The organism is Burkholderia sp. lig30 (genome assembly GCF_000687455.2).
Classification (GTDB): domain Bacteria; phylum Pseudomonadota; class Gammaproteobacteria; order Burkholderiales; family Burkholderiaceae; genus Burkholderia.
The window spans coordinates 56,191-242,367 of sequence record NZ_JGVW01000049.1; the positions used below are offsets into that span (position 1 = coordinate 56,191).

Consider the following 186,177-nt stretch of genomic DNA (forward strand, 5'->3'; position numbering starts at 1 on the left):
TCCCGCTGTGGGACAAGCTCGCCGCCGCGACGCGCGCCAACCGGGACACCGGCTTTATCTACACGCATCCGTACGGCGCCGCGCGCCGCCAGGACCTGCTGAACCGCCTGCCGGACCTGCTGCCGCTCTACGCGAAGGCGACCGGCCAGCACGTCGACACGCTGCCCGATTACGCAGGCATCAGCGCACAACGGCGCAAGATCGCGCGGCATTGAGCGCGCCGGCCGCGCATTTTCGCGGAGCGCAAGACCGTGTGCTGCCGCTCCCCGCCCGCGGCGCAATCGCCCCGCCGAATCACTCCCCCGCGCCGACGCCGATCGTCCGGCTCTCGGCCTCGCGCATCCAGCGCACCTCGGTCGGAGTAGCCGGCAATTGAGCCAACGTGTACGACGACAGCAGATGGGCTGCTACAGGCGCGGACGCGCTGCCAGCAACCTGTCCCATCTGGAGGGCGGCAACGATATATCCGCATCGCCATCGTCTGCATCTCCAACGGAGAATGAAACAATTGCACCTTCGTAGTTAAGCCATGAAATCTCCGGGACAGACGTGCTGAACGTCTTCTGCGCAAGCAGCTTTCCGCTCTTCGCGTCGAATAACCGCCCAACGTATTTTGAACTACCACCCGGAACCCAATCCAACAAGCATCGCTCGGCAACGTAGAGGCCATCCGGGGAGGCGGATTTCCGACATTCTGTTCCGTGCGGCGTGCGGTCGAAGAGGCCGACACAAGACATGCCGATGACCGCCAGGATTGCAGCCTGCCTGGCAAAGTTTGCGATTCTTCGTCGCGACTCCTTATTCGATTTGATCCACTTGACGATCACCGTGGCAATGACAAGCAGCACGGTGGATGCGCCAATCAGGGCCGCGACTGGGGCACCGTAGTCGATCATCATAGGTAGATCTTGATCGGAGGGTCGAGCGGTACAAAACGGCGATCGGAATAGACAATGAAATCGCCACCGCGCTGATGCCTGCTTGCCCACTGACGGAAGTCGCTGTTGTGTACGGGGTAGTAGACGTTGCCCTTGATGGTGGGTTTTCCAACAGCGACAGGCGTGTCGATATAAGGAAGCGTGATGGAGGACTTGGCGTAGGGGAGATAGGCAGAAGTCGCCGCGAGGGCGTCAAGGGGAATGACGATAACGCCATCGCTACTCCAGTGGCCCAGATACTGCGATCGATCGCCCTGTTTGTCGGTAAACGTGTAGTGGTCTTTCACGTACACCCTGACGCCCATCACCTCGGCTATCGTCCTCCGCGACTCTACATCCCACGAGAACCAGACATGGCCAATGGCCGCGTAGATTACGAACGAACCCAGCGCGCCGGTGAGATCGTCAGGTGCACCGCTGCGTTCCCAGGCCGATGTCAGCAACAGGTTTATTTTTTGCGCGAATGTTCCGTCGACCGCGACGCGTTGAAACTGGAAGTGGCGATGCAGGCTAGCCGGATCGTCCCCGCAGATATCCGAGGCAAAAAGATGAGTCCCCTTGTCTTTGTATGCGGCAAGTTTTACGTAAAGCTCCCGGATCGCTTTCGGTGATCGAATACCTTCATTTATCAGATAATCGTATTTCTCCTTTGCGCGAGGGAATTGGAGCACCCAATCAAGCTTTATCGTGGTTGTATCGTACATATCAGGCGGGTAAGGCTTGCCATCCTGATTGATTTCCGCGATTTCATCGCCGTCAGTCGGGGAATAGTTGAGTCTTCCCGCAAACCACCGATCCATAAGGGCGGCGGACTTCGGCAAGTAAATCTTGCGCATCGCGGCCGGAATCTCCTGAATATCGAACGGCGCGGTGGCCTGTTCTCTATCTTGCTTCGCGACCGGTGCAGGCTTTGGTTCTTTAGGCGGGGGAGGCGTGTTCAGCCATTTCTTGAAACGCCAAAGGCTTTCTACGGCAGATGCCAGCGAATCAAGTGAGTTGTTCACGCGATCCGCGTGGGTGAGCCTTCTGGTCGGGGGCTTTGAAGGTTCAGGCTTCCTGGGCGAAGCTGCCAACGGTGGCGGCACCTTGTCCATTGACAGCGTTGCTTCGCGAACAATTTCACAACCGTCTGCGCCCTCGCGTCGGGTCCACTTCCACAGAAACTTGTTGATTTTGTAGTACGGCAACGCCATGAACTCCTCCATGCCCCCTGGTGGTGAGTGCGACGCCGCGATCCAACCTGCGTTACGACGAACTCATCGACTCGAGCCATTCAGCCCGCGCGTGCGAATCCGCCGAATAGTCTCAGCGAAACGGTGGCGCGTGGATATAGGATGAGTCTGAAAGCGATCACGCCAATCTTACTTAGCGAAGCTAAATTTGTGGGCGAAGGCCGTATTCACCGGAATGCCGTTGGACAGATACGCTATGCACGTCCCGCGAATACGCACAACGCGGCAAGATCGCGCAGCATTGACGAGGCCGGCCGCGCGTTCGCGCGGCGGCGCAGCGATCCGGCGTACGCGGCGCAATCGCCCCGCCGAATCACTCCCCCGCGCCGACGCCGATCGTCCGGCTCTCGGCCTCGCGCATCCAGCGCACCTCGTCGACCGGGCTGCGGCCGAACAGCCGCTTGAACTCGCGGCTGAACTGCGACGCGCTCGCATAACCAACGCGCGCCGCCGCCGCGCCTGCGCCCAGCCCGTCCTGCACCATCATCAGCCGTGCCTGATGCAGGCGCGTCGTCTTCACGTACTGCATCGGCGAAGTCGCGGTGACGCTCTTGAACTGCGCGTGGAACACCGCAAGGCTCATCCCCGCCTCGCGCGCGAGCGTCTCGACGTCGAGGTCGCCCTGCAGGTCCGCATGGATGCGCCGCAGCGCCTTCGCGATGCGGCCGAACTGATGCTGCTGGACGAGCGCCGCGCGGATCGCGTCGCCTTGCGCACCCGTCAGCACCCGATAGGCGATCTCGCGCATGATCGACGGCCCGAGCACGCGCGTGTCGTGCGGCGACGCGAGCGCTTCGAGCAGCCGCAGCACGGCGTCGGCAAACGGCGCGTCAAGCGGCGTCGAGCACACGCCGCATGGCTCGCTCGCGGACGCGCCGTGCGTCTCGTCGAGCAGGATCGCCAGCTCGGCGATCACGGCAAGATCGACGCGGATCGAGATCGCCAGAAACGGCGCGTCGGGGCTCGCGTCCGTTTCGCATTCGAACGGCAGCGGCACCGACAGCACGAGATACTGCTGCGCGTCGTAGACGAATGCCTGCTCGCCGAGATAGCCGCGCTTGCGGCCCTGGCAGACGACGATGATGCTCGGCTCGTACAGCACCGGCATGCGCGGCACCGGGCGGTTCACGCGAATGAAGCGCACGCCGTCGAGCCCCGCCTGCGTATAGCCCTCGTCGGGCGCCAGCCGCCCGAGCAGCTCGACCATGCGGCGCTGCACGCGCTCGCCGTTATCGGAGAAAAGGGGCTGGAAGCTCATCGGCGGGTTCATGGGCTGCGGGAGAATCAGGCTTGCAATGTAGCACCGCGACAGCGGTTTTTCTGCGGGGTCGCGTCAATTCGAGAGAAATAGGCAAATCTTCAAGACCTTCAGGTATTCCGTACGCACGCGCGGCTCCTTACGATGTCGTCCTGCGCCGCCGCACCGCCGCATGGTGCCGGGCGCGTCTTTTTTGCCGGACTCAGGAGCCTTCGATGAGTACAACCTTTGCCTACGCGGCCGCCGACGCGCGCGCGCCGCTCGCCCCGTTCGAATTCCAGCGCCGCGCGCTGCGCGATCTCGACGTGCAGATCGAGATTCTCTACTGTGGCGTCTGCCATTCGGATCTCCATCAGGCCCGCAACGAATGGAAGAATTCGATCTACCCGGTCGTGCCCGGCCATGAGATCGTCGGCCGCGTGACCGCGACCGGTCCGCAGGTGACGCGCTTCAAGGCCGGCGAGCTGGTCGGCGTCGGCTGTCTCGTCGATTCGTGCCGCACCTGCCCGAGCTGCGCCGAAGGCCTCGAGCAATACTGCGAGAACGGCTTCGTCGGCACCTACAACGGCCAGGACCGCGTGACCGGCGACGTGACCTTCGGCGGCTACTCGACGCAGATCGTCGTCGACGAGGCGTTCGTGCTGCGCGTGCCGGACACGCTCGATCCGGCCGGTGCGGCGCCGCTGCTGTGCGCGGGCATCACGACCTACTCGCCGCTGCGCCAGTGGGGCGCGGGGCCAGGCAAGAAGGTCGGCATCGTCGGCCTGGGCGGCCTCGGCCACATGGGCGTAAAGCTCGCGCGCGCGATGGGCGCGCACGTCGTGCTGTTCACGACCTCGCCGTCGAAGGTCGAGGACGGCAAGCGCCTCGGCGCGCACGAGGTCGTGATCTCGAAGGACGACGCGCAGATGAACGCGCACCTGAACAGCTTCGACTTCATCCTGAACACAGTCGCCGCGCCGCACGATCTCAACCCGTTCCTGAACCTGCTGAAGCGCGACGGCACGATGACGCTCGTCGGCGCGCCGGAGCACGACCACCCGTCGCCGCAGGTGTTCAACCTGATCATGAAGCGCCGCCGCCTCGCGGGCTCGCTGATCGGCGGGATCGCTGAAACGCAGGAAATGCTCGACTTCTGCGCGCAGCACGGCATTACGTCGGATATCGAAATGATTCCGATGCAGCAGATCAACGCAGCCTACGAGCGGATGCTGAAGAGCGACGTGAAGTATCGCTTCGTGATCGACATGGCGTCGCTCAAGCCGGCGCGCTGAGCGTCGTCACGCAGGACATGCGGCGCACCTGCGCCGCCGTCCCGCAAAAGAAACGGGCCGCATCGCGCGGCCCGTCGTCATTGCGGTGAACGCGCGATGCGCGGCCCGCTCACGCTCACTGGTAGTCGTAATCGACCGTCAGCGGCGCATGATCGCTGAACTTGATGTCGCGGAAGATCGACGTGCTTTTCGCGGTGCCCGCCACGCCGGGCGTCGCGATCTGGTAATCGATCCGCCACCCGACGTTCTTCGCGTACGCCTGGCCGCGGTTGCTCCACCACGTGTACTGCTCCGGCCGCGGGTCGAGCGTGCGGAACACGTCGACATACCCGACATCGTCGAACAGCTTCGTGAGCCACGCGCGCTCTTCCGGCAGGCAGCCGGAATTCTTCTGGTTGCCCTTCCAGTTCTTGATGTCGATTTCCTTGTGGACGATGTTCACGTCGCCGCACAGGATCACTTCGCGCGTCGCCTTCAGCTCGGCGAGATGCGGCATGAACGCGTCCATGAAGCGGTACTTCGCCTGCTGGCGCTCGTCGCCGCTCGAACCGGACGGCACGTACACCGACACGACCGACAGCTTGCCGTAGCGCGCCTCGACGTAGCGCCCCTCCGAATCGAATTCATCGCTGCCGAAGCCGATGATCACGTCGTCCGGCTCGTGGCGGCTGTACACGCCCGCGCCGCTGTAGCCCTTCTTCTCGGCGTGGTGGAAATAGCTCCTGAAGCCGTGCGGCGCGACGAAGTCGGCCGGCAGGTCGTCGGCCGACACCTTGATCTCCTGCACGCAGACGCAATCCGCGTTCTGCTCGCCGAGCCAGTCGAAAAAGCCTTTCTTCGCGGCGGAGCGGATGCCGTTCAGGTTGGCGGTAATCACACGCAGCATGTTGGGGTTCCGTTCAGTCTTCAGTCGTTTCGTTGCGTTCACTGGATCTTCACGCCGGCGAGCTCGGGCTTCGGCGGCGGGAACGTCAGCTTCATGTTGCTCATCTCGCGCAGCAGCAGCTCGGCGATCATCACGTTGCGGTGCGTCTTCGAATCTGCCGGGATCACGTACCACGGCGCATGCTCGGCCGACGTCGCGGCGAGCGCGTCGCGATAGGCGGCCTGATAGCCGTCCCAGCGCTTGCGCGCGTCGAGATCGGAGATGTCGAATTTCCAGTGCTTGGTCGGATCGTCGACGCGCGCCTGCAGCCGGTTGCGCTGCTCGTCCTTCGAGATGTGCAGGAAGCACTTGACGATCGTCGTGCCGTGCTCGACGAGCATCTCCTCGAACTGGCGGATCTGCCGGTAGCGGCGCTGGCATTCCGCTTCGTCGATCGCGCCGAGCACGCGCGGCACCAGCACGTCCTCATAGTGGCTGCGGTTGAAGATCGCCAGTTCGCCCGCCGACGGCACCTGCGCGTGCACGCGCCACAGGAAATCGTGCGCGGCCTCGATCGGCGTCGGCGACTTGAACGACACGACGCGCAGGCCGAGCGGATCGACCTCGCGGAACACGGCACGCACCGTGCCGTCCTTGCCGCTCGTGTCCATGCCCTGCAGCACGAGCAGCACGCGCTTCTTCTGCTGCGCGTGCAGCCGTTCCTGCTGCACGTCCAGCTCCATCGAGACCGTCGACAGCCGCGCGCGATCGGCTTCCTTCGTGCCTTGCGAGAACGGCTTCGCGATCGGGTCGAATGCATCGAGCCGGAATGCCGCGGCCTCCTTCTCGCGCGTGTGGTACGGCACGCGGTAATCGTCGAGCGACGGGGGTTTCGCCATTCGGTTCTCCATTTGACGGTGCGGCACGCGCGGCGGCGGTCGCACCAAGCGCGACGGGCCGCCCCGAACATCCGTCCGGCGGCGGCCCGTCCTCAAGCGCGGTTGACGCGGGGAGCGCGCACGCTCACCCGAGCTTCTTCTTCAGCAGTTCGTTGACCTGCTGCGGGTTCGCCTTGCCCTTCGTGGCCTTCATCGCCTGGCCGATCAGCGCGTTGAACGCCTTCTCCTTGCCGGCCCGGAATTCCTCGACCGACTTCGCGTTCGCCGCGAGCACCTCGTCGATGATCGCCTCGAGCGCGCCGGTGTCGGAAATCTGCTTCAGGCCCTTCGCATCGATGATGCGGTCGGCCGCTGCGTCGTCGGTCGCCTTCTCGTCCCAGATCGTCACGAAGATTTCCTTCGCGATCTTGTTCGAGATCGTACCGTCGGCGATCCGCTGCAGCAGCAGCGCGAGCTGCGCCGCCGAGACCGGGCACGCGTCGATGTCGATGCCGTCGCGGTTCAGCTGCGACGACACGTCGCCCATCAGCCAGTTCGCGACGATCTTCGCGTTCGCCGCGCCGGCCTTCTCGACCACCGCCTCGAAGTAGGCGGCCATCGCCTTGCTCGACGTCAGCACGCCGGCATCGTACGCGGACACGCCGTACTGTTCGGCGAAGCGCTGCTGCATCGCCGCCGGCAGCTCGGGCATCTCGCCCTTCACGCGCTCGATCCAGTCCGCGCCGATCACGAGCGGCATCAGGTCCGGATCGGGGAAGTAACGGTAGTCGTGCGCGTCTTCCTTGCTGCGCATCGAGCGCGTCTCGCGCTTGTCCGGATCGTACAGGCGGGTTTCCTGCACGACTTCGCCGCCGTCCTCGATCAGCTCGATCTGGCGGCGCACCTCGTAGTTGATCGCCTCTTCGAGGAAGCGGAACGAGTTCAGGTTCTTGATCTCGGCGCGCGTGCCGAACTTCTCCTGCCCGACCGGCCGCACCGACACGTTCGCGTCGCAGCGGAACGAGCCTTCCTGCATGTTGCCGTCGCAGATGCCGAGCCACACGACGAGCCCGTGCAGCGCCTTCGCGTACGCGACCGCTTCCGCCGCGCTGCGCATTTCCGGCTCGGTGACGATTTCGAGCAGCGGCGTGCCCGCGCGGTTCAGGTCGATGCCCGTCATGCCCGCGAAGTCTTCGTGCAGCGACTTGCCGGCATCTTCTTCCAGATGCGCGCGCGTCAGGTTGATCGTCTTCGAATACGCGTCCTGGCCGGCCTTTTCATTGGCGGGCACCTGGATCGTGACCTGGCCGCCCTGGACGACCGGGATCTCGTACTGGCTGATCTGATAGCCCTTCGGCAGATCCGGATAGAAATAATTCTTGCGCGCGAAGATGCTGCGCGGCGCCACCGTCGCGCCGATCGCGAGGCCGAAGCGGATCGCCCGCTCGACCGCGCCGCGGTTCAGCACCGGCAGCACGCCCGGCAGCGCGAGATCGACCGCGCAGGCCTGCGTGTTCGGCTCCGCGCCGAACTGCGTCGACGCGCCCGAGAAAATCTTCGAGACGGTCGACAGCTGCGCGTGCGTCTCGAGACCGATAACGACTTCCCACTGTGTCATGCTTACACTCCCGCCGGAACTTGCTTGTGCCAGTCGGTCACGCGCTGGAACGCGTCGGCGACCTGCAGCATCCGGGCTTCGTTGAAATAGTTGCCGATGATCTGCAGACCGACCGGGCGCGTGGCGTTCGCGCCCGCGCCGAAGCCGCACGGCACGCTCATGCCGGGCAGGCCGGCGAGGCTCACCGACAGCGTGTAGATATCCGCGAGATACATCTGCACCGGATCGTCGCCCTTCGCGCCGATGTCCCATGCGACCGTCGGCGACGCCGGGCCCATGATCACGTCGCAGGACTTGAACGCTTCCTGGAAATCCTGCGCGATGATGCGGCGGATTTTCTGCGCCTGCAGGTAGTACGCGTCGTAGTAGCCATGCGACAGCACGTAGGTGCCCACCAGGATGCGGCGCTTCACTTCCGGGCCGAAGCCTTCCGCGCGCGACTTCTTGTACATGTCGAGCAGATCGCGGTATTCGGCCGCGCGGTGGCCGTAGCGCACGCCGTCGAAGCGCGACAGGTTCGACGACGCCTCGGCCGGCGCGATCACGTAGTAGACCGGGATCGACAGCTCGGTCTTCGGCAGCGACACCGGCACGAGCGTCGCGCCGAGCGCCTCGTACTGCTTGAGCGCCGCGTCGATCGCCGCGCGCACGTCGTCGGCCAGGCCGGCGCCGAAATACTCGTTCGGCAGGCCGATGCGCAGGCCCGCGAGCGGCCTGGCCGCGTCGCTGTCCGGCGTCCACCCCTGGCCGATGTGGCGCGTGAAGTCTTCGTCGTCACGCTCAAGGCTGGTCGAATCGCGCGTGTCGAAGCCCGCCATCGCGTTCAGCAGCAGCGCGCAGTCGGCGGCGCTCTGCGCCATCGGGCCGCCCTGGTCGAGCGACGACGCGAACGCGATCATCCCGTAGCGCGACACGCGGCCGTAGGTCGGCTTGATGCCGGTCACGCCGGCGAACGACGCCGGCTGGCGGATCGAGCCGCCGGTGTCGGTGCCGGTCGCGGCCGGCGCGAGGCGCGCGGCGACGGCGGCCGAGCTGCCGCCCGAGCTGCCGCCCGGCACGGCCTTCGTGTCCCACGGGTTCTTGACCGGGCCGAACGCGGAATTCTCGTTCGACGAGCCCATCGCGAACTCGTCCATGTTGGTCTTGCCGAGCGTGACCATGCCGGCCGCCGACAGGCGGGCGACGACGGTCGCGTCGAACGGGCTCGTGTAGTCCGCGAGCATCTTCGAGCCGGCGGTCGAGCGCCAGCCGCGCGTCACGAACACGTCCTTGTGGGCGACCGGCAGGCCGGCGAGCGGCCCTGCCGCGCCCTGCGCGATCGCGGCGTCGGCGGCCTTCGCCTGCGCGAGCGTCAGGTCGGCGTCGACGTGGACGAACGCGTTCAGGTCGCGCGCGGCGTCGATCCGTTTCAGATAGTGCTGCGCGAGCTCGACGGCCGAGCATTCCTTGGCGTCGAGCGCAGCGCGCAGTTCGGTCAGGCTTTTTGCGTGCATGAAGTGGGTTTCCTGGGAATTCTGGGTCGCGCGCGGGCCACCGGCGGGCGCGCTGGGTCGCCAAATGCTTACTCGATCACCTTCGGCACGAGATAGAGGCCGTCCTGCACGGCGGGCGCCGGGCGCTGGTTGTCGTGGCGGTCGACGGTCTCCGTCACCGCGTCGTCGCGCAGGCGCTGCGCGACGGCCTGGATCTGTTCGATCGGGTGGGCGAGCGGCGCGATGCCGGCCGTGTCCACGGCCTGCATCTGCTCGACGAGGCCGAAGAATTCATTGAGCTGGCCAAGCGTATGCTCAGCGTCGGCGTCGGCCATTTCGAGCCGCGCAAGGTGCGCGATGCGTTTCACATCGGTCAGGGTCAGGGCCATGCGGTCACCGGAAAACGAGGCGGCGCAGCCCCGCGGAAAGCGGCGCTGCGGCGGGGGTTGGAGGGTGCGATCCCACCCTCAAAAATCGGGTACGAAGCGGGAAAAATACCGCCCGTTTCGATTCAAATACCCGGAAATTATAAGGTATCATTATGCGTTCGACCCAAACCCGGTCAGCCTTTTCCCGCACCGTTTCGCCCCGCTTCGGCAAGCCGTGCGGGCTTCGTGCGGTTCCCGGTAGATTTCAATCGCAGCTTCGCGCTCCCGCGGCGGCCGCTTCCGCCCGATCCGAGGCTGTTAATTTTTCCGCTGCCGCCCTTCGCGCTCCCCAGGCGGGGCCGGCCCTCAGCGAGACAGGATTCTGAATGTTCGGTTTTTTGCGCAGCTATTTCTCCAACGATCTGGCGATCGACCTCGGCACCGCAAACACCCTGATCTACATGCGCGGCAAGGGCATCGTGCTCGATGAGCCGTCGGTCGTGTCGATCCGCCAGGAAGGCGGCCCCAACGGCAAGAAGACGATCCAGGCGGTCGGCAAGGAAGCCAAGCAGATGCTCGGCAAGGTGCCCGGCAACATCGAGGCGATCCGTCCGATGAAAGACGGCGTGATCGCCGACTTCACGGTCACCGAGCAGATGATCAAGCAGTTCATCAAGACGGCCCACGAGTCGCGCATGTTCTCGCCGTCGCCGCGCATCATCATCTGCGTGCCGTGCGGCTCGACCCAGGTCGAGCGCCGCGCGATCAAGGAAGCGGCCCACGGCGCGGGCGCGTCGCAGGTCTACCTGATCGAGGAGCCGATGGCGGCCGCGATCGGCGCCGGCCTGCCGGTGTCGGAAGCGACCGGCTCGATGGTCGTCGACATCGGCGGCGGCACGACCGAAGTCGGCGTGATCTCGCTCGGCGGCATCGTCTACAAGGGCTCGGTGCGGGTCGGCGGCGACAAGTTCGACGAGGCGATCGTCAATTACATCCGCCGCAACTACGGCATGCTGATCGGCGAGCAGACCGCCGAGGCGATCAAGAAGGAAATCGGCTCCGCGTTCCCGGGCTCCGAGGTCAAGGAAATGGAAGTGAAGGGCCGCAACCTGTCGGAAGGCATTCCGCGCAGCTTCACGATCTCCAGCAACGAAATCCTCGAGGCGCTCACCGATCCGCTGAACCAGATCGTGTCGTCGGTGAAGATCGCGCTGGAGCAGACCCCGCCGGAACTGGGCGCGGACATCGCCGAGCGCGGCATGATGCTGACGGGCGGCGGCGCGCTGTTGCGCGACCTCGACCGCCTGCTGGCGGAAGAGACCGGCCTGCCGGTGCTCGTCGCCGAAGATCCGCTCACCTGCGTGGTGCGCGGTTCGGGCATGGCGCTCGAGCGCATGGACAAGCTGGGCAGCATCTTCTCGTACGAGTAAACGGCCCGGGGCCTGTTTTCCGATGAAACGCACGCGCGAGAACAGCCCCCTGCCTTGTTGTTTGTTGATATCGCGCACCTGCGGCGTGGCCGGCTCGCTCGCCTGAAGCGAACCGCCGCGCCGTTTGCGCGTCTGAGCATCATTTAACGGATCACACGCGCCCGGCGCCGACCATGGAATACAGTCCGCCGCCCCTTTTCAAGCAGGGCCCTTCCGCACTCGCGCGGCTCTTCTTCTTCGTCGCCGTGGCCATCGCGCTCCTCGTCTCGGATGCGCGCTTCAACACGCTCGAAATCGTCCGCGGCGTGCTCGGCACCGTGCTCTATCCGCTGCAGCGCGTGGCGCTCGTGCCGCGCGACCTGATCATGGGCGCCGCCGACATCGCGACGACGGGCGCGTCGCTGCGCCACGAGAACCAGCAGTTGCGCGCGCGCAACCTGCAGCTGTCGACGCAGGCCAACCAGGTCTCGGTGCTCGCCGGCGAGAACGCGCACCTGCGCGCGGTGCTCGAGCTGCGCCAGCACATCACGACCGAGGCCCTGCCCGTCGAGATCCAGTACGACACGGCCGATCCGTTCACGCAGAAGATCGTGATCGGGCACGGCGCGCAGCAAGGCATCCGGGACGGCGCGCCCGTCGTCAGCGAAGACGGCGTGGTCGGCCAGGTCACGCGCGTGTTCCCGCTGCAGGCGGAAGTCACGCTGATCACCGACCGCGACCTCGCGATCCCGGTCCAGGTGCTCCGCACCGGCCTGCGCAGCGTGATCTACGGCACGCCGAAGGGCGATTCGCTCGACCTGCGCTTCGTGCCGACGAGCGCCGACCTCATCGTCGGCGACGAGCTGGTCACGAGCGGGCTCGACGGCGTGTATCCCCCCGGCCTGCCGGTCGCGAAGGTCGTGCGCGTCGACAAGCTCGCCGACACCGCGTTCGCGCGCGTGACCTGCATGCCGGTCGCCGCGGTGCGCGGTGCGCGGCAGATGCTGGTGCTGCGCTACCAGAACGACATCCCGCCGCGCCCGGCCGAGCCGGAACCAGCCCCGGACAAGAAGGGCGGCAAGAAGGCGCAGAAAGCTGCCGCAAAGGCGGCGGACAAGGCAGCCGACAAGCCCGTGGACAAGAACGCGAAGCCGGCCGATCCGGCGGCCAGGCCCGCGGCCGGCGCGGCCCAGCCGGGCGCGAAGCCGGCGCCGGCCAGCGCCGCGCAGGCGAAGCCCGCGCCGGGGCAGTCATCAGGAGCCCAGCGATGAATCGCCCGCAATACATCCTGCAGCCGGTCAACCCGTACTTCATCATCTTCAGCCTCGCCGCCGCATTCCTGCTGAACCTGATGCCGTGGGGCCGCCTGCCCGGCATCCCCGACTTCGTCGCGGTGGTGCTGCTGTTCTGGAACATCCATCAGCCGCGCAAGGTCGGGATGGGCGTCGCGTTCGCGCTCGGCATCCTGATGGACGTGCACGACGCCGGCCTGCTCGGCGAGCACGCGCTCGCGTACACGCTGCTGTCGTACGGCGCGATCACGATCCACCGCCGCGTGCTGTGGATGCCGCTCGGCGTGCAGGTGCTGTACGTCGCGCCGCTCCTGATCCTCGCGCAGCTCGTGCCGTTCGTGATCCGCCTCGTGATGGGCGCGGCGTTCCCGGGCTGGCGCTATCTGATCGACGGGTTCGTCGAGGCCGCGATGTGGCCGGTCACGAGCCATCTGCTGCTGATGCCGCAGCGCCGTCCGGTCGATCGGGACGACACGCGCCCGATCTGAGCCGCGCCGCCAACCAGGATTCCGCCTTGAACACCCCCCGCCCTTTCGCCCGCCGCTTGCCGCGCAACGGGCAGCCGCCGCGTGCGCTCGCCGCGCGCGGGGCCGATCGACCGTAACCGCATGACCGATTTCAACGACACCCAACAGCAGCTCTCGAGGTTCCGCCTGCGCGTCGCGGCGGCGGGCGTGTTCGTGTTCGTCTGCTTCGGCCTGCTCGCGAGCCGCTTCCTCTATCTGCAGCTCTGGCAGCACGGCAAGTACGCGCTGCAGGCCGAGGAAAACCGCATCTCGGTCGCGCCGATCGTGCCGAACCGCGGGATCATCACCGACCGCAACGGCGTCGTGCTCGCGAAGAACTATTCGGCGTACACGCTCGAGATCACGCCGTCGAAGCTCACCGACACGCTCGAGAACACGATCGACAAGCTCTCCGGGATCGTGCAGATCGACGCGCGCGACCGCCGCCGCTTCAAGAAGCTGCAGGAAGATTCGAAGAATTTCGAAAGCCTGCCGATCCGCACGCGCCTCACCGACGAAGAGGTCGCGCGCTTCACCGCGCAGCGCTTCCGCTTCCCCGGCGTCGACGTGCGCGCGCGGCTGTTCCGCCAGTATCCGCTCGGCATGACGGCCGCGCACGTGATCGGCTATATCGGCCGCATCTCGAAGCGCGACCAGGAGCGCATCGACGAGATGAGCGACGACAACGACAGCGATCCGGAGACCTACGATCCGCGCCGCGACTCGAACAACTACAAGGGCACCGACTATATCGGCAAGATCGGTGTCGAGCAGAGCTACGAAGCCGAGCTGCACGGCCTGACGGGCTTCGAGGAAGTCGAGGTGACGGCGGGCGGGCGCCCGGTGCGCACGCTGTCGCGCACGCAGGCCACGCCGGGCAACAACCTCGTGCTGTCGCTCGACATCGGGCTGCAGCAGGTCGCCGAGCAGGCGTTCGCGGGCAAGCGCGGCGCGCTCGTCGCGATCGAGCCGAAGACCGGCGACGTGCTCGCGTTCGTGTCGTCGCCGAGCTTCGACCCGAATTCGTTCGTCGACGGCATCGACCAGCAGACCTGGGACGAGCTGAACAACTCGCCCGACAAGCCGCTCCTGAACCGCCCGCTGCACGGCACCTACCCGCCGGGCTCGACGTACAAGCCGTTCATGGCGCTCGCGGGCCTCACGCTCGGCAAGCGCACGCCGAGCTGGGGCATCCAGGATCCGGGCTACTTCACGTTCGGCGGCCACACGTTCCGCAACGACGTGCGCTCGGGCCAGGGCTTCGTCGACATGAACAAGGCGATCATGGTGTCGAACGACACGTATTTCTACATGCTCGCGCGCGACCTCGGCGTGAACGCGATCGCGAACTTCATGAAGCCGTTCGGCTTCGGCCAGATCACCGGCATCGACATCCCCGGCGAGGCGCGCGGCATCCTGCCGTCGCCGGACTGGAAGCGCAAGACCTTCAAGAAGGCCGCGCAGCAGAAATGGTTCGACGGCGAGACGATCAGCCTCGGGATCGGCCAGGGCTACAACTCGTTTACGATCCTGCAGCTCGCGCACGCGACCGCGACGCTCGCGAACGACGGCGTCGTGATGAAGCCGCACCTCGTGAAGGAGATCGAGGATCCGATCACGCGCGGCCGCCACCTGACCGTGCCGAAGGAAAGCGACACGATCGCGCTCAAGCAATCGGACATCGACGTCGTGAAGCGCGGCATGGAGAACGTGATCGAGAACCCGTCCGGCACCGCCTACCAGTTGTTCCGCGGCGCGCCGTACACGGCCGCCGGCAAGACCGGCACCGCACAGGTGTTCTCGCTGCAGGGCGCCAACTACAAGGGCCACCTGCTCGCCGAGAATCTGCGCGACCACGCACTGTTCATCGCATACGCGCCCGCCGACCATCCGCAGATCGCGCTCGCACTGATCGTCGAGAACGGCGGCTGGGGCGCACAGGCAGCCGCGCCGATCGCGCGCCGCGTGCTCGACTTCTATCTCATCGACCGCAGGAACCCGTCGAATGTCACAGCCGCCATCACGGCCGCGGCATCGGCGACCGAGCCGATCAGCGCGCCGGTGATCGGCGACACGAGCAGGTCCATCGCCATTGCCGCCGGCTTCAGGGCGCTGCCGCAGCCGGTCGTGCCGGGGGCGGCGAGCGCGGCGGACGCGGCCTCCTCGGGCGCGTCGGCACCGGGCGTGGCGCGCGCGAGCGCCGCGCCGGCTGCTCAGGCGACCCAAGCGACTGCTACGACTGCTACGACTGCTACGACTGCTGCGACCGCTGCGACTGCCGCGACCGCGGCGACCCACGCGGCGCCGGCCAGCGCCGCGAGCGCGCCTGCCGCCCGCCACGTGCCGACGCGCAAGCCCCGCCGCGAGCCGGCAAGTGATGCGCAGCCGGTGGCCGTCGCGCCCGACGACCAAAGGAAGTCCCCGCGCGCCGCAGGCGGCGCCCCCGGGTCGCGGGACGACAACCGTGCGACGTCCCCCGCGAAGGCGGCGGACGCCGGCACCGCTCAATAACGGAGAAAGGCATGCAATTCGACAAGCGCGCCTGGCTCGACAAGATCAAGCAGATGTTCGCGGGCTTCGACCGCCCGCTCGCGCTGATCGTGTTCCTGCTGATGTGCGTCGGGATCGTGACGCTGTACAGCGCGAGCATCGACATGCCGGGCCGGGTGGAAGACCAGCTGCGCAACATCCTGCTGACGTTCGTGCTGATGTGGGTGATCGCCAACATTCCACCGACGACGCTGATGCGCTTCGCGGTGCCGCTCTATACGGTCGGCGTCGCGCTATTGGTCGCGGTCGCGCTGTTCGGGATGACCAAGAAGGGCGCGAAGCGCTGGCTGAACGTCGGCGTCGTGATCCAGCCGTCGGAGATCCTCAAGATCGCGACGCCGCTGATGCTCGCGTGGTACTACCAGCGCCGCGAAGGCGGCCTGCGCTGGTACGACTTCATTGCCGCGTTCGGCATTCTGATGGTGCCGGTCGGCCTGATCGCGAAACAGCCCGACCTCGGCACCGGCCTGCTCGTGTTCGCGGCGGGGTTCTTCGTGATCTATCTCGCGGGGCTGTCGTTCAAGCTGATCGTGCCGGTGCTCGTCGCCGTGGTGATCGCGGTCAGCTCGATCGCCGTGTTCCAGGACCGGATCTGCCAGCCGGAAGTGCAGTGGCCGCTGATGCACGACTACCAGAAGCACCGCGTCTGCACGCTGCTCGACCCGACCTCCGACCCGCTCGGCAAGGGCTTCCACACGATCCAGGCGGTGATCGCGATCGGCTCGGGCGGCGCACTCGGCAAGGGCTACCTGAAAGGCACGCAGGCCCACCTCGAATTCATTCCGGAGAAGCACACCGACTTCATTTTCGCGGTGTTCTCCGAGGAATTCGGCCTCGCGGGCGGCCTCGTGCTGCTCACGCTGTACATGGCGCTGATCACGCGCGGGCTGATCATCGCCGCGCAGGGCGCGACGCTGTTCGGCCGGCTGCTCGCCGGTTCGCTCACGCTCGGGTTCTTCGTCTACGCGTTCGTCAACATCGGGATGGTGAGCGGCGTGCTGCCGGTGGTCGGCGTGCCGCTGCCGTTCATGAGTTATGGCGGCACCGCGCTCGCGACGCTCGGCGTCGCGATCGGGATGATCATGAGCGTCGGCCGGCAGAAGCGGTTGATGAAGAGCTGACCTCGGCCGCTGCGGCGAAGCGGCGAAGCGGCCGAGCCGTTGCGGCAATCTGTAGCGGAAAGCGCAGACCGCAGACCGCAGACCGCAGACCGACGGTAAATCGAAGCGGCGCCACGTGCGCCGCTTTTTTATTGCGGCACGGCGCCGGAGCCGCTTCCGGCCGCCCCGCCATGCGCCTTCACACGCTCGCTCAATTCACGGAATTTCAGCCCGGCCGTTTCGTCGCCCTGGGCGGCCGCCGCCGCGTAATACGCGCGCGCGATGTTCAGGTTCTGCTCGACGCCGTCGCCGCCGCGCTCGTAGAACGACGCGGTCACGTATTGCGCGGTCGGCTCGCCCGCGTCGGCAGCCTGCTTGTACCAGACGAACGCCTGGCGGTTGTCGCGCGGCGTGCCGCGCCCGTCGAGAAACTGGTTCGCGAGCGCGAGTTCCGCCTGCACGTGTCCCTGCCGAGCGGCCTTCAGGAACCAGCGATGCGCTTCGGCCGGATTGCGCGCGACGAATTCGCCGTCGTCGAGCATCCGGCCGTACACGTACTGCGCGTGCGACATGTTCGCGCCCGCCGCGCGCTTCAGCCAGCGCACTCCTTCGTCGACGTTCGCGGTCACGCCCTCGCCCGTGATCAGCATCATCGCGTAATTGAACTGCGCGAGCCGGTCGCCACGTTCGGCCGCGTCGTGGAACTGCACGAGCGCCGCGCGATAGTTGCCGGCGTTGTAGTCGGCGACCGCGGACGCCGTCTCGCGCGCCACGTCCGGCTGTACGCGCGGCGTGCCCTGCGCGCATGCCGCGCCGCATGCGGCCGACAGCGCGAGCGCGATGCCGCGCCTGCGCATCGCCCGCGCAAGCGCGCGGCGACACGCACCGTCGATGCCGTTCATGACCGCACCTCCTGCAACGCCTGCCGCGTTGCGCGCAACAGCCAGCTGACATCGGCGGACAGCGCGATCATCCGGTAGCCGGCGTCGCGGTACTGCCGCGCGGCCGCCGTGTCGCCGGCGAAGATGCCGACCGCGACGCCCGCCTGCCGGCCCGCCGCGAGCACGCGCGCCATTGCGGCTTCGACGTCCGGATGCCGCGTGTCGCCCAGATGCCCGAGGCTCGCCGCGAGATCGGCCGGGCCGATGAACAGGCAGTCGACGCCCGGCGTCGCGGCGATCCGCTCGACCTGGTCGACGCCGCGTGCCGATTCGATCTGCACGACCACGGAAATCTGCGCATTCGCGGTCACCACGTAATCGCGCCGCATCCCGTATGCCGCCGCCCGCACGAGTCCCGCGACGCCGCGCAGCCCGTCCGGCGCGTCCGGCGACGGATAGCGCGTGAGCCGGACCGCATGCACCGCCTCGTCGGGCGTCCCGATGTCCGGAAACATCAGCGTGCGCGCGCCCGCGTCGAGCGCGCGCTTCACGAGCCACGCGTCGCACGCCGGCACGCGCACGAGCGGCTCGCTCGGCAGGTGCGCAGCCGCGACCGCGCGCAGTTGCGACGCGACGTCGTGGCTGTCGTTCGGCGCATGCTCCATGTCGATGCAAAGCCAGTCGTAGCCGGCGTGCGCGAGCGCTTCCGCGGCGGTGGCGCTCGCGAGCGTCAGCCACAGGCCGTAAAGCGGTTCGTCACCGTCGCGCAGACGCTGCTTGAGGGAATTGGTGAGCGCGCTCATCGAAACGCCTCCTTGCGGAAAGGGCATCGAACAGGACAAGCAACGGGCAGGATGCGTCACGCCGTGCGTCACCGGCGCAGTCGTTCAGCGGCGCCGGGCCCGGCCGTCGAACGCGAATCGGCCGCCAGCGGGCGATCGGGCAAAGCCGGCCGTTCGAGCGGACGTGCGCGGACGCCATTCGACGATCATAGCGCGACGCAGGACAGAATGTGGGAAGGGCTGCAGCGGAGCGGGAACGTGCTGCCGCCATGGGGCAGCACGTCGTGGTGCGGCATCGGCAGCCTGCGCCGACGGGCGGGCTGCCGCAAAGACAGGCTCAGCGGGCGGGCGGGCGCTCGACGTCGGCCCAGCAGTTCGGCGTTTCGTACAGCCGCACGCGCTCGAGGCGCAGATTGACGCCGTAATGGGCGTCGTAGACGTTCGACAGGATGTCGAACGCGACCGCCGCGAGATTCTCGACGGTGGGAATCCGGTCGAGCACGACCGTCTTGTGATCGGCCATCTTCTCGAGGAACGCGCGCACGACTTCGTCGCGCGCGTAGACGAGAAACGCGTGATCCCACTTGCTGACCAGGTGCTCGACCGCGAGCGCCTTCACGTCGGCGAAATCCATGACCATGCCGCGATCGGGCGCGCCCTCGGTATCGACGAGGTCGCCGCGCAACGTGACTTCGAGCACGTAGCGATGCCCGTGCAGGTTCCGGCACTGGCTGCGGTGATCGGGGATGCGGTGGCCCGCGTCGAATTCGAGTTTTCGGGTAATCAGCACGATGTCAAAAGCCGAGGCTCAGGGAATGTTCAGATATTTGTGGGTTTGCATCGACAGCCGCCACTGCGGATGGCGCTTGCACCAGTCGATCGCGAGCTTCGTGTTGAGGTCGCGCGCGGGACCGTCCATCGGCTGGACCAGGAAATACTCGAAGTCGAGCTTCGCATAATCGGCCAGCCGCTGGTTGTCCTGCGGCATCACGACCTTCAGCTCGTTGCCTTTCGTGACGACGAGCGGCGCGTCGGCCTTCGGGCTCACGCAGATCCAGTCGATCGAATCGGGTACCGGCAGCGAACCGTTGGTCTCGATCGCGATCTCGAAGCCGGCCGCGTGCAGCGCATCGACGAGCGGCGCGTCGAGCTGCAGCATCGGCTCGCCGCCGGTGCAGACGACGAAGCGGTGCGCCTCGCCTTCCGGCCAGAGGCTCGCGATCTTCACCGCGAGCGCCGCGGCATCCTTGTACTTGCCGCCGTTCTCGCCGTCGGTGCCGACGAAATCGGTGTCGCAGAAGCGGCACATCGCGTCCGTGCGGTCTTCCTCGCGGCCCGACCACAGATTGCAGCCGGCGAACCGGCAGAACACGGCCGGCCGGCCGGCGTTCGCCCCCTCGCCCTGCAACGTGTAGAAAATTTCCTTGACCGCGTAAGTCATCGTCCTTCGTCCGGCTCGCGCCACTCGTTGTCGATCGGTTCAATCATTGTGCGCCGTCGGCGCACGCGTGTCACAGCGGCGCTTCGGTCACCTGCTCGCCCTTCAGGTACGCGTCGTAGCCGCGCTTGCGCAGCTTGCAGGCCGGGCATTCGCCGCAGCCGAAGCCCCATGCATGCAGCTCGGCGCGCTCGCCGACGTAGCAGGTGTGCGTCTCGACGCGGATCAGCTCGACGAGCGCCTGGCCGCCCAGCTGCTCGGCGAGACGCCAGGTGTCCGCCTTGTCGAGCCACATCAGCGGCGTCTCCAGCACGAAGCGCGTGTCCATGCCGAGATTGAGCACGACCTGCAGCGCCTTCATCGTGTCGTCGCGGCAGTCCGGGTAGCCGGAGAAATCCGTCTCGCACATGCCGCCGACCAGCACGCGCAGCCCGCGCCGGTAGGCGATCGCGCCGGCGATCGTCATGAACATCAGGTTGCGGCCGGGCACGAACGTGTTCGGCAGCCCGCTCGCGGCGGTCTCGATCTCGATCGCGCGCGTCATCGCCGTATCGCTGATCGCGCCGAGTACCGACAGGTCGACCAGGTGATCGTCGCCGAGCCGCCCGGCCCACGCGGGGAACTGGCGCTTCAGCGCGTCGCGCACGCTCTCGCGGCACTCCAGCTCGACGCGATGGCGCTGGCCGTAGTCGAAGCCGAGCGTCTCCACTGTCCGATAGCGTTCGAGCGCCCATGCCACGCACGTGGCCGAGTCCTGACCGCCGGAAAACAACACGAGCGCGCCGTCTTTAGCGTCTGTCCGAGTCACCGTGATACTCCGAGAATGATGTAGGCTCGCGCCGCGCTGCGCGCTCGGGCGACCCGCCGCCGCGAGACAACGCGACGCGTGCCGGCCGGCGCCGGCTCAGCCCGCATGGGCCGTGCCGCCCGCATCGAAGACAGCAGGCGCGTCACCCGCCCGTCTGTGCGACATCGGCGCCGCGCGACGGCGCGGCCAACCCGGAGCGGGGCGCGAGGCACGCGCCATGCCCGCGTTAAGTCATTGAGCGGACTGGATTTTATCACGCTGCGCGGAAGCTGGCCGGGCACTGCCGCGGCACCCGCCACAAACGAAAAACCCCAAGAACCTGACGATTCTTGGGGCTGAATACTTGGTGGCCTGGGACGGAATCGAACCATCGACACGCGGATTTTCAATCCGCTGCTCTACCAACTGAGCTACCGGGCCAACGAAGAAATGAAAGTATATCTATGTACACGAAACCGCGCAAGCCCTTTCGCAAAAATTTTTATGCAACCCCTTCCGACGGCTTCTTGCCCAGCTCGACGCCGAGCTGCTTGAGCTTGCGATACAGGTGCGTGCGCTCGAGGCCGGTCTTTTCCGCGACGCGCGTCATGCTGCCGTTCTCGCGCGCGAGGTGATACTCGAAGTACGCGCGCTCGAACGCATCGCGCGCCTCGCGCAACGGAATGTCGAACGGAATCGCCGCCGTGTGGCCCGCGACGCCGAGCGTGACGGTCATGTCGTCGCCGGCCGTCGGCAGCGCCGCCGCGGACGCGATCGCTGTCGGCCCGGTCGCGGGCTTCGCCGACGCATCCATCTGCGCGGGCGCCGCGCCGCGCGCGAGACCGTGCTCGACCGCCTTCAGCAGCTTCTGCAACGCGATCGGCTTCTCGAGGAAATCGAGCGCGCCGATCTTCGTCGCCTCGACCGCGGTGTCGATCGTCGCGTGCCCGGACATCATGATCACGGGCATCGTCAGCAGGCCCTGGGCCGCCCATTCCTTGAGCAGCGACACGCCGTCGGTATCGGGCATCCAGATATCGAGCAGCACGAGATCGGGCGCCTGGTTGAGGCGGTACTCCCGCGCAGCCTGCGCGTTCTCCGCCACCTCGACGAGATGTCCTTCGTCGCTGAGGATCTCCGAGAGCAATTCCCGGATGCCCATTTCATCATCTACCACCAGGATGGTTGCCATTTACGCTGCCTTTGTCTGCACAGTTGCTCTTGTCTTGCCGGATGCCGCTCCGCCATCGGAGCCTGACGCCTCGTCTGCCAGTTGCAGGAACAGGATCGACACCTGCGCGCCTTCGACGGTCTCGCCGTGCATGCGATTGCGCAGATCGATCCGTGCGCCGTGCTCGTCGACGATCTTCTTCACCGTAGCCAGCCCGAGGCCGGTGCCCTTCGCCTTCGTCGTCACGTAAGGCTCGAATGCGCGCGTGAGGATGCGCGCCGGAAAACCCGGCCCGTTGTCGGACACGGTGAGGCGTACCGCGACGCGCGTTTTGCCCTCGGCGTCGGGATCGCCATATTCTACTGTCTTGGTTTCGAGCCACACACGCGGAAGCTCGACGTCCGCCACCGCATCCTGCGCGTTCTGCAGCAGGTTGTGGATGACCTGACGCAATTGCGTCGCGTCGCCGCGAATCACCGGCAACGGCGCCTGCTCGGCGACGATCGGGCTCTTGCCCTCGCCGACGCCGTACAGGCCCAGCACTTCACTGACCAGCTCGTTCAATTGAAGATTCCCGAGCACCGCGGGCGGCGTGCGCGCATATTCGCGGAAATCGTCGACCATCCGCTTCATCGCCGCGACCTGGTTGACGATCATCGTCGCGCCGCGCTTGAGCACGTCCGCGTCGGCCGGCGCGAGCTTGTCGGTCAGCTTCATCTGCAAGCGCTCGGCCGACAGCTGGATCGGCGTGAGCGGATTCTTGATCTCGTGCGCGAGCCGGCGCGCGACTTCGCCCCATGCGACCGAGCGCTGCGCGGAGATCACGTCGGAGATGTCGTCGAACACGACGACGTAGCCCGACGTCTGCGCGTCGTCGGCGTCCGCGTCGAGCGTCGACAGCAGACGCGTGCCGCGCACCAGCAGCGTCAGCGGATCGGCCTCGCCCGGCACCTCGACCGCGAGCTGCTGCTGCCAGTGGCCGCGATCGCTGCCGCTGTCGGACGCCGCCTCGCGATCCGCGAACGCCTTGCGGACCATCGCGCCGAACTCCGCGACGACGCCGATCTGGTCGAGCGTCGTGCCGATCATCGAATTGAACGGCTGGCGGAAGATCCGCTCCGCGCCGCGGTTGGCCGTCGTCAGCCGGAACTGGCGATCGAGCACGAACACGCCGGCGGTCAGGTTCGCCAGGATGCTCTCGAGATACGTCTTCGAATGCTCGAGCGCGACGCGGTTCTTCTCGACCGCGAGGCGCGCCTCGGACAGCTGGCGCGTCATCGCATTGAACGACTGCGTGAGGAAGCCCAGCTCGTCGCGCGTCTTGATCTCGCGCTTCGGCGTGTAGTCGCCTTCCGCGACTTCCTTCGTCCCCTGCGCGAGCAGGAACAGCGGCCGCGCGAGTTGCTGGCCGAGCGCGAGCGCGAGCATCATCGCGATGAAGGTCGCGAGGAACAGCGCAAGCGTCAGCGTGCCGATGTACATCTTGCGCAGGCCGGTGCGGCCGAGCGACTTCTCCTGATATTCGCGGTACGCGCGCTGCACGGCGTCCGCGTTGCGGGCGAGCGTCGGCGACACCGGCTGCGTGAGCTGCAGGTAGCGCTCGGCCGGCTGCAGCAGCGCGGTGCTCGCGTCGGGAATGCGCCGCACCACGCGCAGCCGCAATGCGCCTTTCGAGCCGTGCGCGTGCGGATCGCCGTCCACCTCGCCTTCGATCGCCGCGTAGCCGCCGTGCTCGCGCGCCTGGGTCAGCATCAGCGGCGTCGGCAGGTCGTCGGAAATCAACGCGGAGAAATTGCCCGATGCCTGCGCGACGATGTGCAGATCCGGCGCGGCGCCCGATGCGCCGCGGCCCGGCTCGACGATCGTCGCGTCCTGCACGCCGAACTGGTCGCGCAGACGTAGCAGCGTGAGCGTCGTGCCGTTCGTGGCCGCGTCCGCGCTCGCGAGCTGGTCTGCCATCAGGCGCGCCTTCGTCTGCAGGTCGGACAACGACGCGTCGAGCGTGCCGCGGCCGAGGTTCAGGCCCGCGGTCAGCGCGGTCTCGACGTTCACGTCGAACCACGACTCGATGCTGCGCGACACGAACTGGTACGAGACGATGTAGATGATGCCGCCCGGCACCACGCCGACGAGCGCGAAGAATACCGCCAGCTTCGCGAGCAGCCGCGTGCCGAACTTGCCCTTGCGCAGCCGCACGACGATCATCCCGATGAGACCGAGCACGACGAGCAGGAACACCAGCGCGACGACGATGTTCGTCGCGTACAGCCACGAATAGTAGCGATCGAAGAATTCGGTGTTCGCGCTCGCGGCCGCCAGCAGCACGAGCAGCAGCAGCGCGGTGAGCGCGACGGTCGAGACGATCACGCGAATCAGCAGGCTCTTCCCGTTGGGCGCGCGACGAACCTTATTTAGCACGTTCGGCCACCGTGAAGGTAAAGCGTTTCCAGTCCGACACGAGCGTCCAGTCGCGGTTGTTCACCGCATCGACCTGGAACGGCTTCGGCATCAGCGCCGTATCGAGTTGCATCCGCACCGAGGCAGTGTACGTTTCGCCCTGGCGCACCTGGCCCTTGTCGATCACGTGCCACGACGTGACGTGCTTGATGACCGCGAGCGCATCCTTCAGCGTGCCGAAGCCGAGCTGCAGCCCCCCCGTCGATACGCGGTATTCGCGCGTGAGCGGCTGGAACGACAGGCGGATCGTCTGCGACACCGACACCGGCTGCTCGTCGAACCAGTACCAGCGCGCGCGGCCCAGCTCGAAGTCGGTCGTGAAGTAGACCGGGATGCCTTTGTTGACGGCATCCTCGAGGTTGGCGTTCAGCTCGAAATCGAAGCGGGCATCGAGGCTCCAGCCACTGCCGTCGGCTTGCAGCGACGCGCGCTGCACGGAAATCGAATCGGCGCGCGCCGGCGTCGCCACGGCGAGGCACAGCGTCAGCGCGACCATCAGCACGGCCGCGAGCCGAAGTGGAAAGAGGTGTTTGATCGTCACCGTTTCTGGAACCGCGCGTAGAAAAATCCGTCGTGATCGGTGTGCTGGCCAGGCTCGCTCGACCCCGAACCGTCTTGCGGCCCGCCCGGGACGGAGCACGGCAGCAGCTGGCCGGGTGCGTCCAATCGTACCGCATCTTCACAGGCCGCTTCAAACCAGCGCGCCTGCGCCTCGCCCTCTTCCGGGAAGATCGAGCAGGTGACGTAGAGCAATTCGCCGCCCGGTTTCACGAGCGGCCACAGCGCCGACAGGATGCGCCGCTGCTCGGCGACGAGCGCATCGATGTCGGTCGCGCGGCGCAGCCAGCGGATGTCCGGATGGCGGCGCACGATGCCCGACGCCGAGCACGGCACGTCCGCGAGAATCCGGTCGAACGGCCGGCCGTCGTGCCATTGCGCGGGCGTGCCCGCATCGCCGACCCGCACGTCGGCGGCAAGCGACAGGCGCGCGAGATTCTCGCCGATGCGCGTGGCGCGGATCGCGTCGCTCTCCAGCGCAACGACCTCGACGTCGGCCAGTTCCAGCAGGTGCCCCGTCTTGCCGCCGGGTGCAGCGCACGCATCGAGCACGCGCATCCCGTCGCGCGCGTCCAGCCACTGCGCGGCGAGCTGCGCGCCCGCATCCTGCACCGACACCACGCCGTCGGCGAAACCGGGAATGCGCTCGACCGGCAGCGGCGACGCGAGCCGCACCGCATGACGGCCGATCGCGGCCGCGTCGATGCCCTGTGCGCGCAGCAATTCGAGATATGCGTCGACCGTCGTGCGGCGCGCGTTCACGCGCAGCGTGAGCGGGCCGGGCCGGTCGCCTGCCGCGAGCACCGCCTGCCAGTCATTCGGCCACGCGCGCTCGACCGCGTCGACCCACCATGCGCGGTAGTTCCAGCGCGCGACGGGATCGGCCTGCATCGCCGCGACGAGCGCCGCGCGCTCGCGCAGGAAGCGCCGCAGCACCGCGTTGACCAGCCCTTTCGCGAACACGAATTCGCGCCGTGCGCCGATCGTCGTCACGGCCTGATCGACGACGGTAAACGGCGAGTACGCGGCGTCGCTCGCGTCGTCGAGCAAGAGCGCCAGCGAGCAGGCCAGCACCGCATGAACGTGCGCGGGCGGCGCCTTGCTGACCAGCCGGCCGATCAGCCAGTCCGCGCTGCCGAGGCGGCGCATCGTCCGGTACGCGATGTCCTGCGTGGCGCCCCGCGCGATCGTCTGCGCGCCGGGCACCATGCCCGCGAACACCGCCGCAAGCGCGGCCGGAAGCGCGGTGCCGCGCGCGACGGCGTCGACCGCCTGCGCGGCCGCATCGAGCGCGAAACCGAGCGAATCGGGCGCGAGGTGCAGCGCGGAGAAGCGGGCCGGGCGGACGGGCGAAGGTTTGGCGGAGGAACGGGGGCGTGTCATCAGGTCGTGGTGTCGGCAAGCGGCGGGAGCCGGAACCGCTGCGACGCCGCTGCGATCCCAAACCGCGCATTGTAGCGCGTGGCACCGCCGCCCTTTGGGGGCACGAGGAAACGCGCGGCGACGCGGCGGAACCGCCGGTGCAACGGCGCGCCCGCGTGCACGGCCGCGCGCGGGCGGCAGCGGCCGCGCTTAATCGAAGCGGCCGGTGCGCGCCATTTCCATCAGGCGCGCGATGCGCTCCTCGGTGGCCGGGTGCGTCGAGAACAGGTTCTGCAAGCCGCCGCCGTGCAGCGGATTCATGATCATCATCTGCGCGGTGGCCGGATGCGCTTCGGCAGCCGCGAACGGGATGCCGGCCGCGTAGCGATGGATCTTGTCGAGCGCCGACGCGAGCGCCTGCGGATCGCCGGAAATCTGCGCGCCGCCGCGGTCCGCCTCGAATTCGCGGGCACGCGAGATCGCCATCTGGATCAGCGCGCCGGCGATCGGCGCGAGCAGCGCAACCGCGATGCCGGCGATCGGGTTCGCCGGGCGGCCGTTCTCGTCACGCCCGCCGAACAGCATCGCGAAGTTCGCGAGCGCGGAGATCGCGCCCGCCATCGTCGCGGTGATCGTCGAGATCAGGATGTCGCGGTGCTTCACGTGTGCGAGCTCGTGCGCCATCACGCCGCGCATCTCGCGCTCGGACAGCACGCGCAGGATGCCGGTGGTCGCAGCCACCGCCGCGTGGTGCGGATTGCGGCCGGTCGCGAACGCGTTCGGCGCATCTTCGTTGATCAGGTAGACGCGCGGCATCGGCAGGTTCGCGCGCGTCGCCAGCTCGCGGACCATCCGGTAGAACTGCGGCGCGCTGCGCTCGTCGACTTCCTGCGCGTTGTACATGCGCAGCACCATCTTGTCGGAGAACCAGTACGAAAAGAAATTCATGCCGAGCGCGAACAGCAGCGCCAGCGTCATGCCCCGCGACCCGCCGATCATGCCGCCGATCACGACGAACAGCGCCGTGATCGCGGCCATCAGCATCGCCGTCTTAACCCAGTTGAACATACGTCCACTCCTTGTCCGAATGCGCGCCCGCGCCGCGCGCCGCCAGCGCGCGGCGTGAAATTGTAAGCGTTCCGTTAGATGAGTGCGTATCGAAAAAATTCAATCTCAGCGCTGTGACGTCGCGAGCTTGAAGCCCAGCCCGACGAACGCGCTGCCGACCGTCCGGTCGAGCCATTTCTTCACGCCCGGCTTGCCGGAAAAACGCTGCGTCACGCTGCCGGCGACCCACGCGAGCATGCTGTTCCAGACCGTGCTCATCGCGACGAACACCGCGCCGAGCGTCAGGAAGGCGAGCGCCTTGCGCGGGCTGTCCGCCGACACGAACTGCGGGAAGAACGACACGAAGAACAGCACCACCTTCGGGTTCAGCACGTTTGTCCAGAAGCCCTGCAGGAACAGCTGGCGCAGCGGCTTCGCGGCCGCGCGCGGCGCGGCCTGCGGCGCGTCGCCGCCCGCCGCCTGCTTCGCGAACACCATCCGCACGCCCAGGTAGATCAGGTACGCGGCGCCGACCATCTTGACGACGGTAAACGCCGTGGCCGATGCCGCCAGCACCGCGGTCAGGCCGAACGCGCACGCGAGCGCGTGCACGCAGCAGCCGGCCGAGATGCCGAGTGCGGACATCAGCCCCGCGCCGCGCCCCTGCGCGACGCTGCGGCCGACGATGTAGGCGGTGTCCGGCCCGGGTGTGGCGTTCAGCAGGAGAACCGCGACGAGAAAGAAGCCGAAATGGGTGATGCCAAGCATGCGAACCTCGGAACCGGAAAAGCGCAGGGAAATTCTACGCGCGAGCGCCGCACCGCGCGACCTGGCCGTCCGGCCGGTTGCGCGCGGGCGGCAGCCCGCGTCAAATGGCGGTCAGACCGCGTCGGGCAACGCGAACCGCTGCCCCGCGGCGAGCGGCGCGCCGGCCAGGAACTCGCGCGCGGGCAGCCGCTTGCCGCCCGGTTTCTGCAACTGCGTCACCCGCAGCGCGCCGGCGCCGCATGCGACGACCACGCCGTCCGGCCCCGCTTCGACGATCGTGCCGGGTGCGGCTTCGCCCGCCGCTGCGCCAGGCTCGGCTGCCCACAGCTTGAGCGCCGCGCCGTCGAGCATCGCCACGCCGCCCGGGAACGGATCAAACGCGCGCACCTGGCGGGCCAGCACGTCCGCGGGCTTGCGCCAGTCGAGCGCGGCCTCGTGCTTGCCGATCTTCTCGGCATAGGTCACGCCGTCGGCGGGCTGTGGCGTCGACGCCAGGCTGCCGCTGCGCTCCAGCCGGACCAGCGCGTCGACGATCAGCCGCGCGCCGTCCGCGGCGAGCTTGTCGTGCAGCGTCGCGGTCGTGTCGTCAGGTGCGATCGCGAGCCGCGCTTCCTGCAGCATCGCGCCCGTGTCGAGCCCGGCGTCCATCTGCATCAGCGTGACGCCCGTCTCGGCGTCGCCCGCCTCGATCGCGCGATGGATCGGCGCGGCGCCGCGCCAGCGCGGCAGCAGCGACGCGTGGATGTTGATGCAGCCGTGACGCGGGATGTCGAGCACCTCCTGCGGCAGCAGCAGGCCGTAGGCGGCCACCACCATCACGTCGTGCGGGGTGGCGCGCAACTGCTCGATCGCCGTTGCCGCGTCGGCGGGAAACTTGCCCGTGCGGCGCAGCGAAGGCGGCTGCGCGACCGGCATGCCGTGCTCGACGGCATAGCGCTTCACGGCGCTCGCCTGCAGCTTCATCCCGCGACCCGCGGGCCGATCCGGCTGGGTGAGAACGAGCGGCACAGGGAAACCGGCCTGATGGATCGCGGCGAGCGCCGCCGCGGCGAATTCCGGCGTGCCGGCAAAAATGACGCGCAACGAATGTGTCATGGGAACGGTCTGGCAGGGCGAACGCGCGTCACATCGCGCGTTCGAGTTTCTTCATTTTCGTCTTGATGCGGTTCTGCTTGAGCGGCGACAGGTACTGGACGAACACGCGGCCCATCAGGTGATCCATCTCGTGCTGGATGCACACCGCCATCAGGCCTTCGCAGTCGAGCTCGAACGTCTCGCCGTGCTCGTTGAGCGCGCGCACCCGCACGCGGTCGGGACGCTCGACTTCGTCATAGATGCCCGGCACCGACAGACAGCCTTCCTCGTAGATCTTCCGGCCGTCGCTGGCCCAGACGAGCTCGGGATTGATGAACGCGCGCAGGTCGTTCTTCTCTTCGGAAATGTCGATGACGATCACGCGCTCGTGGACGTCGACCTGCGTCGCGGCAAGGCCGATGCCCGGCGCGGCGTACATGGTCGCGGCCATGTCGGCGACGAGCGTGCGGATCCGGTCGTCGACCTTGTCGACCGGCTTGGCGACCTTGTGCAGCCGCTTGTCGGGGTAATGCAGGATGTTGAGCAAAGCCATGGCGTTCGGTAATCGGGTGAAGCGGCGCGCGGCGGACCGGCCGTCCGGCCGACTGGCGCAGCCGTCGGGATGCAATGAAGATGAGGCGGATGCGCGGCGTATCGACGCCCGCGGATCGGCCCCTGCAACCGGCTGCCTGCGCGTGCACGCAGCCTCATCTTGTAATTTCGGATAATGAAAATTTTAACATGGCGGCTCGTCGCCCGCAGGCGCCGCCGTTCGACGGCTCCCTCATGTCGCCGCGCGCGCTGAGCCGCGCGGCGCTGCGCGCGTGGCTGCGGCTCGCGGGCACGCCCGGCTTGCCGCCCGCCGTGCTGCGCGCGCTGCTCGACACGTTCGGCTCGCCCGCCGCGCTGCTGGCCGCGCCCCGCGACGCGCTTGCCGCGGCCAGCAGCCCCGCCGCCGCGCAGGCCGTGCATGCGCCCGAGCCGGCCGACCTCGACGCGCGCACCGATACGGCGCTCGCGTGGCTCGACGCGCCCGGCAACCGGATCGTCACGCTCGGCGACCCGGCCTATCCGCCGACGCTCGCCGGCATGCACGACCCGCCGCCGCTGCTATATGTAAAGGGCAGCGTGGCGCTGCTGCATGCGCCGGGCGTCGCCGTGGTCGGCAGCCGTCATGCGACGCCGCAAGGGCTCGCGGACGCGACGCATTTCGCCCGCGCCTGCTCCGACGCCGGGCTCGCGATCGTTTCCGGCCTCGCGCTCGGCATCGACGGCGCCGCGCACCGTGGCGGGCTGGACGGCCGCTCGGGCACGATCGCGGTGATCGGCACGGGCGCCGACCTCGTCTATCCGGCTCGGCACCGCGCGCTCGCGCACGAGATCGCCGCGCGCGGCGCAATCGTGTCGGAATGGCCGCTCGGCACGCCGGCCCGCGCCGCACACTTCCCGCAGCGCAACCGGCTGATCGCCGGGCTCGCACGCGGCGTGCTGGTCGTCGAGGCCGCGCCGCGCTCCGGGTCGCTCATCACCGCGCGGCTCGCGAACGAAATGGGGCGCGACGTATTCGCGGTGCCGGGCTCGATTCACGCGCCGCTGGCGCAAGGCTGCCATGCGCTGATTCGCGACGGCGCGAAGCTCGCGGCGACGCCGTCGGACATCCTCGAGGAGTTCGGCCTGAGCGAAATGCCGACGCCGACGCCCGCCCCGCCCGCTGCCAGCCCCCCGGACAGCGCCGTCGAGCAGGCCGTCGTCGCGGCACTGGGCTACGGCCCCGTCACGTTCGACTGGCTGGCCGAGCACGCGGGGCTGCCCGACGAGACGCTGCACCGGGTCCTGCTTGCGCTCGAACTGGCCGGCCACGTCACAGTCCTGCCCGGCGGCCGCTTCGTCCGGCTCGATGCGTGATCCGCACCTTGGTGAACGCGCGACGCGCGCGGCATGCTACAGTCCCGCGCATAGGGGCGGCCACGCTGCCCGCCGACCAAGCAAGGAAAATCATGCCCGCGCTGAATCTCGACACCGACGCGGACCGGATCGCCGAGCGCCTTCGCGATCCCGCCACGCTGCTCGTCGCCTGCCTGTGCGCCGAGTGGTGCGGCACGTGCCGCGAATACCGCGAAGCATTCGGCCGGCTCGCCGACGCGCATCCGGAAGCCTGCCTCGTCTGGATCGACATCGAAACCCACGCCGACCTGCTCGACGAGCTCGACGTCGAGAACTTCCCGACGATCCTGATCGAGGACGCGAACGCCGCACGCTTCTTCGGCACGGTGTTGCCGCACGCGGCGATCGTCGAGCGAATGCTGTCCGACCTGGCCGCACTGCCCGGGTCGCCGCATGCACCAAAATTGCGCAACCTGCTGGACGTCGCAGCCTGAGCGGCGCGCCGGCGCGACCGGATTTTCCCGGATTTGCCCGCGCCGGGGCGCTCGACGCTTGCCGCCGTTGCGGCCCCCTACTATGATGAGCCGCTTTTTGCACGCCCGAGACGCCGCCACGGCGCCATGTGCTATAAAGCCGTCGTAAAAGGGACCTACAACCGGCGAGCCCGGTCTACCAACACATATCTGTCATGTCCAAAGCACTGATCATTGCGGAAAAGCCTTCTGTCGCGAACGACATCGCGCGCGCTTTGGGCGGCTTTACCAAGCATGACGATTACTACGAAAGCGACGACTATGTCCTTTCGTCCGCTGTCGGCCACCTGCTGGAAATCGCCGCTCCCGAGGAATACGAGGTCAAGCGCGGCAAGTGGAGCTTCGCGCACCTGCCCGTGATTCCGCCGCATTTCGACCTGAACCCGATCGCAAAGAGCGAGTCGCGCCTCAAGGTGCTGACCAAGCTGCTGAAGCGCAAGGACGTCGACCTCCTGATCAACGCATGCGACGCGGGGCGCGAGGGTGAGCTGATCTTCCGCCTGATCGCGCAGCACGCGAAGGCGAAGCAGCCGGTGCAGCGCCTGTGGCTGCAGTCGATGACGCCGGCCGCGATTCGCGACGGTTTCGCGCACCTGCGCAGCGACGAGGACATGCAGCCGCTCGCCGACGCCGCGCGCTGCCGCTCGGAAGCCGACTGGCTCGTCGGGATCAACGGCACCCGCGCGATGACCGCGTTCAACAGCAAGGGCGGCGGCTTCTTCCTGACGACCGTCGGCCGCGTGCAGACGCCGACGCTGTCGATCGTCGTCGAGCGCGAGGAAAAAATCCGCCGTTTCGTCCCCCGCGACTATTGGGAAGTGCGCGCCGAATTCGTCTGCGCAGCGGGCTTCTACGAAGGCCGCTGGTACGACCCGAAATTCAAGCGCGACGAGCTCGATCCGGAAAAGCGCGACTCGCGGCTCTGGAGCCTGCCCGCGGCCGAAACGATCGTCGCGGCCTGCCGCGGCCAGATCGGCACGGTCAGCGAGGAATCGAAGCCGTCGAGCCAGCTGTCGCCGCTGCTGTTCGACCTGACGAGCCTGCAGCGCGAGGCGAACAGCCGCTTCGGCTTCTCCGCGAAGAACACGCTCGGGCTCGCGCAGGCGCTGTATGAAAAGCACAAGGTGCTGACCTACCCGCGTACCGACGCGCGCGCGCTGCCGGAAGACTACATCGGCACGGTCCAGGCGACGCTCGAGATGCTGAAGGAAAGCAACAACTACCTGCCGCACGCGAAGCAGGTGCTCGACAAGGGCTGGGTGAAGCCGAACAAGCGCATCTTCGACAACTCGAAGATCAGCGACCACTTCGCGATCATCCCGACGCTGCAGGCGCCGAAGGCGCTGTCCGAGCCGGAACAGAAGCTCTACGACCTCGTCGTGAAGCGCTTCCTCGCCGTGTTCTTCCCGGCGGCGGAGTACAAGGTGACGACCCGCATCACCGAGGTGGCGGGCCACCACTTCAAGACGGAAGGCAAGGTGCTCGTCGAGCCGGGCTGGCTGCAGGTCTACGGCCGCGACGCCGAAGGCGCGGACGCGAACCTCGTGCGGGTGCAGAAGGACGAGAAGGTCGAGACCGACAAGATCGCCGCGCACGGCCTCGTGACGAAGCCGCCCGCACGCTATTCGGAAGCGACGCTGCTGTCCGCGATGGAAGGCGCGGGCAAGCTGGTCGAGGACGACGAGCTGCGCGAGGCGATGGCCGCGAAGGGCCTCGGCACGCCGGCCACGCGCGCGGCGATCATCGAAGGGCTGCTCGGCGAGAAATACCTGCTGCGCGAAGGCCGCGAGCTGATCCCCACCGCGAAGGCGTTCCAGCTGATGACCCTGCTGCGCGGGCTCGACGTGAAGGAACTGACCGCGCCGGAGCTCACCGGCGAATGGGAATACAAGCTCTCCCAGATGGAGCGCGGCAAGCTCGCGCGCGACGCGTTCATGCAGGAAATCGCCCGCATGACGCAGCAGATCGTCAAGCGCGCGAAGGAATACGATTCGGACACGATCCCGGGCGACTACGCGACGCTCGAGACGCCGTGCCCGAACTGCGGCGGTCAGGTGAAGGAGAATTACCGCCGCTTTGCGTGCACGAAGTGCGAATTTTCGATCTCGAAGATTCCGGGCAGCCGGCAGTTCGAGATCCCGGAAGTCGAGGAGCTGCTGCAGAAGAAGGAAATCGGTCCGCTGTCCGGGTTCCGCAGCAAGATGGGGCGGCCGTTCTCGGCGATCCTCAAGCTCGGCTTCGACGACGAGACGAAGAACTACAAGCTCGAATTCGATTTCGGCCAGGACCAGGGTGGCGAGGACGGCGAAGCGCCCGACTTCTCCGCGCAGGAGCCGGTCGGCGCGTGCCCGAAATGCCAGGGCCGCGTGTTTGAGCACGGGATGAGCTACGTGTGCGAGCACTCGGTCGCGAACCCGAAGACCTGCGACTTCCGCTCCGGCAAGGTGATCCTGCAGCAGGAAATCGCCCGCGAGCAGATGGGCAAGCTGCTCGCCGACGGCCGCACCGATCTCCTGCCGGGCTTCAAGTCGGCACGCACCGGCCGCAGCTTCAAGGCGTATCTGGTCAAGCAGCCGGACGGCAAGATCGGTTTCGAGTTCGAGAAGAAGGAACCGAAGACGCCCGCCGCGAAGAAGACCGCGAAATCGGCGGAGAAGGATGCGGAAGCCGTGACGGAAGGCGCAGACGCGAAACCCGCGCCGGCACGCAAGACCGCCGCACGCAAGACTGCTGCAACCAAAACCACCGCGAGCAAGACGGCGGCACGCAAGACACCGGCACGCAAGACCGGCTCCTGATCCGGCGACGGTCCGGCACACGATGCCGGGCCGGCTCGGCATCCTTCGCCGGGGCATGACGCAACAAAAAACGCGGATCGATTTCGATCCGCGTTTTTTATTGCCCGCGCGGCGAACCGCCGGACGATCCGGCGGCCCCGGCCCGGGGTCTTGTCGCACGTCCCACCGGCACGTCCTGCCGGCTCGCGTTACAGCGGCGACGGCACCGAGACCCGCGTGCGCGCCGACTTCGGCAGCCGAGGCGACAGCGTCGGGCCGCCAGTGCCCGGACGCTGCTCGGCCGGCGCCTCGACGTCGACCGTGCCCGGCGCGGTCGCGCCCGGCGCCGCCCATTGCTCGCTCATCAACGCATCGGTCGACTGGCTGAAATGCTCGACGAGGTGATCGATGAAGGTCCGCACCTTCGCCGGCAGATGGCGGCGGCTCGGATACGCCACGTTGATCTCGATCTGCGGCAGCCGGTAATCGCCCAGCAGGCGCACCAGATCGCCGCGCGACGTGTCGCCGCCGATCAGGTAGCTCGGCAGGATCGCGATCCCCATGCCGAGCAGCGCGAACTGACGCAGCATCTCGGTGTTGTTCGCGACGATCAGGTTGGTCGAGCGCACCCGCACTTCGCCTTCCGGCCCCGTGAACACGCGGTCGTCACCCCAATACTCGGGCGGCAGGCTCAGGCTCGGGTGCTCCATCAACTGCTCTGGATGGGTCGGCACGCCATGCTTTTCGAGATAGCCCGGCGTCGCGCAGACAGTCATGCACCCGGTGGTCAGCCGCCGCGTGACGATGCTCGCGCTGCGCATCTGGCGTGTCGTCACGATGCCGACGTCAAACCCTTCCTCGACCAGATCGACCTGCCGGTCGACCAACGTCAGATCCGGCACGACTTTCGGAAAGGTCTCCGTGTAGCTTTTCAGCACCGGCGCGAGATTGTGCAGGCCGAACACGACGGGCGCGACGATGCGCAGCGTGCCGACCGGCTCGTGGTTGCGCGCGACCACCATCTGCTCGACGTCCTCGAGCTCGTCGAGAATCTGGCGGGCGCGCTCCAGATAGACCTGGCCGGACTCCGTCAGCGACAGACTGCGCGTCGTGCGATTGAGCAAGCGCGTGCCGAGACGGCCCTCCAGATCGGCGACGTGGCGCGTCGCGACCGCGTTGGAGATATCCATTGCACTCGCGGCCCGGGCGAAACTGCCGAGATCCGCGACCTTGACGAACACTCGCATCGACTGCAAATGATCCATAACCGACTCCTGCCGCTGTTACCGCTTCAAAAAGGAGAAGCAAATGCGTAATTCTCCTACGACAGCGGAAATGATGCAGAGTTGCCCGACAAACGCCGCTACCCCGCCAAAAATGAGCAAATATACTCGACTTCCGGGGACGGTTGACCCAATTATTCTGATTTAAGCAATAATTGGGTGGACCTCATCAGGCAAGCAGCGGATTCAGAAATGTCTGATGCGGTCCGTGATCGTTCGAGACGGCGCCCTTGCCCCTGCATCGGGGCAAGGGCCGGCCCCATTGCGGCCCGGCGTAACAACCTGTTAAAAAGAGATACACCACGCGGCCGTTCGGCATAGGATCATGACGACCCTCAAACCGGGCGGGGAAGACGCGCGACGAGCGCCGCCACCGCCCCTGCTTTCAACGCGCGATTCCCGCTAACCATGAAAATTGCCATTCTCGACGACTACCAGGACGCCGTCCGTAAGCTGAATTGCTTCCAGATGCTCGCCGACCATGACGTGAAGGTCTTCAACAACACGGTGCGCGGGCTGGGCCAGCTCGCGAGCCGTCTGGCGGAAGTCGAGGCGCTGGTGCTGATTCGCGAGCGCACCCCGATCACCTCGCAACTGCTCGCCAAGCTGCCGCATTTGCGCATGATCAGCCAGACCGGCCGCCTGTCGAGCCATGTCGATCTGGACGCCTGCACGGATCGCGGCATCGCGGTGCTCGAGGGCGCCGGCTCGCCGATCGCGCCCGCCGAGCTGACCTGGGCGCTGATCATGGCCGCGCAGCGCCGCATCCCGCAGTACGTCGCGAACCTCAAGCAGGGCGCCTGGCAACAGTCCGGCCTGAAGACCTCGGCGCTGCCGCCGAACTTCGGGCTCGGCCAGGTGCTGCGCGGCCAGACGCTCGGCATCTGGGGCTACGGCAAGATCGGCCGGCTGGTCGCCGGGTACGGCCGGGCGTTCGGCATGAACGTGCTGATCTGGGGCCGCGAGCACTCGCTCGAGGCCGCGCGCGCGGACGGCTACGCCGCGGCGGACAGCCGCGAGGCGCTGTTCGAGCAGAGCGACGTGCTGTCGCTGCACCTGCGCCTGCATGACGACACGCGCGGCATCGTCACGCAGCAGGACCTGATGCGGATGAAGCCGACGGCGCTGTTCGTCAACACGAGCCGCGCCGAGCTGCTCGAGGAGAACGCACTCGTCAACGCGTTGTCGCACAATCGGCCGGGGATGGTCGCGATCGACGTCTACGAGAGCGAGCCGATCCTGCAGGGCTACAGCCTGCTGCGGATGGAGAACGTGATCTGCACACCGCACATCGGCTATGTCGAGCGCGAGAGCTATGAGCTGTATTTCAGCGCCGCGTTCAAGAACATCCTGGCGTTCGACCAGGGCGACATGTCGGCCGTCGTCAACCCGGACGCACTGGCGCAGGGCCGCTGGCGCCGCTGAGCGGCGCGCGGCGGGCGGCGCCGTCAGACGGCGATGCGCCCGCCGGTCAGCGCGTCGACGCGCGCGAGGAAATGCTCGCCGTCGCGCCGCCCGAGGTCGTACGCGTGCCGCATCTGCGCCGGGTTCGTGTAGTCCCAGCTCGAGATCGGCACCCGGCTCGACGGCTGCACGTACAGGCGCTGCTGCTCGCCGTGCGCGACCGTAAACATCTGCGGACGCGGATACAACCGGGTGACGAGCACCAGCACCTGCCCCGGCGACGCGTCGAGCGCGCCCACCGGGACGTTGTCGACCATGCCGCCGTCGAGCACCGGCCGGCCGTCACGGCGCAGGACCGGCGTAAACGGCGGCGTGCATGACGATTGCAGGATCAGGTCGGCGAGATCCTCGACCGTCGCGCAGGACTGCGCGCGCACGAATTCCGGCCGGAAGCCGAGTGTGCGGCCGAGCGTCGGGTGCAGCGTCTTGCGGACGTACTTCTCGATGTTGTACGCGATGAGCCCTGCCGCCACCGCGCTGCGCGCGCCGAGCCAGCGCGGCACGTGCGACACGCCGATGCGGATCTCCGGCGCGCGGGCCAGCTTCGCGAACGGCTCACCATAGATGTCGAGCAGCGCCTGCCGGTAGATCCGGTAATGCGGAAACACCGGCTCGCGGCGAAACAGGTTGCCCCAGTACGCGTTCTTCCGGTTATGGCGCAGCGCCTCCTCGTAATAGCGCATCACCCACGCGGCGTCCCGCGTGTAGAGCATGCAGGCGGTCGCCGCGCCCGCCGAGATCCCGGCGATCACGCGCGGCCGCAGCGCCAGCGCCGGCTGCGCGACGTCCCAGAAGCCGGCTTGCCACCAGCAGCGGTTGCCGCCGCCCGCGAACACGACCTGATCGAACATCGTCGCGCCGCTCAGGCGAGGAGCGCGTAGGTCGAGGTCGCGTGGACGGCCATCTTGCCATCCTCGTCGAACAGCTCGACTTCGCCGAACACCAGGTTGCGGCCCGTCCGCAGCACGCGCGCGGTGACGAGTACGTCGCCCTTGCGCACCGGGCGCATGAAGTTCGTGTTCAGCGAGACGGTCGTCATCGGGCGGAATTCGCCGAGCGCCGCCGAGATCGCCACCACCATCGCGGTGTCGGCTGCGGCCGTAAACACCTGGCCGCAGATCACGCCGCCCGAATGCCGGAATTCGCCGGAAAACGGCAGACGCAGCGTGACGCTGTCGTCGGAGATCGATACGGGAGCGAGGCCGAGTGAGCGGACCCACGGGGCCAGCAGCCGGTCCAGCAATTCGCGGACAGCGTTTTCATCCATCTTCTAGTGCCCAGGAAACGCCGCGCGACCGCCGCGCGGCAGGTGTGGACGTCATGATACCGGGAGCAGGCAAAGTCCGACGGCTCGTTGTTTCCCCACTTGTCAGCGAATGCGGCGAAACTTTTTCGAGAAATTCGTTGAAAGTGCTTGCCAAGGGTAAAAAGCTCGTGCATAATTTGTCTTCTGTTGGGGGCGTTAGCTCAGTTGGTAGAGCAGCGGACTCTTAATCCGTAGGTCGAGTGTTCGAGTCACTCACGCCCCACCAGCGAATTCAAGGGCTTGCACGAAAGTGCAGGCCCTTTTTACGTTCTAAAGTCGCTCAATGTTGGGGTTTGCCATAGTTTTGCCATAGCTCGAAACTCGGCCCCGGATCAACGATTCCGAGGCTCACAATGGCAAGCATTACCAAGCGCGGGAAATACTGGCGAGCCCAGATTGTCCGCAAGGGGTTCCCACCCCAGTTTCACACCTTCGATACCAAGGCCGAAGCCGAGGCTTGGGCACGCGCCACTGAATCCGAGATGGATCAGGGGCGGTTCGTCTCGCGAGTCGAAGCCGAGCGCACCACCCTCGCGCAGGCGCTCGAGCGGTACTGGACAAGCGTCGCGTCCCACAAACGTCACCCGCGGCAGGAGCGCTACCGGATCAATCATTGGCTCCGTCAACCTCTTCGACATTTCGCGCTGGCCAACCTTAAGGGCGCCCACTTCGCCCAATACCGTGACGAGCGCCGCGCTGCCGGACGTGCCGAGAACACGATTCGTCTTGAGCTTGGCCGCCCTTCTTGTTAACAAAGATATCTTCTTGTTAGGGTGTCAGGCAGACACCTAACCGATGCCAATCGATGTCCCGTAGAAACCGATTCGGTCTGCATAGGTGTCAGGCAGATACGTGTCCGACTGAGCTGTGTATAACTTGCTCTTGCTGGCGTTGTTCAATCTTGCTGCGCAGCGACAGTAAAGATCACATTCAGGGACTCGCTTGGCGCTTCTTTGTGAGCGGAACGACGATCCGAACGGAATATGGTGCCGCCCCAGCGATCCAGTTTAACGAGCACCATTACGGCAAGAGCAATATTTCACCATCGCCATGGCTCAAGAACGACATCAAATTGATAGAGGAAGCGGCGAAGATCGGGCTCTTCCACTATGGCCCTCGGCTCTGGATGATAGGTCACGTAGAGCCCCTCAAAGATCTGCAAGATCCGATGAAGCGTTCGCAAGTCATCAGGCGAATACTGAAAGAATACCCGGAAAATACGCTCACCAAGGACTCCACCTTCTATCGGATCCGCGTTTTTCCTCAGCATCCCGATAACCCCCAAGAATACGATAGTCCACCGATTGCTCTAGCAGGCAAGGGACGCCTGGACTCGCCGGGGTTTCCCGTCATGTATGGTTCACAGGACATCGACGTCTGCATTCACGAATGTCGAGCCAACGCTGAAGATGACATCTATGTGGCTACGCTTAAGCCACAGCGGGATTTGCGCCTGTTAGACCTAACGCACCTTCTTAAAGAGAACGTGACGGAATTTGAGAGCCTAGATATGGCTATACATATGCTTTTTCTTGCGCGCCCCCATTCCTATGAAATTTCCCGTGCGATTTCGCTGGCCGCGAAGGATGCCGGCTTCGACGGATTAATTTATCCGTCATTTTTCAGCTTGATTCGCACCGGTGGTCACCCTTTCGAAACGTCCTATGGACTTTCACTCCGCCGCTTCCATCCCGAAGCGAAAAAATACGCACGAGCATTCACCATTGCAAACTTTGCGCTCTTTGGACGCCCTCTTGAAAGTGCGTCGGTTCGCTTGGAATGCATTAACCGACTCATTCTGACCCAGGTCGGTTACCAAGGAAATTTCGGCCCTGTCACGTATTGAGGATTTCACCTCACTCCAAATCTGCTCGAAGCTCAGACTATAATTTAAAGCGCAATACCTTACCTGACTCAAGGTGTTTCACCTGGAATCACAAACCAAACAGCCTTTCATCATGAATGGTTATTTCGCACCACCAAGCCAGCCAACCCAACTACAAACAAAACTTCAAATCAAAAATTCTCAAATTATTTGCAAACATACAACCACGAAGAAAAATTTCCGATGAAAACCACAACACATCTATACATCCTTATATTCCCAGAAAAAAATGCCATAAAAATAGGGAAGGCGAACGATATACAAAATCGAATCGACTCTCTTAAGCGCTGGTGGGGAGCCGTTGACCATCCATCGTCATATTATCTAAAAATAGACGAAAAACTCGTTTACAAGCTCGAAAAAACGATTCATTTTATGCTCTCCCACTACTCCATTGAATTTGACGATGGAGATGGGAAAAGCGAGATGTTTTCCTTTGAGGCTCTGGAGCACGCGATAGGAATTATCAACCTCTATACATCCATGAGCCGCCTCAACGAATCATTAAAAAAGGGGATCAAACAGCCGCTCCAAGCCACCCCAGCCAAAACCAAGGCAAAAATAGAAAAATACAAACAAATCAAGAAGAAATCAGATCGTTTTTTCAATAGCCTCTCAAAATCATTAGCCATCCACAAAAAAATTCATCGGCTAATAATTTTCCTAATCCGCCATCAAGCACGCATACAATTTCAGTACGACATCGTTGACGATTACGTATTTTTTCGCGTACGCAACACCCGAAAAACTGATCGATCAAAATCACTCTCCCCCACATCACTTTTTAGTTTTGATATTGATGACTTTGACATGAGAGCCGGGATAAATCTTTGCTCCGCGGTCGGCTCAGGAAACATCGTGCAATACAAAATACAGCTCATTCACAAGAGCAATAGAGACAGAGATTCCGCCATCCCACACCTTTCCTATATGTCCAGTCAAGTCGAACGTCTACTGGATAATTTACCTAAAAAATCAGAATCCGCACTGGAAGACATTCCGATTCTAGACGAAAGAAAAATAATAAACGAGATCATAAATAAAATAGACGAGGCGTAGATCCTACAAAAACTCACAATCCGGTTTAGAATATTTAGAATATTTAGAATCTGCTAGATCCCTCTCGGCCTGAATCAATCAGGCCACCTCTATCAACGCGCATCATTCCGATGACCTGTGATATTTACGTCCCAAAGTATCCCACTGTAACGTTAGCGGCAAGGCAACATGAGGCCAGCTATCGCGGGTTCCGGACCGAGCCATATGGCCGCCGTTGCGCCGAAATTCTCCCGAAGAACTTCAATTGTCGTCCGTCATCGCAAAAGTAGCCAGAAACAAAATACCATTAAAAATCAGTTATATACTATTAACCAAAAAGGTGTTTAGCCCGCCGCTTAACCCGTAGGTCGAGTGTTTGAGTCACTCACGCCCTACCAGGAAATTCAAAGGTTGCAAGCGATTTCGTTTGCAACCCTTTTCCCATTCCGGCTACGTTTTTCGTCTGGCCGAAGAAAACAACGCGTGGCCCACCTCCATCCCCTCCTTCCCGGGCAATCGGCCTGCATTCCCATGATTGCCCGCCGCGCCGATGCTGCCATCCGAACGCCTCGCCATTCCCAGCCAGCGCAGGGCATGCGCCACTAGGCACGGCCCTCGATATGGTCTTCTCATCTTATACACTTGTTTCACATATTGCACTTGTTGCAGATGTAGCCTAAGCTAGCTTCCGCGTACGGCGGAAGCTAGCTTAGGCGGCTCTTCGCCAAACAGCATGTTTGCGCTAGAAAGGGAATGAATATGCGTACCGTAGATCGGATCCGCGAGATGACGCCTCCGCCGATGACGGAGCGGGAACTGGAAATGGCTCGCGTTGCACAACGCTGCATCATGGAAGCGCTCGATCACTCCAGAGCCGCGTCAATCACATTGACGACGGACTCGGGTGAGCATCCGTCGGTTGAGGTGCCGCCTGCGGCCCTGAAACTCATTGGCCAATTGCTCGGAGCGATGAGTGAAGGTCGTTCAATCACCTTGTTGCCGGCGAATCGGGAATTCACCACAGTCGGAGCCGCCCATTTTCTCAATGTGTCGCGGCCGTTCGTGATCAAGGAAATCGAAGCTGGCCGCCTGAACCATCGTATGGTCGGAACGCATCGCCGGATTGCATTCGACGACCTCGTCGCGTACGCGAACCAGATGCGGAACAAGCAGGAAGCGGCCCTGGAGCACATGGCGGACAACGCCCGAGAATTGGGACTGGACTACTGAGATGGCCGGTTACGCGCGCTACACAGCCTTGCTCGATGCGTGCGTGCCCGAACCACTCACCACGGCAACGAATACGTCTTCGTATTGGTGAAACTCTTCATCGCCTCCTGCACCCCTTCCTTGTAGCCGAGCCCGGAATCCTTCACGCCGCCGAACGGCGTCAGTTCGAGCCGATACCCCGGCACCTCCCGCACATTGACGCTGCCCACTTCCAGCTCGGTGATGAAGCGCGTGATGTAGTCGAACCGATTCGTGCAGATCGACGACGACAGCGCATAGTCGGTACTGTTCGACATCCTGATCGCTTCGTCGATGTCGCGAAACCGCATGATCGGCGACACCGGCCCGAACGTCTCGTGCTTCACGAGCGGCATGTCGGGCGTCACGCGATCGACGACGGTCGGCGAATAGAGCGCGCCGTCGCGCCGGTTGCCGACAAGCAGACGTGCGCCGCGCGACATCGCGTCGCTCACCTGTCGCTCGCAAAAGCGCGCAGCCGCCTCGTCGATCACCGTGCCCATGTCGATCGACGGATCGGCGGGATCCCCGTAGCGCCACGCGCGGGTCTTCTCGACGACCAGCTCGGTGAAACGCTCGGCCACCGCCTCGTGCACCAGCATCCGCTTGATCGCCGTGCAGCGCTGCCCCGAGTTCTTGTACGAGCCGGACACCGCGAGCGTGCTCGCCTCGTCGAGATCCGCATCCTCCATCACGATGATCGGATCGTTGCCACCCAGCTCCAGCACCGCACGCCGGTAGCCCATCCGCGCCGCGATCGACTTGCCGATCGCCACGCCGCCCGTGAACGTGATCATGTCGATCGCCGGGTTCGTGATCAGTTCGTCGGCAATCACCCGCGGATCGCCGGTCACGACCTGCAGCATCTGCACGGGCAAGCCGGCTTCGTACAGGATGTCCGCGAACAGGCAGCACGACAGCGGCACCTTCTCCGACGGCTTCACGACGATCCGGTTGTTGGTCGCGACCGACGGCACGATCTTGTGCGCGACCTGGTTCATCGGGTGGTTGAACGGCGTGATCGCCGAGATCACGCCGAGCAGCGGGTCGCGCTGCGTGTAGACGCGGCGCTTCTTGCCGTGCGGCGTCAGATCGCACGAGAAGATCTGGCCGTCGTCCTTCAGCACTTCGCCCGCGCCGAACGTCAGCACGTCGGCGACACGGCCGGCCTCATAAGTCGAATCCTTCACGCACAAGCCCGATTCTGCGGTGATGAGCCGCGCGATCTCGGCGGTGCGCGCGCGCACGATGTCCGCCGCACCGCGCAGGATCGCCGCGCGCTCGTGGCGCGTGAGCGTCGGCCGGTACGCGCGCGCGACCGCGAACGCGCGCCGCACGTCGTCGAGCGTCGCTTTCGGCACCGTGCCGACGAGCGCGCCGTCGTACGGATTGCGCACCTCGATCACGTCGTCATGGCGAATGCGTTCGCCGTCGATCCGCAGCGCCTCGTGGCGAATGTCGCCCGCCGCCGTCGTGTCTGCCATCGCGTTCATGAGTAAGCTCCCGTTCCGGATGCGTGCGCGTCACTGCAGGTGGTTGAGCGCGATGTCGAGGATGTCGAAATTTCTCAGGCGTGTGCGACTCGTCACGTCATCGCTCACCGGCCGGCTGAACACCAGCGGCACGATCTGCTCGGCGACCCCGCCATGCGAGCGCAACGGCACGTCGAGGCCGGACAGGTCGTGCCTGTCTCGCCGCGTGCCGAGCACGACGTGCGGCGTCGCGACCACGATCAGGTCACCCATCCGTTCGGGCGGCAACTCGAAGCGCGCGCAGCCTTCGGCACCTGTCAGCGCAAGCTCGATGCCGCGCTCGGCGGCAAGCCGCGCGCACAGCGCGCCGGCGTCGGCGGCGTCGGGCAGATAGACGGTCGCGAACGAGCCGAGCGCGCCGTGGTGCACGACGTACGGATCGGTGATCGGCAGGATCACGCGCGCCGCACCGTCACCAAGCCATTCGTCGAGCAGTGCCTGCAGGTAGATGACGTTCGGCTCGCCGGCCGCGTCATGCTTGTCGTTCATCCCGTGATCGGCGGTGATCGCGACGATCGCGCCCAGTTCGTCGAGCCGCTGCAGGTACGCGTCCATCATCTGGTAGAACGCGTTCGCGCCGGGCGTGCCGGGCGCGCACTTGTGCTGCACGTAGTCGGTCGTCGACAGGTACATCAGGTCGATCGGGCGCGTCTCCAGCAGCCGCACGCCGGCGGCGAACACGAATTCCGACAGGTCGGCGCTGTAGACGTCCGGCACCGGCTTGCCGACCAGCTCGAGCACATGGTCGATGCCGTTTTCCTCGACGGTCGCCTCGTCGGCCTTCTCCGACGAAAAGCAGATGCCCTTCAGCCCCTTGCCGAGCAGGCGGCGCAGCTTGTCCTTCGCCGTCACCACCGCCACGCGCGCGCCCCGCTCCGCAAACGCGGCGAGCACGGTCGGCGCGACCAGATACTTCGGGTCGTTCATCAGCACCTCGGCGCCGCTTTCCCGATCGAAGAAATAGTTGCCGCTGATGCCGTGCACCGACGGCGGCACGCCCGTCACGATCGACAGGTTGTTCGGATTGGTGAAGCTCGGCACCACGCACTCGCCCCTGAATGCGGTTCCCGGCTTCAGCAGCGTGCGCAGGAACGGCGCAACGCCAGCCGCCGCCGCGCGTTCCAGGTATTCGTATGCGCAACCATCGACGCACACCACCACCACCGGCCGGCTCATCCAGCGGTAGCGACGGCCGTTCACTTCTACGGAAACGGGAGTTTCGGTCATGACAATCCTTTCAGATCGGAAGGGGCAAGCCGCCGGCAACGCGCCGCGGGGCAGCTTTCGTTGCCCGCCATTAGAGTGGATGATTTGTAGATTGTCAACAATATGCAGATCGCAGCATGCCCGAACTGCGCCCGGCGTCGGCCCGCAAATGACGAGTGCGGGGCGCGCAGCCTACCCGCTTCAGCCTTTCCCGGCGCCTCGACGGCGCGCCGGACGGCTCATGAGCAACGACCTGCGCGCAACCGGCCGCGCAAGCAAAACGGGGCGCCACAACGCGCCCCGTTCGATTCGTCCCGCGTCAGCGGACAGGCCTGAGCCGTGTCACGCTCACGCGCGCGCCGCTTTCGCGCGCACGGCCTTGCCGGCCGCCGGCAGCCCGTGCTCGTGCATGCGCCGCATCCGCGCGAGGCCGTGCGCGAGATGCTCGCGCACGCGCGCTACCGCGCGCGCCTCGTCGCCGTCGGCGAGCGCCTGCACGATCTGCTCGTGTTCGCCGGCCGAGATCGACAGCGCATCCTCCTCGGCCTCGATCGCAGCCTGGCGCAGCAGGCCGAGCTGACGCACGAGACGGCGGTACGTGTCGGCCAGGTGCGCATTGCCGACGCCCGCGACCATCGCGTCGTGGAACTGCACGTTCAGCGCGGTATAGCCGGTGACGTCGTGCGCGCCGGCCGCCGCCTTCATCGACTGGATGATGTCCTTCAACACCGTGAGCGTGCCGGCCGGCATGCCTTTCGCGAGCCGCCGCGCGACCGATTCGTCGAGCATCGCGCGCACCTCGTAGATCTCCTCGGCCTCGCGCAGCGGCACGACGCGCACCGTCACGCCGCGGTTCTTCTCGTTGCGCAACAGTCCCGCCTGCTCGAGCGCGCGAAACGCTTCGCGCACCGGCCCGCGCGACACGTTCAGGCGCGTCGCGATCTCGACCTCGTTGAGCTTTTCGCCGGGCGCGTATTCGCCGGCGACGATGCTGCGCTCGAGCATGTCCTGAACGATCATGGCGAGCGACTGGCTCTGCAGGAGTTCGATGGCGTTGAGCGCGTTGGGGACAGTCATGGTGGGGCGGGCGCGAGGCCGCGATGCGGATGAGGGACGCCGGTTCGGCAATCGGGGCATATATACGCGCGGCCCCATGCAATGTCAACAGTCGTCAGTTTCCAAACGACCGGCCGGCGCGCCGCCTTCCGCACCCGTTGCCGCGCCGCTTGCCGTCCTGCCACACGCGGGCGCGGACTGCGGATCGGGTGCGGGCCTCCACAGCTTCACGAAGCAGAGCGCACGCCCCTTCGACAAGGTGGGACATGCCTAATGCGGATTGGAGACAGCTCGCGCGCCGCATCGCCTGCGCGCATGCCACCACCGCGCATGCCGCCTGCGCGTACGCCGCCAGCGCGCATGCCGGGCGGCGGGCGCACGCGTCGAGCGGGCATGCCGAACCGTCGATAAACGACAACGCCGGCGGGCCGAGCGCGCCGATCTTAGCGCGTTCCCGCGCCGCCAAACATAGCGAAATCTGGAAGGAACCTTTCCACTCTGGGTGACTAACGCTAGAAATTCGGCTCATTACACTGCGCCGGTCGTATGTCGTGAAGGACGCCGAACATCGGCCGAAAACCGCGCACATAGGCATCCGCACATCAATCGCAGGACTCGGGGAGAACGACATGAACAAGCGTTGGGGGATCATCATTCCGGCCGCGCTGCTGGCCACCGCCGCACACGCGCAAAGCAGCGTTACGCTGTACGGAAAGATCGAAGACGGCATCAACTACACGAGCAACGCACGCGGCCACAGCGCCGTGCAGCTACAAAGCGGCTACGACTACGGCAGCCGTTGGGGCATCAAGGGCACCGAGGATCTCGGCGCCGGCTACAAGGCGATCTTCCAGCTCGAAAACGGCTTCGACGTGAACACCGGCGGCCTGAACCAGGGCGGTCGCGAATTCGGCCGGCAGGCGTTCGTCGGCATCTCGTCCGACCGCTACGGCACGGTGACGCTCGGCCGCCAGTACGACCCGAGCGTGGACATGTTCTCGCCGCTCACCGCGAACGGCAACTGGACCGGCTATCTGTTCTCGCACCCGTACGACAACGACAACACCGACTACTCGTTCCGCGTGAACAACGCGGTCAAGTACGTGTCGCCGACCTGGAACGGCATCACGGCCGAGGCGATGTACGGCTTCAGCAACCAGACGAATTTCGCGAACAACCGCCTGTACAGCGCGGCGCTGCAATACCAGCAGGGCGGCCTGACGCTCGGCGCGTCCTACGTGAAGATCAACAACGCGCACAACGGCGACACGACGGGCGCGATCACCGGCGACAACACGTTCGACGGATCGTCGCAGCAGAACATCGGCGTCGGCATCAACTACGACTTCGGCAAGACGCTGATCGGCTTCACGTATTCGCACGTCGACATCTACGACCCGACCCGCAACGGCTATTTCACCGGTCAGACGCAGCCCACGGGCGGCGCCTGGAAGTCGTGGAAGTTCGACAACTTCGAAGTCAACGGCCTGTATCACGTCACGCCGGCGTTCTACGTGGGCGCGGCCTATACGTACACGCAGGCGCGCGTGGATTCGACGGTCGGTGCGTTCAACCCGAAATGGCATCAGCTGAGCGCGAAGCTCAACTACAACGTGTCGAAGCGCACGGAAGTGTTCCTAGAAGGCGTGTACCAGCGCGCGATCAGTGCGCATACGGGCACGGACTTCGACTACGCGTACATCCCGGGCGCGGCGGACATCTCGTCCGGCCCGAACCAGTTCGTCACGCGTCTCGCGCTGCTGCACCACTTCTGATCGGCATGGCCGGTGGCGCGCGTCGCGCGCGGCCGGCCGCCGTGCGGCGCGCGGCAACACCTTGCCGCCATCCTGCCCGCGCGACCCACACGCCTTCGCGGCGGCCCGGATCGTCACTGGGCTGCCCGCACGCAGATCTCCCCTCGATGGCTGACACGCGCCCCGGTTCGACAGGAACCGATCAGGTGCGAAGTGGCGGGTTACCCCTCCGCCTCTGTCAGCGCCCCTCACGATCCCCGGAACGTCCAGGCAATCGCGCCGCGCGCCGCTCGGACCCGCGCGGCCGCGTGCCCGCTCAGACGCTGAAGCGGTTCAGCGTATAGGCGCGATAGGCCGCGACGAATGCGTCGAACGACCCGGCCTCCTTCGACTCCAGCTCGGCCTGCTCGGCGAGCGACCGCTCGGCCAGTGCCGCAGCGGCGCGCGCGTCGGCTTCCGAAAGGGGCCGCGCACGGAAATAGGCTGCGTGCTCGTCGCTCTGCGCGCGCGCGAATGCGAGGAACGACTGGCCGCGCTCGCGCATCGTGCGCAGCACGCGCGCGGACGGCGTCAGCGCCGGGTCGGCCAGCTTCTCGCGCTGCATGGCGATCGCGCGCGCATGCGCGTCGCCGCCGCGAATTTCATCGAGCCGGCGGCCGACGACCTCGATTTTCGCGAACAGCTCGTCCGCCCATGCGTGCATCGCCACCGGGCTACCGTCGCGCGACAACAACAGTCCGGGCGTGCGCCCTTCCATTGTCACAGTGCCGAAGTTCGCGTTGGCTTCCGTGTAGCCGTCGCAGCTGAGCGCCGGGCTCGCGTCGAGCGCGCACGTCAGCAGATAGGCGTCGAGAAAACGCGCGGTCTCGATCGAAATGCCGGTCGGCTCGAACGGATCGATGTCGAGACAGCGCACTTCGATGTACTGGACGCCCCGCGACGCGAGCGCGTGCAGCGGACGTTCGCCCGAATGCGTGACCCGTTTGGGGCGGATCGTCGAGTAGAACTCGTTTTCGATCTGCAGCACGTTCGTGTTGATCTGGATCCACTCGCCGTCGCGATGCGTGCCGATCGCCTCGTACGGCGGATACGGCTCGCTCACCGCCTTCGACAGCCCGTCCAGATAACCCTGCAGCGTGTTGTAGTCGGCCTGCAGCGCGGCTTGCGCGGTCGTGTTCGAGTAGCCGAGATCGCTCATCCGCAGGCTCGTCGCGTACGGGCGATACAGCGTGTCCGCGTCGAACGCGTCGAGCGTGTTCGGCCTGCCGCGCAGGAACCGCGCGTCGAGCGCGGGCGACGCGCCGAACAGGTACATCAGCAGCCAGCTCGTGCGCCGGAAGTTGCGGATCACCGCCAGGTAGCGCTCGGACTGGTAGTCGACGAGGCTCGCCGTCGAGCCCTCTTCCGCATGCAGGCGCCGCCACACTTCTTCGTGCAGCGAATAGTTGTAGTGGATGCCGGCGATGCACTGCATCGTGCGCCCGTAGCGGTACGCGAGCCCGAGCCGGTACACCGTCTTCAGGCGGCCGATGTTCGACGTGCCGTAAAAGGCGAGCGGAATCTCGTCGTCGGCGGGCAGCAGGCCCGGCATCGATTCGGTCCACAGCATCTCGTCGCCGAGCGACGCGTAGACGTGCCGATGCAGTTCGTCGAGGCGTTCGAGCGTGAGCGATGCGTCCGGCTCCGCCGGCGTGATCAGTTCGATCAGCGACTCGGAATAATCGGTCGTGAGCGACGGGTGCGTCAGTGCCGATCCGAGCGCGCGCGGATGCGGCGTGAAGGCGATCATCCCGTCGCGCGTCACGCGCAGGCTTTCCTTTTCGATACCGCGCAGACCGTCAGGCAAATGCTGTCGCGTCGGGCCGGTGCTCAGCGCGTCGAGGCGTTTCATCAGCAAATCGGTCTGGCGGAGGGTCATGGTGTTCGGCATGGATGCGCAGGTGCGGGCTCGGCCGCGCGCTGAACGCCCTCGCGCGGCCTGGCAGGATTGTTGTTCGCCTGGATTGGTAGCGGGCACTTTAACATCTCGCCGGAACGCGCGCTTGAGGTGACGCGGCGCACGGCGCGCGGGGGTTTCGGGGTGCGCTACCCGCCTCGCGCCGCCCCCGCGCGATCGGCGACCTCGTTCCACAAATGCAGCGCCGCATACGCGCGCCACGGACGCCAGCCGTCGCTGCGCCGCCGCTGGCTGCCCGGCCGGTCGAGCGACGGATCGCGCGCGGCGATCGACTGCATCAGCACGAGGTCGGACGCCGGCCATGCATCCGGATCGCGCCACGCGCGCATCGCGATGTATTCGACCGTCCACGGGCCGATGCCCGGCAACGCGAGCCAGGTCTCGCGCAGCGTCTGCAGATCGGCATGCGCAGTATCGAGCGGCACGTCGCCCGCCGCGACCGCGCGCGCCATCCCCGACAGCGCCGCAGCCCGCTTGCCCGGCATGCCGATGTGCGCGAGATCGCACGCGGCCAGCGCGTCCGGCGCGGGAAAGCGCCAGGCGGGCGCGCCGCCGCCGTCACTCGCGACGCGCTCGCCCGCGCGCTCGACGAGCCGTCCGACGATTGTCGTCGCGGCCTTGACGCTGACCTGTTGCCCGACGATCGCGCGCACGGCCAGCTCGAAGCCCGACCACGCACCCGGCACGCGCAGCCCCGGCGCGGCCGCGACGAGCGGCGCGAACCACGGATCGCGCGACAGCTGCGCGCCGATCTCGGCCGGATCGGCGCGCAGGTCGAACATCGTCGCGAGGCGCGCGGCGAACGCGTCGTCGACGTGGCGCGCCGCCGCGCCTTCGACGGTCGCCACGAGGCAGTGCTTGCGCGCATGGCGGCGCACCGTCAGTCGGCCGGGCGCGCCGCGATACTCGACGATCCGGCAATAGGCGCCGTCCGCGACCAATTCGACGCCCGGAATCGCCCGCCCGCTGAAAAAGCGCAGCACGCGCGCCCAGTCGTAAGGGGCGCTGAAGCGCAGCTGCAGCTGCGCGGCCGGCGACGCCTCGCCGCCATTCGGGAACAGGGTCGCGACGCTCACGCTGCGCTGTCCTCCGCGACGGCCGGCGAGTCGTCGCCCGCCTGGCGCGACTCGGCGTCGAGCAGCGCCGCCTTGCGGCGCAACCCCCAGCGATACCCGGCGAGCGCGCCACCCTTCTGCACGACGCGGTGGCACGGAATCGCGAGCGCAACCGGATTCGACGCGCAGGCGGACGCGACCGCCCGCACCGCGCGCGGCGCGCCCAGCGATTCGGCGATGTCGGTATAGCTGCGTGTTTCGCCGTACGGAATACGGGTCAGCGCCTCCCAGACGCGCTGCTGGAACGCAGTCGGCGCGACGTCGAGCGGCAGGTCGAACGTGCGTCGCGTGCCGTCCAGATACGCATCGATCTGCGCGAGAAACGGTGCGATCCGTTCCGGCGACTCGACCAGCTCGGCACGCGCGAACGCGTCCTTCAGCGCGTCGACGAGCGGCGCGCGGGCATCGCCGAACGCAATCCGGCAGATGCCCTGCGCGGTCGCGGCGACGAGCACGGCGCCGAGCGGCGTGGTGGCCGTCGCATAGTCGATCCGCAACCCGGCACCCTGGCGGCGGAACGCCGACGGCGTCATGCCCAGCTCGCGCGGCACCGACGCATAAAGCCGCGACGGCGAATTGAAGCCCGCGTCGGCCGCCGCCCGCGTGACCGGCTGCCCGCTTTGCAGCGCGTCCCGCAACGCCGCGCCGCGCTGCGCGGCCTGATACTGCCGCGGCGACACGCCAACCACGCGCTTGAAGAGCCGCTGCAGATGGAACGGGCTGACGTGGACAGCGTCGCTCAACTGCGCGAGCGTGAGCCGCTCGGGGTGAGCATCGAGCACCGTGCACGCGCGGTTGACGATCTCGATGTCGCGCGGCAGCCCTTCCGGCTGGCAGCGCTTGCATGGGCGAAAGCCGGCCGCGCGCGCGGCGGCCGGATCGTCGAAGTACGTGACGTGCTCGCGGCGTGGCAGCCGCGACGCGCAGCTCGGGCGGCAAAACACGCCGGTCGTCCGAACCGCATAGCAGAACGCACCGTCCGCCTGCTGGTCGCGGGCGGTCAGCGCGGCCCAGCGCGCGTCGTCGGTCGAATAGGCGGATTTCATCGGAACCTCGCAATGTCAGTGTAGACGGTGCCTACTGTAGGCATCGGCGCGCATCGTCGCGCCCCGAATCTTGCGCTGTGATTCGCCCGGATCAACCGGGGATGCATCAAAAAACGCGGCACGATCCGTCCCTTGAAGCCGCGCCGTCACTGACGGCGACATGTTTTTGCTGCAATGCGGATGCGACAAATCGCCGTCCTGACGTTTTTTTGCACAAATAATATTGCGTCGCAGCATGGCGGTGTGTATAGTTGGAACTGTCTCCTCCATGTCTCCTCCTGATATGGATTAAGCCCGTTCCTTGTGAGCGGGCTTTTTTTCGTCCATCGATTTTGCCTCGTTCGCACGGGTGCCGCAGGCACCGTGGTCTACACTCGATGAACCCGCCTGCGAAGGAGCGCCCGTCCATGAAACCGACCATTCGCGGAATCGATCACGTGGTGCTGCGCGTCGCGGATATCGCCGCGATGACGCGCTTTTACTGCGATGCGGTCGGCTGCCACGTGGAGAACGAACAACCGGCGCTCGGCCTCGTGCAGTTGCGGGCCGGCGATGCGCTGATCGACCTGCTGGCCGCCGGCGCGAAGATAGACCGCCCCGACAGCGGGGTGCCTGGCGCCGGACGCAATCTCGATCACCTGTGCCTGCGCGTCGAGCCGTTCGACGCGCCCGCGCTCACCGCGCATTTCACCGCGCACGGCGCGCGCCCGGGCACGGTCGAGGAGCGCTACGGCGCCGACGGATACGGGCCGTCGCTCTACCTGTTCGACCCGGAAGACAACATGCTGGAACTGAAGGGGCCGCCGCCCGCAATCGGGTGAGCGGGCGGCGCAGGCATCACGCGCCGTCGCGCGCCTTGAGCACCGTCCACTCGATCGCGACCGGATCGTGCGTCGCGCTCGACAGCCATGCCGCGCCGTCCTGCACCGTGCATTGCAGGCGCATCGTGCGTTCGGCGAGCTGGCCGAGCTCCGCCGCGACGCCGTCGGCGAGCGACAGCACCTGCACGTTGCGCAGCCGCTCGACCTTGCCGCGCACGCCCTGCCACCAGATGTCCGACGTCCTGCCGCCATACGCGATCACCGTCACCTGCGCGGCGCGGCCGGCCGCTTTCGCGATGCGCCGTTCGTCCGGCTGGCCGACGTCGATCCATGCGTCGATCGCGCCGGTCAGGTCCTTTTGCCAGAGATCGGGCTCGTCGGTGTCCGACAGGCCCTTGCAGAATTCGAGCCGCTCGTGCGCGAACATCGCGAACGCGGCGATGCGCACCATCATCCGGTCGTCCGTTTCAGACGGATGACGCGCGACCGTCAGCGCATGATCGGCGTAGTAATGCCGATCCATGTCGGCGATTTGCAGTTCGGCTTTGTAGATCGTGGATTTGAGCGCCATGCGGGAGTGGCCCTGACGGGCATCGGTTCGGGTCGGGCCGTGATGATACCGAATGCCCGGCCGAACGCCGCGGGCGATTGAACAGACAAACGCCCCCGCGGGCGGGCGCCGGCGGGGGCGTTCCGGTCAGGCTGGTCGCCCGACGACGGCCCGGCCGCCTGCCGGGCCATGCGTCGACCATGCGACGGCAATCACGCCGCTCGGCGCCGCGCTCGTCGCCGCGACCGCGCAGGAAGCGCGCCTGCCCGGCAAGCGCAATCACGCGCTACTGCTTGATGAAGCGCGAGTCGGTCCAGAGCCCCTGCTGGTCGCTGTTGTCCGCGCTGACGAACTGGACGCCCCCCTGGTCCACCGCCACCACGCGGAAGCGCTGCCCTTCCGGCACCGACAGGCAGCGATAGTCGTCGAAGTATTGCTGCTTGGCCTGATTCTGGCCGTCACGTTCGTGGTTGAGCGCGGAATCCAGATTGTCCTTCGACAGACAGCCCCATGCATCCCTCGTCAGCTGGATCTCCTGCTGCGGCTTGACGCTGGCGTCGCCGCCGGCACGGGCGGCCGACACGGCCGCAAGCGCGCCGACGAGCGCAATGAAAACGGCGGTTCGCTTCATCATGTTTTGTCTCCGGACACGCGGGCACCAGGCTGGGGTTAGCTATGCGTTTACAGGTGATCGTGAACCCGCGTGGTTTGATGCTAGGAGACCGGCGGACGATCGCAAGCCAATTTGTTGTGCGACTGCGGTAGCGGCAAATTGCCGCACCACGCGCAACCGGGAGATTCGCGCGACGCGCCGCGCGGCGGGTGCGGCACGCATGCGCCGGACACGCCGGCATGCCGCCCGAAAAGCGTGAGGAATCAAGGCATTCGCGCGAAACGGCCGCGACACGCGCGAGTGCCCGGATCATCCGGTCCGGATGCCGGATCATTTTGATGCGCCGCACACAAGGTCGCGAAATCGGGGCAGCCCCGGCGCGACGCGTCGTTTCACCGACGAAAGACAAGAAAGATGCCAGGCACGAGTATGCCTGGCGTCGGCCCGGGTCGCGATGCGCCGTTCGACGCCACCGCGGCGCGCATCACGCGCCGCGTTGCCGCTCGAAGTAATCGCGCTGGAACATGCACATGCGATACGCGTTGTGATAGCTCCCGTTGCCGAAGAACTCCTCGATCAGCTCGGCCTCGTGCTGGAACCCGCATTTCTCGTAGATGTGGATCGCGGCCGCGTTCGACGTGTCCACGATCAGGTACAGCTTGCGCATGTTCAGCACCTTGAACGCGTACGCGACCGCGAGGCGCGTCGCGTGCCCGGCGTACCCGCGCCCCTGGCATTGCGGCGCGATGATGATCTGGAACTCGCCGCGGCGGTGGATGTAGTCCAGCTCGATCAGCTCGACGAGCCCGACCAGCTCGCCCGCGCCATCGACGGCGACGAAGCGCCGCTCGCGCTGGTCATGCACGTGGCGATCGTACAGCTGCGACAGTTCGGCGAACGTTTCGTACGGCTCCTCGAACCAGTAGCGCATGATCTTCGCGTCGTTGTTCAGCTCGTGGACGAAGCGCAGATCCTGGCGCTCGAGCGGTCTCAGCGCGAGCGTGCTTGTTTCGTTTTGTAATTGCATCGTGATGGCCCTCGCATGACGGACGACCGGATCGCTGGCCCCGAATGTCCGGCGCACTCCGGATTGCCCTCGTCGCGCATCGTAACAAAATGGAAATAGGCGCTGTTGCAAAGCCTAGAATGGAAACTGGGTTCCCGCCCCACCGCGATGGAGGCTATCGTGATCGAGCAAGTGATTCTGGGTGCATTTCTGGTACTGCCGCTCGTCATCGTGGCCGCACTGTTTTCCGACGAGCTGTGGCAGGAACACCGGCGTCAGCATCCACGCGACGAGAACGCGCCGCACATCGACTGGAAGCATCCGTGGCGGCGCGTGCGGCGCGGACATTGAACGGCCCGCGCAAGCGGGATGCTGCACGCGTTGAACGACGGCGCGCCACGAGGCGGGCGCCGGGTGGCCGGCTCGCCGTCGCGGGCGCCGCCTGTCCCGCAGCGGCACGCTGCCCGCTCCGATCCGATGACGAGACCCTGACGTGAACAACATGCACTCTCCCCGCAAACCCGACATTCCGCACGAAACGATCGACCTGCAAATCGCCGACGTGCTGGCCGCGGTGACGTACCCCGCCAACAAGGACACCCTCGTCGACGCGGCGCGCGCGGCGGGTGCGAGCAACGAAGTGCTGACCATGCTCGACGGGCTGCCGGAACAGGATTACCCGGATATCGATGCGGTCACGCGCTGGGTCGCCGGCAATTACGGGCCGGGGCTGGGTGTCTGACTGCCATAATCTGCCGTTACGCATCGCCCGGTCGGGAAACGATTGCTTACAGCCGGCGGCAAGGCCGCTCGCTATGCTGGCCGCATTCGATCTCGACCGGATGAAACGCCATGAAAGCCCTGTTGCTGATTATCGGTGCCGCCACGCTGCTGAGCGGCTGTGTCGTCGTGCCCTATGGCGGCTACTACGACGGTGGCTACTATCACCACCATCATCGCGACTACGATTGACGGCCGTGAACGCCCGCGACGCGAACCCGTGCCCGGCGCGTCGCGGGAGCACGCATTCGCCAGACGAAAAGAAAAGCCCGCTGGCAGCGGGCTAAAGGCCTTTACGAGGTGCGCCTCAGGCTATGGCGCAGTGATTAGAGTAACCTCTCCAGATTCATCCCGACACAGGTGGAAACCCACCCATGAGCCGACGATTGGCGCGTTTCAGTTGCGAATCATTTTGCCGGGCTCATTTCGCATGATGGCAAGGCGAGGATGGGGTGAATCCCGTGAATGCCCGTACAACGGTATCGAGCAAACCGGAGTTGCGGAATCTCGCCCGCGGGTCCGGCGGGCCAGGAACACAACACTGGCTATTTTGCGTTTCTGCCGCTTCTGAAAAACGAGCCAAAAGCCGAGTGACCGGCTTTCACGATCGCCTTGTGCTCGCCATCTAATCCGCCGTCACCCGCCGTGGCGGCCAATAAGCAAAGCATCCGGGCACGCCGGCCAAAGCGCTTTCCGGAGCCGAACCGCGAAACGCTGAATCAAATCAGCATAAACCACTGATGCAAAAGAGAATTTTTATGAAATACGGCGCGCACGGCGAATTATTTCGTTTTCCCTCTAAATAATTCGCGCCAGATGCCGTAATGGACTGTAACCGAACCTCCGCCTGTTGTGCCGGGCGGGATATTCAAGCGCCGTCTTGATACGCAGCCTGACCGACGTGCCCGCCCACTCGCGAATGCCGATATGCCCGATTTGAGCTGGACCCTGCCGGTTGCCCATTGGTCTTTCTGGTCTTCAACCGCCGAAAACGCACCCGACGTCGCGTTCATCGATCCGATGATGCGCCGCCGGTTGAGCTCGCTTTCGCGGATGGCACTGAAAGTCGCGCACGACTGCGTGAACGCGCAACCGCAGGTGCGGATGATCTTCGCGTCGCGACATGGCGAACTGCGGCGCACCACCGACATCCTGCACGGCATCGAGGCCGGCAAGCCGGTCTCGCCGAACGCCTTCAGCCTTTCCGTTCTGAACGCGATGTCCGGGCTGTTCGGGATCGCACGGCACGACCGGTCGCCGGCAACCGCCATTTCGGCCGGCGCCGAAACGCTCGGATATGCGTTGCTCGAAGCCCATGCGCAATACACCGAGCAGCCCTCCGCGCCAGTGCTGATCGTCTATGCGGACGAACCGGCGGACGCCGCATACGGCGCGGTCGAACAGGACGTGCAACGGGGCGCGTGCGCGCTGCTGCTCGACGCCGGACAACCCGCGGCAGGACACCTCACATGCGCCGTATCGGTCGATGAAACGCCCGAAACGGCGAGCGCGCGGCACTTCGCGACGCAAAGCGAAGCACTGCACGACTGTCTCGACGCCGGGCGCGCGGCCGCATGGCAAGGCGCTGGCGTCACATGGCGATGGGGATGGCATGGCGGCACGGCTTAACTACGGCTGGCGCCTGTTCGCCACCGGCATGAGCTTCATGGTGTTCGGCGTATGCGGGGTGCTCTTCTCGATCGTCGCCTTTCCGCTTGCGCACCTTTGGCCGCATCGTGCGTCGCGGCGACGCGCGGTGACGACGGTGATCCACCGGTTCTTCCGCGTGCTGGTCGCGGTGCTGCAGCGCATCGGCGTGATGGAGCTCGACGTCACCGGCGCCGCCCAATTGCGTTCACGCTCACCGGCGATCGTCGTGGCAAACCATCCGACCTATCTCGACGTGATGGTTCTGCTGGCGCTGATGCCGTCCGCATGCTGCGTCGTCAAGAACGCGCACTGGGGTAATCCGTGCTTCTGGGGCATCGTGCGGGCCGCCGGATACGTGAGCAACGCCGATCCTGCCGGATTCGTCGAAAACTGCGTGGAGCAACTCGCGGCCGGTTACACGATGATCATTTTCCCCGAAGGCTCGCGCAGTCCCGCCCCCAACCGCCTGCACGCGTTCTCGCGCGGCTTTGCCTACATTGCGCTCAAGGCCGGCGCGCCGGTCGTGCCGGTTCTGATGCACTGCGACCCGCCCGCCTTCACCAAGCAGATGCGCTGGTACCACGTGCCCGCGCGGCCGTTTCGCATCACGGTGAGCGTGCTCGATCCGGTCCGCATCGAGCCTCTCGCCTCGCGCGAGACACCTCAAGCGCTTGCGGCACGCCATGTCACCGGCGCCATCGAAGCACACATCACCCAGCACCTGTACGAGCATGGATTCTTTAAAACTGGAAATTAAGCAGCTTCTGATCGAAGCCTTCGATCTGGAACACCTGACGCCCGACGACATCGATGACGACGCTCCGCTGTTCGACACCAACGGAGTGGGACTCGACTCGATCGACGCGCTCGAGATCGGCATCGTGCTGCGCCAACACTATCAACTGACCATCGCCGCGGACGACGAACACGTGCGTGACCATTTTCGCTCGGTCAACACGCTCGCGGCATGGGTCGCCAGCCAGCGCAACGACGACGCCGTGCTGGAAGAAATTGCAGGCAAGGGAGACTGAATCGTGACCGAGGCAGAAATTCTTGAGCGCCTCCGCGCCATCCTCCAGGACAACTTCGCGATCGACCCGGCGCGCGTGACGCCGGAGGCTCATTTGTTCGAGGAGCTCGATCTGGACAGCATCGATGCCGTCGATCTCGCGATCAAGCTGCAGGAAATGACCGGCCGCCGCATCAAGCCCGAAGAGTTCAAGTCGGTTCGCACGGTGGGCGACGTGATCGTCGCGGTCGAGTCGCTGCTCGCGGCACAAGCCTGATGCCGTCCGAGCACGCCGCCGCCGAACCGGCGGCGCACCTTGCCGAAGACGCGCGTCGCGACGCGCCCGTTGCCGCACCCGCTCGCAGCGGCGTTCGTCGCATGTTGCGGCTCGTTGCGTATCTCGCTTATCCGGTCGTGATCCTGTGCGCGTGGCGCTGGGACTCGCCGCGCCAGGTCGGCTGCGCGCTGTTCGTGTTGCTGTGGCTGCAGCGGGTCGCGGGCACGGGCCCGCTCGCGGCGACGCTGCGCAAGCTGACGGCGGTGGACTGGATCGTCGTGGGGGTGCTCAATTGCGCGTCGGTGGCGATCGCGCTGACCGATAACGAGCTGCTGATGCGTCTGTATCCCGCACTGGTGAACCTCGGGCTGCTTGCCGCCTTCGGCGCGACGCTCGTGAACGGGCCATCGATGGTGGAAAAATTCGCCCGGCGCGCCTACCCCGATCCGCCCGCGCACGTGGTGCGCTACACGCGCCGCGTCACGCAGGTGTGGAGCGTGTTCTTCGCGATCAACGGCGCCTTCTCCGCGTATACGGCGTTTTGCTGGCCGCGCGACGCGTGGTCGCTCTACAACGGCGCGATCGCCTATTTGTTGATCGGCGCATTGCTGGTCGGGGAGATCGCCTGGCGCAAGTGGATCATGCTGCCGAGGGCAGCGCGGGCGGTGACGTCATGATCGCGCTGCACGAACTCCTGGACGCGGCGCGTGGCGCGGCGGGCACGCCGGTGTGCCGCGACGGCTCGGCCACGATCACCCTTCAGGCATTTCGCGCCCGTGCGCTTTGCATCGCCGCACAGGTGCACACCCTCCCGGGACAACGCTTCGCGCTGTGCAGCGACGATCCGTACACATTCGCATGCGCGCTGTTCGGCCTGCTGGCCGGCGGCAAGGAGCCGGTGATTCCGGGCAACGCGACGCCCGGCTATCTTGCGGAACTGGCCGATGCCTACGATGCGCTGCTCACCGATGCCGAGCTGACCGCGCTCGACGCCGATGCGGCGCGCGCGACGGGCGCGGACGCCGCACACTCGATCGATCCGGACGCGCGGCTCACGCTCTATACCTCCGGCAGCAGCGGGACGCCCAAAGCGGTCCACAAGACGCTCGGCCAGTTCGATGCCGAAGTCCGCACGCTCGAAGCGCAGTGGGGCGCGCTGCTCGGCGATGCGAACGTGCTCGCGAGCGTGCCGCATCACCATATCTACGGCATGCTGTTCCGCGTGTTCTGGCCGCTCGCGGCAGGACGCGCGCTCGACCGCGCAACCTGCGCCGATCCGCAGCAATTGCAGACACGCATCGCGCACTGCGGTGCGACGGTCGTCGTGTCGACGCCCGCACAACTGTCGCGCTGGCCCGATCTGCCCGGCTTCGCGACGCTCGAGCCCAGGCCGCGCGCGTTCTTCTCGTCGGGCGGTCCGTTGTCGCCGGAAAGCGCACAGCAGTTCGCCGCGACGTTCGGCAACGCGCCGCGCGAAATCTACGGCAGCACGGAAACGGGCGGGATCGCGTGGAGAATGCAAAGCGAATCGGACGCATGGCAGCCAATGCCGGGCATCGACGTGCGGCGCACCGACGACGGGGCGCTCGCCGTGCGCTCGCCACATCTCGGCCACGACGACTGGCATCGCACCGACGATGCAGCCGCGTTCGACGGCGACGGACGCTTTCGCCTGCAAGGCCGCCTCGACCGCGTGGTCAAGCTCGACGGCAAACGCGTGTCGCTCGCGGAACTCGAAAACCGTCTGCAGCAGCATCCGTTTGTCGCGCAGGCCGCGACGACGCCGATCGACGGCCCGTCGCGCGAGCGCATCGGCGCGCTCGTGGTGCTCTCCGGCGCGGGCAACGAAGCGCTGCGCCGCGAAGGCCGCGTCCAGCTCGTGAAGACCCTGCGCCGCCATCTCGCCGCGCATGTCGAGGTGGCGGCACTGCCGCGCTACTGGCGCTTCCGCGCGGCATTGCCGTTCGACGCGCGCGGAAAGCTGCGCGCCGCCGACATCGCCCGCATGTTCGACGTGCGAGATGAGGGCTTCGAGATACTGGCCGAGGCCAGCTGCGACAACGAGCACTTCTATGAGCTGCACGTGCCGGACACGCTGGTCCATTTTGCGGGTCACTTCCCCGGTTTGCCGATCCTGCCGGGCGTCGTGCAGGTCGACTGGGCCGTGCGGCTCGCGAGCGAGCATGTGCCGGCGGCCCGGGCGCCGCACTCGATCGACCAGTTGAAGTTCATGGCGCCGGTGCTCGGCGGTGCGATGCTCAGGCTCGTGCTGACGCACGACGCGGCGCGCCGGCGCGTGCAATTCGCGTATCGCCTCGGCGAGCGCGTCTGCACGTCCGGCGTCATCGTCTACGGGGAGCCGGCATGAGCGTGAGCGCCTGTGTGGTGATCCCGATCTACAACCACAAGGATGCGATCGGCGCGACGGTCGCCAACCTGATCGGGCACGGCCTGCCGCTCATCGTCGTCGACGATGGCAGCGACGACGCGACCCGGCAGGTGCTCGCCGGACTCGCGCAGCGGTACGCCGGCCAGCTCACGCTGCTGCACTTGCCGGTCAACGGCGGCAAAGGCGCGGCGGTGATGGCCGGTCTTCGCGCGGCACGTGCGGCGGGTTTCACGCACGCGCTGCAGATCGACGCCGACGGCCAGCACGACACGTCCGACGTACCCCGCTTTCTCGACGCCGCGCGCGCGAAACCGGACGCCATGATCGTCGGGTGCCCGGTCTATGACGAATCCGTTCCGAAAGCGCGTCTGTATGGACGCTATCTGACGCACGTCTGGGTGTGGATCGAAACCTTGTCGTTCACGATTCGCGATTCGATGTGCGGGTTTCGTCTGTACCCGCTTGCCATCACCGGCGCATTGATCGACAGCGTCGCGCTGCCGACCCGCATGGACTTCGACATCGAGATCCTGGTGCGGCTGCAATGGCGGCGTGTCGAGTTCGTGTGGGTGCCGACCGCGGTGACCTACGACGCGGACGGCGTGTCGCACTTCGACGTGCTGTGGGACAACGTGCGGATCAGCCGTACTCATACGCGGCTCGTGGCCGGCATGCTGGCACGGCTGCCGCTGTTGCTGGCGCACAAGCTTCTGCCGCGCCGCGCACCGGCGCCGGCGAATGCCGGCGGCACGCACTGGTGGCGCATGGCGGAGCGGGGCAGCCACCTCGGCATGATGCTGCTGGTGCTGGGATGCCGTCTCGTGGGCCCGCGCCTCACTGCGCTCTGGCTGTATCCGATCGTCGCCTATTTCCTGCTGACCGGGCGCCCCGCGCGCGAGGCTTCGCGGCGCTACTTCGCGCAACTCCGGCAGTTCTCGCCGCGCGAGAACACGCCGCGCCCCGGCTGGCGCTCCGCATACCGGCACATGCTCGCGTTCGCGCGATCGGGCCTGGACAAGCTGGCCGCCTGGTCGGGCCGGATCGACCTGGCCGACGTCGAACTGGATGACGGCGGCGCCCTGGACGCGTTGATCGAAAGCGGGCGCGGTGCGCTGATCATCGGCTCGCACCTGGGCAACCTCGAAATGGCGCGCGCGCTGGCGGTGCGCGGCGCGCAAACGAAGGTGACGGCGATCGTCTATACCGAGCACGCCCGCCGCTTCAACCGCGCGCTCGCCACCGCGCACCGCGATTTCGCGGAGCACATGGTCGAGGTCAACGACTTCGGCCCGCAGACCGCGTTGATGATGCAGGCGCGCATCGACCGCGGCGAGTGGCTCGTGATCGTCGGCGACCGGACGCCCGCGCGCGAATCGGACCGGACCACGCACGTGCCGTTTCTCGGCGCGAGCGCGCCGTTCGCGCAAGGGCCGTACGTGCTGGCCCACGTGCTCGCGTGCCCCGTCTACCTGTTCTTCTGCCTGAAGGAGCGCGACGGATACCGGCTCTACTTCGAGCCGTTCGCCGAGCGCATCGAACTGCCGCGGCGCGAACGCGCCGCGCATCTCGCGTCATGGACGCAACGCTATGCCGAGCGCCTCGAGCACTACTGCTGCAAGGCGCCTTACCAATGGTTCAATTTCTACGATTTCTGGGCGCGCCCCAGTGGAGGCGCGAATGGCCGAACATGACCTGAACGATGCCGGCGCCGGCGTCGCCGCGGATGCCGTCGTGATCGGCGGCCGGCGGCTCGCCATCGAGGAAGTGGTCGCGGTGGCGCGGCAGTGCGCGTCCGTCCGCCTGAGCACCGACCCCGTATGGCGCAGCCGGATTGCGCGCGGCGCCGATTTCCTGCGCCGTCATCTCACGTCGGGGGCGACCGTCTACGGCGTCAATACGGGCTATGGCGACGCATGCGTCGTCGACGTGCCGATGGAGCTGGTCGAAGCGCTGCCGCTGCAACTCACGCGCTATCACGGCTGCGGGATGGGCGCGTATCTCGATCGCGAGCAGACACTCGCCGTGATCGTCGCGCGGCTGAACTCGCTCGCCTACGGATTCTCCGGCGTGCGGCCGGTGTTGCTCGAACGCGTGGCAGACCTGATCAATCATCGCGTGCTGCCACGCATCCCGTCGGAGGGTTCGGTTGGCGCGAGCGGCGACCTGACGCCGCTGTCGTACGTCGCCGCGGCGCTGGTCGGCGAGCGCGACGTGTTGTTCCACGACGTGCCGTGCACTGCGCGCGAGGCCTGGCTGGCGCTCGGCCACGAGCCGCTCACGCTCGCGCCCAAGGAAGGCCTCGCGCTGATGAACGGCACGGCAGTGATGACGGGGCTCGCGTGTCTCGCGTTTGCGCGCGCGTCGGATCTGGCGCGGCTCGCCGCGCGTCTGACGGCGCTGTCGACCGTCGCGCTCGACGGCCGGGCCGCGCATTTCGATCCGTTGATCTTCGAAGCGAAGCCGCACGCCGGCCAGGCCGAAGCGGCCGCGTGGATTCGCGACGACCTGACCGGGCGCGCCGACACGGCCGGGCACCGGCTGCAGGACCGCTATTCGATTCGCTGCGCGCCGCACGTCATCGGTGTCGCCTGCGACGCGCTCAGCTGGGTGCGCCGCGACGTCGAGAACGAACTGAACAGCGCCAACGACAACCCGCTGATCGACCCCGACGGCGAGCGCGTGCTGCACGGGGGCAACTTCTACGGCGGGCATATCGCGTTCGCGATGGATGCGCTGAAGACGGCGGTCGCCAATCTCGCCGACCTGATGGACCGGCAACTCGCGCTGCTCGTCGACGACAAGTTCAACAACGGCCTGCCGCGCAACCTGTCCGGCGCGACGTCGGCGCGCGCGCCGATCAATCACGGCTTGAAGGCAGTGCAGATTTCGTCGTCCGCGTGGACGGCCGAAGCGCTCAAGCACACGATGCCGGCGAGCGTGTTTTCGCGCTCGACCGAAGCGCACAACCAGGACAAGGTCAGCATGGGCACGATCGCCGCGCGGGATTGCCTGCGCGTGCTGGAACTGACCGAACAGGTGGCGGCCGCGCATACGCTCGCGACCGTGCAAGCCGCGCAACTGCGCTTGCGCATCAACGGCGCGACGGTCATCCCCGAGCCGCTGCGCACGTTCATCGACGACGTTCGCGCAGGCTCGCCGTTCATCGACGAGGACCGGGCGCTCGAACACGAATTGCGCGCGCTGACGGCGCGTATCGCGGCGGGCGAGCTCGTCGGCCACGCGTGCGAGGTCGCAGCATGAACGACACACCCACCCTCCTGACCGCAAGCGCGGACATCGAAGTGCCGTTCCACGACGTCGACGCGATGAACGTGTGCTGGCACGGCCACTACCTGAAGTACTTCGAGATCGGCCGTGCCGCGCTGTTGCGCGAATTCGACTACGACTACCGCGAGATGCAGGCATCGGGCTATCTGTGGCCGGTCGTCGAGGCGCACCTGAAGTACGTGCGCCCCGCCGTCTACGGGCAGAAGCTCGAAGTGCGCGCGCAACTGCTCGAACACGAAAACCGCCTGAAGATCGGCTACGAGATTTTCGATCGCGCGTCGGCCACCCGCCTGACCAAGGGATACACGATCCAGGTCGCGGTCAGCGCGGCGACGCAGGAGCTGCAATTCGTGTCGCCGCCCGTCGTGTTCGAGAAGCTGGAGCGCGCATGGGCACGCTGACGCTCCGAGCCGCGGCCGCGGTCGTGCTGCTCGCGTCGCAGGCGCACGCGCAGGTGTCGCCGGCCGGTTCCTCCGCGCCCGCCCAGCCCGCCCGGCTGGCCGTGTCAGCCGCCTCCAGCGTGCCCGCGAGCGACATCGCGCTCGTGTCGCAGATCGCGGCCCACCTGGCGCAGGCGAAAGGCGTCCGCGCGCGTTTCACGCAAACGCAGACGCTGGCCGCGATGAAGGCCCCGCTCGTCAGCACGGGCTCGCTGCTGTTGTTCCGCGAACGCGGCGTGATCTGGCAGGTCGATACGCCTTACAAGGCGACCTGGGTGATGAGCGATGCCGGCATCGCCGAGATCAACGCCGCGGGCCAGCGGGTGGCGGGCCGGAACGCGCAGGGGGCGCGCGGCGCCGCCGAAATCTCGAAGATGATGCGCGCGATGCTGGCCGGCGACCTGAGCGCGCTGTATTCGCAGTTCGATGTGGAAGCGCATGGCGCGCCGGGCCATTGGCAAATGCGCCTCACCCCGAACCAGCCGCAGCTCGCGCAGTCGATCCGCACGTTGCAGATGAGCGGCGGCGCCTATTTGCAGCGCGTGCGGATCGGGCTGGCGAACGGCGACGTCACGCAGATCGACTTCGACGGCAGCACGGCCGTGACCAACCTGACACCCGCCGACCGGGCGCTGTTCGGAACGCCATAGTGGACACGCTTCAACCTCGCACCGCCCGAGCAGCGTGGCGCCTGCGCGCCGCGTGGCTGCTGCTCGCGCTCGCGGCGGCGCTCTACTGCGCGTGGCGCTTCGCAGGCCCGTCGCCGCTGCAGACCAACCTGCTCGCATTGCTGCCGGTCACCGAGGCCGATCCGATCGCGGAAGAAGCCGTCGACCGGCTCGCCGGCGCGCTCGGCAACCGGGCCGTGTTCCTCGTGACGAGCGACAACGCGGCGCACGCGAAAGCCGCGGCGAAGCAGTTGGGCGCGACGCTCGCGGCGAGCGGCGCCTTCAGCTCGGTAACCGCGCAATTGCCGCCGTTCGACGTGTCGCAGATCGCGCGGTTCTATTCGCCCTATCGCTTCGGCTTGCTCGCGCCGGCTGATCGCCCGCTCGTCGCCGGCGGCCCGACGGCGCTGCAGGATGCGCTCGCACAGCGTCTCTACGGACTGCCGAGCGCCGGCCTCGCCACGCCGCTCGCCGACGATCCGTTCGGCTGGCTGCAGCACTGGCTGGCCGGATTGCCGCTCGCGACGTCGAACCTGACGATCGAGGACGGCCTGCTCGTCGCGCATCGCGGCGCGTCGACCCGCGTGCTGGTCGTCGCGACGCTGCCGGGATCGGCGTACGAGGCCGATGTCCAGCGCGCCGTGCGCGCGGCGGTCGCGCGCGGCGAAGCGGCCGTGAAAGCGGCGCGCCCCGATGTCACGGTCGCCAGAACCGGCGCCGTGTTCTACGCCGAAGCCGCGCGCGCGGCGTCCGAGCGCGAAATGCACGCGATCGGCATCGTGTCCGTGGTCGGGATCGCGTTGCTGATGTTGTGGATTTTCCGCTTGCCGCACCTGATCGTGCTCGGCTTCGTGTCGACCGCGCTCGGCATCCTCTGCGCGCTCGCGGCGACGCTGCTCGTGTTCGGCAAGCTGCATTTGCTGACGCTCGTGTTCGGCGCGAGCCTGATCGGCGAGGCCGTCGATTATTCGATCCAGTACTTCGTCGTCTATCTCGGCGCGCAGCGCGGCTGGCATCCGCAGCGCGGCGCCCGCGAGGTCTTGCCGGCACTGACCGTGGCGCTCGCGACCAGCCTGGTCGGCTACGCGATCCTCGCCTTCGCGCCGTTCCCGGCGCTCAAGCAGATCGCGTGCTTCGCGATGGTCGGAATCGCGACGGCGTTTGCATCGGTGATCTGGCTGCTGCCCTCGCTGCTCACGCGTCCGGCAACACGTAGTCCGCACACGTTGTTCGCGGTGGCCGCAACGATGCTGGCGAAGTGGCACGCGCTGATCGGCGGGCGGCGGGCACTGTTCGTCACCGCGTTGCTGGCGCTGTTCGCGGTGCCGGGCTGGCTGCAGATCGTCAGCGACGACGATATCCATCTGCTGATCCAGCGCGACCGGTCGCTCGTCGCGCAGGAGCGCGAGGTCGGCGATGCGGTCGGGGTCGACAGCGGCTCGCAGTTTTTCGTTGTGCGAGGCGCGTCGCAGGAGCAGGTGCTCGAACGCACCGAAGCGCTGGGCGACAAGCTCGATGCACTGACGGGCCCGTCCCGGGTCAGCGGCTGGCAATCCGTGACGTCGTTCGTGCCGTCCGCCCGGCAGCAGCAGGCGGACCGGGCGCTGGTCGCCGCGCACGGATTCAACGATCCGGCCGCGTTGCGTGCGCTGCTGGCCCGGGCGGGCTTCCGCGACGAGGTCGCCGACGGGTGGCTCGCCGCGTACGCGAAATCGGCCGGGGCGGTGCTGCATGTCGACAGCTGGCTCGCCGAACCCTGGTCGCAGCCGTTCCGTCATCTGTGGCTCGGGCGCTCGGCCAGCACGCCGGGCGCGTTCGCCTCGGTCGTCATCCCGCAGGGCGTGTCCGCGTCGAACGAAGCGGCGTTGATCGCGGTCGCGCAATCGCTGCCCGGCGTGAGCTTCGTCGACAAGGCAGCGAGCGTGTCCCGGCTGTTCGGCGCATATCGCGTCGACAGCGGCATCTGGCTGGCCGGTGCGCTGCCGCTCGTGCTGGTGATGCTGATGGTGCGTTACGGGCTGCGCGGCGGCATCGAGGTCGCGCTGCCGGCATGGCTCGCGATCGGCGTCACGCTCGCCGTGTTCGGATACGCGCGCATCCCCCTCAATCTCTTCAACTCGCTCGCGCTGATGCTCGTGATCGGCGTCGGCGCGAACTACGCGGTGTTCCTGCGCGAAGGCGCGATGCGCGCCCGGACCGATCTCGGTGCGGTGTGGACCGGTGTGCTGCTGTCGGCGTCGACCACCCTGCTGTCGTTCGGCATGCTCGGCATGAGTTCGATGCCGGCGCTGAGGAGCTTCGGCTCGACGCTGTCGCTGGGCATCATGGTGTCCGTGCTGCTCGCGCCGATGGGCATCCCCGCGACTCAACGGAGGAGCGCGTGATCGCGCCACGAATCTATCTGCATGCGCTCGGCATGATCAATGCGCTCGGCGACGACGTGGAAGCGATCGCCGCTGCACTGGCGAACGGCCGCGCCCCCGGCATGGGCCCGATCGAGACGCGCGCCGGCACCCGCTTCGCCGGCCGCGTGACGGCGCCGCTCAAGCTTGCGCCGCCTGCCGCGCTGGCCGCTTACGACTGCCGCAACAACCGCCTGCTGCTCGCCGCGCTCGCGCAAATCCGGCCCGCGATCGAGGCCGCGCGCGCGCGCTTCGGCGCGCGCCGCATCGGCGTGGTGCTCGGCACCAGCACGTCGGGCATCGGCGCGGCCGAAGCCGCACTCGCCCAACGCTCGCAAACCGGCGCCATGCCGCCCGCGTTCGACTACCGGCAGATGGAAATCGGCACGGCCGCGCCGTTTGCCGCCGCCGCACTGGATCTGCAAGGCCCGGCGTTCACGATCTCGACCGCGTGCACGTCGAGCGCGAAGGCGTTCGTGTCGGCGCGCCGCCTGCTGCAGCTCGGGCTGTGCGACGCGGTCGTCGCAGGCGGAGTCGATTCGCTATGCGAACTGACGCTGCAGGGCTTCGCATCGCTCGAATCGACCAGCGCGACGCGCATGAACCCGATGAGCGCGAAGCGCCGCGGGATCAACATCGGCGAAGGTGCCGCGGTCTTTCTGATGAGTCGCGACGAGGCGCCGGTGGCGCTCGTCGGCGCCGGCGAATCGAGCGACGCGCATCATATTTCCGCCCCCGATCCGCAAGGCGTCGGCGGCGAGCTCGCGCTGCGTGCCGCGCTCGACAACGCAGGCATTGCGCCGTCGGCGGTCGGCTACGTCAATCTGCACGCGACCGCGACCGTGAAGAACGACCAGATGGAAGCGCATCTGATGTCCCGAGTCTTTCCGCAGGGCGTCGCCGCGAGCGGCACGAAACCGCTGACGGGCCACCAGCTCGGCGCGGCCGGCGCAAGCGAGCTGGGATTCGCGTGGCTGACGCTGGCGCGCGACGATGTCCCGTTGCCTCGCCACGTGTGGGACGGCGAAGCCGATCCCGCGTTGCCCGCGCTCGATCTCGTCGAAGACGAACGCTATCTGCCGCGCGGCACGGGCACGCAATACGCGATGAGCAATTCGTTCGCGTTCGGCGGCAGCAATGTCAGCCTGATTCTTGCCCGGTGACGACACGATGACCGAGTCAGTTTTTCCCCTTCCCGCCGACGCGGACAACACGCTCCCGCCGATCGAACAGATCATCCCCCATCGCGGGACGATGCTGCTGCTCGACGCGGTCGCCACGTGCAGCGACGAATCGCTGACCGCGCTTGCGACGGTGCGCGGCGACGCGTGGTACGCCGATGCCGACGGTGCGATGCCGGCATGGATCGGCATCGAACTGATGGCGCAGGCGATCGCGGCCCATGTCGGGCTGCTGTCGATGCGTGCCGGCGAACGTGTGCGGCCCGGCGTGCTGCTGGGCACGCGCCGCTATGAGGCGCTCACGCCGGCATTCGCCCGCGACGCCCGGTTGCGCATTTCGGTGCACGAGCTGCTGCGCGGCGACGAAGGCCACGGCGCGTACGGATGCCGGATCGAACACGATGGCGCGGTGTGTGCCGAAGCGATCGTGAAGGTCTATCAGCCGCGCGATTTCCAGTCATTTATCGAGGAGAGTTCCAAGCCATGAGCCGGCGCGTTCTCATTACCGGCGCAAGCCGTGGCATCGGCCGCGCGATCGCCTGTCAACTGGCTGCGGACGGCTTTGCCGTGTCCGTGCATTGCCGTCAGGGCCGCGACGAAGCGGAAGCCGTTGCGGCAGGCATCATCGCGCAAGGCGGCACCGCCACCGTGCTGCAGTTCGACGTGCGCGACCGCGCCGCCTGTCGCGCGGTGCTCGAAGCGGACGTGGCCGCGCACGGCGCGTACTACGGCATCGTCTGCTGCGCGGGCGTGACCCGCGACGCGGCGTTTCCCGCCCTCACCGACGAAGACTGGGATCTTGTGATCGAAACTGGTCTCGACGCGTTCTACAACGTCGTTCATCCGCTGACGATGCCGATGGTCCGCGCGCGACAAGGCGGGCGGATCGTGACCGTCTCGTCGGTGTCCGGCGTAATCGGCAATCGCGGGCAGGTCAACTACAGCGCCGCGAAAGCCGGCCTGATCGGCGCGACGAAGGCGCTCGCGGTGGAGCTCGCGACGCGCGGCATCACCGTGAACAGCGTCGCGCCGGGGCTGATCGACACGGGCATGCTCGACGACGTGCCGCTCGAACACGCGCTGAAAGCCGTGCCGATGAACCGGGTCGGGCAACCGGCCGAAGTCGCCGCGGTGGTCAGCTTCCTGATGTCGGACGCGGCGTCGTATGTCACGCGCCAGGTGATCGGCGTCAACGGCGGGATGGTGTGATGAAGCGCGTCGTCATTACCGGCATGGGCGGCGTCACGGCGCTCGGCAATTCCTGGGATGAAATCGAAACCGCGTTGACGCTCGGCCGCAACGCGGTGCAGCGCATCCCCGACTTCGACTATTTCCAGTCGCTTCACACGCGGCTCGCGTGCCCGATTCCGAAGCTGGCGACGCCCGCGCACTATCCGCGCAAGAAGACGCGCTCGATGGGGCCGGTGTCGCTCTACGCGGTGCGCGCAAGCGAGCTCGCCCTCACCGACGCCGGCCTGCTCGACGATCCGTCGATCAAGGATGGCCGCATGGGCGTGGCCTACGGCTCGTCGTCCGGTTCGGTCGAACCGATCCGCGCGTTCGGCAAGATGCTGGACACCGGCTCGATGAGCGACGTGACGTCCAACAGCTACGTGCAGATGATGCCGCACACGACGGCGGTGAACGTCAGCCTGTTCTGGGATCTGAAGGGGCGCATCGTGCCGACATCGTGCGCGTGCGCGTCGGGCAGCCAGGCGATCGGCTACGCATACGAGGCGATCGCGCACGGCAAGCAGACCCTGATGCTCGCGGGCGGAGCCGAGGAGCTGTCGGGGCCCGCGGTCGCCGTATTCGACACGCTTTACGCCACCAGCACCCGCAATGACGAGCCGCACCTGACGCCGCGCCCGTTCGACGCGGCGCGCGACGGCCTCGTGGTCGGCGAGGGTGCCGCCACGCTGGTGCTCGAGGAGTACGAGCACGCGCTTGCGCGCGGCGCGCGCATTCACGCGGAGATCGTCGGCTTCGGCTGCAATTCGGACGGCGCGCACATGACGCAACCGACCGCCGCGACGATGGCGACGGCGATGCAGCTCGCACTGCGCGACGCCGGGCTGCCTGCCGACGCGATCGCGTACGTGAACGCACACGGCACGTCGACCGACCGCGGCGACATCGCGGAAAGCCACGCGACCGCCGAAACCTTCGGCGCGCGCATGCCGATCAGTTCGCTGAAGAGTTACATCGGCCATACGCTGGGCGCATGCGGTGCGATCGAAGCATGGTGGACGATCGAGATGATGAAGCGCAACTGGTACGTACCCACGCTGAACCTGACCCACGTCGATCCGGCCTGCGCGAGCCTCGACTACATCGTCGGCGCGCCGCGCGCAATCGATGCCGAGTACGTGATGAGCAACAACTTCGCGTTCGGCGGCGTGAATACGTCGCTGATCTTCAGGCGAGCCGGATGAGCCAGCCCGGAACACGGACGGCGGACGGCATGCGGCGTGTGGTCGTGACCGGGATGGGCATCGTGTCCTGTCTCGGCAACGCGCTCGACAGCGTGTCGGCCGGCCTGCGGGCGGGCCGCCGCGGCATCGTCCGCGTCGACGCCTGGCGCGAGCGCGGCTTCGCGAGCCAGGTCGCGGCCGTCGCGTCGGTCGCCGACGAAACGCCGTTCGACCGCAAGCACGAACGCTTCATGGGCGATACCGCGCGCTTCGCGTGTCACGCGGCACGCAACGCGATGGCCGACGCGGGTCTCGATCCGGACGCGCTGCGCACGCCGTCCGCCGGCGCCATCATCGGTTCCGGTGTCGGCACGTTGTCGGCCTACGACAGCGCGATGGCGATCGCCGGCGCGCACGGGATCGATCGCCTGCGGCCGTATACGGTGCCGCAGGCCATGAGCAGCACGACCTCGGCGAACGTGGCGAACGTGTTCGGCATACAAGGGGCAACGTACTCGCCGTCGTCGGCCTGCACGACCTCGGCGCTCGCGATCGGCCAGGCGATGCAGCTGCTCCAGACCGGCCGGCAGGAGATCGTGCTGGCCGGGGGCAGCGAAGCGCTGCACGACAACATGACGCTGATGTTCGATGCGATGGGCACGTTGTCGCGCGGGTTCAACGACACGCCCGAGCGGGCCTCGCGACCGTACGACGCCGGCCGCGACGGCTTCGTGATCGGATCCGGCGCAGGCGTCCTGGTGCTCGAAACGCTCGAACGCGCGCGCAAGCGCGGTGCGCGCATCCATGCGGAGCTGACCGGCTTCGGTCATTGCACCGATGGCGCAGGCATGGTCACGCCGCGTGCGGGCGGCATCGCCCGCGCGATCCGGGCGGCGCTCGACGAAGCCGGCGAGCGGCCCGACTACATCAACACGCACGCGCCTTCGACGCCGCTGGGCGATCTGGAAGAGCTGCATGCGCTGCGCGCCGTGTTCGGCAGCGACATGCCGCCGTTCTCGTCCACGAAGGGGCTGACCGGCCATCCACTCGGTGCATGCGGCGCGCAGGAGGCCATCTACACGCTGCTGATGATGCGCGATCGCTACATGGCCGGCAGCGCGGGCATCGAAGATCTGGATGCCAACGCGGCGGGGCTGCCGCTCGTGCAGGCGTCGCGCGATGCCGTCGTCGGCGCGGCGCTGTCTGTTTCATTCGGGTTCGGCGGCAGTTGCGCGAGCCTGATGTTTCGCGCATGGAATGAAGATCCATGGTTCTGACAATCACCACAACAAGGAAATCATGAAGCAAACACGTCTCATGCTGGGCGCGCTCGCCGTCGTCGCACTGACGCAGGCCGGTTGCGGGACTCAGGTCAAGTCGCTGCCGTTGCAACCGGTTGCCGCGCATCCGGCCAACGGCTCGGATGTCGCGTTGTATTTCGGTTCGCAGAAGCATCCGGCCGTGCAGCGCCAGCTCGGTGACGTGTCGTATTCGGTGCGGATTGCCCGTGCGTCGGACGATGCCGACACCGCGTGCGGCAAGGCGCTGTCGGAGGCACTCGGCAAATTGCGCGCGAACGCGAAGGAACATGGCGCCGACGCGGTGATCGACGTGACGACCCGCTTCCATTCGACCGAATCCGATTCCGACACCCAATACACATGCGGCGTGAGCCCCAGCGCGGCGGCGATCGCCGTGAATGGCAAGCGCGTCGTGTTGCAGTCGAACTGAACCCGCGGGGAATGACGATGAAAAAACCTTTGATGCTGGTCACGCTCTGCGCGGCGCTCGCAACATCGCACGCGTTCGCGCGCGATACGATCGACAACTACCCGGTCGCCGATGCGCTCGGCAGCGAACCGGGCAAGGTCGGCGACGACGTCGCGCTCTACTTCGCCGGCCAGCCGCATCCGGCCGTGCGGAAGTCGTTCGGCCATTTCGCGACGAACAAGAAGACGAACGCGTTCGGCAAGAGCGATCTGGAGGCGTGCCAGCATGTGTTCCTGTCAGCCGTGATCGAGCTGCAGGATCGGGCGCGCAAGGAAGGCGGCAATGCCGTCATCAACATCCAGAGCAATTACCGGAACGAGCTGCGCTCGAGCGCCGCCGAGTTCACCTGCGGCGCGGGCGCGATCATCGCCGGTGTCGCGCTGGTGGGCGACGTGGTGACGCTGAAGGCCGCGAAGAAGTAACGCTGCGGGTTCGGGCAGCGGCCGGCGGGCGCGGACCGCTGCCGCTGCCGCTGCCACTCAGCCCGCTTTGACGGCCGCCACGTTGACGAGCGTTTCGCGCCGCTTGCCGGGCTTCGGACGATGCAGGCCGAGGCGCTCGAACAAGCCGAAATCCGTCGCGCGGCTCCACCAGAGATAGGGCAGGGAAACGTTGTGCGGACGGAAGCTGAAGCCGGCGCGTCGAATCATGTCGAGATAGCCGTCGGCGCTTTTCTGGACCTGCATCGGGTGACGGAACAGCAGCCGGATCACCCACGACTTGATGTATTCCTCGGTGGATTCGGCGAACAGCAGCACGCCACCGGGCTTCAGGACGCGATGGAACTCGGCGAGCGCGCGCTCCTGCTCGACGAGGTGATGGAAGGTCTGATGGCAGAACACGATGTCGGCGCTCGCGGACGGCAGCGGCAGGTTCGCGCAATCGCCGTGCAGCAGTTCGATATCCGCGAGCGACGGCGACTGAGCCCGGCACGCGCGTGCGGCTTCGGCCGCGCGTGCGAGCGATGCCTCGTGGTAGTCGACGCCGACGATGCGGCCCGGCCGAAAGGCGTCCGCGAGCAGGCGGAACGACTTGCCTTGCCCGCAGCCGACGTCGACGATCGTCGGTGCATCGGGCAGCGGCGCATCGATCCGCGGCTTGAGATCGTTGATCGCCACCCGGAGCACATGATGCTCCCAGGTGTGGGTTTGCAGGAACCAGACCCCGAAAGCCGTCTCCGGCACGAAAGACACACTGGATGTTTCGGATGACGACATGTTTTCCCCGGCGCGTGTTCAGTTTTATATGATTGCGCGACATTGTAATAGCAGGGGCTTCCGCAAGGGCAATTGCAGCATGCGGCAGCCGCCAGACGAGACGACACGAGATTAGAGGAAGCAGTGAGCACTATTTCATCGCATGAAAACGACGTCGACGTGGCGATCATCGGCGCGGGTCCGGCGGGGGCGGTTGCCGCCGCGTTGCTGAGAAAGGCGGGGCGCTCGGTGCTCGTGCTCGAACGGCAGCACTTTCCGCGCTTCTCGATCGGCGAGAGCCTGCTGCCGCAGAGCATGGCCTACCTCGAGGAAGCCGGCATGCTGCAGGCGGTGGTCGAAGCCGGCTTCCAGCACAAGAACGGCGCGCGTTTCGTGTGGCGCGACCGGTCGTCGTCATTCGACTTCCGCGACAAGCATTCGCCGGGATGGGGCACGACGTATCAGGTGGAACGCGCGCAGTTCGACGATCTGCTGATTCGCTGCGCGGCGCAGCAAGGCGCCGACGTACGGTTCGGCCATACGGTGCGCGAGATGCATCCGGGCAGCGCACCGGTGCTCGACGTGATCGATGAAGACGGACGCAGCTACGAGGTCCGTGCCCGCTTCGTGTTCGATGCGAGCGGTTTCGGCCGCGTGCTGCCGCGTCTGCTGAAGCTCGAGGCGCCGACGCGGCTGCCGACGCGTGCGGCCATCTTCAGCCATGTCCGCGACGGCTTGCCGCTCGACGCGATCGACCGCAACAAGATCTGCGTGGCGACCCACCCCGAGCGGCGCGACGTCTGGTTCTGGATGATTCCGCTGGCGGGCGGCCGTTCTTCGGTGGGCTGCGTGGCGGAGGCCGCGTTTCTGGATGTGCCGGAAGCGGCGCGGGAAGCCAAGCTGCGCGAGTTGATCCGGCAGGAGCCCACGCTCAACCGCCTGATCGGCGATGCGCCGTTCCTGATGCCGGTGAACCAGATCGGCGGTTACTCGGCCAATGTGGAGCGTCTGCACGGCCCCGGCTACGCACTGCTCGGCAATGCCGGCGAGTTCCTCGATCCGGTGTTTTCGTCCGGCGTGACCATCGCGTTGCGCTCCGCACATCTGGCCGTGCAAACGCTCGAGCGCCAGCTCGGCGGCGAACAGGTGGACTGGCTCGCCGACTACGATGTGCCGCTGCGCAAGGGCATCGACACGTTCCGCGTGTTCGTCGAGCGTTGGTACACGGGCGAGTTGCAGGACATCATTTACTACCCGAACCAGACGCCGGTGATTCGCCGCATGATCAGCTCGATCCTCGCCGGATACGCGTGGGACGAATCGAACCCCTACGTGACCGAGCCGGCGCGGAGGCTCGCCGTGCTCCACGACGCGTGCACCAGGTCTTGAGCGATGGGACGGGAGGCGACGACAGCTCAAGCCGGTGAGCGCCACCCGCCGACGACACCTGATGAATCGAGGAGGCTGAGTGCCTGACACCGATACGCTGGTCAAGATGTCGCTCTACGTGGCGCTTGTACTGCTCCTGCCGGGACCGACCAATACGCTGTTGCTGTCGTCGGGACTGAGGGTCGGCCTGCGCGGCACGTGGCGGCTCGTGATTGCCGAGGCGCTCGGCTATATCGTGGCGATCGCCGTGTGGGGATTCTTCCTGAGCGCGCTTGCCGCGAGCCGGCCGTGGCTGTTCGATGCGGTCAAGTTCGCGAGCGCCGCCTACATCCTGGGGCTGGCGGTCAGGATGTGGACCACGAGCCGCGCGCTGCAGGAACGCCCGGCCGCCGTCGTGACGTTCCGCGACCTGTTCGTCACGACCGTGCTGAACCCCAAGGCGCTGCTGTTCGCGAGCACGTTGTTTCCGATCGAAGCATTCCGGTCAGCCGGCTATTTCGTTTGGACGATCGCCGCATTCCTGACGGTGCTGGTGCCGATCGGCATCGGCTGGTCGTGCCTTGGGCGCCTGCTGATGTGGAAACGCTCGTGCGCCGCCCATACGCCGACGCTGTTGCGCGGCGCGTCGCTCGTGCTGCTGACGTTCTCCGGCACGCTGATGTATTCGATCGTGCATCGTTGAGCGGTGTGCGGGGGGATGTCGGCGCGACGTGCAAAGCAAAAAGCCCGCTAGCTTTCGCTGAGCGGGCTTCGATGTTGGTTGCGGGGGTAGGATTTGAACCTACGACCTTCGGGTTATGAGCCCGACGAGCTGCCAGACTGCTCCACCCCGCGGCGCGAAGTCTACTCGCACCACGGCGGGGCGTCAATCGGTGCGTGATCCTCGCCGGGCCAGGCGATCCGCTGCTGAGCCTGCGCGGCCAGGATCCCCGTCATCCGGTTGGCCTCGATGCCCGGATTATCGGCTTCGCTTGGGGAGCCTTACCTCCCGATACTTTGTGCAGAGCATCCTCGGATGCTTTGAGCCTCGTTTGGGTGAGCACAGACAGATCCCGGCAATGCGCCGCTCGCCCAAGTGCCGAAATTCACGCTTTGCCAAGCTTCGCTGCGGTCGCATCGATCGACAACACGCGGCACCGTCTTTCCCATCGCCCGAGCGCAGGTTCGGGGCGCGGGCCGGCGACGATCCGAAGAATTTGCGACTGACTTTGGTAAGTCGCAACTCTCTGCCATGGCGCTGGCCGGTGTCGCCGCTGTTCGTCAGCCGGCTCGCGACTGCCGTGTGCGCGGAGAGCGTGGCGATGGCCGAAGCGTTCAATCTCGGCGCGGTGTGCCAATCCATCCGCGCCGCCGCACGGACACTGCATCGCGTCCATCCTTGTGTTTACGTTACGATATCCTGACGAATTCACAACAGAGGGGCGCTGATGAAGAGCGAGGAAATTCCATACTACGTAGCAAGCAAGTTGCTTTGGCAGTGGAAGCTTCGCGACGGCGCGGACGGCTGCAAGATTGTTCCCAATATCGCGCTATCGATGGACATGGCTCCGCCACCGCTGCCAGAACAACCGGCGCCGAAGGCCATACCAACCAAGCCCACGCCAAAGCCCCCGAAGCCCGATTCGCTGGACCAGATGGTCGATGACATTGCGTGGGTATTCGATGCATTTTCGCGCTTCAAGACCTGGCTCGATACGCCTACCCCACCGAAGACGCCCAAGCCTGCCCCGGTCGCAAAAAAGGCGGACGCTGAAGCCGTGCCGCCATCAGGCTTCGCCAACCTATTGAACTCAAATTTTTATGAAAGATGCTGTTAACGCGACCGGCATCGGCACACTCGTTCTGTTGGGTGCTTTGGCGTTGCTGTCCGTCTTCGGCATCAGCTTGATCCGGTCGCTCGGTTACATATTTTCAATGCAGGCCAATCGAAAAAAAAGAGCCATAGAAATGGCACGTTTATCCGTGAAACGCATTGTTGTCAGTTTCGTTACGCTCGCTTTTGTCGGTTATTCGTGGAACTACTGGAGGGAGGCTCGACTGCGCGCGCATTGCGAGCCGAAAGAACGAAACAGCGAGCGCTCCCCGGACGGCAATTATTTGGCTCGATACTGTTATTTTGGGGATACGATCGTTCTCAGGCTATACGACAGGAACGGGCAACACCTCATTGCCGAGCGAACGTATCGGGATACGTCTGGCGTACCAGTCGAACTTTCTTGGAGGAAGGATGTATTGACGTACCCTAACGGGCAAGAGCTCAGCGAAATCAGGTTGCCACCGCCCCTTCTTGATCGAGCGATGTCACGGCTCCCCTAGTCAGTATGACTCCCCGTGAGGTAGCGTGAACCCGCTCGTTCTTCAAGCTGTTGAAGAAGTTGTCTATCGACGCGTATTCCGGATCGAGCAACTTGCAAAGCAAAAAGCCCGCTTGCTTTCGCTGAGCGGGCTTCGATATTGGTTGCGGGGGTAGGATTTGAACCTACGACCTTCGGGTTATGAGCCCGACGAGCTGCCAGACTGCTCCACCCCGCGACACGTAGTGTACTCGCACCACAGCGGTGCGTCAAACGATCCGTGATTCTCGCCGGACCCGAGTCCGACCATTTTTCCCACTTGAGAAAAATGGTCGTCCGGGTTTTCAGCCCACCACCGCGCCAGACGTCCCGATGACGACCTTGCCGCCCCCATGGCCGCATCCGGACGGATGCCCTACTTCCCAATACAAAACCGGCTGAAAATCACCCCGAGCAAATCGTCCGACGTAAATTCCCCGGTAATCGCGTTCAACTGCTCCTGCGCGAGTCTTAGCTCCTCCGCGAACAGGTCGAGCGCGTTCGCGCGCTGCTCCGAATGCTCGGCCGCCTGCGCAAGATGCGCCTGCGCCGCACGCAGCGCGATCAGATGGCGTTCGCGCGCCAGATACACGTTATGCTCGCCCGCCTGCCAGCCCGCGATCCGCAGCAGCTCGCCGCGCAGCAGGTCGATCCCGTCGCCCCGCTTCGCCGACAGCCGCACCTCGCACAGATCCGCGCCCGCCGCGTCGCCCGCGCGCGCGGCCGATGCCGACACCTCCGTCAGATCCGTCTTGTTCAACACCCGCACGACCGGCACGCCGGCCGGGAAACGCGCCGCGATCGCGTGGTCGTCGGCGGTCATCCCGATGCGCGCGTCGAGCAAATGCAGCACCACATCCGCGCGCTCGATCTCACCCCACGTCCGCGCGATGCCGATCCGCTCCACTTCGTCCTCGGTCTCGCGCAGCCCCGCGGTATCGATGATGTGCAGCGGAATCCCTTCAATCTGGATCGTCTGCGCGACCTTGTCGCGCGTCGTGCCGGCGATCGGCGTGACGATCGCCAGCTCCGCACCGGCCAGCGCGTTCAGCAGCGACGACTTGCCGACGTTCGGCTGCCCCGCGAGCACCACCGACAGCCCCTCGCGCAACAGCGCGCCCTGCCGCGCGTCGCCGAGCACCCGCGCGAGCTGCGTGCGGATGTTCGCGAGCTTGCCGCGCGCATCGGCCGCCTCGAGAAAATCGATCTCCTCCTCGGGGAAATCGAGCGTCGCCTCGACCAGCATCCGCAACGTGATCGTGTCCTCGACGAGCGCATGGATCTGCCGCGAGAACGCGCCGTCGAGCGAGCGCCCCGCCGAACGCGCCGCCGCCTCGGTGCTCGCCTCGATCAGGTCCGCGACCGCCTCGGCCTGCGCGAGGTCGAGCTTGTCGTTCAGGAACGCGCGCCGCGTGAACTCGCCCGGCTCCGCGAGCCGCAGACCCAACGCACGGCCGGCGTCCAGGCAGCGCTGCAGCAGCAGCTGCATCACGATCGGCCCGCCATGCCCCTGCAATTCGAGCACGTGCTCGCCGGTGTACGAATGCGGCGCGGGGAAATACAGCGCGATGCCGCGATCCAGCGGCGCGCCGTGCTCGTCCAGGAACGGCACGTAGCTCGCATGACGCGGCGCGAGCCGCTGGCCGCACAGCGCGTCGATCAGCGGCAGCGCCGCCGCCTCGCCGCCTCGCCCGAACGACACGCGGACAACGCCGATGCCGCCCCGGCCGGAAGCGGTGGCAATGGCGACGATCGGATCGGAATCGGTAGCAAGCATGGCAGACAGTCGGACGATTGAACGGTGAAACGGCGCGCCCGCGTCGCGGGCATCGGAACGCCGGCATTGTAGCTTGGCGCGGTGCGCGCGCCGGCGGAGCGGAAATCAGATTTATCTACCCCTTATCTCAGTTACGATAAGAACAATCTGATTAGCAATGAGACATCGGAACATCAAGCGAACACTGCATGCGCGTGCCCGGCTTGATGGGAAACCGCCCCGGAGGCGGCCGAAATCCGCGACCGGTTCGCTTGCGAGTCGCCAGATCAGGCTAAATCGCACCTGATCGGTTGTCTCCAAGGTGCCGATGGAATTGCACAATCCCCGCATGCCGACATCTGAAGAAAAAGCAGCGTTCACCGAACGTCTGAAATTCGCCTTGTTGCGCAGCCCGGAGAAGATCACGGGCGCGACGGAGCTTGCGCTGCGTTTCAATCTCAGGCACCCCGGCGAGCATCAGGTATCGCCCCAGACCGCGCACAAATGGCTGACCGGCCGGACGATTCCGACACCGGACAAGCTGCGCACCCTCGCGGAGTGGCTGCGCGTCGATCTGCACTGGCTGCACTACGGCCCGCCGCCGAATGCCGCGGCGCGCTCGACGCCGCAACCGCTGCCGCGCGACGAACGCTATCCGCCGACACCCGAGACGATCGAGCTCGCGTCGAAGATCGAGGCGCTGTCGCCGCATCACCGTTATCTGGTGCAGGAACTGATCGAGCAGTTCTACAGCGACACGTCGAAACGCTGACCGTACTCGCCCACGATACCGGAAACCGCACCGCCCGGCTGCCGCCCGGGGCGCAAAAAACAAAAAGCCGCGTAGCTTTCGCCACGCGGCTTTTTTGCATCCTGATTCGACCGTGCCAGGCAACGAGGGCGGGCCAACCGCTCCGCCCGTTGCCCGGCCGTCCGTCAGGCGGCTTTCTTCTTCGCGCCGAGCGTACGGGTGATGTAGTACTGCTGGGCGATCGACAGCACGTTGTTCACGACGTAGTACAGCACCAGACCGGCCGGGAAGAAGAAGAACATGACCGAGAACGCAATCGGCATGAACATCATCATCTTCGCCTGCACCGGGTCCGGCGGCGTCGGGTTCAGCCGGGTCTGCAGGAACATCGAGCCCGCCATCAGCACCGGCAGGATGAAGAACGGATCGCGCTGCGACAGGTCGCTGATCCACAGAATCCACGGCGCGCCGCGCATTTCGACCGATGCGAGCAGCACCCAGTACAGCGAGATGAACACCGGGATCTGGATCACCACCGGCAGGCAGCCGCCGAACGGATTGACCTTCTCGGTCTTGTACAGCTCCATCAGCGCGGCGTTCATCTTCTGCGGATCGCTCTTGAAGCGTTCGCGCAGCGCCTGCATGCGCGGCGTGATTTCCTTCATGCGCGCCATCGACTTGTAGCTCGCCGCCGACAGCGGGAAGAACACCGCCTTGATCAGCAGCGTGAGCAGCACGATCGCCCAGCCCCAGTTGCCGACGAAGCCGTGGATCTTCTCGAGCAGCCAGAACAGCGGCTTCGCGATGATCGTGACCCAGCCATAGTCCTTCACCAGCTCGAGGCCCGGCGCGATGCCTTCCAGCATGCGCTCTTCCTCGGGGCCGGCGAACAGGCGTGCCGACACGTCGGCCGACTGGCCCGGCGCGATCGCCGCGACCGGCGTCTTCACGCCGACGCGATACAGCGTCGGATCGAACTTCTCGACGTAGATGTCGCGCTTCGTGCCCTGCTGCGGAATCCACGCGGACGCGAAGTAGTGCTGCACCATCGCGACCCAGCCGTTGTCGGCGGAGGGCTCGTAGGTGGCCTTGTTCTTGTCCAGGTCGCTGAAATTGATCTTCTGGAAGTGCTTCTCGGACGTGTAGACCGCCGGCCCGATGAACGTGTGCGAGAACATCGGCGTCTCGACCGGCGTGCTGTCGCGCACCAGTTCCATGTAGACGGTCGGCGACACCGGCGCGGTGCCGACGTTGTCGATCTTCGTGTCGACGCCGATCACATAGCTGCCGCGCGTGAACGTGTAGGTCTTCACGACCTTCACGCCGCCCTTCACCGGCGATTCGAACGACAGCTTCAGCGCGTTCTGGTCGCCCGCCAGCGACGTCGCGCCCGCCACCTGCGAGTAGACGTCGTTGTGGTTCGGGAAGTCGCCGCCGAGCAGGCCCGTGCGTGCGAGGTACGTGTGGCCGGCCGTGCGGTCGAACAGCGTGATCGACGCGTTTGCGGCCTTGGCGTCGCCGGCCTTCTTCAGCACGAGCTTCGCGAGCGTGCCGCCGCGCGTGTCGATCTCGCCGTCATACACATCGGTCGAGAAGTGCACGAGTTGCGCCTGCGCGGCAGGCGCGGTCGTCGCGGGCGCGGTACCGGCGGGCGCGGCGGCCGGCAGATCGGCCGTCGTCGCGCCGGCGCCGGACGCGCCGTTGGCGGATTGCGCCACGGTGTTCGTCTGCGTGACGTTCGGGAAGAACATCGACGGGCGTCCGTGGGCGCGCTGCCAGTTGTCGTACAGCATGACAGCCGACATGAAGAAGATCACCCACAGAACGGTGCGTTTGATATCCATGCGTTATCTCAGAGTCGATGGGACCGCGCCTCGGCGTCGCCGTGAGCGCGTGTGTCGGAGGTGGGCGGCGGAACGAGGTCGATGCCGCCCGCGGAAAACGGATGGCAACGACACAGCCGCCTCGCGGCGAGATATGTGCCGCGCGCGGCGCCATGATACTGGATTGCTTCGCGCGCGTAATCCGAACAGGAAGGATAAAAACGGCAACGGCTGCCGAGCAGCGGACTCACGGCAACCTTGTAGAAGCGCAGCAACGCGATCAATACCGTTTGCATAGCAAGGGCGGCGTCAGGTTCAGCGCCGCGTCAGGGCCGGCCGGGCAGGCGCGAACGCCGCCGCGACGGGCCGGTGCGTCACTCGGACGCGGGCTTCGCCGCACGGCGGGCGATCTCCCGCGCCGCCTTGTCGAGCAGCTCGCGGATCTCGGCCACGCACATCGCCGCGAGCGGCTCGGACGCCGCGCTCGGCAGCGCCTTCTTGTCGAAGCGCGTGTGCTGGCGCAGCAGCAGGTCCCAACCGGCGAACTCGGCCCGGCGCACGCGAAACGCTTCGCGCGCCAGCCGCTTCACCTGGTTGCGCGTCACCGCGCGCGGCGCGTACTTCTTGCCGACGACCAGGCCGAGACGTGCCGCCTGGCCCGTCGGCTTGCCGTAGATCACGAAGTGCGCGGACCGCCGCCACGGGCGCAAACGAAAAACGGATGAAAATTCATCCGTTTTCAGAAGTCGCGCAGCTTTGGGAAAGACGGCTTTCGCTCGCAACGGATTCGCACCCGGCTCGTCAGCGGCCTTGCCCGCGGAACTGCGGACATCGGACACAGCGTGCAACCCGCCTTAGATGGCGAGGCGCTTGCGGCCCTTCGCGCGGCGTGCGTTGATGACCTTGCGGCCACCAGCCGTCTTCATGCGGACACGGAAACCATGGGTGCGCTTGCGGCGCGTCACGGACGGTTGGTAGGTACGTTTCATGATGCTCTCACTTGTTCGAGAATGTCGGAACTTCAGGGACCGCGTGCCCTTTGCGTGCCCTCACCAGCAAGCCTTCGGGCGAACGCAATCACCGGAAATGCAGGATTGGTTTTCGCGGAACCCGCTATTTAAACCGTTTTTCTCTTGATGGTCAATACGTTAGAGGGCATTCAGCAGGCCCGGGCATCGGCGATCCGGCCCTGTGGTGCACAACACGCCCCTGTGGATAACTCCCGCTTCGACCGCGTTTGGCGGTAGAATCTCGCCTTACCTCCAAGAATCCCGCACGCTGCTTCGGCTCGCGCCTGCCTCGCCACCGCTGTGACGCAGGCGCCCGGAGCCCGCTCGCACGACCGCATCGGGCCTTGTCGCTTATCCGCGACAAGCGAGCGGCCGCGAGCCCTTACTGTGCACCGAAAGAACGACAGCACCTCGATGAACGATTTCTGGCAACACTGTTCCGCCCTGCTGGAGCGCGAATTGACGCCCCAGCAGTACGTAACGTGGATCAAACCTCTAGCCCCGGTCGCCTTCGACGCCGCTGCGCATACGCTGTCCATTGCTGCTCCGAACCGTTTCAAGCTCGATTGGGTCAAGAGCCAGTTCTCCGGCCGGATCTCCGATGTGGCGCGCGATTTCTGGAACGCGCCGATCGACGTCCAGTTCGTCCTCGATCCGAAGGCCGGCATGCGCAGCGCCGCCGCAGCAGCGCCTGTGGCGCCGCGCGCCCCGCTGCCGGCCACGAGCCCTGCCGCGGCGATCGCGGCCGCGAACATCGTCGCGCCCGCCAACGCGTCGGCGGCCTCGGCCGCGGCGAGCGCCGCACACATGCACGCGGACGACGCCGCCGACATCGACCTGCCGAGCCTGCCCGCGCACGAAGCCGCCGCGGGCCGCCGCACCTGGCGGCCGGGCATGGGCGCCGCGCCGGCCGCGGCCGGCGAGACCGACTCGATGTACGAGCGCTCGAAGCTGAACCCGGTCCTCACGTTCGACAACTTCGTGACCGGTAAGGCGAACCAGCTCGCGCGCGCCGCCGCGATCCAGGTCGCGGACAACCCCGGCATCTCGTACAACCCGCTGTTCCTGTACGGCGGCGTCGGCCTCGGCAAGACCCACCTGATCCACGCGATCGGCAACCAGCTGCTGCTCGACAAGCCGGGCGCGCGGATCCGCTACATCCACGCCGAGCAATACGTGTCGGACGTGGTGAAGGCGTACCAGCGCAAGGCATTCGACGATTTCAAGCGCTACTACCACTCGCTCGACCTGCTGCTGATCGACGATATTCAGTTCTTCTCGGGCAAGTCGCGCACGCAGGAGGAATTCTTCTACGCGTTCGAGGCGCTGGTCGCGAACAAGGCGCAGGTGATCATCACCAGCGACACGTATCCGAAGGAAATCTCCGGGATCGACGACCGCCTGATCTCGCGCTTCGACTCCGGCCTCACCGTCGCGATCGAGCCGCCCGAACTGGAAATGCGCGTGGCGATCCTGATGCGCAAGGCGCAATCCGAAGGCGTGAGCCTGTCGGAGGACGTCGCGTTCTTCGTCGCGAAGCACCTGCGCTCGAACGTCCGCGAACTGGAAGGCGCGCTGCGCAAGATCCTCGCGTACTCGAAGTTCCACGGCCGCGAAGTGTCGATCGAGCTGACCAAGGAAGCGCTGAAGGACCTGCTGACGGTGCAGAACCGGCAGATCTCGGTCGAGAACATCCAGAAGACCGTCGCCGACTTCTACAACATCAAGGTCGCCGACATGTATTCGAAGAAGCGTCCGGCGAACATCGCGCGGCCGCGCCAGATCGCGATGTACCTCGCGAAGGAACTGACCCAGAAGAGCCTGCCGGAGATCGGCGAGCTGTTCGGCGGGCGCGACCACACGACCGTGCTGCACGCCGTGCGCAAGATCGCGGACGAGCGCAGCAAGGATGCGCAGCTCAACCACGAGCTGCACGTGCTGGAACAGACGCTGAAGGGCTGAGCCGGCGCGCCGTGCCGGCGAAACCGGAAACCGCCCCAATTTAGCGGGGGCCTTCCGGTTTTAAGGCACAATACAGGTTTGACTGCTCCGGCGGCAGCGGGCCATCAGCCCGCCCGGCAGGGCGTTGCGAGCCTGCAGGCCGTTTTCTCAACGAAGGAACTCTATGCAACTGGTCAAGACCGAACGAGACACCCTCCTCAGGCCGCTGCAAACGGTCAGCGGCATCGTCGAACGCCGCCACACGTTGCCGATCCTCGCCAATCTGCTGATCACGAAGAATGGCGCGGACGTATCGTTCCTGTCGACCGACCTCGAACTGCAGATCACGACGCGCGCCGAGTTCGGCGTCGGCGGCGACCAGGTCGCGACCACCGTTGCCGCCCGCAAGCTGCTCGACATCCTGCGCGCGATGCCTGACGGCCAGGTCACGCTGTCGCTCGCCGACAAGCGTCTCACCGTCCAGTCCGGCAAGAGCCGCTTCGCGCTGCAGACGCTCGCTGCAGACGAGTTCCCGACCGTCGCCCAGGCGAAGGATTTCGGCGCCAGCCTCAGCGTCCCGCAGAAGGCGTTCCGCCAGTTGCTCGGCATGGTCCACTTCGCGATGGCGCAGCAGGACATCCGCTATTACCTGAACGGCATGCTGCTCGTCGTCGACGGCGACCAGCTGATGGCGGTCGCGACCGACGGCCACCGCCTCGCGTTTTCGTCGATGAAGATCGAAGGCTCGTTCGGCCGCCAGGAAGTGATCATCCCGCGCAAGACCATTCTCGAGCTGCAGCGCCTGCTCGAGGACATCGACGACACCGTCAAGATCGACATCGCGCAAACCCAGGCGAAGTTCACGTTCGGCCAGGTCGAGCTGGTGTCGAAGCTGGTCGAGGGCAAGTTCCCCGACTTCCAGCGCGTGATCCCGAAGGCGCACAAGAACAGCTTCGAGATCGGCCGTGAAGAGCTGCAGCGTTCGCTGCAGCGCGCGGCGATCCTGACGTCGGACAAGTTCAAGGGCGTGCGCTGCATCATCGCGCCGGGCCAGCTGAAGATCATGTCGACCAACGCCGACCAGGAAGAGGCGCAGGAAGAACTGGAAATCGCCTACCAGGGCGATACCGTCGATATCGGCTTCAACGTGACGTACCTGCTCGACGTGCTCGCGAACCTGAAGGTCGACACCGTGCAGGTGAGCCTCGGCGACGCCAGCTCGAGCGCGCTGATCACCGTGCCCGAGAACGACGAGTTCAAGTATGTCGTGATGCCGATGCGCATCTGACGCGCGCGACACACGGCACACACCAGGGGGCGGCAAGCCCCTTTGGCGTTTTTATGGCGAATCAACACCCTCTCCGCGCGGCGCCGGGCCGGCCCGCAGGAGAGGTCAGGAAAACTGGAGCGGCCCGGCGTTTTCTCACGAAAACGCACCGCGCCGCCGCTTGAGTGGCCTCGCAGAACCGGAAGATATCCATGAGTGAACAGCACAATACGCAGCCCGACAACAGCTACGGCGCATCGTCGATCCAGATCCTCGAAGGTCTGGAAGCGGTGCGCAAGCGCCCCGGGATGTACATCGGCGACACGTCGGACGGCACCGGTCTGCACCACCTCGTGTTCGAAGTGCTCGACAACTCGATCGACGAAGCGCTCGCCGGGTATTGCAACGACATTCACGTCACGATCCACGCGGACAACTCGATCTCCGTGACCGACAACGGCCGCGGGATTCCGACCGACGTGAAGATGAACGACAAACACGAGCCGAAGCGCAGTGCGGCCGAGATCGTGATGACCGAGCTGCATGCTGGCGGCAAGTTCGACCAGAACAGCTATAAGGTTTCCGGCGGGCTGCACGGCGTGGGCGTGTCGTGCGTGAACGCGCTGTCGAGCTGGCTGCGGTTGACCGTGCGCCGCAACGGCAAGAAGCACTTCATGGAGTTCCATCGCGGCGTCGCGCAGAACCGTGTGCTCGAGGAGCGCGACGGCGAGCAGGTGTCGCCGATGCAGCTCGTCGGCGATACCGAGAACCGCGGCACCGAAGTGCACTTCATGGCCGACGAGACCATTTTCGGGACGGTCGAGTTTCACTACGACATCCTCGCGAAGCGGATTCGCGAACTGTCGTTCCTGAATAACGGCGTGCGGATTCGGTTGACCGACCAGCGCACCGGCAAGGAAGACGATTTCGCGTTCGCCGGCGGGGTCAAGGGCTTCGTCGAGTACATCAACAAGACGAAGACCGTGCTCCATCCGACCATTTTCCACATCAACGGCGAGAAGGATGGCGTGGGCGTGGAAGTCGCGATGCAGTGGAACGACAGCTACAACGAGAACGTGCTGTGTTTCACGAACAATATTCCGCAACGGGATGGCGGGACGCACTTGACCGGCCTGCGGGCTGCGATGACGCGCGTCATCAACAAGTACATCGCCGATAACGAGATCGCGAAGAAGGCTAAGGTCGACACGTCCGGCGACGACATGCGCGAAGGGCTTTCGTGCGTGCTGTCGGTGAAGGTGCCGGAGCCGAAGTTCAGCTCGCAGACCAAGGACAAGCTGGTTTCTTCGGAAGTGCGGGCGCCGGTTGAGGAAGTTGTGGCGAAGGCGCTGGAAGAGTTCCTGCTGGAAACGCCGAACGACGCGAAGATCATTTGCGGGAAGATCGTCGAGGCTGCGCGCGCGCGGGATGCGGCGCGCAAGGCGCGGGAAATGACCCGCCGCAAGGGCGTGCTCGATGGCGTCGGTCTGCCGGGCAAGCTCGCGGACTGCCAGGAGAAAGACCCGGCGAAGTGCGAAATCTACATCGTCGAGGGCGACTCGGCAGGCGGCTCGGCGAAGCAAGGGCGGGATCGGAAGTTCCAGGCGATTCTGCCGCTGCGCGGCAAGGTGCTGAACGTCGAGAAGGCGCGGTATGACAAGCTGCTGTCGTCGGAGCAGATCGTTACTTTGGTCACGGCACTTGGCTGTGGCATCGGCAAGGACGATTACAACCTCGACAAGCTGCGCTATCACCGCATCATCATCATGACCGACGCAGACGTCGACGGTGCGCACATCCGGACGCTGCTGCTCACGTTCTTCTATCGGCAAATGCCGGAGATGATCGAGCGCGGGTATGTGTATATCGCGCAGCCGCCGCTTTACAAAATCAAGGCTGGCAAGGACGAGCGGTATCTGAAGGATGATGTGGAGCTGAACGCGCATATGCTGCGGCTGGCGCTGCAAGGGTCGGAGCTGGTGCCGGGTGAGAATGCGACGCCGATCACGGGGGACGCGCTCGGGGAACTGGCCAAGTCCTATCTGATGTCGCGGAGTGTCATCGGGCGGTTGAGCCGGATGTATGACCCGGCTGCGCTCGAGGCAATCATGGATGGGGTGGCGATCGATCTCGGTAACGAAGAGTCGACGGAGGCTTCGGCCAAGGCGCTGCATGCTGCGCTTCATGATGATGCGGTGAAGAACGGCGTGCAGGTCGTGCCGGCTTATGACCAGGTGCGGGAGCTCCGGTCGCTGCGCGTCGAGCGCGCGCATCACGGGAATGTGCGGGTCTCGGTCATCGATGAGGAATTCCAGCACACCGCGGATTATCAGCAGCTGGTGAATACCGCGAATACGTTCAAGGGGCTGATTCAGGCTGGGGCGGTCATCAAGCGCGGCGAGCGCAACATGGCTGTCGGCGACTTCAAGGGGGCTATGAAGTGGCTGCTTGCGGATGCGGAGCGGAATGTCTCGAAGCAGCGGTATAAGGGGCTGGGGGAGATGAACCCCGGGCAGCTTTGGGAAACGACGATGGATCCGGAGGTGCGACGGTTGCTGCGCGTGCAGATCGAGGATGCGATCGCTGCGGATGGGATCTTTACTACCCTCATGGGCGATGAGGTCGAGCCGCGGAGAGCGTTTATTGAGTCTAATGCGTTGAGGGCGGGGAATATTGACGTCTAACGCACTTGTAGCGGGAGCCATAACCTGAGATTTTGGGAAGCATCCACTGAGACATTTATTGATGGATGCGCTCCGATAGCTCAGATGACGGCACCTACCTGACCCCACAGCCGCAGGAACAAGGGCGATAGTGAGGTAGCCTCCGTTTTCTCAGTGTCGGGAACAATCAGGGGTTGCTTGTCAACTCGACTTCTGCGGCTTTCGCTGGTCCGCGCTTCGCGCCTGGGCTTCAACCCAATGTACAGAAAGCGATGCAGCCTGCGACAGCATCGCCCAGCTCACGCGCAGCGGTTTCGTTGGTCGCCAGAGCATCGTAGTCCGGGTGGCTCGGTTTGCTGCCCTAGCGAATGCGCTTCTTATAGAAAGACGCATGGCGCTCACCGCCGCCGAAAGACTCCAAGCGGCGACGGTCATTGTTGCCCTCCTATCTCACGCCAGCAAAACGTGGAATCTGGCGAGGTCGGTGACGGTGGAGTGAGTGGACGGCTTGGGCTGGTGTGTTGTGGCAATGCGGATTAGAAGTCGTTACACAACAGCGAGATTTCCGCAGAAGAAGCCGTTACTCGACTGTAAGCGCTTGATTCCGAAAGGTAAACACTTCTAATCCGGCGACACCCAATCGCCCGCTTTCGAAGGGAAATTCCGAAAAAAGTGTCACGGAATGAATCCATCGAGCGGGCGGACCGGGGCTTCGGCCCTGGTCTCTCCCTCCCGCTTCCCCCGCAGTTTCCGCGTCTTTCCACCCAGCATCACCACGCCCGCCGCGCCACTTCTCGCCTAGCAGCCGCACGCGCTCACTTCCTGGCGTCAACCATTGGCGTAGTTGATACCGTAGTGCCGCTCGCGATGACAGTTCGGACACAAGGCCATCGCGTTCTCGACGCTGTCGTCACCGCCGTCTGCCAAACGTCGGCGATGATGCACCTCGAGGTACGGCCTCCCGTCTGAACGCTGAAACGGTGCCGACTGCCCACATCCTTCGCACGTCCCATCAGCTCGCAGCAGGACTTCCGCAATGACGTCCGGATTCCGCCTAAAAGCGCGGGTCAACACGACGACTTGTTCGGGTTCCCGCCTGGCAGCAGGGTGCTCTCACTTCAACGCTGATATTGCCTTCCGCAGGTAGTCGCGCGCCGCGTCAATCTTGTCGGGGTTGGTTTCCTTGTGTAGGTCGGCTCGGTCCTTCTCGCCGAGAAAATATGCCGTGTGCTACCTATTCCGCATCCTGACGAACTTGGCGAGGACATCGAGAAGCTCGAAGCGTGGCGGCTATTCGTTGTCGGTAGACGCAACGACATCCACGCGGCGAGAGCTTGAATCCAATCGATATGCGCTGTTACCTGCGGATATAAGACTGCGGCGTCTCAACCTCCGAGCTCAACTCCTTCAAGTTTCGCGGTCGTGGCCAGTTCTGTTCTTTGACAAAATCGAACATTGATTGTACGATTTTCGTACAACAACAGCTGCGTGCGAGGAAACAATGGCGGACCTTGAGAAACAGATTAAAGCGGCGTTGGAAGAGTTCTGGGACGAGCATGCGCTGATACCCGAAGCGGGTGGGCCGAGCACAGTAGATGAATTGCTCGAGCCGATTGAATCCATGACCGCAGTCGAGGTGTTGGCAATACTCGACAAGATTGTTGGAACTGAGCTCCCGAACAGCGTTATTCGAGCCGGCGGCTACAAAACAAGAGAGGAATTCGTTGACGGGCTGTCCGCCAAAGTCATTTCGTACCTCCAAGCCAAGAAAAAATGAGCCAGGGCACCTCAGACTCGACTGATGAACAAAGGTTGCTCCTCGCCCAGCGCCTGCGCGAAGCCCGCGAGTACGTCGGGCTGTCGCAAGAGGATGTAGCCACCGCTCTGGGAATCTCGAGACCCGCGGTCACGAACATCGAAGCCGGCACGCGTAAGGTCGAGGCCGTTGAATTGGACAAGCTGAGCCAGTTGTACGGGAAAACGGTGCAGTTCTTTCTCACTGGCGAATCGCACGTTCAGGATACTCGTGTTGTCTTTCTCGCGCGGGCGACTCACGGACTGAGCGACCGGGACTTCGAAGAGCTAGGTCGGTTCGCCGAATTCCTGCGTAGCTCTGGAAAATCAAAACGACGAGGCTCGTAATGGCGCGTGACGACTTGTTGCAAGCTGGACGTCGGGCCGCTGAAGTTCTGGATGAATTCCGAGCAAAGGACCGCATTAGGGACGGCTATACGCGAGTTGACCCGACCCAGTTAGCCAGCGAGGCCGATGTAACAGTGATGTTCCGGCCATTGGAAAGGCTTCTCGGTGGTTTTCTTCGAGAAGATGGTGAAGCGGGGATATTGGTCAACGTATTGCGCCCCCGCGGACTGGTGCATATGACATGCGCACATGAGCTCGGTCACTACTTTCTCGGACATGAGAGTAACACTGACGAGACCGTAGACATCGGGACCAACGCGGCCCTTGTCGAACAGCAGGCGAATCAGTTTGCATATTCGCTACTTGCGCCTCGCTGGCTTGTCATTGCCGTCATGAGAATGAAGGGTTGGTCGAAGGAACATCTAAACGACCCAGCGATTGTCTATCAGCTCTCTCTTCGGCTGGGCACGAGCTTCGAAGCGATGGCCTGGTCGCTCGTACGCCTTGGGTTGCTGTCTACACTCTCGGCAACTCGCACACTCGGGCAGAAACCGAAGGCCCTCAAGCTTGCTGCTTTGAACATCGACGACATGTCAGCGAAGGTGCCCGGCGACGTCTGGATTCTCGATAAGACTGACAAAGACCGGATTATCGAACCAGCGTCGACCGACCGTTTTGTAGTTGATTTGCCCAATCATGCCGCCGCGGGTCATTTGTGGACCGTCGATGAGTTGCGTTGTGAAGGATTTACGCTTGAACCGTTCGTGCAAGATGCACGCGTGGTGTCCGGCCGTGAAGACAGGCCAATTCGAGTGGGAGGGCTGGGCGCTGGCACCACGATGAGATATGCACTGACGCCGACAATCGACTTCAGCAGCGACTCCACGATTGACCACAATAGGCGTTCGACAATCTCGGTTCATGAAACCGCACCGTGGTCCCGGGAGTCCGAGATTCAAGATTCACTTGCTTTCAGTGCCGAATTCGACGACGTCAACGGCGGGTTGTCGAGACCTGAGCGCTCACGCAGGCTGAATAGCGTTCGGGGTATCAAATGATTGAAGTTGAAGTGAATCACTCGGAGCGCCTCGGGCCACCGCGCAATCAAGGTCGGCGGCCAACATGCTTGGTGTTCACGACATCCGATTTGAATGCGTTCGCCAATGCGACTGCGCATCTAAGCGTCGAGTTCCTGTGCCATCATGCCGCTAAGGCGGAAGAAAGCTGGGAACCAGGCGACGGTTTCACCGTAGACCAGGTTTTCACGGCAGTCGCGAGCCCTGGACAGCCTGAAGAAAACATCTACCCTTACCGCCCAGATTCGCAGGACGCGCCGCTTCAAGCTCCGCCTAGCGGGTTGATGCCGCTCTATCGAAGCCCATCGAATACGCGTGCCTTGGCACTTTCTGAAGTTACCGCCTTAGTCCGCCAGGGGCGCGCAGTGGGTGTAGTGATAGCGGTCACGAAGTCGTTGTTTTATCCGAGAGATGGTATTGTCGAGTTCGACCCATATGTCATTCCGGACCAGTTTCATGCGATGGTCGCCATGGGCGTCGGCACGCATCGCATGACCAACGAAACGCATATTTATCTCCGAAACTCCTGGGGAGCCGGATGGGGTAATCAAGGGCATGCATGGGTGCCAGAAAGACATCTTCAACTGCACATGCAAGAGGGATTTGCGGTATAAAACAACGATATGGCCATTCTCTTCGACAAGCAATTGCGGGTAGTGCCGACGTGGCTACGGTAACGTCGTAGTGCGGGTAGATAGAACGCTCTTGGAACCAAGACCGGCGGAGACCGAGTTGCTGGGCGAAATCATGCAGTTCGTTCAATGAATCCGCAACTAGGTGACACCACTGCTTCCCGCGCCAAGATATGCGCTCATCGTCAACGTAGATTGCCATGCTTGCCATTTTGCAAAAATATTTGCAAAATGATAAGCAATATGCAAACAAATCGCAAGTCGGTTCTGGCGGCAAAGCAACTCGGTGACGCACTTCGCCACCGACGGAAGGAGCTCGGCCTGACGCTGGAGCAGCTGGCGTCCAAGTTAGGCGTGGACGTCGGCCAGCTTTCCCGATTTGAGAGGGCCGAGTTCAAAATCGTGTCTCAGAATTTGCAAAGAGTTGCGAATTTTTTGCAAATTCAGGTTCACGATGGAGTCGAAGAGCCTGATGCCATTGTCGAACAATTCGCTGAGTTGCTCGGCCGGTCTGCTAGGCACAGAGCCGCCGCGATTGCTTTGGTTCGTGCGCTTCAGGAGCTTCGTTGAGGCGCATTCTCAGGCGTGCGCAGGGTCGTCCGCTGGACAGATGGCCTATCTCCACAGGGCGGACCATCGACCACGAAGCAGCTCTTCCGCTCTCTCTTCAACCTGCTGTCGACGGCGGGGCTCAGTTGGGCGCTGCCCTTCCAAGCCCATCGAATGCGCTACGCCCTCGACCGCCTGCGTAGCGAGTAATCGCGCCTGGTCCTCGACCATCTGCGTGAGGGGCTTTTCGAGGCGCCAAGGCGTAGACAAGCTCGCAGTCCAGCCCGTCGGCCAACCTGCGCAACTGCTTGAGCGTGATGCGTTCGTCTGCCTCCGCCTGCTCGCTCTTGTGCAAGGTCGAAGCAGTTATGCCGAGTCGGGTATCCCAATAGCAGCGGCAACGATGACGGCGAGTCCCATCTCAATCCGGCTCCGAGGACGGTGGCGACTCCCTTATGTCGCCCTTTGCTCGCGGGGGTGTAGCCCTGCCGTGAATCACCCCGAGCGGGCCGCCAATGTAAAATCGACGCCACACTCCCCGCCGACGCCGGAGTGGCGCCACCGCGGGCGTCTCCGGGTGCTCGGCCGCCTGAAGAACAAGCAAGTAGCCATAGACTTCAACACAATGAACCACCAAGCGCTATCGTCCTTCATCTGGTCCGTCGCAGACCTGTTGCGCGGCGATTACAAGCAATCCGAGTACGGGCGCGTCATTCTGCCGTTCACCGTGCTACGGCGCCTCGATTGCGTACTCGAATCCACGAAGCCGGCCGTGCTCGCCGAATTCGAGGCCAAATCGGAGATGGGCCTAAATCCCGAGCCTTTCCTGCTGCGCGTGGCCGGTGACGCCAAGTTCTACAACACGTCGCCGCTCGACCTCGTCACGTTGCTGGGCGACCAGGACCATATCCGGCAGAACCTGTATGCGTACATTCAGGCGTTTTCGCCCCCCGCGCGCGACATCTTCGAACGCTTCGACTTCTACACGCAGGTCGAACGTCTCGCCAAAGCCAACCTGCTCTACTTGGTGACCGAGAAGTTCGCGAATATCGACCTGCACCCGGATGTGGTGGACAACGCCCAGATGGGGCTCGTTTTCGAAGAGCTGATTCGCAAATTTGCCGAAATCTCGAACGAGACCGCCGGGGAGCACTTCACCCCGCGGGAAGTCATCCGGCTGATGGTCAACCTGCTGTTCATCGAGGATGACGACGTGCTGACGCCCGGCAACGCCGTGGTGCGGACCATCTACGACCCGACGGCCGGAACCGGCGGCATGTTGTCTGTGGCGGGTGAACACCTGCTGGAGCACAACCCGTCCGCCCGCTTGACGATGTTCGGTCAGGAGCTGAACGACGAGTCGTACGCCATCTGCAAGGCTGACATGCTCATCAAGGGCCAGGACGTCGCAAACATCGTCGCCGGCAACACCCTGTCGGATGACGGCCATGGCGGGCGCAAGTTCGACTACATGCTGTCCAATCCGCCGTTCGGCGTCGAGTGGAAGAAGGTCGAGAAAGCCGTGCGCACCGAGCATGAGCAGAAGGGCTTCGACGGACGCTTCGGCCCTGGCCTGCCGCGTGTCTCCGATGGCTCGATGCTGTTCCTGCTGCATCTCATCAGCAAGATGCGCCCGGCGCAGGATGGCGGCAGCCGCTTCGGCATCGTGCTGAACGGCTCGCCGCTTTTCACGGGCGGCGCCGGCAGCGGCGAGAGCGAAATCCGCCGCTATGTGCTGGAGAACGACCTAGTCGAGGCCATCGTCGGCCTGCCGACAGACATGTTCTATAACACGGGCATCGCCACCTACGTATGGGTTCTCTCGAACCGGAAACCAGACGGCCGCAAGGGGTTCGTCCAGCTCATCGATGCCTCGAGCTTCTGGCAGAAGATGCGCAAGAGCCTCGGCAGCAAGCGCAAGGAGATGTCCGACGAGCACATCGCGACCGTCACGCGGCTGTTCGGCGACTTTGTCGAGGCTGAGCTGACAACCGTATTTGATGCGGCAGGCGCGGAGGTCGGCCAATGGGTCGTGCCGAAAGGAAGCAAGGAACCAGACGTACCGGCAGGCGGCAAGGTGAAGTCCGTGCCGATTTCGCGGATTTTCCAGAACAAGGACTTCGGCTACACCACGATTACCGTCGAGCGTCCGCTGCGCGATGAGCACGGCGAGGTGGTGCTAGGCGTCAAGGGCAAGCAGAAAGGCAAGCCGCAGGCGAATAGCGCACTGCGCGATACCGAGAACGTACCGTTCTCAGAGGATATTGGCGCTTATTTCGAGCGGGAGGTGCTGCCGCACGCGCGGGACGCTTGGATTGATGAAGAAAAGAGCAAGGTCGGCTTTGAGATTCCGTTCAACCGGCACTTCTACGTGTTCGAGCCGCCGCGCGATTTGCACACGATTGATGAGGAACTGAAGGCCGTGTCGGCCAACATCATGAAGATGCTCGAGGAGCTGGCGGAATGAGTTTACCGACTTATCCAGAGTACAAGGACAGCGAGGTAACCTGGCTGGGTCACGTGCCAGCACATTGGCACATAGACCGCTTCAAGGTGTCCGTCACGTCATGCAAGAATGGCATCTGGGGCGACGAACCGAGTGATGACGGTAATGACATCGCATGTGTTCGAGTTGCCGACTTTGACCGTGTCAAGCTGGTCGTTCGAGACCACATCCCTACGTTACGCAGTGTCTCGGACAAGGAACGAGCCGGCAGATTGTTGAAGAAAGGGGACTTACTGCTCGAGAAATCAGGAGGCGGCGATTTGCAACCTGTCGGACAAGTGGTGATGTACCACTCGGAAATGCCGGCCGTTTGCTCGAATTTCGTTGCTCGAATGTCTCTAGCACGTGACATGGTTCCTGCTTACTGGAACTACGTGCACAATGCCGCGTATGCCGTGGGTGTGAATGTCGGTGCGATAAACCAGACATCGGGAATTCAGAACCTCGACCAAGACCGATACTTGAATGAACGAGCGCCATTCCCGCCTTCTCATGAACAAGCGGCCATCGCTTCCTTCCTCGACCGCGAAACCGGCAAGATTGTCGCGCTGATTGCGGAGCAGGAAAAGCTCCTCGCCCTGCTCGCAGAAAAGCGCCAGGCGACCATCTCGCACGCCGTCACCCGCGGCCTCAATCCCGACGCGCTGCTGAACGATTCTGGTGTGACATGGCTGGGCAAGGTGCCGACCCATTGGAAGGTTAGGAAGGCGGGCTACGATTGCAGCATTCTTTCCGGTTTTGCATTTCCATCGGCGGGATTTTCACTTGATGACTCCGACGTTAAGTTGCTGCGCGGGGTGAACGTAGGCGTTGGTGCGCTGAGATGGAATGACACGGTGTACTGGAACCGCAGTGAGAATGATGGATTGGATACGTTTGAACTTCGCCCGGGAGACATCGTTCTGGGCATGGACCGTCCATGGATTTCTGAAGGATTACGCGTCGCTCGCGTTTCTGAGAGCGACATTCCCTGCCTACTCCTCCAGCGCGTAGCGGCCATTCGTCCCGGTAGAGAACTCAATGCAGATTACCTCTACTATTTGCTCCAAGCCGGTTATTTTTTCCATCACTGTTCGCCAGAGATGACCGGGGTCAGCGTGCCTCATATCAGTCCGGAACAGATAAGGTCATTTGCTATTCCTGTTCCTCCCATCGATGAACAGTTAGGCATTGTTGCGTTTGTCGCGACAGAATGCGCGAAACTCGACGCCCTTGATGTCGAAGCCCGACGAAGCATCGACCTGCTTAGGGAGCGCCGCAGTGCCCTGATTGCCGCTGCCGTCACCGGCAAAATCGACGTGCGCGATGTCGCGCCACAGGAGCTGGCCGCATGAGCGACATCCAGTTGTTCCGTCTGTCAAACGGCACGGCAAGCGAGCTGCCGGGCCAGGCCGCGAAGCTGGAGAGGCAGCTACAAAGCCTCATCGAGGCGAACATGCAGACCCTCCTCGGCATCCGCTTTCTCGCAAGCGAGTACGTGACCGGTAATACCCACAAGGGCCGAATTGATTCTCTAGGCCTCGATGAGAACGGTTGCCCCGTCATCATCGAATACAAACGTCACAGCAACGAGAATGTCATTAACCAGGGGCTGTTCTACTTGGACTGGCTGCTCGACCACCAGGCGGAATTCCGCTGGCTGGTGATGGAAAAGCTGGGCAAGGAGGTGGCGGAGCAAATCGAATGGTCCGGCACCCGTCTGCTGTGTATTGCCATCGATTTCACGCGCTATGACCAGTACGCGGTACAGCAGATTCCGCGCAACATCGAGCTGATTCGCTACAAGCTGTTTGGTGACGACCTGCTGTTGCTCGAATTGGTCAACGCGAGCAGCGTACCGGATATGACCACCGCCAAAATTAGGGGAGCGCTGGAAGGCGTCATTGAGCCTGTCACGCCGAAAGCTGACAGCAGAGATAGGTCGATGCTGGACCAGCTCAACAATGCTTCCCCAGAAGTCCAAGACCTTTATGCGCAAACCGCTGCCTTTCTAAACTCGCTAGGCGAAGATGTGCAAGAGAAGCACACGAAGGCTTATATCGCCTTTCGACGATTGAAGAACTTTGCCTGCGTCGGTGTAAAGCAACATCGTCTGCTCATCATGCTCAAGCTTGACCCGACCACCGTGAGTTTGGAGGAGGGGTTCACGCGTGACACCAGCCAAACCAATTTCTTTGGCGTCGAACTGACGCTGCGCACACCGGCCGACCTAGAGCGCGCACAGCCGCTGCTGGAGCGCAGCTATACCGAAGGCTGAACGGGCACACCGCACCTTAGCCAAGAACAATATCGAACGTACCAGAGTCATCCATGAGCAACCTGTATCAGGAACATCACTTCGAAGCCGAAATCTGCCGGTCCCTGGCAGCCAATGGCTGGCACTATGCCGAAGGCGATGCCACGCACTACGACCGCGTCCACGCGCTCTTCCTGCCTGACCTGCTTGCCTGGATTGAGACGACGCAGCCCGACACGTGGCAGCGCTTGACCAAGACTCACGGCCCGGCGCTCCGCGAGCGGCTCGCCGAACGGGTCCGCAAGAGCCTGAACGAACGCGGCACACTAGACGTGCTGCGGCGTGGCGTGGAGATGCTGGGGCTCAAGGAACCGCTGTCGCTGGTGCAGTTCAAGCCCGCGCTGGCCATCAACCCCGTCATCCAGCAACACTACGCCGCCAACCGACTGCGAGTAGTGCGCCAGGTGCGGCACTCGCCGAACCAACCGCAGGACGCGCTGGATTTGGTGCTGTTCGTCAACGGCATCCCGGTCGCAACCGCCGAGCTGAAGTCGGACTTCACGCAGAGCGTGCGGGATGCCGTTGACCAGTACCGCGAAGACCGCCATCCGCAGCCTAAAGGCGGCCAAGTCGAACCGCTCCTGAGTTTCCCCGGTGGTGCGTTGGTGCACTTCGCGGTGAGCCAGACCGAAGTCATGATGACCACCCGGCTCGCGGGGCCGGCCACCCAGTTCCTGCCGTTCAACCGTGGCAACCAGGGTGCGGCGGGCAATGCGCCGAATCTGGATGGCTTCGCCACCGCCTATCTGTGGGAAGAGGTCTGGGCACGCGATAGCTGGCTCGACATCCTGCACCGCTACCTGATTGGCAAACGGGACGACAAGAAGCAGCTGAAATCCATCATCTTCCCTCGCTACCACCAGCTCGACGCGACTCGCAAGCTCGTGGCCGACGTGCTGGCGCAGGGGGCGGGCCAGCGGTACCTGATTCAGCATTCGGCGGGCTCCGGCAAGACCAATTCGATTGCCTGGACCGCTCACTTCCTCGCTGACCTGCACGACGCCGAGCACCACAAGCTGTTCGACAGCGTGCTGGTCGTGTCCGACCGCACCGTGCTCGACGCGCAGTTGCAGGAAGCCATCTTCGATTTCGAGCGCACCACGGGCGTCGTCGCCACCATCACGAACGAGCACGGCAGCAAGAGCGGCCAACTCGGTCAGGCGCTCAAAGATGGCAAGAAAATCATCGTCTGCACCATCCAGACGTTCCCGTTCGCCCTGCAAGCGGTGCAAGAACTGGCAGCGACCGAAGGCAAGCGCTTTGCGGTCATCGCCGACGAAGCGCACAGTTCGCAGACCGGTGAGGCGGCGGCCAAGCTCAAGCAGTTGCTGTCGGCCGAGGAATGGGCAGACCTGCAGGACGGCGGCGAAATCGACACCGAGGCGCTGCTTGCGGCCCAGATGGAGGCGCGCACCGGCGCGCAGGGGCTGACCTATGTGGCTTTTACGGCGACGCCCAAGCAGAAGACGCTGGAGCTGTTCGGCCGGCCCGGTCCGGACGGACTGCCGCAGCCCTTCCATGTGTATTCGATGCGGCAGGCCATCGAGGAGGGCTTCATTCTCGACGTGCTGAAGAACTACACGACCTACAAGCTCGCGTTCAGGCTCGCGCACGATGGCCAGGAATACGACGAGAAGGCGGTCGAGCGCAGCGCCGCGATGAAGGGCATCATGCAGTGGGTGCGGCTGCATCCGTACAACATCGCGCAGAAGGTGCAAATCGTCGTCGAACACTACCGCGAGAATGTGCGGCCACTGCTCGACGGCAAAGCAAAGGCCATGGTGGTCGTCGCGAGCCGCAAGGAGGCCGTGCGCTGGCAGAAAGCGATTCGTGCGTACATCGAGCAGCGCAACTATCCGCTGGGCGTGCTCGTCGCGTTCTCGGGCGAAATCGACGACCCCGACAGCTATCCGTTGCCGGTCACCGAGACCAGCCGGGAGCTGAATCCTGGGCTCAAGGGGCGTGACATCCGCGATGCATTTGCCGAGCCCGACTATCACCTACTGCTTGTCGCCAACAAGTTCCAAACCGGCTTCGACCAGCCGTTGCTATGCGGAATGTACGTCGATAAGATGCTCGGCGGCATCCAGGCGGTGCAGACGCTGTCACGCCTGAACCGCGCCCATCCGGGCAAGGACACCACCTATATCCTCGACTTCGTCAACGAGGCCGGTGAAATCCTGAAGGCGTTCAAGACTTACTACGAGACCGCCGAACTGGAAGCCACCACCGACCCGCACCACGTCTACGACCTGCGCGCGAAGCTCGATGCCGCGGGCTACTACGACGACTTCGAGGTCGACCGCGTGACCAAGGTCGAACTGGACCCGAAAGGCACCCAGGCGCAATTGCAAGCCGCCATCGCGCCTGTGGCCGACCGGCTGCTCAGGCGCTACAAGGCTGCGCAGCAGGACCGGGCCGCAGCCGAGTCGCAGCGTGACGAGAAAGCAGCCCAGGCTGCCAAGGACACGCTCGACGCACTGGTGCTATTCAAAAACGACATGGGGGCGTTCGTACGTCTCTACGCGTTCCTGTCGCAGATTTTCGACTATGGCAACACCGACATCGAAAAGCGCTTTTTGTTCTACAAGCGGCTCATCCCATTGCTGGAATTCGGCCGCGAACGGGACACCGTCGACCTGTCCAAGGTCACGCTGACGCACCACAGCCTGAGAAACACCGGCCGCCAACCGCTGATTCTCGGTCACGGCGAGACACCGAAGCTGGCGCCGATGGATGCGGTTGGCAGCGGCGCAGTCCAGGACAAGGAAAAAGCGTTCCTCGACGAAATCATCCAGAAGGTCAACGGCCTGTTCGACGGCGAGCTAACCGACGACGACCAGCTCGTGTACGTGAACGGTGTGCTCAAGGGCAAACTGCTGGAAAACGCGCTGCTGGTGCAGCAGGCCGCCAGCAACAGCAAGGAGCAATTCGCCAACTCCCCCGACCTGACGGCTGCGCTGATGCACGCCATCATCGACGCATTCGATGCGCACACCACGATGAGCAAGCAGGCGCTCGATTCGGAGCGGGTGCGCGACGGCCTGAAGGACATCTTGCTGGGGCCGGCCCAACTCTATGAAGCGCTGCGGGCTCGCTCAGACGCCTCGCCACGACCGCATGCGTAGGCGTCGGATTCCGCCGGCTTCCGTTGCGCTTCGGAATATCTCACGGGTTATGAGGATTCTCAAAACCCGTGAGAATGCTTGAGATAGCTGTATGCATTCCGCCTGCCGTAGCGTCACGCGCAGATAGCCATCCTCAGGCGCAGTTCTCGTTGCACGCGGTCGACGTCGTGCCTGATGTTTTCTTGAAAAACCTCTCGCGATTTACTACGGTAAACCCACGCTGGTGCAATGCTGGCGTGTGGTTTTGAGAATGAACCTGTCTTCGTAATTGTGACCTGCTCATCGGTCAGGCCCCCTTTTTATGAGAGGGTACGACGGAGCTGGTCATGACTTCGACCATTTCGTACAAGGTGCTGCATCTGCTGGCAGAGACTGGCTCGCACCTTGTTGTGGCAAGAGATTTCTGGCTCCCGCCAGACATATCCCTCCTCGACTACCTTCCTACCCATCCCGCCATTGGCCTGCCGGTTCCCAGACTTGGGATGAGATTCCCGAATGCTGCCTCTCGCACGACATGCATCAGGCGTGAAGGCCTACCTGGGCGCGAAAACATGCCCCTTGTAGGGACACAACAGTCCCGGAAATTCGATTTCGGCAAAGGACATTTTGTTACAAATGTTTACAGGAAAAACTCCCATATTTCACTGCCAGTTTTTGCAATCCCCAGCTCACGTTACCGCCATTTTTGGGAGAAATTGACGAATTATGCCGTTGATTTGAGAGAACTTGATGGGTTATTGTGCGCCCCATCGAAAATTCATGCATCTCTCGTCATGTCGTTTCAGGAACCCATTTCATCTCCGGTTTTCCCGACCAGCCTGGTCCAGGCGGCTTCGTTCACGGCATCTCCTATCGGGACCGTACAGGCGCGTCTGTCAGGAGGTGTGCAATGAGAAGCACACCGTCCTATGGCGTGCGCAGCCGCCGGAGTGCGACCAACGCTGGCATCCGGCCCACCGCCCGGACGTACGGCAAGGCTCGCATCGGCACCTATGCCGAAAAGGCAGACGGCTACATCACGGTCGAGTCTGACGCGGAACGGCTGGTCGCACACATGCTGGGCATCGACCCGCGGGTGCGGTCTTTTAAACCACAGCCGTTCACGGTCGACCTGGTCAGCGAGCGGTTGCTGTTCACGCGAGAAGACGTATCCGAAGCGCGCAGTCAACGTGGCAGTCGCACTGGAGACTCTGAATACACCCCCGACTTCTCCGTTGTGCAAACCAGCGGCCTGCAGTGTGCATACGAAGTCAAACTTGAAGGCTTCGAGGGCGACTCCCAGTATTGGGCGAAGCTTGAGCGTGCCCGCGTCATCATGGAAGCGAACTGCTATCCGCTGTTTACGGTCATCGTGCCGGTCGATGAACGGCACCCGGTACTCGTCAATGCACAACTGCTGAAATCGGCGGCCTCACGTGCCAGGGCATACCTGACACCTGACGCCATCGAGCAGGTCGAACGCTATTGCGAGACGGGCCCCGTTTCGCAGCGGGCATTGTGTACGGACCTTCAGATTCCAGCGAATGTCATTCCGCTCCTGTTGGTGACTGGTGTGCTGCAAGCGGACCTGACACACCATCACATTTGCGCCACGCTCGAACTGTCTCAGGCCTTCGGCGACCTCAGTCACCTCTGCCTGATTGAGGGGTTGCGGCCATGAAGTCGGACTTTCTCAAGGGCGACAAGCTGGCGGTACCCGGAAATTCGGAAAGCTATTTCGAAGTGCTTGACAGTCATCTCCATGCCGGCTGCATCCACATCTTCGATGCAGAGAAGCGCGAAGACCGGTATGAAGACGACACAAAGATTCGGGCCGCCATTTCCTCTGGCGACCGGATACTGCATCGAAAAGGAATGCCGCGCGTCAGCGTTGCCGCCCAGTACGACAATACGCCGTTGCGCGAGCGCATCCGCGTCATGACCGATGCCTTGCGGCGCATTGATGCAATTTGCAAGCAACGTGGCATTGAATTTGGCACGGCCATTCCTTTTGCACGTGACGCGTACGAAAGAGAGCAGGCCGGCCAGCGTCTGGTTGGTCCATTTCCTTCCCGCGCGACCCTTTTCAGGGCACTTAACAAGCAGCGACTTGGACTTCCCGTTCTCAAGGGAGACAAGAACAAGGGCAATGACACGCCTAGGCATTCAAAAGAGCTCCGCGAGTTCATAAAAACGGCAATCAAGGAATATTTTCTCGTCACCGAATCGAAATGGACGATTCTGAAGGTGACGGAATATGTCAACCGTGAAGCGCGCCGCCGCCATTTGCATGTCGCCAAGGATGAAATAAGCCGGAAATTCGTTGCCAGCCTGGTCGACGAAGCGACTGTTGACGCTGAGTATGACCGCATGGACCCGCTCGACCGGGTTGCCGGCAAGTCGTATGCAACGAAGCGAATCCGGGCCCCATTTCCGTTTGCACGCATCGAACAGGATGCGCTACACCTGCCTTTCGTCGTGAAAACATCTGACAGCATCTCACGGGATGTCTGGTTGGTTCTCGCTATCGATGTTTGCACTGGATACCCCGTCGGATGGAATCTCGTGATTGGCCAACCACGTGAGATGGATTCGCTGCGGTGCCTCGAGATGTATCTGACACCTGCCAAGGACGCTCGCTTTAAAGCGCTGGGCATCAAACATACCCTGAATATATATGGCACAGCCGTCCAGATTATTTTTGACAACGGCCCCGAGGTTAAAGGGACGCGCATTGTTCGTCTCGAAGTTCTGGAAATGGATGTCAAGCACTGCAAGGCCAAGGAAGCTCAGGGCAAGCCATTCATCGAGCGCTTGAACAAATCATTGAAAGAAGCATTGGAACTCCTGGAGGGCTGCACGCGTTTTAACAGAAAGGATGGCCAGCGTGACCCGGTCGCGCTGGGCGATAAGTTGATGACCGCCGAAGAACTCGAATGCTGGATTGTCAGATGGCTCTATGAGGACTGGGTCAACAGTCCGCTCGACCGCCTGCGCTGGGACGAATTGCTGATTGATTCAGTCAAGGGCAAAACGCCGCTCGAGCGGATGAAATGGGCGACCGAAGAGGCGGGTTATCCCATCCCAATGCCGCCGCCGCGTCAGGAGTGGATGGCCGCGCTCTATGAACACAGGATGTGCACGTTAAATGCGAAAACTGGTATCGCCATTGAAGGGTTTCGCTACAAGGGCAAGGCCATTACCTACCTGCTTGGCAAGTATGGCGACCACGCGCAGCTCCATGTGGTCTACAACCCTGACGATTTTCGCGAAGTGTACGTATACGAAGGCCGCGAGTTTCCGCTCGTCACGCTGACACACGAGCACGTCCGCCCCGAGACGCCCGCGTGGACATTCAATGAAGCCAAGGAACGGTTCAAGTATGATAAGGATAGCGAACCGATTCCGCCGGAAAAAGAGCAATTCCAGAATGACCTCGATGCTGAAGTCACCAAAAACAAGCCGGCCCGCCGGACTCGCAGAAAGCGCACGGAAAGTCAGGAAGCCACGCGTCGCTCCAAAGTCCAGGCCGCTGTCCAACGTGCCGTCGACAACCCACTTTCGTCGGGTACGCCATTCGGGCCGCCCCGGTCGACCAATTCATCCCTTCCTGACGAAGAATTTTCATCGGATGCTGTCTCATACGACGAAGCGCCGGTGATGAATATCGTCAACAAAAAAACCGGAGAAAAACTGCTGTGACACCCGCCCAACAACTGCGTCGGGACATCGAAACCTGCGAACTTCCTCACCCGATGTTCGAGGAACATCGTCTCGCGCTCAAACGGCGTATTGACGATACTCTTGCTGGCTTTGAATCCAAAATCGTTCGGGTACCGGGGCCGAGTGGTGCCGGCAAAAGCTCGCTGATTACCAACCTGTCGCGCGATTACCCAGAATACCGTATCGACGGACGACGCCATGTTCCTGTGCTGGTGGTGAAACTGCGTTCAGGGGTATCGGCTAAAACGCTTCCCAAAAGTGTGCTGGAAGCCTTGGGCATTCGAGTGCTGCCGCGCGGCCTGACGGCCGAAGACTTGCGTAAATTGATGCTAGACCAGGTTCAGCTGGCTGGCACCCGTGTTGTGATTTTTGACGAAGCGTCCCATCTTGTCGACGAGGGCACGCGCGTATCCACGCGTGCGGCTAGCGACTGGTTCAAGACGCTCTTCGATGACCTCAAGGGGATGCTGATTCTCTTTGGTATTCCGAGGCTGGAGCGGCTTTTTTCGGCAAACGAACAACTGCGTCGACGCTCAAGCCCGGCACGAAAATTCCTGCCCTACGCTGCGAGCCATGCCAGGGAAATGGCGGCATTCCATGCTTGCGTAGCAAATTATGCCCGCCTTTTCGCTGCAGCTGGGTATCCCATCAATGTGCCCGCTCGCGCATTGACTCAGCAGTGCTATCTGCTCACCGGTGGCCTGATTGGGGTGCTTGCTGATTTCATGAAAGCGCTCGCCAGTTTGATGGCTGATGAAATGCCGCGTGCCATTACCTATGCGGATTGCCAGGCGTCGCTCGAATACGTCGACCACGCAGGGTCGCCGCATCAACTCTCTTTCCAGGATTCTGGCATCGAAGACGCCGGAGTGGCGCCAGCTGCACTGCAGCAGGCATACGTCCATGTCTTGAGCAGCAACGCGATGTCCGTGCCGGTTCGAAAAAAATCGGGAGATGAACAATGAGTCTGGCCCTCACTTACGCACCCAAGGATGATGAGTCCGGCATGGGTTACTACCGGCGGCTGGCCGCGGACAACGCGCTGTTCAGTTGGCGGAATCTGGCAGACATGGCGGGCGTCGAGCACAATCGCCGCGCCTTGCTGACTCGCACCGGCGATGTTGCTGAGAACCTTGGGCTTGAATCCACCTGGACCGAATTCACGCGGCAGCAGGAGGAACACTGCAGGAGCTGGGGACGTTTGCATCGCGCGCAATCCGATGCCGTGTGTCCGGCCTGCCTGGCAGAATCGCCGCACCTGCGCCACTATTGGGAACACGTCTATGTCACCGCATGCCCGTCGCACCGGACTCTGCTCATTGACCGATGCTTCGCATGCGGAGAACACCTTTCTCCCAACCGGCTTTACCTTGGCTTGTGCACATGTGGCCAGGACCTGAGCAGCCTGCCTCATGTGCCGGCAACGAAAGCCCAGCAGTGGCTGTCGACGCTGATTGCAAGCGCCGGACGTCAATCAGGTAGCAAGCCCGTCCTGCACAACGTGGACATCAGCATACTGGCGAAGGTAATCCGGACGCTCTGCCTGCATGCAAACCCGACGCAGCCAGGGTTGCCACGCGGCACGGCACTGCCGAAATCTGTTGGTGAAGCGGTCGAATTTCTCGCGCCACTCGAAGACTTGCTGGCTGACTGGCCGAAGGGTTTTCAGGTACACGTCGAGCAGCGTATTGCGGCGGGCCGCAAGAATGCCCGCACGTTGAATACGTTATTGGGTGAGTGGTACATCGGCTTGCGCAAGCTCTGTCAGGACACGGCACTTGAGCCGCTACTGCAAATCATCATCGACGTCGCAGCCGTGAAATCTGATTGCGTTCTTGGCCTGGATTCGACGAAGGACCTTGCCGAAGATGCGACCGGGTATATGCGGGCGCCGGATGCCGCGAAGGCCATCGGCATCAGCGCCTCGCGCCTGAATGACTCCATTCAGGCTGGCGAATGTGAGCACCGTGCACGACGCACTGGCACGCGCGGTCAGTTGTTCGAAATTCCCTGTTCTGAAGTTGAGCGTATCCAGCGGCACCGTACCGAATGGATTTCCGACGTTGACGCCTGCGAACTGGCGGGCGTTCCACCCGTCGTGCTCGAACGCATGAAAGCAGCGGGCGTTATCCGGTCAAACGCCCGCTGGCGCGAAGACCTGATGAAGGGCGGTCCGGTCGAACGCCAGTCCATGCTCGATTTGTATGAGCGCGTGGAACGGTGGGCCGAACCCATCACGGTGGCCGATGATTCGACGCTCACATGGGCGCAACTGACCAGCCGGCGCATGGGTGACCAAAGGGCTATCGAGTCGCTGATGCAGGCCATCGCGAGCGGCAAGGTGAAAGCCGTCGCGCGTGGTCGGACACTGGGCGAAATGTGCTTCCTGAGGACGGACGTGTCGCAGTATTTCGGCACACCTCTGCTCGAGGCCGGCATGTCGATTCAGCAACTGGCCAAAGCGACCGGATGGAAATGGGAGTCTATCCAGAATTGGGTGGACGAAGGGCTGCTGGCATCAGAACTGATTCAACGACGTGGCCAGCCTTGTCGCGTCGTGCTGCCGCACCAACTGCTGGAGTTCCGGCAAGCCTACGTCCCGCTCGCAGACCTGGCCCGTGCCATGGGTACGAGGTCGTCGGCGCTGTCGCGCTTGTTGCCCGGCGTCGAACTGGTCGGTGCGAAACAGCTTCGTGATGGCGCCATGCGGGGCGGGCTGATTCGTATCGCCGACCTCGGCAGGCTGGCGATTCTCGGTGCGAGAGCTGGGCACGACCTGTTCGTACCAGCGCACCTTACGCAATGAGTGGGCCGGCGAGCATGTTTGGGGCGATGAGGACAGTACGTCGAAGCACTGGCGGGTCGTTCGGCGCGCCGACGAACTGCCCGCTTCCCCTCACGAGACACGCAGCGGCATATCTGAAGGGCGTGAAATTCAACCACCAACAGGAGACCACGATGCCTATCTGGAATCTGCCTTCCACATCCGAAGTGCCGGAGGTCACGTTATCTCAATGGCGCATTCTCGAGACAGACGATGGGAGCCGACATTTTGTCGGCACCGACGTGCTCGACTTGACGGGCCGGGTCAGTTCGGCGGTCGTCGCTTTTGACCGCGTCGCTCTACGGGGCAAGACGCTGTCGGGGCGCGTTTACCAGCTGGTCGGGAAAGACGGTTGGTCAAGCAATGCAGAGTATGTGTGGAAGGGATGGTGCGGGGTAAACAAGGTTAAATCGTACTCCGACGTTACCGCACACCTGCTTAATGGAGCTGACGATGACAACCCCGCATGAGCGCACGAAAGCAGTAGTTGAGGCGAGCAAGTTTTTGCAGATACGTGCATCCACCGACGACGTGGCTAACCAGGGCCATGTGCAATCAGTCGCGGTACGGCTACTTCGGCATTATCCGTTCGCCATCGACCTTGAGCTGTCCGCTGCGGCATTAACCGGAATTTGGACCATCCCTGAACGCTGACGAAGTGACCAAACAACTGTCCGAAGCAAACCAACTCACTATTGATATTGGACGAACATGATGGAAACGAGCGCCGTGCCTGAAGAATTTCCCCACGAATCGACGCCGGCAGTCGTTCCCGGCGCCCAGCCGAAAGTTTGCGCCAGGTTATCGTATGGCGTCTATGTCACGGGACAAACAGACGACGAGCGTCGGGAGCGCTGGCTTCTCTGCGAAGACCTCGCAAAGCAGCTCGTTCCCGTAGCGCGGAAAGACGCGCTGTCGCACCCGCAGCACTCTACACATCGGACGCTCGAACGCGTCCGGGTGTCGGTTGCTCGTAAGGCTTGGGTATCGCCCGAAGAACTCGCATGGCTCATGTGGCGTTTGCAGGCGCTACTCGGCTGGCAACCATGAGCGACTTCGCCCGTGACCCTCTTAGCCAACACCGATGGAAAGCGGTCGTCGCGTGCTAGCAGTCACCATCACTGACTTCGTTAGATTCGATGCTTTATCGACATCGATTCCGCCTTCCCCGGAAGGCTCAGCCTGAGCATATCCATGGCCTTGAGTCGCCGGGTGGTGAGGCTGAGCCCAGCCCTCCCTACGGCACTGATGCCCGGGAAAGCCTTCCACTCAGCCGCGCCACCCTTACTGTCACCGGTATGGAGCCGCCTCGCCCGCCAGCCTCTACGCGTCCTCCGGGACGCTAGCTTCGCCATCCCGTTGCCGATATCTCAGACGCTTTCCCCGCAGTCTCGGCTTTCCCCTGCGCGCTGCCGGTGGATTCAGCCCCCGTTCACGCAAGCGGCATTGCGTCGTGCCACCGAAGCCAACCGGACGGGTTGGGCGGCCCTCCTGCCCGGCGGCTCGATGACTCGGCGGGCAGGCACGAACGCACTGCACAACGGTATAGGGCTCGAATGCGCCACAATGAGTAGCAACTCGTGCATTGTATTATTCAATCGTTCAGTGCTCACCAATAGTGACTCATTCAAGGCGAGCTAGAAGCTCTAATCGAATGCGCGGTAACGGACGGATGAGCGTCAAAGAGCTCCCGCATGCCCGGCGCATACGCAATCGACTTACGCAAACAACGGCAAAACATGCATCACATCTCTCCCCTCAATGACTCGGCTTCGGTTCACTGGCTTGAACACCTGTCCGAAAATCTCGAACATCTGCCCGCCGATGCGCGACGCACCGCCGCTATGTCATAGCTCGATTAGACGACCGCACTGAATTGCTGCTGGTCGAGAGAAATAGTTGCAATGATGGACTCGAACTCGGCCATCAAGTCTGGATGGTGTTGGGCAATGTATTGCCGTGCGGATTCATTTTCGAGTAGCTTCGCGAGATATCCTTTCGCAAGCACCAAGTTCAACACGTCCTGGCCATAGGTCTGTTCCACGAGCTTATACTGCCCCTGAAGATTACTCATCTCCCGCTCCATTTTCGCCATCTGCTCCGGGCTAACGCCGGTCAGTTTGCGGGGCTTCTTGCCCTCCACAAGACGGGCCGCTGGCGTGGCCACTAATAATGCCTCGGCATAGGAAACCGAGACATTGTTCGCAGCCACCATCAACTCAACGCATTCGACCTGCCGCGTGGGTTTCATCTTCCGAATAGCGCGAACAAGTTCCGGCGAGAACCGCCGGTCTCCGAGAAGTTCAACCGCTTCCGGGCAAACGCCGTCGAGAAGCGACATCTTTTTCAAAATCTGCGATACGTCCACGGAAAGAGCTTTCGCCAACCGTTCGGGCGATACGCCTCTGTCAATTACACGCCGTATCATATAGTGCTCTTGGATTGTCGAGAGGCGATTGACTCGGTTGTTATAGGTGTAGCTCTCGTCATCGGTCGCGACAATGCAGGCAACCCGCTCGTGCCCCAAGTCCTGGATGGCACGTAAGCGTAGATGCCCATCCAGCAAAACATGTTGCCCTGAAGACTGGTCCGCAGGCGTTACGGAAAGCGGTTCGATGAGTCCTATCTCCTCAATGGAGGTTCTTATCTGCTTGAATTTACGCGATTCGACCACGGGCGTCGGTATTCGGCGCGATGGCAAGATGCTGGAGACAGGCACCGACAATGGCTCGGGGATGAATCCAAGAGTTACACCAGTCATGTAGCACTCCCGCTGGGCCACACGCGTTCGGCGAGATACTTCGGCAGGCTGGCCAGTCCCTCCGCGCGCAGCAGATTGACGAAGTTCTCATCGGCAAACAGTTGCCTCAATGCACCGACGACAAACAGCAACCGCTGCTGTGTGAATTCGGCCTTTCTGACCATGGATTTCTGACGCTCTACCTCGTGCTCATACGTGCGCACGAGACTCGATGTCGTGACGGCGGCGGACTTGCTCGTCATATTGTGCGCCGTGCTTCGTCCGAGTGCTTTCCTGCGCTCGATGACGCGGCGCGCGCTCATCAGTTGCTTACCCCGCAATTTCCCAGACTCGTAAGCTTCCTGGAGTGCAGCCTGAATCTCAGCGTCGTCGTCGCCGGCGCCAACAATCATGAGGGCCGCATTCAGGGGAACGAGGCCTTTCTCGACGGCAACCACAAGTCTCTCTTCTCCCTGGTGCAGAAGCGTAAGGATGCCGTGAACGTAGGTCGGCGTGAGACCTGTTTTTTCGGCAATGACCTTCGGCGCATATCCCTGCTCCTGCAATTGCCGAATGCCGGCAAGCCGTTCGATGGGGCGACACTGTCTGCGCGCGATGTTTTCAGTCAGACTCATGACGAACGCGTCCTCGTCGCTTACGCTCACCACGAGTGCGGGAATCGTCGTCTCGCCCAGCATGCGGAACGCCTTCAATCGCCCTTCGCCGCACACGAGCAGATATTTCTCGATGCCGCCGGCTGTCGCCCGTGGCGTGACCACGATTGGTTTCTTCAGGCCTATGGTCTTGATGTTGTCGACGATTTCATTGAACACTCGACTATTGCGCTCCCTCGGATTGATGACTTCAATCTGGGCAACTGGGACCATCCGGATTTCTCCGGGCTGCTGCCGCGAGTTCACGCTACTCTCCTCAGACGGGCACGCTCGGCCATTCCATATAAGTAGTCCAGCGTATCGAAGCGATAACTCTCAAACTCGATTGGATTTTGGTCGGCGAGGTGAATACGAGGTTGTCCAAAATCCAGACGTGGCAACAAGTAGTAGTCCAGCGCCGAAGCATTCGTTTGGTCGAGCCGCACCGCAACAGTGATGTCCGGCAGAAGGCTCGTATCAAAGCGTACCTTCCAGTGATTTCGTCCATTGTCATGCGCTTGGCAGCGCGCGAGCACAATGCAGGCCGTGAACTCGTCATTGACCGTCAGCAGGTCGGTTGCCGGGTCGCGTATCACCGTGCCGCCCAAATCCGCGATTTTCCGCTCCGTCTGCACAACGATTTCCGGATGCAGCTGCCGCAGGAAGCGGTTGGTCTCAATATAGCGATAATCCCGGCCAGGCGTAAAACCGACTGCCTGGTAGGCGCGAATCAGGCTGCCAAACCGGTAAACATAGACCGACGTAGAAGGCATGCCATCGGTTTCATCAATCACGACGCCGGACAGAAACCCGCGACTTCGGTACAGGTTACGCAGGCGCTCAATGAGCTCCTCATTCGAATAGTGACGCGCTCTCGCCCGCATGATGCCTTGAGCGGTGTAGAACGTCTCGCTCGGCACGATTGCCTGAAAAGCACTCTCCCTCCGAATCCACATGTCTGGAGTGTTGGTCACCCGCGTCTTCTTCAGCTTGAACGACACACGGTTGTACACGTTATTGCCGATGTATTTCTCGTTGGTCAAAACTTCGCGTACCGTCGCTCGAGTCCATTCCCGGTCAAGGTCAGTCCGCACGCGCATGCCGTTCAGACGAGCAGCGATTTCGCATTCATTGAGCGACTCGTCGATAAACCACTCGTAGATTAAATTGACGGTTCGCACTTCGCTTTCCGGTCCTGGCATGAGGATTACCCGGTCCGTCTGCAGACTTTTATGTTCGCCGCGGCGCAATTCTGTCTTCATGAGGCCGTGGTCATCGACCAAAATGCGGCGTAGTCCATAGCCAGCCGGACCGCCTTGCCGGAAACCCATCTCAATCAAACGGCACTGGCCGGCAAATACCTTCGCGGACAATTCCCGACTGTACTCGCCGGCCATCGCCCGCTTTACGCCTTTCACGATGGTCGAGACAGGTGACCCGTCGTTCTCGAACTGCTCGGCGCAGTACGCGACCTGGATGCCAGCACGGCGGCAAATGTACTCGTAATACGCGCTCTCGTCGGCATCCTGGAATCGCCCCCATCGACTCACGTCGTAGACGAGGATGACGGAGAAGTCGGCCTTGCCGTTGACCACATCGGAGATGAGATTCTGCAGTGCCTGCCGGCCGTCGATTCGAAGGCCGCTTTTACCCTCATCGGCATATGTGCGGACAATTTCGAGTCCGCGGCGGGTTGCGTAGTCTCGAATCCGGTCGCGCTGATTTTCAGTCGAATACTGCTGATGTTCAGTCGACATGCGGACGTACTCCGCTGCGCGCCCGGCAGGCGAAGTCGCTACGACCGGCGCATCCGCGTTATTGAATGACATGTTCCACCCCGCAACTCAGACACTGCACGCGGCAGGCACCGGACGCAAGTGGGCGCCGGATGCGAGCGTCGCGGCCTCACATCAGAAGGTCGCGTTCGAAAGCGAACGGTGACAAGGCAAAGGTAGCAGGCCCGACACCGATGTGTATCAAGTCATCTCTTTGCAATCATGTGGATGGCGCCGTCGGCGCAGAGAGCACGGCTATGTGGACGGTCCACGCGTTCATTTTTGCAACGCCGGCATCATCGGCATGAGACAGCACGTAGAAGCCGGAACCCAGCGGCCGAGAGAGCCCGATGACGTCCATCTTTGCAATCGGCTTGAAACTCCGTCGTGCATTACGCGTCCGCTGCATGCTGCGGTTGCGCTCCTGATATGCTGGATGCGCCGCGCGATATTCGCGCCAGTAGCTCGAGTGGCCTGCACGCCATTTCGCCTGCGCCCGGGCCTGGTTGTCGCGATAGTCGCTATCGATACGGAGCCGGTTGTGCTGCCAGTCGCGTCGACGAGCGCGCTGGCAATCTTCCGATGAGCAATAACGCTGGCGGGGAACATGCAGTAGCGGCACGAACGCGTTGCCGCAGGCGAGACAACGGCGGGGGGATTGCATGAGTGCTCTCCATGTCGGGTTGCAACGAGCGAACGCCGACGCCTCGACCAGCCACTGAAACCACTGGCCCGAGACGGGATAGGGAGAGGGGCTTACTCAGTAATTGCTTCGTTAAACGGCCATCGCAATTTGCTTGGCGCGTTAGTAGGCCAGTCTCAGAAACTTGGACATTTCTTGACCGTCGGTGTGCATCGAGCTGGTTCGCTCACGACCGACCTATGGGCGATGGCGATGGGAGAGCTTCGCCAGAAAAGTACCCCGTCATCACGCGGGCTTAGCTGCGTGGCAAGAAATCTCAGGCGATGCTTCCCAAAATCTCACCCGATGCTTCCCAGAATCCGCAGAGCCTTGTCTGACGGGCCCAAAAATCTCACGTTTTGAGTCTCGCTACACACTCCGCGTAACCGCATAGACCGAGAAAACAAGGCCCATAAGTTGAGAGACTTATGGGCCTTTTCTATCGAGTACGTCGTGCTGCTATACAGCTATGATTACCGATCAAATTTGAGCGGTTATCGCGCCTTAACTAACAAATATGGTCGGTAATTTGCATTCGATAAGCGATACCGCCGAATCGGCAGCTGGAGGTTCGCGCGGGCCGCGGCGACCCGTGGTGCGAACCCGGCCGACAGGAGCATGTGCTCCCCACACACGGATCCAGGCCGGCCAACTCTCAACCAAAGTTCCAGCTCGGGGCAGAACCAACAGTCACCTCCCCACCATCGCCCGCATCACCCCGTCCCTCCTCACCAACGCGTGATAAAGCGCCGCCGCAAAGTGCGCAAGAAACGTCGCAAAGAACGCGTAAGCCAGCCACCGATGCGCATTCCGCAGCCACGCGAACCAAACCGGATCGGCAGGCACGATCGCGGGCAGCTGCACCCCACCTCCGAGCGTCACCGGATACCCACCGGCGGAAAGCATCGCCCACCCAATCAACGGCATTGCAATCATCAGCACATACAGCACCAAATGCGACCCAAGCGCCGCAACCTTCTGCCACCCCGGCAAATCCTCCGGCAACGCCGGCGGCCGCGAGCTCAACCGCACAACAACCCGCACACAAGCGAGCACGAGCACCGCAACCCCAAGCGGCTTATGAATCGCTACAAGCGTCGCATGCCTTTCCGACACCGACGCGACCATCCCCACCCCGATAAACAGCATCGCAACGATCATCGCCGCCATGCTCCAATGCAGCACCCTCGCAGGCAGACAGAACACGTTCTTCATCATCGTTTCTCCGTAACCAGACGCGCGGCCCCAGGAACCCCAGCCTCTTCACTCGTCCTTCGCAGATAAGAATCCGCATACGCCGCAGACCTGGCCGCCAGCAGCGGATCGCCTGAAACCCGAATCCCCTCAGGAAGCACCGTCGGATCGTAATTAACATCCCGACAAGGCCCGCTCTCCTGCGCCTCCTCGCGCTCGATCACCAGCGTCCCTGCATCGATCATCGTCCGCGGCTCTGGCCAGACCCGCGTCGCATCCTCAACCGGATCACCAGGCGCCGCGAACGTAATCAGCAGATGCCATCGTTGCGGCCCTGCCGCGAGCCGCCGCGTCAGGTCTTCCTGCAGCACATTCGGCTCACCAGCCTTCGCAATCTCCCCCGCGCCCGCCGTCAGCTCCGGCACCACCCTCCACCTCACCGCCCTTCGCGTCCCCGCCGCATCCACGAGATAAAACGCATTCAACGCGTAATAACTCTGGGTGACGAAACTGGAACTCGGCTTCGCACCTTTCGCCCATGCGCGAAACGCCGCCGTCTCCGGATGCGCGGCAAAGAACGCCGCAACCTTCGCCGGATCCGGCTTCCCCGTCTTCGGATCCGGCCTACCCGCCACCGTCTGCTCATAAAACGCCTTCGGCGTCGCAACAGGAAAAACCGGCATGCTGTTCATCCCCGTCCGCCATTGCTCCCCATCCGGCGCAGTCAACCTCAACGCGAGACTCCGAATCGGCACACTGTTATCCGGCGCATACGGATTCCCGCCCGGCAACGCGAACCGTCCGACCACCGGCGTCCTCACCTTCCGAAAGAACGGTGCGGTCGAATACTTGCTCGCCTCACCGTTCCCTTCGAAGTAACCGCTCACACAAACGCCTTTCGCGTGATTCCGGCGATACCCAGGATGCAGCCCGCCATTGCGCTGCAACGCATCGACGATCCGCTGCGCGGTCAGCCGCTGCGGCGCGAGCCACCCGCCGACATACCCGAACGCCGCCGCCACACTGGCCACCGCCCCGCCAATAACGGCCCAGCGCCACCACCCGCGCCCCGGCCCATCAGGTGAAGAAAACTGATTCATAACATTCACTCCCGACCACGAGGTCATCTGTCGAACCCGCGTAAGACGACCACCAGCCAGCTTTATTCCGTCAAAATATTTCTCGCTCCCTGATGGAATAAATCCCGCCGACCGGCGTCCTACGCAACGAATCCACCCGCAAGCCGGCTCCAGGCCCGCCATGCCAACCTCCGCCCCCGACGACGACGCACTTCGCGAGCTGATCCCCAGGCTGCGCCGTTTCGCGCTCTGGCTGACCCGCGACGTCCACGCGGCCGACGATCTCGTCCAGTCTGCGCTCGAGCGCGCGCTGTCACGCTGGTCGAGCCGCCGCGACGACGCGTCGCTGCGCAGCTGGCTCTTCACGATCCTGTACCGGCGGTTTCTCGACGGTCAGCGCAGCGCGAAGCGCTACGCATGGCTGCTCGGCCGCATCAAGGAAGACGACGAGCCTCACTGGCCGTCCGCCGAACGCGAGGCGTCGGCGCGCGCGATGCTCGAAGCGTTCGGCCGTCTCTCCGACGAGCAGCGCAGCCTGCTGCTGCTCGTCGCGGTCGAGGGCTTCAGCTATCAGGAAGTCGCCGATCTGCTCGACGTGCCGATCGGTACCGTGATGTCGCGGCTCTCCCGCGCGCGCCAGGCGTTACGCAGCCTGTGCGACGGCGAGATTCCCGCCCCTGCGCTGCGATTAATGAAATGAATACCCCACCGGACGAACACGATCTCCACGCCTACGTCGACGGCCACCTCGGCGGCGACGAGCGCGCCGCCGTCGAGCGCTATCTCGCGCATCATCCGGATCGCGCGAAACGGGTGCAGCGCTGGCAGCAGGACGCGCAGCGGCTGCGCGCAGCGCTGGAGAGCGTCCCGCCGCCGTTCGAGAATCCGGCGCTCGATCCCGCGGCGATTCGCGCGCGGCGCACGGAACGCGCGCGGATGCGGTTCGCCCTCGCGGCGTCGTTCGTGTTCTGCATCGGGATCGGCACGTTCGGCGGCTGGCAGGCGCGCGGCTGGAACAGCGCATCCGCCGCGCCGATGAGCGACGCGGTCGAGGCGTACAGGCTGATGGTGGTCGATCGCAGCGCGCAGGTCGATTTCACGCCGAGCGGGCCAGGTGAGCTGCAGGCGTGGCTCGCCCGGCGCGTCGGCCCGGGCGTGACGCTTCCGGATTTGACCGCTGCGGGCTTCAGGCCGGTCGGTGGGCGCCTCTTCGCGACCGAGCGCGGCGCGGCCGCTATGGTGCTGTACGAGGACGTCTCCGGACGCACCTTGAGCTTCTATGTGCGTCCGCCCGAGTCGGCGCATCGTCTGCTTCCCGCCGGCAAGCGCGCCGACGGTGAGCTGCTCGCGCGTTATGGCTCACTGCACGGCTTCAACTACGCGATTGTCGGAAACGCGGACAGTGTCGGCGACCAGGCGGTAGTAAACGCCCTCGACGAGCAGATTTGATCGTTGGGCCGGGAAGCAGCATCGCCGGCCAGCAGCTGGACCCCATCGGCGCTCAACAAGACGCGTGCAACCCATGCCCGCGCTCACCATGCCAGCCGCAGCGAGGATCGCTGTAGGTCGCGTGCTCGGCGTCGAATGAAGCGGTGAGCCAAAGAAAATCACCGCTCTCACCCAACTCATCACACGAAACGCCTCCAGGCGCTGGCTTCGCTTCCACAGTCCCAAACCGCACGGTGCCGTTGAGTAACCGTCCTCCTCACCTCACGCACAGTTTCCTCAGTCGAATCGGCGTCACTTGGTTCACAGACACAGCACCTTCCTCACAGTAAGCCTTCTGTGTGAAGAAAACACAGCCGCCGGTTGCTGTGCCCACAGGGGTTTTAATATATATGTATGTAAACGTAGTAGTAGTTAACAAGCCCTGTGCCGCACAGTGGATAAGCGCCCAAACCCACTGCTGAATCAAGGCGATAGGCGATGCATAACTGTGCGGAGGACTCGTGCACAGTTCTGTGCTGTGTGGAATAACTTTTGCCGCCGATCTGGCACTTCACAGATATCCTCAATCCGTCCACTGTGAATTCTCACGTTAACGGAACGGTTGTCCAAAGGTTTCTGTGGATAACTCATCTGCACAGAACGGCTCTCGCCGACGTTGCCATTCGACCCTTGTGGATAACCGGCCACCGGCCTGGCGCCCAAGGTGGCGACGGCACCACGCAGCGGTTCGGCGGTGCCTTCTGCAAGCACGCAAGCTCGACAACGATTGATCGAGACGACTGACGCGCGGCTCGCAACGCGTGCGGCCGGGCGAATCCCGATGGGCCGCAGCATGCGGCGCGCTATACTTCCCGCGACTTTCCCGGCCACCCGAATCCGGCGCACCTGAACGGCCTGCCACCCGGCCGCGCCAGGAAACCGCCCCACCGGACGGGCCATGCGCCCCGGCACCTCCATCGACAACCCTGGATCTCCGCCGCAAGATGCATCGTCCCAGCGCAAGGCAAACCATCTCGGCGCTTCGTCAGCCGCTCGCCTATGCGCTCGTGGGTGTCGCGAACACTGCGATCGGGGTGGCGGTCATCTTTGTCCTGATGGCGCTCGGCGTGCCGCCGGTCCCATCAAACGCCGCCGGCTACGCGCTAGGCCTGCTGACCAGCTTCCTCCTCAACAGCCGGATCACCTTCCGGGTCGCCGCATCGCGCGGGAATCTGGTCCGGTTTCTCGTCGTCGCGGCGGTCGCCTACGCGGGCAACCTGCTCGTCGTGATCGCGGTGTTGCGGCTGACCGCCTCGCCGCATCTCGCGCAAGTCGCCGGCATCCCGGTGTATCTGGCGATCGGCTTTCTGGCGAACAAATACTGGGCGATGGCGCGCTGATCCATCGACGCGCCCGCCGGCCAAAACGGCCCGCCCACCCGTCGCCGGCACGCCCTGCGCGGCAATCCGCCGGTGATACACTGCCTCGAGTCGCGGCACGTCGTCTGAACGCTTGATTCATCAAGGTCACCAAGGGGACGCCATGGACAAGGCCGAGTTCGACCGTTTTGCGGACGAGTACCACGCGCTGCACGCGAGAAACATCGCGGCGTCCGGAGAGACGCCGGATTTCTTCGCGGAATACAAGATTCGCGACATCGCCGCCGAGCTGAACCGGCGGCGGCTCGGACGCGAAGCGATACTGGATTTCGGTGCGGGGGTAGGCAACTCGATACCGTGGGTCCGGAAACATCTGCCCGCGGCCCGGCTCACCTGCGTCGACGTCTCGGAGCGCTCCCTCGAAGTGGCGCAACAGCGTTTCGGCGGCAGCGAGCAATTCGTCCACTTCGACGGCCGGGTCTTGCCGTTCGACGCCCCCCGCTTCGATCTGGCGTACGCGATGTGCGTGTTCCATCACATTCCGCACGACGAGCACGTTCGGCTGCTCGGCGAGATCCGCCGGGTATTGCGGCCGGACGGGGTCCTGGCCGTTTTCGAGCACAATCCGTACAACCCGTTGACGGTCAACGCCGTCAATACATGCGAGTTCGACGTCAACGCGCGGCTGATCAGCGCCCGCAACATGCGTCGCGCGTGCCGCGATGCCGGGTTCGATCGCGTCGACGTGCGCTACCGGATCTTCTTCCCGCACGCGCTGGCCGCGCTCAGGCCGATGGAGCGTTACATGACGGCCATTCCGCTCGGCGCGCAGTATGCGGTCTACGCGTCCCGCTCCTGACTTGCATCACGTGCGCGCGCCGATAAAGCGCCGCGCAGCCAGCGTGTAGCACACGGCGCGAATAATCTGCCGGCTTGCGGCTTCGACACATTCGCCCGCCTGGGTGAGGCACTGAATTTATCCCGCCTCACCCATCCCGATCCGGATCATCCGCCGCGACAGGATTGCCTTTCATAGACCGACCAGGTTCCCGCCGACTTCAGCAGCACCACACGACACTCCGCGTTCGCGAACAATCCGACGGGTATCGGCGACGTATGCCGGACGAAGAAATACCGATACGACCTGCCCTGATACCTGCGCCAGTCGAAGTGCTCGCTCAACGGCGCCGGCGCGACATCCGACGGCCCCACGGCGGGCACCCGGTCGAGCCGGTATCGGACGATCTGCGGCGGGAACCACGCGGCATTGAAATCGACGAGCCCGCGATGTTCCGCCTGATACCAGAGCGCGAAGTTGTCGTAGAGGTCGGGGTTGTCGGCCGCGGGGCTGCGCTTGTCGAAGACCAGCATCAGGCCGCGCTGCGCCGGTTCGACGGCGGCCACGACCGCATCGAAATCGGCGCTTTCCTCCGCGAACCGCACGGTGCGCGCGCCCTGCACACCGAGAAAGCCGATGCAGACCGCCGCGAGCAACGCTTGCGATGCGAGCGCGCGCGCCTTCACGCCGCGTTGCGCCACCTCACTCTCCGCAACGCCCCGGAAAATCAGCGCATAGAACGGAAAAATGAACATCGCGAACCGCTGAAACAGAAAGAACGTGTTCATCGCGAACACCGGCACGCAGAACCACACGACCGCCACGACGGCGAGCGGCACGAACGCCATCCTGTTGCGGGTCAATCGCGCGCCCATGAAGAAAGGCGCCGCATAGAGCAGCGCGCCTGCCGGCGCCATCCACGTCTGCGCGCCAACTCCCCACGGATAGACGATCGCGCAAAGGAGCCGCACCCACGGCGCCGCGTTCCACAACACGCTGAACGGATACATCGGCGTGAGATCGACCTCGCGATGCGACAACGCATAAACGCCTCAAAGCGCCACAAGCAGCGCATACGGCCAGATCGCCCAGGCAAGCCTGCGCACGTTCCCACCGTGCCGGACCAGCAGGAACGTGCCGCCGATCGCGTTGATGAAGACGAACATCAGCCCGTGACAGAAGAACAGCGCGATGTTGGCGAGCAGCAGCACCGTCCCGCGTCGCGCGGAAGGCTGCTCTGCGTAGTCGCGCGCGGTGACGAGCAGGAACATCCCGATCGGCGCGGCAACGAGATACGAAAAGAAGCCGTATGCATACGCGAAGCCGAAGAATCCCGGCACGCAGAGCCAGTCGAGGCGTTCATCGCCGCCGAAGTGCTTTCTCAGCGCGACATACGCGGCGACGAACCCATAGAAGGACAGCGTCAGCAACACCTTGAGCGCCGCCGCGACCGGCATCACGAACGACAGCGCGGCCGCCAGCACATAACCGAGCAGGTAAGGCGTGAACAGGTTGATCCGGAGCAGCCGGTCCCACGGCGACTGGCCGAGCAGCAGATCGTGCAGCGTCGCCACTTGCGCCGCGTGCTGCGGCAGGTCGTTCATCGGCGGATGCGGCGCGAGCCAGAACACGATGCCGCCGACCCCGACGGTGATGAAAAACACTATCCGGAACGCACTCGTCGTCACGTCGGCGGGCCATGCCCGCGAGCGGCTTTCGTCCAGCATCCTCTGCATGAGCGTCCTCGAGCGTGTGGCATGCGGCGGGCCTGCGATCGCCCGCGCTGGCGCGATTCGATTACAGCGTCTTCTCGACGATGAACCGGGGGCGTTGCTTCGTTTCGGCGTAGATCTTCGCGACATAGCCGCCGATCACGCCGAGAAACAGCAGTTGCAGCCCGCCGAGGAAGTACATCGGGATCACGGTGGAGGCCCAGCCCGGCACGGTGAGATCGGTGAACAGCCGCGCGACGAGCGCCCACATGCCGAACGCCAGCGACGCCAGTGCGAGCACCCCGCCGACATACGCGCTCCATTGCAGCGGCTTGGTGGAAAACGACGCGACGCCGTCCGACGCCAGCAGGATCATCTTGATCAGCGGGTACTTGCTCTCGCCCGCGAAGCGCGGATGCCGGTCGTACTTCACGATCGCGGTGCGGAACCCGAGCAGCGGGACGATCCCGCGAAGGAACAGGTTCACCTCACGAAAGCCGCGCAGCTCATCGATCGCGCGCCGGCTCATCAGCCTGAAATCCGCATGGTCCTGCAGCACGTTGACGCCGAAGCGGCGCAGCAGCCGGTAATAGCTGCGCGCGCTGAAGCGCTTGAAGAAACTGTCGCTGTCGCGGCGGTCCCGCACGCCGAACACGATTTCCGCGCCCTGGAGAAACTCGGCCATCATCCGCGGAATGGCGGCGAGATCGTCCTGCAGGTCGGCATCGAGGCTGATCAGCACATCCCCTTCGACGCTGAGCAAGCCGGCGAGCAACGCGTTCTGGTGCCCGTGATTGCGCGACAGCTTGATGCCGTGCACGCGCGCGTCGGTCGTGTGGAAGTTTTCGATCAACGCCCAGGTCCGATCGTGCGAACCGTCGTCGACGTAGGTGATGCCGCTCGCGCGATCGACGATCCCGTCGGCGACGAGCGCATCCAGCAGGCTCAGGAGTCGCCGCGTGGTTTCCGGCAGCACTTCCTGTTCGTTGAAGCACGGAATCACTAGGTTTAGCGTGACCATACCCACCCCGATATAACGGTTGAAGCACGAACTTTCGTTTGTGTTGTCGCTGCAACTTATATGTGGAGGTGCATCGATCCGTGGCCGGATTCGAGCAGGTGCCGTGATCCGCAGCATCGCACAAAATCGGCGGGCCGGTCAGTCCGGGTCAATACTGCCGACGGGGTTCGCGCAAGTGCGCGCAGCCGCTGCCGGAGCGGCTCGCGCAGGCCCGGGCAGATGCGGAATGAAGAATTTTTGGCGAAGCGCTTGTATTGCCAGAAAAGTGTGACTATAATCTGCGCCTCACACAGGCTCGTAGCTCAGCTGGTTAGAGCACCACCTTGACATGGTGGGGGTCGTTGGTTCGAGTCCAATCGAGCCTACCAACGCACAATCGAAGCGGTTCGGCATCGCACATTGCCCGCAGGCAATCAGGCAGCCGTCCCGCGTCGAACGCCGCACGGCATGCCAGGTTCACGCAATCCGGCATGCCCCGCGCGGCACACTTCAAGTCGATCTCAACGCATGCAGGCCAAGCGCCAACGCGTTGTACGGCATCTCCATCGCATCTCCCCCCAGACCTGGCACGTTCGGCAACGCGCATGGCCGCTCGAGCAGCGCATGCACGATCCGCTCGCACGCATGGCCGTCGCCGTACGGATTGCGCGCGTGCGACATCTCGTCGTACGCGCTGTCGCTGTCGATCAGGCGCGACGCCTCCAGGACGATCCGCTCCGCATCCATGCCGACAAGCCGCGCGGTTCCCGCCTGGATCGCCTCGGCCCGCTCGCTGGTCTCGCGCGTCACGAGCACCGGCTTGCCGAGCGCCGGCCCCTCCTCCTGTATCCCGCCCGAATCGGTGATGATGAAGTGTGCGCGCGACATCAGGAACACGAACGGCAGATACTCCTGCGGCTCGATGACATGGACGTTCGACGCGCCGTTGAGCAGCGCATGGGCCGGCGGCTCGGCACTCGTGTCGCGGTGCAGCGCATAGACGAACTGCACGTCGCGATAGCGGGCCGCGAGCGCGCGCAGCGCGAGGCAGAAACGCGCGAACGCGTCGCCGGCGCGCTCGTGGTTTGCGGTGATCAGCACGGTGCGGTGCGCGCGCGCCAGGAACGGATAGCGCGCGGCGAGCGTGTGCGCGATGCCGTCGTCGCGGTCGAGGATGCGTTTCACGCCTTGCAGCGCATCGATCAACGTATCGCCGCTCAACACGACGCTGTCGGCCGGCACGCCCTCGCTGAACAGGTTGTGCCGCGCGCGTTCGGTCGGCGCGAAGTGCCAGCTCGACACCGCGTCGGTCACGCGGCGGTTCAGCTCTTCCGGCCACGGCGACCAGATGTCGCCGCTGCGCAGGCCGGCCTCGACGTGCGCGACCGGCAGGTAACGGTAGAACGCGGCGAGACTCGCCATCAGCGTCGTCGTCGTGTCGCCGTGCACGAGCACGACGTCCGGGCGCAGATCGTCGAACAGCGTGCCGATCGCGCGCAGGATGCCGGTCGTCACGTCGGCCTGCGCGTGGCCGGATTGCGTCAGGTTGAGTTCGTAGTCGGGGATGATGTCGAACAGCGCCAGCAGTGGATCGAACACCTCGCGGTGCCGCGCGGCCACGCATACCTTCGCTTCGACGTTACCGTGGGCCTTCAGCGCGCGCACGAGCGGCGCCATCCGGACGGCCTCCTGGCGCGTGCCGAACACAAACAGAAATTTCTTCATAGTGAGTCTCGAATCGCTCCCTGATTCCTGTCGCATCGGTGCGCGGGGCGACCCCGCGCGCCGCACGGGATGGTCAGCGGCGCGGCGCGACCGTCGGCGGCCGGGCCGGATCGCACCGGCGGGCTGGCGGCCGCGCTGCGCGAAGGCCGGGGCCGTTTCGTCGCGGGGGCATGTGCAGGCGAAGCGTCTCCGTACCCGCCATCTCGTTGCGAGTGGCAAGTTATGTCATGCGTCGTTCCTCTGGTGCTGCAGGCCTCGCCGGCCAGGTGGTTCGCATCGCCGCCGCCCGTTGTGGAGGCAAGCGGGCGGTGACGGCCATCCGTCAGCTGCAATATTCAAACCAGCCGCGCAGTGTCCGGGCGCCGCGCCGGATGCGGCCGGCAATTGCGTGCCCGCAAGAGCCGGATCGTTTCACACGTGATACGGCACAGGCCGGGCCGGCGGGCATTCTCGACGAGAATGCCGTCCTTGATGGTCGATGGATGTCCGTAGGATCGCGAAGTGTTATGCGATGAGGATCGAGAGGATCCTTCATCATGGATGCGGGACAGGTGCGGATTTTCCCGTATCGGGCATGCGCCGACGTGGCAATGGCGCGATCGAAGCGAAACGTTGCGGATGTGAAACGGGCGCGCAACATCGCCTCTCATCGCGACGCCGATCATCGCGCCCGGACGAGCGGTGAGCGTTTCACATTCAATCGTCGAACCGCTGCCGCGCCCGCGCGCGAACGGCATGCCGCGGGCCTGCCGGCGCATCATGCCCACGCGCTGCATCCGTGCTGCGCTGCCCTTCCCCATCCGCACCCCATGCAGCGCGACGCCGCTGATTCGTCGATGAATCAAAACGCTGCACCTGCACAACGCGGCAAGCCATGCGAGCTGTGCGGTTCCTTGCCGCATGCGGCCGTCCGGCCGATGGCTCGCCGCTTGCTTCCCATGCAACTGCCATCGTCCCGTCGATCCAGCGACACGCCGCTAAATCCGGGACGGCGGACACCACGAAACAAGGCCGGGAGACGGCGTGAGGGATCGGCATCGCTGGCGCCGTCCGTGAGAGACGACGCCGGTCGGTGATGCGCGTCCGGCCGGCTCCTGTCGAATTCCGTATGACTGCGCGGGCGCCCGGCGCCGACGCAGACACGGAGATGGAACAATGAAGGACTCGCGGGCGCTGTCGTTCTACGTCGAAGACGTGCTGCTGCTTGCGCTTGCCTGCGCGCTGGCCGCACGCGATGCGACGCAGCCTTGGCCGGCGTTCGGCGGCATCGCGCTGCCGCCGCCCGGCGCCGCTTCGCTGTGGCTATTGACGCTGCTCGCATGCGCGTACCTCACGCGCCCGGGCGCATTCGGCCGCGCGCGCGCTTGCAGGCCGCGACGCGCGCGTTCTGCGCTGCTCGGCTGGCTGCGCGCGGCATGGGATGCCGTGCGTGGCGTACTTGCGTCGTTCGCGATGCACGCCAGCCGGCCGAGAATCTTCACCGCTGCGCATGACCCTTCACCCGGCGGGCGGCCCGTTCCTGCCTGCCGGATGTCCGCCGGCCGCGCATCCGCATGCGATCCGCCCGGACCGCACCGCCGGGTCGGCCGCTCGCCGGTCAACGCTTCTGCGCGCAGCGCCGTGCCGCGCGGCGGCACGCATGCGTCGCGCTTGCCGTACGGAGGCCGATGCGTCGCATTACATGCCGCAACGGATCGCATCCATGCCGGTCGCGCGCGCCGGACGCAAGGCCAACGAACGTCCTGCCACCACAGGTTGACGCGCGAGATGGGGGCGATTGCCGATCACGACGCATCGACGGCGGGTTGCGGCGGTCTTTTCCCCCGGCTTTACCCGCCTGCCGTTCCGTCCTGCCGCGCCCGCGCGCGGCGGCTTCGCGACGGCCGCGGCCGCCATGCTGCGTCGGCTCGCCCGCGCGCACGGCATCTGGCATTTCATTGGGAGGTAACGCGTCATGTGTGGCATCGTCGGCGCGGTCGCGCAACGGAACATTGTTCCGATTCTGATTGAAGGCTTACGCCGCCTCGAATATCGCGGCTACGATTCGTGCGGCGTCGCCACGGTGGTCGACGGACAGGCGCGACGAGAACGCAGCGTCGCGCGCGTCGCGGATCTCGAGGCGCACGTGGCGAGCGCCGGGCTGACCGGCAGCACCGGCATTGCGCACACGCGCTGGGCCACCCACGGCGCGCCGGTGACCTGCAACGCGCACCCGATCTTCTCGCGCGACGAGATCGCGCTCGTGCACAACGGCATCATCGAGAATCATGAAACGTTGCGCGAGCAACTATCAGGGCAGAGCTACGTGTTCGACGGGCAGACGGACACCGAAGTCGTCGCGCACCTGATCCACAGCAAGTATCGCGGCGACCTGTTCGCGGCGGTGCGCGACGCGACCGCGCAGTTGCGCGGCGCGTATGCGATCGCGGTGTTCAGCAAGGCCGAGCCGCACCGGCTGATCGGCGCGCGGGTCGGCTCGCCGCTCGTCGTCGGCCTGAAGGACGGCGAGTGCTTCCTGGCGTCGGATGCGCTCGCGCTGGCCGGCATCACCGACCGGTTCATCTTTCTCGAGGAAGGCGACATCGTCGAGCTGACGGCGGGCGGAGTGAGGATCGTCGACCAGCACGGCGCACCGGTCGAGCGTCAGGTGCAGACCGTCGCGTCCGGGCAGGGCGTGGTCGAGCTCGGCCCGTACCGTCACTTCATGCAGAAGGAGATCTTCGAGCAGCCGCGCGCGGTGGCCGAGACGATCCCCGACGCCGGGCTGTTCGATCCGGCGGCGTTCGGCCCGGACGCGCGGCGCGTCTTCGAGCAGATCGACAACGTGCTGATCCTCGCGTGCGGGACGAGCCATTACTCCGGCCTGACCGCGCGCCGCTGGCTCGAAACGATCGCGCGGGTGCCGGCGCAGGTCGAGATCGCGAGCGAGTACCGCTACAGCGATGCGCTCGCGCTGCCGAACACGCTCGTGGTCGTCGTGTCGCAATCCGGCGAGACCGCGGACACGCTCGCGGCGCTCAAGTACGCGCAATCGCTCGGCCATCCGGACACGCTCGCGATCTGCAACGTGCCGACGAGCGCGATGATGCGGCAAAGCGGGCTGCGCTTCCTGACGCGCGCGGGTCCGGAGATCGGCGTCGCGTCGACCAAGGCGTTCACGACGCAGCTCGTCGCGTTGTTCATCCTCGCGGTCACGCTGGGACGCCTGCGCGGCTACGTCGACGACGCGCAGCTCGCGCGCTACACGACGCAGTTGCGCCGGCTGCCGGATGCGCTCGCGGACGTGCTCGCGCTCGAGCCGCAGGTCGAGCGCTGGGCGGTGGAGTTCGCGCGCCACGAGAACGCGCTGTTCCTCGGGCGGGGGCTGCATTATCCGATCGCGCTCGAAGGGGCGCTCAAGCTCAAGGAGATTTCGTACATCCACGCGGAGGCATATCCGGCGGGCGAACTGAAGCACGGGCCGCTCGCGCTCGTCACGCACACGATGCCGGTCGCGACGATCGCGCCGAACGACACGCTGCTCGAAAAGCTCAAGTCGAACATGCAGGAGGTGAGGGCGCGCGGCGGGCAGTTGTACGTGTTCGCCGATGCCGATACGCGGATCGACAACGGCGAGGGGATCTCGGTGCTGCGGATGCCCGATTACTACGGGCTGCTGTCGCCGATCCTGCACGTCGTGCCGCTGCAGTTGCTCGCGTATCACGTCGCGTGCCTGCGCGGCGCGGATATCGACAAGCCGAGGAACCTGGCGAAATCGGTGACGGTGGAGTGAGGTGGGGGCGGGTGACTCAGTGACGGCTGGGCGGATTTGAGCGCAGATTTTCTCGCACACGTCGCGCGACCAACAGGGGCAGATAGTCCGTGATGGTTGCGCCGTCGCTGAATTCCGCCCACACGTCCGAGAACATCTTCGACACGGTTTCGGAAGGCATATGCAGGTCTGACGCGATTGCTCGGACGATTTCTTCCGCATTGTGCTCAGCCATGACGCTCTCCCAAAGCGATATTCGGACAATCCACGCCAATTACATGCTACTTCTCGCAGCTTCGCAAATTGAAACGGCCTGTCGCTGATCCAGGTCAGCTTATATTGCCTGACTGTCGCTGCGCGGGAATCTTCGTGCCGAACGAACCCTCGGTTGCCACAATTTGACGGGATATCGCTGCATGCGATTCTCCTGTGGCCGACAGGTGTTTCCTCTTGATCCCGAACGACGAAAAGGAGTATCGGAATTATTTCTTAAAACGGTAAATTATTCGGATTTATCTCCGATAACCCGGATGTGCGCGAGCATCAGGTCTCGTCACACATTCCTGCGAAGCAGGTCGATCAATGTGCCCCTTCCGACAGCGAAGGTCACGCCAGCGACACACAATCCGAGAGCGAAAATGGGGAGCCCGTCAGGCCATCGGCCGTCCGAGCGACAAGCAGTCTCGCGTGCATCGCATTTTGCGCCACGGCTCGCCGACATAGGGCAGTTGACGGTTGCGCTGGGGGTCACGACGCTTGCCGATCTCGCCAGCGGAACCCTCAAGAGCATGGCCGGCGAAATCGCCCCGATATGGCTCGGCAACGCGGTACTGCTGTCCCGTCTCATGGTTGCACCACGCGGCCGCAAATACTGGATTCTCGCGGGCGGTCTGCTCGGGAATCTGGCGGCTGCGTTATTGACGGGCAAGGGCCTGAGGGTGGCCGCGATATTTACCTCTGCCGACATCGTCGAAGTGCTCACCGCGCTTGCTTTTTCGCCGCGCGTATCGAGCATTTCCGACTTGCTGCGGCCCGCCACGGCCGCCAGGTTCGTGGTGGGTGGCGTCCTGCTTGCACCGGCCGTATCCGGCGTCTTTGCGATACCCCTGTTAGGCGAACAGCTGTCTGAATATATGCTGCCGAGCCTGGCAAAGTGGTTCGTGTCGGATGCGTTCAGCCTGGCCATTTTCGTGCCGGTCGCGCTGGTCTTCTGGACGGGCGAGATAGCCCATATCTGGCGGGCTGACCAACGCCGGAAGACTGCATTCCTGTTGCTGCTGGTCTGCATCGTGACGGCGGGGGTGTTTGGACAAAACAGGTATCCGCTGCTGTACTGGACTTTTCCGCCCATCGTCTTGCTGGCGTTCCAGGCAGAAGTCGCGGGGATGATGGTTGGCCTTCTCCTCTGCCTTGCAATCGCCCTTTACTTTACCCTGCAAGGTTCGGGGCCACTCTGGGTGTTTCCATACGAAACGATGCAGAATCGCATCCTCGCCCTGCAGCTCTTCCTCGTGGCGGTGCTGGGTATTGCGCTCCCGGTCAGCGCCACGCAGGCCCAGCGAAACCGGCTTTTCGCGATGCTGCGCGACGGCGAGCGCCGATATCGCGTGCTTGCCGAGAATGCTACCGACATCGTCATGAGCCTGGACCTGGAGGGCAGGCTGACTTATATTTCGCCGCGCGTGACGACATTGCTGGGTCTCGCCCCCGACCGCATCATCGGCACGCCCTTCGCCGGATTGGCCGCGCCCAGTGACCGGGCAGCGCTCGCGGCTGCGATCGCAAGTACGGCGTCGAGCGACGTCGAGACTTCCCGAGTCAGTCGCTTCCCGCGTGCCGACGGCGAGGCATTGTGGATGGAAACGCACCTTCGTCGTGTCATCGATCCGATTTCCGGCAAGCCCGATTCGCTCACTGCCACGGTCCGGGACATCACTGAACGAAAGCTCGCGGAGCAACGTCATGCCGAGGAGCGGGCGCAGTTGCACAGTCTCGCTTTTCGGGACGGGCTGACCGGTCTTTTCAACCGTCGCCATTTCGACCTCGCACTGGAACGTCGCTGGAAACTGGAGGCGCGCGCAGACCGGCGGGGATTCCTCGCCGTGATCATGGCGGACGTCGATTCCTACAAGAGCTACAACGACCACTATGGCCATCAACGCGGCGACGAATGCCTGTGCGCGATTGCCCAGGCCATTGCGTCATCGGCGACGCGGGCCACGGACACCGTGGCCCGATACGGCGGGGAAGAATTTGCGTTGATCCTGAGCGATACGGACCAGGACGGTGCGTTTGTCGTGGCCGAACGCATCAGGCAGGCTGTCGAGAATTTGCGAATACCGCACGACGCGTGCAGTGCCGGCATCATCAGCCTCAGCCTCGGCGTCGCCGCGCTGCAAACCCGCGATGGCGGCGACGCGACCGCCTTGGTACACGCGGCAGACCGCGCGCTGTACGCCGCCAAGCGGCAGGGGCGAAATCGCACATGTGTGGGGCTGGCCGGCGGCACAGAACCGACTGTCATGGCTTCGCATTAGCAGGGGCCGTTGTTTCATCTCGGGTTGCGCTACGTCATGGCGACACGCGCGGCGGTACGCACAATGACAAGAAGGTGCGCGTTTCAGGAGCCATGGATACGGAATGGCCGGCGCGCTCAGTCAATCGCATACGCCGCTCATGATGAGCGAGGAGTCCACCGTGAAAGCAAATGTTGGAGGCGTCGACCGTGCACTGCGCATTGTGGTCGGGCTGGTGTTGATCGGATTGACCGTCACCGGGCACATCGGAGTGTGGGGCTGGATTGGCATCGTGCCGCTGCTGACGGGTATCGTGCGCCTGTGCCCCCTTTACGGCGTGCTGGGTGTGAAGACGTGCTCGGCACCGAAGACCGGCCCGAAGTGATTCGACTTCGGCCGGCCGTGCAGTTGTCCCGCTGAGCGTCACCTATCGGATCACTTGCTCCAGGCCGGCCTCTCCGACGGGGGCGTCGGCGAGCCACGGTATCAGCGCGGTTCGCGGCGACAAGGTGTCGGCGACCCGGCGAATGAATGGAACCTCGTACGTGCCGCGCTGGCAGAGCATCGGGTCGGTCGTTCCGCTCGCCAGCAGCGACTGGTTGACGACCCACGCACAGGGCTCGATGCCCGCACGCGCCAGGTCGGCTTTCAGGCGCTCGGCTTCGTGCACCGGCGTCGCTTCCGGCAACGTGACGATGAGGACGTGCGTGTAGCCCGGGTCGCGCAAGCGCGGCAGCAATTCACGCACCGCTTCCGGCATGTCGCCCTGGGTTCGCATCACTTCGCGATGGTAGGCTTCGGCCGCATCCAGCAGCAGGATCGTGTGACCGGTCGGCGCCGTATCGAGGACGACGAAGCCGGACTTGCCTTCATCGACCGTTCGCGCAAACGCGCGGAACACGGCGATTTCCTCTGTGCATGGCGAACGCAGGTCTTCTTCGAGCATCGCGCGGCCGCCGGCATCGAGCTGGGCTGCCGTTTTTGCGAGCACTTCCGCGGTGTAGTGCCGGACTTCGAGCGCGGGGTCGATACGGGTCACGGACAGGCCGGGAACCACGCCGTCGATGGTGTCCGCCACGTGAGACGCCGGGTCGGTCGTGGACAGCACCACTTTGTGTCCCTTCCTGGCCAGCGCCACGGCGATCGCGGCGGCAACGGTGGTCTTGCCGACGCCCCCTTTGCCCAGGGTCATGATGACCCCGTGGCCGGCCTTCGACAGCGCGTCGACGAGACCGCGCAGGCCTGGCGGCAAGGCTGTTTCAGGCATGCGGCATTCGGTCGGCGGCTGGATATGCTCCGGGTGCGCCATGTCGCGCAGCGCCTGCAACCCGACCGTGCCGCGGGGAAGAAACGGGATGCGCGTTTGCGGCAGACCGGCCAGCCCCGGAGGCATGCCGTCCAGCGCTTTTCCGGCACCCTCGACCATCGCGGTCGCGATCGCATCGTCGTGCCGGTCGGTCGCAAACAGGCCGTTGATGGCGAGCACCTGATTGCGAATGCCCAGCTCGGCCAGCTCGCCTCGGGTGCGGTCGGCTTCGCGGAGCGCGGCCACTTCGGGACGGCTGACCAGGATGACCGTCGTTTCGGCCGCGTCGGACAGGCGCACGACCGTCGCCGCGTAAAGCGCCTTCTGCTTCTCGAGGCCCGCCAGCGGCCCCAGGCATGAGGCGCCGCCCGTCGAGGACGAGATGAACGCGTTCCACGCCGACGGCAACGTCAGCAGGCGCGGCGTGTGGCCGGTCGGCGCGGTATCGAAGATCACGTGGTCGAAATCGGCCGTCGCAGCCGCGTCGCCCAGTAGCTTCGAGAACTCGTCGAAGGCCGCAATCTCGACCGTGCAGGCTCCGGAGAACTGCTCCTCCATGTTTCGGATCGCCGCGGCCGGCAAGATGTCCCGGTACGGCGCGACCATGCGTTCCCGGTACGCGTGCGCGGCAGCCTCCGGGTCGATGTTCAGCGCGAACAGGCCCGGGGCGCCCGGGACGGCGGTGGGAATCTGGCTTAGCCCGACGCCCAGCACTTCGTCGAGGTTCGAGGCCGGGTCGGTGCTGACGATCAGCACCTTCTTCCCGGCATCCGCCATCGCCAGACCCGTGGCGCAGGACAGCGAGGTCTTGCCGACGCCGCCTTTCCCGGTGAAGAACAGATACCGTGTTTGAATGCGTGGCAAGGACATCCCGGCTCCTTCAGCAGCAGCCGGAGCCCGGCGAACAGCAACCGCCGGCCTTGACGCGGGGCTTTTCGTCCGTTGTCAGCGCGATGCCGAGTTTCTGCGCCAGCTGCTGGCGCGACGGGTACATGCCGGTCGACACGATATGGCTGTCGACGACGAGGACGGGCAGGCGGTCCATGCCGGCCTCCATCTCCTTGACCACGGCCGCATTGGCAGCGAACGCCTGAGGCTGTTGGCCGAGGTTGTATCGGGAGACGGAAACGCCGTGACCTTCAACCCACTTCAGGTCCGCGGCGAACTGAGCCAGTACCGGGTCGACGTCGACGCCGCATACGCCCGTGGAACAGCACATCGCGGGATCGAATACTTCGAGTTTCTTCATGATGGACTCCTCGGCGCAAACAGGATGCAATGGTTCTTGAAGACGGGGATGCAACTGAAGGGCTGTCCCCCGCCCGGCGAATCTCGCGGTCAGGCGCGTTCGTACCAGCCCTTCGACGCATTCACGACCTTCACGACCAGCAGCATGACCGGCACCTCGATGAGCACGCCGACCACGGTGGCCAACGCGGCGCCCGATTCGAAGCCGAACAGGCTGATGGCGGCGGCGACGGCAAGCTCGAAGAAATTGGATGCGCCGATCAGGGCAGACGGGCACGCGACGTTGTGTTTCTCGCCGGCGACGCGGTTGAGCCAGTACGCCAATGCCGAATTGAAGAACACCTGGATCAGGATCGGCACCGCGAGCAGTGCGATGACCAGCGGCTGTTTGATGATGGCTTCGCCCTGGAACGCGAACAGCAGGACGAGGGTGGCCAGCAGTGCCGAGATGGACCACGGCCCGATCTTGGCCATCGCCGCATCGAACGCGGCCTGTCCGTTGCCGAGCAAGGCCTTGCGCCAGAGCTGGGCGAGCAGCACGGGAATCACGATGTACAGCACGACGGACGTCACCAGCGTCGCCCACGGCACCGCGATCGCGGAAATGCCCAGCAGCAGGCCGACCAGCGGCGCGAACGCGAACACCATCACGGTGTCGTTCAACGCGACCTGCGACAGCGTGAACAGCGGGTCGCCGCCGGACAGCTTGCTCCACACGAACACCATCGCGGTGCAGGGCGCGGCGGCCAGCAGGATCAGGCCGGCCACGTAGCTGTCGAGCTGGCTCGCCGGCAGCATCGGCGCAAACACGTGGCGGACGAACAGCCAGCCGAGGAACGCCATCGAGAACGGTTTGACGAGCCAGTTGACGAACAGCGTCACGCCGATGCCGCGAAAGTGCTGCCGGACCTCATGCAGCGCGCCGAAGTCCACCTTCACGAGCATCGGGATGATCATCACCCAGATCAGCAGGCCGACCGGCAGGTTGACCTGCGCGACTTCCATCCGGCCGATCGCGTGGAACACGCCGGGCGCCATCTGGCCGGCGGCAATGCCCGCGACGATGCAGAGAAAGACCCATGCGGTCAGGTAGCGCTCGAAGAAACTCATCGGCGCGCGGGCGGCGATCTTGCCGGTGTTTTCGCATTGAACGGACATGGCGATGCCTCACAGGCCCAGGGCTTCACGCACCGCCGGCACGAGGCGGGCACGGATGTCGTCGCGAACCGCGACGAAGCTGTCGAGCGGCTCGCCATGCGGGTCGTGGAAGCCGACATGGATGCGCTTCACCGGACGCGGAAAGACCGGGCAGGTTTCCTTCGCGTTGTCGCACACGCTGACGACGAGGTCGATGGGTTCGTCCATCACGGCGTCGACCGTCTTCGGGTAGAGGCCGTCGGTCGGCAGGCCGGCCAGCTTCAGCGCGTCGATGGCGCCGTCGGCGACCTTCGGCTGAGGAACGGTGCCGGCAGAAATCGCCCGAACCACGCCGGCCAGATCGTGATTGAGGATGGCCTGGCCCATCTGGGAGCGGCAGGAATTGCCGGTGCAGAGTACGAGGACGGTTTTGCTCATGGTGTGGACTCAGGGGTGGACGAGGTCTTCCGGACACTGGCGCAACGCTTGGCCGGGGTCGTGGGCGCTTCCGTTCTGGGCAGGCAGCCCCCTCTGCCTTCGCAGCAGTTCTGGGTCAGGAACGACAGGAGGTCGTCCATCGTGCCGTATTCGGTGGAATAGCGAATGAAGCGTCCCTCCTTCTGGCCGTGGATCAGCCCCACGCGGCTCAGATGGGCAAGGTGGAACGACAGCGTGGCGGGCGCCATGCCCAGCTGTTCCCCGATCGCGCTGGCAAAAAGCCCGTTTTCTCCCGCTTCGACGAGCAAACGGAAGATCGACAGGCGGGACTCGTGCCCCAACGCGGCGAGAAGTTCGGCGGCAGCTAATATTTCCATATTTCCATTATTGTCGAATTGTCGCGCGGCAGTCAAACCTGCGTGCTCGCGAACCGCATGACTCGCGGTTGCTCCCAAAAATTTACTGTAGGGGGGTATATCACTTAAGATCTCGCGCACTGGGCGGGACTATCTTCTGTGACGAGCAAGACGAAACGGACGCTTTATGCACGCACGAATGAATGCCGCATTCACGGCACTGCTCGCGGCCGCGCTGTTCGGCGCAACGACGCCGCTGGCCAAGACGCTGCTCGGGACGCTGTCGCCATTCATGGTGGCGGGACTGTTCTATCTCGGCAGCGGGATCGGCCTTGCGCTGACGCTGCTGGTGCAGCGGGCGCGGCGCACGGCCCGGGAAAACCGGGACCAGGGCCGGATTCAGAAGGCCGAGGTGCCGTGGCTGCTGGGCGCCATCGCGGCCGGCGGCGTCGCCGGGCCGGCGCTGCTGATGCTCGGGCTCGTCAGCACGCCCGCCGCGACCAGCTCGCTCCTCCTGAATCTCGAAGGCGTTTTCACGGCCGTGATCGCGTGGGTCGTGTTCCGCGAGAACGTCGACTTCCAGGTCTTTCTCGGCATGGTGGCGATCGTCGCCGGTGGCGTGCTGCTGTCATGGCAGCCGGGTGCGTCGGGCGCTCCGCCCGGGGCGCTGCTGATCGCCGGCGCCTGCGCGTGCTGGGCGATCGACAACAACCTGACGCGCAAGGTCTCCACCCATGACGCGACGGTCATCGCGTGCCTGAAGGGGCTCGTCGCCGGCTCCGTGAACCTGGCCATCGCGCTGTCGCTCGGCGCCCGTTTGCCCGGCGTCGCGAAGATGACCGCCGCGATGCTGACCGGCTTTGCGGGCTATGGCGTCAGCCTCGTGCTGTTCGTCGTGGCGCTTCGAAACCTGGGCACCGCGCGGACCGGCGCCTATTTCTCGGTGGCACCGTTGTTCGGCGTCGCATTGTCATTGATCCTTTGGCCGGAAATGCCGCCGATGCTGTTCTGGGCCGCCGGCGTGCTGATGGCATCGGGCGTCTGGCTGCATTTGCGCGAGCGCCACGAGCACGCGCATACGCACGACGCGCTCGAGCACACCCACCGTCATCGCCACGACGAACACCACCAGCACGAGCACGACTTCGAATGGGATAGTTCCGAACCCCATACGCATCCGCATCGGCACGTGCCCATCACGCATACGCACGCGCACTTCCCCGATATCCATCACCGGCATCGTCATTGAGGATGCGCGCGATGGCCAGCCTTGCGATCGAACGGGCGTCGACGCAAGGCGGCTTGACGATCATGCTCAGGCCGCTCTCGCGGCCGGCGTCACTTCGACGGTGACGTGAGACAGCCCGTTGAAGCGCTGGAGAAGGCGGTGATAGTAGCGTGAGTCCCGCGCCGGATCGTCGGTCGCGACGGATACGACCGCGCTCATGTGCCCCGGTCCCAGGCGCCATACGTGCAGGTCGTCGACGCGGTCGCCGCCGTTCTCGATCGCGGCGCGGACGTTGCCGGCCAGCCGGCCGTCCGAATGCATGTCGAGCAGGATCGCGCCGGTGTCGCGCAGCAGGCCGAACGACCAGTTCGCGATCACCAGCGCGCCGACGATGCCGGCCACCGGGTCCATCCAGTTCCAGCCGAACGCACGCGCGAGCAACAGGCCGACGATGGTCAGCACCGACACGGCGGCATCCGCGATCACGTGGATGTATGCCGACCGGATGTTGTGGTCCCGCGTCGCGGCAGCGTGCGGGCCGTGGTCATGGCCGTGCGCGTGCTCCTCGAACGGCAATGCGTGCTCGCGGCCGTTCACACGGACGATTGCGATGAATTCGTGCGGTTCCGGTATGTCCTGTGCCGATTCCAGGTAGCCGCCCCGGCTCACCATCTCGAAGTCTTGCCGGCTGCCGTCGGGGCGGACCGTCGTGACGGACACCGCCGACGCATCGACGCGCTGCGACGTGCCCGTGGCCGGCGCGATCCGGAACACCGGCGGCACGCCGTCCTCGAATACCGACACGAGGAACACGCCGTCCTGGTCGACGATGCGCTGCGCTTCTTCGTGATGATCGTGGTCGTCGTCGTGCGCGTGGTGATGGCCGTGCCCGTGGCCATGTCCGTGACTATGGCCATGCCCATGATGATCGCCGCTCAACAGCCACGCGCTGGCGATGTTGACCAGGAGGCCGAGCACCGCGATCGGAATGGCCTCGCTGAAATGGATGGGAACGGGCGACAGCATGCGCGACACGGCTTCATACCCGATCAGCAGCGCGATCATCGCGAGGATGATGGCGCTGGTGAAGCCCGCCAGGTCGCCCATCTTTCCGGTGCCGAACACGAAGCGCGCGTCGGTGGCGTGCTTGCGCGCATACGTGTACGCGAGCGCCGCGATCAGCATCGCACCGGCATGCGTCGACATGTGCAGGCCGTCGGCGACCAGCGCCAGCGATCCGTAAAGCGTACCGCCGACGATTTCGGCCACCATCATCGCCGCACACAGGCCGATCACCATCCAGGTCTTGCGCTCGTTCTGCTCGTGGCCCGCGCCGAGGAAAATGTGGTCGTGCCCGGCACCGAATGCGACGTTCTCGAATTCACTCATGGCTGCACCGGGTTATTTGAAATAGCTGTGAACGACGTCGATCAACTGCTCGGTTGCGCTGCCTTCGTGCGCATCCGCGTCGTCCGCATCGACCAGATGGGTTCGAATGTGGTCTTCGAGCACCACGGCGAGCAGGCCGTTCATCGCGCCGCGGCAGCTCGTGATCTGCTGCAGCACTTCGTTGCAGCCGCGCTCTTCTTCGAGCGCGCGCTCGATCGCCTCGATCTGCCCCCTGATCCGGCGTACCCGGTTGAGAAGTTTCTGTTTTTCGCGAACGGTGTGGCTCATGGGTGTTTCCCTGAAAATACGTAGGGGGAGTATATCTTGTCTCCGGTTTCCATATACGGGGGAGGGGTATGTGACGCGACGCCGTCGAGCATGCCGTCGAGGCCATATCCGCGCCTGTCCCGATGCACGCGCGGTGCATGGAAGCGGCATGCACCGAACGTGTGCGCGGCCATTCGGGCGACGCTTGATGTGAGTCAATCGCGGCCTCGGGATGTTTCTTTTCGTCAGAAAAGCGTCATGCGCATAGTCGAGACTGATCCCACTTCCGGACCACCGGCTGCCCTCATGGAAAAGACCCAAGCGATTGCGGCGCTCGGACAGCGTAGCTTGCTGCTGCCCGGCTGGATCAAGGCGGCGCTCTCCGCCAACGACCGTCTGAAGCTCTACCTGAGCGTGCTGCAGGCGGCAGCGGCGCATGCAGAGCATCCCGACGCCGACACCCTCGACCTGAGCGTGGAGCTCGCCGCCGCGCATGTCGACGCGCCCTGGCTGCGCGACCTGCCGGCCAGCGCGTCGCGCATCGACGGCACGCTGCTGCTGCCCGAGCTCGCGCGTCTTGCCCACCTGTTTTCCGACGACCTGCAGACGATGGCGCGTCCGCTCGTCGAATCGAACGGCGACGCCGCCCCGCTGCGTGCGCGCCTGCAGCACTGGCTGGAGTGGCTCGACGCGCTGCAGGGCGAACGTCTCGAAGGCGCGCAACTGCAGTCGCTGACCCGCGGACAGCGCGGCGGCGACGACAGCCTGCACGTGCTGGTGATGGACATGCACCGCGCGCTGAACCAGCTGGCCGGCACGGTATCGAGCGAGGAGATCGACGGCGCGCACGTGTGGCAGGTGCAGCCGGGCGACCGGGGCCGCATTGCCGCGTTCATGCGCGGGCTGAACCGCACCGCGCCGCTGAAGTTCGAGCATCCGGGGCTCGCCACCGCGGTGACGCGCGACGGCGAGCGGCTGCTGCTGCAAAACGACATCGGCACGAACGACGCGCACGTGCTGGTGATACAGGTCGAGGGCCTGACGATCACGCTCAGCTATTCGGATCTGCATCGCGCGCGCTTCGCGTTCTTCCAGGCGCTGCTCGAACCGTTCGGCGCGAACTGGCGCAGCGTGCAGTCGAAGGTGGATGCCGCGCTCAACGAAGGCGAGGCCTACACGTTCGGCACCGCCCGTTTCGACTGCGCGGACGAGCCGGCGCTCGACGCGGCGCTCGAAGGGATCGGCTCGCGCATCGTGTTCCTGATCGACTGGAACCGGGCGCGCAAGCGGCTGCTGCCGTTCGTCGACAAGAAAGGCGCGATCGCCGTGCTGCACGAAGCGGCCCGCCGCGACGCCGGGCACATGGGATGGCTGAAGGCCGGCGGCGACGCGCTGATCTACAGCGCGATGCAGGACGTCGGGCAGGGCGCGTTCCGGATCGGCGACCGGCTCGACGCGGTGCTCGGCGCGGACGACGCATGCGCATTCCTCGTCGAAGTGCTGCGCATGGCCAGCGCGGCGTTCGTCGGCGGACAGCCGGCCGCGCTCGTCGCGGACGAAACGCGCCTGCTGCTCGCGCGGCGCGTGCGCCAGCACAACACCGAATTCGACTTGCTCGAAGAGCACGCGGCCTACTGCCATGCGCTCGCGCAGGCGATCAACGACGGTCTCGCGCACGACGTGATGGCTGCGGCGAGCAGCGGCGAAAGCGCCGCCCAGGATCTCGCGGCGCGCGCCAAGGTGTGGGAGCGTCAGGCGGATCACCTCGTGATGCGCGCGCGCGACGCGGCGCAGCGTCAGCCGCGCTGGCAGCCGTTCGCGCGTCTTCTCGAACTGTCGGACGACATCGCCGACGCGCTCGAGGAAGCGGCATTCCTGATGAGCCTGATCGCCGACGGTCATCAGCAGGGCTGGGACGGCGCGGTCCACGAATCGCTGTCGCGTCTCGCGCAAACGGTGCTGGCGGCGACGCAGGAGCACGTGAAGGCGCTCGCGATCGCGCGTTGCCTCGGCGACGCGAGCGACACCGCCGACAACGACAGCTTCCTCGCCGCGTCGTGGAACGTGCTGCGTTCGGAGCGTCAGTGCGACGAGCTGCTGCGCACGGCGCGGCGCGCGATTCTCGCGGTGGTGCGCGATGCGCCTGCGCTGATGCTCGCGAACGATCTCGCGTCGACACTCGAGCTTGCGTCGGATCGTCTGCTGGTCGCGGGCTACGCATTGCGCGACGTCGCTTTCGGAAAGGCTGGAGCACGCACATGAAGGCACTCTCTCCCGAGGTCGCGCCGCACTGGCCCGACGCGTTGTATCTGATCGGCTGCGGCAGTCCGTTGCGCACGCGCGCGGCGCAGCAGGACGCGTCGGTGGAAACCGTCGGCGTCAAGGCGTTCAACCTGCTGCGCATGGCCGATCTCGGCCTGCCGGTGCCGCCGGCGTTCGTGCTCGGCACGCATTACTGCCGCGACGCGAACGCGCGCGAAGCGGCGACGTCGAGCGCAGTGTGGGGAAGCGGCCTGCAGGCGCTGGAGCACGCGACAGGCAAGCGCTTCGGCGATCCGAGGCAGCCGCTGCTGCTGTCGGTGCGCTCGGGCGCGCCGGTGTCGATGCCGGGCATGATGGAAACGCTGCTCAACGTCGGCCTCTGCGACGCGACGATCGCGGGCATGCTGCGCCAGACCGGCAATCCGCGGCTCGTCTGGGATACCTACCGCAGGCTCGTCGCCGGCTATGGCGAACTGATCGCGGGCCTGCCCGCGCAGGTCTTCGAAACGGAATACACGGCGCTCGCCGGCACGCGCGACGAACAGACGCTCGATTTCGCGGAACTGCGCGAACTCACGCGCCGCTTCCTCGCCGCTTACGCGCTGGCCGCCGGCCAGCCGTTCCCGCAGGACCCGCAGGTTCAGCTTGCCGGCGCGATCGGCGCGGTGCTCGCGAGCTGGCAGGCCCCGAAGGCGAGCACGTACCGCAGCCGCTGCGGCATCAGCGATGCGTTCGGAACGGCCGTGACCGTCCAGGCGATGGTGTTCGGCAATGCGGGCGGCCGCTCGGGCGCGGGCGTCGGCTTTACGCGCGATCCCGTCAGCGGCGAGCCGGCGCTGTGGGTCGATTTCCTGTTCAACTCGCAAGGCGAAGATGTCGTGTCAGGCCGCCGCAGCGCGCGCGGCCACGACGAGATGGCGCGCACGCTGCCGGCAGCCTGGACTGCGTTGCGCGAAGCGGCCGCCACCGTCGAGCACGCGTTCGGCGATATGCAGGACTTCGAATTTACCGTGCAGGACGGCTGCCTGTACATGCTGCAGACGCGCACCGGTAAACGCACGCCGCAAGCGGCGGCACGCATTGCGCTCGATCTGTTCGACGAGGGCGTCGTGAGCATCGACGTGGCGCGCGAGCGCACGGCCGCCCTCACGCCGGCCGATCTGGTGCGCGTGCGCATCGCGGCCGCCGACGGGCATCCGTTGATGCCGCTCGCGCATGCGGCGAGCGCGAGCAGCGGCGTCGCGGCCGGTGAAATCGCGTTCGACGAGGCGCGCGCGCGCGAACGGCATGCCGCCGGCGCGCCGGTGGTCCTCGTGCGCCGCGATGCCGAGACCGGCGACATCGCCGCGCTGGACGTCGCCACGGGCCTGCTGACGCAACGCGGCGCGCGCACGTCGCACGCAGCCGTGGTCGCACGGCAACTGGGCAAGGTCTGCCTGGTCGGTTGCGCGGCGCTGCGCATCGATCTGTCGGCGCGCACGCTGCGGATCGGCGACGCGGTGATGCGCGAAGGCGACATCCTGACCCTCGACGGCGGCGACGGCGCAATCTATGCGGGCGCCGCGCGCACCGTCATCGAGCCGCTGAGCGAATTGCAGGCTCGCCTCGAGCGGCTGCGCGCGCCGTAAGCGGCGGCAGCCGCCCGGGCCGTCGGCTATGCGCGCGCCCCCGGGCTTGCGCCCGCTGCGGTCATGCCGGCGAAGCGCATTCCGCGATGATCACGCGATAAACGATATATACTGTTTTTACTGTTTATCCATGAGGACGCGACCATGAGCGAACCGAGCATCAAGAAACCGAGCAAGACGGCTTTCCATTTCCCGAAGAACGGCAGCGACGAGCAGGCGGCCGACGCGAAGGCAACCGAGGCGAAGGCAGCTGACGCGAAGGCGGCTGACGCGACGAAGGCAGCTGACGCCGAGAAGGTGTCCGCAGAGGCGGCGGCCAAGCCGGCCTCGACGAAGGCGGCGAAGAAGAAGCGCGCGAACGGCGCGGAGGCCGCGACCGAGAAGGCCGCGACCGAAAAGGCGACGACCGAGACGAAAACCAAGCGGCAGAAGAAGGAAAAGGTGATTCGCGACAGCTTCACGATGCCGAAGTCCGACTACGAGAAGATTGCCGCGCTCAAGCAGAAGTGCCTCGAGGCAGGCGTGTCGGTCAAGAAGAGCGAACTGCTGCGCGCTGGCCTGCTGATGCTGGAAGCCGCCGCGGACAAGCGCCTGCTCGCGGCCGTCGAGGCGGTCGAGACCGTCAAGACGGGCCGGCCGGCCAAGTCGTAACAGCGCCCGAAGCGCGGGCACGGCGGGGCAAGCGCGCATCCTGCGCGCCAACATGGTGCCGCCCCGCCAGGCCTTCCGGATCGCGCATGCGCCGCGTGCAGATCGGGGCGCTTCCCACTTGACCCGCCGCGGTGTCGCGGCACGCGCCGCCTGGCGTCAGAAGTCGTCGACCGCGAGCGTGATGCGCTCGCCGGTATTCGAGTCGATTCGCCGCTCGATGGCGACGAGGATCCGCTGCCTGCCGAGTTCGAACGCGAGCAGCAACTGCCGCGGGGTGGCATTGGCCGCGCCGAGTCGTTCGCAGACGACATCGGCCGGCAGCGCGAACGCGCAGAATCCCCAACCGAACGCATAGGCCGAGAACAGCAGGGTGGAATCGCTCGCGAGACTGGGCGAAGTGAGACTAGGTGCCAAATTAGCCATAGCTGTCGGGGTCATCTTCTCTGGAAGTTCACATGCTTGCAAAGCGGTATGACGTTGGCGTGGCTACAGGGGACTGCCTGTCACGGCATGTGTCGCAGGTTCGAACGCAAGCCTGACTGCTCCCGCTCCATGACCGCGCGCAACAGGCGCTTGCGCCGGACCGCCGTCCAGGCGCTGTCCACTATACACGACGCCTGCCGTCGGCGAGGGTAGCCGTTTCGAAGGTGAGTAAAGCGAATTCGCTTTACTCACGGCACGCGTGTGGCGTGCACGGCACCGGTGCTTGCATCGTCACCGCCCGTCAATCGGCATTCACGGTATTCGCGGCGTTCGCATTTCTGCACCATACTGCTGGGAGGGCCGCGCCTCGTCCGGCCCTGGCCTCCGGCAACGCAGCTTTCGTGATGTGGACGGTACGACGATGAGCCTCCTCGCATCCCAGCTACAGCGCAGCTTCCGGGACGTTCGCGCGCACAGCGTCGCGCTGACGAAGACGCTATCCGCGGAGGACCAGACGGTGCAGTCGATGCCCGACGCGAGCCCGACGAAGTGGCATCTGGCGCATACGACGTGGTTCTTCGAGACGGTCGTGCTGATGCGCCGCGTCGAAGGCTATCGTCCGTTCGATAACGCCTACGCATTCCTCTTCAACTCCTATTACGAATCGCTCGGCCCACGCCACCCGCGGCCGCAGCGCGGCCTGTTGACGCGTCCGTCGCTCGCGGAAGTGCGCGCGTACCGGCATTACGTGGACGAAGCGATGCTGCAGGCGCTCGCCGACGCCGATTCGCGCTGGCTGGAGGCGGCCGCGCCGGACATCGAGCTCGGCCTGCACCACGAGCAGCAGCATCAGGAGCTGATCGTCACCGACATCCTGCACGCGTTCTCGTGTAATCCGCTGATGCCGGCCTACGCGTGCGCCGACACCGCGCGCGCCGCCGCGCCGGCCGCTGCGGCGCCGGTTCGCTGGCTGCGCCGGCCGGGCGGCCTCGTCGACGTCGGCCACGACGGACGCGGCTTTGCGTTCGACAACGAACGTCCCCGCCACACGATCATGCTGCCGTCCTACGAGATCGCCGACCGGCTCGTGACGAACGCGGAATTCGCCGCATTCATCGAGGACGACGGCTATGCGCGCCCGGCATTCTGGCTGTCGGACGGATGGGCGATGGTGCAGCGCGACCGCCTGCATGCGCCGGCCTACTGGCGGGCGGCCGACGGCGCGTCGCGCGTGGGCTGGCATGCGTTCGGGGCGGATGGCCTGACGCCGCTCGCGCCGGATGCGCCGGTCGCGCACGTGAGCTTCTACGAAGCGGCCGCGTATGCGGAATGGGCGGGCGCGCGCCTGCCGACCGAATTCGAGTGGGAGGCCGCATTCGACGCCGACGGCGTCCGGCAGATGACGGGCTGTGTGTGGCAGTGGACGCGATCGTCCTACGAGCCGTATCCGGGGTTCCGTCCGCTGGCGGGCATCGCCGCCGAATACAACGGCAAGTTCATGGTCGGCCAGCAGGTGCTGCGCGGCAGCAGCGTCGCGACGCCGCCGGGACACGCGCGGCCGACGTACCGCAATTACTTTCCGCCGGCCGCGCGCTGGCAGTTTTCGGGAGTCCGGCTTGCGCGAGACATCTGACCTGAGCGCCGCGACGGGCGGCATCCATGCGGCCGACGGGCCGCACCCGGGCGAGTTCGCGCGCGACCTGCTCGCGGGCCTGTCGCGCTCGCCGCGCAGCATTCCGCCGAAGTATTTCTACGACGCGGCGGGCTCCGCGCTGTTCGACCGCATCTGCGAACTGCCGGAGTATTACCCGACCCGCGCCGAGCTGGCGATCCTGCGTACCCACGCCGCCGACATCGTCCGGCGGATCGGGCCGGGCGCCGACATCGTCGAATTCGGCGCCGGTTCACTGGCGAAGATCCGCATCCTGCTCGACGCGTTCGCGCCGGACAGTGCGCCCGCGCGCTACGTGCCCGTCGACATTTCCGCCGAGCACCTGCACGACTCTGCCGGGCGGCTGCGCGCGGCCTATCCGTGGCTGGACGTCGCGCCGCTGGCGGCAGACTACACCCGGGCGGAGCAACTGCTGCCGCTGTCTGCGACACGGCGGCGGCGCATCGGCTTCTTCCCCGGCTCGACGATCGGCAATTTCACGCTGGACGAAGCGGACCGTTTCCTGCGCGACGCGGCGCGGCTGCTGCGAGGTGGCGCGCTGCTGGTCGGCGTGGATCTGGTCAAGGACCCGGACACGCTGCACCGCGCATACAACGACGCGCAGGGCGTGACCGCGCGGTTCAACCTGAATCTGCTCAGGCGGGCGAACGCGGAACTGGGCGCCGACTTCGACCTCGACGGCTTCGCGCATCGCGCGTTCTACGATCCGCCGCGCCAGCGTATCGAAATGCACCTCGTCAGCCTGCGCGAGCAGACGGTGCGCGTGCTCGGCCGCGCGTTTCGCTTCGACGCCGGCGAGCACATCCACACGGAAAACTCGCACAAGTTCACGATCGACGGTTTCCGGGAAGTCGCGTCGCGCGCAGGATTCGAGCCGGGCGCGGTCTGGACGGATGCGGCCGGACTGTTCAGCGTCCACTGGCTGCGCAGCCCGGGCGGAGGCATCGCGGACGGCGCCTGAGCGCGTCGCCGTAATCGGCCGTTACCACTCTCGCATGGCGGTTTCACCTGTATTCGACCCCGACGCCTACACTCCGAACCGTATTCACATGAAGCACTTCAATGTGCGCGGAGTGGCGAGATGAACAAGAAGATTCTCGGTGCAGTGCTCGGTGTCGCAGTGCTGGCGGTCTCGACGGCCGCATCGGCCCATGTCGACGTGGCGATCGGTCTTGGCGTGCCGGGTGTCTACGTACCCGCGGAACCGGTGTACGTGGCGCCGCCGCCGGTCGCCTACGCGCCCGTCGCGGTCGGCTATCGCGGCTACGACGGTGGCTGGCGCGAACGCGAATGGCGCGAGCACGAGTGGCGCCGCCATGAATGGCGCGAACACGAATGGCGTGAGCATGAGTGGCGCGACGGCGGCCGCCGCTGGGGCTATTGAATCGGCACGGACGGGCCCCATATCGGACACTCCCCAATCCGGAGCGTGATCGCATGAAAACCCACCGTATCAAACTGCTCGCGGCCACCGCCGCACTGGCCGCCGCGACGATCGGCAGCGCGCACGCCGCCGGCTGCCTGAAGGGCGCGGTCGTGGGCGGCGTCGCCGGCCACTACGCAGGACACCACGCGGTCGCAGGCGCGGTCGGCGGCTGCATCGTCGGGCACCATCTGGCGAAGAAGCACGCGCAGGAGCAGGCGGCACAACGCCAGGCCGCCGCGCAGGCGGCGCTGCCGCAGTAAGCGCGACGGCGACGGGCGTGCGGCCTGGCGGGCGCGCCCCGGCTGCCGGTCAGTTCGCGCGATCCGCCCTGGCCGGCGCGAACGCGCACATCGCGAGCGGCATGACGACCAGCGCCGCGCCGCAGAAGAACGTGGTCGGCGCACCGAACCGCTGCCACAGCCACCCGGCGATCGCGCTCGCGAGCAGCATCGCGATCCCGCTCGCCAGGTTGAACACGCCGAACGCGGTGCCGCGCAGCGCCGCCGGCGCGGTGTCGGCGACCATCGCCGCGAGAATGCCCTGCGTGAAGCCCATGTGCAGCCCCCACACCGCGACCCCGGCGAACACCGCGATCTTGCCGGCACTCGATCCGAGCAGCAGGTCGGCGGCGAACAGCAGCGCCATGCCGATCGCGAGCAGCGCGCGCCGGTCGACACGGTCCGACACGATCCCGACCGGATACGCGGACAGCGCATAAGTCAGGCTCATCACGACCATCACCGCCGGAATCCACGCGAGATCCATCCCGGTCTGCTGCGCCCGCAGCACGAGGAACGCCTCGCTGAAGCGCGCGAGCGTAAACATCGCGCCGATCACCACGACGAACCAGTAGCGCCCGGAAAACGCGCGCAGCGCGTCCCAGTGCAGCGGCGAGCGGAACGTGCGTCCCGCGCGCGGGACCTCGGGCTCGCGCACGCCGAACAGGATCACCGCGAGCGTCGCGAACGCGGGGATCACCGCGAACCACAGCACCGCGCGGATGTGATCCGCGAACGCGAGCATCAGCACGACCGCGGCGAGCGGGCCGCCGACCGCGCCGATGGTGTCCATCGACTGCCGCAGGCCGAAGCACGCGCCGTGGATCTCGGGCGGGGCGACATCGGCGACGAGCGCGTCGCGCGGCGCGCCGCGGATGCCCTTGCCGACCCGGTCGATGAGCCGCGCGGCGATCACGACGCCCGCCACGTTCGCGAGCGGAAAGAGCGGCTTGGTGAGCGCCGCGAGCCCGTAGCCGACGAGCAGCAGGGCCTTGCGGCGGCCGAGCCAGTCGCTGATCGCGCCGGAGAAGATCTTGACGATCAGCGCGGTCGCCTCGGCCGCGCCTTCGAGCACGCCGAGCGCGGCGACGCTCATGCCCATCGTCGACACGAGATAGATTGGCAGCAGCGCATGCACGAGCTCCGACGACAGGTCCATCAACAGGCTGACGAAACCCAGCGCCCACACCGTGCGGGGGATCGCGGGACGGGGGGACACTGCGCTGCGCGTATTCATCCGGTTTCCCTGTGTGCGCCGCACGGCGCGTTACGATTATTTACAAGCCCGGCCGGACGCGTGCGCCGGGCATTCGTACAATTGGACCACCTTAACGTACTTGAAGGAGCTCGACATGACAACGCAGCGCATCCTTTCCACCGTCGCGGCGGCCCTCCTCGCGCTCGGCGCGGTTTCGGCACAGGCAGCGGCAGGCGGCAACGGCAACGGCAACGGCGGCGGCCATGGCGGTGGCGGAGCGGGTGGTGCGGGCGGCGGGATGTCGGGGGGCCACGCGAACAGCGCGGCCGCGAGCAATTCGAACGGCCTGCGGTCCGCCGACCGCGACAAGGGGCTGACTCGCGCGGCCGATCGTTCGGACACGATCGCCGATCGCGCCGGCGCGCAGCCGGGCCACGACCATTCGTTCACCGGCCACGGCCACTCGCACGTCACGCATCATATGAAACACCGCGGGTTCGGCCACGCGCTGTAAACAGCAGCGTGGCCGGCGGGGCGGCCGCTGCGCCGGGCGGCGCAGCGTGAGGCGGAGGCGGGCGCGATCGCCCGCTTACCCCTTCAGTGCCTGCGCGAACACGTCGTCGACGCTGCGCGCCCGCACGAACCGCGCGGGATTGTCGCCGTCGGCGAGCGCGCGGAAATGCGCTTCGCCGCATGCGATCTTCGCGCGTTCGTGCTCGCGCAGGTCGCCGTCGACGAGACTGCTCTTCGTCTCGACGACGAAGTACAGATGCACGTCGCCGTCCTGCTCGATCAGCACCGCCCAGTCCGGGTTGTAGCTGCCGAGCGGAGTCGGCACCCGGAACCATCCGGGCAGCTTCGCGTACAGCTTCACGTCGCCGTGCAGCTCGAGCGCGTCGGCAAACGCCCGTTCGGTGTCCGAATCGCACACCACTGCTTCGTGGATCGACTTGCGCGCGTCGGTGCGCAGGTTGCGCAGATAGCCCGTCAGCGTCTCGTGCCCGAGCGATTCGAGCGCGTACACGTGCCGGCCGCCGAGCTTCCGGTAGGCGATGCCGTCCACCAGCGCGAGCCGCTTGCAGCGGTTGATCGCGTCCGCCGCGAGCGCGATGAACTGCTGCGGATTGCGGCGGAAGTCGTCGAGCCGCCCGCTGTCGGCGAGGATCGTCGCGAGCGAGCGGCGCGTCAGTTGCGTGCGGTCCTGCAGCTCCGTGAGCAGATCGGGCAACAGCAGCTCACCTTCGTCGATCAGCACGGTGCCCGCGCCGGCCGTCTCGATCGCCTCGACGCCCGACTTGCCGATGTCGATTTCCGCCTTGCGCCATTGCAGCCGCGCGCGCGCGACGTCCGGCGCGTCGCGCAGCGCGGCCGCGCAATCCTGCACCAGCTTCGCGTTGTCGAACTGCACGCGGTAGACGGTGCGGTGCTTGATGCGATCCCACAGCGCGCGGAAATCGTCGCCGAGATACACCGCCTTGCCGGACGCGTCGCGGCGCAGCGCGATCTCGCGGCGATCGTCCGCGTTGCGGACCTCGAAGCGGCCGCACAGCTTCCTCAGCGTCGCGACGATCGCCGGCCGCAGCGTCTCGAAGGCCTCCGGCAGCACGAGCGCGCCGCGCCGCAGCGCGTCCTTCAGCGCGTCGAGCACCTTGCCTTGCGCATCGATGTAGCCGTGCGCGCCCAGATGCGTCCACAGCACGCTCGACAGCTCGACGCCGAGCGCATGCGCGGGCCCGTCGCCTTCCTGCACCGCGAGCGCCGCGAACTGATGCTCCTCGACGATGCCGAAACGGATGCCGGTGTCGGCCTCGATCTCCTTCTGCAGGTTTTCCGCGAAGCTTTCGTAGCGTTCGGTCGCGATCACGGTGAGCATGTTGACGCCCGCATCGCGCACCCGTTCGCCCTGCTGGTCGACGCACAGCCGCAGCCCGCGGCCGAGCGTCTGGCGGCGCTCGCGCTCGGTCTGGATGTCGCGCAGCGTGCAGATCTGGAATACGTTCGGGTTGTCCCAGCCTTCCTTCAGCGCCGAGTGCGAGAAGATGAACTGCAGCGGCGTGTCGAACGACAGCAGCGCTTCCTTCTCGCGCATGATGAGGCTGTAGGCGCGCTCGGCGTTCTCGCGGCTGCCGGCGCTGCTTTCGCTCGTGTCGGTCCAGCCGCCCTTGCGGTCGATCGAGAAATAGCCGTTGTGCGCGGCTTCGACCGCGCTCGCGAGATCGACGCCGTCGAACAGCGGCCGGTACGCCGGCACGCGCGCCGCACGCGCGTATTCCTCTTCGAAGATCCGCGCATACTCGCCCTTGACGGGCGTGCCGTGCGCGTCGTACTGCCGGTACTTGTCGACGGAATCGACGAAGAACAGCGACAGCACCTTCACGCCGCGCGCGCGCAGGCGCAGCGATTTGTCGAGATGCTCGCGGATCGTGCGGCGGATCATCTCGCGCTGCACGGCAAGCGTGTCGATGTCGCCGTGCGTCTCGCCGAGCGACAGGAACGCCTCGCCGCCGGGAAAGCGCAGCTCGACGTATTCCGCGCCCTTCGCCGCGTTGATCTCGCCGATCCGCAGGCCGGCGTACAGCTCGCGCTTCGTCACCCGCGCAAGATCGTCGCCGTCGGCCACCGACACGGCCTGGCGCTTCACGCCCGCGGCGGTCGCGACGTCCAGTTCGACGCGCGCGGCGATCGCGCCTCGCCGGTTCGACACCGACACGAGCCGCACGTACGGCTTGTTGTGCGCGTCCTCGACGATCGCCGATGCGATCTCGATCTGCTTGACCAGCTTGCGCTCGTACGCGTCGACCGCGTCGAGCCGGTACACCATGTGATGCTTGTCGGCGTGCGTCGCCGAATAGCGCAGCGTGCACAGCGGCGCCATCGCCGCGAGCGCTTCCTTGCCGCGCCCCTCGAGGCCGCCGTCGACGCTCTGCGGCTCGTCGACGATCACGATCGGCCGGGTCGCGCGGATCAGGTCGATCGGCTTCTCGCCGCCGGTCTTCTCGCTGTCCTTGTAGAGGTTGTTGACGTCCTTCTTGTTGATCGCGGCGACCGTCACCACCATGATCTGGATCGTCGCGCTCGCCGCGAAGTTGCGGACCTGGCCGAGCTTCGCGGAGTCGTACAGGAAGTAGTCGAACGGCACGCCCGCGTACAGCCCGCGGAAATGCTCGTCGGTGATCATGAGCGTCTTGTACACGCCTTCCTTGATCGCGACCGACGGCACGACGATCACGAATTTCGTGAAGCCGTAGCGGCGGTTCAGCTCGAAGACCGTGCGCAGGTAGACATAGGTCTTGCCCGTGCCGGTCTCCATCTCGACCGTGAAGTCGTGCGACAGCGGCGTGCCGGACGGCGGCAGGCCGCCGCGCAGCTGCACGTCGGCGAGGTTGCGCGCGAGCGCGTCGGGCGTCAGCGACAGCCGGTTGCCGATGCCCAGCTCCGACGCGCCGATGCCGAGCGTCCACTGCGGGTTCGCCGGATCGGCGGGCGCGCCGGGGGCGATCACGCTGAATTCGCCCTGGCACGCCTCCTGTCCGCGAAACAGGTCGCAGACGGCTTCGATCGCCTCGTGCTGGTAGTCGAGATCCGCTTCGAAATGCAGCCGCATCGTCAGCGCCCTCCGTGCGCGCGTCGCGCTTCAACGCTCGCCGCGCACACCCGCGCCGGCGTCATGCAGGTCGTGTCGTGCCGCATCAGAGACTCCGCACGCGCTTCACGCCATGCTGCTCGAGCAGCGCGGCGAGATTGAGCTTGGCGACGTCGTCGACGAAGCCGCTGTCGCGGAACAGGCACGTCACGTCGCGTGTCGCGCCGATCGTGTCGAGCAGCGCGACGATGCCGTCGGCGAGCGGCTCGGCGTCGTCGCGCGCGATGCGCGCGTCGAAGCACGCGACGATCGCGGTGCCGATCGTGTGCACCGTCTTGCCGGCGACCGTGTGATGCGCGATCGGCGTGCACAGGTCGAGGCCGAGCTTGAGCACCAGCTCGACCAGCAGATCCTCGTCGGTGCGGCCGGTCTTGATGTGCTCGATCGACGCGAACAGCGCGTGATCGAGATCGTCGCGCCGCGGGTCCCATTCGATCACGTTGGTCGAATCGAGCCGGAACGCACGAAAACCGAGGTCGCCGCTGCTTTCCGGATAGTCGCGCGCGATCTGCTGCGCGGCGCGCCGCAGGCGCTCCTTGGTCAGCTCGGCGAGCGTCAGCGGCTTTTTCAGCTTGCGGCAGAACTCGGCCGCCGCGTGCTGCGCCTTGTCGGTGCGGTCGAGCGGCTCGGGCAGCTGCACGAGCACGTAGCGGCGGTGGCCACCGTCGGCCGCGTTGAGCGCCATCACCGCGTGGCCGGTCGAGCCGGAGCCGGCGAAGCAGTCGAGCACGATGTCGTCGCCGCTCGTGCACCAGCCGATCACCGATGCGGCGAAGTCGACCGGCTTCGGCTGCTCGAACGGCACGCCGAGCGCCTTCAGCAGCGCATCGTCCGAGCCGCCGAACGGCAGCACCGACGGCACGTTCTCGTACATGTTCTCGTCGAGGTAATAGATCCGCTGCGGCTGCGTGCGCTCGTCCTGCCCGAACTCGATCAGGCCGCGTTCGAGCAGCGACTGCATCGTCGCGGGCGGATTGCGCCAGCCGCGCTCCGGCACCGGGCAGGGGCGCTTGGTGACCGGATGGACCAGCGGGATGAAGTAGTCGTCCGGCGCCTTCTTCTTGTTCGGCCACGCCATCGACACCAGCCTGTAGACGCGCCCGTCGGCCGACAGGCGGTCGTACATCGCCTCGCCGCCGGACAGCGTCGTCTGCGCCCTGATCCACGCGCGATACGCCTGCGCCGCCTCGTCGCGCGTCGCGCTGCGGCGCAGCGCGTCCTGCGCGGCGTCGAGCATGCGCTGCGCGTTGCGCTTGGGCCGCCTCAACGGCGCGCGCTCGAGCAGCGTCTCGGCGTTGCGCGCGAACAGCACCAGCGACTCGTGCTGGTACGCGACGCCGCGCGCGTCGCCCTTCGGATTGCGCTTGTCCCACACCGCGACGCCGAGCTCGTTCTCCTCGCCGAAGATCTCGCGCAGCACCAGCACGAGCGCATGCACCTCGTGCTCGTCGATGTGCACCGCGATCAGGCCCTCGTCGGACAACAGCGCGTGCGCGAGCTTCAGGCGCGGGTAGATCATGTTCAGCCAGTCGGTATGGAACCGGCCGCTCGCCTCGGTATTGGTGCTGCGCTTGATGCCGTCGTCGGCCTGTCCGGTGATCGACAGGTAATGACCGATGCTGTCGCTGAAATCGTCCGGATAGACGAAATCGCTGCCGGTGTTGTACGGCGGATCGATGTAGACCAGCTTGACCTTGCCCGCGTAGCTCTTGTGCAGCAGCTTCATCACGTCGAGGTTGTCGCCCTCGATCACGAGGTGGCGGGTGTCGTCCCACGCGACGCTGTCGGCCGGGCAGGGCCGCAGCGTGCCGGTCGTCGGCGTGAGTGCCGCCTGCCGCGCGCGGCGCTTGCCGTGCCAGTGAAAGCCGTATTTTTCGTCCGCGTCGCCGACCGCGCGGTCGCCGACCAGGGCCTTCAGCGCATCCACGTCGACCGACACGCCATCCGGCCCCTCGGTCACGAGTTCAGGGAACAGCGCCTTCAGGCGCGCGACGTTGTCGGCGGTGAAATCCGTCGAGCACGCCTGCGGGCTCGCCGCATCGAGTTTCTGCATCGTCCTTTTCCATCCTGTGCCCGGCCGCGCGGGGCCGGAATTCGGCCGCCGTCGCAGCCCCGGCGGCCAAAGCCGCCCGGGCGAAGCCGAAACGCTATCGATACGGTCGGCGCAGGTCAAGCGGTTGGCGCGGCAAAAGGACCGAATTGCCCGTTCGCGCGGGCGGTGACGGACGGAATTTGCAGGCGCTCACCGGTTGTGCGCCTGCCGCAAAAAAAGGGGCACGGTCGACGCGAGGCCTGACCGTTGGCGAGGCGCTGCCGCTATATTCATGCGGCGATGCCGGGCGCATCGTCGAAACCCGTATTGAGATATGAAACCTTCCGTCACCTTTCGCGGGATGCGGAAATTCTCAACGGTTTTCCAGAAAACGGCGTCAGACCCGATGTGCGGTATCGGTGGCGCAAGACCGTATGGCGTGCGCTCGGAAAATGGCCGTCGGCGTCGCCAGGATACGGCGCGGCGGGCAGGCGCGGGGCGCGACCGCGACTGTTTCGAATCGAGCCGGTGAAGCGATTCGCACTATGCGCGTCCGGATTCTTCCGTCTCCGGTATTTAACATTTCACGACCGCATTGGCGTTTTTACTTGGTTGTCCGATTTACTTTATTGGTGAATGAGATAGGCTGCGTTTTCCGCTGTCTGATCGACACATCATATAAATGGGACATGAACGCGATAACCATTGCAATTGCGGATGACCATCCTGTCGTATTGGAATTGCTCCGCAGCCTGCCGCAGTGGAGCCCGACGTTTCGCGTCGTGCACGTTTGCGATCGCGGCACGGCGTTGATCGATGCGCTGACCGTGTCGCCGACCGACATCGTCGTCAGCGATTTTTCGATGAGTCGCGGCGACAGGCCGCTCGACGGGTTCATGCTGCTGCGCAAGCTGCGCGAAGTCGTGCCGCACGCAAGGCGTGTGCTGTTCACCGCGCAATCGAATCCGAGCGTGTTCGCGGCCGCGACGAGGCTCGGCGTGAGCGCGATCGTCAGCAAGGAGGACGCCGCCGTGGAGGTGGTGCGCGCGTGCCGCCATCTCTGCTCGGGCGGCACCCGTTACTTCTCGCCGACGATCCGCGCGATCGTCGAGCAGGGCGGGGCGCTGCCGCACAGCGTGCCGCCGAAGCTCACGCAAAAGGAGCTGGACGTCGTGCGCCTGTTCGTGTCAGGTCATTCGCTCGTCAGCATCGCGAAGCAGCTCGGCCGCTCGGTCAGCACCGTTTCGACGCAGAAGCACACGGCGATGCACAAGCTGCAGGCCGATGCGAACATCCATCTGGTCCGCTATGCGTACGAGAACGGGCTGATTTGACGGCGCGGCACACCTTATCGGTAGATGATCGTAAACGTGGCCGTGCCGTTGGCGGTGCCGGGTTTGGCGGTTGCGGCCGCCTGGTAATAGCGGGCCGACAGCGGTACCGAGAAGTTCGGCGACCTGGCCTGCGACGACGGAGAATCGGCGATCTGCCACGGCGTACCGAGCTGCGCCGGCTGGCCGTCGCTCTTGAGCAGCTGAATCCCGACGCCCGTCGCCTTGCTTCCGGACGACAGCGCCAGCACGCCGTTCGCCGCGTCGAGCGCATTGCCCTCGAGCATCATGTTGACGACGAAGTCGCCGGCGACGCCGGAGTCGCATTGAATCCCGACCGCGAAATCCTTCGACGGCGACGTCGAGCCGACCCCGGTACCGATCCCGCCCGCCTTGCCTAGCGTGTGCGTGCCGAGCTCGACCTGGAGCGCAGGGGTCGTCGTCGTGCAGGTCGTCTTCTGGAACGAGACGTTCTCGAAGCCGTACAACAAGTAGCGCGCGCTATCGGACTGTTCGTTCGGCGCGGAGATCATCCCGGCCAGCACCGACCTCAGCGGGAGATTCGTCGGCGTGGACGGCGTCTCGCCGATTTTCACCAGCTCGACGTCGATCGTCGCCGTCACGGGTACCGGGCCGGTCCGCGGGATCTTCGTGCCCGTCGGAATCGCCGCTTCCCCGTGTCCGCGATTGCCGTTGTAGGTCATGTACAGCGCGATCCCGTTGGCGATGAGCTTCGGATCGTCCCTGTAGCGGTAGAACATTGCATCCATGTCGCCCGACAGGGGCAGCACCTGCCAGCACCTCGCGGAAATCTGGATCCCGCTCTGCTTCCACAGCACCGTGTTGACCGGCGCGTCCCACGCGATTTTCAGATTGGCGGGCAACGTTGCCAGTCTCGCATTGGACGTGCTCTCGCACTTCGCCAGCGCGGCGGCCTGCGCGGCACCGATGCCGGCCGCGCCGAGCAGCAGCGTGGCCGCAGCCGTTCGCAGCAGCATCGTGCCGCGCCCGCTTCGGGCCCGCTTCATCTTCATCGTGTTGCGTTTCATCGAAATTCCTCCTGCCGTCCTTCGTCAAACGGACGGCCGCTGTTTCGTGCGGTTGCCGGCGACGCCAGCGGGCTTCGCGTCGATTTCGCACGGCGCGTCGAAGCGCTCGATGCTCACGGGTGCCGCGCGCTCGTCGAGCGACGGCAAGGCGACCTTGATCGAACATTGCCACGCATCGGCATGGCCCCATTTCACGGTCAGCCGGTCGCGCGGCGCCGACAGGCGCGCGTAGATCTGCCCGCCCTGCGACACCATCCCGACATTGTTGCCGTTGCCGTCGAACACCGGCGCGCCCAACGGCAGCTCCGTGCCGTCCGACGCCCGCGTCTGGATCAGCACCGGGCGCCCCGTCACCGTCGGGTAGCGCAACATCACGACCGCGCCGTGGCGTGGCGCGACCTGCTGGCTCGTCGACTGCAGCTCGACGTCCGCAGGCAGGCCCCGCGGATCGATCTCGATCTGGTTCAGGCGATAGGGGCTCAGGTACGGCACGACCGCGTAGCCGCGCGGATCGAGCCGGACGCCGCCGTAGCCCGTCACCGTCGCGCCGCGCGCGCGCGGCGCCGCGACGATCGCCATCGTGTCGGAGGCATACGGCGTCGCCGTCACGCCGCCCGGATGCGCGACGATCGCGCCGCTCAGGCCGAGCGATGCCGATCCGTAGCCGCTCCCCTTGCCGAACGCGCCATGCACCGCCGTGTAGGGCGTCCGGTACTGGGCGGCGACGTTGCCCGCATAGGTCGGGCCGGCGTTGCGCGCCGCCGATACCGAATAGCTGCCCTCGCTGCCGGCGCCGATCAGGCCGCTTGCGGTCGCCATCGCCGTGACGCCGCTCGCGCTGTCGCGCGCGACGTTGACGCTCATCCGCGGCGCGCGCGCCTTCGGCCCGAGCGGCATCGACACGGTCAGCATGTACTGCGTGTCGGCGTCGCCAGCGAACGTGCGCGCGCGGTTCGCCGAGATGTTGTAGTCGAACATGCGATAACGGTTGCTGTAGCCGACCTGGAATTGCGTGTCGGTGCCGCTGCGCGACCAGTAGTTCTGCGTGTAGCCGCTCACGTACAGCTGGCCGCCGCGCTCGCCGAGCCGCTGGCTCGCCGTGACCGACACGCGATTGCGCGCGCGCGATGCCGGCACCGCGGCGGCGCCCGTCAGGTTGCGATGCACGTTGTCGACGAACGTCATCGCGTTGCTCAGGTCGAGGTAGCCGGACGACGAGAAGCGGTACGCGGCGACCGACAGGCTGCTGTTCGTCGCCTCGATCGTCTTGCTGTACGTGACGCGCACGCTGGTCCCGCTCATCCGCTGGCCGTACTTCGACGTGAACGCGCCGGACACGTCGACGGCCATCGCGCCGATCGGCGTGTTGAACGCGCCGCCCAGCAGCACGTTCTGGTAGTTCTCGTTCGCGAGCACGCCGCCGTACAGCGTCAGCAGGTTGTTGATGCCGTGCGTATAGGTTGCCTGCACGATGCGCGGCGTGTGCGACAGGCTCCGGTCGCGCACTGTGCCGGCGACGAAGCTGAACCGCCTCCGGCCCGGCCGCAGCGACTGCGGAACCGCCGCGTACGGCACCTTGAAGCGGCGCTCGCTGCCGTCCGCCTCGGTGACGGTCACGTCGAGATCGCCGCCGTAGCCGGTCGGGTACAGGTCGTCGATCACGAACGAGCCGGGCGGCACCGTCGTGTCGTAGATGATTGCGCTGTTCTGGCGCACCGTCACGCGCGCGTTCGAATTCGCGATGCCGCGCACGACGGGTGCATAGCCGCGCTGGGAGTCGGGCCACATCCGGTCGTCGGTCGCGATCTGCACGCCGCGGAACGCGAACGTGTCGAACACCTCGCCCGACGTATTCGCGTCGCCGATCCGGATCCGCGCGTTGATGGCGCTCAGGTCGCGCTGCACGTAGGTGTTGACGGCGCCGTAGTGCCGGCCTTCGCGCTGTTCCCAGTTCAGCGCGCCGTCGTGCCGGAAGTACCAGCCGCCGACGTTCAGGCCGGCATTCACGCCGACATACGCGGAGCTCGAGCCGGCACCGTGCGACGCGTTGCGGTACACGTTCGCGTTGTAGCCGACGATCCCGGCCGTCACGCCGTGGTCCCACATCGACGGGTCGACGTAGCCTCGCGCGGTGCGGCGCAGCAGTGCCTGCGGAATCCGCACGTCGACGCGCGCGGCCGAGGAATCGAGCGACAGCGACGCGGCCGGCACCAGCTCTTCCAGCGACACGCACGCGCCGGCATCGTCGAGCGTCGCGAGCCGGTCGGCCGGAATCCGGCCGAGATCCAGGTTGAACTTGTCCAGCAGCCGGCGGCTGACACAGACCTTCGTGACGCCGCTGCGCACTTCACGCACCGTCACGTCGTCGCGGCCGAGCAGCGTGCCGTTCAGGTAGACGTCGGCGCGATACTGGCCGGGCCAGACCGGGTTGCCTTGTTCATAGCGCGAGAGATCGATCTCGCTGCCCGGCTCGGACAGCACGAAGTCCGGATTGAACTGCACGCCGGCGGGCGGCGCATCCTGTTGGGTCGTGCGCTCGCCGATCCGGGGCTGCCGGTCGTCGGCGGGCGCGAGCGTGTTCGCCGCGGCGCCGAGCGGCATCGCAGAACAGGCGAGCAGCACCATCGCGTGCGAGCGGCGCAGAACAGGCGCAGGCGGGCTCGCGCACGGCTTCGCCGCGCGGTGTGCGTGTTCCATGATCGTGTTCCTGATAGTCGATGTGAACGTGTTGGCAGCGGGCGGCCGGTGCGCGGCAACCGAGAGGCAGCCACGCTCGTTCGGGTCAGGGCGCGGGCGCGGTCGCCGCGTCCAGCTTCAGGGTGCGGGCGTGATCGCCGCGTCCCACTTCGCCTCGGAGCCGAAGTCGTTGATCGTCGAGTAGCCGAGCTTCGTGCCGGCCGGCAGATCGGGCAGCGGGGCGTCGGGTGCGAACGTCTGCGATGCGCCGGGTGCGATCATTGCGCCGTCCTTCGCCGTGAACGTGCGGCCGTCGTGATCGACCCGCGCGCTCAGCACGGTGACGTTGAACGGCGATGGATTCGTCGCGCGCAGCACGTGGCCCTTGCCGCCGCCGTCGGGCACGACCGACCACTGGACAGCTTTCGCCGCGGCAACCGCGCCGTCGCCGTCGAGACCGGCCGGCCGGAAAAACAGCTTGATCCGCGAGCGGAACGCGAGCTGCAGCGCTGTCGTCGAGGCCGATTCCTCGACTTTCGGCGGAATGTCGAGCACGTTCAGCCAGAACACCGATTCCTTGTCCTGCGGCAGCGAATCGCCGGTGTAGACGATTCTCACCGTCTGCCCCTTGGCGGGATCGATGCGGAACACGGGCGGCATCAGCACGAACGGAACCTTCGCGGTGCCGGGGCGCGACTTCAGATCGCCGTCGTCGATCCATGCCTGTACGAGCGCCGGCTGCTTGCCGGTGTTGTCCAGCTTGACGGTGATTTCACGATCGCCCGCCGGATAGATCACGCGGGTGCCGGAAATGATGACGCTGGCCGCCGCCTGCTGCGCGAAGCATGCGAGCGCGACGCAGACACATGCCGCGGCGCGGCGCGAAATGAACGAGAAAACTGGAAACATGGTGCGTGAACTCAATGGGCGGGAAACGCCGGCAAGCGGCGTTTCCCGCAGTGCGCCGTCGACGTCGATCAGGCCATGCGTCGACCGGCGGACCTGCACGGCATCGTGCCGCATCGGCGGCGATGCCGCGCAGCCCGCCCGCTGTGCGCGAAGGCTTACAGGTAGTCGATCGAGTACGTGACCGACGTGCTCACGCTACCCGCGGTCGTCGCGTCCTTCGCGTAGTACTGCGCGCCGTAGACCAGCTTCGCGGCACCGTCCGTGAGGGCGACCGGGGTGACGGTGCGCTGGCTGTCGTCACCGACCTTCAGCGTTTCGCCGTACGTGTCGAGCAGCTGCACCGCGACGTTCTTCGCGACGTTGGTTGCCGCACGGTTGATCAGCGTGCCGTCCGTGTTGTCGACGTTCGGACCGGCTTCGAAGAATGCGCGAACCGACTCGCCTGCGTTCTGGCACTTGCTCAGCTCGATCGCGAAGGTCGTCGAGCCCGACGTCTTGCCCTTCTCGCCCAGTTGGGCCGCACCCACCGTCGGCAGCTGGACCGTGCCGTTGTTGGCGGTGCCGTTGACCTTGATTTCGCACGATGCGCCGCTCAGTGCGCCCGAGAAGGTCACCGTGCCGTCATACGCGTGCGCGGCCAGCGGTGCGAATGCCATGACTGCCGTCACGATCGAAGCCAGGGTAAGTTGTTTGCTCATGTTTTGGTTTCCTGTAAGAGTCTCTAAAAATTACACGCCGGCCTTTGATGGACGCGGCCGGATAAATTTATCTGGTCGACAACACCGCTCACAATCGCAATCCGTCCAGAAATGAGCCGTACATCCGTGCGAGCGGATCCTTTTCATCGGATCGCACCGACTCGTTGATATAGGACTGCGAACCGGATAGAGTGGGCGGCATCCGACCGGACGTCCTGCTTGCTGTCAGGCGGACGGCTTCGAGCCGGCCCGGAACAGCGCCGCGAGGGTCGTCACCGCCGCCACGACGATGATCTTGCCGATCGTCTCCAGCGCGCCTTCCTCCGCGCCGGCGCTCGGGAACGGATTGACGTAGGGCTCGGCGGGCTTCGGCCGAAGGAGGTTCGAGATCCAGTCCTTCACGTCGCTGGTGGACAGGCCGCCGGAGACTGCGGCATGCTCGGTGCTGTTCAGTTCACGCATGATTCACCATTTGATTGAGTGGGTAACGGGCTCCGCGGCACTCGACTACGCGTGCCGCAAGACGCTGCGCACGCTCCGGCCGGCGGAAAGCCGGATCCGGAGCGGTTCGGTCGTTATTTCGGGGTCGGCGACAGCCAGTCGAAGATGTTTTCCATCAGCGAGTTGAAGAGCTTGGTCGTCTGCTTCTCGTCGTTGATCGCGCCATAGATGACGCCGGCGACCCCGCTGATCACCCCGCCGATGATCATGCCGGCGCAGCCGGTGATCAGGCCGACGCCGAGCAGGCCGCCCTGCGCGCCGCCCACCACGGCACCCTTGGCAATACCCGAGATGAGGCCGGTGATCCCGCCCAGCCCCATTGCGCCAATGCGGCTGAAGAATCCGCCGCCGCTGACTTCGCTGATTTCCATCATGGTCAATTCACGCATATAAGTTCTCCTTGAAGTTGCGTGTCCGATCCTTGAAGGCCGGATCGGTTTCGGCCACCGCCGTCGTGCGCGGCGGGTACAACGCCAGTGGCGCGGCGCTATGCCGGCTGCCCCGCAGACGATGCTTCGACGTCGAGTTCGTGCGCGCTTCCCTGCGCGAGCCGAATCACACGGTCCGCACTGCGAATGGTTTCTGGGCGGTGCGCGATGATGATCCGCGTGATGTTCATCGCCCGCACCGCATCGTTGATGAGCCGCTCGCGCTCGACGTCGAGATGACTCGTCGCCTCGTCGAGCACCAGGATTGCCGGCTTGCGGTAGAACGCACGCGCGAGCAGCACGCGCTGGCACTGGCCGCCCGACAGCGACGAGCCCATGTCGCCGACGAGGCTCTGGTATCCCATCGGCATCGCGACGATGTCGTCGTGGATCTGCGCGAGCCGCGCGGCCTCCTCGATGCGCGCCTGGTCCGGCTGCGGATCGAAGAAGCAGATGTTGTCCGCGATCGAGCCGGCGAACAGGATGTCGTCCTGCATCACGCAGCCGATCAGCTCGCGATACTGATGCAGGCCGAGCTTGCGGATGTCGACGCCGTCGACCATCACGCCGCCTTGTTCCGGCGTCAGCAGGCCGAGCAGCAGCTTCGCCATCGTCGTCTTGCCCTGGCCCGACGGGCCGACCAGCGCGACCGATTCGCCCGGCGCGACCGAAAACGAGCAGTCTTCGAGCACCCACGGCTCGGTTTCCGCGTAGCGGAAGCTCACGCCCGACACGTCGATCGCGGGCGCCGCATGGCGGCCCGCGGCGGCCGTATCGCGCGCGACCTTCGCCTCCATGTCGGCCTCGGCGTTGGTCAGCACGATGTCGGCAAGACGCTCGCCGTGCAGGCGCAGCATGCGGAAATCGATGATCGTGCCGATCAGGCCCGCGCCGCGCGACATGAACTGGTCGGCGAAGCTGACGAATGCGACCAGCATCCCTGCCGAGAACTGCCCGTCGAGCACCTGCCTGGCGGCGAGCCAGACCAGCACCACGCGGCCCGCGCCGGAAATCACGCCCTGCAGCGTCGAGAAGCCGATCGACAGGCGCTGGATCGCGACGTTCTTGTTGGTGGTCTCGACGACCGCGTTCGCATAGGTCGCGACGCGCGCTTCCTGCTTGTTCGCGAGCTTGATCGCCTGCACGCCGCGGATCGATTCGAGCAGGTTCGACTGCGCGCGCGCGTCGTAGACGATCTGTTCCTCGTTCGCCTGCCGGAACGGCCGGTACGCGACCCAGCGGATCACCCCGTACGTGGCGAACAATCCGAGCACGAGCCACGTCAGCGTCGTGCTGTAGATGAACAGCATCGCGAGCGTGACGATCGCCATCACGCCGTCGAGCAGCGCGCCGACGAACTGCGTGGTCAGCGTGCTCTGGATCGTGCCGATCGCGCCGAACCGCGACACCACGTCGCCGATGTGGCGCTGCTCGAAATACGTCATCGGCAGCTTGAACAGGTGCGCGCAGACGTTCGCCGTCCACTGCACGCCGAGCAGGCTCGAGAACCACGTGACCACCCACGAGCGCAGCGCCGACACGGCGTTCTGGAACAGCACGACGAGCAGGAAGCCGACGCCGAGCAGCGTGAGCAGGTCGGCGTCGGCCGACACCAGCACCTGGTCCATCACCCATTGCATGTAGAACGGCGTGACGATGCCGAACACCTCCAGCGCCGCCGACAGCAGCAGCACCTGCGCCAGCGTCGCGCGAATGCCGGTCACGCTGCCGATCAGCTTCGCCATCGAGATCGACTCGCGCGCCTGCGCGCGCTTGAACGACGGCGACGGCATCAGCTCCAGCGCGACCCCGGTGAAGTGATCCGAGACCTCGTCGAGCGGGACGTCGCGGACGCCGCGCGCCGGGTCGTGGATCGTGATCTTGCCGCGCGACACCGACTTCAGCACAACGAAGTGGTTCATGTCCCAGTGCAGGATGCACGGGCGGCGCAGCTTGCCCAGCTCGTCCAGCTCGAGCCTCAGCGCGCGCGACGCGAGGCCGAGCCGGTGCGCCATCAGCATCACGTCGCCGAGCGTCGCGCCCTTCAGCGACGGCGGAAAGCGTCGGCGCAGGCTGACCAGGTCGATGTCGTGGCCGAAATAGCTTGCGACCATGCCGACGCAGGCGAGCCCGCATTCGGCCGCCTGGGTCTGCAGCATGTTCGGCAGGCGGCGGCGCCAGCCGAACTGCAGGGCATCCATCCATTTCATCGTTCAATCAGCTCCGTAACGAATACGCGTGTGTGCGTGGTCGGGGCGGGGGGCCGCCGTCAGGCGGAAGCCCGCCGGCCGAGTGCGTACAGCGGCTCGAGCACCCATTCGATCAGCCGGCGCCTGTCGATCAGCACGTCGGCCTCCAGCGCCATGCCCGGGCGCAATGACTCGCGCTTGCCATAGGCGTCGATGTCCTGACGGTCGAGCGTGACGACGACGCGGTAAAGCTGTTCCTGCACGTTGTTGCGGCCGGTGAGATTCGCGACCTCCTGCGGCGACAGCGCGGTGCGCGACACCTGGGTCACGCGCCCGAACTGCTGGCCGAATTTCTGGAACGGGTAGGCCTCGTAGCGCAGCACGACACGCGCGCCGGGCCGCACGAAACCGATCGCCCGGCTCGGCACCATCAGCTGCGCTTCGAGCTGCGCGCCCTGCGGCAGCAGCGACACCACCGACTGGCCGGCGTTGACGATCTGCCCGGGCTTCGCGAGCAGCGCCGCGACGACGCTGGCCTGTGGCGCGCGCAGGATCACCGCGCGACGCGCCTCGTTTTCCGCGAGCGACTGGTCCACCTCGGCGAGCTTGCGCTCGATGTCGTTCTGCTGATTGCGCGTGTTGAGCGGCAGTTCGCGAAGCTGCTGGCGGATCTGGCCGAGCTGCTGCGTGACGTCGAGCCGCTGGCGCGCGAGATCCTGCAGCATCGAGCGGGCGTCGAGCAGCACGCCTTCCTGCTGTTCGACCTGGGTGTTCGACGCATAGCCTTGCTCGCGCATCGACTGCAGCTTGTCGAGCTGACGCTCCGCCAGTTCGACCTGGCGCGTCCGCTGGTTCTTTTGCAGCGCGATCTGCGCGAGCTGGTCGTCGAGCGCTGCCGCGCGCGCCAGCAGGCCGCGCTTCGCCTCGCCGCTCAGTTGCGACTGGCTCGCGAGATCGGTCTCGAGGCGCGAGCGCTGGAACTTGAGCTGCTGGCCGACCATCTCGCGGGTGCCGCCGAGCCGGGTCGCCACTTCGGCCGACACCGCCATCAGCGCGTCGCCGGCCGCGACCGCCTGACCCTCGCGCACCCGCAAGTCGATCACGGTGCCCATCAGCGGCGGCGCCACCGACAGCAGCCCCTTCGCGGGCAGCAGCTGGCCCTCGACGCGCTCGCGTTTCGTATACGTGCCGAACACGAGAAACGCGGCGATCGCGAGCGTCAGCGCGGTCGCGACGCTGATCATCAGCCAGCGCCACGGGGGCGAATAAAGGCTGACGGTGCCCATCAGCTTGTGCTTGGTCGCGTCGAGCGCTTCCTGCCGAAACAGTGAATCAGTCATGAACCGCTACCGGAAAAGGTCGGGTTAGATGGACGACGCGGCTTGATCCCGCGCCGGCGGCCCGGACGGACGGCATGCGATGCCGGCCAGGTCCGCGTCGCCGAGCGTGCCGAGCGCCGCGGACAACTGCAGCCGCGCGCGCAGAAAGCCATAGCGCGCGTCGGCAAGATCCCGGATCGCCTCGAAGTAGCGTTGCTGCGCATTGAGCTCGTCGATCCGCGTACGCAGTCCGACCTCGCGCCCGAGACGCGTCGACTTCACCTTGCTGTCCGCCGATGCGAGGGCGCGCTCCTGCGCACGCATCAGCGCGACGCCGTTGGTGATGCCGAGATAGGCGGAGCGCGCGTGCTCGCGGGCCTTGCGGCGCGCATCCTCGAGCGCGTCGCGGGACTGGTCGCGGCGCCGGTACGCCTCGCGCGCCGCCGACAGGTTGCCGCCACCCGCGAACAGCGGGATCGTGACCGTGACGCCGATCATCGACGAGCGCGTCTTCGAGGTCGTGCCGAATATGTCGTCCAGCCCGTTCTCGTTCGAGCCGCGGCTCCAGTTCGTGCCGTAGCTCGCCTGAAGGTTGACGACGGGCAGGCTCGCCCCCCGCGCGCCGACGATGTCGGCCTTGCTCTGGTCGAGCAGCTTCTCGGCGATCCGCACGTCGGGGTTCTGGCTAGCGGCTTCGTCCATCGCGGTCTGCAGCTCCAGCGGCGCGGCCAGCGGCACGCACTGCCAGGCGATCCGTGCAAGGTCGTCGGTGGGCAGGCCGGTCAGGCGGCGGAACGTGCCGCGCGCGACTTCGAGATCGTTCTGCGCGCTGATCTTGCGGGCGAGCGCGTCGTCGAGGTTTGCCTGCGCCTCGTCGACGTCGGTGCGGGTGCCGTCGCCGATCTTCAGCGCGGCCTGCGCCTGGTCGAGCTGGTTCTGGAATGCCTGCTCGGCGGACTCGGCGGCCTGCAGCACCTCGCGTGCGAACAGCACGCCGAAATAGGCATCGGAAACCTCCGTGACGAGGGTCTGCCGGGCTTTCTCGTACTCGGCGTCCGCCTGGTCGGCGAGCGCGCCGCCGCGCTTGAAATCGGCGATCCGCGTGACGTCGAACAGCGGCTGCGTGACGCTCGCGGTCGCGCTGTGGCGGCGCACGGCGGCCGCATAGGGCGCGCCGGGCTGATCCTGTTTGGTGTAGTTGCCGTCGATCTGCGCGCGCGGCAGCAGGCCGGCGAGCCCTTGCCAGCGCTTCTCGCGGCCCGCGAGCTGCGCCTGGTGCGCCGCGGAGATTCCGGTGTCGAACCCCCGCGCCGCGTTGACCGCGTCGAGGAGGTCGGCGGCCTGCGCCGGCCATGCGGCGAGCCAGCCAAGGGTGGCGATCAGCCTGAGAGGTCGTATCGAAATCATCTGCCTGGGCCCGCGGCGCCGCATGCGCGGCGCGTGTGGCAACCGCCGTCGCGTCGATAAAACGGCGGATTATTCAGCAGCGTGCAACGGCTTAATATCGCCGTTCGTCCAGATTTGACCGGGCAGATCGTTAGATTTGGTCAGATCTTGCCCGGCGGATCTTCAGGTTTTTTCAGACTTGTTCGGGTTTTCCGGGTCGACCCGGTTGGGGAAGCGGCGCGTGCGTCAGCGCAAGCCGGCCGCGACCCGGCCCATCGTCTCGACGCCCATGTCGAACAGGCGGGACAGGAACGGCACCATGTTCGGCACCATCAGCTGCAGGAGCAGCAGGCCGACGAGCATCGTGACCGGAAAGCCGATCTGGAAGATGCCGATCTGCGGCGCCGCGCGGTTCAGGATGCCGAGCGCGAGGTTGGCGATCAGCAGCGCCGCGACGACGGGCAGCGCGAGCAGGAGGCCCATCTGGAATATCGCCAGGCCGAACCCGGCGAGCGTGCGCCAGCCGGGCGCGTGCAGCAGGTCGGCCGACACCGGCAGGATCTGGAACGACTCGGCGAGCGCGGCGAACACCTGCAGGTGGCCGTCGAACGCGAGGATCGCGAGGATCGCGACGGCGTTCAGGAAGCGCCCCATCACGGGCGTCGCGCCGCTCGCGTGGGGATCGAAGAAGGTCGCGAAGCCGAGGCCCATCGACAGGCCGATGTAGTCGCCCGCGGCCTCGACCGCCCCGAACACGATCTGCATCGCGAAGCCCATCGCCGAGCCGATCAGGAACTGCGTGACGACGATCCAGATCCCGGCCGCGGAGAACACCGTGAATGCCGGCATCGGCCCGAGCGCCGGCGCGACGACGAGCGCCATGAACGCCGCGAGGCCGATCTTCACGCGCATCGGCACCGACGCGTGGCCGGTGACGGGCGCGGTCGCGACGAGCGCGAGCATGCGCCCGAACGGCCACAGGAAGGCCGTGAGCCACGTGTTGAGCTGCTCGTAGGTGACGGAGAACATCGCGTAGCGCGCGCGCCGCTCAGCCCGCGCCGAGCGTTGCGACGTGCAGCAGGACCTGCCGCAGGTAGTCGAGCATCGTCGTCAGCATCCACGGGCCGGCGATCACGAGCGTGGCCATGACCGCAAGCAGTTTCGGGATGAACGACAGCGTCGCCTCGTTGATCTGCGTCGCGGCCTGGAACAGGCTCACGACCAGGCCGACCGCGAGCGCGACGAGCAGCAGCGGCGCGGCCAGCAGCAGGCCGACGTACATCGCCTGGTGGGCGATCGTCATCACTTGTTCGGGGGTCATCGCATGCTCCGCCGGGGGTTATGCAAAGCTCTGCGCGAGCGAGCCGATCAGCAGCTGCCAGCCGTCGACGAGCACGAACAGCATCAGCTTGAACGGCAGCGACACGGTCGACGGCGACACCATCATCATCCCCATCGACATCAGCACGCTCGCGACCACCATGTCGATGATGAGGAACGGGATGAAGACCGTGAAGCCGATCTGGAAGCCGGTCTTCAGCTCGCTCGTGACGAACGCGGGCACCAGCAGCGACAGCGGCACGTCGTCCGGGCCCTGCATCGCCGGCGCCTTCGAGATCTTCGCGAACAGCGCGAGATCGGTCTCGCGGGTCTGCTTCAGCATGAAGGTCTTGAACGGCGCGACGCCGCGCTGCACCGCCTGCTCCATCGGCAGGCTGCCGTCCGAGAACGGCTTGTAGCCGTCGTTGTACGCGCGGTCGAGCACCGGCGACATCACGAAGAAGCTGAGGAACAGCGCGAGCCCGACGAGCACCTGGTTCGGCGGCGTCGTCGCGGTGCCGAGCGCCTGGCGCAGCAGCGACAGCACGATGATGATGCGCGTGAAGCTCGTCATCATCAGCACCATCGCCGGCAGGAACGACAGCATCGTGAGCAGCAGCATCGTCTGCACGCTCAGCGAATAGGTCGTGCCCCCATGCGGGCCGGGGGCCGCGTTGAACGCGGGCAGGCCTGCCGTCTGGGCGCAGGCGAGCGCCGGGGCAAGGCCGAGGATCAGCACGGGCGCGACGCGCGCCGCGCGGTGCAGCAGGGTAGGTTTCATCGAACGACGGCGAAAAGGGAGGGGCGCATCCGCGCGAGCGGCCCGGGGCCGCGTGCTTCGCGGTGCGCGACGTCACGGCGCAGCGGCATGATCAGCGATCCCGGCCGCGCCCGAAGCGTTTGCCGGCCTCGTTCGCGAGCGCGTCGCGAAAGCGCTGGCCGAACGTGCCGGGCAGGCCGGCGCCGGTGGACGGCGGCGTATCCGGCGCGAGCGCCCCGGCGGTGCCGGCCGGCACGGTGTGCAGCAGCCGGACGTTGCCGGGCGCGACGCCCAGCACGAGCCACGTGTCACCGATCTCGACGATCGTCGCGCTTTCCTTGCCGCCCACCGCGACGCTCGCGACCACCTTCAGCGGTCCGCCGCGGCGGACCGGCTGGAAGCCGAAGCGACGCGCGAGCCATGCGCAGCCGAACACGAGGCCGATCACGACGGCCAGCCCGACGAACGTCTGCAACACGGCGGCGAAGCCGAGCGACGGCGCGGCGGAGCCGACCACCACGCCCGACGCGATCGCGCCGGCGTGGTTGACCGCATTGATGTCGGCGGCTGCGGCGGCGCCGGACGACAGCGCCGCCATGGCGGCCAGCGGCACGCGTGCGGCGAGCCGGCGGCCGGACTGCAGGCGATTCATCGATTCAGCTTCCGGATGCGTTCCGACGGCGTGATGATGTCGGTCAGGCGGATACCGAACTTGTCGTTGACGACGACCACTTCGCCCTGCGCGATCAGGCAACCGTTGACGAGCACGTCCATCGGCTCGCCCGCGAGGCCGTCGAGCTCGACGACCGAACCCTGCGCGAGCTGCAGCAGGTTGCGGATCGCGATCTTCGTGCGGCCCAGCTCCACGGTCATCTTGACCGGGATGTCGAGAATCATGTCGATGTCGTTGTGCGTCGACGTCGCCGCGGCCTTCGACAGCGGCTGGAACACGCCGGCGGAGGCGATGCCCGCCTCCAGCGGCTGCTCGTTCTGCTCGGCGAGCGCCGCCGCCCAGTCGTCCACTGCCATCTCGCCACCCGCATCCGCAGGGGTCGCGGACGCCGCCGGCGCGACGGCCGCCAGCGCGGCGTCGGCGAGCGCCTGCTCGGCCGCGTCGGGCGTCTGGTTCAGCTCACTCATATCCACCTTCCTTCATCGATTCGCTGGCGCCGATCATCTTCTGGACGCGCAGCGCGTATTGACCATTGAAAATTCCGTAACCGCATTCCATGACCGGCACGCCGTCGACCTTCGCGGTGATCGTGTCTTCGATATGGAGCGGCAGCACGTCGCCCGCGCGCAGATTGAGGATCTGCTCGAACGTCACCGGGATCTCGGCGAGATCCGCGATCAGCTCGACCTCGGCCGTCTGCACCTGCTTCGACAGCACGCGCACCCAGCGGCGGTCCACTTCGAGCGCCTCGCCCTGGATCGGCGACGACAGGATGTCGCGGATCGGTTCGATCATCGAGTAGGGCATGCAGATGTGCAGCGTGCCGCCCGTCGGCCCGAACTCGATCGAGAACTGCGTGACGATCACGATCTCGTTCGGCGTCGCGACGTTCGCGAACTGCGTGTGCATCTCCGAACGCACGAACTCGAACTGCAGCGGCCGCACGCTCTTCCACGCGGCCGTGTAGTGCTCGAACACGAGCGCGAGCAGCTTGCCGATGATGCGCTGCTCGGTGGCCGTGAAGTCGCGGCCCTCGACGCGCGTGTGAAAGCGCCCGTCGCCGCCGAACAGGTTGTCGACCACGAAGAACACGAGGTTCGGGTCGAACACGAACAGCGACGTGCCGCGCAGCGGCTTCACGTGCACGAGGTTCAGGTTCGTCGGGATCGGCAGGTTGCGGGTGAACTCGCTGTACTTCAGCACCTTCACCTGGCTGACGGAAATTTCCGCCGTGCGCCGCATGAAGTTGAAGATGCCGATCCGCAACAGCCGCGCGAAGCGCTCGTTGATGATTTCGAGGCCCGGCATCCGGCCGCGGACGATCCGTTCCTGCGTCGCGATGTTGTACGGGCGAATGCCCGCTGCCTCGCGCTTGTCGTCGTCGGTGTCGGATTCGCCCGTCACCCCCTTGAGGAGGGCATCGACCTCCTCCTGAGACATGAACTCCGAGTGGCTCATGCGCGTTCCTTTGCCGGCGGCATCACTGGACGACGAATTCGGTGAACAGCACGTCGTCGACCCGCGCGCGCTCGTTGCCCGGCTGCAACGGTTCCTCGATCAGGCTCTTCAGTTCGCTGGCGAGCGCGTGCTTGCCGTCGGGCGTCGCCAGTTCATCCGGATGCTTGTTCGACAGCGCGAGCAGGATGCGGCTGCGGATCTCCGGCATGCGGGCGGTCAGCTGCTCCTGCGCCTTCGCGTCGGTCAGCTTCAGCGACAGGCCGGCCCGCAGGTAATGCTGGACGCCGTCGTCCGACTGCAGGTTCACGGTCATCGGATCGAGCGCGAAGAACACCGGCGCGGCGAGCGGCGGCGGCTCGCTGCTGGCGGCGGCATGGCCGACGCCCTGCTTGCTCAGAAAGACGTACATGCCGCCCGCGGCGGCGGCGGCCGCGCCGAGCGCGATGACACCGATAAGCGCGATGCGCTTGAACTTGCCGGACGAAGCCGGCTTGTCGCCAGGCGAATTTGCGGTCGTGGAGGCCATGTGGATGCGTGCGTAATGACTCGTAGCATGCATTGTTCGGCATCCGGGGCGCGGCCGATGGGCGGAAAAGAGGGGGGAATTCCGGCTATCTCAGCCGATTGTCCGGACCGGTCCGGGCGGACGGGAGCCGGGAATGCGGGCCGGAACAGGCCGCGCGGCGGCCCGGCGCGGGCCAGGGGAGCGGGCGGGACGTTCCCCGAAAGGGCGGCCATGGCCGCGCGACCGCCCGGGCAACACGCCCCGGCGCGGCCGCATCGTGCGTGGCGCCGGCGGGCAACCGGCCGGCCGACGGTGCGCGCATGGTTTCTGTCCGCTTCACCGTCCGCGAACGGTGAGGAATGCGCCGGCAAGGCCGGCCTTCGCGCCGCTCAGATCGGCAGCAGCGTCAGCAACGGCGCGATCAGCACCATCGCGACGCCCGCGATCATCATCGTGAGGCTCGACACGACGCCTTCCTCGCTGCCGATCTCGCGCGCCTTCGCGGTGCCGACGCCGTGCGCCGCCGCGCCGAACAGCGCGCCGCGCGCGAGCCGGGTGCGCATCGGCACGAGCGCGAGCACGATTTCGCCGAGCAGCATTCCGCAGATGCCGGTCGCGATCACGAACAGCGCGGTGAGATCCTTCGGCGCGTGGATCTTGTCGGAGACGGCGAGCGCGAACGGCGTCGATACCGAGCGGGTCATCAGCGAGCGCTGCAGTTCCGGCGACAGGTGCAGCAGCTTCGCGAGCAGCAGCGAGCCGCAGATCGCGGCGGTGATGCCGACCGCGACGCCGACCGACAGCGACAGCCAGTGGCGGCGGATCAGGTCGCGGTATTCGTAGATCGGCACCGCGAACGCGACCGTCGCCGGGCCGAGCAGCCACATCAGCCAGCGCGTGTCATGCAGGTAGACCGAGTACGGGATGCCGGTCAGCGCGACGAGCGCGACCAGCACGCCCGGCACGAACACGAGCGGCGAGAACAGCAGCGACTTCCGGTACGCATAGAGCCGCTTCGACGCGAAATACAGCGCGACCGTCAGCACGAAGCAGCCGACGGAGATCCCGGCATTGACTTGATCGGCGGGCAGATTCGGCAGCGGGGGAAACATGATGCGCTCCAGTGATTCGGGTTCTGCGGCGAGCGGCGCTCAGGCGCGCGCGCGGCGGCGGCCGGCCAGCACCCGCTGCGCGGCCAGCTTGCGTTCGAGCTTCGCGGCCAGATCGACCGCCACGGCGACCGCGACCATCACGATCGCCGTGCCCGCGACGACGACGAGCGCGAGCCGCCAGCCGTCCTCGCGGAACAGGCCGCCATACTGGACGGCGGCGACCGCGGCCGGCACGAAGAACAGCAGCATGTCGGACAGCAGCCAGTTCGCGCCGTCCTTCACCCAGCCGGGCGCGACGCCGCCGCAAAACAGCAGCGCGAGCAGCACCGCGAGGCCGATCACCCCGGACGGAACCGGCAGGCCGACCGCGCGCACGGCCCAGTCCACCACGTACCACAGCACCGCCAGCGCGCTCGCCTGCAGCGCGATGCGGCCCGTATGCGCGAAGCCGGCCGCAGAGACGGCCGGGACGGGGACGGAGGCGATCGACTTGCTCATGGCGGGCTCCCATACATGGATTCTTTAGACTAAGCAAGTATAGGATTCCCTGATCCATAAATAAAATGACTTGTCTCTATCCTTGTCATTCCAATCAGGAATTCAACCGACCAGGGAGGCGCCGATGGAACTGCGCGCACTGCGTTATTTCGTCGAGGTGGTTCGTCAGCAGAGCTTCACGGCGGCGGCCGAGAAGCTGTTCGTGACCCAGCCGACCATCAGCAAGATGGTGAAGGCGCTGGAGGACGAGATCGGCTCACCGCTGCTGTTGCGCGACGCCCGGCAGATGGTGCTGACCGATGCCGGACGGATCGTGTTTCAGCGCGGCCAGGACGTGCTGGCCGCTCAGGCGCAGCTGCAGTCCGAGCTGAACGACCTCGGCACGCTCGGCCGCGGCGAGCTGTCGATCGGCATTCCGCCGCTGGGCGGCTCGTTCTTCACGCCGGTGATCGCCGCGTACAAGCAGCGCTATCCGAACATCGAGCTGAAGCTGTTCGAGCAGGGCGCGCGGATGATCGAGGCCGCGCTGGTGTCGGGCGAGCTGGAGCTGGGCGGCGTGCTGGAGCCGGTCGATCCGGCGGTGTTCGACGTGCTGCCGATGATGCGCGCGCCGCTCTGGCTCGTCGCGCCGCGCGAATCGCGCTGGGAGGACGTGCGCGCGGTGCCGCTCGCGGATCTCGCGCGCGAATCGTTCGTGTTCTACGCGGAGAGCCTCGCGCTCCACGACGCGGTGCTCGACGCATGCCGCAAGGTCGGTTTCACGCCGTCGATCGTGAGCCGCAGCGGGCACTGGGATTTCATGGCGGCGCTCGTGCACGCGGGCGTCGGCATCGCGCTGTTGCCGGAGCCGTACTGCCGGCGGCTCGACCCGGAGCAGTTCACCTGCCGGCCGATCGTCGAGCCGGAAATCACCTGGGCGATCGCGGTCGGCTGGCTGAAGAAGGGCTACCTGTCGCACGCGGCCCGCGCGTGGCTCGACGTCGCCCGCGCGACGCTGCCGGCCGACCCCGGCGACGATCTCGCGTTCGGCAGCCTGCGGGCGCGCTGACGCGCGCCGCGCGCATCAGTGTCCCATCGCCGCGCCTGCGCCCTTCCTCGGTTTGGTGATCCAGACCAGCCCGGCAAGCGCGACGAACATCATCGCCGACAGATAGAAGAAATCGTTGGTGGCCATCATGAAGCCCTGCTGCGTGACGACCTGGTTGATCTGCGCGGTCGACACCTGCCCGGCGATGCCGAGCTGCGAGAGCGCGCCCTGATACTCGATCGTGCTCGGCGCATAGACGTTCACCGATTCGGCGAGCCGCGCGTGGTGATAGATCGCGTCGTTCTCCCAGAAGGTCGAGCTCGCGGCCGTGCCGATCGCGCCGGACAGCGTGCGCAGGAAGTTCGACAGCCCCGACGCGCTCGCGAGGCGCTCGTCGGAGACGCTCGACAGCGTGATCGTCGTCATCGGCACGAAGAAGCACGCGACGCCGATGCCCTGTACGAGACGCGGCAGGATCACGGTGTCGAACGACACGTCGAGGGAGAAGGTCGAGTTCCAGATCGACACGCCGGCGAACACGCAGAACGCGAAGCTCGCGACCATCCGCAGGTCGAGCCGGTGCATGTTGCGGCCGATCAGCGGCGACAGCACGAGCGCGAGCAGCCCGACCGGCGCGGTCGCGAGGCCGGCCTTGCCCGGCGTGTAGCCCATCACCGTCTGCAGCCACAGCGGGAAGATCACGACCGAGCCGAAGAAGGCCATGAAGCCGAACGAGATGATCAGCGTGCCGAGCGCGAAGTTGCGGTCCCTGAAGAGCGTGAGGTCGATCACCGGCTCCTTCTCGGTCGCCTCCCAGACGAGCATGAACGCGAGCGACACCACCGCGATCAGCGCGAGCGACACGATGAAGGTCGAATTGAACCAGTCGCGGTCCTTGCCGAGGTCGAGCATCATCTGCAGGCACGACACGCCGATCACGAGCAGCGCGAGGCCGATCGCGTCGATGCGCTGCCTGGTCGTTTTCGTCTCGCGGCCGCGCAGCAGCAGGTACGAGCAGGTCGCCGAGAACACGCCGATCGGCAGGTTGATGTAGAAGATCCACGGCCACGTGTAGTTGTCGGTGATCCAGCCGCCCATCACCGGGCCGAAGATCGGCGCGACGATCACCGTCATCGCCCACAGGCCGAGCGCGAGCCCGCGTTTCGCGGGCGGATAGCTGCGCATCAGGATGGTCTGCGACAGCGGCACCATCGGCCCCGACACGAGGCCCTGCAGCAGCCGGAACGCGATCAGCGACTCGAAATTGACGGCCAGGCCGCACAGCGCGGACGCGATCGTGAACGCGAGCACCGACAGCGTGAACAGCCTCACCTCGCCGACCCGCCGCGCGAGCCAGCCGGTCAGCGGCACCGCGATCGCCGACGCGACCGAGTACGACGAGATCACCCAGGTGCCTTCGCTCGTCGCGACGCCGAGGCTGCCCGAGATCGTCGGCACCGCGACGTTCGCGATCGACGTGTCGAGCACTTCCATGAAGGTGCCGAGCGCAAGCCCGACGGTCAGCAGCGCGAGGGCGCCGCCGGACAGCGGCGCCGGCGCGGCGGCAGGGGAAGCGGCGTCAGCCGTGGCGGCCATGCGGGTCTCCAGGGAGCGTCGCGCGCGGCGCGCGCGCGAGCAGCCGGCGCGCGATGCGGCGCGCCCCGGCGAGGTCGATCGGGAAGCGGGCAGGCGACGGAGGGTGTCTCGTCACCTTCTGCCCTGACAGATAAATCATCGGCTGATGGATCATGAAAGATGCGTCCGCAGGCGTCAGTCGGCCGTGCCGTCCGCGGCGGCCGGCGCACAGCCGGCCACGCCCGGGCCGTTCGCGATGAAGCGCTGCAGGAGGCCCGTGAGCAGCGCCAGCTCGTCGGCGGAAAACCCCGCGAGCTGCGCATTGAGCGCGTTCGCGATCAGCGGCGGCAGCGCGCTCGCGGCCTCGGCGCCGCGCCCGGTCAGCGTCAGCTCGATTACGCGGCGGTCCTGCGCGCTGCGCGCGCGGGCGATGAAGCCCTTGCGCTCGAGCCGGTCGAGCATGCGCGTCATCGAGCCGCTGTCGTACGTCAGCTTGCGAGACAGCTCGAACGGCGTGCGCGCGTAGCCGCGCGCGAGCAGCAGGATCACGCTAATCTGCTGCGTGGTCAGGTCGAGCGGCTCGAGCGCGCGATCCATCCGCTCGACGAGCGCCTGACGCGCCTTCGACAGGTAGTAGCCGAGACTCGTCTCGAGTTCGATGTTGCCGGGATCGTAGAGGCCGCCGTTCATTCGCTTGCGTGCGCCGCAACGGCGCGCTTCCGGAAAACGCGCCCAGTATCGGGAAAATTGATTGCATAGTCAATATTCTGCCGACTGGGGTCGTGCCCGGAACGGGCCGCCGGCTGCAAGCCGCGCGTAATGCGCGGTAAACCGGCCGGCCGCGCCGGTAACACACGGGCGGCGTCGGGCGCCTTACCCTAGGGTCTGTTTACCTATGGAACGGGCCTTCCTGCCGTCAGTTACCATTTGGCCATGCCAGCGGCGCATCGGCCGCATCGCGCCCGCCCGCCCGGAAGGCGGCGCCCCCAGACAGGAATCACACCATGCCGTTTGTCCCCTCCCTGCGCGCGCGCCGTCCGCTCGGCGCTGCCGTCGCCTTCGCGACGGCCGTGCTGCTCGCCGGCTGCGCCGTCGGACCCGACTATCACCGCCCGGCCGCGCCGGTGCCTGCCGCGTTCAAGGAAGCGCCCGAAGGCTGGAAGGTCGCGCAGCCCGCCGACCGCGCCGACCGCGGGCCGTGGTGGAGCGTGTACGACGATGCCAGGCTCGATGCGCTGATCCACCAGCTCAACACGTCGAACCAGACCGTCGCGCAATCGGCCGCCGCCTACCGGCAGGCGCGCGCGCTCGTCACCGAGGCACGCGCCGCGTATTTCCCGACCGTCGGCCTGACCGCGTCGGCATCGCGCGCGCGCACGCCGCGCACATCGCTGTCGTCGGGCACGTCGTCGAGCTTCAGTGGCGGATCGGGGTCGATCAGCGACAGCTACAGCGCCGGCCTCGACGCGTCGTGGGAAGTGGACCTGTGGGGCAAGGTGAGCCGCAACGTCACCGCGCAGCGCGCGGGCGAAGCCGCCGCCGCCGCCGATCTCGCGAACGCGCGGCTGTCGCAGCAGGCGACGCTCGCGCAGACCTACTTCCAGCTGCGCAGCGCCGACGCGCTGCAAAAGCTGCTCGACGATACGGTCGCGTCTTACCAGCGCTCGCTGCAGCTCACGCAGAACCAGTACGCGCAGGGCGTCGCCGCGCGCTCGGACGTGATCCAGGCGCAGACGCAGCTGCAGTCCGCGCAGGCCGCCGCGATCGACAACGGCGTCGCGCGCGCGCAGTACGAGCACGCAATCGCGACGCTGATCGGCGTGCCGGCGTCGACCTTCTCGCTGGCGCCGATGCCGCTCGCGGCCGAGCCGCCCGTGATGCCGGTCGACGTGCCGTCCGCGCTGCTCGAGCGGCGGCCCGACATCGCCGCGGCCGAGCGGCGCGCGGCGGCGGCCAACGAGCAGATCGGCGTCGCGATCTCGGCGTTCTTCCCGACCCTCACGCTGTCGGCAAGCGGCGGGGTGCAGAGTTCGGTGTGGTCGCAGCTGTTCACGCTGCCGGCGCGCTTCTGGACGGTCGGCCCGCAACTCGCGGCGACGCTGTTCGACGCCGGCCTGCGCGCCGCGCAGACCGACGCCGCGCGCGCGACCTACGACCAGGACGTCGCCGCTTACCGGCTCTCGGTGCTGACCGCGTTCCAGGACGTCGAGGACAATCTCGCGTCGCAGCGCATCCTCGCGCAGGAGATCGACGTGCAGCGCCAGGCGGTGGACAGCGCGCTGCACGCGCTTGCGATCGTGACGAACCAGTACAAGGCCGGCACCGTCGGCTACCTGAACGTGCTGACCGCGCAGACGACCGCGTTCAGCGCGCAGCAGAAGCTCTCGACGATCGCGGGGCAGCGGATGGTGTCGTCGGTCGGGCTCGTGAAGGCGCTCGGCGGCGGATGGGACGTGTCGCAGATGGCGAAGGAGACGGGCAGCGTGGCCGCGCCGGCCTCCGGCGCGTCGGAGGCGGCCGGCGTGCCGCTCGCGCAGAAATGATCGGCGTGGGGCGCGCGCATCACTGCGCTGCGTCCCCGTAGATCAACGACACCGAACCGTCGCCGAGCGGATGTCCGAGCAGGTTCAGCAGGCCCGCGAGATTCGCCTGCTGCTCGGGCGCCGCGTGCGCGGTGCCGCGAAACGACGCGCTCGCCGCACCGAACGCGCCGTGCCCGTCGAGGAACAGCGGGCCTTGTGTCGTCGTCAGGTCGAGATCCGCGCTCGATCCCTTCGCCTGCAGCACCGCCCGGTACGAGCCGAGCGGCTTCACCCGCGACATCCGCGAACTCATCGAATCGATCGTCACCGTCAGCTGGCCGAACGCGTCCTGGCCGAACAGCCGCCAGTCGCTCCAGCCCACGCGCATGTCGCCCTGCAGGTCCATCGTGTTGAACGGCGTGCCGAGCCCGGCGAGCAGCGACGCCGGAACCGCCATCGTGCCCGCGGACAGCACCGCGCCGCGCCACGTCGCATCGAGCGTGACCGGCTCGGGCATCGCCTCGGTCTGCCGCATCTGCATCCGCACGCGGCCGGTCAGCAGCGGCCAGAACTGCGTGCGCCATTCGACCCGCCCCGGCAGCAGCGTCGACGCGCTGCGATCGGCGCCCGGTGCAAGCATCAGGGTCGCCGAGCCGTGCCACAGCGAGCCCGCCGGATCGACGAGATTCACGTGCCCGACGGTCGCGCGCGCAAACTGCGGCGCGATCCACGCGGCCGGCGCGAGCACGGCGAGCGTGGCCGCGCTCGCGAGAGCGCCCGCCACGACCCACGGCCATGCGGCGAGGCAGCGCCGCCACCCGGGCCTCATCGGCGCACCCGCGATGCCGCGTGCGTGATCCGCATCCTCATTTCTGTGTCGACGGCTGCATCAGCGCCGTCAGGTCGACCTGGCCGTCATCCTTCAGCGCGCTCGCGTGCGCCTCGGCGACCTGCACCTTGAATTGCCGGCGCACGTCGTCGAGCCACTGCGTCCAGGCCGGAAACGACGCGTTCTTCAGCTGGATCTGCACGCCGTTGCCGACCAGCTGGACCTGCGCGGCCGGCAGCCCGTGCTCGGCGAGCGACGCGGTCAGCGCATCCTTGAGCGCCGCGCCGGTCGGCGCGACGCCTTGCGCGGCCGCCGCCAGCGTGCGCGCCTCGTTGGCCTGCGCGGTCATCTGCGCCAGTTCGCGGCGCATCGCCGGCAGCGCGTGCCCGATGCGCGCACGACCGTCCTGCGCGGGCGACCACAGCACCGAATACGCGATCGCCACCGCGAGCACCGCACCGCCCCAGCCGAGCAGCGCTTTTTCCCGCGGCGTGCGCTCGCCCCAGAATTGATGGAGGGTTTCGTTCAGTTCTGCCTTCATGAACGGCTCCGGATCGTCCATTTGCCCGTGCTGCTGTCGATCTCGCCCGACAGTCCGTTGCGCGCGAGGCGCTGCGTGAAATCGGCATCGACCTTGACCTCGGGCTTGAAGCCGACGTCGAGACGCCGGTCGTGATAGTCCAGCGACGCGATGCCGTTTTGCGGCACCGGGCCGAGCGAGCGGGACAGGCCGCTCGCGAGCGCGAGGAAATCGTTCGGCGACAGCTCGCCGGCCGCCAGCCGCAGCTGGTCGAGCTGGCGTGTCATCTGCGCGGGCGGGTCGAGCACCGTCGTGGTTTTCGGGAAGGCGGTGAGCAGCGTCTCGGTGATCTGCGCGGACAGCGCATCGCGCTCGCGCGCCAGCTTCCACCAGTGCAGGTTCATGCCAATCACCACGACGCCGAGCGTGGCGGCCGCCAGCGCGGCCGGCACGCGCAGGCGCGCCAGCGTCGCGCGATCCAGGCGCCACGGCTGCATCTCGAATTCGAACTGGCACAGATCGAAACGCTCGGCGAGCGCGCGGCGGGCGAACGCGTCGAACGGCAACGCCGCCGCGCCGGGCAGCGGGGCCGCGTCGTCGCGGCGCGACACCGACGCGAGCTGCGGCTCGGCGCCCGGTTCGCCCAGCGCGTAAAGCTCGACGCTCGCCCCGCCCGCCAGCGCGGCGAGCGTGCCCGACGCGCGGTGCGCGGGCGCGGCGAAGCCTTCGCCCAATGCGCCGCGCGAGACCGCCAGCTCGACGCGCGGCGCGCCGGCGGCGCCCGCCGGCTCGCCCGCTTCGGCAAGGGCCGGCTCCAGCGACGCCGCGACGCCCAGCACGGCGGCCACGGCCGGCGTGCGCGCGGGCGGGGCAGCCACGTCGGAACCGCCCGCAGCGCCTTCGCCGGCCGGCGCCGCATCGGTGTCGGCGGCAGCGGCGGGCGCGACCGGTGAGGGCAGGCAGCGCGTCGCCGGCACCGCGCGCAGATGGCGATGGCCGGCGGCCGTGAACGCGTCGCAGATCGTGCGGAACCACGCGCGATCGACGACCGCCAGCACCCGGCGGCCGTCGGGCAGCGCGGCCGGGTCGAGCGCGATGTGGCAGCTTTGCGGGTCCTGGATCAGCTGGTCCTCGATCACGTTCGGCAACGCCTGGCGCAGCTTCGGCCCCTTGAGCGGCGGCACCGCGGCGGCCAGCAGCAGCACGTCGCGCGCGGCGACCACCAGCACCGTCGACGCCGCGTGCGGCAACAGCGCGAGCGCGGCGCGCCCGGCACGCTGCGTGTGGCCGTCCTTGTCGAACAGCGCGAACGGCAGCTCCGGCCATTGCCACTCCTGCAACGGCACGGCCGGTTCGCGCGGCGGCAGTAACACTATCAGCGTGCTCACGAGCTCGTCTCCCGAATGGTGTCGTTATCGTTGATCGCGGATCCGCACGATCCGCGTCGTGTGCGTGCCAGGATCACGATACACGAGCGAGGTGCGATCCACCTCGGCGCGATCGTGCTGGATCCGGCCGCGCACGATGAAATAGCTCGAATTGACGTCGATCTGGCTCGCATCGAGCGTCATGTTCGGCGCGCCCGCGCCGCGCAGCGCGAGCTGCACGTCGGCGACGTTGCGGAAGAACACCGTCTCGCGGCGCGCGACGAGCGCCTGCGCCGACGACACGCTCATCCCCGGCACCAGCGCCGCGATCACTTCGGCGGGCGCCGTGTTCATGTTCACCGGCGTCGCCGTCGGCAGCACGGTGACGAACGGCCTCAGCCGCTCGACCATCTCCGGCGTGAAGCCCTCGACGTCGAGCAGGCTGTCGACGCTCGTCATGATCAGCGGCGCGGGGCCGCGCTCGCCGCCCGCCAGGCCTGGATCGTCGGTGAACGTCGCGCCCACCGGCGTGCCCGCGGCTTCCACCTCCGGCGCGCTCGCGGCGCCGGGCAGCGCGGCCGTCTGGAAGCGCGTCGCCGAATGCGCGAGCCCCGCGCGCACCTGCAGCGCGACGCGCTTCGCGAGCGCGCCGTCATAGCCGAGCGTCGTCAGCAGCCGCTGCAGTGCCTGCAGCTGCGCGACGTTCACCTGCAATGCGCCGGGCGCTGGCGACGCGACGAGATTGCGCAGGTTGAATTTCGCCTGCGCGTCCTCGATCGAGCCGGACAGGTAGGTATCGTCGTTTTCGCCGTCACGCCGGGTGCCGATCCTGCCGAGGAAATCCGACAGCTTCGTCTTCGCGATCGGCACCGCCCAGATGCCGCCCAGATACGTGATGCCCGGTGCGGTGTCGGCCTCCGAGCGCAGCACCATGCGCGTCCAGTCGAGCCCGCCGCGCGCGACCCATTGGGCCTGCGCGAGCAATCGCTGGTTCTCGATGCGGCGGATCTGCACCTGCTGGCGCCACAGCATGCCCGACACGAGGATCGCCGACAGCGCGACGACCAGCAGCGCGGTGATGATCGCCGCCCCGCGCTGCCGGCACGCCGGAGGAAGTGACCTCGGGCCGCGCGCGGCGGCCGGGCAGCGGGCGATGCGGAGCGGAAACGGGCGGGGCGCGCGCATGTCATTCCCCGACGAGGAAAATGCGCGTCACCGGCGCGCGCAGCGACGTCGCGCCGATGCTGACCTGAACGCCCGTCACTGCGCGCGGCGGCGGCGCATTGCCCGCCTGCGGCACCTTGAGCGCCTCGTTGTTCTGTGCAAGCGCGTCCTCGGCCGCCGGCATGCTGGCCGTCCAGCCGATCCTCGGCACGTACAGGCGCGCGTCGATCGCGCCGACGCCGCTCATCAGCGGCACCGCGTTCCAGCCTTCGGTGCTGCCGCGCCTGAGCACGTCGCGCAGCCGGTTCGCGTCGTCGAGCGGCGGCGACGCGAAGCGCACCACGCGGCCGCCGGCAATCAGGTAACGGATCACCTGCAGGCGTGGCGCAGCGCCCGGCGCGTCGAACGCGCGGACGATCTGCAGCGTGTTGCCGGCGACGCCGATCGCCGGCTGCCCGGCCTCGTCGTCGGTCGCCGCGCGGCGCACGTCGATGCGCATCTGGTCGAACATCTGCGCGAACACGCGCTCGTCCTCCATCGCGGCGGCGACCTTGTCGCGGCCGCGCATGATCTGGTCGAGGCCGCGCCACGACAGCACGGCGACCACCGCGAGGATCGCGATCGCGATCATCAGCTCGATCAGCGTGAAACCGCGCGCGCGGCGATTGGCGGGGCGCGCGGCCGGCGCGTCAGAGCGAGCGGCTGGTTTCATTCGCGACCACCGTGACCATCTGCGCGAGCACGCCGGACTGGCCGGGCGCGCTCACCGACACTTCGACGCGACGAAACACCGGATTCGGCGTCGTGCCGACCCGCTGCGTACAGACGAGCTGCACGTTGCCTTGCGAACAGTCGAAACTCTGCTCGCCGATCTGCGGCCACGCGTGCGTGAGGCGCAGTTGCGCGAGCGCGTTGTCGGCGCTCCAGCCGGCCAGCAGGCGGCGATGCAGCTCGGATGCGCCGCTCGCCATCGTACCGACCGCGCGGATCGATGCGGCGAGCGCGACGGCGATGATCGCGAGCGCGACCAGCACCTCGATCATCGTGAAGCCGCGCACGCGGGGAGAAACGGGGGAGGGGAGCCGGCCGCGCATGTCACTGCACCTCGTAGCGGCCGTTGCCGGTGCCGACGATCGTCGCGCTGCCGGCGGGGGAATGCAGCGTCACGCGCACCGGCGTGTCGATGCTCTCGATGCCGAACACGACCCGGCTCGCGCGCGTGTCGGAACCCGGATAGTCGATGTCCGCGCCCGTCACGCCGCCGTCCCAGTCGCGCGGCCGCAGCAGGTCGTCGCGCAGCGGACGCCAGCCGTCGCCGGTCTCCTCGTCGAAACGGAAGCCGCGCGCGGTCGGTGACCACGCGATCGGGCGGGCGCGCACCTGCGCCTCGTCGCCGGCGCTCTCGAACAGCAGCGCGAGCCGCTGCGCTTCCTCATGCAGGTCGGTGCGCGGATTGCGCGTCAGCGACAGCGACGCGAGCGACACGAGCAGGCCCGCGATCAGCAGCACGACGAGCATTTCGAGCAACGTGAAGCCGCGTGCGCGGCGACCGCATGACATCGCCGGGGCGCGCGCCGCGCCGTCGCGGAAGAGCGTGCGGGTCGCGTGCATGGCAGGCCGTGGGTCGCGCCGGGGAAATCAGGGCCGGCTTATTGCCACGAGCCGATGTCGGAGTCGCCGCCTTCGCCGCCCTCCTTGCTGTCGGCGCCGTAGCTGAACACGTCGATCTCGCCGTGCACGCCCGGGTTCAGATACTTGTAAGGGTTGCCCCACGGGTCGTTCGGCAGGCGCTCCAGATAGCCGCCGTCCTTCCAGTTGTTCGGGATCGGGTCGGTGGCCGGCTTCTGGACCAGCGCGGTCAGGTTCTGCTCCTGGGACGGATAACGGCCGTTGTCGAGGCGGTACAGCTTGAGCGCCTGCATGATCGTGCCGATGTCCTGCTTCGCGGCGATGCGGCGCGCCTCGTCGGGGCGGCTCATGATTTTCGGCACGATCAGTGCCGCGAGAATCCCGAGGATCGCGATCACCACCATGATTTCGATCAGCGTGAAGCCGCGCTGACGGCCGGCGGCGCCGTTACGGCGAGTGATCCACGTTTGCATGACTGACTACCTCTTTCCAAAAAATTGTTCGGCGATTGAGTGACGCGCCCGCGGCCCCAGCCGTGGCTGGCCCGGATGCGAGCCCGCATTGTAAGGCGGTACCCGGCAAGGGCTTTTACTCAACGCAAAATTCACGTAGATACGTACAATATCCCGCATGAACGCGCTCTCGATCCGGATCCTCTCCGTTTCCCTCTTCGCGGCATTGTGCGCGACGGCCACCTACTGGGTCGTCACGCTGTCGGCCCGCGAAGCGCCGCTGCCCGCCGCCGCCGCCCGCGCCCCGATCCGCACCGAGGACGCCGCGGCGCTGTTCGGCGGCCAGCTCGAGCACAATCCGGTGCAGGACATCCATCTGTTCGGCATCCTCGCGCTGCAGCGCGGCGCGGCCGCGATCGTCGCCATCGGCGGCGAACCGCCGCGCGCCGTGTCGCTCGGCGCCGAACTCGCGCCCGGCGCGAAGCTCGCCGAAGTCCGCGACCGCTCGATCGTCGTCGACCGCAACGGCGCCCGCGCCGAGGTCTTCCTTCCCGCCAACACGCCGGCCCCGGCGATCTACGTGCGCTGAGCGTCCCGGCCGCCGCCGCGCGGCCGTCACTGCACCATGTTGTTCAGCTCGATGATCGGCAGCATCACCGCCAGCACGATCACCAGCACGATGCCCCCCATCGCCAGGATCAGCAGCGGCTCGAGCAGGCTCGTCAGGAACAGGGTGCGCCGCTCCAGTTCGCGCGCCTCACCGTCCGCCGCGCGGTCGAGCATCGTCGTCACGTCGCCGGTCGCCTCGCCCGAGCGGATCAGGTGCACGAGCACCGGCGGAAACGTCTTCACGTTGTTCAGCGCGCGCGACAGCGCCGAGCCTTCGCGCACGCGCACGATCGCGTCGTCGATGTTCGCGCGCATCGCGCGGTTCGACAGCGTCTCGCCCGCCGCCTGCAGCGCGCGCAGGATCGGCACGCCCGCCGCAGTGAGAATGCCGAGCGTGCTCGCGAAGCGCACCGTGTTGTAGCCGCGCACCAGCTTGCCGGCGAGCGGGGCGGTGAGCAGCCAGCGGTCGAACGCAAGGCGCGGGCCGTCGCGCGACAGCGTCGCGCGCACCAGCCAGACGACCAGCGCGGCCGCGATCAGGATCGCCCACCACCAGTGCCGGACGAAATCCGACAGCGCCATCATCACGATCGTCAGGAGCGGCAGCTGCTGCTTCGTGCTCACGAACACGTTGACGACCTGCGGCACCACGTAGCTCAGCAGGAACGTCACGATGCCGAACGCAATCACCGTGACGACCGCCGGATAGGTGAACGCGAGCAGGATCTTCTGCTTGAGCGCGTTGCGCTGCTCGATGTAGTCGGCCAGGCGCGACAGCACGATGCCGAGCTTGCCGGTGTGCTCGCCCGCCGACACCAGCGCGCGGTAGATGTCGGGAAAATCGCGCGGATGCCCGGCGAGCGCGTTCGCGAGCGAATGGCCGCCGAGCACCTCGGCGCGGATCGCCGCCATCAGCTCGCGGATGTAGTCGCGTTCCGCCTGCTCGGTCAGCACGCCGAGCGCTTCGTCGAGCGGCAGCCCGGCGATCAGCAGGCTCGCGAGCTGGCGCGTGAGGATCGCCTGTTCGCGCTGCGACAGCTTGCGGCCGAGCGCGAGGCGCTGGCTGCGCGCGCCGCGGTTCGCGCTCGCAGCCGGCTCGACGACGAGCGGCGTGAGCCCCTGGCCACGCAGCTGGCCGCGCGCGCCGCGCGCGCTGTCGGCCTCGACCACGCCCTTTTGCGCGTGGCCCGCCGCGTCGATCGCTTCGAACCGGAATGCAGGCATCGCGCTATGCGCCTCCCGTCACGCGCAGCACTTCCTCGAGCGACGTCGCGCCGGCCGCGAGCCAGCGCTCGGCGTCGTCGCGCAGCGTGCGCATCCCTTGCGCGCGGCCGGCCGCGAGAATCTCCGCGTCGGCCGCGTTGCGGTGGATCTGCGCGCGGATCGCATCGTCGACGATCAGCAGTTCATACACCCCGCGCCGGCCGGTGTAGCCCGACTGCCCGCACTTGTCGCAGCCGACCGGGTGCCAGAGCGTGCGGCCTTCCTCGTGCCGTGCTTCCTTGCAGACCGGGCAGAGCTGCCGTACCAGGCGCTGCGCGAGCACGCCGAGCAGCGACGACGCCAGCAGGTACGGCTCGACGCCCATGTCGGTGAGACGCGTGACGGCGGATGCCGCGTCGTTCGTGTGCAGCGTCGCGAGCACGAGGTGGCCGGTCAGCGACGCCTGCACCGCGATCTGCGCGGTTTCGAGATCGCGGATCTCGCCGATCATGATCACGTCCGGGTCCTGGCGCAGGATCGAGCGCAGCGCGCGCGCGAACGTCATGCCGATCCGCTCGTTGACCTGCGTCTGGCCGATGCCGGCGAGATCGTATTCGATCGGGTCCTCGACGGTCATGATGTTGGTCGTCGCGGTCTCGAGCCGCGACAGCGACGCATACAGCGTCGTCGTCTTGCCCGAGCCGGTCGGGCCGGTGACGAGCACGATGCCGTGCGGGCGCGAGATCAGCCGGTCGAATTGCGCGAGCGTGTCGCGCCCCATGCCGAGCGCCTCGAGATTCAGCCGCTGCGCGTCCTTTTCCAGCAGGCGCAGCACTGCGCGCTCGCCGTGCCCGGTCGGCAGCGTCGACACCCGCACGTCGACCGGCCGGCCGCCGACCCGAAGCGTGATCCGGCCGTCCTGCGGCAGGCGCTTCTCGGCGATATCGAGCTGCGCCATGATCTTGATCCGCGAGATCAGCGCGCCGTGCAGCGCCTTCTTCGG

At 65.7% G+C, this 186,177-nt stretch carries 177 protein-coding genes, 5 tRNA genes and 2 pseudogenes (1 of these 184 only partly in view); 84 read left to right on the forward strand and 100 right to left on the reverse strand.

What is annotated here, in order from left to right:
* A protein-coding gene (locus tag LIG30_RS03600) for a M48 family metallopeptidase (RefSeq protein ID WP_038709718.1) crosses the window boundary here: on the forward strand, positions 1-215 show its 3' portion. It extends 799 nt beyond the left edge of the window; 215 of the gene's 1,014 nt are visible here — the last part of the coding sequence; the start codon falls outside the window, past its left edge; it ends in the stop codon at positions 213-215.
* 192 nt (positions 216-407) lie between these two features.
* Here LIG30_RS03600 and LIG30_RS03605 read toward each other — a convergent pair whose 3' ends face one another.
* From LIG30_RS03605 to LIG30_RS03615, 3 genes are all read right to left on the reverse strand, one after another.
* A complete protein-coding gene (locus LIG30_RS03605; RefSeq protein WP_038709719.1) occupies positions 408-899 on the reverse strand; it encodes a hypothetical protein in 492 nt (163 codons plus the stop codon).
* A complete protein-coding gene (locus tag LIG30_RS03610) occupies positions 896-2,131 on the reverse strand; it encodes a DUF6402 family protein (protein WP_051994857.1) in 1,236 nt (411 codons plus the stop codon). The genes LIG30_RS03605 and LIG30_RS03610 overlap by 4 nt, the downstream gene beginning before the upstream one ends.
* Before the next feature lie 352 nt (positions 2,132-2,483).
* Positions 2,484-3,428, reverse strand: a complete 945-nt coding sequence (locus LIG30_RS03615) for an AraC family transcriptional regulator (RefSeq protein ID WP_038709946.1) — start codon at positions 3,426-3,428, stop codon at positions 2,484-2,486.
* 215 nt (positions 3,429-3,643) lie between these two features.
* On the opposite strand from LIG30_RS03615, the gene LIG30_RS03620 reads away from it, so the two are divergent.
* A complete protein-coding gene (locus tag LIG30_RS03620) occupies positions 3,644-4,702 on the forward strand; it encodes an NAD(P)-dependent alcohol dehydrogenase (protein WP_038709722.1) in 1,059 nt (352 codons plus the stop codon).
* Positions 4,703-4,817: 115 nt separating this feature from the next.
* Here the strand turns inward: LIG30_RS03620 and LIG30_RS03625 are convergent, their stop codons facing one another.
* The 5 genes from LIG30_RS03625 to gatC form a co-directional block, all read right to left on the reverse strand.
* On the reverse strand, positions 4,818-5,588 hold the full coding sequence (locus LIG30_RS03625) for an exodeoxyribonuclease III (protein ID WP_038709724.1): 771 nt from the start codon (positions 5,586-5,588) through the stop codon (positions 4,818-4,820).
* A 38-nt stretch (positions 5,589-5,626) separates the two neighbouring features.
* Entirely contained in the window at positions 5,627-6,466 is an 840-nt protein-coding gene (locus LIG30_RS03630; protein WP_038709726.1) for a PPK2 family polyphosphate kinase, read from the reverse strand.
* Between the two features lie 124 nt (positions 6,467-6,590).
* A complete protein-coding gene (gatB, locus tag LIG30_RS03635; RefSeq protein ID WP_038709727.1) occupies positions 6,591-8,063 on the reverse strand; it encodes an Asp-tRNA(Asn)/Glu-tRNA(Gln) amidotransferase subunit GatB in 1,473 nt (490 codons plus the stop codon).
* A 2-nt stretch (positions 8,064-8,065) separates the two neighbouring features.
* Positions 8,066-9,556 (reverse strand): Asp-tRNA(Asn)/Glu-tRNA(Gln) amidotransferase subunit GatA, encoded by a 1,491-nt coding sequence (gatA, locus tag LIG30_RS03640; protein ID WP_038709728.1) that lies wholly within the window; start codon positions 9,554-9,556, stop codon positions 8,066-8,068.
* A 68-nt stretch (positions 9,557-9,624) separates the two neighbouring features.
* The gene (gene gatC, locus LIG30_RS03645) at positions 9,625-9,924 is read right to left on the reverse strand and encodes an Asp-tRNA(Asn)/Glu-tRNA(Gln) amidotransferase subunit GatC (RefSeq protein ID WP_038709729.1); all 300 of its coding nucleotides are present in this window, start codon (positions 9,922-9,924) and stop codon (positions 9,625-9,627) included.
* Positions 9,925-10,289: 365 nt separating this feature from the next.
* Between gatC and LIG30_RS03650 the strand changes: the two genes are divergently transcribed.
* The 5 genes from LIG30_RS03650 to rodA all read left to right on the forward strand — a co-directional run bounded on the left by LIG30_RS03650 (position 10,290) and on the right by rodA (position 16,781).
* Positions 10,290-11,333, forward strand: a complete 1,044-nt coding sequence (locus LIG30_RS03650; RefSeq protein ID WP_004189550.1) for a rod shape-determining protein — start codon at positions 10,290-10,292, stop codon at positions 11,331-11,333.
* A gap of 173 nt (positions 11,334-11,506) precedes the next feature.
* The gene (gene mreC, locus LIG30_RS03655; RefSeq protein WP_038709731.1) at positions 11,507-12,583 is read left to right on the forward strand and encodes a rod shape-determining protein MreC; all 1,077 of its coding nucleotides are present in this window, start codon (positions 11,507-11,509) and stop codon (positions 12,581-12,583) included.
* Complete coding sequence (mreD, locus tag LIG30_RS03660; protein ID WP_038709733.1) at positions 12,580-13,092, forward strand: rod shape-determining protein MreD; 513 nt, start codon at positions 12,580-12,582, stop codon at positions 13,090-13,092. Before mreC ends, mreD begins: the two co-directional genes overlap by 4 nt.
* A 120-nt stretch (positions 13,093-13,212) precedes the next feature.
* A complete protein-coding gene (mrdA, locus tag LIG30_RS03665; protein ID WP_038709948.1) occupies positions 13,213-15,621 on the forward strand; it encodes a penicillin-binding protein 2 in 2,409 nt (802 codons plus the stop codon).
* 11 nt (positions 15,622-15,632) lie between these two features.
* A complete protein-coding gene (rodA, locus tag LIG30_RS03670) occupies positions 15,633-16,781 on the forward strand; it encodes a rod shape-determining protein RodA (RefSeq protein WP_038709734.1) in 1,149 nt (382 codons plus the stop codon).
* A gap of 128 nt (positions 16,782-16,909) precedes the next feature.
* Here the strand turns inward: rodA and LIG30_RS03675 are convergent, their stop codons facing one another.
* The 14 genes from LIG30_RS03675 to def form a co-directional block, all read right to left on the reverse strand.
* The gene (locus LIG30_RS03675) at positions 16,910-17,662 is read right to left on the reverse strand and encodes a tetratricopeptide repeat protein (RefSeq protein WP_038709736.1); all 753 of its coding nucleotides are present in this window, start codon (positions 17,660-17,662) and stop codon (positions 16,910-16,912) included.
* Positions 17,659-18,444, reverse strand: a complete 786-nt coding sequence (locus LIG30_RS03680; protein ID WP_038709737.1) for an HpcH/HpaI aldolase family protein — start codon at positions 18,442-18,444, stop codon at positions 17,659-17,661. The genes LIG30_RS03675 and LIG30_RS03680 overlap by 4 nt, the downstream gene beginning before the upstream one ends.
* 316 nt (positions 18,445-18,760) lie before the next feature.
* Positions 18,761-19,213 carry a 6-carboxytetrahydropterin synthase QueD gene (gene queD / locus LIG30_RS03685; RefSeq protein ID WP_038709739.1) on the reverse strand — a complete coding sequence of 151 codons (453 nt, stop codon included), beginning with the start codon at positions 19,211-19,213 and terminating at the stop codon, positions 18,761-18,763.
* An 18-nt stretch (positions 19,214-19,231) separates the two neighbouring features.
* Positions 19,232-19,864, reverse strand: a complete 633-nt coding sequence (gene queE, locus LIG30_RS03690) for a 7-carboxy-7-deazaguanine synthase (RefSeq protein WP_038709741.1) — start codon at positions 19,862-19,864, stop codon at positions 19,232-19,234.
* A 70-nt stretch (positions 19,865-19,934) separates the two neighbouring features.
* Positions 19,935-20,669, reverse strand: a complete 735-nt coding sequence (gene queC / locus LIG30_RS03695; protein WP_038709742.1) for a 7-cyano-7-deazaguanine synthase QueC — start codon at positions 20,667-20,669, stop codon at positions 19,935-19,937.
* A gap of 344 nt (positions 20,670-21,013) precedes the next feature.
* Positions 21,014-21,089, reverse strand: a tRNA-Phe gene (locus LIG30_RS03700).
* A gap of 61 nt (positions 21,090-21,150) precedes the next feature.
* Positions 21,151-21,840, reverse strand: coding sequence for a response regulator transcription factor EsaR (esaR, locus tag LIG30_RS03705; protein WP_038709744.1), 690 nt, complete (start codon positions 21,838-21,840; stop codon positions 21,151-21,153).
* Positions 21,841-24,237 (reverse strand): sensor histidine kinase EsaS, encoded by a 2,397-nt coding sequence (esaS, locus tag LIG30_RS03710; RefSeq protein ID WP_038709746.1) that lies wholly within the window; start codon positions 24,235-24,237, stop codon positions 21,841-21,843. It abuts the gene before it with no gap.
* Positions 24,227-24,817 carry a DUF4390 domain-containing protein gene (locus LIG30_RS03715; RefSeq protein WP_038709748.1) on the reverse strand — a complete coding sequence of 197 codons (591 nt, stop codon included), beginning with the start codon at positions 24,815-24,817 and terminating at the stop codon, positions 24,227-24,229. Before LIG30_RS03715 ends, esaS begins: the two co-directional genes overlap by 11 nt.
* The gene (gene rsmB / locus LIG30_RS03720) at positions 24,814-26,217 is read right to left on the reverse strand and encodes a 16S rRNA (cytosine(967)-C(5))-methyltransferase RsmB (protein ID WP_038709750.1); all 1,404 of its coding nucleotides are present in this window, start codon (positions 26,215-26,217) and stop codon (positions 24,814-24,816) included. Before rsmB ends, LIG30_RS03715 begins: the two co-directional genes overlap by 4 nt.
* Before the next feature lie 189 nt (positions 26,218-26,406).
* Positions 26,407-27,264 carry a zinc metalloprotease HtpX gene (gene htpX, locus LIG30_RS03725; protein WP_038709751.1) on the reverse strand — a complete coding sequence of 286 codons (858 nt, stop codon included), beginning with the start codon at positions 27,262-27,264 and terminating at the stop codon, positions 26,407-26,409.
* A 105-nt stretch (positions 27,265-27,369) separates the two neighbouring features.
* Positions 27,370-28,011: a LysE family translocator gene (locus LIG30_RS03730; protein ID WP_038709754.1), complete on the reverse strand. Its 642-nt coding sequence runs from the start codon at positions 28,009-28,011 to the stop codon at positions 27,370-27,372.
* Between the two features lie 111 nt (positions 28,012-28,122).
* On the reverse strand, positions 28,123-29,106 hold the full coding sequence (gene fmt / locus LIG30_RS03735; protein WP_038709756.1) for a methionyl-tRNA formyltransferase: 984 nt from the start codon (positions 29,104-29,106) through the stop codon (positions 28,123-28,125).
* A 28-nt stretch (positions 29,107-29,134) separates the two neighbouring features.
* Entirely contained in the window at positions 29,135-29,638 is a 504-nt protein-coding gene (gene def, locus LIG30_RS03740) for a peptide deformylase (RefSeq protein WP_038709758.1), read from the reverse strand.
* A 188-nt stretch (positions 29,639-29,826) separates the two neighbouring features.
* Here def and dprA point away from each other — a divergent pair, with 188 nt between their 5' ends.
* The 3 genes from dprA to LIG30_RS03755 all read left to right on the forward strand — a co-directional run bounded on the left by dprA (position 29,827) and on the right by LIG30_RS03755 (position 34,300).
* Positions 29,827-30,990, forward strand: coding sequence for a DNA-processing protein DprA (gene dprA, locus LIG30_RS03745; RefSeq protein ID WP_235510166.1), 1,164 nt, complete (start codon positions 29,827-29,829; stop codon positions 30,988-30,990).
* A 92-nt stretch (positions 30,991-31,082) separates the two neighbouring features.
* Positions 31,083-31,463 (forward strand): thioredoxin family protein, encoded by a 381-nt coding sequence (locus LIG30_RS03750; RefSeq protein WP_038709760.1) that lies wholly within the window; start codon positions 31,083-31,085, stop codon positions 31,461-31,463.
* A 194-nt stretch (positions 31,464-31,657) separates the two neighbouring features.
* The gene (locus tag LIG30_RS03755; protein ID WP_038709762.1) at positions 31,658-34,300 is read left to right on the forward strand and encodes a DNA topoisomerase III; all 2,643 of its coding nucleotides are present in this window, start codon (positions 31,658-31,660) and stop codon (positions 34,298-34,300) included.
* Positions 34,301-34,616: 316 nt separating this feature from the next.
* On the opposite strand, the pseudogene LIG30_RS03760 reads toward LIG30_RS03755, so the two are convergent.
* Positions 34,617-35,544 (reverse strand): annotated as a pseudogene (locus LIG30_RS03760) (LysR family transcriptional regulator); the annotation flags it as partial.
* A gap of 426 nt (positions 35,545-35,970) precedes the next feature.
* On the opposite strand from LIG30_RS03760, the gene LIG30_RS03765 reads away from it, so the two are divergent.
* Positions 35,971-36,987, forward strand: a complete 1,017-nt coding sequence (locus tag LIG30_RS03765; protein WP_038709764.1) for a D-2-hydroxyacid dehydrogenase family protein — start codon at positions 35,971-35,973, stop codon at positions 36,985-36,987.
* A 23-nt stretch (positions 36,988-37,010) separates the two neighbouring features.
* Here the strand turns inward: LIG30_RS03765 and LIG30_RS03770 are convergent, their stop codons facing one another.
* Positions 37,011-37,877 carry a patatin-like phospholipase family protein gene (locus tag LIG30_RS03770; protein WP_038709765.1) on the reverse strand — a complete coding sequence of 289 codons (867 nt, stop codon included), beginning with the start codon at positions 37,875-37,877 and terminating at the stop codon, positions 37,011-37,013.
* A gap of 11 nt (positions 37,878-37,888) precedes the next feature.
* Positions 37,889-38,293, reverse strand: a complete 405-nt coding sequence (locus LIG30_RS03775; RefSeq protein ID WP_038709767.1) for a PaaI family thioesterase — start codon at positions 38,291-38,293, stop codon at positions 37,889-37,891.
* Positions 38,294-38,482: 189 nt separating this feature from the next.
* Between LIG30_RS03775 and LIG30_RS03780 the strand changes: the two genes are divergently transcribed.
* The 5 genes from LIG30_RS03780 to LIG30_RS03790 all read left to right on the forward strand — a co-directional run bounded on the left by LIG30_RS03780 (position 38,483) and on the right by LIG30_RS03790 (position 42,485).
* Positions 38,483-38,558: transfer RNA gene (locus LIG30_RS03780), tRNA-Lys, on the forward strand.
* Positions 38,559-38,685: 127 nt separating this feature from the next.
* Entirely contained in the window at positions 38,686-39,084 is a 399-nt protein-coding gene (locus tag LIG30_RS03785) for a hypothetical protein (protein WP_051994847.1), read from the forward strand.
* A 149-nt stretch (positions 39,085-39,233) separates the two neighbouring features.
* The gene (locus tag LIG30_RS24910; RefSeq protein ID WP_235510168.1) at positions 39,234-40,178 is read left to right on the forward strand and encodes an RES family NAD+ phosphorylase; all 945 of its coding nucleotides are present in this window, start codon (positions 39,234-39,236) and stop codon (positions 40,176-40,178) included.
* Between the two features lie 222 nt (positions 40,179-40,400).
* Positions 40,401-41,276: a GIY-YIG nuclease family protein gene (locus LIG30_RS24915; RefSeq protein WP_083493881.1), complete on the forward strand. Its 876-nt coding sequence runs from the start codon at positions 40,401-40,403 to the stop codon at positions 41,274-41,276.
* A 738-nt stretch (positions 41,277-42,014) separates the two neighbouring features.
* Positions 42,015-42,485, forward strand: coding sequence for a helix-turn-helix domain-containing protein (locus tag LIG30_RS03790; protein WP_038709952.1), 471 nt, complete (start codon positions 42,015-42,017; stop codon positions 42,483-42,485).
* A gap of 56 nt (positions 42,486-42,541) precedes the next feature.
* Here LIG30_RS03790 and phnY read toward each other — a convergent pair whose 3' ends face one another.
* The 3 genes from phnY to LIG30_RS03805 all read right to left on the reverse strand — a co-directional run bounded on the left by phnY (position 42,542) and on the right by LIG30_RS03805 (position 46,318).
* Complete coding sequence (phnY, locus tag LIG30_RS03795; protein ID WP_038709768.1) at positions 42,542-43,996, reverse strand: phosphonoacetaldehyde dehydrogenase; 1,455 nt, start codon at positions 43,994-43,996, stop codon at positions 42,542-42,544.
* A 30-nt stretch (positions 43,997-44,026) separates the two neighbouring features.
* Entirely contained in the window at positions 44,027-45,262 is a 1,236-nt protein-coding gene (phnA, locus tag LIG30_RS03800; RefSeq protein WP_038709769.1) for a phosphonoacetate hydrolase, read from the reverse strand.
* 327 nt (positions 45,263-45,589) lie between these two features.
* Complete coding sequence (locus tag LIG30_RS03805) at positions 45,590-46,318, reverse strand: phosphonate utilization associated transcriptional regulator (RefSeq protein ID WP_038709771.1); 729 nt, start codon at positions 46,316-46,318, stop codon at positions 45,590-45,592.
* Positions 46,319-46,926: 608 nt separating this feature from the next.
* Between LIG30_RS03805 and LIG30_RS03810 the strand changes: the two genes are divergently transcribed.
* The gene (locus LIG30_RS03810; protein ID WP_038709773.1) at positions 46,927-48,072 is read left to right on the forward strand and encodes a porin; all 1,146 of its coding nucleotides are present in this window, start codon (positions 46,927-46,929) and stop codon (positions 48,070-48,072) included.
* 295 nt (positions 48,073-48,367) lie between these two features.
* Here the strand turns inward: LIG30_RS03810 and gshA are convergent, their stop codons facing one another.
* From gshA to LIG30_RS26745, 4 genes are all read right to left on the reverse strand, one after another.
* A complete protein-coding gene (gene gshA / locus LIG30_RS03815; RefSeq protein ID WP_038709774.1) occupies positions 48,368-49,981 on the reverse strand; it encodes a glutamate--cysteine ligase in 1,614 nt (537 codons plus the stop codon).
* A gap of 155 nt (positions 49,982-50,136) precedes the next feature.
* Entirely contained in the window at positions 50,137-51,084 is a 948-nt protein-coding gene (locus LIG30_RS03820; RefSeq protein WP_038709775.1) for a DNA-3-methyladenine glycosylase family protein, read from the reverse strand.
* Positions 51,081-52,169, reverse strand: a complete 1,089-nt coding sequence (ada, locus tag LIG30_RS03825; RefSeq protein WP_038709776.1) for a bifunctional DNA-binding transcriptional regulator/O6-methylguanine-DNA methyltransferase Ada — start codon at positions 52,167-52,169, stop codon at positions 51,081-51,083. The genes LIG30_RS03820 and ada overlap by 4 nt, the downstream gene beginning before the upstream one ends.
* Before the next feature lie 15 nt (positions 52,170-52,184).
* The gene (locus LIG30_RS26745) at positions 52,185-52,439 is read right to left on the reverse strand and encodes a hypothetical protein (protein WP_083493882.1); all 255 of its coding nucleotides are present in this window, start codon (positions 52,437-52,439) and stop codon (positions 52,185-52,187) included.
* 137 nt (positions 52,440-52,576) lie between these two features.
* On the opposite strand from LIG30_RS26745, the gene LIG30_RS03830 reads away from it, so the two are divergent.
* On the forward strand, positions 52,577-52,990 hold the full coding sequence (locus tag LIG30_RS03830) for a VOC family protein (RefSeq protein ID WP_038709953.1): 414 nt from the start codon (positions 52,577-52,579) through the stop codon (positions 52,988-52,990).
* A gap of 16 nt (positions 52,991-53,006) precedes the next feature.
* Here the strand turns inward: LIG30_RS03830 and LIG30_RS03835 are convergent, their stop codons facing one another.
* The 3 genes from LIG30_RS03835 to speG all read right to left on the reverse strand — a co-directional run bounded on the left by LIG30_RS03835 (position 53,007) and on the right by speG (position 55,180).
* Positions 53,007-53,561, reverse strand: a complete 555-nt coding sequence (locus LIG30_RS03835) for a YaeQ family protein (protein WP_038709778.1) — start codon at positions 53,559-53,561, stop codon at positions 53,007-53,009.
* 265 nt (positions 53,562-53,826) lie between these two features.
* Positions 53,827-54,174: a surface attachment protein Sap1 gene (sap1, locus tag LIG30_RS03840; protein ID WP_038709780.1), complete on the reverse strand. Its 348-nt coding sequence runs from the start codon at positions 54,172-54,174 to the stop codon at positions 53,827-53,829.
* Positions 54,175-54,637: 463 nt separating this feature from the next.
* Complete coding sequence (speG, locus tag LIG30_RS03845) at positions 54,638-55,180, reverse strand: spermidine N1-acetyltransferase (RefSeq protein WP_038709781.1); 543 nt, start codon at positions 55,178-55,180, stop codon at positions 54,638-54,640.
* A 159-nt stretch (positions 55,181-55,339) separates the two neighbouring features.
* Here speG and LIG30_RS26950 point away from each other — a divergent pair, with 159 nt between their 5' ends.
* The 20 genes from LIG30_RS26950 (at position 55,340) to LIG30_RS03945 (ending at position 73,849) form a co-directional block, all read left to right on the forward strand.
* On the forward strand, positions 55,340-55,510 hold the full coding sequence (locus LIG30_RS26950; protein WP_038709954.1) for a hypothetical protein: 171 nt from the start codon (positions 55,340-55,342) through the stop codon (positions 55,508-55,510).
* A 151-nt stretch (positions 55,511-55,661) separates the two neighbouring features.
* The gene (locus tag LIG30_RS03855; protein WP_038709956.1) at positions 55,662-55,901 is read left to right on the forward strand and encodes a DUF2795 domain-containing protein; all 240 of its coding nucleotides are present in this window, start codon (positions 55,662-55,664) and stop codon (positions 55,899-55,901) included.
* A gap of 965 nt (positions 55,902-56,866) precedes the next feature.
* The gene (locus LIG30_RS03860) at positions 56,867-57,568 is read left to right on the forward strand and encodes a beta-ketoacyl synthase chain length factor (RefSeq protein ID WP_038709783.1); all 702 of its coding nucleotides are present in this window, start codon (positions 56,867-56,869) and stop codon (positions 57,566-57,568) included.
* On the forward strand, positions 57,552-58,346 hold the full coding sequence (locus LIG30_RS03865; RefSeq protein WP_038709785.1) for a lysophospholipid acyltransferase family protein: 795 nt from the start codon (positions 57,552-57,554) through the stop codon (positions 58,344-58,346). Before LIG30_RS03860 ends, LIG30_RS03865 begins: the two co-directional genes overlap by 17 nt.
* Positions 58,321-58,620: a phosphopantetheine-binding protein gene (locus LIG30_RS03870; protein ID WP_038709957.1), complete on the forward strand. Its 300-nt coding sequence runs from the start codon at positions 58,321-58,323 to the stop codon at positions 58,618-58,620. The genes LIG30_RS03865 and LIG30_RS03870 overlap by 26 nt, the downstream gene beginning before the upstream one ends.
* A 3-nt stretch (positions 58,621-58,623) precedes the next feature.
* Entirely contained in the window at positions 58,624-58,875 is a 252-nt protein-coding gene (locus LIG30_RS03875) for an acyl carrier protein (protein ID WP_038709786.1), read from the forward strand.
* A gap of 101 nt (positions 58,876-58,976) precedes the next feature.
* Positions 58,977-59,552, forward strand: a complete 576-nt coding sequence (locus LIG30_RS03880) for a hypothetical protein (protein WP_442856839.1) — start codon at positions 58,977-58,979, stop codon at positions 59,550-59,552.
* Positions 59,549-61,243 carry an AMP-binding protein gene (locus LIG30_RS03885; protein ID WP_038709958.1) on the forward strand — a complete coding sequence of 565 codons (1,695 nt, stop codon included), beginning with the start codon at positions 59,549-59,551 and terminating at the stop codon, positions 61,241-61,243. The genes LIG30_RS03880 and LIG30_RS03885 overlap by 4 nt, the downstream gene beginning before the upstream one ends.
* Positions 61,240-62,955: a glycosyltransferase family 2 protein gene (locus tag LIG30_RS03890; protein ID WP_038709789.1), complete on the forward strand. Its 1,716-nt coding sequence runs from the start codon at positions 61,240-61,242 to the stop codon at positions 62,953-62,955. The genes LIG30_RS03885 and LIG30_RS03890 overlap by 4 nt, the downstream gene beginning before the upstream one ends.
* Positions 62,942-64,525, forward strand: a complete 1,584-nt coding sequence (locus LIG30_RS03895) for an HAL/PAL/TAL family ammonia-lyase (protein WP_038709790.1) — start codon at positions 62,942-62,944, stop codon at positions 64,523-64,525. Before LIG30_RS03890 ends, LIG30_RS03895 begins: the two co-directional genes overlap by 14 nt.
* Positions 64,522-64,953, forward strand: a complete 432-nt coding sequence (locus LIG30_RS03900; protein WP_038709792.1) for an acyl-CoA thioesterase — start codon at positions 64,522-64,524, stop codon at positions 64,951-64,953. Before LIG30_RS03895 ends, LIG30_RS03900 begins: the two co-directional genes overlap by 4 nt.
* Positions 64,941-65,642, forward strand: coding sequence for a LolA family protein (locus LIG30_RS03905; RefSeq protein WP_038709794.1), 702 nt, complete (start codon positions 64,941-64,943; stop codon positions 65,640-65,642). The genes LIG30_RS03900 and LIG30_RS03905 overlap by 13 nt, the downstream gene beginning before the upstream one ends.
* Positions 65,642-68,044 carry an MMPL family transporter gene (locus LIG30_RS03910; RefSeq protein ID WP_038709795.1) on the forward strand — a complete coding sequence of 801 codons (2,403 nt, stop codon included), beginning with the start codon at positions 65,642-65,644 and terminating at the stop codon, positions 68,042-68,044. The genes LIG30_RS03905 and LIG30_RS03910 overlap by 1 nt, the downstream gene beginning before the upstream one ends.
* Positions 68,041-69,225: a beta-ketoacyl-[acyl-carrier-protein] synthase family protein gene (locus tag LIG30_RS03915; protein ID WP_038709796.1), complete on the forward strand. Its 1,185-nt coding sequence runs from the start codon at positions 68,041-68,043 to the stop codon at positions 69,223-69,225. Before LIG30_RS03910 ends, LIG30_RS03915 begins: the two co-directional genes overlap by 4 nt.
* A 7-nt stretch (positions 69,226-69,232) precedes the next feature.
* Positions 69,233-69,730, forward strand: coding sequence for a hotdog family protein (locus tag LIG30_RS03920; RefSeq protein WP_038709961.1), 498 nt, complete (start codon positions 69,233-69,235; stop codon positions 69,728-69,730).
* Positions 69,727-70,452, forward strand: coding sequence for a 3-ketoacyl-ACP reductase FabG2 (locus LIG30_RS03925; RefSeq protein WP_038709798.1), 726 nt, complete (start codon positions 69,727-69,729; stop codon positions 70,450-70,452). Before LIG30_RS03920 ends, LIG30_RS03925 begins: the two co-directional genes overlap by 4 nt.
* A complete protein-coding gene (locus tag LIG30_RS03930; protein ID WP_038709799.1) occupies positions 70,452-71,678 on the forward strand; it encodes a beta-ketoacyl-ACP synthase in 1,227 nt (408 codons plus the stop codon). Before LIG30_RS03925 ends, LIG30_RS03930 begins: the two co-directional genes overlap by 1 nt.
* A complete protein-coding gene (locus tag LIG30_RS03935; protein ID WP_038709800.1) occupies positions 71,675-72,934 on the forward strand; it encodes a beta-ketoacyl synthase N-terminal-like domain-containing protein in 1,260 nt (419 codons plus the stop codon). The genes LIG30_RS03930 and LIG30_RS03935 overlap by 4 nt, the downstream gene beginning before the upstream one ends.
* Positions 72,935-72,956: 22 nt before the next feature.
* On the forward strand, positions 72,957-73,388 hold the full coding sequence (locus tag LIG30_RS03940; RefSeq protein WP_038709963.1) for a hypothetical protein: 432 nt from the start codon (positions 72,957-72,959) through the stop codon (positions 73,386-73,388).
* 17 nt (positions 73,389-73,405) lie between these two features.
* A complete protein-coding gene (locus LIG30_RS03945; protein ID WP_038709964.1) occupies positions 73,406-73,849 on the forward strand; it encodes an excinuclease ABC subunit A in 444 nt (147 codons plus the stop codon).
* 57 nt (positions 73,850-73,906) lie between these two features.
* On the opposite strand, the gene LIG30_RS03950 is transcribed toward LIG30_RS03945, so the two are convergent.
* Entirely contained in the window at positions 73,907-74,644 is a 738-nt protein-coding gene (locus LIG30_RS03950; RefSeq protein WP_038709802.1) for a class I SAM-dependent methyltransferase, read from the reverse strand.
* A 123-nt stretch (positions 74,645-74,767) separates the two neighbouring features.
* Between LIG30_RS03950 and LIG30_RS03955 the strand changes: the two genes are divergently transcribed.
* Complete coding sequence (locus LIG30_RS03955) at positions 74,768-76,012, forward strand: NAD(P)/FAD-dependent oxidoreductase (RefSeq protein ID WP_038709803.1); 1,245 nt, start codon at positions 74,768-74,770, stop codon at positions 76,010-76,012.
* A 106-nt stretch (positions 76,013-76,118) separates the two neighbouring features.
* Positions 76,119-76,694, forward strand: a complete 576-nt coding sequence (locus LIG30_RS03960) for a LysE family translocator (RefSeq protein WP_038709967.1) — start codon at positions 76,119-76,121, stop codon at positions 76,692-76,694.
* A gap of 75 nt (positions 76,695-76,769) precedes the next feature.
* Here LIG30_RS03960 and LIG30_RS03965 read toward each other — a convergent pair.
* A tRNA-Met gene (locus LIG30_RS03965) sits at positions 76,770-76,846 on the reverse strand.
* Between the two features lie 164 nt (positions 76,847-77,010).
* Between LIG30_RS03965 and LIG30_RS25950 the strand changes: the two genes are divergently transcribed.
* Genes LIG30_RS25950 through LIG30_RS25960 form a run of 3 tightly spaced genes read left to right on the forward strand, consistent with a single transcriptional unit; the run spans position 77,011 to position 78,328 of the window.
* On the forward strand, positions 77,011-77,415 hold the full coding sequence (locus LIG30_RS25950; RefSeq protein ID WP_152985996.1) for a hypothetical protein: 405 nt from the start codon (positions 77,011-77,013) through the stop codon (positions 77,413-77,415).
* A gap of 24 nt (positions 77,416-77,439) precedes the next feature.
* On the forward strand, positions 77,440-77,829 hold the full coding sequence (locus LIG30_RS25955; protein ID WP_038709804.1) for a hypothetical protein: 390 nt from the start codon (positions 77,440-77,442) through the stop codon (positions 77,827-77,829).
* Complete coding sequence (locus LIG30_RS25960; RefSeq protein WP_152985997.1) at positions 77,813-78,328, forward strand: hypothetical protein; 516 nt, start codon at positions 77,813-77,815, stop codon at positions 78,326-78,328. The genes LIG30_RS25955 and LIG30_RS25960 overlap by 17 nt, the downstream gene beginning before the upstream one ends.
* A gap of 139 nt (positions 78,329-78,467) precedes the next feature.
* On the opposite strand, the gene LIG30_RS03970 is transcribed toward LIG30_RS25960, so the two are convergent.
* Together LIG30_RS03970 and mnmE are read right to left on the reverse strand one after the other, a co-directional pair.
* Positions 78,468-78,544: transfer RNA gene (locus tag LIG30_RS03970), tRNA-Met, on the reverse strand.
* A 177-nt stretch (positions 78,545-78,721) separates the two neighbouring features.
* A complete protein-coding gene (mnmE, locus tag LIG30_RS03975) occupies positions 78,722-80,122 on the reverse strand; it encodes a tRNA uridine-5-carboxymethylaminomethyl(34) synthesis GTPase MnmE (RefSeq protein WP_038709806.1) in 1,401 nt (466 codons plus the stop codon).
* A gap of 328 nt (positions 80,123-80,450) precedes the next feature.
* On the opposite strand from mnmE, the gene LIG30_RS03980 reads away from it, so the two are divergent.
* The gene (locus LIG30_RS03980; protein ID WP_038709968.1) at positions 80,451-80,873 is read left to right on the forward strand and encodes a helix-turn-helix domain-containing protein; all 423 of its coding nucleotides are present in this window, start codon (positions 80,451-80,453) and stop codon (positions 80,871-80,873) included.
* Between the two features lie 164 nt (positions 80,874-81,037).
* On the opposite strand, the gene yidC is transcribed toward LIG30_RS03980, so the two are convergent.
* The 4 genes from yidC to rpmH form a co-directional block, all read right to left on the reverse strand.
* Positions 81,038-82,696, reverse strand: coding sequence for a membrane protein insertase YidC (gene yidC / locus LIG30_RS03985; protein ID WP_038709808.1), 1,659 nt, complete (start codon positions 82,694-82,696; stop codon positions 81,038-81,040).
* 8 nt (positions 82,697-82,704) lie between these two features.
* Positions 82,705-82,971 carry a membrane protein insertion efficiency factor YidD gene (gene yidD, locus LIG30_RS24925; protein ID WP_083493883.1) on the reverse strand — a complete coding sequence of 89 codons (267 nt, stop codon included), beginning with the start codon at positions 82,969-82,971 and terminating at the stop codon, positions 82,705-82,707.
* Positions 82,972-83,049: 78 nt separating this feature from the next.
* The gene (rnpA, locus tag LIG30_RS03990) at positions 83,050-83,514 is read right to left on the reverse strand and encodes a ribonuclease P protein component (RefSeq protein ID WP_038709810.1); all 465 of its coding nucleotides are present in this window, start codon (positions 83,512-83,514) and stop codon (positions 83,050-83,052) included.
* Between the two features lie 15 nt (positions 83,515-83,529).
* The gene (gene rpmH, locus LIG30_RS03995) at positions 83,530-83,664 is read right to left on the reverse strand and encodes a 50S ribosomal protein L34 (protein WP_004198824.1); all 135 of its coding nucleotides are present in this window, start codon (positions 83,662-83,664) and stop codon (positions 83,530-83,532) included.
* 435 nt (positions 83,665-84,099) lie between these two features.
* Between rpmH and dnaA the strand changes: the two genes are divergently transcribed.
* From dnaA to gyrB, 3 genes are all read left to right on the forward strand, one after another.
* Positions 84,100-85,647 carry a chromosomal replication initiator protein DnaA gene (gene dnaA / locus LIG30_RS04000; protein WP_038709811.1) on the forward strand — a complete coding sequence of 516 codons (1,548 nt, stop codon included), beginning with the start codon at positions 84,100-84,102 and terminating at the stop codon, positions 85,645-85,647.
* A 163-nt stretch (positions 85,648-85,810) separates the two neighbouring features.
* Positions 85,811-86,914 carry a DNA polymerase III subunit beta gene (dnaN, locus tag LIG30_RS04005; protein WP_038709812.1) on the forward strand — a complete coding sequence of 368 codons (1,104 nt, stop codon included), beginning with the start codon at positions 85,811-85,813 and terminating at the stop codon, positions 86,912-86,914.
* Between the two features lie 191 nt (positions 86,915-87,105).
* On the forward strand, positions 87,106-89,577 hold the full coding sequence (gene gyrB, locus LIG30_RS04010) for a DNA topoisomerase (ATP-hydrolyzing) subunit B (RefSeq protein ID WP_038709814.1): 2,472 nt from the start codon (positions 87,106-87,108) through the stop codon (positions 89,575-89,577).
* Between the two features lie 807 nt (positions 89,578-90,384).
* On the opposite strand, the gene LIG30_RS27425 is transcribed toward gyrB, so the two are convergent.
* A complete protein-coding gene (locus LIG30_RS27425) occupies positions 90,385-90,630 on the reverse strand; it encodes an HNH endonuclease (protein ID WP_083493884.1) in 246 nt (81 codons plus the stop codon).
* Between the two features lie 385 nt (positions 90,631-91,015).
* Between LIG30_RS27425 and LIG30_RS04015 the strand changes: the two genes are divergently transcribed.
* From LIG30_RS04015 to LIG30_RS24945, 4 genes are read left to right on the forward strand one after another with little or no spacing between them, the layout of a single operon-like run.
* Positions 91,016-91,333 carry a hypothetical protein gene (locus tag LIG30_RS04015; RefSeq protein WP_235510171.1) on the forward strand — a complete coding sequence of 106 codons (318 nt, stop codon included), beginning with the start codon at positions 91,016-91,018 and terminating at the stop codon, positions 91,331-91,333.
* Entirely contained in the window at positions 91,330-91,698 is a 369-nt protein-coding gene (locus tag LIG30_RS04020; RefSeq protein WP_038709817.1) for a helix-turn-helix domain-containing protein, read from the forward strand. The genes LIG30_RS04015 and LIG30_RS04020 overlap by 4 nt, the downstream gene beginning before the upstream one ends.
* On the forward strand, positions 91,698-92,756 hold the full coding sequence (locus LIG30_RS04025; protein WP_051994849.1) for an ImmA/IrrE family metallo-endopeptidase: 1,059 nt from the start codon (positions 91,698-91,700) through the stop codon (positions 92,754-92,756). Before LIG30_RS04020 ends, LIG30_RS04025 begins: the two co-directional genes overlap by 1 nt.
* Positions 92,753-93,388, forward strand: coding sequence for a C1 family peptidase (locus LIG30_RS24945; RefSeq protein WP_083493885.1), 636 nt, complete (start codon positions 92,753-92,755; stop codon positions 93,386-93,388). Before LIG30_RS04025 ends, LIG30_RS24945 begins: the two co-directional genes overlap by 4 nt.
* Before the next feature lie 61 nt (positions 93,389-93,449).
* Here LIG30_RS24945 and LIG30_RS24950 read toward each other — a convergent pair.
* Positions 93,450-93,617 (reverse strand): annotated as a pseudogene (locus LIG30_RS24950) (DUF4031 domain-containing protein); the annotation flags it as partial.
* Between the two features lie 32 nt (positions 93,618-93,649).
* Here LIG30_RS24950 and LIG30_RS04030 point away from each other — a divergent pair.
* The 12 genes from LIG30_RS04030 (at position 93,650) to LIG30_RS24965 (ending at position 109,065) form a co-directional block, all read left to right on the forward strand.
* Entirely contained in the window at positions 93,650-93,976 is a 327-nt protein-coding gene (locus LIG30_RS04030; protein ID WP_160326673.1) for a helix-turn-helix domain-containing protein, read from the forward strand.
* Between the two features lie 604 nt (positions 93,977-94,580).
* Complete coding sequence (locus LIG30_RS04035) at positions 94,581-96,422, forward strand: type I restriction-modification system subunit M (protein ID WP_038709821.1); 1,842 nt, start codon at positions 94,581-94,583, stop codon at positions 96,420-96,422.
* Complete coding sequence (locus LIG30_RS04040; protein WP_038709822.1) at positions 96,419-97,795, forward strand: restriction endonuclease subunit S; 1,377 nt, start codon at positions 96,419-96,421, stop codon at positions 97,793-97,795. The genes LIG30_RS04035 and LIG30_RS04040 overlap by 4 nt, the downstream gene beginning before the upstream one ends.
* Positions 97,792-98,718 carry a DUF5655 domain-containing protein gene (locus LIG30_RS04045; RefSeq protein WP_038709824.1) on the forward strand — a complete coding sequence of 309 codons (927 nt, stop codon included), beginning with the start codon at positions 97,792-97,794 and terminating at the stop codon, positions 98,716-98,718. Before LIG30_RS04040 ends, LIG30_RS04045 begins: the two co-directional genes overlap by 4 nt.
* 53 nt (positions 98,719-98,771) lie before the next feature.
* Positions 98,772-101,885: a type I restriction endonuclease subunit R gene (locus tag LIG30_RS04050; RefSeq protein WP_038709825.1), complete on the forward strand. Its 3,114-nt coding sequence runs from the start codon at positions 98,772-98,774 to the stop codon at positions 101,883-101,885.
* A 326-nt stretch (positions 101,886-102,211) separates the two neighbouring features.
* Positions 102,212-102,778 (forward strand): hypothetical protein, encoded by a 567-nt coding sequence (locus LIG30_RS25970; RefSeq protein ID WP_152986000.1) that lies wholly within the window; start codon positions 102,212-102,214, stop codon positions 102,776-102,778.
* Entirely contained in the window at positions 102,775-103,545 is a 771-nt protein-coding gene (locus LIG30_RS04055) for a hypothetical protein (RefSeq protein ID WP_038709826.1), read from the forward strand. The genes LIG30_RS25970 and LIG30_RS04055 overlap by 4 nt, the downstream gene beginning before the upstream one ends.
* Positions 103,542-105,566, forward strand: a complete 2,025-nt coding sequence (locus tag LIG30_RS04060; RefSeq protein WP_038709828.1) for a transposase — start codon at positions 103,542-103,544, stop codon at positions 105,564-105,566. The genes LIG30_RS04055 and LIG30_RS04060 overlap by 4 nt, the downstream gene beginning before the upstream one ends.
* On the forward strand, positions 105,563-106,552 hold the full coding sequence (locus LIG30_RS04065) for a TniB family NTP-binding protein (RefSeq protein ID WP_038709830.1): 990 nt from the start codon (positions 105,563-105,565) through the stop codon (positions 106,550-106,552). Before LIG30_RS04060 ends, LIG30_RS04065 begins: the two co-directional genes overlap by 4 nt.
* Positions 106,549-108,393 carry a TniQ family protein gene (locus LIG30_RS04070; protein WP_038709831.1) on the forward strand — a complete coding sequence of 615 codons (1,845 nt, stop codon included), beginning with the start codon at positions 106,549-106,551 and terminating at the stop codon, positions 108,391-108,393. Before LIG30_RS04065 ends, LIG30_RS04070 begins: the two co-directional genes overlap by 4 nt.
* Before the next feature lie 152 nt (positions 108,394-108,545).
* Positions 108,546-108,881, forward strand: coding sequence for a hypothetical protein (locus LIG30_RS24960; RefSeq protein WP_038709971.1), 336 nt, complete (start codon positions 108,546-108,548; stop codon positions 108,879-108,881).
* Entirely contained in the window at positions 108,865-109,065 is a 201-nt protein-coding gene (locus tag LIG30_RS24965; protein WP_083493891.1) for a BPSL0761 family protein, read from the forward strand. The genes LIG30_RS24960 and LIG30_RS24965 overlap by 17 nt, the downstream gene beginning before the upstream one ends.
* Before the next feature lie 1,204 nt (positions 109,066-110,269).
* Here the strand turns inward: LIG30_RS24965 and LIG30_RS04075 are convergent.
* The 6 genes from LIG30_RS04075 to LIG30_RS04095 form a co-directional block, all read right to left on the reverse strand.
* Positions 110,270-111,172 (reverse strand): plasmid partitioning protein RepB C-terminal domain-containing protein, encoded by a 903-nt coding sequence (locus LIG30_RS04075; RefSeq protein ID WP_038709973.1) that lies wholly within the window; start codon positions 111,170-111,172, stop codon positions 110,270-110,272.
* On the reverse strand, positions 111,169-112,071 hold the full coding sequence (locus LIG30_RS04080) for a plasmid partitioning protein RepB C-terminal domain-containing protein (RefSeq protein WP_038709834.1): 903 nt from the start codon (positions 112,069-112,071) through the stop codon (positions 111,169-111,171). The genes LIG30_RS04075 and LIG30_RS04080 overlap by 4 nt, the downstream gene beginning before the upstream one ends.
* Entirely contained in the window at positions 112,068-113,633 is a 1,566-nt protein-coding gene (locus LIG30_RS04085) for a recombinase family protein (protein WP_038709836.1), read from the reverse strand. The genes LIG30_RS04080 and LIG30_RS04085 overlap by 4 nt, the downstream gene beginning before the upstream one ends.
* 166 nt (positions 113,634-113,799) lie before the next feature.
* Entirely contained in the window at positions 113,800-114,243 is a 444-nt protein-coding gene (locus LIG30_RS24975) for a hypothetical protein (protein ID WP_083493887.1), read from the reverse strand.
* A 708-nt stretch (positions 114,244-114,951) separates the two neighbouring features.
* Positions 114,952-115,479, reverse strand: coding sequence for a cytochrome b (locus tag LIG30_RS04090; protein WP_038709837.1), 528 nt, complete (start codon positions 115,477-115,479; stop codon positions 114,952-114,954).
* Positions 115,476-116,555 (reverse strand): catalase family peroxidase, encoded by a 1,080-nt coding sequence (locus LIG30_RS04095; protein ID WP_038709839.1) that lies wholly within the window; start codon positions 116,553-116,555, stop codon positions 115,476-115,478. Before LIG30_RS04095 ends, LIG30_RS04090 begins: the two co-directional genes overlap by 4 nt.
* A gap of 160 nt (positions 116,556-116,715) precedes the next feature.
* Between LIG30_RS04095 and LIG30_RS04100 the strand changes: the two genes are divergently transcribed.
* The 4 genes from LIG30_RS04100 (at position 116,716) to LIG30_RS04115 (ending at position 120,200) form a co-directional block, all read left to right on the forward strand.
* Positions 116,716-117,234, forward strand: a complete 519-nt coding sequence (locus LIG30_RS04100; RefSeq protein WP_038709841.1) for a sigma-70 family RNA polymerase sigma factor — start codon at positions 116,716-116,718, stop codon at positions 117,232-117,234.
* Positions 117,231-117,983 carry an anti-sigma factor family protein gene (locus LIG30_RS04105; protein ID WP_038709842.1) on the forward strand — a complete coding sequence of 251 codons (753 nt, stop codon included), beginning with the start codon at positions 117,231-117,233 and terminating at the stop codon, positions 117,981-117,983. The genes LIG30_RS04100 and LIG30_RS04105 overlap by 4 nt, the downstream gene beginning before the upstream one ends.
* 983 nt (positions 117,984-118,966) lie before the next feature.
* On the forward strand, positions 118,967-119,362 hold the full coding sequence (locus LIG30_RS04110; protein WP_051994852.1) for a GtrA family protein: 396 nt from the start codon (positions 118,967-118,969) through the stop codon (positions 119,360-119,362).
* 142 nt (positions 119,363-119,504) lie between these two features.
* Positions 119,505-120,200 (forward strand): class I SAM-dependent methyltransferase, encoded by a 696-nt coding sequence (locus tag LIG30_RS04115; RefSeq protein ID WP_038709843.1) that lies wholly within the window; start codon positions 119,505-119,507, stop codon positions 120,198-120,200.
* Positions 120,201-120,346: 146 nt separating this feature from the next.
* On the opposite strand, the gene LIG30_RS26750 is transcribed toward LIG30_RS04115, so the two are convergent.
* The 3 genes from LIG30_RS26750 to LIG30_RS04130 form a co-directional block, all read right to left on the reverse strand.
* Positions 120,347-121,219, reverse strand: a complete 873-nt coding sequence (locus LIG30_RS26750) for a hypothetical protein (protein WP_038709846.1) — start codon at positions 121,217-121,219, stop codon at positions 120,347-120,349.
* Between the two features lie 12 nt (positions 121,220-121,231).
* A complete protein-coding gene (locus LIG30_RS25980; RefSeq protein WP_051994853.1) occupies positions 121,232-121,915 on the reverse strand; it encodes a hypothetical protein in 684 nt (227 codons plus the stop codon).
* A 61-nt stretch (positions 121,916-121,976) separates the two neighbouring features.
* The gene (locus tag LIG30_RS04130) at positions 121,977-122,912 is read right to left on the reverse strand and encodes a glycosyltransferase family 2 protein (RefSeq protein ID WP_038709848.1); all 936 of its coding nucleotides are present in this window, start codon (positions 122,910-122,912) and stop codon (positions 121,977-121,979) included.
* Between the two features lie 291 nt (positions 122,913-123,203).
* Here LIG30_RS04130 and LIG30_RS04135 point away from each other — a divergent pair.
* Positions 123,204-123,280 (forward strand) — tRNA-Val (locus LIG30_RS04135).
* Between the two features lie 121 nt (positions 123,281-123,401).
* Here the strand turns inward: LIG30_RS04135 and wecB are convergent.
* The 3 genes from wecB to LIG30_RS25990 all read right to left on the reverse strand — a co-directional run bounded on the left by wecB (position 123,402) and on the right by LIG30_RS25990 (position 126,572).
* The gene (gene wecB / locus LIG30_RS04140) at positions 123,402-124,616 is read right to left on the reverse strand and encodes a non-hydrolyzing UDP-N-acetylglucosamine 2-epimerase (RefSeq protein WP_038709849.1); all 1,215 of its coding nucleotides are present in this window, start codon (positions 124,614-124,616) and stop codon (positions 123,402-123,404) included.
* Positions 124,617-124,951: 335 nt separating this feature from the next.
* The gene (locus LIG30_RS25985) at positions 124,952-125,518 is read right to left on the reverse strand and encodes a hypothetical protein (RefSeq protein ID WP_152986001.1); all 567 of its coding nucleotides are present in this window, start codon (positions 125,516-125,518) and stop codon (positions 124,952-124,954) included.
* A 775-nt stretch (positions 125,519-126,293) separates the two neighbouring features.
* Positions 126,294-126,572, reverse strand: coding sequence for a hypothetical protein (locus tag LIG30_RS25990; protein ID WP_152986002.1), 279 nt, complete (start codon positions 126,570-126,572; stop codon positions 126,294-126,296).
* Here LIG30_RS25990 and glmS point away from each other — a divergent pair.
* Positions 126,571-128,388, forward strand: coding sequence for a glutamine--fructose-6-phosphate transaminase (isomerizing) (gene glmS / locus LIG30_RS04150; protein WP_038709851.1), 1,818 nt, complete (start codon positions 126,571-126,573; stop codon positions 128,386-128,388). The two genes, LIG30_RS25990 and glmS, sit on opposite strands and share 2 nt — an antisense overlap.
* A 16-nt stretch (positions 128,389-128,404) precedes the next feature.
* Here glmS and LIG30_RS04155 read toward each other — a convergent pair whose 3' ends face one another.
* Complete coding sequence (locus LIG30_RS04155; protein WP_038709976.1) at positions 128,405-128,602, reverse strand: DUF3562 domain-containing protein; 198 nt, start codon at positions 128,600-128,602, stop codon at positions 128,405-128,407.
* A 493-nt stretch (positions 128,603-129,095) separates the two neighbouring features.
* Between LIG30_RS04155 and LIG30_RS04160 the strand changes: the two genes are divergently transcribed.
* Together LIG30_RS04160 and LIG30_RS04165 are read left to right on the forward strand one after the other, a co-directional pair.
* Entirely contained in the window at positions 129,096-130,904 is a 1,809-nt protein-coding gene (locus LIG30_RS04160) for a bifunctional diguanylate cyclase/phosphodiesterase (RefSeq protein ID WP_051994854.1), read from the forward strand.
* A 160-nt stretch (positions 130,905-131,064) separates the two neighbouring features.
* The gene (locus LIG30_RS04165) at positions 131,065-131,268 is read left to right on the forward strand and encodes a YgaP family membrane protein (RefSeq protein WP_038709979.1); all 204 of its coding nucleotides are present in this window, start codon (positions 131,065-131,067) and stop codon (positions 131,266-131,268) included.
* A gap of 42 nt (positions 131,269-131,310) precedes the next feature.
* Here the strand turns inward: LIG30_RS04165 and arsA are convergent, their stop codons facing one another.
* The 5 genes from arsA to LIG30_RS04190 all read right to left on the reverse strand — a co-directional run bounded on the left by arsA (position 131,311) and on the right by LIG30_RS04190 (position 135,389).
* On the reverse strand, positions 131,311-133,059 hold the full coding sequence (gene arsA, locus LIG30_RS04170; RefSeq protein WP_038709853.1) for an arsenical pump-driving ATPase: 1,749 nt from the start codon (positions 133,057-133,059) through the stop codon (positions 131,311-131,313).
* A gap of 10 nt (positions 133,060-133,069) precedes the next feature.
* Positions 133,070-133,438 carry an arsenite efflux transporter metallochaperone ArsD gene (gene arsD / locus LIG30_RS04175; protein ID WP_038709855.1) on the reverse strand — a complete coding sequence of 123 codons (369 nt, stop codon included), beginning with the start codon at positions 133,436-133,438 and terminating at the stop codon, positions 133,070-133,072.
* Positions 133,439-133,527: 89 nt separating this feature from the next.
* Entirely contained in the window at positions 133,528-134,595 is a 1,068-nt protein-coding gene (gene arsB, locus LIG30_RS04180) for an ACR3 family arsenite efflux transporter (RefSeq protein ID WP_038709856.1), read from the reverse strand.
* 9 nt (positions 134,596-134,604) lie between these two features.
* Positions 134,605-135,012 carry an arsenate reductase ArsC gene (locus tag LIG30_RS04185; RefSeq protein WP_038709857.1) on the reverse strand — a complete coding sequence of 136 codons (408 nt, stop codon included), beginning with the start codon at positions 135,010-135,012 and terminating at the stop codon, positions 134,605-134,607.
* Complete coding sequence (locus LIG30_RS04190; RefSeq protein ID WP_038709859.1) at positions 135,009-135,389, reverse strand: ArsR/SmtB family transcription factor; 381 nt, start codon at positions 135,387-135,389, stop codon at positions 135,009-135,011. The genes LIG30_RS04185 and LIG30_RS04190 overlap by 4 nt, the downstream gene beginning before the upstream one ends.
* Before the next feature lie 166 nt (positions 135,390-135,555).
* Here LIG30_RS04190 and LIG30_RS04195 point away from each other — a divergent pair, with 166 nt between their 5' ends.
* Positions 135,556-136,617, forward strand: a complete 1,062-nt coding sequence (locus tag LIG30_RS04195) for a DMT family transporter (protein ID WP_038709861.1) — start codon at positions 135,556-135,558, stop codon at positions 136,615-136,617.
* A gap of 66 nt (positions 136,618-136,683) precedes the next feature.
* Here LIG30_RS04195 and dmeF read toward each other — a convergent pair whose 3' ends face one another.
* Together dmeF and LIG30_RS04205 are read right to left on the reverse strand one after the other, a co-directional pair.
* Entirely contained in the window at positions 136,684-137,985 is a 1,302-nt protein-coding gene (gene dmeF, locus LIG30_RS04200) for a CDF family Co(II)/Ni(II) efflux transporter DmeF (protein ID WP_038709863.1), read from the reverse strand.
* 12 nt (positions 137,986-137,997) lie between these two features.
* Positions 137,998-138,273, reverse strand: coding sequence for a metal/formaldehyde-sensitive transcriptional repressor (locus tag LIG30_RS04205; protein ID WP_038709864.1), 276 nt, complete (start codon positions 138,271-138,273; stop codon positions 137,998-138,000).
* Positions 138,274-138,558: 285 nt separating this feature from the next.
* Here LIG30_RS04205 and LIG30_RS04210 point away from each other — a divergent pair, with 285 nt between their 5' ends.
* The 3 genes from LIG30_RS04210 (at position 138,559) to LIG30_RS04220 (ending at position 142,793) form a co-directional block, all read left to right on the forward strand.
* A complete protein-coding gene (locus LIG30_RS04210) occupies positions 138,559-140,514 on the forward strand; it encodes a phosphate transport regulator (RefSeq protein ID WP_038709866.1) in 1,956 nt (651 codons plus the stop codon).
* Positions 140,511-142,142 carry a PEP/pyruvate-binding domain-containing protein gene (locus LIG30_RS04215; protein WP_038709867.1) on the forward strand — a complete coding sequence of 544 codons (1,632 nt, stop codon included), beginning with the start codon at positions 140,511-140,513 and terminating at the stop codon, positions 142,140-142,142. Before LIG30_RS04210 ends, LIG30_RS04215 begins: the two co-directional genes overlap by 4 nt.
* Positions 142,143-142,286: 144 nt before the next feature.
* On the forward strand, positions 142,287-142,793 hold the full coding sequence (locus LIG30_RS04220) for a hypothetical protein (protein ID WP_038709868.1): 507 nt from the start codon (positions 142,287-142,289) through the stop codon (positions 142,791-142,793).
* Between the two features lie 156 nt (positions 142,794-142,949).
* On the opposite strand, the gene LIG30_RS04225 is transcribed toward LIG30_RS04220, so the two are convergent.
* Positions 142,950-143,216 carry a DUF1488 family protein gene (locus LIG30_RS04225; protein ID WP_038709980.1) on the reverse strand — a complete coding sequence of 89 codons (267 nt, stop codon included), beginning with the start codon at positions 143,214-143,216 and terminating at the stop codon, positions 142,950-142,952.
* A gap of 421 nt (positions 143,217-143,637) precedes the next feature.
* Between LIG30_RS04225 and egtB the strand changes: the two genes are divergently transcribed.
* The 4 genes from egtB (at position 143,638) to LIG30_RS04245 (ending at position 146,574) form a co-directional block, all read left to right on the forward strand.
* On the forward strand, positions 143,638-144,849 hold the full coding sequence (gene egtB, locus LIG30_RS04230; RefSeq protein WP_038709982.1) for an ergothioneine biosynthesis protein EgtB: 1,212 nt from the start codon (positions 143,638-143,640) through the stop codon (positions 144,847-144,849).
* On the forward strand, positions 144,833-145,849 hold the full coding sequence (gene egtD / locus LIG30_RS04235; protein ID WP_038709870.1) for an L-histidine N(alpha)-methyltransferase: 1,017 nt from the start codon (positions 144,833-144,835) through the stop codon (positions 145,847-145,849). The genes egtB and egtD overlap by 17 nt, the downstream gene beginning before the upstream one ends.
* A gap of 120 nt (positions 145,850-145,969) precedes the next feature.
* Positions 145,970-146,272: a hypothetical protein gene (locus LIG30_RS04240; RefSeq protein ID WP_038709872.1), complete on the forward strand. Its 303-nt coding sequence runs from the start codon at positions 145,970-145,972 to the stop codon at positions 146,270-146,272.
* A 53-nt stretch (positions 146,273-146,325) separates the two neighbouring features.
* Entirely contained in the window at positions 146,326-146,574 is a 249-nt protein-coding gene (locus LIG30_RS04245; RefSeq protein WP_038709873.1) for a glycine zipper 2TM domain protein, read from the forward strand.
* Positions 146,575-146,623: 49 nt separating this feature from the next.
* Here LIG30_RS04245 and LIG30_RS04250 read toward each other — a convergent pair whose 3' ends face one another.
* Positions 146,624-147,829, reverse strand: coding sequence for an MFS transporter (locus LIG30_RS04250; RefSeq protein WP_038709875.1), 1,206 nt, complete (start codon positions 147,827-147,829; stop codon positions 146,624-146,626).
* A gap of 115 nt (positions 147,830-147,944) precedes the next feature.
* On the opposite strand from LIG30_RS04250, the gene LIG30_RS04255 reads away from it, so the two are divergent.
* On the forward strand, positions 147,945-148,304 hold the full coding sequence (locus LIG30_RS04255) for a hypothetical protein (protein WP_038709983.1): 360 nt from the start codon (positions 147,945-147,947) through the stop codon (positions 148,302-148,304).
* A gap of 75 nt (positions 148,305-148,379) precedes the next feature.
* Here LIG30_RS04255 and LIG30_RS04260 read toward each other — a convergent pair whose 3' ends face one another.
* Positions 148,380-151,394 carry a type III restriction-modification system endonuclease gene (locus LIG30_RS04260; RefSeq protein WP_038709876.1) on the reverse strand — a complete coding sequence of 1,005 codons (3,015 nt, stop codon included), beginning with the start codon at positions 151,392-151,394 and terminating at the stop codon, positions 148,380-148,382.
* An 85-nt stretch (positions 151,395-151,479) separates the two neighbouring features.
* Complete coding sequence (locus tag LIG30_RS04265; protein WP_038709878.1) at positions 151,480-153,486, reverse strand: site-specific DNA-methyltransferase; 2,007 nt, start codon at positions 153,484-153,486, stop codon at positions 151,480-151,482.
* Positions 153,487-154,154: 668 nt separating this feature from the next.
* Between LIG30_RS04265 and LIG30_RS04270 the strand changes: the two genes are divergently transcribed.
* Positions 154,155-154,799: a response regulator transcription factor gene (locus LIG30_RS04270; RefSeq protein ID WP_038709879.1), complete on the forward strand. Its 645-nt coding sequence runs from the start codon at positions 154,155-154,157 to the stop codon at positions 154,797-154,799.
* A gap of 14 nt (positions 154,800-154,813) precedes the next feature.
* Here LIG30_RS04270 and LIG30_RS04275 read toward each other — a convergent pair whose 3' ends face one another.
* The 18 genes from LIG30_RS04275 to LIG30_RS04360 all read right to left on the reverse strand — a co-directional run bounded on the left by LIG30_RS04275 (position 154,814) and on the right by LIG30_RS04360 (position 172,277).
* Positions 154,814-155,845 carry a fimbrial protein gene (locus LIG30_RS04275; protein WP_051994855.1) on the reverse strand — a complete coding sequence of 344 codons (1,032 nt, stop codon included), beginning with the start codon at positions 155,843-155,845 and terminating at the stop codon, positions 154,814-154,816.
* A 24-nt stretch (positions 155,846-155,869) separates the two neighbouring features.
* Positions 155,870-158,542: a fimbria/pilus outer membrane usher protein gene (locus tag LIG30_RS04280; protein WP_083493889.1), complete on the reverse strand. Its 2,673-nt coding sequence runs from the start codon at positions 158,540-158,542 to the stop codon at positions 155,870-155,872.
* Positions 158,543-158,659: 117 nt separating this feature from the next.
* A complete protein-coding gene (locus tag LIG30_RS04285; RefSeq protein ID WP_083493893.1) occupies positions 158,660-159,430 on the reverse strand; it encodes a fimbrial biogenesis chaperone in 771 nt (256 codons plus the stop codon).
* A 155-nt stretch (positions 159,431-159,585) separates the two neighbouring features.
* On the reverse strand, positions 159,586-160,128 hold the full coding sequence (locus LIG30_RS04290; RefSeq protein ID WP_038709880.1) for a fimbrial protein: 543 nt from the start codon (positions 160,126-160,128) through the stop codon (positions 159,586-159,588).
* A 225-nt stretch (positions 160,129-160,353) separates the two neighbouring features.
* The gene (locus LIG30_RS04295; RefSeq protein WP_038709881.1) at positions 160,354-160,590 is read right to left on the reverse strand and encodes a hypothetical protein; all 237 of its coding nucleotides are present in this window, start codon (positions 160,588-160,590) and stop codon (positions 160,354-160,356) included.
* Positions 160,591-160,703: 113 nt separating this feature from the next.
* On the reverse strand, positions 160,704-161,018 hold the full coding sequence (locus tag LIG30_RS04300) for a hypothetical protein (protein WP_038709883.1): 315 nt from the start codon (positions 161,016-161,018) through the stop codon (positions 160,704-160,706).
* A 98-nt stretch (positions 161,019-161,116) separates the two neighbouring features.
* Positions 161,117-163,258 carry a peptidase domain-containing ABC transporter gene (locus LIG30_RS04305; protein WP_235510175.1) on the reverse strand — a complete coding sequence of 714 codons (2,142 nt, stop codon included), beginning with the start codon at positions 163,256-163,258 and terminating at the stop codon, positions 161,117-161,119.
* 68 nt (positions 163,259-163,326) lie between these two features.
* Positions 163,327-164,586 carry an HlyD family secretion protein gene (locus LIG30_RS04310; protein ID WP_038709885.1) on the reverse strand — a complete coding sequence of 420 codons (1,260 nt, stop codon included), beginning with the start codon at positions 164,584-164,586 and terminating at the stop codon, positions 163,327-163,329.
* Positions 164,587-164,610: 24 nt separating this feature from the next.
* Positions 164,611-165,972: a TolC family outer membrane protein gene (locus LIG30_RS04315; protein ID WP_051994858.1), complete on the reverse strand. Its 1,362-nt coding sequence runs from the start codon at positions 165,970-165,972 to the stop codon at positions 164,611-164,613.
* A gap of 225 nt (positions 165,973-166,197) precedes the next feature.
* Entirely contained in the window at positions 166,198-166,980 is a 783-nt protein-coding gene (gene fliR / locus LIG30_RS04320; RefSeq protein ID WP_038709886.1) for a flagellar biosynthetic protein FliR, read from the reverse strand.
* A gap of 19 nt (positions 166,981-166,999) precedes the next feature.
* On the reverse strand, positions 167,000-167,272 hold the full coding sequence (gene fliQ, locus LIG30_RS04325; protein ID WP_038709888.1) for a flagellar biosynthesis protein FliQ: 273 nt from the start codon (positions 167,270-167,272) through the stop codon (positions 167,000-167,002).
* Between the two features lie 18 nt (positions 167,273-167,290).
* Positions 167,291-168,052: a flagellar type III secretion system pore protein FliP gene (gene fliP / locus LIG30_RS04330; protein WP_038709890.1), complete on the reverse strand. Its 762-nt coding sequence runs from the start codon at positions 168,050-168,052 to the stop codon at positions 167,291-167,293.
* A 91-nt stretch (positions 168,053-168,143) separates the two neighbouring features.
* A complete protein-coding gene (gene fliO / locus LIG30_RS04335) occupies positions 168,144-168,683 on the reverse strand; it encodes a flagellar biosynthetic protein FliO (RefSeq protein WP_038709893.1) in 540 nt (179 codons plus the stop codon).
* Positions 168,680-169,171 carry a flagellar motor switch protein FliN gene (gene fliN, locus LIG30_RS04340; protein ID WP_038709894.1) on the reverse strand — a complete coding sequence of 164 codons (492 nt, stop codon included), beginning with the start codon at positions 169,169-169,171 and terminating at the stop codon, positions 168,680-168,682. Before fliN ends, fliO begins: the two co-directional genes overlap by 4 nt.
* Positions 169,164-170,162, reverse strand: a complete 999-nt coding sequence (fliM, locus tag LIG30_RS04345) for a flagellar motor switch protein FliM (RefSeq protein WP_038709895.1) — start codon at positions 170,160-170,162, stop codon at positions 169,164-169,166. Before fliM ends, fliN begins: the two co-directional genes overlap by 8 nt.
* Before the next feature lie 22 nt (positions 170,163-170,184).
* Positions 170,185-170,721: a flagellar basal body-associated protein FliL gene (gene fliL / locus LIG30_RS04350; RefSeq protein ID WP_051994856.1), complete on the reverse strand. Its 537-nt coding sequence runs from the start codon at positions 170,719-170,721 to the stop codon at positions 170,185-170,187.
* Between the two features lie 335 nt (positions 170,722-171,056).
* The gene (locus tag LIG30_RS04355; protein WP_038709901.1) at positions 171,057-171,779 is read right to left on the reverse strand and encodes an LrgB family protein; all 723 of its coding nucleotides are present in this window, start codon (positions 171,777-171,779) and stop codon (positions 171,057-171,059) included.
* Positions 171,780-171,818: 39 nt separating this feature from the next.
* A complete protein-coding gene (locus tag LIG30_RS04360) occupies positions 171,819-172,277 on the reverse strand; it encodes a CidA/LrgA family protein (protein WP_038709903.1) in 459 nt (152 codons plus the stop codon).
* 124 nt (positions 172,278-172,401) lie between these two features.
* Between LIG30_RS04360 and LIG30_RS04365 the strand changes: the two genes are divergently transcribed.
* Positions 172,402-173,325, forward strand: a complete 924-nt coding sequence (locus tag LIG30_RS04365; protein WP_038709905.1) for a LysR family transcriptional regulator — start codon at positions 172,402-172,404, stop codon at positions 173,323-173,325.
* Positions 173,326-173,340: 15 nt separating this feature from the next.
* On the opposite strand, the gene LIG30_RS04370 is transcribed toward LIG30_RS04365, so the two are convergent.
* The 3 genes from LIG30_RS04370 to LIG30_RS04375 are packed head-to-tail and all read right to left on the reverse strand — an operon-like array spanning position 173,341 to position 175,569.
* Positions 173,341-174,900 (reverse strand): DHA2 family efflux MFS transporter permease subunit, encoded by a 1,560-nt coding sequence (locus LIG30_RS04370; RefSeq protein ID WP_038709907.1) that lies wholly within the window; start codon positions 174,898-174,900, stop codon positions 173,341-173,343.
* Positions 174,884-175,054 carry a hypothetical protein gene (locus tag LIG30_RS26755; RefSeq protein WP_160326674.1) on the reverse strand — a complete coding sequence of 57 codons (171 nt, stop codon included), beginning with the start codon at positions 175,052-175,054 and terminating at the stop codon, positions 174,884-174,886. Before LIG30_RS26755 ends, LIG30_RS04370 begins: the two co-directional genes overlap by 17 nt.
* Positions 175,055-175,074: 20 nt before the next feature.
* A complete protein-coding gene (locus LIG30_RS04375; protein ID WP_038709909.1) occupies positions 175,075-175,569 on the reverse strand; it encodes a MarR family winged helix-turn-helix transcriptional regulator in 495 nt (164 codons plus the stop codon).
* A 314-nt stretch (positions 175,570-175,883) separates the two neighbouring features.
* On the opposite strand from LIG30_RS04375, the gene LIG30_RS04380 reads away from it, so the two are divergent.
* Entirely contained in the window at positions 175,884-177,422 is a 1,539-nt protein-coding gene (locus tag LIG30_RS04380) for an efflux transporter outer membrane subunit (protein ID WP_038709910.1), read from the forward strand.
* A gap of 19 nt (positions 177,423-177,441) precedes the next feature.
* Here the strand turns inward: LIG30_RS04380 and LIG30_RS04385 are convergent, their stop codons facing one another.
* The 8 genes from LIG30_RS04385 to gspG all read right to left on the reverse strand — a co-directional run bounded on the left by LIG30_RS04385 (position 177,442) and on the right by gspG (position 183,383).
* Complete coding sequence (locus LIG30_RS04385; protein ID WP_038709912.1) at positions 177,442-178,230, reverse strand: type II secretion system protein N; 789 nt, start codon at positions 178,228-178,230, stop codon at positions 177,442-177,444.
* A gap of 37 nt (positions 178,231-178,267) precedes the next feature.
* On the reverse strand, positions 178,268-178,771 hold the full coding sequence (gspM, locus tag LIG30_RS04390) for a type II secretion system protein GspM (RefSeq protein WP_038709991.1): 504 nt from the start codon (positions 178,769-178,771) through the stop codon (positions 178,268-178,270).
* A complete protein-coding gene (gene gspL, locus LIG30_RS04395; protein ID WP_038709914.1) occupies positions 178,768-180,138 on the reverse strand; it encodes a type II secretion system protein GspL in 1,371 nt (456 codons plus the stop codon). The genes gspM and gspL overlap by 4 nt, the downstream gene beginning before the upstream one ends.
* Before the next feature lie 24 nt (positions 180,139-180,162).
* A complete protein-coding gene (gene gspK, locus LIG30_RS04400) occupies positions 180,163-181,302 on the reverse strand; it encodes a type II secretion system minor pseudopilin GspK (RefSeq protein ID WP_038709915.1) in 1,140 nt (379 codons plus the stop codon).
* A gap of 1 nt (position 181,303) precedes the next feature.
* Positions 181,304-181,993, reverse strand: a complete 690-nt coding sequence (locus LIG30_RS04405; protein WP_038709916.1) for a PulJ/GspJ family protein — start codon at positions 181,991-181,993, stop codon at positions 181,304-181,306.
* Positions 181,971-182,375 (reverse strand): type II secretion system minor pseudopilin GspI, encoded by a 405-nt coding sequence (gene gspI, locus LIG30_RS04410; RefSeq protein WP_038709918.1) that lies wholly within the window; start codon positions 182,373-182,375, stop codon positions 181,971-181,973. Before gspI ends, LIG30_RS04405 begins: the two co-directional genes overlap by 23 nt.
* A gap of 1 nt (position 182,376) precedes the next feature.
* Positions 182,377-182,841, reverse strand: a complete 465-nt coding sequence (locus LIG30_RS04415) for a GspH/FimT family pseudopilin (protein WP_051994859.1) — start codon at positions 182,839-182,841, stop codon at positions 182,377-182,379.
* A gap of 89 nt (positions 182,842-182,930) precedes the next feature.
* A complete protein-coding gene (gene gspG / locus LIG30_RS04420) occupies positions 182,931-183,383 on the reverse strand; it encodes a type II secretion system major pseudopilin GspG (protein WP_038709921.1) in 453 nt (150 codons plus the stop codon).
* 157 nt (positions 183,384-183,540) lie between these two features.
* Here gspG and LIG30_RS04425 point away from each other — a divergent pair, with 157 nt between their 5' ends.
* Positions 183,541-183,951, forward strand: a complete 411-nt coding sequence (locus tag LIG30_RS04425; protein ID WP_038709922.1) for a type II secretion system protein N — start codon at positions 183,541-183,543, stop codon at positions 183,949-183,951.
* A gap of 26 nt (positions 183,952-183,977) precedes the next feature.
* On the opposite strand, the gene gspF is transcribed toward LIG30_RS04425, so the two are convergent.
* On the reverse strand, positions 183,978-185,195 hold the full coding sequence (gene gspF / locus LIG30_RS04430; protein WP_038709926.1) for a type II secretion system inner membrane protein GspF: 1,218 nt from the start codon (positions 185,193-185,195) through the stop codon (positions 183,978-183,980).
* Between the two features lie 4 nt (positions 185,196-185,199).
* The coding region (locus LIG30_RS04435; RefSeq protein WP_038709928.1) for a GspE/PulE family protein at positions 185,200-186,177 on the reverse strand (978 nt) is incomplete at its 5' end.

What these genes read in the sequence shown, in the direction of transcription:
- LIG30_RS03605 (WP_038709719.1), bottom strand. Translation starts at nt 899, where the DNA reads ATGATGATCGACTACGGTGCCCCAGTCGCGGCCCTGATTGGCGCATCC.
- LIG30_RS03610 (WP_051994857.1), bottom strand. Translation starts at nt 2,131, where the DNA reads ATGGCGTTGCCGTACTACAAAATCAACAAGTTTCTGTGGAAGTGGACC.
- LIG30_RS03615 (WP_038709946.1), bottom strand. Translation starts at nt 3,428, where the DNA reads ATGAGCTTCCAGCCCCTTTTCTCCGATAACGGCGAGCGCGTGCAGCGC.
- LIG30_RS03620 (WP_038709722.1), top strand. Translation starts at nt 3,644, where the DNA reads ATGAGTACAACCTTTGCCTACGCGGCCGCCGACGCGCGCGCGCCGCTC.
- LIG30_RS03625 (WP_038709724.1), bottom strand. Translation starts at nt 5,588, where the DNA reads ATGCTGCGTGTGATTACCGCCAACCTGAACGGCATCCGCTCCGCCGCG.
- LIG30_RS03630 (WP_038709726.1), bottom strand. Translation starts at nt 6,466, where the DNA reads ATGGCGAAACCCCCGTCGCTCGACGATTACCGCGTGCCGTACCACACG.
- gatB (WP_038709727.1), bottom strand. Translation starts at nt 8,063, where the DNA reads ATGACACAGTGGGAAGTCGTTATCGGTCTCGAGACGCACGCGCAGCTG.
- gatA (WP_038709728.1), bottom strand. Translation starts at nt 9,556, where the DNA reads ATGCACGCAAAAAGCCTGACCGAACTGCGCGCTGCGCTCGACGCCAAG.
- gatC (WP_038709729.1), bottom strand. Translation starts at nt 9,924, where the DNA reads ATGGCCCTGACCCTGACCGATGTGAAACGCATCGCGCACCTTGCGCGG.
- LIG30_RS03650 (WP_004189550.1), top strand. Translation starts at nt 10,290, where the DNA reads ATGTTCGGTTTTTTGCGCAGCTATTTCTCCAACGATCTGGCGATCGAC.
- mreC (WP_038709731.1), top strand. Translation starts at nt 11,507, where the DNA reads ATGGAATACAGTCCGCCGCCCCTTTTCAAGCAGGGCCCTTCCGCACTC.
- mreD (WP_038709733.1), top strand. Translation starts at nt 12,580, where the DNA reads ATGAATCGCCCGCAATACATCCTGCAGCCGGTCAACCCGTACTTCATC.
- mrdA (WP_038709948.1), top strand. Translation starts at nt 13,213, where the DNA reads ATGACCGATTTCAACGACACCCAACAGCAGCTCTCGAGGTTCCGCCTG.
- rodA (WP_038709734.1), top strand. Translation starts at nt 15,633, where the DNA reads ATGCAATTCGACAAGCGCGCCTGGCTCGACAAGATCAAGCAGATGTTC.
- LIG30_RS03675 (WP_038709736.1), bottom strand. Translation starts at nt 17,662, where the DNA reads ATGAACGGCATCGACGGTGCGTGTCGCCGCGCGCTTGCGCGGGCGATG.
- LIG30_RS03680 (WP_038709737.1), bottom strand. Translation starts at nt 18,444, where the DNA reads ATGAGCGCGCTCACCAATTCCCTCAAGCAGCGTCTGCGCGACGGTGAC.
- queE (WP_038709741.1), bottom strand. Translation starts at nt 19,864, where the DNA reads ATGACTTACGCGGTCAAGGAAATTTTCTACACGTTGCAGGGCGAGGGG.
- esaR (WP_038709744.1), bottom strand. Translation starts at nt 21,840, where the DNA reads ATGGCAACCATCCTGGTGGTAGATGATGAAATGGGCATCCGGGAATTG.
- rsmB (WP_038709750.1), bottom strand. Translation starts at nt 26,217, where the DNA reads ATGACACGCCCCCGTTCCTCCGCCAAACCTTCGCCCGTCCGCCCGGCC.
- htpX (WP_038709751.1), bottom strand. Translation starts at nt 27,264, where the DNA reads ATGTTCAACTGGGTTAAGACGGCGATGCTGATGGCCGCGATCACGGCG.
- LIG30_RS03730 (WP_038709754.1), bottom strand. Translation starts at nt 28,011, where the DNA reads ATGCTTGGCATCACCCATTTCGGCTTCTTTCTCGTCGCGGTTCTCCTG.
- fmt (WP_038709756.1), bottom strand. Translation starts at nt 29,106, where the DNA reads ATGACACATTCGTTGCGCGTCATTTTTGCCGGCACGCCGGAATTCGCC.
- def (WP_038709758.1), bottom strand. Translation starts at nt 29,638, where the DNA reads ATGGCTTTGCTCAACATCCTGCATTACCCCGACAAGCGGCTGCACAAG.
- dprA (WP_235510166.1), top strand. Translation starts at nt 29,827, where the DNA reads ATGGCGGCTCGTCGCCCGCAGGCGCCGCCGTTCGACGGCTCCCTCATG.
- LIG30_RS03750 (WP_038709760.1), top strand. Translation starts at nt 31,083, where the DNA reads ATGCCCGCGCTGAATCTCGACACCGACGCGGACCGGATCGCCGAGCGC.
- LIG30_RS03755 (WP_038709762.1), top strand. Translation starts at nt 31,658, where the DNA reads ATGTCCAAAGCACTGATCATTGCGGAAAAGCCTTCTGTCGCGAACGAC.
- LIG30_RS03765 (WP_038709764.1), top strand. Translation starts at nt 35,971, where the DNA reads ATGAAAATTGCCATTCTCGACGACTACCAGGACGCCGTCCGTAAGCTG.
- LIG30_RS03770 (WP_038709765.1), bottom strand. Translation starts at nt 37,877, where the DNA reads ATGTTCGATCAGGTCGTGTTCGCGGGCGGCGGCAACCGCTGCTGGTGG.
- LIG30_RS03775 (WP_038709767.1), bottom strand. Translation starts at nt 38,293, where the DNA reads ATGGATGAAAACGCTGTCCGCGAATTGCTGGACCGGCTGCTGGCCCCG.
- LIG30_RS03785 (WP_051994847.1), top strand. Translation starts at nt 38,686, where the DNA reads ATGGCAAGCATTACCAAGCGCGGGAAATACTGGCGAGCCCAGATTGTC.
- LIG30_RS24915 (WP_083493881.1), top strand. Translation starts at nt 40,401, where the DNA reads ATGAAAACCACAACACATCTATACATCCTTATATTCCCAGAAAAAAAT.
- LIG30_RS03790 (WP_038709952.1), top strand. Translation starts at nt 42,015, where the DNA reads ATGCGTACCGTAGATCGGATCCGCGAGATGACGCCTCCGCCGATGACG.
- phnY (WP_038709768.1), bottom strand. Translation starts at nt 43,996, where the DNA reads ATGAACGCGATGGCAGACACGACGGCGGCGGGCGACATTCGCCACGAG.
- phnA (WP_038709769.1), bottom strand. Translation starts at nt 45,262, where the DNA reads ATGACCGAAACTCCCGTTTCCGTAGAAGTGAACGGCCGTCGCTACCGC.
- LIG30_RS03805 (WP_038709771.1), bottom strand. Translation starts at nt 46,318, where the DNA reads ATGACTGTCCCCAACGCGCTCAACGCCATCGAACTCCTGCAGAGCCAG.
- LIG30_RS03810 (WP_038709773.1), top strand. Translation starts at nt 46,927, where the DNA reads ATGAACAAGCGTTGGGGGATCATCATTCCGGCCGCGCTGCTGGCCACC.
- gshA (WP_038709774.1), bottom strand. Translation starts at nt 49,981, where the DNA reads ATGCCGAACACCATGACCCTCCGCCAGACCGATTTGCTGATGAAACGC.
- ada (WP_038709776.1), bottom strand. Translation starts at nt 52,169, where the DNA reads ATGAAATCCGCCTATTCGACCGACGACGCGCGCTGGGCCGCGCTGACC.
- LIG30_RS26745 (WP_083493882.1), bottom strand. Translation starts at nt 52,439, where the DNA reads ATGGAGGAGACAGTTCCAACTATACACACCGCCATGCTGCGACGCAAT.
- LIG30_RS03830 (WP_038709953.1), top strand. Translation starts at nt 52,577, where the DNA reads ATGAAACCGACCATTCGCGGAATCGATCACGTGGTGCTGCGCGTCGCG.
- LIG30_RS03835 (WP_038709778.1), bottom strand. Translation starts at nt 53,561, where the DNA reads ATGGCGCTCAAATCCACGATCTACAAAGCCGAACTGCAAATCGCCGAC.
- sap1 (WP_038709780.1), bottom strand. Translation starts at nt 54,174, where the DNA reads ATGATGAAGCGAACCGCCGTTTTCATTGCGCTCGTCGGCGCGCTTGCG.
- speG (WP_038709781.1), bottom strand. Translation starts at nt 55,180, where the DNA reads ATGCAATTACAAAACGAAACAAGCACGCTCGCGCTGAGACCGCTCGAG.
- LIG30_RS03855 (WP_038709956.1), top strand. Translation starts at nt 55,662, where the DNA reads ATGCACTCTCCCCGCAAACCCGACATTCCGCACGAAACGATCGACCTG.
- LIG30_RS03860 (WP_038709783.1), top strand. Translation starts at nt 56,867, where the DNA reads ATGCCCGATTTGAGCTGGACCCTGCCGGTTGCCCATTGGTCTTTCTGG.
- LIG30_RS03865 (WP_038709785.1), top strand. Translation starts at nt 57,552, where the DNA reads ATGGCGGCACGGCTTAACTACGGCTGGCGCCTGTTCGCCACCGGCATG.
- LIG30_RS03870 (WP_038709957.1), top strand. Translation starts at nt 58,321, where the DNA reads ATGGATTCTTTAAAACTGGAAATTAAGCAGCTTCTGATCGAAGCCTTC.
- LIG30_RS03880 (WP_442856839.1), top strand. Translation starts at nt 58,977, where the DNA reads ATGTTGCGGCTCGTTGCGTATCTCGCTTATCCGGTCGTGATCCTGTGC.
- LIG30_RS03885 (WP_038709958.1), top strand. Translation starts at nt 59,549, where the DNA reads ATGATCGCGCTGCACGAACTCCTGGACGCGGCGCGTGGCGCGGCGGGC.
- LIG30_RS03890 (WP_038709789.1), top strand. Translation starts at nt 61,240, where the DNA reads ATGAGCGTGAGCGCCTGTGTGGTGATCCCGATCTACAACCACAAGGAT.
- LIG30_RS03895 (WP_038709790.1), top strand. Translation starts at nt 62,942, where the DNA reads ATGGCCGAACATGACCTGAACGATGCCGGCGCCGGCGTCGCCGCGGAT.
- LIG30_RS03900 (WP_038709792.1), top strand. Translation starts at nt 64,522, where the DNA reads ATGAACGACACACCCACCCTCCTGACCGCAAGCGCGGACATCGAAGTG.
- LIG30_RS03905 (WP_038709794.1), top strand. Translation starts at nt 64,941, where the DNA reads ATGGGCACGCTGACGCTCCGAGCCGCGGCCGCGGTCGTGCTGCTCGCG.
- LIG30_RS03920 (WP_038709961.1), top strand. Translation starts at nt 69,233, where the DNA reads ATGACCGAGTCAGTTTTTCCCCTTCCCGCCGACGCGGACAACACGCTC.
- LIG30_RS03925 (WP_038709798.1), top strand. Translation starts at nt 69,727, where the DNA reads ATGAGCCGGCGCGTTCTCATTACCGGCGCAAGCCGTGGCATCGGCCGC.
- LIG30_RS03930 (WP_038709799.1), top strand. Translation starts at nt 70,452, where the DNA reads ATGAAGCGCGTCGTCATTACCGGCATGGGCGGCGTCACGGCGCTCGGC.
- LIG30_RS03935 (WP_038709800.1), top strand. Translation starts at nt 71,675, where the DNA reads ATGAGCCAGCCCGGAACACGGACGGCGGACGGCATGCGGCGTGTGGTC.
- LIG30_RS03940 (WP_038709963.1), top strand. Translation starts at nt 72,957, where the DNA reads ATGAAGCAAACACGTCTCATGCTGGGCGCGCTCGCCGTCGTCGCACTG.
- LIG30_RS03945 (WP_038709964.1), top strand. Translation starts at nt 73,406, where the DNA reads ATGAAAAAACCTTTGATGCTGGTCACGCTCTGCGCGGCGCTCGCAACA.
- LIG30_RS03950 (WP_038709802.1), bottom strand. Translation starts at nt 74,644, where the DNA reads ATGTCGTCATCCGAAACATCCAGTGTGTCTTTCGTGCCGGAGACGGCT.
- LIG30_RS03960 (WP_038709967.1), top strand. Translation starts at nt 76,119, where the DNA reads ATGTCGCTCTACGTGGCGCTTGTACTGCTCCTGCCGGGACCGACCAAT.
- LIG30_RS25955 (WP_038709804.1), top strand. Translation starts at nt 77,440, where the DNA reads ATGAAGAGCGAGGAAATTCCATACTACGTAGCAAGCAAGTTGCTTTGG.
- LIG30_RS25960 (WP_152985997.1), top strand. Translation starts at nt 77,813, where the DNA reads ATGAAAGATGCTGTTAACGCGACCGGCATCGGCACACTCGTTCTGTTG.
- mnmE (WP_038709806.1), bottom strand. Translation starts at nt 80,122, where the DNA reads ATGCTTGCTACCGATTCCGATCCGATCGTCGCCATTGCCACCGCTTCC.
- LIG30_RS03980 (WP_038709968.1), top strand. Translation starts at nt 80,451, where the DNA reads ATGCCGACATCTGAAGAAAAAGCAGCGTTCACCGAACGTCTGAAATTC.
- yidC (WP_038709808.1), bottom strand. Translation starts at nt 82,696, where the DNA reads ATGGATATCAAACGCACCGTTCTGTGGGTGATCTTCTTCATGTCGGCT.
- yidD (WP_083493883.1), bottom strand. Translation starts at nt 82,971, where the DNA reads ATGCAAACGGTATTGATCGCGTTGCTGCGCTTCTACAAGGTTGCCGTG.
- rpmH (WP_004198824.1), bottom strand. Translation starts at nt 83,664, where the DNA reads ATGAAACGTACCTACCAACCGTCCGTGACGCGCCGCAAGCGCACCCAT.
- dnaA (WP_038709811.1), top strand. Translation starts at nt 84,100, where the DNA reads ATGAACGATTTCTGGCAACACTGTTCCGCCCTGCTGGAGCGCGAATTG.
- dnaN (WP_038709812.1), top strand. Translation starts at nt 85,811, where the DNA reads ATGCAACTGGTCAAGACCGAACGAGACACCCTCCTCAGGCCGCTGCAA.
- gyrB (WP_038709814.1), top strand. Translation starts at nt 87,106, where the DNA reads ATGAGTGAACAGCACAATACGCAGCCCGACAACAGCTACGGCGCATCG.
- LIG30_RS04020 (WP_038709817.1), top strand. Translation starts at nt 91,330, where the DNA reads ATGAGCCAGGGCACCTCAGACTCGACTGATGAACAAAGGTTGCTCCTC.
- LIG30_RS04025 (WP_051994849.1), top strand. Translation starts at nt 91,698, where the DNA reads ATGGCGCGTGACGACTTGTTGCAAGCTGGACGTCGGGCCGCTGAAGTT.
- LIG30_RS24945 (WP_083493885.1), top strand. Translation starts at nt 92,753, where the DNA reads ATGATTGAAGTTGAAGTGAATCACTCGGAGCGCCTCGGGCCACCGCGC.
- LIG30_RS04030 (WP_160326673.1), top strand. Translation starts at nt 93,650, where the DNA reads ATGCAAACAAATCGCAAGTCGGTTCTGGCGGCAAAGCAACTCGGTGAC.
- LIG30_RS04035 (WP_038709821.1), top strand. Translation starts at nt 94,581, where the DNA reads ATGAACCACCAAGCGCTATCGTCCTTCATCTGGTCCGTCGCAGACCTG.
- LIG30_RS04040 (WP_038709822.1), top strand. Translation starts at nt 96,419, where the DNA reads ATGAGTTTACCGACTTATCCAGAGTACAAGGACAGCGAGGTAACCTGG.
- LIG30_RS04045 (WP_038709824.1), top strand. Translation starts at nt 97,792, where the DNA reads ATGAGCGACATCCAGTTGTTCCGTCTGTCAAACGGCACGGCAAGCGAG.
- LIG30_RS04050 (WP_038709825.1), top strand. Translation starts at nt 98,772, where the DNA reads ATGAGCAACCTGTATCAGGAACATCACTTCGAAGCCGAAATCTGCCGG.
- LIG30_RS25970 (WP_152986000.1), top strand. Translation starts at nt 102,212, where the DNA reads ATGACTTCGACCATTTCGTACAAGGTGCTGCATCTGCTGGCAGAGACT.
- LIG30_RS04055 (WP_038709826.1), top strand. Translation starts at nt 102,775, where the DNA reads ATGAGAAGCACACCGTCCTATGGCGTGCGCAGCCGCCGGAGTGCGACC.
- LIG30_RS04060 (WP_038709828.1), top strand. Translation starts at nt 103,542, where the DNA reads ATGAAGTCGGACTTTCTCAAGGGCGACAAGCTGGCGGTACCCGGAAAT.
- LIG30_RS04070 (WP_038709831.1), top strand. Translation starts at nt 106,549, where the DNA reads ATGAGTCTGGCCCTCACTTACGCACCCAAGGATGATGAGTCCGGCATG.
- LIG30_RS24960 (WP_038709971.1), top strand. Translation starts at nt 108,546, where the DNA reads ATGCCTATCTGGAATCTGCCTTCCACATCCGAAGTGCCGGAGGTCACG.
- LIG30_RS24965 (WP_083493891.1), top strand. Translation starts at nt 108,865, where the DNA reads ATGACAACCCCGCATGAGCGCACGAAAGCAGTAGTTGAGGCGAGCAAG.
- LIG30_RS04075 (WP_038709973.1), bottom strand. Translation starts at nt 111,172, where the DNA reads ATGACTGGTGTAACTCTTGGATTCATCCCCGAGCCATTGTCGGTGCCT.
- LIG30_RS04085 (WP_038709836.1), bottom strand. Translation starts at nt 113,633, where the DNA reads ATGTCATTCAATAACGCGGATGCGCCGGTCGTAGCGACTTCGCCTGCC.
- LIG30_RS24975 (WP_083493887.1), bottom strand. Translation starts at nt 114,243, where the DNA reads ATGCAATCCCCCCGCCGTTGTCTCGCCTGCGGCAACGCGTTCGTGCCG.
- LIG30_RS04090 (WP_038709837.1), bottom strand. Translation starts at nt 115,479, where the DNA reads ATGATGAAGAACGTGTTCTGTCTGCCTGCGAGGGTGCTGCATTGGAGC.
- LIG30_RS04095 (WP_038709839.1), bottom strand. Translation starts at nt 116,555, where the DNA reads ATGAATCAGTTTTCTTCACCTGATGGGCCGGGGCGCGGGTGGTGGCGC.
- LIG30_RS04100 (WP_038709841.1), top strand. Translation starts at nt 116,716, where the DNA reads ATGCCAACCTCCGCCCCCGACGACGACGCACTTCGCGAGCTGATCCCC.
- LIG30_RS04105 (WP_038709842.1), top strand. Translation starts at nt 117,231, where the DNA reads ATGAATACCCCACCGGACGAACACGATCTCCACGCCTACGTCGACGGC.
- LIG30_RS04110 (WP_051994852.1), top strand. Translation starts at nt 118,967, where the DNA reads ATGCATCGTCCCAGCGCAAGGCAAACCATCTCGGCGCTTCGTCAGCCG.
- LIG30_RS04115 (WP_038709843.1), top strand. Translation starts at nt 119,505, where the DNA reads ATGGACAAGGCCGAGTTCGACCGTTTTGCGGACGAGTACCACGCGCTG.
- LIG30_RS25980 (WP_051994853.1), bottom strand. Translation starts at nt 121,915, where the DNA reads ATGCAGAGGATGCTGGACGAAAGCCGCTCGCGGGCATGGCCCGCCGAC.
- LIG30_RS04130 (WP_038709848.1), bottom strand. Translation starts at nt 122,912, where the DNA reads ATGGTCACGCTAAACCTAGTGATTCCGTGCTTCAACGAACAGGAAGTG.
- wecB (WP_038709849.1), bottom strand. Translation starts at nt 124,616, where the DNA reads ATGAAGAAATTTCTGTTTGTGTTCGGCACGCGCCAGGAGGCCGTCCGG.
- LIG30_RS25985 (WP_152986001.1), bottom strand. Translation starts at nt 125,518, where the DNA reads ATGCGGCAAGGAACCGCACAGCTCGCATGGCTTGCCGCGTTGTGCAGG.
- glmS (WP_038709851.1), top strand. Translation starts at nt 126,571, where the DNA reads ATGTGTGGCATCGTCGGCGCGGTCGCGCAACGGAACATTGTTCCGATT.
- LIG30_RS25990 (WP_152986002.1), bottom strand. Translation starts at nt 126,572, where the DNA reads ATGACGCGTTACCTCCCAATGAAATGCCAGATGCCGTGCGCGCGGGCG.
- LIG30_RS04155 (WP_038709976.1), bottom strand. Translation starts at nt 128,602, where the DNA reads ATGGCTGAGCACAATGCGGAAGAAATCGTCCGAGCAATCGCGTCAGAC.
- arsA (WP_038709853.1), bottom strand. Translation starts at nt 133,059, where the DNA reads ATGTCCTTGCCACGCATTCAAACACGGTATCTGTTCTTCACCGGGAAA.
- arsD (WP_038709855.1), bottom strand. Translation starts at nt 133,438, where the DNA reads ATGAAGAAACTCGAAGTATTCGATCCCGCGATGTGCTGTTCCACGGGC.
- arsB (WP_038709856.1), bottom strand. Translation starts at nt 134,595, where the DNA reads ATGTCCGTTCAATGCGAAAACACCGGCAAGATCGCCGCCCGCGCGCCG.
- LIG30_RS04185 (WP_038709857.1), bottom strand. Translation starts at nt 135,012, where the DNA reads ATGAGCAAAACCGTCCTCGTACTCTGCACCGGCAATTCCTGCCGCTCC.
- LIG30_RS04190 (WP_038709859.1), bottom strand. Translation starts at nt 135,389, where the DNA reads ATGGAAATATTAGCTGCCGCCGAACTTCTCGCCGCGTTGGGGCACGAG.
- LIG30_RS04195 (WP_038709861.1), top strand. Translation starts at nt 135,556, where the DNA reads ATGCACGCACGAATGAATGCCGCATTCACGGCACTGCTCGCGGCCGCG.
- dmeF (WP_038709863.1), bottom strand. Translation starts at nt 137,985, where the DNA reads ATGAGTGAATTCGAGAACGTCGCATTCGGTGCCGGGCACGACCACATT.
- LIG30_RS04205 (WP_038709864.1), bottom strand. Translation starts at nt 138,273, where the DNA reads ATGAGCCACACCGTTCGCGAAAAACAGAAACTTCTCAACCGGGTACGC.
- LIG30_RS04210 (WP_038709866.1), top strand. Translation starts at nt 138,559, where the DNA reads ATGGAAAAGACCCAAGCGATTGCGGCGCTCGGACAGCGTAGCTTGCTG.
- LIG30_RS04215 (WP_038709867.1), top strand. Translation starts at nt 140,511, where the DNA reads ATGAAGGCACTCTCTCCCGAGGTCGCGCCGCACTGGCCCGACGCGTTG.
- LIG30_RS04220 (WP_038709868.1), top strand. Translation starts at nt 142,287, where the DNA reads ATGAGCGAACCGAGCATCAAGAAACCGAGCAAGACGGCTTTCCATTTC.
- LIG30_RS04225 (WP_038709980.1), bottom strand. Translation starts at nt 143,216, where the DNA reads ATGGCTAATTTGGCACCTAGTCTCACTTCGCCCAGTCTCGCGAGCGAT.
- egtB (WP_038709982.1), top strand. Translation starts at nt 143,638, where the DNA reads ATGAGCCTCCTCGCATCCCAGCTACAGCGCAGCTTCCGGGACGTTCGC.
- LIG30_RS04240 (WP_038709872.1), top strand. Translation starts at nt 145,970, where the DNA reads ATGAACAAGAAGATTCTCGGTGCAGTGCTCGGTGTCGCAGTGCTGGCG.
- LIG30_RS04245 (WP_038709873.1), top strand. Translation starts at nt 146,326, where the DNA reads ATGAAAACCCACCGTATCAAACTGCTCGCGGCCACCGCCGCACTGGCC.
- LIG30_RS04250 (WP_038709875.1), bottom strand. Translation starts at nt 147,829, where the DNA reads ATGAATACGCGCAGCGCAGTGTCCCCCCGTCCCGCGATCCCCCGCACG.
- LIG30_RS04255 (WP_038709983.1), top strand. Translation starts at nt 147,945, where the DNA reads ATGACAACGCAGCGCATCCTTTCCACCGTCGCGGCGGCCCTCCTCGCG.
- LIG30_RS04260 (WP_038709876.1), bottom strand. Translation starts at nt 151,394, where the DNA reads ATGCGGCTGCATTTCGAAGCGGATCTCGACTACCAGCACGAGGCGATC.
- LIG30_RS04265 (WP_038709878.1), bottom strand. Translation starts at nt 153,486, where the DNA reads ATGCAGAAACTCGATGCGGCGAGCCCGCAGGCGTGCTCGACGGATTTC.
- LIG30_RS04270 (WP_038709879.1), top strand. Translation starts at nt 154,155, where the DNA reads ATGAACGCGATAACCATTGCAATTGCGGATGACCATCCTGTCGTATTG.
- LIG30_RS04275 (WP_051994855.1), bottom strand. Translation starts at nt 155,845, where the DNA reads ATGAAACGCAACACGATGAAGATGAAGCGGGCCCGAAGCGGGCGCGGC.
- LIG30_RS04280 (WP_083493889.1), bottom strand. Translation starts at nt 158,542, where the DNA reads ATGGAACACGCACACCGCGCGGCGAAGCCGTGCGCGAGCCCGCCTGCG.
- LIG30_RS04285 (WP_083493893.1), bottom strand. Translation starts at nt 159,430, where the DNA reads ATGTTTCCAGTTTTCTCGTTCATTTCGCGCCGCGCCGCGGCATGTGTC.
- LIG30_RS04290 (WP_038709880.1), bottom strand. Translation starts at nt 160,128, where the DNA reads ATGAGCAAACAACTTACCCTGGCTTCGATCGTGACGGCAGTCATGGCA.
- LIG30_RS04295 (WP_038709881.1), bottom strand. Translation starts at nt 160,590, where the DNA reads ATGCGTGAACTGAACAGCACCGAGCATGCCGCAGTCTCCGGCGGCCTG.
- LIG30_RS04300 (WP_038709883.1), bottom strand. Translation starts at nt 161,018, where the DNA reads ATGCGTGAATTGACCATGATGGAAATCAGCGAAGTCAGCGGCGGCGGA.
- LIG30_RS04305 (WP_235510175.1), bottom strand. Translation starts at nt 163,258, where the DNA reads ATGGATGCCCTGCAGTTCGGCTGGCGCCGCCGCCTGCCGAACATGCTG.
- LIG30_RS04310 (WP_038709885.1), bottom strand. Translation starts at nt 164,586, where the DNA reads ATGACTGATTCACTGTTTCGGCAGGAAGCGCTCGACGCGACCAAGCAC.
- LIG30_RS04315 (WP_051994858.1), bottom strand. Translation starts at nt 165,972, where the DNA reads ATGATTTCGATACGACCTCTCAGGCTGATCGCCACCCTTGGCTGGCTC.
- fliR (WP_038709886.1), bottom strand. Translation starts at nt 166,980, where the DNA reads ATGTTCTCCGTCACCTACGAGCAGCTCAACACGTGGCTCACGGCCTTC.
- fliQ (WP_038709888.1), bottom strand. Translation starts at nt 167,272, where the DNA reads ATGACCCCCGAACAAGTGATGACGATCGCCCACCAGGCGATGTACGTC.
- fliP (WP_038709890.1), bottom strand. Translation starts at nt 168,052, where the DNA reads ATGAAACCTACCCTGCTGCACCGCGCGGCGCGCGTCGCGCCCGTGCTG.
- fliO (WP_038709893.1), bottom strand. Translation starts at nt 168,683, where the DNA reads ATGAATCGCCTGCAGTCCGGCCGCCGGCTCGCCGCACGCGTGCCGCTG.
- fliN (WP_038709894.1), bottom strand. Translation starts at nt 169,171, where the DNA reads ATGAGTGAGCTGAACCAGACGCCCGACGCGGCCGAGCAGGCGCTCGCC.
- fliM (WP_038709895.1), bottom strand. Translation starts at nt 170,162, where the DNA reads ATGAGCCACTCGGAGTTCATGTCTCAGGAGGAGGTCGATGCCCTCCTC.
- fliL (WP_051994856.1), bottom strand. Translation starts at nt 170,721, where the DNA reads ATGCATGCTACGAGTCATTACGCACGCATCCACATGGCCTCCACGACC.
- LIG30_RS04355 (WP_038709901.1), bottom strand. Translation starts at nt 171,779, where the DNA reads ATGTTTCCCCCGCTGCCGAATCTGCCCGCCGATCAAGTCAATGCCGGG.
- LIG30_RS04360 (WP_038709903.1), bottom strand. Translation starts at nt 172,277, where the DNA reads ATGAGCAAGTCGATCGCCTCCGTCCCCGTCCCGGCCGTCTCTGCGGCC.
- LIG30_RS04365 (WP_038709905.1), top strand. Translation starts at nt 172,402, where the DNA reads ATGGAACTGCGCGCACTGCGTTATTTCGTCGAGGTGGTTCGTCAGCAG.
- LIG30_RS04370 (WP_038709907.1), bottom strand. Translation starts at nt 174,900, where the DNA reads ATGGCCGCCACGGCTGACGCCGCTTCCCCTGCCGCCGCGCCGGCGCCG.
- LIG30_RS26755 (WP_160326674.1), bottom strand. Translation starts at nt 175,054, where the DNA reads ATGATCCATCAGCCGATGATTTATCTGTCAGGGCAGAAGGTGACGAGA.
- LIG30_RS04375 (WP_038709909.1), bottom strand. Translation starts at nt 175,569, where the DNA reads ATGAACGGCGGCCTCTACGATCCCGGCAACATCGAACTCGAGACGAGT.
- LIG30_RS04380 (WP_038709910.1), top strand. Translation starts at nt 175,884, where the DNA reads ATGCCGTTTGTCCCCTCCCTGCGCGCGCGCCGTCCGCTCGGCGCTGCC.
- LIG30_RS04385 (WP_038709912.1), bottom strand. Translation starts at nt 178,230, where the DNA reads ATGAGGCCCGGGTGGCGGCGCTGCCTCGCCGCATGGCCGTGGGTCGTG.
- gspM (WP_038709991.1), bottom strand. Translation starts at nt 178,771, where the DNA reads ATGAAGGCAGAACTGAACGAAACCCTCCATCAATTCTGGGGCGAGCGC.
- gspK (WP_038709915.1), bottom strand. Translation starts at nt 181,302, where the DNA reads ATGCGCGCGCCCCGCCCGTTTCCGCTCCGCATCGCCCGCTGCCCGGCC.
- LIG30_RS04405 (WP_038709916.1), bottom strand. Translation starts at nt 181,993, where the DNA reads ATGAAACCAGCCGCTCGCTCTGACGCGCCGGCCGCGCGCCCCGCCAAT.
- gspI (WP_038709918.1), bottom strand. Translation starts at nt 182,375, where the DNA reads ATGCGCGGCCGGCTCCCCTCCCCCGTTTCTCCCCGCGTGCGCGGCTTC.
- LIG30_RS04415 (WP_051994859.1), bottom strand. Translation starts at nt 182,841, where the DNA reads ATGTCATGCGGTCGCCGCGCACGCGGCTTCACGTTGCTCGAAATGCTC.
- gspG (WP_038709921.1), bottom strand. Translation starts at nt 183,383, where the DNA reads ATGCAAACGTGGATCACTCGCCGTAACGGCGCCGCCGGCCGTCAGCGC.
- LIG30_RS04425 (WP_038709922.1), top strand. Translation starts at nt 183,541, where the DNA reads ATGAACGCGCTCTCGATCCGGATCCTCTCCGTTTCCCTCTTCGCGGCA.
- gspF (WP_038709926.1), bottom strand. Translation starts at nt 185,195, where the DNA reads ATGCCTGCATTCCGGTTCGAAGCGATCGACGCGGCGGGCCACGCGCAA.